Annotated in this window: 208 protein-coding genes, 1 tRNA gene and 7 pseudogenes (2 of these 216 running past the window's edge); 120 read left to right on the top strand and 96 right to left on the bottom strand. The window is 69.1% G+C overall.

Annotation, left to right across the window (positions count from 1 at the left end; genetic code table 11):
- Positions 1–1,131: the 5' portion of a sugar porter family MFS transporter gene (locus W7U_RS16475; protein ID WP_008260034.1), read on the bottom strand. The gene continues 222 nt to the left of window position 1, outside the view; the window shows 1,131 of its 1,353 coding nt (coding positions 1–1,131); it begins with the start codon at positions 1,129–1,131; its stop codon lies off the left edge, out of view.
- A 6-nt stretch (positions 1,132–1,137) separates the two neighbouring features.
- A complete protein-coding gene (locus tag W7U_RS16470) occupies positions 1,138–2,391 on the bottom strand; it encodes a D-alanyl-D-alanine carboxypeptidase family protein (protein WP_008260028.1) in 1,254 nt (417 codons plus the stop codon).
- A gap of 171 nt (positions 2,392–2,562) precedes the next feature.
- Here W7U_RS16470 and W7U_RS16465 point away from each other — a divergent pair, with 171 nt between their 5' ends.
- The gene (locus W7U_RS16465; protein WP_008260026.1) at positions 2,563–2,850 is read left to right on the top strand and encodes a hypothetical protein; all 288 of its coding nucleotides are present in this window, start codon (positions 2,563–2,565) and stop codon (positions 2,848–2,850) included.
- Between the two features lie 51 nt (positions 2,851–2,901).
- On the opposite strand, the gene W7U_RS16460 is transcribed toward W7U_RS16465, so the two are convergent.
- Positions 2,902–4,233, bottom strand: a complete 1,332-nt coding sequence (locus tag W7U_RS16460; protein WP_008260024.1) for an aspartate aminotransferase family protein — start codon at positions 4,231–4,233, stop codon at positions 2,902–2,904.
- Positions 4,234–4,389: 156 nt separating this feature from the next.
- On the opposite strand from W7U_RS16460, the gene W7U_RS16455 reads away from it, so the two are divergent.
- On the top strand, positions 4,390–5,322 hold the full coding sequence (locus tag W7U_RS16455; protein WP_008260015.1) for a sigma-70 family RNA polymerase sigma factor: 933 nt from the start codon (positions 4,390–4,392) through the stop codon (positions 5,320–5,322).
- Positions 5,323–5,358: 36 nt separating this feature from the next.
- Positions 5,359–5,853, top strand: coding sequence for a PPOX class F420-dependent oxidoreductase (locus W7U_RS16450; RefSeq protein ID WP_008260014.1), 495 nt, complete (start codon positions 5,359–5,361; stop codon positions 5,851–5,853).
- A gap of 20 nt (positions 5,854–5,873) precedes the next feature.
- Here the strand turns inward: W7U_RS16450 and W7U_RS16445 are convergent.
- From W7U_RS16445 to sdhC, 5 genes and pseudogenes are all read right to left on the bottom strand, one after another.
- A pseudogene (locus W7U_RS16445) lies at positions 5,874–6,503 on the bottom strand (carboxymuconolactone decarboxylase family protein); the annotation flags it as partial.
- 50 nt (positions 6,504–6,553) lie between these two features.
- Entirely contained in the window at positions 6,554–7,351 is a 798-nt protein-coding gene (locus W7U_RS16440; RefSeq protein WP_008260012.1) for a succinate dehydrogenase iron-sulfur subunit, read from the bottom strand.
- Entirely contained in the window at positions 7,351–9,105 is a 1,755-nt protein-coding gene (gene sdhA / locus W7U_RS16435) for a succinate dehydrogenase flavoprotein subunit (RefSeq protein ID WP_008260011.1), read from the bottom strand. The genes W7U_RS16440 and sdhA overlap by 1 nt, the downstream gene beginning before the upstream one ends.
- A 17-nt stretch (positions 9,106–9,122) precedes the next feature.
- Positions 9,123–9,593, bottom strand: a complete 471-nt coding sequence (locus W7U_RS16430; protein WP_008260010.1) for a succinate dehydrogenase hydrophobic membrane anchor subunit — start codon at positions 9,591–9,593, stop codon at positions 9,123–9,125.
- Positions 9,590–9,928, bottom strand: coding sequence for a succinate dehydrogenase, cytochrome b556 subunit (gene sdhC / locus W7U_RS16425; RefSeq protein ID WP_008260009.1), 339 nt, complete (start codon positions 9,926–9,928; stop codon positions 9,590–9,592). The genes W7U_RS16430 and sdhC overlap by 4 nt, the downstream gene beginning before the upstream one ends.
- A gap of 272 nt (positions 9,929–10,200) precedes the next feature.
- Between sdhC and W7U_RS16420 the strand changes: the two genes are divergently transcribed.
- Genes W7U_RS16420 through W7U_RS16410 form a run of 3 tightly spaced genes read left to right on the top strand, consistent with a single transcriptional unit; the run spans position 10,201 to position 12,970 of the window.
- Positions 10,201–10,602, top strand: a complete 402-nt coding sequence (locus W7U_RS16420) for a cytidine deaminase (RefSeq protein ID WP_008260008.1) — start codon at positions 10,201–10,203, stop codon at positions 10,600–10,602.
- Entirely contained in the window at positions 10,599–11,885 is a 1,287-nt protein-coding gene (locus W7U_RS16415; RefSeq protein WP_085976863.1) for a thymidine phosphorylase, read from the top strand. Before W7U_RS16420 ends, W7U_RS16415 begins: the two co-directional genes overlap by 4 nt.
- A complete protein-coding gene (locus tag W7U_RS16410; RefSeq protein WP_008260006.1) occupies positions 11,882–12,970 on the top strand; it encodes an adenosine deaminase in 1,089 nt (362 codons plus the stop codon). Before W7U_RS16415 ends, W7U_RS16410 begins: the two co-directional genes overlap by 4 nt.
- An 18-nt stretch (positions 12,971–12,988) precedes the next feature.
- Here W7U_RS16410 and W7U_RS26505 read toward each other — a convergent pair whose 3' ends face one another.
- Complete coding sequence (locus tag W7U_RS26505; protein WP_036429473.1) at positions 12,989–13,441, bottom strand: hypothetical protein; 453 nt, start codon at positions 13,439–13,441, stop codon at positions 12,989–12,991.
- 52 nt (positions 13,442–13,493) lie between these two features.
- On the bottom strand, positions 13,494–14,204 hold the full coding sequence (locus W7U_RS16400) for a GntR family transcriptional regulator (protein WP_008260000.1): 711 nt from the start codon (positions 14,202–14,204) through the stop codon (positions 13,494–13,496).
- A gap of 144 nt (positions 14,205–14,348) precedes the next feature.
- Between W7U_RS16400 and W7U_RS16395 the strand changes: the two genes are divergently transcribed.
- Both W7U_RS16395 and W7U_RS16390 read left to right on the top strand, forming a co-directional pair.
- Positions 14,349–15,368, top strand: a complete 1,020-nt coding sequence (locus W7U_RS16395; protein ID WP_008259998.1) for a cupin — start codon at positions 14,349–14,351, stop codon at positions 15,366–15,368.
- Positions 15,369–15,416: 48 nt separating this feature from the next.
- A complete protein-coding gene (locus tag W7U_RS16390; protein WP_008259993.1) occupies positions 15,417–16,424 on the top strand; it encodes a VWA domain-containing protein in 1,008 nt (335 codons plus the stop codon).
- 33 nt (positions 16,425–16,457) lie between these two features.
- Here the strand turns inward: W7U_RS16390 and W7U_RS16385 are convergent, their stop codons facing one another.
- The 3 genes from W7U_RS16385 to W7U_RS16375 all read right to left on the bottom strand — a co-directional run bounded on the left by W7U_RS16385 (position 16,458) and on the right by W7U_RS16375 (position 19,901).
- Positions 16,458–17,441 (bottom strand): VWA domain-containing protein, encoded by a 984-nt coding sequence (locus tag W7U_RS16385; RefSeq protein WP_008259990.1) that lies wholly within the window; start codon positions 17,439–17,441, stop codon positions 16,458–16,460.
- A 26-nt stretch (positions 17,442–17,467) separates the two neighbouring features.
- Entirely contained in the window at positions 17,468–18,757 is a 1,290-nt protein-coding gene (locus W7U_RS16380) for a hypothetical protein (RefSeq protein WP_008259989.1), read from the bottom strand.
- A gap of 322 nt (positions 18,758–19,079) precedes the next feature.
- The gene (locus tag W7U_RS16375; protein WP_008259986.1) at positions 19,080–19,901 is read right to left on the bottom strand and encodes an alkaline phosphatase family protein; all 822 of its coding nucleotides are present in this window, start codon (positions 19,899–19,901) and stop codon (positions 19,080–19,082) included.
- 161 nt (positions 19,902–20,062) lie between these two features.
- Here W7U_RS16375 and upp point away from each other — a divergent pair, with 161 nt between their 5' ends.
- Positions 20,063–20,767, top strand: a complete 705-nt coding sequence (gene upp / locus W7U_RS16370; RefSeq protein WP_008259984.1) for a uracil phosphoribosyltransferase — start codon at positions 20,063–20,065, stop codon at positions 20,765–20,767.
- Here the strand turns inward: upp and W7U_RS16365 are convergent.
- On the bottom strand, positions 20,688–22,271 hold the full coding sequence (locus tag W7U_RS16365; RefSeq protein WP_008259974.1) for a phospho-sugar mutase: 1,584 nt from the start codon (positions 22,269–22,271) through the stop codon (positions 20,688–20,690). The genes upp and W7U_RS16365 overlap by 80 nt on opposite strands.
- A 4-nt stretch (positions 22,272–22,275) precedes the next feature.
- Positions 22,276–23,103, bottom strand: coding sequence for a purine-nucleoside phosphorylase (locus tag W7U_RS16360; RefSeq protein ID WP_008259972.1), 828 nt, complete (start codon positions 23,101–23,103; stop codon positions 22,276–22,278).
- Positions 23,104–23,444: 341 nt separating this feature from the next.
- Between W7U_RS16360 and W7U_RS16355 the strand changes: the two genes are divergently transcribed.
- The 3 genes from W7U_RS16355 to W7U_RS16345 are packed head-to-tail and all read left to right on the top strand — an operon-like array spanning position 23,445 to position 26,484.
- Positions 23,445–24,059, top strand: coding sequence for a cutinase family protein (locus tag W7U_RS16355; protein ID WP_026071215.1), 615 nt, complete (start codon positions 23,445–23,447; stop codon positions 24,057–24,059).
- Between the two features lie 47 nt (positions 24,060–24,106).
- Positions 24,107–25,309 (top strand): M20 family metallopeptidase, encoded by a 1,203-nt coding sequence (locus tag W7U_RS16350; protein WP_008259968.1) that lies wholly within the window; start codon positions 24,107–24,109, stop codon positions 25,307–25,309.
- A complete protein-coding gene (locus tag W7U_RS16345; RefSeq protein ID WP_008259966.1) occupies positions 25,306–26,484 on the top strand; it encodes an amidohydrolase in 1,179 nt (392 codons plus the stop codon). The genes W7U_RS16350 and W7U_RS16345 overlap by 4 nt, the downstream gene beginning before the upstream one ends.
- On the opposite strand, the gene W7U_RS16340 is transcribed toward W7U_RS16345, so the two are convergent.
- Both W7U_RS16340 and W7U_RS16335 read right to left on the bottom strand, forming a co-directional pair.
- Entirely contained in the window at positions 26,481–27,314 is an 834-nt protein-coding gene (locus tag W7U_RS16340) for an alpha/beta hydrolase (RefSeq protein WP_008259964.1), read from the bottom strand. The two genes, W7U_RS16345 and W7U_RS16340, sit on opposite strands and share 4 nt — an antisense overlap.
- A gap of 164 nt (positions 27,315–27,478) precedes the next feature.
- Entirely contained in the window at positions 27,479–27,958 is a 480-nt protein-coding gene (locus tag W7U_RS16335; protein WP_008259963.1) for a gamma-glutamylcyclotransferase, read from the bottom strand.
- Between the two features lie 82 nt (positions 27,959–28,040).
- On the opposite strand from W7U_RS16335, the gene W7U_RS16330 reads away from it, so the two are divergent.
- The 8 genes and pseudogenes from W7U_RS16330 to W7U_RS16295 form a co-directional block, all read left to right on the top strand.
- A complete protein-coding gene (locus tag W7U_RS16330) occupies positions 28,041–29,456 on the top strand; it encodes an NAD(P)H-quinone dehydrogenase (protein WP_008259962.1) in 1,416 nt (471 codons plus the stop codon).
- Between the two features lie 59 nt (positions 29,457–29,515).
- Entirely contained in the window at positions 29,516–31,270 is a 1,755-nt protein-coding gene (locus W7U_RS16325) for a glycerol-3-phosphate dehydrogenase/oxidase (RefSeq protein WP_008259961.1), read from the top strand.
- Positions 31,267–32,148 (top strand): pseudouridine synthase, encoded by an 882-nt coding sequence (locus tag W7U_RS16320; RefSeq protein WP_036429471.1) that lies wholly within the window; start codon positions 31,267–31,269, stop codon positions 32,146–32,148. Before W7U_RS16325 ends, W7U_RS16320 begins: the two co-directional genes overlap by 4 nt.
- Before the next feature lie 58 nt (positions 32,149–32,206).
- Positions 32,207–32,494: a hypothetical protein gene (locus tag W7U_RS16315; protein WP_008259959.1), complete on the top strand. Its 288-nt coding sequence runs from the start codon at positions 32,207–32,209 to the stop codon at positions 32,492–32,494.
- Positions 32,495–32,544: 50 nt separating this feature from the next.
- The gene (locus W7U_RS16310; RefSeq protein WP_008259956.1) at positions 32,545–33,351 is read left to right on the top strand and encodes an MBL fold metallo-hydrolase; all 807 of its coding nucleotides are present in this window, start codon (positions 32,545–32,547) and stop codon (positions 33,349–33,351) included.
- Positions 33,352–33,577: 226 nt separating this feature from the next.
- Positions 33,578–34,717 (top strand): PPE family protein, encoded by a 1,140-nt coding sequence (locus W7U_RS16305; RefSeq protein ID WP_008259954.1) that lies wholly within the window; start codon positions 33,578–33,580, stop codon positions 34,715–34,717.
- A gap of 142 nt (positions 34,718–34,859) precedes the next feature.
- Entirely contained in the window at positions 34,860–36,008 is a 1,149-nt protein-coding gene (locus W7U_RS16300) for a PPE family protein (protein ID WP_008259952.1), read from the top strand.
- Positions 36,009–36,020: 12 nt separating this feature from the next.
- Positions 36,021–37,025: pseudogene (locus W7U_RS16295) on the top strand (magnesium transporter CorA family protein); the annotation flags it as partial.
- A 310-nt stretch (positions 37,026–37,335) separates the two neighbouring features.
- On the opposite strand, the gene W7U_RS16290 reads toward W7U_RS16295, so the two are convergent.
- Positions 37,336–37,695, bottom strand: a complete 360-nt coding sequence (locus tag W7U_RS16290) for a DUF732 domain-containing protein (RefSeq protein WP_008259948.1) — start codon at positions 37,693–37,695, stop codon at positions 37,336–37,338.
- Positions 37,696–37,886: 191 nt separating this feature from the next.
- Between W7U_RS16290 and W7U_RS16285 the strand changes: the two genes are divergently transcribed.
- Positions 37,887–38,804, top strand: coding sequence for a PHB depolymerase family esterase (locus tag W7U_RS16285; protein WP_008259947.1), 918 nt, complete (start codon positions 37,887–37,889; stop codon positions 38,802–38,804).
- A gap of 52 nt (positions 38,805–38,856) precedes the next feature.
- Here the strand turns inward: W7U_RS16285 and nei2 are convergent, their stop codons facing one another.
- Genes nei2 through W7U_RS16260 form a run of 5 tightly spaced genes read right to left on the bottom strand, consistent with a single transcriptional unit; the run spans position 38,857 to position 47,731 of the window.
- The gene (gene nei2 / locus W7U_RS16280) at positions 38,857–39,612 is read right to left on the bottom strand and encodes an endonuclease VIII Nei2 (RefSeq protein WP_008259946.1); all 756 of its coding nucleotides are present in this window, start codon (positions 39,610–39,612) and stop codon (positions 38,857–38,859) included.
- 1 nt (position 39,613) lies between these two features.
- Positions 39,614–44,227 carry an ATP-dependent helicase gene (locus W7U_RS16275; protein ID WP_008259945.1) on the bottom strand — a complete coding sequence of 1,538 codons (4,614 nt, stop codon included), beginning with the start codon at positions 44,225–44,227 and terminating at the stop codon, positions 39,614–39,616.
- A gap of 36 nt (positions 44,228–44,263) precedes the next feature.
- The gene (locus W7U_RS16270) at positions 44,264–44,923 is read right to left on the bottom strand and encodes a TetR/AcrR family transcriptional regulator (RefSeq protein WP_008259944.1); all 660 of its coding nucleotides are present in this window, start codon (positions 44,921–44,923) and stop codon (positions 44,264–44,266) included.
- Between the two features lie 55 nt (positions 44,924–44,978).
- Positions 44,979–46,472, bottom strand: a complete 1,494-nt coding sequence (locus W7U_RS16265) for an aldehyde dehydrogenase family protein (protein ID WP_008259942.1) — start codon at positions 46,470–46,472, stop codon at positions 44,979–44,981.
- Between the two features lie 23 nt (positions 46,473–46,495).
- On the bottom strand, positions 46,496–47,731 hold the full coding sequence (locus tag W7U_RS16260; RefSeq protein ID WP_008259941.1) for a VOC family protein: 1,236 nt from the start codon (positions 47,729–47,731) through the stop codon (positions 46,496–46,498).
- 30 nt (positions 47,732–47,761) lie between these two features.
- Between W7U_RS16260 and W7U_RS16255 the strand changes: the two genes are divergently transcribed.
- The 6 genes from W7U_RS16255 (at position 47,762) to W7U_RS16230 (ending at position 52,184) form a co-directional block, all read left to right on the top strand.
- Positions 47,762–48,214, top strand: coding sequence for an Lrp/AsnC family transcriptional regulator (locus tag W7U_RS16255; protein ID WP_008259938.1), 453 nt, complete (start codon positions 47,762–47,764; stop codon positions 48,212–48,214).
- A 63-nt stretch (positions 48,215–48,277) separates the two neighbouring features.
- The gene (lat, locus tag W7U_RS16250; protein WP_008259936.1) at positions 48,278–49,630 is read left to right on the top strand and encodes an L-lysine 6-transaminase; all 1,353 of its coding nucleotides are present in this window, start codon (positions 48,278–48,280) and stop codon (positions 49,628–49,630) included.
- A 150-nt stretch (positions 49,631–49,780) separates the two neighbouring features.
- Positions 49,781–50,164, top strand: coding sequence for a hypothetical protein (locus tag W7U_RS16245; protein WP_008259934.1), 384 nt, complete (start codon positions 49,781–49,783; stop codon positions 50,162–50,164).
- A 54-nt stretch (positions 50,165–50,218) separates the two neighbouring features.
- Positions 50,219–50,530 (top strand): protein UsfY, encoded by a 312-nt coding sequence (gene usfY / locus W7U_RS16240; protein WP_008259932.1) that lies wholly within the window; start codon positions 50,219–50,221, stop codon positions 50,528–50,530.
- 431 nt (positions 50,531–50,961) lie between these two features.
- Positions 50,962–51,399 (top strand): ATP-binding protein, encoded by a 438-nt coding sequence (locus W7U_RS16235; protein WP_008259930.1) that lies wholly within the window; start codon positions 50,962–50,964, stop codon positions 51,397–51,399.
- Positions 51,396–52,184, top strand: coding sequence for an RNA polymerase sigma factor SigF (locus W7U_RS16230; RefSeq protein WP_008259929.1), 789 nt, complete (start codon positions 51,396–51,398; stop codon positions 52,182–52,184). Before W7U_RS16235 ends, W7U_RS16230 begins: the two co-directional genes overlap by 4 nt.
- Here W7U_RS16230 and W7U_RS16225 read toward each other — a convergent pair.
- The 7 genes and pseudogenes from W7U_RS16225 to W7U_RS16195 all read right to left on the bottom strand — a co-directional run bounded on the left by W7U_RS16225 (position 52,155) and on the right by W7U_RS16195 (position 58,697).
- Positions 52,155–52,589, bottom strand: coding sequence for an STAS domain-containing protein (locus tag W7U_RS16225; protein WP_029384334.1), 435 nt, complete (start codon positions 52,587–52,589; stop codon positions 52,155–52,157). The genes W7U_RS16230 and W7U_RS16225 overlap by 30 nt on opposite strands.
- 193 nt (positions 52,590–52,782) lie before the next feature.
- Positions 52,783–54,584: pseudogene (locus tag W7U_RS16220) on the bottom strand (acetyl/propionyl/methylcrotonyl-CoA carboxylase subunit alpha).
- 128 nt (positions 54,585–54,712) lie between these two features.
- On the bottom strand, positions 54,713–55,132 hold the full coding sequence (locus tag W7U_RS16215; RefSeq protein WP_008259926.1) for a SufE family protein: 420 nt from the start codon (positions 55,130–55,132) through the stop codon (positions 54,713–54,715).
- 10 nt (positions 55,133–55,142) lie between these two features.
- Complete coding sequence (locus W7U_RS16210; RefSeq protein WP_008259924.1) at positions 55,143–56,042, bottom strand: sulfurtransferase; 900 nt, start codon at positions 56,040–56,042, stop codon at positions 55,143–55,145.
- 110 nt (positions 56,043–56,152) lie between these two features.
- The gene (locus tag W7U_RS16205) at positions 56,153–56,809 is read right to left on the bottom strand and encodes a nucleoside triphosphate pyrophosphatase (protein ID WP_008259923.1); all 657 of its coding nucleotides are present in this window, start codon (positions 56,807–56,809) and stop codon (positions 56,153–56,155) included.
- A complete protein-coding gene (locus W7U_RS16200) occupies positions 56,806–57,060 on the bottom strand; it encodes an acyl-CoA carboxylase subunit epsilon (RefSeq protein WP_008259922.1) in 255 nt (84 codons plus the stop codon). The genes W7U_RS16205 and W7U_RS16200 overlap by 4 nt, the downstream gene beginning before the upstream one ends.
- The gene (locus W7U_RS16195) at positions 57,057–58,697 is read right to left on the bottom strand and encodes an acyl-CoA carboxylase subunit beta (protein ID WP_008259921.1); all 1,641 of its coding nucleotides are present in this window, start codon (positions 58,695–58,697) and stop codon (positions 57,057–57,059) included. The genes W7U_RS16200 and W7U_RS16195 overlap by 4 nt, the downstream gene beginning before the upstream one ends.
- 39 nt (positions 58,698–58,736) lie before the next feature.
- On the opposite strand from W7U_RS16195, the gene W7U_RS16190 reads away from it, so the two are divergent.
- The 3 genes from W7U_RS16190 to W7U_RS16180 are packed head-to-tail and all read left to right on the top strand — an operon-like array spanning position 58,737 to position 61,692.
- On the top strand, positions 58,737–60,290 hold the full coding sequence (locus tag W7U_RS16190; protein ID WP_008259920.1) for an FAD-binding protein: 1,554 nt from the start codon (positions 58,737–58,739) through the stop codon (positions 60,288–60,290).
- A gap of 17 nt (positions 60,291–60,307) precedes the next feature.
- The gene (locus W7U_RS16185) at positions 60,308–61,141 is read left to right on the top strand and encodes a biotin--[acetyl-CoA-carboxylase] ligase (protein WP_008259913.1); all 834 of its coding nucleotides are present in this window, start codon (positions 60,308–60,310) and stop codon (positions 61,139–61,141) included.
- A 32-nt stretch (positions 61,142–61,173) separates the two neighbouring features.
- The gene (locus W7U_RS16180; RefSeq protein WP_008259908.1) at positions 61,174–61,692 is read left to right on the top strand and encodes a PH domain-containing protein; all 519 of its coding nucleotides are present in this window, start codon (positions 61,174–61,176) and stop codon (positions 61,690–61,692) included.
- Here W7U_RS16180 and W7U_RS16175 read toward each other — a convergent pair.
- A complete protein-coding gene (locus tag W7U_RS16175) occupies positions 61,647–62,306 on the bottom strand; it encodes a GtrA family protein (protein WP_008259906.1) in 660 nt (219 codons plus the stop codon). The genes W7U_RS16180 and W7U_RS16175 overlap by 46 nt on opposite strands.
- Before the next feature lie 207 nt (positions 62,307–62,513).
- Between W7U_RS16175 and W7U_RS16170 the strand changes: the two genes are divergently transcribed.
- The 6 genes from W7U_RS16170 (at position 62,514) to W7U_RS16145 (ending at position 68,887) form a co-directional block, all read left to right on the top strand.
- Positions 62,514–63,695: a 5-(carboxyamino)imidazole ribonucleotide synthase gene (locus W7U_RS16170; protein WP_036429468.1), complete on the top strand. Its 1,182-nt coding sequence runs from the start codon at positions 62,514–62,516 to the stop codon at positions 63,693–63,695.
- Entirely contained in the window at positions 63,688–64,206 is a 519-nt protein-coding gene (gene purE / locus W7U_RS16165; RefSeq protein ID WP_008259902.1) for a 5-(carboxyamino)imidazole ribonucleotide mutase, read from the top strand. Before W7U_RS16170 ends, purE begins: the two co-directional genes overlap by 8 nt.
- Before the next feature lie 83 nt (positions 64,207–64,289).
- On the top strand, positions 64,290–65,459 hold the full coding sequence (locus tag W7U_RS16160; RefSeq protein ID WP_008259901.1) for an acyl-CoA dehydrogenase: 1,170 nt from the start codon (positions 64,290–64,292) through the stop codon (positions 65,457–65,459).
- 247 nt (positions 65,460–65,706) lie between these two features.
- Positions 65,707–66,852 carry a SpoIIE family protein phosphatase gene (locus tag W7U_RS16155; RefSeq protein WP_008259898.1) on the top strand — a complete coding sequence of 382 codons (1,146 nt, stop codon included), beginning with the start codon at positions 65,707–65,709 and terminating at the stop codon, positions 66,850–66,852.
- On the top strand, positions 66,849–68,450 hold the full coding sequence (locus tag W7U_RS16150; RefSeq protein ID WP_008259883.1) for a sensor histidine kinase: 1,602 nt from the start codon (positions 66,849–66,851) through the stop codon (positions 68,448–68,450). Before W7U_RS16155 ends, W7U_RS16150 begins: the two co-directional genes overlap by 4 nt.
- The gene (locus W7U_RS16145; RefSeq protein WP_008259874.1) at positions 68,447–68,887 is read left to right on the top strand and encodes a response regulator; all 441 of its coding nucleotides are present in this window, start codon (positions 68,447–68,449) and stop codon (positions 68,885–68,887) included. The genes W7U_RS16150 and W7U_RS16145 overlap by 4 nt, the downstream gene beginning before the upstream one ends.
- Before the next feature lie 27 nt (positions 68,888–68,914).
- On the opposite strand, the gene pstA is transcribed toward W7U_RS16145, so the two are convergent.
- The 5 genes from pstA to W7U_RS16120 are packed head-to-tail and all read right to left on the bottom strand — an operon-like array spanning position 68,915 to position 73,970.
- The gene (gene pstA / locus W7U_RS16140; RefSeq protein WP_008259864.1) at positions 68,915–69,763 is read right to left on the bottom strand and encodes a phosphate ABC transporter permease PstA; all 849 of its coding nucleotides are present in this window, start codon (positions 69,761–69,763) and stop codon (positions 68,915–68,917) included.
- Between the two features lies 1 nt (position 69,764).
- The gene (gene pstC / locus W7U_RS16135; protein ID WP_050989424.1) at positions 69,765–70,790 is read right to left on the bottom strand and encodes a phosphate ABC transporter permease subunit PstC; all 1,026 of its coding nucleotides are present in this window, start codon (positions 70,788–70,790) and stop codon (positions 69,765–69,767) included.
- Between the two features lie 22 nt (positions 70,791–70,812).
- A complete protein-coding gene (gene pstS, locus W7U_RS16130) occupies positions 70,813–71,937 on the bottom strand; it encodes a phosphate ABC transporter substrate-binding protein PstS (protein WP_085976517.1) in 1,125 nt (374 codons plus the stop codon).
- Positions 71,938–71,993: 56 nt separating this feature from the next.
- Entirely contained in the window at positions 71,994–73,127 is a 1,134-nt protein-coding gene (gene pstS / locus W7U_RS16125; RefSeq protein ID WP_014712274.1) for a phosphate ABC transporter substrate-binding protein PstS, read from the bottom strand.
- 36 nt (positions 73,128–73,163) lie between these two features.
- Positions 73,164–73,970: an ATP-binding cassette domain-containing protein gene (locus tag W7U_RS16120; protein WP_008259860.1), complete on the bottom strand. Its 807-nt coding sequence runs from the start codon at positions 73,968–73,970 to the stop codon at positions 73,164–73,166.
- 184 nt (positions 73,971–74,154) lie between these two features.
- On the opposite strand from W7U_RS16120, the gene pstS (W7U_RS16115) reads away from it, so the two are divergent.
- Positions 74,155–75,261: a phosphate ABC transporter substrate-binding protein PstS gene (gene pstS, locus W7U_RS16115; protein WP_008259858.1), complete on the top strand. Its 1,107-nt coding sequence runs from the start codon at positions 74,155–74,157 to the stop codon at positions 75,259–75,261.
- A 15-nt stretch (positions 75,262–75,276) separates the two neighbouring features.
- Positions 75,277–77,262 carry a serine/threonine-protein kinase PknD gene (locus W7U_RS16110; protein ID WP_008259849.1) on the top strand — a complete coding sequence of 662 codons (1,986 nt, stop codon included), beginning with the start codon at positions 75,277–75,279 and terminating at the stop codon, positions 77,260–77,262.
- Between the two features lie 3 nt (positions 77,263–77,265).
- Here W7U_RS16110 and W7U_RS16105 read toward each other — a convergent pair whose 3' ends face one another.
- Together W7U_RS16105 and W7U_RS16100 are read right to left on the bottom strand one after the other, a co-directional pair.
- Positions 77,266–78,474, bottom strand: coding sequence for a CoA transferase (locus W7U_RS16105; protein WP_008259842.1), 1,209 nt, complete (start codon positions 78,472–78,474; stop codon positions 77,266–77,268).
- Positions 78,475–78,489: 15 nt separating this feature from the next.
- The gene (locus W7U_RS16100; RefSeq protein WP_008259833.1) at positions 78,490–79,404 is read right to left on the bottom strand and encodes a class I SAM-dependent methyltransferase; all 915 of its coding nucleotides are present in this window, start codon (positions 79,402–79,404) and stop codon (positions 78,490–78,492) included.
- Between the two features lie 158 nt (positions 79,405–79,562).
- Here W7U_RS16100 and W7U_RS16095 point away from each other — a divergent pair, with 158 nt between their 5' ends.
- Positions 79,563–80,213, top strand: a complete 651-nt coding sequence (locus W7U_RS16095; RefSeq protein WP_008259832.1) for a cation transporter — start codon at positions 79,563–79,565, stop codon at positions 80,211–80,213.
- Between the two features lie 6 nt (positions 80,214–80,219).
- Here W7U_RS16095 and ctpC read toward each other — a convergent pair whose 3' ends face one another.
- The 4 genes from ctpC to W7U_RS16075 all read right to left on the bottom strand — a co-directional run bounded on the left by ctpC (position 80,220) and on the right by W7U_RS16075 (position 85,029).
- Positions 80,220–82,436 carry a manganese-exporting P-type ATPase CtpC gene (ctpC, locus tag W7U_RS16090; protein ID WP_008259831.1) on the bottom strand — a complete coding sequence of 739 codons (2,217 nt, stop codon included), beginning with the start codon at positions 82,434–82,436 and terminating at the stop codon, positions 80,220–80,222.
- An 8-nt stretch (positions 82,437–82,444) separates the two neighbouring features.
- A complete protein-coding gene (locus W7U_RS16085) occupies positions 82,445–82,726 on the bottom strand; it encodes a DUF1490 family protein (protein ID WP_008259830.1) in 282 nt (93 codons plus the stop codon).
- Positions 82,727–82,833: 107 nt separating this feature from the next.
- On the bottom strand, positions 82,834–83,550 hold the full coding sequence (locus tag W7U_RS16080; protein ID WP_014385683.1) for a TIGR03089 family protein: 717 nt from the start codon (positions 83,548–83,550) through the stop codon (positions 82,834–82,836).
- 6 nt (positions 83,551–83,556) lie between these two features.
- Positions 83,557–85,029 carry an LCP family protein gene (locus W7U_RS16075; protein ID WP_036429462.1) on the bottom strand — a complete coding sequence of 491 codons (1,473 nt, stop codon included), beginning with the start codon at positions 85,027–85,029 and terminating at the stop codon, positions 83,557–83,559.
- Positions 85,030–85,154: 125 nt separating this feature from the next.
- Between W7U_RS16075 and rfbD the strand changes: the two genes are divergently transcribed.
- The 3 genes from rfbD to W7U_RS16060 are packed head-to-tail and all read left to right on the top strand — an operon-like array spanning position 85,155 to position 88,015.
- The gene (gene rfbD / locus W7U_RS16070; protein ID WP_036429461.1) at positions 85,155–86,054 is read left to right on the top strand and encodes a dTDP-4-dehydrorhamnose reductase; all 900 of its coding nucleotides are present in this window, start codon (positions 85,155–85,157) and stop codon (positions 86,052–86,054) included.
- A complete protein-coding gene (locus W7U_RS16065; RefSeq protein WP_008259824.1) occupies positions 86,047–86,937 on the top strand; it encodes a glycosyltransferase family 2 protein in 891 nt (296 codons plus the stop codon). Before rfbD ends, W7U_RS16065 begins: the two co-directional genes overlap by 8 nt.
- 1 nt (position 86,938) lies before the next feature.
- The gene (locus tag W7U_RS16060) at positions 86,939–88,015 is read left to right on the top strand and encodes an NDP-sugar synthase (protein ID WP_008259820.1); all 1,077 of its coding nucleotides are present in this window, start codon (positions 86,939–86,941) and stop codon (positions 88,013–88,015) included.
- A gap of 54 nt (positions 88,016–88,069) precedes the next feature.
- Here the strand turns inward: W7U_RS16060 and W7U_RS16055 are convergent, their stop codons facing one another.
- Genes W7U_RS16055 through cofD form a run of 4 tightly spaced genes read right to left on the bottom strand, consistent with a single transcriptional unit; the run spans position 88,070 to position 92,642 of the window.
- A complete protein-coding gene (locus W7U_RS16055) occupies positions 88,070–88,615 on the bottom strand; it encodes an NUDIX domain-containing protein (protein ID WP_036429596.1) in 546 nt (181 codons plus the stop codon).
- Positions 88,612–90,210: a class I SAM-dependent methyltransferase gene (locus W7U_RS16050; protein WP_008259807.1), complete on the bottom strand. Its 1,599-nt coding sequence runs from the start codon at positions 90,208–90,210 to the stop codon at positions 88,612–88,614. The genes W7U_RS16055 and W7U_RS16050 overlap by 4 nt, the downstream gene beginning before the upstream one ends.
- Positions 90,211–90,238: 28 nt before the next feature.
- Positions 90,239–91,609 carry a coenzyme F420-0:L-glutamate ligase gene (locus W7U_RS16045; protein ID WP_085976854.1) on the bottom strand — a complete coding sequence of 457 codons (1,371 nt, stop codon included), beginning with the start codon at positions 91,607–91,609 and terminating at the stop codon, positions 90,239–90,241.
- Between the two features lie 31 nt (positions 91,610–91,640).
- Entirely contained in the window at positions 91,641–92,642 is a 1,002-nt protein-coding gene (gene cofD / locus W7U_RS16040; protein ID WP_008259805.1) for a 2-phospho-L-lactate transferase, read from the bottom strand.
- Between the two features lie 389 nt (positions 92,643–93,031).
- Between cofD and W7U_RS16035 the strand changes: the two genes are divergently transcribed.
- On the top strand, positions 93,032–93,370 hold the full coding sequence (locus W7U_RS16035; protein ID WP_014380966.1) for a WhiB family transcriptional regulator: 339 nt from the start codon (positions 93,032–93,034) through the stop codon (positions 93,368–93,370).
- A gap of 16 nt (positions 93,371–93,386) precedes the next feature.
- Here W7U_RS16035 and W7U_RS16030 read toward each other — a convergent pair whose 3' ends face one another.
- Positions 93,387–93,809 carry a metallopeptidase family protein gene (locus tag W7U_RS16030; protein WP_008259803.1) on the bottom strand — a complete coding sequence of 141 codons (423 nt, stop codon included), beginning with the start codon at positions 93,807–93,809 and terminating at the stop codon, positions 93,387–93,389.
- A 201-nt stretch (positions 93,810–94,010) separates the two neighbouring features.
- On the opposite strand from W7U_RS16030, the gene W7U_RS16025 reads away from it, so the two are divergent.
- The 4 genes from W7U_RS16025 to manA all read left to right on the top strand — a co-directional run bounded on the left by W7U_RS16025 (position 94,011) and on the right by manA (position 98,281).
- Positions 94,011–94,457 carry a DUF3499 domain-containing protein gene (locus W7U_RS16025; protein WP_197538618.1) on the top strand — a complete coding sequence of 149 codons (447 nt, stop codon included), beginning with the start codon at positions 94,011–94,013 and terminating at the stop codon, positions 94,455–94,457.
- A gap of 82 nt (positions 94,458–94,539) precedes the next feature.
- Positions 94,540–95,937: a phosphomannomutase/phosphoglucomutase gene (locus tag W7U_RS16020; RefSeq protein WP_008259801.1), complete on the top strand. Its 1,398-nt coding sequence runs from the start codon at positions 94,540–94,542 to the stop codon at positions 95,935–95,937.
- Positions 95,934–97,046 (top strand): hypothetical protein, encoded by a 1,113-nt coding sequence (locus tag W7U_RS16015; RefSeq protein ID WP_008259800.1) that lies wholly within the window; start codon positions 95,934–95,936, stop codon positions 97,044–97,046. Before W7U_RS16020 ends, W7U_RS16015 begins: the two co-directional genes overlap by 4 nt.
- Positions 97,047–97,054: 8 nt before the next feature.
- Positions 97,055–98,281, top strand: a complete 1,227-nt coding sequence (gene manA / locus W7U_RS16010; RefSeq protein ID WP_008259799.1) for a mannose-6-phosphate isomerase, class I — start codon at positions 97,055–97,057, stop codon at positions 98,279–98,281.
- Positions 98,282–98,284: 3 nt separating this feature from the next.
- Here the strand turns inward: manA and W7U_RS16005 are convergent, their stop codons facing one another.
- Positions 98,285–99,751 (bottom strand): oxidoreductase, encoded by a 1,467-nt coding sequence (locus tag W7U_RS16005; protein WP_231504902.1) that lies wholly within the window; start codon positions 99,749–99,751, stop codon positions 98,285–98,287.
- Between the two features lie 99 nt (positions 99,752–99,850).
- On the opposite strand from W7U_RS16005, the gene W7U_RS16000 reads away from it, so the two are divergent.
- From W7U_RS16000 to mddA, 16 genes are all read left to right on the top strand, one after another.
- The gene (locus W7U_RS16000; protein ID WP_008259797.1) at positions 99,851–101,368 is read left to right on the top strand and encodes an amino acid permease; all 1,518 of its coding nucleotides are present in this window, start codon (positions 99,851–99,853) and stop codon (positions 101,366–101,368) included.
- Between the two features lie 102 nt (positions 101,369–101,470).
- Entirely contained in the window at positions 101,471–102,718 is a 1,248-nt protein-coding gene (locus W7U_RS15995; protein ID WP_008259796.1) for an alkane 1-monooxygenase, read from the top strand.
- Complete coding sequence (locus W7U_RS15990; protein WP_008259795.1) at positions 102,715–102,894, top strand: rubredoxin; 180 nt, start codon at positions 102,715–102,717, stop codon at positions 102,892–102,894. Before W7U_RS15995 ends, W7U_RS15990 begins: the two co-directional genes overlap by 4 nt.
- Positions 102,891–103,076: a rubredoxin gene (locus W7U_RS15985; protein ID WP_008259794.1), complete on the top strand. Its 186-nt coding sequence runs from the start codon at positions 102,891–102,893 to the stop codon at positions 103,074–103,076. The genes W7U_RS15990 and W7U_RS15985 overlap by 4 nt, the downstream gene beginning before the upstream one ends.
- A gap of 77 nt (positions 103,077–103,153) precedes the next feature.
- The gene (locus W7U_RS15980; RefSeq protein ID WP_014712267.1) at positions 103,154–103,750 is read left to right on the top strand and encodes a TetR family transcriptional regulator; all 597 of its coding nucleotides are present in this window, start codon (positions 103,154–103,156) and stop codon (positions 103,748–103,750) included.
- A 120-nt stretch (positions 103,751–103,870) separates the two neighbouring features.
- Positions 103,871–105,343 carry an adenosylhomocysteinase gene (ahcY, locus tag W7U_RS15975; protein ID WP_008259773.1) on the top strand — a complete coding sequence of 491 codons (1,473 nt, stop codon included), beginning with the start codon at positions 103,871–103,873 and terminating at the stop codon, positions 105,341–105,343.
- Between the two features lie 89 nt (positions 105,344–105,432).
- Entirely contained in the window at positions 105,433–106,065 is a 633-nt protein-coding gene (locus tag W7U_RS15970; protein ID WP_008259770.1) for a dTMP kinase, read from the top strand.
- Between the two features lie 80 nt (positions 106,066–106,145).
- Positions 106,146–106,832, top strand: coding sequence for a two-component system response regulator MtrA (gene mtrA / locus W7U_RS15965; RefSeq protein WP_007168097.1), 687 nt, complete (start codon positions 106,146–106,148; stop codon positions 106,830–106,832).
- A 13-nt stretch (positions 106,833–106,845) separates the two neighbouring features.
- Positions 106,846–108,546 (top strand): MtrAB system histidine kinase MtrB, encoded by a 1,701-nt coding sequence (mtrB, locus tag W7U_RS15960; protein ID WP_008259762.1) that lies wholly within the window; start codon positions 106,846–106,848, stop codon positions 108,544–108,546.
- On the top strand, positions 108,546–110,300 hold the full coding sequence (gene lpqB, locus W7U_RS15955) for an MtrAB system accessory lipoprotein LpqB (RefSeq protein WP_008259761.1): 1,755 nt from the start codon (positions 108,546–108,548) through the stop codon (positions 110,298–110,300). Before mtrB ends, lpqB begins: the two co-directional genes overlap by 1 nt.
- 55 nt (positions 110,301–110,355) lie before the next feature.
- Positions 110,356–110,988: a ComF family protein gene (locus W7U_RS15950; protein ID WP_008259760.1), complete on the top strand. Its 633-nt coding sequence runs from the start codon at positions 110,356–110,358 to the stop codon at positions 110,986–110,988.
- A gap of 303 nt (positions 110,989–111,291) precedes the next feature.
- Complete coding sequence (raiA, locus tag W7U_RS15945; RefSeq protein ID WP_008259758.1) at positions 111,292–111,960, top strand: ribosome-associated translation inhibitor RaiA; 669 nt, start codon at positions 111,292–111,294, stop codon at positions 111,958–111,960.
- Positions 111,961–112,154: 194 nt separating this feature from the next.
- Positions 112,155–114,983 carry a preprotein translocase subunit SecA gene (gene secA / locus W7U_RS15940; RefSeq protein ID WP_008259756.1) on the top strand — a complete coding sequence of 943 codons (2,829 nt, stop codon included), beginning with the start codon at positions 112,155–112,157 and terminating at the stop codon, positions 114,981–114,983.
- A gap of 157 nt (positions 114,984–115,140) precedes the next feature.
- A complete protein-coding gene (locus tag W7U_RS15935; RefSeq protein WP_008259754.1) occupies positions 115,141–115,887 on the top strand; it encodes a hypothetical protein in 747 nt (248 codons plus the stop codon).
- 24 nt (positions 115,888–115,911) lie between these two features.
- The gene (locus W7U_RS15930) at positions 115,912–117,477 is read left to right on the top strand and encodes an HD domain-containing phosphohydrolase (RefSeq protein ID WP_170320608.1); all 1,566 of its coding nucleotides are present in this window, start codon (positions 115,912–115,914) and stop codon (positions 117,475–117,477) included.
- A gap of 91 nt (positions 117,478–117,568) precedes the next feature.
- Positions 117,569–118,333 (top strand): methanethiol S-methyltransferase, encoded by a 765-nt coding sequence (mddA, locus tag W7U_RS15925; RefSeq protein WP_179960089.1) that lies wholly within the window; start codon positions 117,569–117,571, stop codon positions 118,331–118,333.
- A gap of 56 nt (positions 118,334–118,389) precedes the next feature.
- Here mddA and W7U_RS15920 read toward each other — a convergent pair whose 3' ends face one another.
- Complete coding sequence (locus tag W7U_RS15920) at positions 118,390–118,947, bottom strand: Rv3235 family protein (RefSeq protein WP_036429453.1); 558 nt, start codon at positions 118,945–118,947, stop codon at positions 118,390–118,392.
- A 184-nt stretch (positions 118,948–119,131) separates the two neighbouring features.
- On the opposite strand from W7U_RS15920, the gene W7U_RS26630 reads away from it, so the two are divergent.
- The 4 genes from W7U_RS26630 to W7U_RS15900 all read left to right on the top strand — a co-directional run bounded on the left by W7U_RS26630 (position 119,132) and on the right by W7U_RS15900 (position 123,821).
- Positions 119,132–120,553 (top strand): wax ester/triacylglycerol synthase family O-acyltransferase, encoded by a 1,422-nt coding sequence (locus W7U_RS26630; RefSeq protein ID WP_008259749.1) that lies wholly within the window; start codon positions 119,132–119,134, stop codon positions 120,551–120,553.
- Positions 120,554–120,647: 94 nt separating this feature from the next.
- Positions 120,648–121,163, top strand: a complete 516-nt coding sequence (locus W7U_RS15910; protein WP_008259748.1) for a hypothetical protein — start codon at positions 120,648–120,650, stop codon at positions 121,161–121,163.
- 133 nt (positions 121,164–121,296) lie between these two features.
- A complete protein-coding gene (locus tag W7U_RS15905; protein WP_036429592.1) occupies positions 121,297–122,451 on the top strand; it encodes a ferredoxin reductase in 1,155 nt (384 codons plus the stop codon).
- A gap of 86 nt (positions 122,452–122,537) precedes the next feature.
- Positions 122,538–123,821 carry a fatty acid desaturase gene (locus W7U_RS15900; RefSeq protein WP_008259745.1) on the top strand — a complete coding sequence of 428 codons (1,284 nt, stop codon included), beginning with the start codon at positions 122,538–122,540 and terminating at the stop codon, positions 123,819–123,821.
- Between the two features lie 89 nt (positions 123,822–123,910).
- Here the strand turns inward: W7U_RS15900 and W7U_RS15895 are convergent, their stop codons facing one another.
- The 5 genes from W7U_RS15895 to W7U_RS15875 form a co-directional block, all read right to left on the bottom strand.
- The gene (locus tag W7U_RS15895; protein WP_008259744.1) at positions 123,911–124,735 is read right to left on the bottom strand and encodes a hypothetical protein; all 825 of its coding nucleotides are present in this window, start codon (positions 124,733–124,735) and stop codon (positions 123,911–123,913) included.
- Complete coding sequence (locus W7U_RS15890) at positions 124,732–125,340, bottom strand: TetR/AcrR family transcriptional regulator (protein WP_014712262.1); 609 nt, start codon at positions 125,338–125,340, stop codon at positions 124,732–124,734. The genes W7U_RS15895 and W7U_RS15890 overlap by 4 nt, the downstream gene beginning before the upstream one ends.
- 61 nt (positions 125,341–125,401) lie before the next feature.
- Positions 125,402–125,902, bottom strand: a complete 501-nt coding sequence (locus tag W7U_RS15885) for a DUF302 domain-containing protein (RefSeq protein ID WP_008259742.1) — start codon at positions 125,900–125,902, stop codon at positions 125,402–125,404.
- Positions 125,889–126,848 carry a carbon-nitrogen hydrolase family protein gene (locus tag W7U_RS15880; protein WP_008259741.1) on the bottom strand — a complete coding sequence of 320 codons (960 nt, stop codon included), beginning with the start codon at positions 126,846–126,848 and terminating at the stop codon, positions 125,889–125,891. Before W7U_RS15880 ends, W7U_RS15885 begins: the two co-directional genes overlap by 14 nt.
- An 11-nt stretch (positions 126,849–126,859) precedes the next feature.
- Positions 126,860–128,035: an acetyl-CoA C-acyltransferase gene (locus W7U_RS15875; protein ID WP_008259739.1), complete on the bottom strand. Its 1,176-nt coding sequence runs from the start codon at positions 128,033–128,035 to the stop codon at positions 126,860–126,862.
- Between the two features lie 92 nt (positions 128,036–128,127).
- Between W7U_RS15875 and W7U_RS15870 the strand changes: the two genes are divergently transcribed.
- Positions 128,128–128,604: a helix-turn-helix domain-containing protein gene (locus W7U_RS15870; RefSeq protein ID WP_008259737.1), complete on the top strand. Its 477-nt coding sequence runs from the start codon at positions 128,128–128,130 to the stop codon at positions 128,602–128,604.
- On the opposite strand, the gene rsgA is transcribed toward W7U_RS15870, so the two are convergent.
- Positions 128,588–129,571 carry a ribosome small subunit-dependent GTPase A gene (gene rsgA / locus W7U_RS15865; protein WP_008259735.1) on the bottom strand — a complete coding sequence of 328 codons (984 nt, stop codon included), beginning with the start codon at positions 129,569–129,571 and terminating at the stop codon, positions 128,588–128,590. The genes W7U_RS15870 and rsgA overlap by 17 nt on opposite strands.
- Positions 129,568–130,887, bottom strand: coding sequence for a 3-phosphoshikimate 1-carboxyvinyltransferase (gene aroA, locus W7U_RS15860; protein ID WP_008259733.1), 1,320 nt, complete (start codon positions 130,885–130,887; stop codon positions 129,568–129,570). Before aroA ends, rsgA begins: the two co-directional genes overlap by 4 nt.
- Before the next feature lie 149 nt (positions 130,888–131,036).
- Between aroA and W7U_RS15855 the strand changes: the two genes are divergently transcribed.
- Positions 131,037–131,801, top strand: a complete 765-nt coding sequence (locus W7U_RS15855) for an SOS response-associated peptidase (protein ID WP_008259731.1) — start codon at positions 131,037–131,039, stop codon at positions 131,799–131,801.
- Positions 131,802–131,816: 15 nt separating this feature from the next.
- Here the strand turns inward: W7U_RS15855 and W7U_RS15850 are convergent, their stop codons facing one another.
- The 3 genes from W7U_RS15850 to W7U_RS15840 form a co-directional block, all read right to left on the bottom strand.
- Positions 131,817–133,208: a DUF222 domain-containing protein gene (locus W7U_RS15850; protein WP_008259729.1), complete on the bottom strand. Its 1,392-nt coding sequence runs from the start codon at positions 133,206–133,208 to the stop codon at positions 131,817–131,819.
- 159 nt (positions 133,209–133,367) lie between these two features.
- Positions 133,368–133,991 carry a TetR family transcriptional regulator gene (locus W7U_RS15845; protein ID WP_008259727.1) on the bottom strand — a complete coding sequence of 208 codons (624 nt, stop codon included), beginning with the start codon at positions 133,989–133,991 and terminating at the stop codon, positions 133,368–133,370.
- Positions 133,992–133,994: 3 nt separating this feature from the next.
- Positions 133,995–134,765, bottom strand: a complete 771-nt coding sequence (locus W7U_RS15840) for an SDR family oxidoreductase (protein ID WP_008259722.1) — start codon at positions 134,763–134,765, stop codon at positions 133,995–133,997.
- 42 nt (positions 134,766–134,807) lie between these two features.
- On the opposite strand from W7U_RS15840, the gene W7U_RS15835 reads away from it, so the two are divergent.
- The 5 genes from W7U_RS15835 to W7U_RS15815 are packed head-to-tail and all read left to right on the top strand — an operon-like array spanning position 134,808 to position 139,472.
- Positions 134,808–136,052, top strand: a complete 1,245-nt coding sequence (locus W7U_RS15835; protein WP_008259715.1) for an alkyl sulfatase dimerization domain-containing protein — start codon at positions 134,808–134,810, stop codon at positions 136,050–136,052.
- A complete protein-coding gene (locus tag W7U_RS15830; RefSeq protein ID WP_008259709.1) occupies positions 136,049–136,798 on the top strand; it encodes an SDR family oxidoreductase in 750 nt (249 codons plus the stop codon). The genes W7U_RS15835 and W7U_RS15830 overlap by 4 nt, the downstream gene beginning before the upstream one ends.
- Before the next feature lie 4 nt (positions 136,799–136,802).
- Positions 136,803–137,993, top strand: coding sequence for a sulfotransferase (locus W7U_RS15825; protein WP_008259707.1), 1,191 nt, complete (start codon positions 136,803–136,805; stop codon positions 137,991–137,993).
- Positions 137,990–138,439: a VOC family protein gene (locus tag W7U_RS15820; protein WP_008259706.1), complete on the top strand. Its 450-nt coding sequence runs from the start codon at positions 137,990–137,992 to the stop codon at positions 138,437–138,439. Before W7U_RS15825 ends, W7U_RS15820 begins: the two co-directional genes overlap by 4 nt.
- 22 nt (positions 138,440–138,461) lie before the next feature.
- On the top strand, positions 138,462–139,472 hold the full coding sequence (locus tag W7U_RS15815) for a zinc-binding dehydrogenase (protein WP_008259704.1): 1,011 nt from the start codon (positions 138,462–138,464) through the stop codon (positions 139,470–139,472).
- Here W7U_RS15815 and W7U_RS15810 read toward each other — a convergent pair.
- Together W7U_RS15810 and W7U_RS15805 are read right to left on the bottom strand one after the other, a co-directional pair.
- Positions 139,459–139,917: an aminoacyl-tRNA deacylase gene (locus W7U_RS15810; RefSeq protein ID WP_008259703.1), complete on the bottom strand. Its 459-nt coding sequence runs from the start codon at positions 139,915–139,917 to the stop codon at positions 139,459–139,461. The two genes, W7U_RS15815 and W7U_RS15810, sit on opposite strands and share 14 nt — an antisense overlap.
- A gap of 59 nt (positions 139,918–139,976) precedes the next feature.
- Positions 139,977–140,825, bottom strand: a complete 849-nt coding sequence (locus W7U_RS15805) for an NAD(P)-dependent oxidoreductase (protein ID WP_008259702.1) — start codon at positions 140,823–140,825, stop codon at positions 139,977–139,979.
- 313 nt (positions 140,826–141,138) lie between these two features.
- On the opposite strand from W7U_RS15805, the gene W7U_RS15800 reads away from it, so the two are divergent.
- The 4 genes from W7U_RS15800 (at position 141,139) to W7U_RS15785 (ending at position 144,218) form a co-directional block, all read left to right on the top strand.
- Entirely contained in the window at positions 141,139–141,801 is a 663-nt protein-coding gene (locus W7U_RS15800; RefSeq protein WP_008259701.1) for a sigma-70 family RNA polymerase sigma factor, read from the top strand.
- Positions 141,798–142,112, top strand: coding sequence for a mycothiol system anti-sigma-R factor (rsrA, locus tag W7U_RS15795; protein WP_008259700.1), 315 nt, complete (start codon positions 141,798–141,800; stop codon positions 142,110–142,112). The genes W7U_RS15800 and rsrA overlap by 4 nt, the downstream gene beginning before the upstream one ends.
- Before the next feature lie 339 nt (positions 142,113–142,451).
- Positions 142,452–142,667, top strand: a complete 216-nt coding sequence (locus W7U_RS15790; protein ID WP_008259699.1) for a biotin/lipoyl-binding carrier protein — start codon at positions 142,452–142,454, stop codon at positions 142,665–142,667.
- A 51-nt stretch (positions 142,668–142,718) separates the two neighbouring features.
- Entirely contained in the window at positions 142,719–144,218 is a 1,500-nt protein-coding gene (locus tag W7U_RS15785) for a sensor histidine kinase (RefSeq protein ID WP_008259697.1), read from the top strand.
- Positions 144,219–144,278: 60 nt separating this feature from the next.
- On the opposite strand, the gene whiB1 is transcribed toward W7U_RS15785, so the two are convergent.
- Together whiB1 and W7U_RS15775 are read right to left on the bottom strand one after the other, a co-directional pair.
- Positions 144,279–144,533, bottom strand: a complete 255-nt coding sequence (whiB1, locus tag W7U_RS15780) for a transcriptional regulator WhiB1 (RefSeq protein WP_003874607.1) — start codon at positions 144,531–144,533, stop codon at positions 144,279–144,281.
- Between the two features lie 281 nt (positions 144,534–144,814).
- Positions 144,815–145,780, bottom strand: a complete 966-nt coding sequence (locus W7U_RS15775) for a diacylglycerol kinase family protein (RefSeq protein ID WP_008259695.1) — start codon at positions 145,778–145,780, stop codon at positions 144,815–144,817.
- 199 nt (positions 145,781–145,979) lie between these two features.
- Between W7U_RS15775 and W7U_RS15770 the strand changes: the two genes are divergently transcribed.
- The gene (locus W7U_RS15770; protein ID WP_008259694.1) at positions 145,980–146,411 is read left to right on the top strand and encodes a hypothetical protein; all 432 of its coding nucleotides are present in this window, start codon (positions 145,980–145,982) and stop codon (positions 146,409–146,411) included.
- Here W7U_RS15770 and W7U_RS15765 read toward each other — a convergent pair.
- From W7U_RS15765 to W7U_RS15755, 3 genes are read right to left on the bottom strand one after another with little or no spacing between them, the layout of a single operon-like run.
- The gene (locus tag W7U_RS15765; RefSeq protein ID WP_008259693.1) at positions 146,363–146,845 is read right to left on the bottom strand and encodes a GNAT family N-acetyltransferase; all 483 of its coding nucleotides are present in this window, start codon (positions 146,843–146,845) and stop codon (positions 146,363–146,365) included. The genes W7U_RS15770 and W7U_RS15765 overlap by 49 nt on opposite strands.
- A complete protein-coding gene (locus tag W7U_RS15760) occupies positions 146,842–147,939 on the bottom strand; it encodes an isochorismate synthase (RefSeq protein ID WP_008259692.1) in 1,098 nt (365 codons plus the stop codon). Before W7U_RS15760 ends, W7U_RS15765 begins: the two co-directional genes overlap by 4 nt.
- Positions 147,936–148,526 carry an acid phosphatase gene (locus W7U_RS15755; protein WP_008259691.1) on the bottom strand — a complete coding sequence of 197 codons (591 nt, stop codon included), beginning with the start codon at positions 148,524–148,526 and terminating at the stop codon, positions 147,936–147,938. The genes W7U_RS15760 and W7U_RS15755 overlap by 4 nt, the downstream gene beginning before the upstream one ends.
- A 113-nt stretch (positions 148,527–148,639) precedes the next feature.
- On the opposite strand from W7U_RS15755, the gene W7U_RS15750 reads away from it, so the two are divergent.
- Positions 148,640–149,440, top strand: coding sequence for an AAA family ATPase (locus W7U_RS15750; RefSeq protein ID WP_008259690.1), 801 nt, complete (start codon positions 148,640–148,642; stop codon positions 149,438–149,440).
- A 265-nt stretch (positions 149,441–149,705) separates the two neighbouring features.
- On the opposite strand, the gene W7U_RS15745 is transcribed toward W7U_RS15750, so the two are convergent.
- On the bottom strand, positions 149,706–150,932 hold the full coding sequence (locus W7U_RS15745) for a hypothetical protein (RefSeq protein WP_008259689.1): 1,227 nt from the start codon (positions 150,930–150,932) through the stop codon (positions 149,706–149,708).
- A 16-nt stretch (positions 150,933–150,948) separates the two neighbouring features.
- Positions 150,949–152,478 carry a DEAD/DEAH box helicase gene (locus W7U_RS15740; protein ID WP_008259688.1) on the bottom strand — a complete coding sequence of 510 codons (1,530 nt, stop codon included), beginning with the start codon at positions 152,476–152,478 and terminating at the stop codon, positions 150,949–150,951.
- Between the two features lie 277 nt (positions 152,479–152,755).
- Between W7U_RS15740 and W7U_RS15735 the strand changes: the two genes are divergently transcribed.
- Positions 152,756–153,463 carry a ferritin-like fold-containing protein gene (locus W7U_RS15735; protein WP_036429440.1) on the top strand — a complete coding sequence of 236 codons (708 nt, stop codon included), beginning with the start codon at positions 152,756–152,758 and terminating at the stop codon, positions 153,461–153,463.
- 12 nt (positions 153,464–153,475) lie between these two features.
- On the opposite strand, the gene W7U_RS15730 is transcribed toward W7U_RS15735, so the two are convergent.
- A complete protein-coding gene (locus tag W7U_RS15730) occupies positions 153,476–154,183 on the bottom strand; it encodes an MmpS family transport accessory protein (protein ID WP_008259682.1) in 708 nt (235 codons plus the stop codon).
- 220 nt (positions 154,184–154,403) lie between these two features.
- On the opposite strand from W7U_RS15730, the gene W7U_RS15725 reads away from it, so the two are divergent.
- A complete protein-coding gene (locus W7U_RS15725; RefSeq protein ID WP_036389938.1) occupies positions 154,404–154,670 on the top strand; it encodes a DUF3107 domain-containing protein in 267 nt (88 codons plus the stop codon).
- Here W7U_RS15725 and W7U_RS15720 read toward each other — a convergent pair.
- Entirely contained in the window at positions 154,667–155,353 is a 687-nt protein-coding gene (locus W7U_RS15720; RefSeq protein WP_008259670.1) for a TetR/AcrR family transcriptional regulator, read from the bottom strand. The genes W7U_RS15725 and W7U_RS15720 overlap by 4 nt on opposite strands.
- Positions 155,354–155,443: 90 nt before the next feature.
- Here W7U_RS15720 and W7U_RS15715 point away from each other — a divergent pair, with 90 nt between their 5' ends.
- The 3 genes from W7U_RS15715 to W7U_RS15705 all read left to right on the top strand — a co-directional run bounded on the left by W7U_RS15715 (position 155,444) and on the right by W7U_RS15705 (position 158,748).
- On the top strand, positions 155,444–156,589 hold the full coding sequence (locus W7U_RS15715) for a DUF3152 domain-containing protein (RefSeq protein WP_008259669.1): 1,146 nt from the start codon (positions 155,444–155,446) through the stop codon (positions 156,587–156,589).
- An 81-nt stretch (positions 156,590–156,670) separates the two neighbouring features.
- A complete protein-coding gene (gene moeZ, locus W7U_RS15710) occupies positions 156,671–157,858 on the top strand; it encodes an adenylyltransferase/sulfurtransferase MoeZ (RefSeq protein WP_008259668.1) in 1,188 nt (395 codons plus the stop codon).
- 35 nt (positions 157,859–157,893) lie between these two features.
- The gene (locus tag W7U_RS15705; RefSeq protein WP_008259667.1) at positions 157,894–158,748 is read left to right on the top strand and encodes a TIGR02569 family protein; all 855 of its coding nucleotides are present in this window, start codon (positions 157,894–157,896) and stop codon (positions 158,746–158,748) included.
- A 6-nt stretch (positions 158,749–158,754) separates the two neighbouring features.
- Here W7U_RS15705 and W7U_RS15700 read toward each other — a convergent pair whose 3' ends face one another.
- Genes W7U_RS15700 through W7U_RS15690 form a run of 3 tightly spaced genes read right to left on the bottom strand, consistent with a single transcriptional unit; the run spans position 158,755 to position 160,100 of the window.
- Positions 158,755–159,066 carry an MGMT family protein gene (locus W7U_RS15700; RefSeq protein WP_008259666.1) on the bottom strand — a complete coding sequence of 104 codons (312 nt, stop codon included), beginning with the start codon at positions 159,064–159,066 and terminating at the stop codon, positions 158,755–158,757.
- A gap of 2 nt (positions 159,067–159,068) precedes the next feature.
- Positions 159,069–159,854 (bottom strand): alpha/beta hydrolase, encoded by a 786-nt coding sequence (locus W7U_RS15695; RefSeq protein ID WP_008259657.1) that lies wholly within the window; start codon positions 159,852–159,854, stop codon positions 159,069–159,071.
- Positions 159,855–159,899: 45 nt separating this feature from the next.
- The gene (locus tag W7U_RS15690) at positions 159,900–160,100 is read right to left on the bottom strand and encodes a hypothetical protein (RefSeq protein ID WP_008259656.1); all 201 of its coding nucleotides are present in this window, start codon (positions 160,098–160,100) and stop codon (positions 159,900–159,902) included.
- Positions 160,101–160,223: 123 nt separating this feature from the next.
- Here W7U_RS15690 and W7U_RS15685 point away from each other — a divergent pair, with 123 nt between their 5' ends.
- The 4 genes from W7U_RS15685 to nudC are packed head-to-tail and all read left to right on the top strand — an operon-like array spanning position 160,224 to position 168,744.
- Entirely contained in the window at positions 160,224–163,349 is a 3,126-nt protein-coding gene (locus tag W7U_RS15685; RefSeq protein ID WP_008259655.1) for an ATP-dependent DNA helicase, read from the top strand.
- The gene (locus W7U_RS15680) at positions 163,346–166,693 is read left to right on the top strand and encodes an ATP-dependent DNA helicase (protein WP_020823348.1); all 3,348 of its coding nucleotides are present in this window, start codon (positions 163,346–163,348) and stop codon (positions 166,691–166,693) included. The genes W7U_RS15685 and W7U_RS15680 overlap by 4 nt, the downstream gene beginning before the upstream one ends.
- A gap of 48 nt (positions 166,694–166,741) precedes the next feature.
- A complete protein-coding gene (locus W7U_RS15675; protein ID WP_008259653.1) occupies positions 166,742–167,812 on the top strand; it encodes a potassium channel family protein in 1,071 nt (356 codons plus the stop codon).
- A complete protein-coding gene (gene nudC, locus W7U_RS15670) occupies positions 167,812–168,744 on the top strand; it encodes an NAD(+) diphosphatase (protein ID WP_008259652.1) in 933 nt (310 codons plus the stop codon). Before W7U_RS15675 ends, nudC begins: the two co-directional genes overlap by 1 nt.
- A gap of 11 nt (positions 168,745–168,755) precedes the next feature.
- Here the strand turns inward: nudC and mrx1 are convergent, their stop codons facing one another.
- Entirely contained in the window at positions 168,756–169,010 is a 255-nt protein-coding gene (mrx1, locus tag W7U_RS15665; RefSeq protein ID WP_008259646.1) for a mycoredoxin Mrx1, read from the bottom strand.
- A 161-nt stretch (positions 169,011–169,171) separates the two neighbouring features.
- Between mrx1 and W7U_RS15660 the strand changes: the two genes are divergently transcribed.
- The gene (locus W7U_RS15660) at positions 169,172–171,283 is read left to right on the top strand and encodes an ATP-dependent DNA helicase UvrD2 (RefSeq protein WP_008259633.1); all 2,112 of its coding nucleotides are present in this window, start codon (positions 169,172–169,174) and stop codon (positions 171,281–171,283) included.
- Between the two features lie 403 nt (positions 171,284–171,686).
- A complete protein-coding gene (locus W7U_RS15650; protein WP_008259632.1) occupies positions 171,687–171,938 on the top strand; it encodes a WhiB family transcriptional regulator in 252 nt (83 codons plus the stop codon).
- Between the two features lie 9 nt (positions 171,939–171,947).
- On the opposite strand, the gene W7U_RS15645 is transcribed toward W7U_RS15650, so the two are convergent.
- From W7U_RS15645 to W7U_RS25060, 4 genes and pseudogenes are all read right to left on the bottom strand, one after another.
- Positions 171,948–173,291 (bottom strand): AarF/UbiB family protein, encoded by a 1,344-nt coding sequence (locus W7U_RS15645; protein WP_008259631.1) that lies wholly within the window; start codon positions 173,289–173,291, stop codon positions 171,948–171,950.
- 81 nt (positions 173,292–173,372) lie between these two features.
- The gene (locus W7U_RS15640; protein WP_008259630.1) at positions 173,373–174,242 is read right to left on the bottom strand and encodes a hypothetical protein; all 870 of its coding nucleotides are present in this window, start codon (positions 174,240–174,242) and stop codon (positions 173,373–173,375) included.
- A gap of 903 nt (positions 174,243–175,145) precedes the next feature.
- Positions 175,146–177,569, bottom strand: coding sequence for a hypothetical protein (locus W7U_RS26255; protein ID WP_136244655.1), 2,424 nt, complete (start codon positions 177,567–177,569; stop codon positions 175,146–175,148).
- Positions 177,570–177,766: 197 nt separating this feature from the next.
- Positions 177,767–177,973 (bottom strand): annotated as a pseudogene (locus W7U_RS25060) (cyclodehydratase); the annotation flags it as partial.
- On the opposite strand from W7U_RS25060, the pseudogene W7U_RS25055 reads away from it, so the two are divergent.
- Positions 177,971–178,213: pseudogene (locus W7U_RS25055) on the top strand (cyclodehydratase); the annotation flags it as partial. The pseudogenes W7U_RS25060 and W7U_RS25055 sit on opposite strands and share 3 nt — an antisense overlap.
- On the opposite strand, the pseudogene W7U_RS26250 reads toward W7U_RS25055, so the two are convergent.
- Both W7U_RS26250 and W7U_RS15630 read right to left on the bottom strand, forming a co-directional pair.
- Positions 178,204–178,353, bottom strand: a pseudogene (locus tag W7U_RS26250) (cyclodehydratase); the annotation flags it as partial. The pseudogenes W7U_RS25055 and W7U_RS26250 sit on opposite strands and share 10 nt — an antisense overlap.
- Before the next feature lie 36 nt (positions 178,354–178,389).
- Positions 178,390–179,766 carry a zinc-dependent metalloprotease gene (locus W7U_RS15630; RefSeq protein ID WP_008259627.1) on the bottom strand — a complete coding sequence of 459 codons (1,377 nt, stop codon included), beginning with the start codon at positions 179,764–179,766 and terminating at the stop codon, positions 178,390–178,392.
- 106 nt (positions 179,767–179,872) lie between these two features.
- Between W7U_RS15630 and W7U_RS15625 the strand changes: the two genes are divergently transcribed.
- Positions 179,873–180,895, top strand: coding sequence for a PDZ domain-containing protein (locus tag W7U_RS15625; RefSeq protein ID WP_008259626.1), 1,023 nt, complete (start codon positions 179,873–179,875; stop codon positions 180,893–180,895).
- Positions 180,896–180,968: 73 nt separating this feature from the next.
- On the top strand, positions 180,969–183,950 hold the full coding sequence (locus W7U_RS15620; RefSeq protein ID WP_008259625.1) for a UPF0182 family protein: 2,982 nt from the start codon (positions 180,969–180,971) through the stop codon (positions 183,948–183,950).
- Between the two features lie 3 nt (positions 183,951–183,953).
- Here the strand turns inward: W7U_RS15620 and W7U_RS15615 are convergent, their stop codons facing one another.
- Positions 183,954–184,934: a GlxA family transcriptional regulator gene (locus W7U_RS15615; RefSeq protein WP_020823342.1), complete on the bottom strand. Its 981-nt coding sequence runs from the start codon at positions 184,932–184,934 to the stop codon at positions 183,954–183,956.
- Positions 184,935–185,035: 101 nt separating this feature from the next.
- Between W7U_RS15615 and W7U_RS15610 the strand changes: the two genes are divergently transcribed.
- The 4 genes from W7U_RS15610 (at position 185,036) to W7U_RS15595 (ending at position 187,127) form a co-directional block, all read left to right on the top strand.
- Positions 185,036–185,686: an HD domain-containing protein gene (locus W7U_RS15610; RefSeq protein WP_008259620.1), complete on the top strand. Its 651-nt coding sequence runs from the start codon at positions 185,036–185,038 to the stop codon at positions 185,684–185,686.
- 19 nt (positions 185,687–185,705) lie between these two features.
- Positions 185,706–186,401 (top strand): nitroreductase family protein, encoded by a 696-nt coding sequence (locus W7U_RS15605; protein WP_008259616.1) that lies wholly within the window; start codon positions 185,706–185,708, stop codon positions 186,399–186,401.
- 17 nt (positions 186,402–186,418) lie between these two features.
- The gene (locus tag W7U_RS15600) at positions 186,419–186,955 is read left to right on the top strand and encodes a cupin domain-containing protein (RefSeq protein ID WP_008259615.1); all 537 of its coding nucleotides are present in this window, start codon (positions 186,419–186,421) and stop codon (positions 186,953–186,955) included.
- A 95-nt stretch (positions 186,956–187,050) separates the two neighbouring features.
- Positions 187,051–187,127 (top strand) — tRNA-Met (locus W7U_RS15595).
- A 392-nt stretch (positions 187,128–187,519) separates the two neighbouring features.
- Here W7U_RS15595 and W7U_RS15590 read toward each other — a convergent pair.
- A complete protein-coding gene (locus W7U_RS15590; protein WP_051070692.1) occupies positions 187,520–189,910 on the bottom strand; it encodes a DEAD/DEAH box helicase in 2,391 nt (796 codons plus the stop codon).
- Between the two features lie 207 nt (positions 189,911–190,117).
- On the opposite strand from W7U_RS15590, the gene W7U_RS15585 reads away from it, so the two are divergent.
- From W7U_RS15585 to W7U_RS15575, 3 genes are all read left to right on the top strand, one after another.
- Positions 190,118–190,687 carry a type IV toxin-antitoxin system AbiEi family antitoxin domain-containing protein gene (locus W7U_RS15585; protein WP_008259605.1) on the top strand — a complete coding sequence of 190 codons (570 nt, stop codon included), beginning with the start codon at positions 190,118–190,120 and terminating at the stop codon, positions 190,685–190,687.
- The gene (locus W7U_RS15580; RefSeq protein WP_008259603.1) at positions 190,677–191,627 is read left to right on the top strand and encodes a nucleotidyl transferase AbiEii/AbiGii toxin family protein; all 951 of its coding nucleotides are present in this window, start codon (positions 190,677–190,679) and stop codon (positions 191,625–191,627) included. The genes W7U_RS15585 and W7U_RS15580 overlap by 11 nt, the downstream gene beginning before the upstream one ends.
- A gap of 616 nt (positions 191,628–192,243) precedes the next feature.
- A complete protein-coding gene (locus W7U_RS15575) occupies positions 192,244–193,023 on the top strand; it encodes an RsiV family protein (protein WP_008259601.1) in 780 nt (259 codons plus the stop codon).
- Positions 193,024–193,034: 11 nt separating this feature from the next.
- Here the strand turns inward: W7U_RS15575 and W7U_RS15570 are convergent, their stop codons facing one another.
- Both W7U_RS15570 and W7U_RS15565 read right to left on the bottom strand, forming a co-directional pair.
- Positions 193,035–193,523 carry a glutathione peroxidase gene (locus tag W7U_RS15570; protein ID WP_008259599.1) on the bottom strand — a complete coding sequence of 163 codons (489 nt, stop codon included), beginning with the start codon at positions 193,521–193,523 and terminating at the stop codon, positions 193,035–193,037.
- A gap of 20 nt (positions 193,524–193,543) precedes the next feature.
- Positions 193,544–194,080 (bottom strand): hypothetical protein, encoded by a 537-nt coding sequence (locus tag W7U_RS15565; RefSeq protein WP_008259597.1) that lies wholly within the window; start codon positions 194,078–194,080, stop codon positions 193,544–193,546.
- A gap of 271 nt (positions 194,081–194,351) precedes the next feature.
- On the opposite strand from W7U_RS15565, the gene W7U_RS15560 reads away from it, so the two are divergent.
- Both W7U_RS15560 and W7U_RS15555 read left to right on the top strand, forming a co-directional pair.
- Complete coding sequence (locus tag W7U_RS15560) at positions 194,352–195,644, top strand: MCE family protein (protein ID WP_008259594.1); 1,293 nt, start codon at positions 194,352–194,354, stop codon at positions 195,642–195,644.
- A gap of 314 nt (positions 195,645–195,958) precedes the next feature.
- Positions 195,959–197,266, top strand: a complete 1,308-nt coding sequence (locus W7U_RS15555; RefSeq protein WP_008259593.1) for an MCE family protein — start codon at positions 195,959–195,961, stop codon at positions 197,264–197,266.
- Positions 197,267–197,316: 50 nt separating this feature from the next.
- Here the strand turns inward: W7U_RS15555 and W7U_RS15550 are convergent, their stop codons facing one another.
- Complete coding sequence (locus W7U_RS15550) at positions 197,317–198,234, bottom strand: DMT family transporter (protein ID WP_008259591.1); 918 nt, start codon at positions 198,232–198,234, stop codon at positions 197,317–197,319.
- 101 nt (positions 198,235–198,335) lie between these two features.
- Positions 198,336–199,211, bottom strand: a complete 876-nt coding sequence (locus tag W7U_RS15545) for an oxidoreductase (protein ID WP_008259588.1) — start codon at positions 199,209–199,211, stop codon at positions 198,336–198,338.
- Between the two features lie 186 nt (positions 199,212–199,397).
- Here W7U_RS15545 and W7U_RS15540 point away from each other — a divergent pair, with 186 nt between their 5' ends.
- The 5 genes from W7U_RS15540 (at position 199,398) to W7U_RS15520 (ending at position 207,070) form a co-directional block, all read left to right on the top strand.
- Positions 199,398–200,429 carry a diacylglycerol kinase family protein gene (locus W7U_RS15540; RefSeq protein WP_008259586.1) on the top strand — a complete coding sequence of 344 codons (1,032 nt, stop codon included), beginning with the start codon at positions 199,398–199,400 and terminating at the stop codon, positions 200,427–200,429.
- Positions 200,430–200,865: 436 nt separating this feature from the next.
- Positions 200,866–204,114: a thioester reductase domain-containing protein gene (locus W7U_RS15535; RefSeq protein WP_008259584.1), complete on the top strand. Its 3,249-nt coding sequence runs from the start codon at positions 200,866–200,868 to the stop codon at positions 204,112–204,114.
- A 21-nt stretch (positions 204,115–204,135) separates the two neighbouring features.
- A complete protein-coding gene (locus W7U_RS15530) occupies positions 204,136–205,044 on the top strand; it encodes a metal-dependent hydrolase (RefSeq protein WP_008259582.1) in 909 nt (302 codons plus the stop codon).
- Positions 205,045–205,061: 17 nt separating this feature from the next.
- Positions 205,062–205,985, top strand: a complete 924-nt coding sequence (locus W7U_RS15525) for an alpha/beta fold hydrolase (RefSeq protein ID WP_036429432.1) — start codon at positions 205,062–205,064, stop codon at positions 205,983–205,985.
- 2 nt (positions 205,986–205,987) lie between these two features.
- Positions 205,988–207,070 (top strand): PDR/VanB family oxidoreductase, encoded by a 1,083-nt coding sequence (locus tag W7U_RS15520; protein WP_036429430.1) that lies wholly within the window; start codon positions 205,988–205,990, stop codon positions 207,068–207,070.
- 14 nt (positions 207,071–207,084) lie between these two features.
- Here the strand turns inward: W7U_RS15520 and W7U_RS15515 are convergent, their stop codons facing one another.
- On the bottom strand, positions 207,085–208,143 hold the full coding sequence (locus tag W7U_RS15515; protein ID WP_008259576.1) for a hypothetical protein: 1,059 nt from the start codon (positions 208,141–208,143) through the stop codon (positions 207,085–207,087).
- Positions 208,144–208,238: 95 nt separating this feature from the next.
- On the opposite strand from W7U_RS15515, the pseudogene W7U_RS15510 reads away from it, so the two are divergent.
- From W7U_RS15510 to W7U_RS15500, 3 genes and pseudogenes are all read left to right on the top strand, one after another.
- Positions 208,239–209,521: pseudogene (locus W7U_RS15510) on the top strand (hypothetical protein).
- Positions 209,522–209,565: 44 nt separating this feature from the next.
- Entirely contained in the window at positions 209,566–209,856 is a 291-nt protein-coding gene (locus tag W7U_RS15505; RefSeq protein ID WP_008259572.1) for a YiaA/YiaB family inner membrane protein, read from the top strand.
- A 127-nt stretch (positions 209,857–209,983) separates the two neighbouring features.
- Positions 209,984–211,309 carry an acyltransferase gene (locus W7U_RS15500; protein ID WP_008259570.1) on the top strand — a complete coding sequence of 442 codons (1,326 nt, stop codon included), beginning with the start codon at positions 209,984–209,986 and terminating at the stop codon, positions 211,307–211,309.
- Here W7U_RS15500 and W7U_RS15495 read toward each other — a convergent pair.
- The 4 genes from W7U_RS15495 to W7U_RS15480 form a co-directional block, all read right to left on the bottom strand.
- Positions 211,273–211,938 carry a response regulator transcription factor gene (locus W7U_RS15495; protein WP_008259567.1) on the bottom strand — a complete coding sequence of 222 codons (666 nt, stop codon included), beginning with the start codon at positions 211,936–211,938 and terminating at the stop codon, positions 211,273–211,275. The two genes, W7U_RS15500 and W7U_RS15495, sit on opposite strands and share 37 nt — an antisense overlap.
- On the bottom strand, positions 211,931–213,088 hold the full coding sequence (locus tag W7U_RS15490; RefSeq protein ID WP_008259565.1) for a DUF5931 domain-containing protein: 1,158 nt from the start codon (positions 213,086–213,088) through the stop codon (positions 211,931–211,933). The genes W7U_RS15495 and W7U_RS15490 overlap by 8 nt, the downstream gene beginning before the upstream one ends.
- Before the next feature lie 57 nt (positions 213,089–213,145).
- Positions 213,146–213,835 carry a PAS and ANTAR domain-containing protein gene (locus W7U_RS15485; RefSeq protein ID WP_008259563.1) on the bottom strand — a complete coding sequence of 230 codons (690 nt, stop codon included), beginning with the start codon at positions 213,833–213,835 and terminating at the stop codon, positions 213,146–213,148.
- A gap of 80 nt (positions 213,836–213,915) precedes the next feature.
- A complete protein-coding gene (locus W7U_RS15480; RefSeq protein WP_008259561.1) occupies positions 213,916–214,365 on the bottom strand; it encodes an HSP20 family small heat-shock protein in 450 nt (149 codons plus the stop codon).
- A gap of 143 nt (positions 214,366–214,508) precedes the next feature.
- Here W7U_RS15480 and W7U_RS15475 point away from each other — a divergent pair, with 143 nt between their 5' ends.
- A complete protein-coding gene (locus W7U_RS15475) occupies positions 214,509–214,889 on the top strand; it encodes a helix-turn-helix transcriptional regulator (RefSeq protein ID WP_008259554.1) in 381 nt (126 codons plus the stop codon).
- A 64-nt stretch (positions 214,890–214,953) separates the two neighbouring features.
- A complete protein-coding gene (locus W7U_RS15470; RefSeq protein ID WP_008259552.1) occupies positions 214,954–215,490 on the top strand; it encodes a DUF1360 domain-containing protein in 537 nt (178 codons plus the stop codon).
- Positions 215,491–215,493: 3 nt separating this feature from the next.
- Here W7U_RS15470 and W7U_RS15465 read toward each other — a convergent pair whose 3' ends face one another.
- Positions 215,494–216,804 carry an NAD(P)/FAD-dependent oxidoreductase gene (locus W7U_RS15465; RefSeq protein ID WP_008259550.1) on the bottom strand — a complete coding sequence of 437 codons (1,311 nt, stop codon included), beginning with the start codon at positions 216,802–216,804 and terminating at the stop codon, positions 215,494–215,496.
- A 307-nt stretch (positions 216,805–217,111) separates the two neighbouring features.
- On the opposite strand from W7U_RS15465, the gene W7U_RS15460 reads away from it, so the two are divergent.
- The 5 genes from W7U_RS15460 (at position 217,112) to W7U_RS15440 (ending at position 224,071) form a co-directional block, all read left to right on the top strand.
- Positions 217,112–217,819, top strand: coding sequence for a GAF and ANTAR domain-containing protein (locus W7U_RS15460; protein WP_008259548.1), 708 nt, complete (start codon positions 217,112–217,114; stop codon positions 217,817–217,819).
- A gap of 64 nt (positions 217,820–217,883) precedes the next feature.
- Positions 217,884–219,065: a zinc-dependent alcohol dehydrogenase gene (locus tag W7U_RS15455; RefSeq protein ID WP_008259547.1), complete on the top strand. Its 1,182-nt coding sequence runs from the start codon at positions 217,884–217,886 to the stop codon at positions 219,063–219,065.
- Between the two features lie 93 nt (positions 219,066–219,158).
- On the top strand, positions 219,159–221,318 hold the full coding sequence (glgX, locus tag W7U_RS15450; protein WP_008259545.1) for a glycogen debranching protein GlgX: 2,160 nt from the start codon (positions 219,159–219,161) through the stop codon (positions 221,316–221,318).
- A gap of 86 nt (positions 221,319–221,404) precedes the next feature.
- Positions 221,405–223,198: a sensor domain-containing diguanylate cyclase gene (locus W7U_RS15445; RefSeq protein WP_020823330.1), complete on the top strand. Its 1,794-nt coding sequence runs from the start codon at positions 221,405–221,407 to the stop codon at positions 223,196–223,198.
- 105 nt (positions 223,199–223,303) lie between these two features.
- Positions 223,304–224,071 (top strand): SDR family oxidoreductase, encoded by a 768-nt coding sequence (locus tag W7U_RS15440; RefSeq protein WP_008259541.1) that lies wholly within the window; start codon positions 223,304–223,306, stop codon positions 224,069–224,071.
- On the opposite strand, the gene W7U_RS15435 is transcribed toward W7U_RS15440, so the two are convergent.
- Entirely contained in the window at positions 224,068–225,039 is a 972-nt protein-coding gene (locus tag W7U_RS15435; protein ID WP_008259540.1) for an aldo/keto reductase, read from the bottom strand. The two genes, W7U_RS15440 and W7U_RS15435, sit on opposite strands and share 4 nt — an antisense overlap.
- Positions 225,040–225,233: 194 nt before the next feature.
- Complete coding sequence (locus W7U_RS15430) at positions 225,234–226,250, bottom strand: sensor domain-containing protein (protein ID WP_008259538.1); 1,017 nt, start codon at positions 226,248–226,250, stop codon at positions 225,234–225,236.
- Between the two features lie 169 nt (positions 226,251–226,419).
- Here W7U_RS15430 and W7U_RS15425 point away from each other — a divergent pair, with 169 nt between their 5' ends.
- A complete protein-coding gene (locus W7U_RS15425; protein WP_008259537.1) occupies positions 226,420–226,980 on the top strand; it encodes a hemerythrin domain-containing protein in 561 nt (186 codons plus the stop codon).
- Between the two features lie 67 nt (positions 226,981–227,047).
- Positions 227,048–227,707 (top strand): UdgX family uracil-DNA binding protein, encoded by a 660-nt coding sequence (locus W7U_RS15420; protein ID WP_008259535.1) that lies wholly within the window; start codon positions 227,048–227,050, stop codon positions 227,705–227,707.
- A 22-nt stretch (positions 227,708–227,729) separates the two neighbouring features.
- On the opposite strand, the gene W7U_RS15415 is transcribed toward W7U_RS15420, so the two are convergent.
- Positions 227,730–229,523, bottom strand: coding sequence for a thiamine pyrophosphate-requiring protein (locus W7U_RS15415; RefSeq protein ID WP_008259533.1), 1,794 nt, complete (start codon positions 229,521–229,523; stop codon positions 227,730–227,732).
- Positions 229,524–229,745: 222 nt separating this feature from the next.
- Positions 229,746–230,686, bottom strand: the 3' portion of a protein-coding gene (locus W7U_RS15410) for a DNA topoisomerase IB (protein WP_036429590.1). It continues 115 nt past the right edge of the window; only the last 941 of its 1,056 coding nucleotides appear in the window; its start codon lies beyond the right edge, outside the window — the gene reads right to left on this strand; the stop codon is at positions 229,746–229,748.

The following is a 230,686-nucleotide window of genomic DNA, read 5'->3' as shown; positions in this document are numbered from 1 at the left end:
GATCGAGCGCAGCCGGGACGGGAAGCTTTCGCTGGCGTACACCCAGCCCAGGGAGCCGAAACCCATGGTGTAGCCGAAGATGAACAGCAACACGCCGGCGAACCCGGCGACCGCGCCGCCGATCCCACGGCCGAACACGGCCGTCAGCACGACGTCGGCGCCGATCATCATCGCGGTGCCGCACAACAGGATTGGCCGCCGGCCCACCCGGTCGACCAGCAGCAGCGCCGTGCCGACGGCGGCCAATCCGGCCACCTGGACCAGCGCCGGCAGACCCAGCAACGCGAAATTGCCGGTGAAGCCCATGGCCTCGAAGATTCGGGGGCTGTAGTAGATGATCGCGTTGATGCCGGTGATCTGGATCAGGAAGCCGAGAACGACGACGAAGACAGTCGCCCGAAGATAGGGCCTGCGAACCATTTCCGGCAGTATCTCGGAGAGCCGGCCGCCACCTTCGCTGACCGCCCGGCCGATATCGGCGAGCTCGTCGTCCACCCGCGCGTCGGGCTCCACCCGCAGCAGCGCCCGCCGGGCGTCGTCGACCCGGCCTTTGAGCACGTACCACCGGGCCGTATCGGGCATCCGAATCACCAACGGCGCCAACAGCAATGCGGGCACGCACGCCAACCCCAGCATCCACCGCCAGCTGTGCGTGCCGGCCAGCAGGTAGCCGGTCACGTATCCGACGATGAGCCCGCTGACGATCGCCAGCTGGTAAGCCGTCAGCAGCGAGCCGCGCACCGCCGTCGGCGCCGATTCGGCCACGTACACCGGGACGACCACCACCGTCACGCCAATGGTCAGCCCGACGAGCAGGCGCGCCCCCAGCAGCATCGGCAGCGACACCGAGAACGCGGCCAGCAGCGCGAAAGCCGCGTAGGCGAACAGGATCAGCACGACCGAGCGTTTGCGGCCGATCACGTTGGCCAGCACACCGGCGCCGAGCGCCCCGATGATCTGGCCGATCACCACCATCGTCGTCAGCAGTTCCTGTTGCCGGGTGGACAGCCCGAAATCCTCGGTGACGAACAACTGCGCACCGGCGATGATGGACAGGTCATAGCCATAGATGACGCCCACGCTGGCGGCGGTCAGCCCGACCAGCAGGCCGCGCCGCGATCCGGTGCCCACCCGCGCTCAGCGGTGTTGGGGTCGGCGGTTCATCGAGCGTGCGGCCATGATCAAGCTAAACACGATGATGGCGCCGATGACAGCGACGCCCACCCGGACCGGCAGGGCGTCCGCCGAGCCGATGATCGCGCCGGCCGCAGCGTTATTGGCGAGCCGGTCGGCGGCGGTGTCGCTCTTGGCGGGCGCCAGCGACGGGTCGGGAGCGACCAGCGAGCCGACCTGCGTGCCCTGCGGGGTGGCGAACCCGTAGTCCAGCAGGTGGGCGGCCTGTTCCCACGGCGCGATCGGTTGCCGCGTCCCGTGCAGCAGCACCGCCACCAACCGCCGCCCGTCGTGGTTGGCCGCGCCCACGAACGTCTGGCCCGCGTCGTCGGTGTAGCCGGTCTTGCCGCCCAGGGCCCCGGGATACTTGTAGAGCAGCTGGTTGTCGTTCTCCAGCTCGTAGCCGGGGTGGTCGCCGTGGCCGGGGAAGTCGAAGGTCCGGGTCGCGACGATGTTGGCGAACGTGGGGTTCTGCCACGCGTAGCGATAGAACAGCCCGATGTCGTAGGCCGAGGTGCTCATGCCGGGCGCGTCCAGCCCCGACGGCGTCGCCACCCGGGTGTCCTGGCCGCCGAGCTTGGCGGCCAGCACGTTGATCTTCTCCAGCGCTTGCTGCATGCCGCCGAGCTGCATGGCCAGCGCGTGGGCGGCGTCGTTGCCGGAGTGCATCAGCAGCCCGTGCAGCAGCTGGTTGACGGTGAACACGCCGCCTTCCTGGACGCCGACTTTGGTGCCCTCGGCGGCCGCGTCATCGGTGGTTCCGGCGACCGACTTGTTCAGGTTGAGCGTGTTGATGGCGGCCATCGCCACCAGCACCTTGATGATGCTGGCCGGGCGGTGCCGGCCGTGCGGGTCTTTGGCGGCGATGACCGCGCCGCTGTCCAGGTCGGCCACCAGCCAGGCCTCGGCGGACACGTCGCCCGGGAGCGGCGGCGTATTGGGTGCGGCGACAATGCCGCAACTGGCCAGGGCGTCACCCCCGACCGGCTTGGCGGGCACCGCCAGCGGGATCGGGGGATCGCCGGCCGTGGGGACCTCCGACGAGTCCACCGCCGGCGGGGTGTTCACCTTGTACGGGCAGCTCGCGGGCGCGGCGTTGGGTTCGGCGCCGGGTTCGGCCTTGGCGGGTGGCAGCGCGAGCGGCAAGGCAATCGTGGCGGGAGCCCAGGCCACGAAACCCGCTGCGACCAGGCACGACATCGAACGTAGGAAGCTCATCGTCTGTGCACCTTAAGCGATCGGGGGCCCGAATCCGAGGAGCCGCGCTGTGACGGATGAGACGGAAGTTACTCAGCCGGGGCGGCGGCCCCGGGATACGCTGGGCGCGCGGTCCGCGGGAAAGCGCCCGCCCGCACCGACTTCAGAGGATTCGCCATTCCCGACGACCGATTGTGGGCCAGGCTGCGGCGCCGGCGCGACGGCGCGGCCGGTGTCACCCCGCGCGCGCTGAAGGATCTGCTCAAACAGGTCGAGAAGGCGACCCAGGTGCGGCGTTCCGGGCTCGATCAGGTGCTGGCGGAACTCACGCTGCACCGTGACGCCGCCACCGAGCCGGAGCTGCGGTCGGCGCTGGCATGGTTGTGCAACGCCGTCTCGCGGTTCGGGCGCAACCCGAGCGCCCCGCACGCCCGCGAGGTGATGCTGGCCGCCGACGCGGTCAAGCGGGCTAGCGGCTAGTGGCGATCGCAAGCGCGGCGAAGCCGGGCGCAGCGGGTCGCCACCATCCGGCTAGAGCCGCGCCGACTCCTCGTGCAGCACCTCACGCAGGATGGCCTCGATGGTGTCGAACTCGGCCTGGCCGCTGATCAGCGGCGGCGCCAGTTGAATGACGGAATCGCCACGGTCGTCGGTGCGGCAATACAACCCGGCATCGAACAGTGCCGAGCCCACCCGCGCCAGCAGCGGCCGGCGCTCGTCGTCGCTGAACGTCTGCTTGGTCGCCTTGTCCTTGACCAGTTCCACGCCAAAGAAAAACCCCTCGCCGCGCACGTCGCCGACGATCGGCAGGTCGTAGAGCTTTTCCAGGGTGGCGCGCAAGGCCGGCGCGCTGGCCCGGACGTGATCGTTGAGCGCCTCGCGCTCGAAGATGTCGAGGTTGGCCAGCCCGACGGCCGCCGAAACCGGGTGGCCGCCAAAGGTATAGCCGTGCGGGAACATCGTCGCGCCGTCGTTGAACGGCTCGAACAGGCGCTCGCTGGCGATCATGGCGCCGATCGGTGAGTAGCCCGACGTCATTCCCTTGGCGCAGGTGATCATGTCGGGCACGTAGCCGAAGTCGTCACAGGCGAACATCGACCCGATGCGGCCGAACGCGCAGATCACCTCGTCGGAGACCAGCAGCACGTCGTATTCGTCGCAGATTTCCCGCACGCGCTCGAAATAGCCTGGGGGAGGCGGGATGCTGCCACCGGCGTTCTGCACCGGCTCCAGGAACACCGCCGCCACGGTGTCGGGGCCCTCGAACTCGATAGCCTCGGCGATGCGGTCCGCGGCCCACTGCCCGAAGGCTTTCGGGTCGGTGCGCAGCGGTTCCGGCGCCCGGTAGAAGTTGGTGTTGGGCACCCGGAAGCCCCCGGGCGTCACCGGTTCGAAGGGCGCCTTGTAGCGGGGCAGCCCGGTGATCGCCAGGGCGCCCTGGGTGGTGCCGTGGTAGGCGACCGACCGCGAAATCACCTTGTGCTTACTGGGTTTGCCGGTGAGCTTGAAGTACTGCTTGGCCAGTTTCCACGCGGTCTCGACGGCCTCGGTGCCGCCGGTGGTGAAGAAGACGCGGTTGAGGTCGCCCGGGGTGTAGCCGGCGAGGCGCTCGGCGAGCTCGATCGCCGTCGGGGTGGCGTATCCCCACAGGGGAAAGAACGCCAGCGTGCCCGCCTGCCGGGCGGCGGCCTCGGCGAGCTCGGCCCGCCCGTGACCGACCTGCACGGTGAACAGCCCGGACAGGCCGTCGAGGTAACTCTTGCCGTGGTTGTCGAAGATGGTGACGCCCTCGCCGCGGGTGATGATCGGCGGCGTGATTCCCGGGCCGTGCCGGGAGAAGTGCAGCCACAGGTTGTCGGTCATTGGTGGTGAGCGTAGCGCCCGCTTCGGGCTTGGTTGGATTGCCCGACTCCTCACTCGCGCCGTTTCGGCGCTCGCCGTCGCCGGGCTTGGTTGGTTTGCCCGACTCCTCGCTCGCGCCGTTTCGGCGCTCGCCGTCGCCGGGCTAGGCTCGGCGATATGACCTCAGCGCAACAGGTCAGCGAATTCGAGTCGTTGCGACCGCATCTCATGTCGGTCGCCTACCGGCTGACCGGCACGGTCGCCGACGCCGAGGACATCGTCCAAGACGCCTGGCTGCGCTGGCACCGCCAGGACCCCGACAAGGGAACGCAGATCACCGACCTGCGGGCGTGGTTGACCACGGTGGTGAGCCGGCTTGGTCTGGACAGGCTGCGCTCGGCGGCGCACCGGCGCGAGACCTACACCGGAAACTGGCTGCCCGAGCCCGTCGTCACCGGATTCGGCCCGCCCGCTTCCGAAGCCGACCCGCTGTCCGCGGTGGTGGCCGGCGAGGACGCCCGGTTCGCGGCGATGGTGGTGCTGGAGCGCCTCTCGCCCGACCAGCGGGTCGCGTTCGTCTTGCATGACGGGTTCGACGTGCCGTTCGCGGAGGTTGCCGAGGCGCTGGGTACCAGCGAGGCCGCCGCCCGGCAGCTGGCCTCGCGGGCCCGCAAGGCCGTCGCGGCCGAGCCGCCGCCCGAACCCGACCCATCGCACAACGAGGTGGTGGGAAAGTTGTTGGCCGCCATGGCCGCCGGCGATCTGGAGGCGGTGGTCTCCTTGCTGCACCCGGACGTCATCTTCACCGGCGATTCAAATGGCAAGGCGCCCACGGCCGTTCACGTCATCCACGGCCCGGACAAGGTGGTCCGGTTCATGCTCGGCCTTGCCAACCGCTACGGGCCCGCCTTCTACACGTCCTATCAAGCAGGACTGGTCAACGGCGAGCTGGGCATCTACACCGCCGGCTTCCCCGCTGCCGACGGCTACCGCGAGATGTGCCCGCGGATCATGGCGATGACGGTGCGTGACGGAAAGGTTTGCGCCTTATGGGATGTCGCCAATCCCGAGAAGTTCACCGGCTCTCCGCTGCGGCGCGAGCAGCCGTAAGTCAGTCGAGTCAGGCGCAGATTGGAGAGAGAGCACATGGGCGGCAGCGTCACCGAAACGATGGGCAAATTGATGTTCCGCGGTATGGACATGATGCGCCACCGCAGCGCCTTCGACGTCGGCGCTGTGTCCCCGCAAGGTAAGGACTTCACCGGTTTCGACAAAACGCGGCAAATCTTGTTGGTGACGTTCAAGCGTTCCGGCGAGGCGATGCCGAGCCCGATAAACCACGGTGTCGCAGACGGAAAGATCTACGTGCGAACGGATGCGTCCACCGGAAAGGTGAAGCGGATCAACAACAATCCGCGTGTCGTTGTGGTGCCCAGCAGTCTTCGGGGCAAGCCAAAAGGGCAAGCGGTCGCCGGAAAGGCCAGGATCTTGCCCGAGTCCGAACACGCCCACGCGTACAAGGTGATTGCGGCGAACTGGAGCCTGCCGATGAAGTTGTTCGAGCGCACTCTGGACAAGGGCAGCGCGGCGCTCAGTATTCCGACCACCTATATCGAGATCGAGCCCGCCCAGGAGGGCTGATCAGCCCACGCCCTGGTTCGCTAGCCAATTGGCGACGACCCGCTGCGCCCGGCTACGCCGCGCTTGCGATCGTCGCTAGCCCAGGGAATCCGGCACGCGTCACCCGAATTGAAGCCCTGCTCGGTGATGCCTAGCGCGGTGTTCACCCGCGCGCGCATGTTCTCCAACCCAATTTGATAGGTCAGCTCGAACACCCCGGCATCGCCGAAGCGGGCCCGCAGGTCGTCGACCTGCTCGTCGGTGACGGTGTGCGGATCGGTGGTCATCGCGTCGGCATAGGCGATGGCGGCGCGCTCGTCGTCGGTATAGGCCGGCGAGGTGGCGTAGTTGTCGATCTCCTTGAGCCGCTCCACGTCCAGGCCGTCCAGACGCTGCAGCATCGATCCGAAGTCGACGCACCACGAGCAGCCGATCTGGCGCGCGGTCCACAACACCGCCAGCTCACGCACGCTGGCCGGCAGGGTTTTCGACGCCCGCTCGACCATCGCCTCGTGCATGGCGCTCGCGGTCATCAGCTTGCGATGATGCGCGGCCACGGCGAACGGCTCGGGAACTTGGCCGTAGCGACGCTTGGCTATCCGATACATGGCCCGGATCAGCAATCCGGCGCGCTTGGGGGGCAGGGGCTCGATGCGGGTTTTCTGTGTCATACCCCTCAGACGAGACAGCCCGGCGATGTGTGACGAGCAGACGCGGCCGGTCAGCGCGAGAACATGATCGCGCGCTTGACCTCCTGGATCGCCTTGGTGATCTGGATGCCGCGCGGGCAGGCCTCGGTGCAGTTGAACGTGGTGCGGCACCGCCATACGCCGTCGACCTCGTTGAGGATGTCCAGGCGCTCGGCGGCCGCCTCGTCGCGGCTGTCGAAGATGAACCGGTGGGCGTTGACGATCGCGGCCGGGCCGTAGTAGCTGCCCTCGTGCCAGAAGATCGGGCAGCTGGTGGTGCACGCCGCGCACAGGATGCACTTGGTGGTGTCGTCGTAGCGGGCGCGGTCGGTCGGGCTCTGAATGCGTTCGCGCGTCGGCGGGTTGCCGGTGGTGATCAGGTACGGCTTGACGGCGCGGTAGGCGTCGAAGAACGGCTCCATGTCGACCACGAGGTCCTTCTCGACCGGCAGCCCGCGGATCGGCTCGACCGTGATGGTCAGCGATTTGCCCGCCTTCTTGGGGAGCAGGTCGCGCATCAGCACCTTGCAGGCCAGCCGGTTGACACCGTTGATCCGCATGGCATCCGACCCGCACACGCCGTGCGCGCAGGAGCGCCGGAAGGTCAGCGTCCCGTCCAGGTAGCTCTTGATGTAGATCAGCAGATTGAGCATCCGGTCGCTGGGCAGGCAGGGCACCCGAAAGCTTTGCCAGCCACCGGTTTCCGCGTAGGCATCGGGCTGGTCGGGGTTGAACCGGGCGATCTTGACGGTCACCATCACCGCCTCGTCGGGAACCGGCGGAAGGGGCGGTTCCAGACTTTCGGCCTGCGGCTCTGCAACGTCCGTCATCAGTACTTCCGTTCCTTGGGTTCGTAGCGCGTCTGCACCACGGGCTTGAAGTCCAGCGCGATGTCGCTCAAAAGGTCGGTGCCCTGCTTGTAGGCCATGGTGTGGCGCATGTAGTTGACGTCGTCGCGGTTGGGGTAGTCCTCGCGGGCGTGCCCGCCGCGGGACTCCTTGCGGTTCAGCGCGCCGACCACGGTGACCTCGGCCAGCTCGAGCAAGAAGCCCAGCTCGATGGCTTCCAGCAAGTCGCTGTTGAATCGCTTCCCCTTGTCGTGCACGGTGATTCGCGAATAGCGCTCCTTCAGGGCGTGGATGTCGGTCAGCGCCTGCTTGAGCGTCTCCTCGGTGCGGAACACCGCGGCGTTGTTGTCCATCGACTGCTGCAACGCGTTGCGGATGTCGGCGACGCGCTCGTTGCCGTGCTCGGAGAGGATGTCGCCCACCCAGCCGACGACCATCGCCGCCGGATCCGGCGGCATGTCCACGAAGTCGTGTCCCCGTGCGTAATTGGCGGCGGCGATGCCGGCCCGGCGGCCGAACACGTTGATGTCCAGCAGCGAGTTGGTGCCCAGCCGGTTGGCGCCATGCACCGACACGCACGCGCATTCGCCCGCCGCGTACAGGCCCGGGACCGTGGAGGTGTTGTCCCGCAACACCTGTCCGGTGACGGTGGTCGGGATGCCGCCCATCACGTAGTGACACGTCGGGTACACCGGGACCAGCTCCTTGACCGGGTCCACGCCCAGATAGGTGCGGGCGAACTCGGTGATGTCGGGCAGCTTGGCCTCGAGCACGTCCTCGCCGAGGTGGCGGACGTCGATGTAGACGTAGTCCTTGTGCGGGCCGGCGCCGCGGCCCTCCAGGACTTCCAAAACCATTGAGCGAGCGACGATGTCGCGCGGTGCCAGGTCGACGATCGTCGGTGCGTAGCGTTCCATGAACCGCTCACCCTCGCCGTTGAGCAGCCGGCCACCCTCGCCGCGCACGGCCTCGGAGATCAGGATGCCCAAACCGGCCAGGCCGGTCGGGTGAAATTGGTGAAACTCCATGTCCTCCAAGGGAAGTCCCTTGCGGAAGACGATGCCGATGCCGTCGCCGGTCAGCGTGTGTGCGTTGGAGGTGGTCTTGTACATGCGGCCCGAACCGCCGGTGGCGAGCACGATCGCCTTCCCGTGGAAGACGTGGATCTCGCCGGTGGCCAGCTCGTAGGCGACCACGCCGGTGGCCACCGGCCCGCTCGGCGTCTGCGTCAAAACCAGGTCCAGCGCGTAGAACTCGTTGAAGAACTGCACGTCGTGCTTTACGCAGTTCTGGTACAGCGTCTGCAGAATCATGTGGCCGGTGCGATCGGCGGCGTAACAGGACCGGCGCACAGGGGCCTTGCCGTGGTCGCGGGTGTGTCCGCCGAACCGGCGCTGGTCGATGCGGCCCTCGGGGGTGCGGTTGAACGGCATCCCCATCTTTTCCAGGTCGAGCACCGCGTCGATGGCTTCCTTGCACATGATCTCCACCGCGTCCTGGTCGGCGAGGTAGTCGCCGCCCTTGACGGTGTCGAAGGTGTGCCATTCCCAGTTGTCCTCTTCGACGTTGGCCAGCGCCGCGCACATGCCGCCCTGGGCGGCGCCGGTGTGGCTGCGGGTGGGGTAGAGCTTGGTCAGCACCGCGGTGCGCACCCGGGGACCAGCTTCCACCGCGGCGCGCATCCCTGCGCCGCCCGCGCCGACGATCACCACGTCGTACCGGTGTTGCTGGATCACGGGTCAGCCTCCCTCCGTCAGGCGTGAATGTTGGGGTCGAACGTCAGCAGCACGTAGGTGCCCAGCACCAACGTGAACCCCATCGACAGCAACAGCAGGCTGTTGAGCCAGAACCGGGTGCTGTCCTTGCGGCTGTAGTCGTCGATGATCGTGCGCAGGCCGTTGCCGCCGTGCAGCTGCGCCAGCCACAGCAGCGCCAGGTCCCAGAATTGCCAGAACGGCGACGCCCAGCGCTGCGCCACATAGTTGAAGTCGATGCGGTACACGCCGTTGTCCCACATCAGCATGATGAACAGGTGGCCGATCGCCAGCACGAACAGCGCGATGCCCGAGAACCGCATGAACAGCCAGGCGAACTTCTCGAAGTTGGGGATGCCGGACCGGCGCCGCGGCGAGCGGGGATTGTCCAGGCTGGCGGGCCGGTCGTAGCTGCGTTGTTTGACCGGCGCCGTCTGGCCGCGGGTCAGCTGGAGGTCGGGGCTGCTCATCGGAAGTGCTCCATCATGTGGATGACGGTCACGACGCCGGCCGGGACCATCAGCAGCAGGAACACGACGCCGACGATCCAGAACATCAGGCGCTGGTAGCGCGGGCCCTCGGACCAGAAGTCGATCAGGATCACCCGGATCCCGTTCAGGCCGTGGAAGAGCACCGCGGCGATCAGGCCGTATTCCATCAGGCCGACGATGGGCATCTGATAGTCGTGGATCACCGCGTTGTAGGTCTGCGGGCTGACCCGCAGCATCGCCGCGTCCAGGACGTGCACGAACAGGAAAAAGAAGATGGTCGCGCCGCTGATGCGATGCAGCACCCACGACCACATGCCGGGATCGCCCCGGTAGAGGGTCCGCGGCGGCCTGCGTTTGCGCGAGGTCGCCGGTGCGGGTGCCGCCGGATCCGCGGTTGTCGGTTGTGTAGTCACCCCAGTCCTCACCAGCCTTCTTGCGACCTTCTTGCGACGTTGCGCGACAGTCACGCCGGGCACTTGAGCTTAGCTCGCGCACGGTGTGGCTTGCGTCAATGTCCGTCAAGCGAAATGCCGTTTTGCGGCTAGGGTGACTGTCGGAAACGGCCACCGACGAGCGGGGTTGCGCGATGCCGGAGATCGACTGGAATACGTTGCGGGACAAGGCAATCCGGGCATCGGAAGGGGCCTATGCGCCGTACTCGCGGTTCGCAGTCGGTGCGGCCGCGCTGGTCGACGATCACCGCGTCGTCACCGGGTGCAATGTGGAGAACATCTCATATGGCCTTGGTCTCTGTGCCGAGTGCGCCGTGGTGTGCGCCCTGCATTCCACCGGCGGCGGCCGGCTGGTCGCGCTGGCGTGCGTGGACCAGCGCGGATCGGTGCTGATGCCGTGCGGACGATGCCGCCAGGTGCTGTTCGAACACGGCGGTCCCGAGTTGCTGATCGACCATCCGCGCGGGCCGCGCCGGCTCGGGGACCTGCTGCCGGATGCCTTCGGTCCCGACGACGTGGCCGCCGGGCGCCGCTGATGCCGCCCGCCTTCGATGCGCCCACGGTGATCAGGACCAAGCGCGACGGCGGCCGGTTGTCCGACGCCGCCATCGACTGGGTCGTCGACGCCTACACCGCCGGCCGGGTGGCCGAGGAGCAGATGGCGGCCCTGCTGATGGCGATCCTGTTGCGGGGCATGGATCGCGGCGAGACGGCCCGGTGGACGTCGGCGATGCTGGCCTCGGGCGAGCGGCTCGACTTCAGCGACCTCGGCGTGCCCACGGTCGACAAACACTCGACCGGCGGGGTGGGGGACAAGATCACCCTGCCCCTGGTGCCCGTCGTCGCCGCGTGCGGCGCCGCGGTGCCGCAGGCGTCGGGCCGCGGGCTCGGCCACACCGGCGGCACGCTGGACAAGCTGGAATCCATCGCCGGATTCACCGCCGCGCTGTCCGGCCGGCGGGTGCGCGACCAACTGCGCGACCTCGGCGCGGCCATCTTCGCCGCCGGTGACCTGGCCCCGGCCGACGCCAAGCTGTACGCGCTGCGCGACGTCACCGCCACCGTCGAGTCGCTGCCGCTGATCGCCAGCTCGGTGATGAGCAAGAAGCTGGCCGAGGGGGCCGGCGCGCTGGTGCTCGACGTGAAGGTCGGATCCGGGGCATTCACCGACTCGGAAACGCAGTCCCGCGACCTGGCGAGCACCATGGTCGCGCTGGGCGCCGCGCACGGGGTGCCCACCCGCGCGCTGCTGACGGACATGAACACCCCGCTGGGCGCGACCGTCGGCAACGCCCTCGAGGTCGCCGAGTCGCTCGAGGTGCTGGCCGGGGGCGGGCCGCCCGACGTCGTCGAGCTGACGCTGCGGCTGGCCTGCGAGATGCTCGAGCTGGCCGGGGTCGACGGCCGCGATCCCGCCGAGACGCTGCGGGACGGCACCGCGATGGACCGGTTTCGCCAGCTCGTCGCCGCCCAGGGCGGCGATTTGTCGGTGCCGCTGCCGATCGCTCGGCATGCCGAGACCGTGACCGCCGCCCGGGGCGGCACAATGGGCGATATCGACGCGATGGCAGTGGGGCTGGCGGCTTGGCGGCTCGGAGCGGGCAGATCCCGTCCGGGCGATCGCGTGCAGTTCGGCGCCGGCATCCGGCTGCACCGCCGCCCCGGCGAGCCGGTCACGGCCGGTGAGCCGCTGTTCACCCTCTACACCGACACCCCGGAGCGCTTCGGCGCGGCGCTCGCCGAGCTGGACGGCGCCTTCAGCGTCGGCGACGCCGCTCCGGCTTCGCGTCCGCTGATCATCGATCGGATCGCGCAATGACCGCGCCGCTGGGCCTCGAGCAGATCCGCAAGGCCCCCAAGGCCCTGCTGCACGACCACCTCGACGGCGGGCTGCGCCCGTCGACCGTGCTGGAGATCGCCGGGCAGACCGGGTACGACGAGCTGCCCGCCACCGACGTCGACGAGCTGGCGACGTGGTTTCGCACGCGTTCGCACAGCGGCTCGCTGGAGCGCTACCTGGAGCCGTTTTCCCACACCGTCGCGGTAATGCAGACGCCCGAGGCGCTGCACCGTGTCGCCTACGAGTGCGTGGAAGACCTGGCCGCCGACTCGGTGGTCTACGCCGAGGTGCGGTTCGCACCCGAGCTGCACATCGACCGCGGGATGTCCTTCGACGCGATCGTCGATGCCGTGCTGGCCGGATTCGCCGACGGCGAGAAGGCCTGTGCCGGCGCTGGCCGTCCGATCGTGGTGCGCCTGCTGGTCACCGCGATGCGGCACGCGGCGGTGTCCCGCGAGATCGCCGAGCTGGCAATCCGGTTCCGGGACAAGGGCGTTGTCGGCTTCGACATCGCCGGCGCCGAGGCCGGCAACCCGCCAACGCGCCACCTGGATGCCTTCGAGTACATGCGAGACCACAACGCGCGCTTCACCATTCACGCCGGCGAGGCGTTCGGCTTGCCGTCCATCCACGAGGCGATCGCGTTCTGCGGCGCCGACAGGCTGGGCCACGGGGTGCGGATCGTCGACGACATCGACGTGCTGCCCGACGGGCAGGTCCGGTTGGGTCAGCAGGCGGCGATCCTGCGGGACAAGCGAATTCCGCTGGAACTGTGTCCGAGCTCGAACGTGCAGACCGGCGCCGTCAAGAGCATCGCCGAGCATCCGTTCGACCTGCTGGCCCGCGCCCGATTCCGCGTGACCGTCAACACCGACAACCGGTTGATGAGCGATACCTTCATGAGCCGCGAGATGCTCCGCCTGGTGGAGGCGTTCGGCTACGGCTGGAGCGACCTCGAACGGTTCACCATCAACGCGATGAAGTCCGCGTTCATCCCGTTCGACGAGCGGCTGGCCATCATCGACGAGGTGATCAAGCCGCGGTACGCGGTGCTGATCGGCTGAGCCGCCGGTGCGGCGTTCTCAGATGTGCCCGGGCATCCCCATCGACGGGTCGGCCGCCGGCATTGGAGGTGGCTCCACCATCGGCGGCGGGGCCATCGGTGCCGCGGCCATGGGCGCCGGCGGTTCCGGTGGCGGCGCGATGGGCGGCGGTGGCGGCGGGGCGTACGGGCCACCCGCGCACACCGGGTCGCTGGGCATGCTGATGCAACTCAAATCCGCGGGGCCGGTGGGTGCCCCGCCCATGGCGTACGGGCCGCCCTGGCACTGCGCCAGCCCCGGCATCCCCGCGCATCGGGGATCCGACGGGTTGGTGGGAAGGCCGGGATCGGGATCGTCGAGCGGCGCGGCGGGTGTGCGCGCGAAGCCGGGTGCCGCGTTCGCCGGGATCGTCGTGGCCGCCCCCAGAATCGACAGGGCCACAACCGTTTTCGTCATCGTGCCGCGCAACCGCGAGGCCGTCACCCAGGTCATCGTTCCCCCCGATATATGCGGACCGGGAGCGCTGCGCCCCCGCGTTATTCGATCAGTCTGCTCCATCGCGGCCAGATCCGGTAGCCCATAACGGATCCGGGTCGACCGACAGGCCGATGGCGCGCACCGTGCCGGCCAGGTGGGTCTGCACCGCGGTCGCCGCTCGCGCGCGATCGCCGTCGCGCAGGGCTTCGGCGATACCCCGATGCTCCTCGAGAATCGTGGCCACCCGGTCGGGGTCGCGCAGCGTCGATTCGCCGATCATCCGCATCTGGCGGTCGCGCAGGGACGCGTAGAAGCCGGACAGGATGGCGTTGCCCGACTCCTGCAGCGTGATGGCGTGGAAGGCGCGGTCGGCCTCCACGAATTCTCGCCAGTCCGCCGCGGCGGCCGCGTCGCGTTGCCGGGCAAGCTCGCCGGATAGGCGCCCGAACACGGCGGCGCACGCGGCGCCGCCGCGCCCGATCACCTTGCCCGCCGCGAACTGCTCGAGCACCAGCCGCGCCTCCATCACCGCGCGCACCTCGTCGGGCGACACCGGAACCACCAGGGCCCCCCGTTGGGGATACAGGCGCAGCAGCCCCTCGGCCTCCAGCCGCAAAAACGCCTCGCGCACCGGCGTGCGCGACATCCCCAGCGCGCTGGCCACGTCGCCCTCGCTGATCAGCTCGCCGCCGGGGAACTCGCCGGTGAGCACCCGCGTCTTGACGTAGTCCAGCGCGCGGTCCTTGGCCGTCCCCGTCCGCCTGTCCTTCGCCGCCACACCCGGCCCTTCTGGTAGCTAAGTCGTATCTCAACCGACCAATTGACCGTACACCGACCGCGTCTAGCTGGGACGTTTGACGCTTAGATACAAGATAAATACTATTTAGATACCAGATACACCTGAGCGGCAAGGGAGACCGACATGCAGCAGCTAGCGACCCCGAACCTGGACCCGACGGTCCCCGCGCCGATGGTCAACGTCGCCGAGTACGCGTTCGAGGGCCGGTTCGAAGAGTGGGCCGAGCAGGCCGAATACTTCGAGTACTCCAGGGCCGCCAACCCGATCGGCTCGGGGCTGACCCCGCGGGTGCCGATCCGGCGGTTCGGTCCCGAGCTCTACCTTGACGCGCCGACCGGCGTGATCCCGCTGGACCTGTCGGCCGAGCTGGGTGGCCCGGCCGGCGCGGCGACCAGCCCCGCGCTGCTGGCCAACTTCGTGTCCATTCGCGCGAACGAGCACGTCGACACCCACCCCAACGCCACCTCGCAGCTGTATTACGTGCTCTACGGGCGGGGGTTCGCGGCGGTCAACGGCCGCCTGATCGAGTGGGAGAAGGGCGACTTCGTGACGCTGCCCGCCGGCGCGCACTCGGTGTTCTATGCCGGCGCGGACACGGCCATGTACTGGGTGCACGACGAGCCCCTGATGCGTTACCTCGGCGCCGACGCGACCCGGCCCCGCTTCCGCGCGACCAAGTTCCGCCGCGCCGACGCCGTCGCCAAGCTGACCGAGATCGCGTCGCGGCCCGGCGCCAACGAGAAGAGCCGCGTCAGTGTCCTGCTGGCCAACGCCGAGCAGGAGCAGACCCTGACCATCACGCACGTGTTGTGGGCCATGTTCGGCGTGCTTCCGCCCCATCAGGTCCAGCGCCCGCACCGGCACCAGTCGGTCGCGCTGGACCTCATCCTGGACGCGCCCGCGGCCGGCTGCTACACGCTGCTGGGCACGCGTCTCGACGCGCGCGGCGACATCGTCGATCCGATCCGGGTGGACTGGCAGGCCGGTGGCGCCTTCACCACCCCGCCGGGCATGTGGCACGCCCACTACAACGAGACCGACGAGCCGGCCCACCTGATCCCGGTCCAGGACGCCGGGCTGCAGACCCACCTGCGCAGCCTCGACATCAAGTTCACCCAGCGCCGCGATCTCGCCGCGGGCTGAGCCGGGGCCCGATGCGGGGCCCGGATTCGACGCCTAGTGTGGCTCGACATGAAGGTGCCGCTGCTGGGCCCGGTGTCGCTGACTGGATTCCAGAACCCCTGGTTCTTCCTCGCGCTGCTGGCCGTGCTGCTGGTGATCGGCCTTTATGTCGTGCAGCAATTCGCCCGCCGTCGCCGGGTGCTGCGGTTCGCCAACATGGAGGTGCTGGAGCGCGTGGCCCCGCCGCACCCGAGCCGGTGGCGGCACGTGCCGACCATCCTGTTGGCCACGTCGCTGGTGCTGCTGACCACGGCGATGGCCGGGCCGACGTCGGATGTGCGGATCCCGCTCAACCGGGCGGTCGTGATGCTCGTCATCGACGTCTCGGAATCGATGGCCTCCAACGATGTTCCGCCCAACCGCCTGGCCGCGGCGAAGGAGGCCGGCAAGCAGTTCGCCGATCAGCTGACGCCGGCCATCAACCTGGGGCTGGTGGAGTTCGCGGCCAACGCCACGCTGCTGGTGCCCCCGACGACGAACCGCGGCGCGGTGAAGTCGGGCATCGACAGTCTGCAGCCCGCCCCGAAAACCGCTACGGGAGAAGGCATTTTCACCGCGCTGCAGGCGATCGCGACGGTCGGCTCGGTGATGGGCGGCGGCGAAGGCCCGCCGCCGGCGCGGATCGTGCTGGAGTCCGACGGCGCCGAGAACGTGCCGCTGGACCCCAACGCTCCGCAGGGGGCGTTCACCGCCGCCCGGGCCGCCAAGGGCCAAGGCGTGCAGATCTCGACGATCTCGTTCGGCACCCCGTACGGGACCGTCGACTACGAGGGCGCCACCATTCCGGTCCCGGTGGACGATCAGACCCTGCAGAAGATCTGCGAGATCACCGACGGCGAGGCGTTCCACGCCGACAGCCTGGACTCGCTGAAGAACGTGTACACGACGCTGCAGCGCCAGATCGGCTACGAAACCGTCAAGGGCGACGCGAGCCTGGCGTGGATGCTGCTCGGTGCCGTCGTGATGGCCGGCGCCGTGCTGGCCGGCCTGCTGCTGAACCGCAGGCTGCCCGCCTGACCCGCCGGGCGGGGCTCGGTCGGTGGACGGGCGCTAGGTCGGCAGGCGTCGGTTGATCAACAGCGCCAACGCCGTCGCGATCAGCGCCGCGAGCACCCCCAGGCGTAGCCAGCCGGAACTGCCGGGTCCCGGCACGGTGCGGTAGCCGATCTCGTTCTCGATCGCGTTGTAGCTCTTGTTGAGCTCGCCGATGTTGGTGGCGGTGTAGGGCTGCCCGCCGGAGAGCCGGGCGATCGTCTTCATCTGGTCGGTCGACACCGGGACCGCGACGCGCTGCCCGTCCATCTCGATCTCGCCGCCCTTCGTTCCGAACGAGATCGTCGAGATGGGCACGCCCTCGTCCTTGGCCAGGCGCGCCGCGGTGTAGACACCGTCGTGCGGATCGCTGGGGTTCGACGGCTTGTTCTCGCGGCCGTCGGACAGCAGCACGATGCGGGCCGGCGGCGGATTGTCGCCCCCCGTGACCGCCGTGGCGCCGATCGCGTGCAGGGCGGTGAAGATGGCCTGGCCGGTGGCCGTGCTGTCGGCGAAGTCCAGCTTCTTGAGCGCGTCGATGGTCGCCTGGTGCTGCGGAGTGGGCGGGACCAGCAAGTAGGGCGTGCCGGCGAAGCCGACCAGCCCGAGGTTGATGCCGGGCGTCAGCTGGCTGGCGAACTGGCTCGCCGCTTGTTCGGCGGCCTTGAGCCGATTGGGTTCGACGTCGGTCGCCCGCATGGACTGCGACATGTCGATGACGAGCATGATGACCGCGCGGTTGCGCGGGATGCGCATGTCGTGGGTGGGGGTGGCCAGCGCGATCGTCAGCAACGCCAGGCTGAGCAGCGACGCGGCGATCGGCAGGTGCCGCCACGGCGACTGCGCCACGGGGGCGTCGGTGTAGCGGTGCAGCCGTCGGTTGCGACGGGCCTGCACCACGACGTAGACGGCCAGCAGGGCCAGGGGCACCAAACCGAACAGCAACATGGCCGGGCGCTGGAACCCGTACAGCGGCAGCGGGCCGATTCCGGGAAGCGACACGTCACCAACCTAGCCCGTGAAACGCCCTACTCGCGGCGGAGCCGGCCCTCGACGAATTGCTCCAGCTTTTCCCACTCGCGCACCGCCGCGGCGTACGGCGGCGACGGCTTGGTGACCGAGCCGGGTTCGAGCACGGCGGCCACCAATTTGCCCAGCGGCCGGTTGGTTTCGAGCGCCTTGTCCACCGCGGGATCCTCGGAGTAGTCGCCGATGTCGCGGAGCACCTCGACGGCCAGTTCCAGTTGCTCCCGGTCGACGGCCTCGGGCCCGTCGGCCAGGTCGTCGGCCAGGCCGGTGAGCACGTAGATGTTGTCGTCGGTGACCTCGACCGTGAGCGACCCGTCGGTGGCGGCGGTGCGGATGTCGTCGTAGGTGCTCAGATCGGACAGGTCGTGGTCGTGCTCGTCGGCCAGGTAGCGGGCCAGCGCGCGCTCGGACGGGAACACGCTGATCCGTCCGTTGCGGCCCAGGAAGATCGGGTCGTCGTCGAGGTAGCAGCGCAGGGTGAAGAAGGTGCCCGAGCTCGTCATGATCCGGATCGGATCGATGCCGACCTGCAGCCAGAAGTCCTTGTCGCCGCCGAGCACCGCGGTGTCGCCGGCCGCCCGGGCTTCGGTGTCGTCGTCCTCGTCGTCTTCGTCAACGTCGTCGTCAACGTCGTCGTCCATGTCGTCGGCCGCGGATTCCTCGACGGCGTCCTCGGTCTCGGCCTCTTCGCGCTCCTCGGCCAGTTCGTCTTCGGCCTTGGCCGACAACTTGGCGTCGACGTCGGGGGTGGTGGCGATGTCATCGATCGCGCCCAGCACGTCGTCCCAGCTGCGCCCGATGATCTCGGCGATCGCATGCCAGCGTTTGGCGCCGGCCTTGCCGGTGAAGTGCTCGACCCCGCCCGACACCGTGCCCAGGCTGGGGTTGCCGTTGAAGAACTTCGACACCGCCGCCAGCTCGCACACCGATCCGATGGACGACACGATGGCCAGCGTGCCCGCCAGCGCGGACACCGATTCCGCGGTGGGCTTCTCGGAGACCAGCTCCTCGACCGCGACCAGATCGAACTGCTTGTCCTCGGCGGGCTCGAAGTCATGCGCGTGCGCCGACGTCAGGGCCTTCCACGCCGGGTGGTCGGTCAGGTCGTTGTCGGTGTCGGACCGCACGAACGCCACCAGGTCGGCGATGGAGGAGAAGACGAACAGGTCCTCGTCCTTGCCCAGGAAGGCCTCCCACTCGTCGCCGGAGTCACGCCAGCGGGGCGCCCACACGGTGTAGCGGTCGCCGGCGGACAGGCTCAGGCGAATGGGCACGAGGTCAGCAGCCATGCGGCACAGAATAGCGACGACCGGCCAAGGCGCCGCCGGGCAGTGGTGATCGCGAGCGCGGCGGAGCCGGGTGAAGCGGGTCGCCACCATCGACCCAGTGGTGATCGCGAGCGCGGCGGAGCCGGGTGAAGCGGGTCGCCACCATCGACCCAGTGGTGATCGCGAGCGCGGCGGAGGCGGGTGAAGCGGGTCGCCACCATCAGCCCAGTGGTGATCGCGAGCGCGGCGGAGCCGGGTGAAGCGGGTCGCCACCATCAGCCCAGTGGCGATCGCGAGCGCGGCGGGGCCGGGTGAAGCGGGTCGCCACCATCAGCCCAGTGGTCTAGCCCCAGATGTCGGTGATGGGCGCGGCGCTTGCGGCATAGCCCGTCTTGGGCAGCCCGTACATCTGCTCCACGGTGGAAAGCACGTTGTAGTGGTTGATCTGCTCGCTGTAGTTGCCGGGGCGGACGTGGGCGCCGTAGAACACCGTGGGGATCTGGTTGTGGCTGCCGTTATCGTCCTCGTCGAACGTCAGGATCAGCAGGCTGTTGTTGGCCACCGCCCAATTGGCGTAACCGGACAGCTGGCGATTCAGCCAGGCGTCGGCCTGCGCGATGGACCCGTCGTGCATGTTGTTGTCGTTGTTGGGGATGACGAACGACACGGTCGGCAGGCTGGCGTAGTTGCCCATCGGGAACGCGGAGAACGGCATCGAGTTCGCCGCCGGCACGTTGGTGAAGTTGGCCCACGGCACGTGCTTGCGCGCGTACTTGCCCGCGGTGCACACCGGCGAGCCGACGGTTGGCAGGCCTTCGGCGAAGCCGACGAACGTGCGGCCCGCGGCCAGCAATTCGGAACCGAGATTGGGGGCGGCGCCGGCGTTGATCGGGCACAGGTCCTTGGTCACCCCGAAGGTGTTGCCCGCGAACAGCGCCAGGTAATTCGGTTCGCTGGGGTGGGTTTCGGCGTATGACTGCGTCATGTTGGCGCCATTGGCGGCCAGGGAGGTGATGAAGGGCGCCGACTTGTTGCCGATGATGGCGTTCTCGGAACGGTTTTCCTCCACCACGATCACGATGTGCGCCGGTTGCGGAATGGCCGCTGCCGCAAGGCCTATGCGCGGGGTCAGCGGACTTGCCGCCAGTGCCACCAATGCGACCACGCCGAGCGCCAGCAGGAGGCGATGCGCCCTGCCGAGTAGGCTTCTCGGACTTCGTTTTTCGCGCGACACCCCGGGAGTATACGAACGCGCCTGCGGTATGGCCGGGACGAACGCAAGCGTGTCAGAAGGGCTTTGCCCGATCGTTATATACCCTTCATGGGATGGACGTGCGCGTGATCGACCACCCGCTGGCCGCGGCCAGGCTGACGGTGCTGCGCGACGAACGCACCGACAATGCCGGGTTTCGGGCCGCGCTACGCGAGCTCACGCTGATGCTGGTGTACGAGGCCAGCCGGGAGGCGCCGCGAAAGTCGGTCAGGATCCGCACCCCGGTGGCCGCGACGGCCGGGACGCGACTGGTCAACCCGCCGCTGCTGGTTCCGGTGCTGCGGGCCGGGTTGGGCATGGTCGAGGCCGCCCAGGCCGCGATACCCGAGGCGGAGGTGGGTTTCGTCGGTGTCGCCCGCGACGAGGAAACCCACCTGCCGGTCCCGTATCTCGAGGCGCTGCCCGACAAACTCGCGCGCCGGCCGGTGATGGTCCTCGACCCCATGCTGGCCACCGGCGGGTCGATGGCCCACACCATCGGCCTGCTGCAGCGCCGCGGCGCCACCGACATCACCGCGCTGTGCGTGGTCGCCGCGCCGGAAGGCCTTGCGGCCGTGCAGAAAGCGGCGCCGGACGCGCGAGTGTTGACCGCCGCGGTCGACAAGGGACTCAACAAGTCGGCCTATATCGTGCCTGGCCTCGGCGACGCGGGGGACCGCCAGTTCGGGCCGAACCTGTTCACCAGCCCCGCATCGCAGCGACCAGCTCAGCGCGCAGGGCATCGGCGCGCCGCCGCGAAGAATCCAGATCGTCGCTAGGCGCGCAGCGAATCTCCAAGTAGCACTTCAGTTTCGGCTCGGTCCCGGAGGGCCGCACCACCACCCTGACCGACGTGTGGTCGTCACCGCCGGTGAAGATCAGCGCGTCGGTGACGTCGGTGAGCCCGGCGGGGAACCCGGCCAGCGTCGCCGGCGGGGTGGTCCGCAGCCGGTGCATCAGCGCGGCCGCCTCGGCGGGGTCGGCGACCCGGCGCGAGATCGCGGCGACGTCGTGCACCCCGTACCGCCGCGCCAGCTCGTCGAGCAGGTCGACGACCGAACGGCCTTGGCGCAGCAGCGTGGCCACCAGGTCGCACACCAGGACGGCGGCGCTGATGCCGTCCTTGTCGCGCACGGCGTCCGGGTCGACGCAGTGCCCGATCGCTTCCTCGTAGGCGTATACCAGGGTGCCGCCGGGGACCTCGGCATCGGCGCGCGCCAGCCATTTGAAGCCGGTGAGGGTTTCGACGTGGACGGCGCCGCGGTGCGCGGCGATGGCCGACAGCATCCGCGAGGACACCAGGGTGCTGGCCACCACCGGCGTTTCGGCGCGCTGCGGCTGGGAAAGAATGTAATCGCCCAGCAGCCAACCGGTTTCGTCGCCGGACAGCATCCGCCACCCCGCTTTGTCGGGGATGCCGACGGCGCACCGGTCGGCGTCGGGATCCAGCGCGATCGCCACGTCGGCGCGCACGTCGGAGGCCAGGGCCAACAGCGCGTCGGCGGCACCCGGCTCCTCGGGGTTGGGGAACGCGACGGTGGGGAAGTCCGGGTCCGGAGCGAATTGCGCTGCGACGGTGTGCACTTGGGCGAAGCCGGCGCGGCGCAGCGTCTCCACGGCCACCGCGCCGCCCACCCCGTGCAGGGCCGTCAGGGCGACCCGCGCCGAGCCGGCCCCGCGCCGCAGCCCGGACGCGCGCTCGACGTAGCGCTCGACCAGATCGGCCTGGCCCGGTTCGACGGGGGCCCTGCCGATCTGGTCGGCGGGCGGGGCGTCGGCCATCGCGGCCTCGATCTCGCGGTCGGTGGGGGAGACGAGCTGGATGCCGCCGTCGACGTACACCTTGTAGCCGTTGTCGGCCGGCGGGTTGTGCGACGCCGTGATCTGGATCCCGGCCAGCGCGCCGGTGTGGCGCACCGCGAACGCGACCACCGGGGTCGGCACCGGACCGGGCAGCAACAGCACCGAAAACCCTTGATCGGCAAGCACTTCGGCGGCCACCGTGGCGAATACCGCCGAACCGTGCCGGGCGTCGCGCCCCACGATCACCCGCCCTCCGGCCGGGGCGCGCCGCTTGAGCACCTGCGCCACCGCCCAGGTGGTGCGCGACACCACCGCGACGTTCATCGCGTCGGGCCCGCCGCGCACCGGGCCGCGCAGGCCCGCGGTGCCGAACCTCAGGGGACGGGCGAACCGCGCGGCTAATTCTCCCGCGTCGCACGCGGCGAGCTCGGCGGCTGTCCGCGGGTCGGGGTCGTGGGCGATCCACTCCTCGGGCGTCATGGTCCTAAAACCGGGGCAGCCGCTCGAGGATCAGGGCCAGGAGGGCGCCCATCCGGCTGGCGGACGCGGCCCCCGCGGAGAGCACCTCGGCGTGGCTGAGCGGCTCGCCGCCGATGCCGGCGGCCAGGTTGGTCACCAGCGACACCCCGAGCACCTCGGCGCCGGCGGCCCGCGCCGCGATGGTCTCGTGCACCGTCGACATGCCGACGAGGTCGGCGCCCAGCGTGCGCAGCATCCGGATTTCCGCGGGGGTCTCGTAGTGCGGGCCGGGCAGGCCGGCGTAGACGCCCTCGGTCAGCGTCGGGTCGGCCTGGCGGGCGAATTCGCGCAGCCGCGGGGAGTAGGCGTCGGTCAGGTCCACGAATTGCGGGCCGACCAGCGGGGAACGCGCGGTCAGGTTCAGCTGGTCGCTGATCAACACCGGTTCGCCGACGGCCATGTCCGGGCGCAGTCCGCCCGCCGCATTGGTGAGCACGACCGCGCGCACGCCGGCCGCGCAGGCCGCCCGCACCGGGTGCACGACGTGGCACAGGTCGTGGCCCTCGTAGGCGTGGATGCGGCCGACGAGCACCAGCACTCGGTGTTCGCCGATGCGCATCGACAACAGCTCGCCGGTGTGCCCGATCGCGGTGGGCGGCCGGAAGCCGGGCAGGTCGGCCTGGGGCAGCACGGCGGTCTTCCCGATCGCCTCGGTGCCGAGCGCGGCGACCGCCGGCGACCATCCCGAGCCGAGAACGATGGCGACGTCATGCTCGTCGATTCCGGTGCGCTCGGCGATGACCGCGGCGGCGCGGCGCGCGAGGTCGCCTGGGTCGGACGAGGTTTGGGTCACAGCCGGAGCCTAGCCCGGCGACGGCGAGCGCCGTTGAGGCGCGAGTGAGGAGTCGGGCAATCGAACCTAGCCCGGCGACGGCGAGCGCCGTTGAGGCGCGAGTGAGGAGTCGGGCAATCGAACCTAGCCCGGGGACGGCGAGCGCCGTTGAGGCGCGAGTGAGGAGCCGGGCGATCGAACCTGGCCCGGGGACGGCGAGCGCCGTTGAGGCGCGAGTGAGGAGCCGGGCGATCGAACCTGGCCCGGCGACGGTGTCGCCGGTATGTGTCAAGATCTGGCGTATGAGTCTTCGTAGGTGGCCGGTGGTTGGCCCGGTCATTGCAATCGCCGTTGGTGTTGTGCTGTCAGTGGTTTCGGTCACATTCGGCCCGGCGCCGTCGGCCAAGGCGGACTGTCCGAACGTCCAACTGATCTTCGCCCGCGGCACCGCCGAGCCGCCGGGCCTGGGTGTGGTGGGCGACGCGCTGTTCGCCGCCCTGCAGCCCGCGCTGGGGTCGCGCACCGTCGATTCCTATGCGGTGAACTATCCGGCCAGCTACAACTTCCTGACGACCGCCGACGCCGCCAACGACGCACGCGACCACATCGCGGAGATGGTCGACCAGTGCCCGTCCACGCGGCTGGTGCTCGGCGGCTTCTCGCAGGGCGCCGCCGCGATCTCGATGCTCGCCGGGGTGCCGCCCGTCGGCCAGCGCATCGGGAACTTCGGATCGGCGCCCCCGCTGGATCCCGCCCTGGCCAACAAGATCAGGGCCGTCGCGGTGTTCGGCAATCCCGGCAACCGCTTCGACACACCCCTGTCGTCGACGGGCGCGTTCGCCGGCCGCACCATCGACCTGTGCAGCGAAGGTGATCCCGTCTGCGTCGTCGGCGGTCGCGACAGGGATGCGCACCACGACTACTCCGCCCCGCCCTACCCGGGCCAGGCGGCGAGTTTCATCGCCGGGCTGGTGTAGCCCTCAGGGCCTCAGGGCCGTAGGCCGGTGAGTGACATACTGCGAGAGTGCCCACCGCCCCGTTAGACAGCCTGCTGGACAGCGTCGAAGCTGTCGTGCGGCGGCGCGGCGGCGACCTCGTCGAGTTGTCGCACGCCATTCACGCCGAGCCCGAGCTGGCGTTCGCCGAGCACCGCAGCTGCGCCAAGGCGCAGGCACTCGTCGCCGAGCGTGGCTTCGAGATCACCGCCGCCCCCGGTGGTCTGGACACCGCCTTCCGGGCCGACTACGGCAGCGGGCCGCTGACCGTCGGGGTGTGCGCCGAATACGACGCGCTGCCCGAGATCGGGCACGCCTGCGGCCACAACATCATCGCCGCCTCGGCGGTGGGCACCGCGCTGGCGCTTGCCGAGGTCGCCGACGAGCTGGGCCTGCGGGTGGCGCTGCTGGGGACTCCCGCCGAGGAGGCCGGCGGCGGCAAGGCGCTGTTGTTGCGGGCGGGGGTGTTCGATGACATCGCCGCCGCCGTCATGCTCCATCCCGGGCCGACGGATATCGCCGCGGCCCGCTCGCTGGCCCTGTCCGAGGCGACCATCACGTACCGCGGCACGGAATCCCACGCCGCCGTCGCGCCGCACCTCGGGATCAACGCCGCCGACGCCGTGACCGTCGCGCAGGTGGCCGTCGGGCTGCTGCGCCAGCAACTGGCGCCCGGGCAGCTGGTGCACGGGATCGTCACCGACGGCGGGCAGGCGGTCAACGTCATCCCCGGGCGCGCGACGCTTCAGTACGCGATGCGCGCGGTCGAAGCCGACTCGCTCCGGGAACTCGAGGGCAGGATGTACGCCTGCTTCGCCGCGGGCGCGCTGGCCACCGGCTGCGAATACGACATCGACAACCCGGCACCCGCCTACGACGAACTCACCCCCGACCAATGGCTGGCCGACGTCTTTCGCGAGGAGATGCGCCGGCTCGGCCGCGAGCCGGTGGCCCGCGAGTACGAGGCGGCGCTGCCCATGGGCAGCACCGACATGGGCAACGTGACCAAGGCGCTGCCGGGGATCCACCCGGTGATCGGGCTCGACTCCGGCGGGGCCATGGTGCACCAGCGCGGCTTCGCCGAGGCCGCCACCAACCCCAGCGCCGACCGCGCCGTGATCGAGGGCGCGATCATGCTGGCACGCACGGTGGTCCAGCTGGCCCAGACGCCCGCCGAACGCGACCGGGTGATGGCGGCGCACGAACGCAGATGCGGCGGGGAGCGCGCATGAGACTCGCCGACGCCGCCGAATCCTGGCTGGCCTCTCATCACGCAGACCTGGTCGAATGGCGCCGGCACATCCACCGCTACCCCGAGCTGGGCCGCCAGGAGTACGCCACCACCCAGTTCGTCGCCGAGCGGCTGGCCGAAGCGGGGCTCAACCCGAAGGTGTTGCCCGGCGGCACGGGACTGGTCTGCGACATCGGCCCCGAGCACGAGCCCCGGATCGCGCTGCGGGCCGACATGGATGCCTTGCCGATGGCCGAACGTACCGGCGCCCCCTACACGTCGACCATGCCCAACGTCGCGCACGCCTGCGGCCACGACGCGCACACCGCCATCCTGCTGGGCACGGCCCTGGTGCTGGCGTCGGTCCCCGAGCTGCCGATCGGGGTGCGGTTGCTCTTCCAGGCCGCCGAGGAACTCATGCCCGGCGGGGCGATCGACGCCATCGCGGCCGGCGCCATCAGCGGGGTGTCCCGGATCTTCGCGCTGCACTGCGATCCCCGGCTGGAGGTCGGCAAGATCGCGGTCCGGCACGGCCCCATCACCTCGGCCGCCGACCAGATCGAGATCACGCTGTACTCACCCGGCGGCCACACCTCTCGCCCCCACCTGACCGCCGACCTCGTGTACGGGCTGGGCACGCTGATCACCGGCCTGCCCGGGGTGTTGTCGCGGCGCATCGACCCGCGCAACGGCACCGTGCTGGTGTGGGGCGCGGTCAACGCCGGCGTGGCCGCCAACGCCATCCCGCAGACCGGCGTGCTGGCCGGCACCGTGCGCACCGCCAGCCGGCAGACCTGGGTAGGGCTCGAGGAGATCATCCGCGAGACCGTGTCCGGGCTGCTGGCGCCGCTGGCCATCGAGCACACGCTGCAATACCGCCGCGGCGTGCCGCCGGTGGTCAACGAGGACGTGTCGACGCGCATCCTCACCCACGCGATCGAGGCCGTCGGCCCCGACGCGCTGGCCGACACCCGCCAGTCCGGGGGCGGCGAGGACTTCTCCTGGTACCTGGAGGAAATCCCGGGCGCGATGGCGCGGCTGGGGGTGTGGCCGGGGGTGGGGCCGCAGCTGGACCTGCACCAGCCGACGTTCAATCTCGACGAGCGGGCCCTGGCGATCGGGGTGCGGGTGCTGGCCAACATCGTCGAGCAGTCGGCGGCGTTCGGGCGCTCTTAGCGGGTGCCGCCGCGGTTGGTGGCGCGCACGACGTGGCCGGCGATGTGGGCGTACGCGCGGCGCGTGACGTCGCCGGCCTGGCTCATGATGTTGTATCCGTGGTCGACGCCGGCCACCTCGTAGTACTCCGCCAACGCGCCTGCCGCGTCCAGCTTCTCCGCGTACCGGCGGGCTTCGCCACAAAGGCGGTCGTGCTCGGCCGTCACGACCAGCGCCGGCGCGATGCCGGCGATGTCGTCGGCGTTGTTCCCCCAGGCGGGCGAGGCCAGGCGGTCGCGCCGCTGCGCCCGCTCGGGTATGTAGGCGGTGTCGAAGACCTCGCCCATCCACGGCTTCATGATCGCCCGGCGGCCGAGCGTGGACGGCTTGTCGCGGGTGGGCGTGACCAGGTCAAGCGGGGCGTAGTGCAGCACCTGCAGTGCGATGGGCGGGCCGCCGTCCTCCCGCGCGAGCCGGGCCGCCGCGGCGGACAGGTTGCCGCCCGCGCTCTGGCCGCCGACGCACAGCCGCGCGCCGTCCCAGTCGTGCTGCGGGCCGGCGGCCCAGCGCACCACGTCGTAGATCTGGTGCACCGCGGCGGGAAAGCGGTGACGCGGCGCCAGCGCGTAGTCGGGGTTGATCACCACCACGCCCGCGTTGGCGGCCAGGTAGCGGCACCACGGGTCGTCCTGTTCGGGGTGCCCGACCACGAACCCGCCGCCGTGCACGTTGACATAGACGGGCGGGTCGGTGGTGCCGGCCGGCGGGTGATAGACGGTCGCGCGGGTGGGGCCGTGCCGGGTGGGGACGGTGATTTCGCTGGTGCGGCCCGAAACCTCGGGGAAGCGCACGGCGGCCTTGGGGGCCGGGTTGACCGCGGCGGCGAACGCCCGCGCCAGTGCGTCGGCGAGCGGCGGTGCGGACAGGATTGACAGTCGAATTCCTTCCGTGGAAGTACGCGTGCGTTTTCGGTCTGTCTGTCTACACTCCCGATCGCCCAGAGGCGAGTGATTTTTCAGGCGCTGGTGCCCGGGCCGATGTTGCGGGCCGGTCGAGTGCGCAGGCTGTGCACGTAATCGCTTGGCGCACCGGCGATTTCGGCGGCGTCCGCCATGACCCCGAGGTACCGGGCCGACGGAAGTCCGCCCTCCCACGCGTCCAGCACGTACAGCCACGCCAGGACCGGGTCGGTGGTGGTGTCCGACGAGATGCGCTCGACCCGGCAGCGGATCTTCTGGTGGACGCCGAACTCCGAGCCCTCCCAGCGGTCCAGGTTGACCTCGTCGGCCGGTGTCATGTCGTAGAGGACGACGAACACCTTGGAGTCCGGATCCTCGACCACCGTGGCCAGCGCGCCCTCCCAGCCGATGTCCTCGCCGCCGAACGTCAACCGCCACCCGTGCAGCCAGCCCGTTCCGGCCATCGGCGAATGGGGTGCGCGCTTCAGCATCTGTTCGGGGTCCATGTTCGACCCGTACGCGGCGTAGAGCGGCACGGGGAAAGCTTAGACGTCCGAGCTGGCCCGGTCTTCCCCCGAGCGTTGGGCGGCGTGCGCCCGGCTTCGTTAGGTTAGGGCTGTGGCGACGCGCATCGTGATCCTCGGTGGCGGCCCGGCCGGTTACGAAGCCGCGCTGGTGGCCGCCACTTCCCACCCCGACACGACTCACGTCACCGTCATCGAGTCCGAGGGAATCGGCGGGGCCGCCGTCCTGGACGACTGCGTGCCGTCCAAGACGTTCATCGCGTCGACGTGGCTGCGCACCGAGTTGCGCCGCGCGCCGCGGCTGGGTTTCGAGATCGACATCGACGACGCCAAGCTCTCGCTGCGGCAGATCCACTCCCGCGTCAAGCAACTCGCCACCGATCAGTCGGCCGACATCGCCGATCAGCTGCTCGGCGTGGGCGTGCGCGTGGTGGCCGGCCGCGGCGAGCTGATCGACCCCACGCCCGGGCTGGCCCGCCACAACATCAGGGCAACCGCCCGGGACGGCACCACCAGCGAGTACGAGGCCGACGTGGTGCTGATCGCCACCGGCGCCAGCCCGCGGGTGCTGCCGTCGGCCCAGCCCGACGGCGAGCGCATCCTGACCTGGCGCCAGCTCTACGACCTGGAGGCGCTGCCCGAGCACCTGATCGTGGTCGGGTCGGGGGTCACCGGGGCGGAGTTCGTGCACGCCTACACCGAATTGGGTGTGCCGGTGACGGTCGTCGCCAGCCGCGACCGGGTGCTGCCGTATGAGGACGCCGACGCCGCCCGGGTGCTGGAGGCCGCGTTCTCCGAGCGCGGCGTGAAGCTGGTGAAGAACGCCCGCGCCGCGTCGGTCACCCGCACCGGGGACGGCGTGCTGGTCACCCTGGCCGACGGGCGCACCGTGGAGGGCAGCCACGCGCTGATGACCATCGGTTCGGTGCCCAACACCGACGGCCTGGGCCTCGAACGGGTCGGCATCGAGCTGGGCCGCGGCGGCTACCTGACCGTGGACCGGGTGTCGCGGACCTCGGTGTCCGGCATCTACGCCGCCGGCGACTGTACCGGCCTGCTGCCGCTGGCCTCGGTCGCGGCCATGCAGGGCCGCATCGCGATGTATCACGCGCTGGGCGAGGGCGTCAGCCCGATCCGGCTGCGCACGGTGGCGGCGACGGTGTTCACCCGGCCCGAGATCGCCGCGGTCGGGGTGCCGCAGACGATGATCGACGACGGTTCGGTGTCCGCGCGCACGATCATGCTGCCGCTGCGCACCAACGCGCGCGCGAAGATGTCCGGGCTGCGGCAGGGCTTTGTGAAGGTGTTCTGTCGCAAGTCCACCGGTGTGGTGATCGGCGGCGTGGTGGTGGCGCCGATCGCGTCCGAGCTGATCCTGCCGATCGCCGTGGCCGTGCAGAACCGCATCACGGTCAACGAGCTGGCTCAGACGCTGGCCGTGTACCCGTCGCTGTCCGGCTCGATCACGGAGGCGGCGCGGCGGCTGATGGCGCACGACGATCTGGACTAGCGGTTAGCCTTGGTGCAGCACGCCCCTACTGACGAGTAACCCAGTGAGGAGTCCAGGTCGTGACTGATCCCATCCACGCGTCCACCCAGCGAAGCTCGCCGGTGTCCGTGCTGGGTCCGGAACAGCGGCAGGCGGCCTGGGACCGGCTGGGCGCCGAGCAGTTCGACGTGGTGGTGATCGGCGGCGGCGTGGTGGGTTCGGGCTGCGCGCTGGACGCCGCGACCCGCGGGCTCAAGGTGGCGCTGGTGGAAGCGCGCGATTTCGCCTCGGGCACCTCGAGCCGCTCGTCGAAGATGTTCCACGGCGGCCTGCGCTACCTCGAGCAACTGGAGTTCGGCCTGGTCCGCGAGGCGCTCTACGAGCGCGAGCTGTCGCTGACCACGCTGGCGCCGCACCTGGTCAAGCCGATGCCGTTCCTGTTCCCGCTGACCAATCGCGTGTGGGAACGGCCCTACGTCGCCGCCGGCATCTTTCTCTACGACCGGATGGGCGGCGCGAAATCCGTTCCGGCGCAAAAGCATTTGACCCGTGCGGGCGCGTTGCGGTTGAGCCCGGGCCTCAAGCGCAGCTCGTTGATCGGCGGAATCCGTTACTACGACACGGTCGTCGACGACGCCCGGCACACCATGACCGTCGCGCGCACCGCCGCGCATTACGGCGCGGTGGTGCGTACCTCCACCCAGGTCGTCGCCCTGCTGCGCGAGGGCGATCGGGTGACGGGGGTGCGGGTCCGCGACTCCGAGGACGGCGCGGTCACCGAAGTCCGCGGCCACGTGGTGGTCAACGCGACCGGGGTGTGGACCGACGAGATCCAGGCATTGTCCAAGCAGCGCGGGCGATTTCAGGTGCGGGCCTCCAAGGGCGTGCACATCGTGGTGCCGCGCGACCGCATCGTCAGCGACGTCGCGATCATCCTGCGCACCGAGAAGTCGGTGATGTTCGTCATCCCGTGGGGCAGCCACTGGATCATCGGCACCACCGACACCGACTGGAATCTCGACCTGGCCCATCCCGCGGCCACCAAGGCCGACATCGACTACATCCTCACCACGGTCAACACGGTGCTGGCCATCCCGCTGACCCACGCCGACATCGACGGGGTGTACGCCGGGCTGCGGCCGCTGCTGGCCGGGGAGAGCGAGGAAACCTCGAAGCTGTCCCGCGAGCACGCCGTGGCGGTGCCCGCGCCGGGATTGGTGGCCATCGCGGGCGGCAAGTACACCACCTACCGGGTGATGGCCGCGGACGCGATTGACGCTGCGGCCCAATTCATTCCGGCACGGGTGGCGCCGTCGATCACCGAGAAGGTCAGCCTGCTGGGCGCCGACGGCTACTTCGCGCTCATCAACCAGGCCGAGCACGTCGCCGAGCTGCAGGGACTGCATCCCTATCGGGTGCGCCACCTGCTGGACCGCTACGGCTCGCTGATCGGTGACGTGCTGGCGCTGGCGGACGACCGCCCCGACCTGCTCGACCCGATCAAGGAGGCGCCGGGCTACCTGCGGGTCGAGGCGCTCTATGCCGTGACCGCCGAGGGGGCCTTGCATCTGGAGGACGTCCTGGCCCGCCGGATGCGCGTCTCTATCGAATACTCGCACCGCGGTGTGGACTGCGCCCGCGAGGTCGCGGATGTGGTTGCGCCGGTGCTGAATTGGTCCGCGGCGGACATCGACCGCGAGGTCGCCAACTACACCGCCCGGGTGGAGGCCGAGGTGCTGTCCCAGGCCCAGCCCGACGACGTGTCGGCCGACGAATTGCGGGCCAGCGCGCCCGAGGCCCGCGCCGAGATCCTCGAGCCGGTCCCGCTCAAGTGAGGCCCGCCCCGCTTCCCGTGCGCGACGGGCTCGGCCCGGCGCGGGTGCGGCTGCGGGGCGGACCGGTGCTGGCCGAGCTGAGCGCCCGGTTCGGCGCGCCGGCCCGCGCCAAGGTGCTGGCGGGGGAGGTGGTGGGCGCCGACGGTGCGGTGATCGATGCCGCGACCGTGCTGCCCGCCGGGGCCAGCGTCTACCTCTACCGCGAGCTGCCCGACGAGGTGCCGGTGCCGTTCGAGATCCCGGTGCTCTACCGCGACGAGGACATCGTGGTCGTCGACAAGCCCCACTTCGTGGCCACCATGCCGCGGGGACGCCACGTCGCGCAGAGCGCGCTGGTGCGGCTGCGCCGGCAGCTGGAGCTGCCCGAGCTGAGCCCGGCGCACCGGCTGGACCGGCTGACCGCCGGGGTGCTGGTGTTCACCGCGCGCCGCGAAGTGCGCGGCGCGTTCCAGACGCTGTTCTCGCGGGGCCTGGTGGACAAGACGTATCTGGCCCGCGCCGCCGTCGACCCGGCGCTGCGGTTGCCCCGCGTGGTGGAAAGCCGCATCGTCAAGCGCCGGGGCCGGCTGCAGGCGGTCTGCGAGCCGGGAGCGGCCAACGCCGAGACGCTGGTGGAGCTGGTGAGCGCGGACGGCCTCTACCGGCTGACCCCCCGCACCGGGCGTACCCACCAGCTGCGCGTGCACATGGCCTCGCTGGGGATACCGATCGAGGGGGATCCGTTGTACCCCAACGTGATTGACGTTGCGCCCGACGACTTCAGCACACCGCTGCGGTTGTTGGCACGGCGCATCGAGTTCACCGACCCGCGCTCGGGCGTGCGGCGCGAGTTCGTCAGCCGCCGTGATCCCTACGCGGACAGGGTGCGCAAGCGGTAGCGTCACAAGCAGTCGGCAACGCCGCAGGGCCCCAGGGGCGAGGTGACGGGAGGCGACCATGAAGCGCGGCATCGTGTCGGGATCGGCGGCCCTCCTGATGGCCGCCGGGCTCATCGCCTGGTCACCACCAGTGAGCGCCGGCTGCCAGTACGGGGGAGGCGTGCTCAGCAAGTGCGACGGGCCCGTCCAGCCCGACGGCACCTGGCAACGCTGCGTGGCCGTCACCCGCCTGATTCCCAACGGCGCCAGTTCCTACCTCGTGCCCGACGGGCACTGCGACGTGATGGGTCCCGACCAGCGCCCGTCGGACCTCGCGTTCGCCGACCCCCCGTCGCACATCGACTGAGGCGGGCAACCCGCGGGCGTGGACCGCCCGGGATCGGGTAGCCCGCGCGTATGGACATCGCCGTCACGTTCGTCGGCAACGCCACCACGCTGATTTCCGTCGGCGGGCTCACGCTGCTGACCGACCCGAATTTCCTGCACCGCGGGCAACGCGCCTACCTCGGCCACGGGCTGGTGTCCAAGCGCCTGAAGGAGCCGGCGTGGAGCATCGACGAGCTTCCGCCGGTCGACGCGATCGTGCTCTCCCACCTGCACGGCGACCATTGGGACCGGGTGTCGCAGCGGGGTCTCGACCACGGCCTGCCCATCGTCACGACGCCGCACGCGGCCAAGCGCCTGCGCCACCGCGGCTTCGCGCAGGCGCGCGGCCTGCACACCTGGCAGCAGCACACGATCACCAAGGGCGACACCGCCCTGACGCTCACGTCGCTGCCCGGGCGCCACGCGCCGGGGTGGAGCCGGCGCCTGCTGCCGCCGGTGATGGGCACCATGGTCGAGATCGGCTCCGCCGACGGCGCACCCCGGCGCCGGCTCTACATCTCCGGGGACACCCTGCTGATTGAGGAGCTGAACGAGATCCCGGCCCGGTTCGACCCGATCGACGTCGGCATGCTGCACCTCGGCGGCACCCGGCTGCCGGCCGGCCGGCGGCTTCCGTTCGGGCTGACCGTAACCATGGACGGTCGCCAGGGGGCCGAACTCGTCGCGATGCTGGGCCTGCCGAAGGCCATCCCGGTGCACTTCGACGACTACGCGGTGTTCGCGTCGCCGCTGTCCGACTTCACCCGGCAAATGCAGCGTCGCGGGTTGGGCGACCGGATCGTCACGGTGAACCGCGGCGACTCGGTGACCGTCTGATAGAAGGCCCCCGCTCCCGACCAGCGGCGGGGGGCTAGTCCCCTGCTCGATTAAATGGGAAGAGGAGCGCGTTGCTGGGGGTATAGGGTGTCCTAGCGGCTTGCGGTCGAACTGGGAGGTACCGACGGCAGGTAGCAGGCATCGACGCACAGAGTTTGGGGCTTTTTCGCGGCCTGGTTAACGGAAATTTGCTGAGGCGTTCTCAGCGTGGGCATTGTGAGACGAGATGGATCTACTAGCACCCCCCGAGGTCACCTCGACACTCATCCACACCGGGCCCGGAGCGGGCTCGCTGATCGAGGCCGCCGGCGCCTGGCAGCGCCTGGCCGTCGAACTGGAGAATTCCGTCTCCACCTATACCTCCACGTTGACCTCGCTCATCGAATCCTGGGACGGCCCGTCCGCGACGGCCATGCTGCAGTCCGTCCAGCCTTACCTGCTGTGGTTGCGCGAGACCGCGCAGCAGTCCGCGCAGATGGCCACCTCGGCGGAGGCGGCGGCCTCGGCCTTCAGCGCCACTCGGGCCACGGTGGTCCACCCCTCGGTCGTCACCGCCAACCGGACGCGCCTGCGACAGTTGCTGGCGACCAACCGGTTCGGGACCAACACCGCGGCGATCGCCGAGGCCGAAAACGAATACCAGACCATGTGGGCGAACAACGCCGCGGCGATGACCCGCTATCAGGCGACGACGTCGCAGGCTACAGGGCAGCTGTCCCGGTTCACCTCCCCGGTTCCCGATACCAATCCGGACGGGACGGCCAACCAAGAGGCGGCGGTGATGAAAGCCGCGAGTGACTCGTTTGGTCCGCAGGTCCAGGACGCGCTCGGCGGCCTCGGCGACAGCGTCACCGGCTTCGACCCCAATGCCAGCTGGTTCGGCTGGGCGAGCACCTGGGGCAACCAGTTCATCTCGTCGGGTTTCCCCATCAACCTGCTCGGTGTGTGGGCGCAGTTGGCGACCGCGCAAGGGGTCGCGTCCGTGGGCGGTGACATCGGCTCGGGCCTGTCGGAGGGCCTGGGACTGACCTCGGCCACCCTGGCCAACGCGATCAAGGGCATCGGCGCGGGAGCGTCGGCGCCGACCGGCGCGCTGGGCGTCGGCGTCTCGCTGGGCAAATTGACCGCGCCCCCCGCCGTGGTGGGCCTGCTGCCGGGCACGCAGACCGGGGTCCAACTCGCGTCCGCGGCGTCCCCGCTGCCCGCCGCGGAATCCGGATTTCCCATGATGCCGATGATGGTGCCGCCGCCGACCGCCTCGGCGGGCACGGGCTGGCGAAAACGCAAACAGCAAAAGTACGAGGACGTTGCCGTGGGCCGGGAGGTCAAAGGCAAAGTGATGCCTCGAAACCCGTCGGCCGGATGACATTGACGGTGGCGCCGCACGACTGCGGGCGCCGATCGCATTCACCGGGTAGGCCGGGTCCGACAGGTCCCTCAGCGGCCACCAGCACCAGCGCACACGCGCGGCGTTCGCCCCACCCACTTCTTCCCCAAGGTAAAGGTTCATGGATTTTGGGATACTGCCGCCCGAGATAATCTCGGCGCTGATCCACTCCGGACCCGGCGCTTGGTCACTTATCGAAGCCGCCGGCTTCTGGCAGGAATTGAGCGCCGAGCTGGAGCAATCGGCGAGTAGTTACACCGCGGAGCTGTCGTGGCTGTCCACGACGTGGCACGGTCCGTCGTCGATGGCGATGGCCCAGGCGCTCGAACCCTATCTCGCCTGGCTGCGCCTCACCGCGCAGCAGTGCCAGCAGACCGCGGCGTCGGTGCAAGTCGTTGCCGCGGCGTTCGAATGGACCCACTGGACGGTGGTTCATCCCTCGCTGGTCGCCGCCAACCGGGCGCGCCTGGCGATGTTGTTGGCCACCAACTTCTTCGGGGTCAATTACCCGGCCATCGCCGAAACCGAGGCCGAGTACCACACCATGTGGATGAACAACTCCGCGGCCATGTATCGCTACGCCGCGACCTCGGCGGGCGCGGTCAAGCTGCCCCAGTTCTCGCCGCCGCCCCAGGTGACCAACCCGTCGGGGGCAACGGCGCAGGCCACCATGGTGCACGCGGCGACCACGGGAAATTCCGGGGCGCAGCTCCTGGCCGCCGACTCGATCGGCCAAGGGTCAAGCGCCGCAGACGCTTTCGACCCAAACGACGGCTGGTTCGGGTATTGGAGCACCTGGGGGAACCAGACCATCGCGGGTGGGATGCCCGTCAACATCCTGGGTGTGTGCGCGCAATTGGCCACCGCGCACGCGTTTGCGTCGCTGGGGGAGGACATCGGTCCGGGCTTGGCGGACGGCGCCGCGGCGTTGGCGTCGGCGGAGACGAGGCTCGTCAGCGCGATCGGCGCCGCGGGGTCGTCACTGGCGCCCCGGGCGGCGCTGGGCGTGGGAATTTCGCTGGGCCACCTGACCATGCCGCCCGCGACGGTGGGGATGTTGGGGACCTCGCAGGCGCCGGTGCAGCTCGCCTCGGCGGCTTCGCCGCTTCCCCCGGGCGGCGCGGAGCCGCCCATGCTCCCGATGGCCCCGGTGCGCCCCGGCTCGGGTGCGAGCGGCGCTCGCCGCCGCAAGGGCCGCGACTACGACGACATCGAGTACGGCGCGGAGCTTCCGGGCACGGTGATGCACCGTCCGCCGTCGGCGGGCTGAGAAGATCGCCTGGTGCAGACCGCTCCGCAGATCCAGGGCCGCGTCTGGCGCGGCGGCAAGGCGCAGGACGACTTCGAGTTCGGCAAGATATCGGACTACCTCGCCGAGCCCGACACCCTGGTGTGGGCCGACCTGTGCAATCCCGACCACGACACCCTGGGCGGCCTGGCCGGCGAACTCGGCCTGAACCGCTGGGCGGTGGAAGACGCCGTGGCGGCGGCCGAACGGGTCAAAGCCACCGGCTACGAGACCCACACCTTCTTCACCGTGTACGCCGCCGAGATCGCCGGCGCCGCAACGAACGTCGTCGACGCCCCCGGTCGCACGCTGTCGATGCGCCGCATCTCGGCGTTCGTGCTGCCGCAGGGGTTGATCACCGTGCGCCTGACGCCCGACCTCGACATGGCGCTGGTGACCCGGCGGTGGGAGGAGATCGGCGGCCAGGCGTACGGCGTCGGCGCCCTGGTGCACGGCCTGCTCGACGTCGTGGTCGACAGCCATTTCGCCGCCGTCGAGGCCCTCGACGACGGCATCGAGGCCATCGAGGATGAGTTGTTCGACGGCACGTCGCGCAAGGGCGACTTTGCGCGCCGCACCTTCGGGTTGCGCCGGGACCTGGTGAACCTGCGGCGGGTGGCGTTACCGATGCGCGAGGTGGTCAATTCGATTCAGCACCACCGCATTTCGGACGGCGCCGACCGCCAGCTCGATCCGCTGTACGCCGACCTCTACGACCACGTGCTGCGGGTGTCCGAATGGACGGAGTCGCTGCGCGACATGGTCACCACGATTTTCGAGACCAATCTGTCGCTGCAGGACGCCCGGCTGAACACCGTCATGAAGAAGTTGACGGGATGGGCGGCCATCATCGCCGTGCCGACGGCGATCACCGGGTTCTACGGGCAGAACGTTCCCTACCCGGGCTTCGGTACGGCGGCCGGATTCGCCGCCAGCACCAGCGTGATAGCCGTCCTGATGGTGGTGCTGTACGTGATGTTCAAACGTCGCGACTGGCTTAGACCGCGCTCACTGTGCGACGGGGGGTGCGGCCGAAAGACCGTGCTGGATGCCCTGGCTGATTTTGTCCCGCTGGGCGGAGCTGCCCGGTGGATCCAACTCCTTGCAGGCGCAGCTGAGATGACTGAAGGGATTAGGGTCGGTGCTGGCCGATGCTGCGGTCCAGCCGGAAGCGCCAACAACGATGGCAACACCCGCAACACCGACCAAAAGTTTCGGAATCATTTTGGCCTTGTGGTCGTCACATCAGTTTCGGATGTTCCAACTTTAGCCGCGAATTGGTCACCAGTCTGTCAACCGGCTGTAAATTTCAGGACCCGGATGCCGCCGCCGCGTACTTGGGGCAGTACGCCTTGATGCTGACGCCGACGAAGTAACCGGCGTGATAGCTGTCCAGCGAACTGCTGGACAGCACGTTGTTGGCAACCTGTTCCGGCGTTTGGCCCGAATCGAGTTCGTGGCACACGGTATGACCGGAGTTGACCACCGCCTCGGGCGACTCGAAATTGATCCCCTTGGCTTTCAGCGCGGCGAGGAACGCGTCATCGGCGGAGGTGGCATGCGTGGTCGCCGGTGCCGTCATGGCGCTGAGTAGGCCGGCGACCGGCACGGCGCCGATAGCCAGGAGCGACCGCGCCCGGCCGGGCTTGCGGATCTGGGTGCTCGTCATTTGTGATACTCCCGTGGAACAGAAGAGCCGTAGCTTGCTGAGGGCGGGGCCAGTTCGAATGCTCGCACGCCGCGGCGTTACCCGATGGAGGATCGCCGATAATGCGGTCCGTGCCACATCAATGTTTGCTCTGTCTTCGGCGGCGCGTAACCGTTCGTGGTCCGTCGCTGCGCCATCGGCGACCTGACAACATGCCGTACGCGCGATGGCTGTGGCTCGCTGTGGTGGCGATATGCGTGGTCGGCTGCGGCGTGCGGCACGTGTCGGCGGCGAGCGCTCGAGACGTTTCCGGTACGTTCCGATCCGGCGGCATGGACCGAACCTACATGTTGCACGTGCCGGCGGGCGACCCCATCGGCCTGGTGCTCAGTTTGCACGGGGGCGGCGGAACCGGGATCGCGCAGCGCGCGCTGACGGGGTTCAACTCCGTTGCTGACGCCCACGACCTGTTGGTCGTCTACCCCGACGGGTACGACAAGAGCTGGGCCGACGGGCGCGGCGCGTCACCCGCGGATCGCCGCCACATCGACGACGTGGCCTTCCTCGTCGGGCTGGTGGGCAAGCTGCGAAACGACTTCAACATCGCGCCCGGACACGTTTTCGTCACGGGGATGTCCAATGGCGGCTTCATGTCCAACCGGCTGGCCTGCGACCGGGCCGACGTCTTCGCCGCCGCGGCGCCGGTGGCCGGCACCCTGGGCGTGGGTGTGGCCTGCAACCCGTCGCGGCCGGTGTCGGTGTGGGAGGCGCACGGGACCGCCGACCCGCTGGTGCCGTTCAAGGGTGGCGCGGTCCGCGGCCGTGGCGGGCTCAGTCATTCCATCTCGGCGGATGCCATGGTGGCCAAGTGGCGCGCGGCGGACGGGTGCGCCGGCGAACCGTCGATGGAGCTGCTGCCCGACGTCCGCGACGGCACGGTCGTGCGCCGGTTTGTCTCCGCGGCGTGTGCGGCGTCCACCGAGGTGGTGTTCTACAAGATCGAAAAGGGCGGGCACACCTGGCCGGGCGGCAAGCAATATCTGCCCGCGGCCGTCATCGGGCCCACCACGCACGCCCTCGACGGGTCGGAGGCCATCGCCCAGTTTTTCCTCGCGCACGCACGGGACTAGCGGCGATCGCAAGCGCGGCGAAGCCGGGCGCAGCGGGTCGTCGCCATCAGGATTAGCGCTGACACGACGGGCACCAGTAGGCCACCCGCTCTTTCGTGTCGTCGACGTTGATGGGGGTGGCGCAGCGACGGCAGCGCTGCCCGGCGCGCCCGTATACCCAGAGCTGGCGCCCGCTGCGGGTGTCACCGGTGGTGCACCGATTCCATCGAAAGCGGTTGAGCCACAGCATTTCTCGTGCGCGGGAGACCAGCCGGAGCGGATCAGCGATGGCGCCCACCGGCGCGGTGGGCAGATGCCCGCTGACAAAACACAATTCGTTGCTATAGACGTTGCCGATCCCGGCCAGCACCCGCTGATCCAAGAGCGCCTCGGCGATCGGCCGCTGCGGGTCGGCCATCAGGTTGGCGGCGGCACGCGCGGCGTCCCAATCCTCGCCCAGCAGATCGGGTCCCAGGTGCGCGACGGCCTCGCCGTCGCGGTCGCGGTCCAGGATCTCCAGCACGCCCAGGTCGACGCCGACGGCCCGGACGGTGCCGGCCTCCAAGACGATGCGCGCCCGGTGGTCGACCCGCACCGGGCGCTCGCCGACCCGCCAGCTGCCCTCCATCTTCAGATGCGAGTGAATGCTGGCCCGTCCCACCCGGATGAACAGGTGCTTGCCGCGGCTGACGACCTCGTCGACCACCTCGCCGGTGAGGTCGACGGTGGCGAACCGCGGCACCCGAACGTCGCATCGGGTCAGCGTCGCGCCGACCAGGTGCTCGCGCAGCACGGCGGCGGTGTGCCAGACGGTGTCACCTTCGGGCATCTCAGCGCAGCCGCAGTCCGCGTGGCGTCGTGTGGAATCCGGCCTCGGTGAGCGCGCCCAGCGCGCCGGACGCCTCCGCGCGGGGGGCCAGGGCCGGCACCCCGTCGATGCGCTCCACCAGCATCCCCGCCACGCGGCGGGACGCGACCAGGTCGGCCAGTGCCGCCGCCGCGGCGTGGTGGGCCCCGGGATCGTCGGTGAAGGTCAGCAGCGACCGCCCACCGCGCTCCAGGAACCAGGCCAGCTCGCCGTCGACCAGCACGACGAGCGCGCCGGCCTTGCGGCCGGGGCGCGCGCCCTCGCCGCCGGAGGTGGGCCAGGGCAGCGCCGCGCCGTACGGGTTGGCCGGGTCCGCGGCGGCCAGCACCACCGCCCGGTACTGCGGCCGTTCCGGATCGACCCCCTCGCTGAAGTTGCGCAGCCGATCGACGGTCGACGCGACGGCGAACTGCGCCCCGCCCAGCGACTCGATGAAGTAGCCGCGCTGGCAGCGGCCCGCGTCCTCGAAGGCGCTCAGCACCTTGTACAGGGTGGCGAACCCGCCGGGGACGCCCTCGGTGGCCACCGCGCCCCGGGTCAGCACGCCGTGGCGGCCCAGCAACAGCTCGGCCTGGTAGTGGGCGCGCAGCGTGGAATCCGGCTCGGGGGCCGCCAGGATGGACCAGCGGCCGGCGACGGTGGGGTCGGCGGGCCGGGACTGCGCGTGCGCGACGCTGTACCGGCTCAGCCGGGGCGGGCGTTGCGAGCGGTGCGCGGGCGCCGAGCGCTTGCGGGCGCCGGCGCCGCCGAGGACGGCGCGCACCGGGGCGAACGTGTCGCCGGTGATCCAGCCGGCCCAGATCAGTTCCCACAGCGCGGTTTTGAGCGCGGCGTCGGGCACTCCGCTGTGCGCGAGTTGGCGGAAGAAGTAGGCGCCGCCCCCGGCGAGCGTGTCCAGGATGGCGCGGTGGGCGTCGCCGAGCTCGATGTCGGCGGGCCCGCCCAGTGTCAGCGGCGCGGATTCGCCGGCGTGCAGCGCGATCCAGCCGTCGCTACCCGAGATCGACCCGGCGCCCGACCAGGTGACCTCGCCGGTGGCCAGCAATTCGTCGAGCATCGCGGGCGAGTAGTCGCGGACCCGGGGGGCCAGCACAAGCGGCTCGATCGCCGATGCGGGCATCCGCACGCCGGCCAGCTGATCGATCACCGACATCAGCCCGTCCAGCCCGGAATGGCCAGGGGCGCGCGGGGATTCGGCCGCCCCCACGTGATGCCAGGCGGGCAGGAAGCGCCCGTAGGCGGCGGTGCTGACCGGCTCGACCTGGGCCCGCAGCGCCGCCAGCGATCGCCGCCGCAGGATGCGCAGCACGTCGGCATCGCACCACTGCTCGGCCCCGGCGACACCGCCGGACGGCCCCGGGGTCTCGGCGACGAAGTCGCCGCGCACCAGCCTCCCGTCGGCGGCCAGCCGGCCCAGGACATCGGAGGTCACCCGCAGCCCCAGGCCGAATCGGGCCGCGACTTCGGCCGTGGTGAACGGGGTGTGGGTGCGCGCGTAGCGGCCCAGCAATTCGCCCAGGGGATCGGCGACCTCCTCGGTGAAGGCGGTCGGCACGCCCAGCGGAACCGGGATGCCGATGCCGTCGCGCAGCCGCCCGATGTCCTCGATGGCCACCCACCAGCTGCGGCCGGCGAACGACACCGTCAATGCGCGCCGCGCCGCGCGCAGGCCCTCCAGCCAGCCCCCCACCTGTTTGCCGTCGGCGACGGCACTGCGGGCGGCCACCTCCTCCTCGGTCAGCGGGCCCAACAGCCGCAGCAGATCGGCGACGCCCTCGGCGTCGCGCGCGGCCCGTTCCGCCGAGAGGTGCTGCAGCTGGCGGGCGGTGGCGGCGATGACCTCGGGGTCGAGCAGGTCGCGCAGTTCCACCCGGCCCAGCAGCTCGGCCAGCAGCGTGCTGTCCAGCGAGAGCGCGGCGGCGCGGCGCTCGGCCAGCGGGCTGTCGCCCTCGTACATGAACGCGCCGACGTAGCCGAACAGCAGCGAGGCGGCGAACGGCGAGGGCCGCGCCGTTTCCACCTCGACAACCCGCACCCTGCGCTGGGCGATGCCGGTCATCAGCGCCACCAGGGCGGGGACGTCGTAGACGTCCTGCAGGCATTCGCGGATGGTCTCCAGCACGACGGGGAAGTCGGGGTATTTGCGGGCCACCTCGAGCAACTGGGCCGCGCGCTGGCGCTGCTGCCACAGGGGCGAGCGGCGGCCCGGGTGCCGGCGCGGCAACAACAGGGCGCGGGCCGCGCATTCGCGGAACCGCGATGCGAACAGCGCCGAGCCGCCCACCTCGTCGGTGACGATGGGGTCGATCTCGTCGGCGTCGAAGACGAAAAGGTCCGCGCCGGGCGGTGTTTCGATCCCCGTGTCCGACGCGAAATCGGACACGGTGTCGGGCAGGCGCACCACGACGCCGTCGTCGGAGGCGGTGGGCTTCTCGTCGATGCCGTAGCGTTCCCGCAGCCGCCGTCCCACCGCCAGCGCCAGCGGACCGTTCACCGGCAGCCCGTAGGGCGAGTGCAGGATCACCCGCCAGTCGCCGAGCTCGTCGCGGAACCGTTCGACCAGCAGGGTGGTGTCGGTGGGCACCACCCCGGCGGCGGTACGCTGCTCGTCGAGCAGGCGGGCCAGGTTGTCGGTGGCGTAGGCATCGAAACCCAGTCCGGCGCAGCGGGTTTCGAATTCCTCCCGGGTGAGCCCGGCCAGCTCACCGGTGAACGCGCCGAGCGCGGCGCCCAGTTCGGCCGGGCGGCCGACCCCGTCGCCGCGCCAGAACGGCAACCGGGCCGGCTGGCCGGGCGCCGGGATCACCAGCACCCGGTCGTGGGTGATCTCGGTGATGCGCCAGCTGGTGGCGCCCAGCGAGATGACGTCGCCGGGGCGGGACTCGTAGACCATTTCCTCTTCGAGTTCGCCGACCCGCGAAGGCTTTTCGGCCTCGGAGGCCAGATACACCGCGAACAGTCCCCGGTCGGGGATGGCGCCGCCGGAGGTCACCGCCAGGCGTTGCGCGCCGGGGCGCGCGGTCAGCGTGCCGGTATCGCGGTCGTAGACCAACCGCGGACGCAGCTCGGCGAAATCGGTGGAGGGGTACTTGCCGCTCAACAAGTCCAGGGTGGCCTCGTACACGCTGCGCGGCAGCGTCGCGAACGGGGCGGCCCGCCGCACCGTGTCGAACCATTTGTCGGCGTCCAGCGGCTCGAGCGCGGCGGCCGCCACGGTCTGCTGCGCCAGGATGTCGAGCGGATTGGCCGGCACCCGCATCGTCTCGATCTGGCCGGCCAGCATGCGCTGCACGCTGACCGCGCAGCCGATCAGGTCGGTGCGGTGCTTGGGGAACAGCACCCCCTGGGAGACCTCGCCGACCTGGTGCCCGGCCCGGCCGATGCGTTGCAACCCGCTGGCCACCGACGGCGGCGCCTCCACCTGGATCACCAGATCGACGGCGCCCATGTCGATGCCGAGCTCTAGGCTGGAGGTCGCCACCACCGCCTTGAGCAGTCCGCGTTTGAGGTCCTCTTCGACCAGGGCGCGTTGTTCCTTGCTGACCGAACCGTGGTGGGCGCGCGCCAGTATCGCCTCGGCCCCATAGGTCTGGCCGGAGCCCATGATGTGTGCCGGGGCGCCGCCCGCCACCTTCGGGTTGGCCTCCGTGGAAAGCTCGACGCCGCTGCGCTCGGCATGAATCTCGTTGAGGCGGGCGGTAAGTCGTTCGGCCAGCCGACGCGAATTGGCGAACACGATCGTCGAGTTGTGCGCCTCGATCAGGTCGACCAGGCGGTTCTCCACGTCGGGCCAGATCGTGTTGTTCGCCAGGTTGGCCATGTCGGGCACCGGCACGGCCACGGTGAGCTCGACGGTCTTGGCCGACGCCGGCGCCACGATCGTGGTCGGCTGCCCCCCGGACAGGAACCGGGCGAGCTCCTCGGGTGGCCGCACCGTCGCCGACAGCCCGATCCGCTGGGCGGGTTGGTCCTCCCGCAGCGCGTCGAGGCGCTCCAGCGACACCGCCAGGTGTGCGCCGCGCTTGCCCGCGGCGATGGCGTGGATCTCGTCGACGATCACCGTCTGCACCCCGGCCAGGGTTTCGCGCGCGGCGGAGGTGAGCATCAAAAACAGCGACTCCGGTGTGGTGATGAGCACGTCGGGAGGCCGATTGATGAGCTGGCGGCGGGTGGCGGGCGGGGTGTCGCCGGAGCGCACGCCGACGCTGATGTCCGGCGGCGGCAGGCCTCGGCGTTCGGCGATGCGCGTGAGCCCGGCCAGCGGGGTGCGCAGGTTGCGCTCGACGTCGACGGCCAGCGCCTTGAGCGGGGACACGTAGAGCACCCGGGTGCCCGGCGGGCGGTCGGCCGCGCCGGCGAGGCTGTCCAGCGCCCACAGGAACGCCGCCAGCGTCTTGCCGGACCCGGTGGGCGCGATCACCAAAGTGTGGTGACCGTCGGCGATGGCGTCCCAGGCCTCGGCCTGCGCCGTGGTCGGTGCGTCGAAGGTGCCGGTGAACCACTCGCGGGTGACGGCGCTGAACCGGCCCAGCGGGTCGGCGGGGCCGGGCGGCCCGGAATCAGCGCGAGTGCTCACCCATCCATGGTGCCAACGGGGACCGACATGCCGCGCTTAGAGCCGCGAGGTGGACATCGCCTCGCCGAGCTTCTCCGGGATCTCGGGCACCCGCGCGATCGCGTCGAGCAGCGCGTGCGCGCAGGCGTCGGCGAGCTTGTCGGCGTCGGTGGTGGGGTCGATGATCCGTTGCCGGCAGATCTCGAAGGTCAGCGCCAACCAGCCGTGCAGGATCACCCGCAGGTGCCGCTCGACGTCGGGTTCCATGCTCGTGTTCAGCTCGGTGAGCAGCTGGTTGATCCGGGACATGATGTGTTCCATCTGGCGGTTCTTGGCGTCGTCCTCGACGCCCAGCAGCACCGGGTCGGACCGGCCCAGCCCGACGTACGCCGCCCAGGCGGCCTCCGGGTTCTGCTCGTGGTAGGCCATGTAGGCCAGCACGCCGACCCGGATCTCCTCGTACATGGTCAGACCGGTGACGTCGTCCATGTTGGTGTTCTCGTACAGGCGGTCGGCCTCGTCCTTGACCACCGCTGCGAAGAACGCTCGCTTGTCGGGGAAATAGTGGTACATCAGGGCCCGCGACACCCCGGCGCGTTCCGCGATCTCATCGATGCGGACCTCGTCGTAGGGTCGCTTCCCAAAAACCTCTGCCCCTAAAGCGAGCAGCTCAGCGCGCCGATCCTCGGGGGATAGACGCCTTCGGGCTGTCGGCATGTGTCAGATAGTACTCACACGACATGAGACGACGGCCACAATGGATTCACAGGCTTCATCCGAACTCCACGCCCTGGGCCAGCGGCAACTCGCCGGAATAATTGACGGTATTGGTACTTTGGCGCATGTAGGCCTTCCACGAGTCCGTGCCGGATTCCCGCCCGCCGCCGGTTTCCTTCTCGCCGCCGAACGCGCCGCCGATCTCGGCGCCGGAGGTGCCGATGTTGACATTGGCGATTCCGCAGTCGGATTCGGCCAGGAACCGTTCGGCCTCGCGCAGGTCCGTGGTGAAGATGGACGACGAAAGTCCCTGTGGCACGGCGTTGTTGAGGGCGATCGCGTCGTCCAGCCGGTCGTAGGTCAGCACGTAGAGGATGGGCGCGAAGGTCTCGGTCGCCACGATGGCTGTCTGAGCGGGCATGCGCACCACGGCGGGCGCGACGTAGTAGGCGCTCGGGTGCTCGCGACCCGGCGGGTGCCTGCGGTCGCCGTCGATGACCTCGCCGCCGTCGGCGCGCGCGGATTCCAGCGCCCCCACCATGTCGCGGTAGGCGGTCTCGTGGATCAGCGGCCCGACGAGCGTGCCCGGTGCGGACGGGTCGCCGACGGGCAGTCGCCGGAAGGCGGACACGACGCGGTCCACCACCTCGCCGGCCACCGATTCGTGGACGATGAGCCGGCGCAGGCTGGTGCAGCGCTGGCCGGCGGTGCCGGCGGCGGCGAACACCACGGCGCGCACCGCGAGGTCCAGGTCGGCCGACGGGGTCACGATGGCGGCGTTGTTGCCGCCCAGCTCCAGCAGCACCCGGCCGAACCGCGCGGCGACGCGGGGGCCCACCTCGCGGCCCATCCGCACCGAACCGGTCGCGGACACCAGCGCGACCCGGGGGTCGTCGACCAGCAGCCCGCCGAGGTCGCGGTCGCCGAGCACCAGGGAGCTCACCGCGGGCGGGGCGCCGACGTCGGCCGCGGCGCGGGCGATCAACGCCTGGGTGGCCAGCGCCGTCAACGGCGTCAGCTCCGAGGGCTTCCACACCACGGGGTCCCCGCACACCAGGGCCAGCGCGGCGTTCCAGGCCCACACGGCGACCGGGAAGTTGAACGCGGTGATCACCCCCACCACGCCGAGCGGGTGCCAGGTCTCCAGCAGCCGGTGCCCGGGACGTTCCGACGCGATGGTGCGCCCGTACAGCTGGCGCGACAGGCCGACGGCGAACTGGCAGACGTCGATCATCTCCTGCACCTCGCCGGCCGCCTCGGAGGTGATCTTGCCGACCTCGACGGTCACCAGGGTGGCCAGCTCGCGCTTGTGTTCGGTCAGCAACTCGCCCAGCCGCGCCACCAGCGCGCCGCGCACCGGCGCGGGCGTGGTTCGCCACACCGAAAACGCTTGGGCCGCTTCGGCGATCGCCCGCTCGGCGCGGTCGGGTGTGGTGGGGGCGACGGTGAAGAGCACCTCGCCGGTGATCGGCGTGCTGGCCGGCAGCCCATGGGCGTCCGGCTCGCCGAGGCTCGCGGTGACGCCGATCGCGTCGAATGCCCCCAGCACCCGGGCGCGTAACTGTTCGGTGGTCATGCGCAGGCCTCCTCGTAGAGTGCGTAGGGGTCGGCGATGTCGCGGCCGATCGCCCCGGCCAGCCACTGCGCGTCGTAGCCGGATTCGTCTGGCGCGTCGGCGGTTTCGGCGTCGCTGTCCAGGTTCGACCGGAAGATGCCCGCCGCCGACGCGGGCAGGAAGTCCTCGTAGACGATCGGCGCCGACGGGTCACCGCCGCGGTAGTAGCCCAGCCCCTCGGCGGCCATCTGCTCGTCGGTGGGCGGAAAGTGCTCCGCCCACACCGCGGCCGGGTCGGCGGCGCTCATCGCGGCGTCGTAGCGCGCGCGGCCCTTCGGGGTCAGCGCGACACCGCGGGCCTCCACCTCGCCGAAGCGCACCCGCAGCGCCCCCTCGGTGATCCGGCCGTCGGCGCCGCGGAACCGGCGGGGTTCGGCCAGGGCGCGAAAAGAGGTCTGGCGCAACAGGACCGTCGGCCCGTCGGTGCGCGGCGGACCCTGGATGGCGTCGATCATCGCGATGCCCCGCCCGGTCATCCGCCGGTACAGATCGTCGATGTCGAGGACGCGCGGCGTCAGGTGGTTGAGGTGGGTGGAGCCGACGCCGGCGATGTCGGCGGCCACCGCGGACACTCGCGACAACTCGTGGTACCAGGACTTGTCGATGGGCTCGGCCGACATGGCGAACGCCGCCACCGCCGCCGCGACGAACTCGTGCGCGCGGTCGCGGGCGCAGCCGCCGTCGGCGGCGATGGTGCGCGCGCCGGCGAGCAACGCGGGATCGAACAGCCGGCGGCGCGCCAGGAAGGCCTCGACGCGGCGGCGCAGGTCAGGGTCGAAGAAGCGCGCGTCTCCGGTGGCCAGCATCGAGGTGAACACCCGAAACGGGTTGAGCGACAGCTCGTTTGCATCGACCGGACGGAAGGCCGTCGACACCACCGGGACGGGGGAGGCCGCGCAGCGCAGGTCGTAATAGCCGACCGGCAGCATGCCGAACGCGGCGAACAGGTCGGCGACCGCGGCCAATTCGGCCGGGCTGCCGACACGGATGGCGCCGTGCCGCTCGGCGGTGACGCGCCGCAGCGAGCCGAACCGTTCGGCGTCGGGATGGCGCGCCACGACATCGGCGTTGACCTGCTCGCTCACCGCGACCAGGGTGCCGTAGGCGGGCACCTCGGCGGCGTACATCGCCGAGAGGCCCGCCGCGAACAACGCGCGAAGCTGCCACGCCGGCAGCCATTTCGCGCGGGTCACGGCGCGCCGTTCCTGCGATAGTCTCCGGCCATGAGTGAGACGCTCGACGATGTCGACCGGATCCTGGTGCGCGAGCTGGTCGCCGACGGGCGCGCGACGCTGGCGGAGCTGGCGGCCAGCGCCCGGCTGTCGGTGTCGGCGGTCCAGTCGAGGGTGCGCCGCCTCGAGGCCCGCGGCGTGATCGCCGGATACTCGGCGCGCGTCGACCCGGAGGCCGTCGGGCACCTGCTGTCGGCGTTCGTGGCCATCACTCCTCTGGATCCCTCTCAACCCGATGATGCGCCCGCCCGACTCGAGCACATCGAGGAAATCGAATCGTGTCACTCGGTGGCCGGCGAAGAAAGCTACGTCCTGCTGGTGCGCGTCGCGTCCGCCCGGGCGCTCGAGGACCTGCTGCAGCGGATCCGGACGGCCGCGAACGTCAAGACCCGCAGCACCATCATCCTGAATACTTTTTACGCTGATAGGCAGCATATTCCATAAATTATCCTGGCATGGCGCCATGATAGTGTAAAAAGCGGGCGTCATGCCCGTAGCATGGGCGTCATGACGGCCGCCCTGGAACGTTTCGACCGCGCCGGTCGCCGCCCGGACGCCGACCGGGATCCCGGCCGCGTCCATGAGGTGCTGGCGCGCAGCATGCTGATCGACGGCTTCGACTTCGTCCTGGATCTGGACCGCTCGCGCGGCTCCTACCTCTATGACGCCCGCGACGGCCGGCGCTACCTCGACATGTTCTCGTTCTTCGCCTCCTCGGCTTTGGGCATGAACCACCCGGCGCTGGCCGGCGACGACGCATTCCGGGCGGAGCTCGTCGCCGCCGCGCTGAACAAGCCCAGCAATTCCGACGTGTACTCGGTGGCGATGGCCCGTTTCGTCGAGACGTTCGCCCGGGTGCTGGGCGACCCGGCGCTGCCGCACCTGTTCTTCGTCGACGGCGGGGCGCTCGCGGTGGAGAACGCGCTCAAGGTGGCGTTCGACTGGAAGAGCCGGTTCAACGAGGCGCGCGGCCTCGACCCCGCGCTGGGCACCCGGGTGCTGCACCTGCGCGGCGCCTTCCACGGCCGCAGCGGCTACACGCTGTCGCTGACCAACACCAACCCGGTCACCGTGGATCGCTTCCCCACGTTCGACTGGCCGCGCATCGACGCCCCCTATATCCGGCCGGGGGCCGACGTGGCCGCGCTCGAGGCCGCGTCGCTGGCCCAGGCCCGCGCGGCCTTCGAGGCCCACCCGCACGACATCGCCTGCTTTGTGGCCGAACCGATCCAGGGCGAAGGCGGGGACCGCCACTTCCGGCCGGAGTTCTTCGCCGCCATGCGCGAGCTGTGCGACCGGCACGATGCGCTGCTGATCTTCGACGAGGTTCAGACCGGTTGCGGCCTGACCGGAACCGCTTGGGCCTACCGGCAATTCGGCGTGCAACCCGACGTGGTCGCATTCGGCAAGAAGACCCAGGTGTGCGGCATCATGGCGGGCCGCCGCGTCGACGAGGTCGCCGACAACGTGTTCGCGGTGCCGTCCCGGCTGAACTCCACGTGGGGCGGCAACCTGGCCGACATGGTGCGCGCCCGCCGCATCCTGGAGGTGATCGAGGCCGACGAACTCTTCGATCGCGCCGCCGCCCAGGGCGCCTACCTGCTGGGCTGCCTCGAGCAACTCGCCGCCGAGTTCCCCGGCGTCGTCCTCGAGCCCCGCGGCCGCGGGCTGATGTGCGCGTTCAGCCTGCCGAGCGCCGCCGACCGCGACGAGCTGATCCGCCGGCTGTGGCGGCGCGCGGTGATCGTGCTGCCCTCGGGCCGCGACGGCGTCCGGTTCCGCCCGGCGCTGACCGTCACGCGCGCCGAGATCGACGCCGCGATGCGGGCCATTCGCGGCGCCCTGACCGACCGGCCCTGACGGCCTGACCAGAGCCCCGGGCCGTTTGCCCCGGTTTGTCCGGGGGTATTTCTTAGACCCGCCGCCGGGGGGCGTCGCCGCGAGGGTTGTAACCAAAACGACGCGGCTAGCGATGAACGTAGGCGGGCCGAATCCGGGGAGGTGAGGACGATGCAGAAAGCAGGCCAGCGACCAGGCGGTGACCGCCTGGGACAGGAAGACCGCGAGGTGCTCGCCGCCGTCCGGTTCGCCGCCGCGGCGACGGCCGGCGCCGTCGGCTTCCTGCTGATCGCCGCGGTGTGGGTGAGCACGTGTCCGGCCGGGGGCGTCGACACGGTGGCCTGCGGCCCGCCGCAGCGCACCCTGCTGGCGATCGGCGGTCCGATGATCGCGCTGGCCGGCGGGATCTGGGCGTTCGTGCGCACCTACCGCGTGTGGAAGGCCCGCGGAACCTGGTGGGGGTGGCAGGGCGCCGGGTGGTTCCTGCTGACCGTCATGGCGCTGATGGTCGCCATGGGCGTCGCCCCGATCGCCGGTCCGGTGCTGGCTCTTTAGGTTTGCCTCCCCGGGATCTAACGTTGATGGTGCGCTGAGGAGCAGGGAGCAGCCATGGGAGACACCTATCACGACCCCGTCGACCATCTCAGGACCACGCGGCCGCTCGCCGGCGAGTCGCTGATCGACGTCCTGCACTGGCCGGGGTACCTGTTGGTGGTCGCGGGGGTGATCGGCACCTGCGGGAGCCTGGCGGCCTTCGCGACCGGACACCACCATGAGGGCATGACCGCGGGCGTCACCGCCGTCGTCGCCGCGGTGCTGGGTCTGATCTGGCTGGGCTTGGAGCACCGGCGGATACGCAGGCTCGCGGATCGCTGGTACTCCGAACATCCCGAGGTGCTGCGGCAAAGGCCCGCCAGCTAGGGGGCCGTCCGCGCATGCGGCGCCCCGCTTTTCCCGGGTGACCTGCCACGACGTCGCCCGCGGTCAGATCCTGCCGGAAACCCGAATCCGAGATTACGGGCGCCGTCGAGTGGGTATCAGGTGTGCACCATGATGAGTGCCGAAACGGTTGCGTTTGCTTGGACAAAAATGGCGTCACCCCATCATGGGGGACAGAAACACGAGCACATCGACATAAATGCCCACTGCGACCACCAGCAAGACGATCAGCGTGACCCCGGCGATTACTGCGACGCGCCTAAGCCGGCGCGTCCGGTCTGTATCGGTCGCGTCAGGCCCGTCCATGGCGGGCCGGATACCCGGCGGCGATCATGACTGACCGGCTCGAACGCACGGTCCACGGCGGGCTGCGGAGCAGTAGTAGTGTCAGTCAAACCATGCCGGGAGACCATATGAACGATGCTGGATCGCACGCTAACAAGCGTCCGCGCGGCCATCGCGCCGTCGAACTTCACGTCGCAGCTCGGCTGGAGAACCTCGCGATGCTGCGCACCCTGGTCGGCGCGATCGGCACCTTCGAGGACCTGGATTTCGATGCGGTGGCGGACCTGCGACTCGCGGTCGATGAGGTGTGCACCAGGTTGATTCGCTCGGCCACTCCCGACGCGACGCTGAGCGTCGTGGTCGATCCGCAGGACGACCAATTGGTGGTGGAGGCTTCCGCGGCATGCGACACCCACGATGTGGTGTCGCCCGGCAGCTTCAGTTGGCATGTGCTGACGTCGTTGGCCGACGACGTGCAGACTTTTCACGATGGTCGCGAACCCAATGAAACCGGCAGTGTTTTCGGCATCACACTGACGGCGCGACGGGCGGCCTCCAGCAGGTGACACCGCGAGCTGCCGGCGGTTCGGTCTCGCGTCCGAACGAGTACGCCGATGTTCCGGACATGTTCCGTGAGTTGGCCTCCGTCGCGGCCGATTCCATGGAACTTCAGCGCCAACGGGACAAGATCGTCGAGCGCTGCCTTCCGCTGGCCGACCACATCGCGCGCCGCTTCGAGGGCCGCGGCGAGCCGCGCGACGACCTCGTCCAGGTGGCGCGCGTCGGGTTGGTCAACGCGGTGGTGCGTTTCGACGTCGACGCCGGCTCCGACTTCGTTTCGTTCGCGGTGCCCACGATCATGGGCGAGGTCCGCCGCCACTTCCGCGACAACAGCTGGTCGGTCAAGGTGCCACGGCGCCTCAAGGAACTGCACTTGCGGCTCGGCACCGCCACCGCCGATCTGTCCCAACGGCTGGGCCGTGCGCCCACCGCGACCGAACTCGCCGCCGAGCTCGAGATGGACCGCGAAGAGGTGGTCGAGGGCCTGGTCGCCGGCAGCTCCTACAACACCTTGTCGATCGACAGTGGGGGCGGGGGCGAGGAAGAGGAAGCTCGCGCGATCGCCGACACCCTCGGCGACGTGGACACCGGCCTGGACCGCATCGAAGACCAGGAATCGTTGCGCCCGTTGCTCGAGGCGCTGCCCGAGCGGGAACGAACGGTGTTGGTGCTGCGGTTCTTCGAGTCGATGACGCAGACGCAGATCGCCGAGCGGGTCGGCATCTCACAGATGCACGTCTCGCGCCTACTGGCGAAATCGCTAACGCGGCTGCGGGACCAATTGCAATAGCGGCCGGGGGTTTTCGCCCTCATCGACCCGCAGCGGCTCGAGCAGCGGCTCGGCCTTCGGCGTCGTCACCGGGAGCGTGCCGTCCGGATCGCAGACGCGCAGCAACCTCGACACCGCCGGGCTCGGCGCCATGGCCCACGACACCTGCGCGGCCGAGCACACCACGTTGATCCGGTGCAGGGTCGAAAAGCCCGCGGTGCCAATGAACTTCAGGCCGCGCAGGTCGAGGATCACCCGCCGGGAGCGGTTGACGCTCTGTTGGACGTACGCGGCGAGCTGATCCGCATTGGCCGCGTCGAGCTCACCGTCGACCGTGATCAGGGTGCCCGTCGGGCCCCACCGGGCGGTGAACTGCGCCGTGCGGCTTTGTTGCCACGATTGCGCCACAGACATTGCTGACTCCATCCGTGCGGAGGATTCCTGCTGTGGAATACGTCAGCCGACTGCAAAAAGTTCGCAGAAGCAGGGAGTTTCGCCTGTCCCCACGCCAACAACGTACCCCGGGCGGCGGCTGTGAACTCAACCTTGCCCGCCACCCTACTCGTGGTGGCCAGGGGCGACAACGCTCCCGGTGATCCCGGTGAAGTCCGTCGGGCCGCTACTTGATCTCGGCCAGCACCGTGCCCTGCGTGATGGCCGCGCCGGGCTCGACCGCGAGCCCGGTGATGACGCCGTCCTTGTGCGCGGTGACCGGGTTCTCCATCTTCATCGCCTCGAGGACCACCACCAGGTCGCCGGCGGCAACCTCCTGGCCCTCCTCGACGGCGACCTTGACCACGGTGCCCTGCATGGGCGCGGTGACCGCGTCGCCGGAGGCGGCCGCACCGGCGTGCGCCCCCCGCTTGCGGGCCTTGGGCTTCTTGCGGATGACACCCGCCTCGCCGCCGCCGGAGCCCCCGCCCGACAGCGCCAGGTCACCGGGCAGCGACACCTCGAGCCGGCGGCCGCCGACCTCCACGACGACCTTCTGGCGGGGCCGGGCGTCGGCTTCGTCGTCCAGGGGCTCGCCGGCGGTGAACGGTTCGATGGTGTTGTCCCACTCGGTCTCGATCCAGCGCGTGTGGACCGAGAAGCTCTCGCCGTCACCGATGAACGCCGGGTCACTCACGACGGCGCGGTGGAACGGGATGACCGTGGCGAGCCCCTCGACGTGGAATTCGTCCAGGGCGCGACGGGAGCGGGCGAGGGCCTCCTCGCGGGTGGCGCCGTACACGATCAGCTTGGACAGCATGGAGTCGAATTGTCCGCCGATGACCGAACCGGCCTCGACGCCCGAATCCAGCCGGACGCCGGGCCCGGTCGGGATGTCGTAGCGGGTGACCGGGCCGGGAGCCGGCAGGAAGCCTCGCCCGGCGTCCTCGCCGTTGATCCGGAACTCGATGGCGTGCCCGCGCGGGTGGGGTCCTCGGTGAGGTCCAGCTTCTCGCCGTTGGCGATCTTGAACTGCTGCAGCACCAGGTCGATGCCGGCGGTCTCCTCGGTGACCGGGTGCTCGACCTGCAGGCGCGTGTTGACCTCCAGGAAGGAGATCAGGCCGTCCTGGCCGACCAGGTATTCGACGGTCCCGGCGCCGTAGTAGTGGGCCTCCTTGCAGATCCGCTTGGCCGATTCGTGGATCTCCTTGCGCTGGGCGTCGGTCAGGAACGGCGCGGGCGCCTCCTCCACCAGCTTCTGGAACCGGCGCTGCAGCGAGCAGTCGCGGGTGCCGGCGACGATGACGTTGCCGTGCTGGTCGGCGATCACCTGCGCCTCCACGTGGCGCGGCTTGTCCAGGTAGCGCTCGACGAAGCACTCGCCGCGGCCGAACGCCGCGACGGCCTCACGCACGGCCGACTCGTAGAGGTGCGGGATCTCCTCGATGGTGCGGGCCACCTTCATGCCGCGGCCGCCGCCGCCGAAGGCGGCCTTGATCGCGATCGGCACGCCGTACTCCTTGGCGAATGCCACCACCTCGTCGGCGTCCTTGACCGGGTCGGGGGTGCCGGGCACCAACGGCGCCTGGGCGCGGGCGGCGATGTGGCGGGCGGTGACCTTGTCACCGAGGTCGCGGATGGACTGCGGGCTGGGGCCGATCCAGATCAGGCCCGCGTCGAGCACAGCCTGAGCGAAATCGGCGTTCTCCGAGAGGAACCCGTAGCCGGGGTGCACGGCGTTGGCGCCGGACTTGGCCGCCGCGTCGAGGAGCTTGCCGAAGTCCAGGTAGGACTCCGCGGACGTCTGTCCGCCCAACGCGAACGCCTCGTCGGCCAGCCGCACGTGCGGCGCGTCGGCGTCGGGTTCGGCGTACACCGCCACGCTGGACAGGCCCGCGTCGCGGGCCGCGCGGATCACCCGGACAGCGATCTCGCCGCGGTTGGCGACGAGGACTTTGGAGATCCTCGAGCTGGCGTGACTGGCCACAGCGCCTCCTGTATGGCATCGGTCGCAGACGTATTTCTGCGGGGCTTCTCTAAGAGAATTTCTTACAACGAGTTCTCGGGAAGTCTAAGCGCCGCGCCGTTGGGCCCGACGAGGCGGTCCACCTTTTTTCAGGTCGACTCGCGCAGCCTGCGCTTGATGCGGGCGAGCATCGCCGACAGGCCGCGCAACCGCAGCGGGCTGATCAGCGCGGCCAACCCGAGGTCGTCGTAGAAATCCTCGGGCACGGCCAGGATTTCGGCGGCGGGCTGCTCGTCCAGCCCGGTGGCCAGGATCGACGCGAAGCCCCGCGTGGTGGGCGATTCGGCGGGCGCGCTGAAGTGCAACCGCACCCGGTTCGGGTCGCTGGCGTCGACGTGCAGAAACAGCGGCGTCTGGCACTCGGGCACCGGCTCCATGGCCTGCTCTTCGAGCTCGGGCGGCAGGTCCGGCAGCTCGTCGGCGAATTCCAGCAGCAGCTTCAGCTTGTCCTGGCCCTCGACCTCGGCGAAGTCGGAGACCACCTCGGCCAGCGGCGCGGGCATGCTCATGGCGCACCCATCAGACGGAAACGGTCGGGGCCTGTCCCGGTTCTGGGCCCGCGACGATCGGGGTGCGCACGGTGTTGCCCCACTCGGTCCACGACCCGTCGTAGTTGCGCACGCCGGGCTTGCCCAGCAGGTGCGTCAGGACGAACCACGTGTGGCTGGACCGTTCGCCGATGCGGCAGTACACGACGGTCTTGTCGTCGGGCTCGAGGAAGCCGTAGAGCTCCTCGAGTTCCTCGCGGCTGCGGAAGCGGCCGCTTTCGTCGACCGCCTTGGCCCACGGGATCGACCGGGCGGTGGGGATGTGGCCGCCGCGCAGCACGCCCTCCTCGGGGTATTCGGGCATGTGTGTGCGTTTGCCGGTGTACTCGTCCGGCGAGCGCACGTCGATCAGCGGCTGGCTGCCGAGGATCCCCAGCACGTCGTCCTTGAAGGCGCGGATGGGCTCGTCGTTGCGCGTGACGACGGGGTAGCCGGTGGACGTCTTGGTGGGGACGTCCAGCGTGGTCTCCCGGCGTTCGGCCAGCCACAGGTCGCGGCCGCCGTTGAGCAGGCGCACGTCCGGGTGACCGAACAAGGTGAACACCCACAGCGCGTAGGCGGCCCACCAGTTGCTCTTGTCGCCGTAGATCACCACGGTGTCGTCGCGGGCGATGCCCTTGCGGTCCATCAACTCCGCGAACTGCGCACCGTCGATGTAGTCGCGGACCCGGGGGTCGTTGAGGTCGGTGTGCCAGTCGACTTTCACCGCACCGGGGATGTGGCCCACGTCGTAGAGCAGCACGTCCTCGTCGGACTCGACGATCACCAGGCCGGGGGTGCCCAGGTGGGCCGACAGCCAGTCGGCGGTGACCAGTCGCTCGGGGTGGGCGTAGTTCGACAGTGTCGGGCTTGGATCGGGGGGTAATGCCACGCTGCCGAGCCTACTCATCCCGGGATTTCGTCACCAACGTCGACTAGTTGCCGCGGGCCGCCGCGACACATCAACGAGGGCGACGACACGCCGTCGCGGATCGCCGTGGTTTATGTCTCGCCGGCGCCGGTGGTCGAGTCGCCGGCCCACAGCGCGGCCACCGACAGCCCGGCCCGCCCCAGCAGGCGCCGCAGCAGCGGCAGGCTCACGCCGATCACGTTCGACGGGTCGCCGTCGATGCCGTCGACGAACCAGCCGCCCAGGCCGTCGAGGGTGAAGCCGCCCGCCACGTGCCACGGTTCGCCGCCGGCCACGTAGGCGCGCAGATCGGCGTCCGTCGGTTCGGCGAAATGAACTGTGGTGCAAGCTGATTCGACCTCGCAATGGGTGATCGCGCCGTCGGACATCCGCAGCAGGCAGTGCCCGGTGTGCAGCCCGCCGGACCGCCCGCCCATGCGGCGCCACTGGCTCGCCGCGGCGTCGGCCGATCCGGGCTTGCCGCACAGCCGGCCGTCGAGGGAAAGCATCGAATCACAGCCAAGGACAACGCAATCGGCCGCGACGGCGCCGTCCAGCCCGCCGGCGACCTGTTCGGCCTTGGCCCGGGCCAGGGCGCACACCACGTCGGGCGGCTCGGCGCCGGGTCCCAGCGCCGCCGCGACCGCGTCCTCGTCGACGCCGGACACCACGACCAGCGGGTCGACGCCCGCCTGACGCAACACCTTGAGCCGGCCGGCCGAGGCCGACGCCAGCACCAGGCGGGTCAACGCCTCATGTGCGTCATTTGCTGCATGGTCAGCCGCTGGTAGTTCGACATCGCGAACCGCAGCCGGTCGACCGGGAGGCCCCAGCGGGTCTCCTCGGGCTGTTCGGGCTCGGGCGCACCGCCGACGCAGCCCAGCACCGCGACCAGCGCGGCCACCTCCTCGACGGTGGGTTCGCCCTTGAGGATCTGGATGTGCGGCTCGTGCGGCTGCTGAGCTTCAGCGGCCGCCGCTTCGGTCTGAGTCTGGGTCACAGCGGTATGTTCCCGTGCTTCTTGGGGGGCAGGTGGGCGATCTTGCGTTCCAGCAGGCGCAGCGCCGTGCCGATGTAGCCGCGGGTGTGCGACGGCGGGATCACCGCGTCGACGTATCCGCGCTCGGCGGCGACGTACGGATTGACCAGGGTGTCCTCGTACTCCTGCTGCAGCTGCAGGCGCAGCGCGTCGACGTCCTTGCCCTCCTTGGCCGCCTCGGAAAGCTGCTTGCGGTAGACGAATCCGACGGCCCCGGAGGCCCCCATCACGGCGATCTGCGCCGACGGCCAGGCGATGTTGACGTCGCAGCCCATGTCCTTGGAGCCCATGACGCAGTAGGCGCCGCCGTAGGCCTTGCGGGTGATGACGGTGATCTTGGGGACGGTGGCCTCGCCGTAGGCGTACAGCAGCTTGGCGCCGCGCCGGATGATGCCGTTGTACTCTTGGCCGGTGCCCGGCAAAAAGCCCGGCACGTCGACCAGCATGATGATCGGGATGTTGAAGCAGTCGCAGGTCCGCACGAAGCGGGCCGCCTTCTCCGAGGCGTTGATGTCCAGGCAGCCGGCGAACTGCGTCGGCTGGTTGGCCACGATCCCGACCGGGCGGCCGTCGATGCGGCCGAACCCGACGACGATGTTCTGCGCGTAACCCCCCTGGACTTCCAGGAATTCGTCGTCGTCGAGGATGCGGGTGATCACCTCGTGCATGTCGTAGGGCTGGTTGGGCGAGTCCGGGATCAGCGTGTCCAGCTCGAGGTCCTCCTCGGTGAGGTTGTCCTCGATGGCGCCGGGCGGGTGCGGCTCGGCGTAGCGGGGCGGGTCGGTCGCGTTGTTGGGCGGCAGGTAGCTCAGCAGGTCGCGGACCCAGTCGAAGGCGTCCTGCTCACCGGAGGCGACGTAGTGCAGCGTGCCCGACTTGGCCATGTGGGTGTGGGCGCCGCCCAGCTCCTCCATGGTGACGTCCTCGCCGGTGACGGTCTTGATGACGTCGGGCCCGGTGATGAACATCTGGCTGGTCTGGTCGACCATGACCACGAAGTCGGTCAGCGCGGGGGAGTAGACGTGCCCACCGGCGGCGGCCCCCATGATCAGCGAGATCTGCGGGATGACGCCGGAGGCCAGGATGTTGTTGCGGAAGATGCGGCTGTAGAGGCCGAGCGAGACGACGCCCTCCTGGATGCGCGCCCCCGCGCCGTCGTTGATGCCGATCAGTGGGCGCCCGGTCTTGATCGCCAGCTCCTGGACCTTGACGATCTTCTCGCCGTACACCTCGCCTAGGCTGCCGCCGAACACGGTGGCGTCCTGGCTGAAGATGCACACGTCGCGGCCGTCGATGGTGCCGTAGCCGGTGATCACGCCGTCGCCCAGCGGGCGGTTGTTCTCCAGGCCGAAGTTCTTGCTGCGGTGGCGGGCCAGCGCGTCGAGCTCGACGAACGAGTCCTCGTCGAGCAGGGCGAGGATGCGCTCGCGGGCGGTCAGCTTGCCCTTGGCGTGCACCTTCTCGACGGCCTCTTCACCCACCGGGTGCAGCGACTCCTCGCGGCGCTTGTGCAGTTCGGCCAGCTTGCCGGCGGTGGTGTGGATGTCGATGGTGTGTTCGGCGGCGGGTTCCGCGGTGTGGTCGGTAACGCTCGTCATGGGAGTCGAGCTTAGCGGCGCGGATAGGCTGCGCTGACTATGGGCACGGTGGACTGGAAGGCCGAATGCGACGTACTGGTCGCGGGATCGGGCGGCGGCGGCGTCACCGGCGCGTACACCGCGGCGCGCGAAGGCCTTGACGTGCTCCTGGTCGAGGCGACCGACAAGTTCGGTGGCACCACCGCGTACTCCGGCGGGGGCGGCGTGTGGTTCCCGTGCAATCCGGTGCTGCTGCGCGCCGGCACCGACGACACCATCGAGGACGCGCTCACCTACTACCGCGCCGTGGTCGGCGATCGCACCCCGCGCGAGCTGCAGGAAACCTACGTCCGCGGCGGCGCGCCGCTGATCGAGTACCTGGAGGCCGACCCGAACCTGAAGTTCGTGCCGCTGCCGTGGCCCGACTACTACGGCAAGGCGCCCAAGGCGCGCCTCGACGGCCAGCGTCACATCGCGGCCAAGCCTCTGGCGGTGGCCGCCGCCCCCGAATTCCGCGACGCGATCCGCGGGCCGCTGGACACCGACCGGCTCGGCGCCGAACCGCCGTCGGACTACTACGTCGGGGGCCGCGCGCTGATCGCCCGATTCCTCAAGGCCATCGGCGAGTACCCGAGCGCGTCGCTGCAGCGCGACACCGCACTGGTCGACCTCGTGGTAGACGAGGGCCGCGTGACGGGAGCGATCGTCGAGACCGGCGGGCAGCGCCGCGCCATCCGCGCCCGCCGGGGAGTGCTGCTGGCCGCCGGCGGCTTCGAGGGCAACGACGAGCTCCGGCGAAAGTACGGGGTGCCGGGCAGCGCGCGAGACACCATGGGGGGCCCGGGAAGTCGCGGTCTGGCGCTGCAGGCCGGCATCGCCGCGGGCGCGGACACCGACCTACTGGACCAGGCCTGGTGGTCGCCGGGCATGACCCACCCCGACGGCCGGTCCGCCTTCGCGCTGTGGTTCACCGGCGGCATCTTCGTCAACCAGGACGGCGACCGGTTCGTCAACGAGTCCCGGGCCTACGACCGGGCCGGCCGCGAGATCATCGCGCAACTGCAGGACGGCTCAATCACGTTGCCGTACTGGATGATCTACGACGACTCCGAGGGCGAGGTGCCGCCGGTCAAGGCGGCCAACGTCTCCATCGTCGAGACCGAGAAGTACGTCGCCGCCGGCCTGTGGCACTCCGCGGACACCCTCGAGGAGCTGGCCGCCAAGATCGGGGTGCCGGGCGAGCGGCTGGCGGCAACGGTGAAGCGGTTCAACGGTTTTGCCGCCTCCGGCGTCGACGAGGACTTCGGCCGCGGTGACGAGGCATTCGATCGTGCGTTCTCGGCGGGCGCCTCGCCGCTGGTGCCCATCGACTCGCCGCCCTATCACGCCGCGGCGTTCGGCATCTCGGACCTGGGCACCAAAGGCGGCCTGCGCACCGACGCCGCGGCGCGGGTGCTCGACACGTCCGGCCACCCGATTCCGGGCCTGTACGCGGCGGGCAACACGATGGCCGCGCCCAGCGGCACCGCGTATCCCGGTGGGGGCAACCCGATCGGAACCAGCATGCTGTTCAGCCACCTGGCCGTCCTGGACATGCGCGACCGTCGGTCCTGAGTTCTAGGCTGGGTCCGGTGACAGACCGAGATCAACTTCGAGCGCCGCTGGACGCCGCCGCGCTGCGCGCCGAGTTGATCGGCACCGGGCTGGGCTGGCGTCAGCTCGACGTCGTCGAGCAGACCGGATCCACCAACGCCGACCTGCTGGCGCGGGCGGCCCGGAGTTCAATGGGCGCCGACGTCGCCGGCGCCGTGCTGATCGCCGAGCACCAGACCGCCGGCCGCGGGCGGCACGGCCGCGGCTGGTCGGCCACCCCGCGCGCCCAGATCACCATGTCGGTCGGCGTCAGCGTCGTCGACGTCCCCAGCACCGGGTGGGGCTGGCTGCCGCTGGCCGCCGGGGTGGCGGTGGTCGACACCGTCGCCCCGCTGCTGGAAGGGTCCGGGGCCCGGGTGGGGCTCAAATGGCCCAACGACGTGCTGGCCGGGCCGGCCGATTCGCCGGGCAAGCTGGCCGGGATTCTCGCCGAGGTGGCAAAGCCGGTGGTGGTTATCGGCTTGGGGCTCAACGTGACTCAGTCCGCCGAGGAGATCGACGGCCCCGGCGCGACGTCGCTGCTCGATCTCGGCGTGGCCGAACCCGACCGCACGCGGTTGGTGTCGGACCTGCTGCGGGAGCTGGGGCGGCGGATCGTGGCCTGGCGCGCCGCGCGCGGCGCCGACTGGGCGCTGGCCGCCGACTACCGGGCGCGCAGCCTGACCCTCGGCAACCGGGTGCGCGCGCACTTGCCCGGCGGCAAGCAGATCGACGGCACCGCGACCGCCATCGACGATCAGGGCCGGTTGTGCCTGGACAGTGGCGGGCAGACCGCCGTCGTCGCGGCCGGCGATGTGGTGCATTTGCGCTAGTTCGTCGCGCCGCGAGGCTAAGGTCGGCGGGCATGGGCTATCCGGACAATGTGCTGGCCGCCGGCGAGCACGTCATCGTGCATCGGCACCCGCACTGGAAGCGGTTGATCTGGCCGGTGCTGGTTCTCATCGTGGTGACCGGGCTGGCGGCGTTCGGCTCGGGATACCTCAACTCGACGCACTGGGAGCAGCTCGCCAAGAACATCATCCACGGCGTCATCTGGGGGATCTGGCTGGTGATCGTCGGGTGGCTGACGTTGTGGCCCTTCGGAAGCTGGCTGACGACACATTTCGTGGTGACGAACCGGCGGGTGATGTTCCGGCACGGGGTGTTGACGCGCACCGGGATCGACATCCCGCTGGCCCGGATCAACAGCGTGGAATTCCGCGACCGGATCACCGAGCGAATGTTTCGCACCGGGACGCTGATCATCGAATCGGCGTCACAGGACCCCTTGGAGTTCTACGACATTCCGCGGCTGCGCGAGGTGCACGCGCTGCTGTATCACGAAGTCTTCGACACCCTCGGTTCCGAGGAATCGCCGAGCTGACCCAGGCGGCCGGCCCGATTGCGCCAGGCGCGCAGCAGGGTGACGTTTCCGCCCTCGATCTCGTCTTCGAAGATCTCGGCAATACCGCCGGCGGTGAGGGCGGATTCCAGCGCCTTGTCGGGGGTGCGGGCAAATTGGTCCGGAAATACCCAGCGGCGGAACGCCCAGAAGCGGAACGCCATCTGCAGCAGGTTTCCGATGATGTAGGCCGAGATGAAGTCGGCGAGGTTTTCCACCGCCAGCGACACCGTCGGCACGCGCAGTTGCAGCACGTAGCTGGAGAACCACAGCGGCGCCATGGACAGCAGCACCCCGACGCCGCTGAACGCGAAGAACAGCAGGGCCTCGTGGTGGCGCTCGCGGCCGCCGCGGTTGCGGAAGCTCCATTCCCGGTTCAGCACGTAGGACGCGATGACCGCCACGATCCCGGCGATCACCTTCGCGGTGACCGGTTTGGGTTCAAGAATTGTCAGCTTGAGCGTGTAGAAAATCGCCGAGTCGATGACGAACGTGGTGCCGCCGACAATGGCGAATTTGATCAGTTCGTGGTGGCGTAGCAAATAGGGCTGCAAAACCCTTGGCAGACGCGCGATCGTGGCTTCGGCGAAGGACACAACACGTCAGTGTACGGACGGACACAAATTCGACGCAAAATCGTACATAACAATTCAGTGTCAGCGCCGGTCACACGCCTTGGCGGCGGTGTGCGCGGCCGTGACACGATGATGGCCGTGCCGAGTACACGCCCCCCGGGCGCAGCCCCCCTCGAAACGCGCCCCCCGGCCGCCCGAGCCGTTCCCCGGGTCATCCCCGTCGTCGCGATGGTTGGAGGCGGTCAGCTCGCCCGGATGACCCACCAGGCGGCGATCGCCCTGGGGCAGACGCTGCGGGTGCTGGCCACCGACGCCGGCGAATCGGCCGCGCTGGTCGCCCCCGACGTGGTGATCGGTTCGCACACCGATCTCGAGGACCTGCGCCGGGTGGCCGAGGGTGCCGACGTGCTGACGTTCGATCACGAGCACGTGCCGACCGAACTGCTGGACAAGCTCGTCGCCGAGGGCGTCAACGTGGCGCCACCGCCACAGGCGCTGGTGCACGCGCAGGACAAGCTCGTGATGCGGCGGCGGTTGGAGGCCCTCGGCGTGCCGGTGCCCCGCTACGCCGAGATCCGCAGCGTCGACGAACTCGACGAGTTCGCGCGGGGGATCGCCGGGCCCGTGGTGGTGAAGGCGATCCGCGGCGGTTACGACGGGCGTGGGGTGCGGATGGCCCGCGACCCGGTGCACGCTCGCGAGATCGCGGCCGCCTTCCTGGCCGACGGCGTGCCGGTGATGGCCGAGGAGCAGGTGAACCTGCGCCGCGAGCTCTCCGCGCTGGTGGCCCGGTCGCCGTTCGGGCAAGGGGCGGCGTGGCCGGTCGTCGAGACCGTGCAGCGCGACGGGATCTGCGTGCAGGTGATCGCCCCCGCGCCGGACCTGCCCGGCGAGCAGGCCGCCGCCGCACAGCAGCTGGCGCTGCGGCTGGCGGCCGAGCTTGGCGTGGTCGGGGTGCTCGCGGTCGAGCTGTTCGAGACCGGTGACGGGTCGCTGCTCGTCAACGAGCTGGCGATGCGGCCGCACAACTCGGGGCACTGGACCATGGACGGGTCGCGCACCAGCCAGTTCGAGCAGCATCTGCGCGCGGTGCTCGACTACCCGCTCGGCGACACCGACGCGCTGGCGCCGGTGACCGTGATGGCCAACGTGCTGGGCGCCGCCGAAGCTTCCGGGCCCCCGCAGATGAGCGTCGACGAGCGGCTGCACCACCTGTTCGCGCGGATGCCCGACGCGCGGGTGCACCTGTACGGCAAGCAGGAGCGCCCCGGCCGCAAGGTCGGCCACATCAACTTCGTCGGCCTGGACCCGGCCCGCGAAAGCGTGGCGAAGCTGCGGGAACGCGCCGACCTGGCGGCACACTGGTTGTCACACGGGCAGTGGACGGACGGATGGGATCCTCATGGGTAGCGATCGGCAGGCTCGCGTCGGCGTCATCATGGGCAGCGACAGCGACTGGTCGGTGATGCAGGACGCCGCGGCGGCGCTGGCCGAGTTCGACGTGCCGGCCGAGGTCCGGGTCGTCTCGGCGCACCGCACCCCGCAGGTGATGTTCGACTACGCCCGCGACGCGGCCGGGCGCGGCATCGAGGTGATCATCGCCGGCGCCGGCGGGGCGGCGCACCTGCCCGGCATGGTCGCGTCCGCGACGCCGCTGCCGGTGATCGGCGTGCCGGTGCCGCTCGCGCGGCTCGACGGCCTGGACTCGTTGCTGTCGATCGTGCAGATGCCCGCCGGTGTCCCGGTGGCCACGGTCTCCATCGGCGGCGCCCGCAACGCCGGCCTGCTCGCCGTGCGCATCCTCGGATCGTCGGACCCGGCGCTGCGTGCCCGGATCGTCGACTTCCAGCAGCAGCTGGCCGAGACCGTGCGGGCCAAGGATGAGGCGCTGCAGCAGCGCCGGGGTAAAGTTACCGACTAGTAGCTTGGCGACGAGGCGCGCCGCGCCCGCGCAGGAGTCGGGCGGTTCGGCAGGGCGCCACAGGAGAGCGTAGGAGGCTCGAGATGGCTGGATGGGCCGGAAATCCCACCTTTGATCTGTTCCAGTTGCCCGAGGAACACACCGAATTGCGGGCGGCGATCCGCGCGCTGGCGGAAAAGGAAATCGCCCCGCACGCCGCCGACGTCGACGAGAACTCGCGCTTCCCGCAGGAGGCGCTGGAGGCCCTGAACGCGTCGGGCTTCAACGCCGTGCACGTGCCCGAGGAGTACGGCGGGCAGGGCGCCGACTCGGTGGCCGCGTGCATCGTCATCGAAGAGGTCGCCCGCGTCGACGCCTCGGCGTCGCTGATTCCCGCGGTCAACAAGCTCGGCACGATGGGGCTGATCCTGCGCGGCTCCGACGAGCTGAAAAAGCAGGTGCTGCCCTCGATCGCGGACGGCTCGGCGATGGCGTCCTACGCGCTGTCCGAGCGCGAGGCCGGCAGCGACGCCGGATCGATGCGGACCCGGGCCAAGGCCGACGGGGACGACTGGATCCTCAACGGCGCCAAATGCTGGATCACCAACGGCGGCAAGTCGAGCTGGTACACGGTGATGGCGGTGACCGATCCGGACAAGGGCGCCAATGGGATTTCGTCGTTCATGGTGCACTCCGACGACGAGGGATTCAGCGTCGGGCCCAAGGAAAAGAAGCTGGGTATCAAGGGTTCGCCGACCACCGAGCTGTACTTCGAGAACTGCCGCATCCCGGGCGACCGGATCATCGGCGAGCGGGGCACCGGTTTCAAGACGGCGCTCGCGACGCTGGACCACACCCGGCCCACCATCGGCGCGCAGGCGGTCGGCATCGCCCAGGGCGCGCTGGACGCGGCCATCGCCTACACCAAGGACCGCAAGCAGTTCGGCCGCCCGGTCAGCGACAACCAGGGCGTGCAGTTCATGCTCGCCGACATGGCGATGAAGGTGGAGTCCGCCCGGCTGATGGTGTACCACGCTGCCGCCCGCGCCGAGCGCGGCGAATCGCACCTGGGCTTCATCTCGGCGGCGTCGAAGTGCCTGGCGTCCGACGTCGCGATGGAGGTCACCACGGACGCGGTGCAGCTGTTCGGCGGCGCCGGCTACACCGTCGATTTCCCCGTCGAGCGGATGATGCGTGACGCCAAGATCACCCAGATCTACGAGGGCACCAATCAGATTCAGCGCGTGGTGATGTCGCGGGCGCTGCTGCGCTGATTCGTTCCGCGGGTCCATTGGGAAAACCCGGCCCGCACCGCATAGGATCTCCACGGCGCGTGAAGTCCAAGCCGACGGTCGGTAAACAGGCACCGGCTATCCCGTCCGACCACCGCCAACGAGCAAGGGTCTTATCGCGGCCAGGGGGTCTGCAAGTGCAGAACGTGACTTCCCACACCCGTCCACAGATGGCCGGGAATTGATTCCGGCACGTGCTCCGGTCACGCCGACGGCGAGTTGGCAATCCTTGTCGTTGCTCTTGGTCGAGGACGACCGCGCCGACGCGGTGCTCGTGGAAGACCTGATCGCCGACGCGGCCGCCGACATCCGGGTGGTGTGGGCCAAGTCGATGGCGGACGCCGAACGCGAGCTGGAATCCGCCCGCCCCGATTGCGTGCTGCTGGATCTGCACCTGCCCGACGCCAGCGGGATCGACGCGTTGGACCGCGTGGCCAAGCTGGACGCCACCGTCCCGATCGTCGTGCTGACCGGGCTCAACGACGAGTATTTCGGGGCGTCGGCCGTCGCCGCCGGCGCCCAGGACTACCTGGTCAAGGGCCGCGTCGAGCCGGAGATGCTGCGCCGCGCGCTGCTGTACGCGATCGAGCGCAAGCGCGCCGAGCTGATCGCCGCCGACCTGCACGCGACCCAGCTGCGGGCCCGGGAGAACGCGCTGCTGGAACGCGGACTGCTGCCCTCCCCGCTGCTGCTGGACGACCCGGGCGTCGACATCGTCGCCCGCTACCGCCCCAGCCGTGAAGGCGCTTTGCTCTGCGGCGACTTCTACGACGTCGTCCAGACGCCCGACCGGATCGTGCACGTCCTGATCGGCGACGTCGCCGGGCACGGCCCGCACGAGGCGGCCCTGGGCGCGGCGCTGCGGATCGCGTTTCGCACGCTCACCTTCGCCGGCGTGCACGGCGTCGACCTGATGCGCCAGCTCGAGCGGGTGCTGTATTCGGAACGCACCGGCACCGGCATCTTCGCGACCGTGCTCAGCCTCGAGATCTGCCCGGAGCGCCCGGAGGTCAGCGTCATCCGCGCCGGGCATCCGGGGATGTTGCTGCAGGGCGGCGGCGCGGTGCAGTGGGTGGAGCCGCCGGGCGGCCCGGCGCTGGGCCTGCGCGCCGACGGCTGGCCGCGCCACGAGCTGGAGCTGCCCGCCGGCCACGGCCTGCTGTTGCTGACCGACGGTCTCTACGAAGGCTATTCGGGGCAGGGGACCGAGCGGCTCGGCGAGGACGGCCTGCTCGAGCTGGCCCGCTCGCACGCCAACCGACCCGGCCCGGCATTCGTCGACGCCCTCATCGACGGCGCCCAGGAACTCGCCGAGCCGCGCGGCGGCCTCACCGACGACATCGCCGTGCTCCGCATCGAGAGGACCACCACGTGATCCCACCGGCTCCGCTTCGGCTCGCGCAGCTCACCGTGCGGGGGTGGCTGGCCCTCGTCCTGTGGATCATGGGTGCGACGGTGCTCCTCGGCGCGGTCGTCGGCGGGGTGCTGCTGGACCGCACCGACCAGGTGTCGCGCCAGGTGGGCGAGGACATCCAGCCGGCGCGCGTCGCCGCGACCCATTTGCAGGCGGCCCTGCGGGACCAGGAAACGGGCGTGCGCGGTTACCTGATCACCGCCGACCGGCAGTTCCTCGCGCCGTATTACGACGGGCAACGCGCCGAACGGGCGGCCGCCGACGAGATTCGGCGGCTGGTGGGCGGGCGCGCGGAGCTGATCGCCGACCTGGAGGCGGTCGAAACCGCCGCCGCGGACTGGCGCACCAGCTACGCCGAACCCGTCATCGCGGCCGTGACCCCCAAGGTTCCCAGCGTCGTCAGCACCTCGATGGCCGACCTCGGCAAGGCCAAATTCGACCGTCTGCGAGTGCTTTTCGACACGCAGAACACGCACCTGGCCGACGCGGCGGCCAGCGCCGTCGACGAGCTCAACGACATCAACGGCTGGCGCGACTGGGTGCTGGGCGCGATGGTGCTGATCGTTTTGGCCGCGGCCCTGCTGTTGGGGTTGCTGAGTCGCGCGGCGATCACCCGGCCGATCGCGAACCTGGCCGCGGCCTGCCGCCGGATCACCCAGGGCAATTTCGACGAAGTGATCTCGGCGCCCAAGCGGCCCAAGGACATTCGCAACATGGCCATCGACGTCGAGAACATGCGCAAGCGCATGGTCGAAGAGCTCGACGTGTCCCGTTCGGCCCAAACCCTGCTCGATGAGCAGACCGCCGAATTGCGCCGGTCCAACACCGAACTCGAGCAGTTCGCCTATGTCGCCTCGCACGATCTGCAGGAGCCGCTGCGCAAGGTGGCCTCCTTCTGTCAGCTGCTCGAGAAACGGTACGCCGACAAGCTCGATGAACGCGGCATCGAATACATCGGATTCGCGGTCGACGGCGCCAAACGCATGCAGGCGCTGATCAACGACCTGCTCACCTTCTCCCGGGTCGGCCGGCTGGGCACCACGGAGACCGAGGTGCAGCTCGACGCGACGCTTGACGCCGGCCTGGCCAACCTGGCCGTCGCGATCGAGGAGACCGAAGCCCAGATCGTGCGCCCGACGGAGCCGCTCCCGGAGATCGTGGGGGATCCGACGCTGCTGACGATGCTGTGGCAGAACCTGATCGGCAACGCGATCAAGTTCCGGCACAAGGATCGCCCGCCCCGCGTCGTCATCGAATGCGCACCCGGCGAGGGCACCCACGACGGCGAATGGTTGTTCAGCGTGTCGGACAACGGCATCGGCATCCCGGAGGAATTCTCCGACAAGGTCTTCGTCATCTTCCAGCGGCTGCACGGCCGGGAGGTGTACGCGGGAACCGGCGTGGGTCTCGCGTTGGTCAAGAAGATCGTCGAGCACCACGGCGGCACCGTGCGGATCGACACGTCCTACACGGAGGGGACGCGATTCGAATTCACGTTGCCCATGCCCGGGCCCGTCGAGGAAGAGGACTCAGTCGCTTTGGAAGGAGCGCATCAGTGACACCCGAAGGAAGAGCGATCGACATCCTGCTGGTCGAAGACGACCCGGGGGACGAGCTGATCACGCGAGAAGCGTTCGAGCACAACAAACTCAAGAACAGGCTGCACGTCGCGCACGACGGGGAGGAGGGACTCAACTACCTGTACCGGCGCGGCGAGTTCGCCGACGCGCCGCGGCCCGACCTGATCCTGCTGGATTTGAACCTGCCCAAATACGACGGCCGCCAGCTTTTGGAGAAGATCAAGTCCGACCCCGACCTGGCCCAGATCCCGGTCGTCGTGCTGACCACCTCCTCGGCCGAGGAGGACATCCTCAAGAGCTACAAGCTGCACGCCAACGCCTACGTCACCAAACCCGTTGACCTGGACCAGTTCATGAAGGCGGTCCGGCAGATCGACGAGTTCTTCGTTCAGGTGGTGCGGCTGCCGACGGCCTGAACGAGACTGTGGCGCAACCGAATCGGGCTACCCGGATTCCGAGTGCCGCCGCGCGAACCAGGTGATCAGCCGCCCGAGGATGATCAGCAGGAACACGAACACGATCAGCAGGAACGCGGCGTCGTAGGACAGGTCGCGGGCCGCCTTCGACGGCAGGTTGTAGAACGTCCAAATCGGGTAGGTCAGGTAGCCGACCGGTGAGTCGGTGAGCTTGCCGGTCGGGGCCGAGTTCGACCAGCCCGCCGTGTACAGCATCGGCGCCGTCTCGCCCACCGCCAGCGCGAGCGCCACCAGTAACCCGGTGACGATGCCGGGGATCGCCGACTTGAGCACGATCTTGCGCAGGGTCCAGCCGAGCGGCAACCCGAGCGCTTCGGCCCCCTCCCGGTAGGCCGTGGGCACCTGCGCCAGCGCGGACTCGGTGGCCTTGGCGATGTAGGGAATGCTCATCGCCGAGAGCGTCAGCACCCCGGCCGCCAGGGAGAAGCCCCAGTGGAATTTCACCACCAGGGCCAGGTAGCCGACGTAGCCGAGCACGATCGACGGGATGCCGGACAGGATCTCGTAGGCGCCGCGCAGGATGGAACGCGTTCTGCCGCCGGCGAATTCGGAGAGATAGATCCCGGTCAGCACGCTGACGGTGCCCCCGACCAGCATGACGCCGACGCCGATGACCACGGTGCCGATGATGGCGTTGCGCAGCCCGCCGCCGTTGCCGCGGGTGTTCTCGGTGAGCACGCTCCATTTGAAGACCGGCAGGGCGCGCCCGACGACCTCGACCAGCATCCACAGCGTCGGCACGACCACCACCGCCAGGCAGCACACGCAGCCGATCCAGAACAGCGCGTTGACGATTTTGCGTCGGGTACCGACCATCTCAGACACCCCGTCCCACCGGCAGCGCCGTGCCCGACACCCGGCGCACCATCGCGCGGGCCGCGACGTTCGTGAGCAACGTGATCACCATCAACACCAGGGACACCTCGGCGAGGGTCTTCACGGCGAAGTCGGTGAAGTCCGTCATCGCCGAATCCAGCTGCGACACAACGGTGGCCGCGATGGTGGTCATCGTCGCGTAGATGTTGGCGGGTATCGCGCCCAACACTGCACCCGACACCATGGCGACGGCCATCGTCTCTCCCAGCGCGCGACCGAGCCCGAGCACCACCGCGCCGACGATGCCGCTCGACACCCACGGCAGGGTGACCCGCCGCGCGCACTCCCAGTCGGTCATCCCCAGCGCGACCGCGCCCTCGCGGGGCAGCACCGGCACCTGACGGATCAGGTCGCGGGTGGTGCTGGCGATGATGGGAATGACCATCACCGCCAGCACCAGCCCGGACACCAACAGGCCCTCCCCGTTACCGGTGTTGCCGCGCAAGTAGCTGAGCACCGGCACGTCGGGCGCGTTGCGGGCGATCGCCGGGGCCACGTAGTGGGCGATGAACGGACCGAATGTCATTGCGCCCCAAAGGCCGACGATGACGCTGGGGATGCCGGCGAGCAATTCGAGCACCATCCCGATGGCCGACGCGAGACGCTTCGGCAACCGCTCCACGATCACCAGCGCCGCCCCGATCGACACCGGCACCGCGATGACCAGGGCGATCGCCGAGGTCGCGAGGGTGCCCACGATCAGCGGTAGCGCCCCGTAGTAGGCGCCGACGGGATGGCGGACGCCGCGGGTGACGACGGCGTCGCCGTAGGTGTTGCCGGGGTTCCACTCGGTGGCGGTGAAAAAGTGCAGCCCGTTGACCCTGATCGCGGGCAGCGCCTCGAGAAGCAGGGTCGCGAGCACGAACACGAGCGCGAGCAGCGGAACCACCGCGCCCGCCACACCCAGGGAACGGATGGCCAGGCCCGGGCGGCGCGCGCCGCGGATCCGCGCCCGCGCGCCGCCCATCGCGATGTCGGTCACCAAACCCCTACTGGCCGCTGATCTTGGCGATCTGGGCGTCCGACAGCTTCGCCACGTCGGCCGGCAGCGGCTGGAAGTGAACCTTGTCCAGGAACGAGGCGTTGTTGCCGTCGCTGATCGCCCAGTGCAGGAAGGCCTGCAGGGTCTGGGCGGTGGCGGCGTCCTTCTGTCCGCTGTTGACGATGGCGTACTCGTAGTTGACGATCGGGTAGCCGTCCGGCGCCGGGCCGTTGATCAGCGAGATCGCTTGGTTCGCCGGGGTTTTCGAGGCGAATCCGGCGGCCGCGGCCTGAATGCTCTTGGCGTCGGGCAGCAGGTACTTGTCGGAGGCGTTCGCCAGCTGCGCCTCGCCGAGCCCCTTGCCCTGGGCTTGGTCGAGGAAGCTGATGCCGATGTAGGCCACGCAGCCCGGGGTGTCCGCGCAGCCGGTCACCATGCCGCCGTTGCCGTTCTCCCCGAGCGCGCCGGGCACCGTCGGGAAGGCGACGGTGGTGCCGAAGCCGGGCGATTTGCCCCAGCCGTCGGGGTCCTGCTTGGACAGGTACTGGGTGAACAGGAAGGTGTCACCGGAGCCGTCGGAGCGGTGCAGCGGAACCACCGGTGTGGCAGGCAGATTCACGCCGGGGTTCAGCCCGGTGATCTGCGGGTCGTTCCAGGTTTTGACGGAGCCGTTGTACATGCCGGCCAGCACCTTGCCGTTGAGCTTGATGTGTTCGGTGACACCGGGCAGGTTGTAGTTGACCTGCTGCGCGGAAATGGCCAGCGCGATGTTCATCAGTCCCTTGTGCGCGGCCATGTCGCCCTCGGACAGGTAGGCGTCGGAGGCGCCGATCGCGACCGCCCCGGCTGCGGCCTGGGAGATCCCGGTCCCGGAGCCGGTGCCCTGGGTGGTGATAGTGACGTTGTTGTACTTGTCGTGATAGGCGGGGCCCCACAGGTTGAACAGCGGGTACAGCAGCGTGCTGCCCGTCTCCGACAACGTCACCGGCGACGACGCCGGCGTCGTCGCGACCGGGCCGCCGCCACCCTGACTCGGCGCACCGGTCTGCGAGTTCGAACCACACGCAGCGGCGGCGAAAACCAGGGGCGCGGTCGCGGCCATCGCCAGCAACCTACTCATACGAACTTTCACGGCCATCTCCCTTTCTCTTTCCTTTAGGTCCCTTGCGTCCCTTTGCTTTTCTGCGCTCATCCGCCGATCTTGGCGATCTGGGCGTCCGACAGCGTCACCACCTCGGCCGGCAGCGGCTGGAAGTGAACCTTGTCCAGAAACGACGGGCCGTTGCCCTCGGTGATCGCCCAGTGCAGGAACGCCTGCAGCGTCTGGGCGGTGGCGTCGTCGCGCTGGTCCGCGTTAACGATCGCGTACTCGTAGTTGACGATCGGGTACCCATCCGTGGCGGGGCCGTTGATCAGCGAGATCGCCTGGTTCGCCGGGGTTTTCGAGGCGACGCCGGCGGCCGCGGCTCCAATGCTCTTGGCGTTGGGCAGCAGGTATTTGCCGGAGGCGTTGCCCAGCTTTGCCTCGCCGAGGCCGTGCTGGTCGGCCTCGTCGAGCGAACCGATGCTGGTGTAGGCCACACAGCCCGGGTTCGCGGCGCAGCCGGTCACCATGGCGCCGTCGCCGTTCTCGCCCAGCGCTTCGGGCACGGCCGGGAAGGAGACGGTGGTGCCGAACCCGGGCGAGCGGCCCCAGCCGTCGGGGTCCTGCTTGGACAGGTACTGGGTGAACTGAAACGTGCTGCCGGACCCGTCGGAGCGGTGCAGCGGCACCACCGGGGTCGCGGGGAGCTGCAAGCCGGGGTTGATGCCGGCGATCTGCGGGTCATTCCAGGTCTTGATCGTGCCCCGGTACATGCCGGCCAGCACCTTGCCGTTGAGCTTGAGGTGCTGATGCACCCCGGGCAGGTTGTAGTTGACCTGCTGCGCCGAGATGGCCAGCGCGATGTTCATCAGCCCCTTGTGCGCGGCCATGTCGCCCGCGGACAGGTAGGCGTCGGAGGCGCCGATGACGACCGCCCCGGCGGCGGCCTGGGAGATCCCCGCGCCCGAGCCGCTGCCCTGGGTGGTGATGGTGACGTTCGGGTGCTTGGCGCGGTAGGCGGCGCCCCACTCGCTGAACAGTGGGTAGAGCAGCGTGCTGCCGGTCTCGGAGAGCTCGATCGTGGACGTCGCCGGGGCGGTGGCGACGCTGACGGCGGCCGGGCCGGTGCTCGACGCACCACGCCCGGCGGTCTCGGCGTGCGAACCGCACGCCGCGATCCCGAGGACCGGCGGCGCGATGGCCACCAGACCCAGCAGCGTACCCAGACGACTCCTCACGTCCCCGCTTCCTCTTCCCGGCGAGACCCTTTCCCGCTATTGGCTTTCTGAGACGCTTTCCGCGACCCCGGCCGTCTGCGAGGAACCCCGATCCGAGCCCTGTGCCGGCCGGAACGGCGCGAAGTAGCGGACGGTCTCCTCGTGCTGCGGCGACAGGAACAACTGCTTGGTCGGCCCCTCCTCGACCAGCCTGCCCTCGAAAAAGAAGGCGGTCCGGTCGCCGGTACGGGCGGCCTGCGCGAGATCGTGGGTGACCATGATCACGGTCAGCCGGTCGGCGAGGGAGCGGATCAGTCCCTCGATCTTCTCGGTGGTGGTCGGGTCCAGCGACGAGGTGGGCTCGTCGAGCAACAGCACGTCCGGGTTGACCGCGAGCGCGCGGGCCAGGCACAACAACTGCTGCTGGCCACCGGAGAGCCGGAACGGCGAATCGCCGAGGCGATCCTTCACCGCGTCCCACAGGCCGACCTCGGTGAGCCGGGCCTCGGCGACGCTTTTGAATTGCTTGCGCGGCGCCATTTTGTGCGCGCGCACGCCGGCCACCACGTTGTCCATGATCGACATCGGGAACGGGTTGGGACGCTGGAACAGCATGCCCACGCTGCGGCGAAACTCCATCAGGTCGCGGTCGGCGAAGATGGTGCGCCCGCCTAACAGGACGTCACCGCTGTGCCGGAATCCGGAGACCTTGTCGTTCATCCGGTTCAGGGTGCGCAGGAAGGTGGTCTTGCCCGAGCCGGTCGGCCCCAGCAGGGTGGTGACGGAACGGGCGGGGAAGTCGAGGCTGACCTGCTCGAGGACCGTTTTGGGGCCGAACCCCAGGGTGAGGTCGACGGCCCGCATGAGCTGGCCACCCTCGGCGACAGGAGCCGCAACTGCGGCCGGTAACTGTTGTTCGCGACGCATTGACAACCGATGCTACGTGTCTGCGCCCGGCACGCGGTCACCGGCCATTAACCTCTTATTCTTTGTCAAGGGTTTGTATATTCGCGATTGGTTAACTTTTGTTGACGATCGAAGGAGTTTCGTGAGGTTCGCTCGATCTGGCGTCGCCGTGAGCGTGGTGGCCGCCGTCGCCCTGGCGCTGGCGGGATGCGGCGACAACAACTCGTCGTCGGGATCGAGCGGCAAGCAGGCGTCGGTGGACTGCGGCGGTAAGAAGGTCCTCAAAGACAGCGGCTCGACCGCGCAGCAGAACGCCATCGAGCAGTTCGTCTACGCCTACGTTCGGGCCTGCCCGGGTTACACGCTTGATTACGACGCCAACGGCTCCGGCGCCGGCGTGACCGAATTCCTGAACAACCAAACGGATCTCGCCGGTTCCGATGTCCCGCTGGACCCGTCCACCGGTCAAAACGACAGGGCGGCGCAGCGGTGCGGTTCGCAGGCCTGGGATCTGCCCACGGTGTTCGGCCCGATCGCGGTCACCTATCACCTGACCGGGGTGAGCGGGCTGAAACTGGACGGGCCCACCGTGGCGAAGATCTTCAACGGCACCATCACCAAGTGGGACGATCCGGCGCTGAAGGCGATCAACTCGGGCCTGGCCCTGCCGTCGACGCCCATCACGGTCATCTTCCGCAGCGACAAATCCGGCACCACCGCCAACTTCCAGAAGTACCTCGACGGCGCGTCGGACGGCGCCTGGGGCAAGGGCGACAGCGAGGTGTTCAACGGCGGCGTCGGGCAGGGCGCCAGCGGGAACAACGGCACGTCCGCGCTGCTGCAGAACACCGAGGGGTCGATCACCTACAACGAGTGGTCGTTCGCGGTGGGCAAGCAGCTGAACATGGCGTCGATCATCACGTCGGCGGGCCCGGACGCGGTGCCGATCACCAAGGACAGCGTCGAAAAGACGATCGCCGGGGCGACCTTCAAGGGGCAGGGCAACGACCTGGTGCTGGACACCTCGTCGTTCTACAAGCCGACACAGTCCGGCGCGTACCCGATCGTGCTGGCGACCTATGAAATCGTCTGTTCGAAGTATCCGGACGCGGCGACGGGCAAGGCGGTGAAGGCGTTCATGCAGGCCGCGATCGGGCCGGGCCAGGAGGGGCTGGACCAGTACGGTTCCATCCCGCTGCCCAGCTCGTTCACGGCGAAGCTGTCGGGCGCGGTCAATGCGATTTCGTGACATGGAGACTCGACGGTGAGCGATAGCGGACCGGCCTCGCGGGCCGGGTCCTGGTTCGGGCCCTACCGGCTGGTGCGCCTGCTGCGCCAGGGCGGCATGGGCGAGGTGTACGAGGCCGAGGACACCCGCAAGCGCCGCATGGTGGCCCTGAAACTGATCTCACAACAGTTCTCCGGCAACTCGGAGTTCCGTGCCCGCCTGCAGCGCGAGGCCGATATCGCCGGACGGCTGACCGAACCGCATGTGGTGCCGATCCACGACTACGGCGAGATCGACGGGCGTTTCTATGTGGACATGCGCCTCGTCGACGGCGTCGACCTGGGCACGCTGTTGCGCCGCGACGGGCCGCTGGCCGCGCCGCGGGCGATCGCGATCATCAGCCAGGTCGCCGCCGCGCTGGACGCGGCGCACGCCGTCGGGGTGACGCACCGCGACGTCACACCGGGCAACATCCTGATCACCGGCAGCGACTTCGCGTACCTGGCGGATTTCGGAATCGCCCGGGCCGCAACCGATCCGGGGTTGACCCAGTTCGGGACCGCGATCGGCACGTATTACTACATGGCGCCGGAACGATTCACCGACGACACCGTCACCCACAGCGCCGACATCTATTCGCTCGCATGCGTTTTGAGTGAGTGCCTGACCGGCTCGCCGCCGTATCGGGCCGACACGATCGAACGGCTGGTCGCCGCGCACCTGACGAAGGCACCCCCGTCACCCAGCCAACTGCGCCCCGGGGCGTTTCCGCCCGCCCTGGATCAGGTGATCGCCAAGGGCATGGCCAAACGTCCCGAGGAGCGCTATCGCACCGCGGGCGAATTCGCCGCCGCCGCGCATGACGCGCTGACCACGTCCGAGCAGCGCAAGGCGACCACGATCCTGCGCGAAGGGGAGGACGCGGTCCAGCGTGCGGAGGCGTCGGCCCAACGCCCGGAGCGCGAGCCGCAGTCCTGGCCCGCGGCCGAGACCATGGCCGGTCCGGTGGCCCCGAGGACCGTCGGCACCGGCTGGTCCGAGCGCTCCGGCCATCACCCCTCGCTGATCCGTCCCGCCCCAACGACGTTCGGCCACACCTACGGGTCCGGGCCGGACTTCAGGAGTCCCGCCGTGCCGATCGACAGCAAGCGAAAGCAGTGGATCATCGTCGGCGCCATCGCGCTCGTCGCCCTCGTCGCGTTCATCGTGGCGGTCGCCGGTTACCTGTCCACGCGGTCCTCGGGGCCGCCGCAGGAGGCGTCCGGTCAAAGTGTGTTGCCCTTCAACGGGATTGACTTCCGCCTCTCCCCGGGCGGGGTGGCGCTGGACAGCGCCGGCGACGTCTACGTCACCAGCGAGGGCATGTACGGGCGCGTGGTGAAGCTGACGGCCGGTTCGAACGCCACGACGGTGCTGCCGTTCCACGGGCTCTACCAGCCGCAGGGTCTGGCCGTCGACGGCGCCGGCACGGTGTACGTCGCCGATTTCAACAACCGGGTGGTCAGCCTGGCCGCGGGCTCCAACGACCAGAAGGTGCTGCCGTTTTCCGGTCTGAGCTACCCCGAGGGCGTCGCGGTCGACAGCCAGGGCGCGGTGTACGTCGCCGACCGCGGCAACAGCAGGGTGGTGAAGCTGGCGGCGGGCTCCAAGACCCAGACCGAGTTGCCGTTCAACGGACTGAAGAATCCCGACGGTGTCGCCGTCGACGCCGCGGGCACCGTGTACGTCGCCGACACCGACAACAACAGGATCGTCAAGCTCGACGCCAATTCGAATACCCAGGCGGAGTTGCCATTTCAGAACGTCTCCGTGCCGTGGGGCATCGCGGTGGACAACAGCGGCACCGTCTACGTCACCGAACACGACAAGAGTGACGTGCTGAAGTTCCCGGCGGGCTCGAACACGCCGACCGTCCTGCCGTTCGACGGGCTCAACACGCCCTTGGCGGTGGCGGTCGACAAGGAACGAAGCGTCTATATCGCCGACCGCGGCAACGACCGGGTGGTCAAGCTGACGCCCTGAGGCTCACGACGCGGGTTGCGGTGCGCCCAGATACTCCTCGGTGTGCTGCCCGAGGGCCGGGGGAGGGTCGGTGGCCCAGCCGGCCGACGAGGCCTCGAAGCTGGAATAGCGTGCCGGGGTGCGGATCACCGTGACCGCGTCCTCACCCTCGCCGACCGGCAGGGCGAGCTCGTTCTCCGCGAACAGCGCGGTGCCGACCACCTGCTTCCAGGTGTAGGCGTGGCAGGCCATCAGGCCGCCGTCCTGCAGCAGCCGGACCCATTCGTCGGCGGTCTTGGCGGCCAGCGCCTTCTCGAGTTCCTCGGTGAGCTCCGGATAGTTGAGCGCCCGGGCGCGCTGGTCGATGAACCGCTCGTCCTCGCGCATGTCGGGGCGGCCGATGATCTCGCACAGCTTGTCCCAGTGCTTGGGCACGTACGCGCTGATCACCAGGTATCCGTCGGCCGCCTTGAAGGCGTCCGACGGCTGGGTGGCGAACCCGACGCCCTTGCGCCGCTTGGGCTTTGGCGCCGAATCGGACGGCTTGGGTTCCGCGTTGGGCTTGTTCAGGTGGATGGTCAGCTGGCTGGCCTGCAGGCTGACCGCGACGTCGTACATGGCGACCCGCACGACGTCGGCCACGCCGTGGCGCTCGCGGTTGAGCAGCGCGGCCAGGACCGCCTGCGCCAGCACGTGTCCGCTGGCGGCGTCGACGAGCTGGAACGGGATGATCTGGGGTTTGCCGCTGGGCGTGGGCATCCCGGTGGTCATGCCGGATTCGGCGGCGACCATCAGGTCCACGCCGGGCCGGTTGCCCTCCGGGCCGTTGCCGCCGTAGGCCGAGAGGCGCGCGTAGATGAGTTTGGGGTTGCGGGATTGCAGCTCGTCGGGCCCCAGTCCCATGCGTTCCATCACCCCGGGCCGAAACCCTTCCAGCACAACGTCTGCGGTGTCGACCAGCCGCATGATCTGCTGCTTGGCCTCGTCGTCGCGCAGGTCCGCCATCACCGACTTCTTGCCGCGGTTGTGGGGGAGGAACAGGGTGGCCAGCGGCGGGCGGCCGGGCAGCACCGCGGTGATGTGGCGGGCCGCCTCGCCGACGGGCGCCTCGACCTTGATGACCTCGGCCCCCAGGTCGGCCAGCACCTGGCCGGCCATCGGCCCGGCGATGTTCTGGGTGAAGTCGAGCACCCGGAATCCGTCAAGTGGCTTGGGTGGCTTGCTGTTTGGCACTGGTGCCTGCCTTCCTCAACGCGCCGCGTTGCGCACCGCGGTGCAGTAGTAGTTCTGGGCGAAGGGCGCCTCGGGGTCGGTCGATTGCAGCGGGAGCCCGGTGTTGGCCAGCAGCTGATTCAGCGGCGTGCGCACCGGCTGCCAGCCCTGCTGCTGCAGGTAGGTCGCCACGTCGTTGCGCGGCCCGGGGAATCCCAGGTCGCCCAGCGCGATGTCGAGGCCGCCCTGCCGCCACTTTTCGCTCGCCGCGTTCAGCGCGTCCCCGCTGACACCGGTGTTCGCGAACACCTCGGCCACCAACTGGCTGCCGTCGGCGGACAGCTCGGTGATGTTGTCCAGCAACCGATCCTGGGCCTCCGGCGGCAGGAAGCCGATCAGACCCTCGGCGGCCCAGGCGGCGGGTCGCCCGGCGTCGAAGCCGGCCTGGCGCAGCGCCGACGGCCAGTCGTGGCGCAGGTCGACCGGGACGTTGCGCACCTCGGCGGTCGGCTCGGCGCCGAGGTCGGCGATGGTGGCGGCCTTGAACTCGAGCACCTGCGGCTGGTCGATCTCGAACACCGTGGTGCCCGCGGGCCAGGGCAACCGGTAGGCGCGCGCATCCAGGCCGGAGGCGAGGATGACCACCTGACCGATGCCGGCCGCCCCCGCCTCGGCGAAGAACGCGTCGATGTAGCGGGTGCGGGCGGCCATCATGTCGGTCATGCGCTGCATGCCCCACGCGGCGCCGGGCTCGTCGACGTCGGCGGAATCGAGTTCACCGGCCGCCCACCGGGTCATGAAGTCGACGCCCACCGCGCGCACCAGCGGCTCGGCGAACCGGTCGTCGATCAGCCCGTCCCGGGTGGCCCGGGCCCGTCCCGCGGCCACCATGGTGGCGGTCGCGCCCACGCTGGTCGCCAGGTCCCAGGTGTCGTCGTCGGTGCGCGCCATCGCGGAAATCCCTTCGGGTCTACTGGTTAGCCACAATAACTACCAACGCCGGGCGGCGGCCGGCGGGCCGGGCCCCGCCGTGCCGGCGGCGCGACACAGATCGATCACGGCCGGGTGTTGCGACCCCGGCCCCGCCGCGCGCTCGCTAACCTGGCCCAATGACCACATCGGCCGCCCTGACGCAGGAATGCACCGCCGCGCACGACGCCGGCTGGCGGCGCGGCGCCGCGTGGGCGCGCCGGCTGGCGTGGATCAGCCTGGCCGTGGTGCTCGTCGAGGGCGCCGTCGGGCTGTGGCAGGGGCTCTCTGTCGGCTCCATCGCCCTGACCGGCTGGGCCCTCGGCGGGGCGTCGGAGTCGCTGGCCAGCGCGATGGTGGTGTGGCGGTTCAGCGGCGCGCGCACCTTTTCCCCGAGCGCCGAGCGGCGCGCACAACGCGGCGTCGCGGTGTCGTTCTGGCTCACCGCCCCGTACATCGCCGCCGAATCCATCCGCGAGCTGGTCGGCGAACACTGCGCCGAGACGTCGATGATCGGCATCGCCCTGACCGCCCTGGCCCTGCTGCTCATGCCGGTGCTGGGCCGGGCGAACCACCGCTTGGGCGCGCGGCTGGGCTCGGGCGCCACCGAGGCCGAGGGGATTCAGAACTACCTGTGCGGCGCCCAGGCGGCCGGGGTGCTGATCGGCCTCGCGGCGACGGCGCTGTGGTCGAGCGCCTGGTGGATCGACCCCGCCGTGGGGCTCGCGATCGCCGGTGTCGCCGTGTGGCAGGGCGTGCGCGCCTGGCGCGGCGAGCAGTGCGGCTGCTGAGCCGGGTCAGTTGCCGCTGCCGTTGCGCGGCGCATCCAACCGGTATCTGATCAGCCGGGAGCTGTTGGCCACCACCGCCACCGACGACGCGTTGTGCAGGATCGCGGCCAGCACCGGGGACAGCGCGCCGCCCGCCCCGATGATCAGCCCGGCGGCGTTGACGGCGATGGACATGCCGTAGTTCTCGCGGATGACGTCGACGGCGCGGGCCCCGAGGTCCCGCACGTCGAGCAGGCGATGCAGGTCGTCGTTGGCCAGGGCCACGTCGGCGGTCTCCACGGCGACGTCGGTTCCGGCCAGCCCCATCGCGATGCCGATGTCGGCGGCCGCGAGCGCGGGCGCGTCGTTGATGCCGTCGCCGACCATCCCGACGATGAAGCCCTCGTCCTGCAGCTCGCGCACCGCCGCGAGCTTGTCCTCCGGCATCACCTCGGCGTGCCACTCGTCGATCCCGAGTTCGCGCGCCACCACCTCGGCGATGTCCGGGTGATCCCCGGTGAGCATGACCACCCGGCGAATACCGTTGGCGCGCAGCTTCTTCAGCACGTCGGCGGCCTCCGGCCGCACCTCGTCGCGCAGGCTGATCAAACCCACCAGCGTGCCGTCGACGGCCAGCAGCAGCGGCGTCTCGGCCTGGCGGCGCAGCCTGTCCACCCATTCCGACGCCTTCTTGGACACCCTGACCTTTTCGGAGCGCAGCAGCCCGGGGCTGCCCAGCAGCAGGGTCCGGCCGTCGGCCCAGGTCCGCATGCCCAGCCCGACCAGCACCTCGCACTCCTCGTGCGGCGGGATGGTGATGTGGCGTTCCTCGGTGGAGCGGATCACCGCCTCGGCCAGCGGGTGCCGCGAGTGGATCTCCGAGCTGGCCGCGTAGGCCAGCACCTGTTCGGGCTGCCAGTCCTTGTGCAGCGCAATGATGTTGGTGACCACCGGGCGTCCGACGGTGAGCGTGCCGGTCTTGTCGAACACGATCGCGTCCACCTGGCCGGCCTGCTCGAGGTGCGAACCGCCCTTGATCAGGATGCCGCGGCGCGCGCCGTTGCCGATCGCCGCGCTGATCGCCGTCGGGGTGGCCAAACCCACCGCGCACGGGCAGGCGATCAGCAGCATCGTCATCGCCCGGCGGACGTCACCGGTGATCGCCAGCGTGATGGCCGAGACGATGAACGAGGTGGGAACGAAACGGCGGGAGAAGTTTTCGCCGACGGTCTGAATCGGCGCCCGGTCGTGTTGCGCCTCTTCGACCCGGGCGATGATGCGCCCGATGGTGGTCTGGTTGCCGACCGCGCTGGCCCTCACCACCAGGCGTCCGCGCACCACCACCGAACCTGCGTGCACGTGCGCGCCGGCCACGATGCTGACCGGCAGGTTCTCCCCGGTGATCGCGGACTGGTTGACGACGGCCTCGCCGTCGACCACCTCGCCGTCGACCGGGATCGCGACGTGGTCGTGCACCACGACCTCGTCGCCGATCTGCACGGTGTCGATCGGCACCTGGACCTCGCGCGGGGTGGGGCCGTCGTCGAGCCGCAGCCACGCCGTGTCCTGGTTGCCGCGCAGCAACTCCGAGATGGCCCGACGGGTCCGTCGCAGCGTCAGATCCTGCAGGTACTCACCGATGTTGAGCAGCCATAGCACCGTCAGCGCGACCACGTTCTCCCGCAGCACCAGGCTCGCCACGGTCGCCGCGGAGACCAGCGCGTCGGTCCCGGCCTTGCCGGAGCGCAGCGAGCGCAGCGCGCCGCGCAGGAAGGGGTAGCCGGTGAAGACGGTGACACCGGTGGCGAACAGCCGGCCGCTGGGGCCGAGCAGCGGCGGCCGCGCGAACACGTAGCGGCGCATCCCGAGCAGCGCCAGCGCCGCGCCGCCGATCACCATGCGCAGCACGTCGGCGTTGCGGATCTCGGTGGAGTGCGGCGCGCGCGCCGGGATCAGTTCGGCCGCGACGTGCGCCGCGTCGCCGATGGCCGCCAGCACCGAGGAGCGGTCGCAGCGCCGCGGCGAATACCAGACGATCACCGACCCGGTGCGCGGGTAGGCGTGCACCACGCGCACGCCCTCGCACTTGGCGACGGCCTCCTCGACCGCCACGGCGCGCCGCGAATCGGCGCGCACCCAGGCGACCGCGACCCGCATACGTCCGGCGGCGTCGGAAATCACCTGCAGCGCGGGGTCTTTCGCCCGCACCTCGTCGTCAACGTCGGGGACTAGGGCGAGGTCCATAGCGGCGATCAGTGCTCGTGGTCGTGGGGTTCTGCGATCGACGGCGTGGGCGCCTCCTCGCCGATGCGCTCGCGGGCCTCGGCCATGACGTCGGCGAGGCGCAGGCGCGCCGACTCGGCGGCCTCCTCGGCCCTGCGGGTGCCGCGCAGACCGAGCTCGGCGCCCTTCACCGCGGTCTCGTGCAGCGGCGCCTTGGCCACGGCCTTGCGCACCACCTCGTAGGCCGTCACGCCGACCAGCCCGGTGACGACCGTCCCCGCCGCCTTCGCCAAGAGCCCGTACACCGCCATTGCCGCAACCTTCCTCGTCGTCCGCGTGTTCAGCCCGTGCTCGCTCGACGTTAACATCGAAATATTGCGATATCAATATGAATCGTGCCGGGGCGGGTGGCGCCGCCTCAGAGCACCCGGGTGACCTTTTCGGTCTCGATGCGGCGCGACTGCGCGTCCGGATCGGCGTTGGCCACCTGCACCAGCGAGGCGCCGACGGCCATGATCGCCAGCAGGTTGTCCACCAGCTCGGCGGGTTCGGTCCACGGCTTGCCGGACAGCACGCGGTCGCTCGACGTCAAACCCCTTGCCGCCGCGGATGTTTGACAATCCGCCAGCACGTCGTCGACCGAGCGGCCACCCAGCGCGGGCCCCGGGCGCGGTTCGGGAACGATCTGGTCGCCGTGCACCCGCACCGCGGTGGCGTAGTCGGTCACACCGATCGGCAGGTCGGGTGCCGGGCGGCCGAACGCGTCCAGCGACAGCACCGCGACCTCGCCCCCGGCCACCGCGTCGTCGGCTTCGTCAAGGCGCTCGGTGGTGCAGAGCGCCAGGTCGGCCGGCCCCGCCAGCACCGCCTCGGCGCCGATCCACCACACCCCGAACAGCACCGCGGCCGTCTGCCAGTGCGCGGGCAGCAGGATCGCGACGCGACTGGCCGGCCCGGCCCCCAGTTCGTCGCGCAACAGGTTGCCGGTCTTGGCGGCCCAGTTGGCCAGCGTCACCCCGGACAACTCGATGCGCTCGCCGGTCGCGTCGTCGTAGTAGGTGATCCGCGGGCCGACCGGGTCGGCCCGCAACATCGGATCGAGGATGGCCCCGCTCAGCGTGCTCGGTTGCTGCACGGGTCGTTAGTTTATGCACTCCGGTTTGTCGGAGCCGGCGGTCAGGATCGGCGACGGCGGGGGGACGTTGGGGTTGGTGGCCACCGCGCCGGCGGTGGACACCCGCGCGGGCATGATCGTCTCGGTGCCCGACAGGCCCGAGCCCGGGCCGCTGTAGTCGTTGGCCAGCACCACCCGCACCGCGCCCGGCGCCAGCGAGGCGTCGGCGATCACCGGCAGCCCACCCAATTCCTTGGAGACCTCCTTGGCCCCCATGTCGTCGCTCTTGGCGGCGCGGACCTGGCTGGCCTTGACGTGCCCGCCGTCGTTGTTGCCCACCGTGCCCGTGGCAAAACCCTTGGCGCTCAACACGTCTGACACGGCCGCGGCCAGCCCGTTGATGTCGGTGTCGTTGACGACGCTGGCGGTGGTCTTCGCGGGCGTGTAGGCGATCTCCTCGGTCTTGCCCTCCTCCTGCTCGTGCAGGAGTCCGTTCACCCAGTCGGCCACCTGGTGCGGGTCCACCCGCACCACGCTCTGCATGCCGTCGTCGCTCCAGCCGGCGCCGTCGAGCACCGGGATGGTGGCGAACGCGACGTTGCCGCCGGCCAGCTTCTGCATCTGCTGCACGAAATCCATCACGTCCCACCCGGCCGAGATCACCACCGAACGCTGCACGGCGGCTTCCAGGCGCCGCACCGTGGTGGGGCTGGACAGCGTCTTGCCGGAGATGACCCGGTGGGCCAGCGAGGCCATCACCACCTGCTGGCGCACCACCCGGTCCAGGTCGCCGCGCGGCAGTTCGTGGCGCTGGCGCACGAAGCTGAGGGCTTCGGGGCCGCTGAGCCGTTGCGGGCCCGCCGGGAAGTCGGCACCCGAAAGGGGCTCGAACACCGGCTCTTTGAGGCAGACGTCGACGCCGCCGAGGGCCTCGGTGATCAGCGAGAAGCCGAGCAGGCCGATCTCGGCGTAGTGGTCGACGGTGACGCCGGTCAGGTCGGCGACGGTCTTGATCAGCGCCTCGCGGCCGGCCTCGGTGCCCTGGGCGGCCGCGTCCGCCGCGGCGTCGCCGGCGCGGACCAGGCTGGCGCGCTTGGCCTCCTGGGTCTGGCCGTAGACGCCGTTGATCTTCGTCTTGCCCAGGCCGGGGGCGGCGACGTAGGAGTCGCGCGGGATCGAGATCGCGGTTGCCGACTTCCCGTTGTTGGGGATCCGGATCAGGATGATCGTGTCGGTGTTGGTGGCTTCCTCGTCGCCGGCCCGCAGCGTGTCCAGTTCCTCTTGGGACAGCGGGTTGCCGTGCGCGTCGGTGCGGCTGTCGAGGCCGACCAACAGGATGTCGATCGCGCCGTCGTCGCCGCCCTTGCCCAGCGAGGGCGCCGACATGTGAAAGATGCCGTCTTCGAAGGACCGGACATTGCTCCACGCGATCCCGGTGCCGACGACGACCGCGAGCGTCAGCACGGTGGCAATCACACGAACCACACGTTGCACAGGCATCCCACTACATTACTTGCGACACACGAGCTTCACGGGTAGCCGATCGCGGCGTGGCCCGCGCTACCCCGCGATTTCTTGGGCCCCGCGCTTTTCTGGGCTTCGCCGGGCCATGCCAAACTCGAACCATGTCAGGCAGGATCGTGATCGCCGGCGCCGGTGGGCAGCTGGGCGGCTATTTGAGCTCGCTGGCGGCGGATCAGGGCCGGGAGGTCCTGGCGCATTCGTCGTCGCAGTGGGACATCACCGACCCCGCGGCCGCCGAACGGATCGTGCAGCGCGGTGACGTGGTGATCAACTGCGCGGCCTACACAGACGTCGATGGCGCCGAGACCGACGAGGCGGGCGCCTTCGCGGTCAACGAGGCCGGTCCCGGGCACATCGCGCGGGCCTGCGCGCGGGCCGGCGCCCAGTTGATCCACGTCTCCACCGACTACGTCTTCGGTGGCAATTTCGAAGGCGACTTCGGCGGCGCCGCACCGCGACCGTACGAGCCCAGCGACCAAACCGCGCCGCAGGGCGTGTACGCCCGCAGCAAGGCCGCGGGGGAGCGGGCCGTCCTGGCCGCGCTGCCCGAGGCGGTCGTGGTCCGCACCGCCTGGGTCTACACCGGCGGCGCCGGCAAGGATTTCGTCGCCGTCATGCGCCGGCTGGCCGCCGGGGACGGCCCGGTGGACGTGGTCGACGACCAGACCGGCTCGCCGACCTACGTCGGCGACCTGGCCGCCGCGCTGCTGCAGATCGTCGACGACCGCGTGCCCGGCCCGATCCTGCACGCCGCCAACGAGGGAGCGGTATCGCGGTTCGAGCAGGCCCGCGCCGTCTTCGAGGAATGCGGCGCCGACCCGGCGCGGGTGCGTCCGGTCGGCACCGACCGCTTTCCCCGGCCGGCGCCGCGACCGGCCTACTCCGCGCTGTCGGGTGGCCAGTCCGCGGCGGCCGGGCTGCGGCCGCTGCGGCCCTGGCGCCCCGCGCTTGTCGCGGCCCTGGCCGCGGCCGATCGACCGTTACCCTCTACGCGTGACTGACGTGCTGCCGGTCGTGACGGTGACCTACTCGCCGGGCCCGCATCTGGAGCGCTTCCTGGCCTCGCTGTCGCTGGCCACGGAGCGGGAGGTGTGCGTGCTGCTGGCCGACAACGGCTCCACCGACGGCACCCCGCAGGCGGCGGTCGATCGCTATCCCAACGTGCGGCTGTTTCACACCGGAGCCAACCTCGGCTACGGCACCGCGGTGAATCGCGCCGTCGCGCAGCTGGACCGCGACGACGAGTGGGTGATCGTGGCCAATCCGGACGTGCAGTGGGGACCGGGCAGCATCGACGCCCTGCTGGACGCCGCATCGCGCTGGCCGCGCGCCGGTGCGCTGGGCCCGCTGGTCCGCGATCCCGACGGCTCGGTGTATCCGTCGGCGCGGCACCTGCCCAGCCTGATCCGCGGCGGCATGCACGCGGTCGTCGGGCCGTTCTGGAAAACCAACCCGTGGTCGGCGGCGTACCGCCAGGAGCGGCTGGAGCCCAGCGAGCGCCCGGTGGGCTGGCTGTCGGGGTCGTGCCTGCTGGTGCGGCGGTCGGCGTTCGGCCAGATCGGCGGGTTCGACGAGCGCTACTTCATGTATATGGAGGACGTCGACCTCGGCGACCGGCTCGGCAAGGCGGGCTGGCTGTCCGTCTACGTGCCGTCGGCGGAAGTCCTGCACCACAAGGGCCACTCCACGGGCGGGGACCCGGCCAGCCACCTCGCCGCCCATCACAAGAGCACGTATATGTTTCTGGCCGACCGGCATGCCGGTTGGTTGCGCGCGCCGCTGCGCTGGGCGCTGCGCGCCTCGTTGGCGGTACGTTCCCGCCTGATGGTGCGCAGCGCGGTGCGCGCGTCGGGCCGGGCGAAACTGGTAGAAGGGCGACACTGAGGTGGGAACTCCGCAAGTCGACGTCGTGATCCTGGTCGGCGGCAAGGGCACCCGGCTGCGGCCGCTGACGCTGTCGGCGCCCAAGCCCATGCTGCCCACGGCCGGACTGCCGTTCCTCACCCATCTGCTGTCGCGGGTCGCCGCGGCGGGCATCGAGCACGTCATCTTGAGCACGTCGTATCGGGCCGGCGTCTTCGAGGCGGAGTTCGGTGACGGCTCAAAGCTGGGCCTGCAGATCGAATACGTCACCGAGGAGAGCCCGCTGGGCACCGGCGGCGGCATCGCCAATGTCGCCGGCCACCTGCGGCACGACACCGCCATGGTGTTCAACGGCGACGTGCTCTCCGGCGCCGATTTGGGCCAGATGCTCGACTTCCACCGCGCCCAGGAATCCGACGTCACCCTGCACCTGGTGCGGGTGGGCGACCCGCGGGCCTTCGGCTGCGTGAGCACCGAGGACGGCCGGGTCACCGCCTTCCTGGAGAAGACGCAGGATCCGCCGACCGACCAGATCAACGCCGGCTGCTACGTGTTCTCGCGCCGCGTGATCGACCGGATCCCGCGCGGCCGTGAGGTTTCGGTGGAGCGCGAGGTGTTCCCCGCGCTGCTTTCCGATCCCGGCGTCAAGGTCTGCGGCTACGTCGACGCCAGCTACTGGCGCGACATGGGCACCCCGGAAGACTTCGTCCGGGGATCGGCGGATCTGGTGCGCGGCATCGCGCCGTCTCCCGCCCTGCATGGCCACCGCGGCGAGCAGCTGGTGCACGACGGCGCGGCGGTGTCGCCGGGCGCGGTGCTGATCGGCGGGACCGTGGTGGGGCGCGGCGCCGAGATCGGGCCCGGCGTCCGGCTGGACGGCGCGGTGGTCTTCGACGGGGCCAAGGTCGAGGCGGGCAGCGTCATCGAGCGCTCGATCATCGGGTTCGGCGCGCGCATCGGCCCGCGGGCGCTGATCCGCGACGGGGTGATCGGCGACGGCGCCGACATCGGCGCGCGGTGCGAACTGCTGCGCGGCGCCCGGGTGTGGCCCGGTGTCTCGATTCCCGACGGCGGGATCCGCTACTCGTCCGACGTCTGAAGGCCGTTCCCGACGAGTGCCCGGCTAGCCGGGCACTCGGCTGCGAATGTGCGGCTAGCCGGGCGCTCGACCGAGCGCCCGCGACACCAGGTACGCCAGCGCGTGATCGGTGCCCTCCGGCAACTCGTCGGCGGGCCACCAGCGCAGGTCCTCCGACTCGTCGCTGATCGCGATCCGCGCGCCGGCCGGCGCGTGCGCCACGAACTGCAAATCCAGATGCCGGGTCGGCACGCCCAGCGAGCACACCACCGGGTGCACGTGCACGGCCGCCAATTCGGGCTCGATCCGCAGCCCGTCGACCCCGGACTCCTCGGTGGCCTCGCGCAACGCCGCGGCGACGATGTCGGCGTCGTCGTCGTCGCAATGGCCGCCCAGCTGCACCCACCGGCCCAGGCGGCAATGCAACGTCAGCAGCACCCGGTCGCCGGCGTCATCGAGCACCAGCGCCGAGGCGGTGACATGCCCCGGCACACACTCGCGGCGGCACGCGTCGTCGCGGGCCGCGACGAACGCCAAGACGGCGTGCCGCAACGAATCCTGGCCCGCGTCCGGGGGTTCCCAGCCGGACAGGGTCGCGATCACCGATTCCCGCAGGCTCACCGGGTGCCCCGCCGTTTCCTGCGATCGGCCAGCGATGCCCACGCCCCCCGGCATTCCGCCACCGTCTCGGCCGGCAGTCCCAGCCCGTCGATCAGCACGCGACGGTCGACGAGGTCGAGCGCCTTGTCGATCTCGCCCGCCTTCAACAGCAGGTCCACATCGACGGCGAGGTCGGGATCGGCGTGTGCCGGCGCGGGGATGGGCAGCTGCTCGGCCTCGCGGGGTTCGAGTTCCAGCACGCCCCCGCCGTAGCTGCGGCCCATGATCTCGGCGAAGGCGAACGTCACGCTGTTGTGGAACACCGCGGCCAGCGCCGCCGGGTCGACGGGGTCCTCACCGGACAGGCGCACCCGATGCACGGTGTCGGTACTCACCGCGCCCACACCGTTGACGGTCAGCCGCGGCGCCCGGTGAATCTGGCGCAGCAGGAACAGATCCGGCGCCCACAGCGACGGCGTCCGCCACCACGGCGTGCGGATCGAGCACTTGTAGCCGCGGTGCACGCCGGCGGCTTCCCCGGCGCGGATGTGGGCGATCAACGCGGGGTCCGCGGGATCGCGGGGCGAGTTGAGCAGCCAGCCGCGGTGCCCGGCCGCGACATCGCTTGCCCGGCAATCGGTGTCGTAGACCAGCCCGGACAGCTGGGCGCTGCGCGATACCAGCGGGACGCAGTGCGGCCGCAAACCCAGCTGCGCCGCCTGCGCGTCGGTCAGGGTGAAGAACGCGTTGCGCCCGGTCACGATGCCGACGTCGACCTCGGCAACGGACCCGAGCGGGAGCAACGCGCCGGAGCCCTTGAGCGCGCGCAGCAGCCGGATCGCGGCGGGGTCCAAAAAGTACTTGGTCCACTTCTCGTTTTCGTGCAGCAGCGCCGGCGCCCACTCGCCGTCGAGGTCCGCCCGCGCCAGCGCGTCGGCGTCCGGCAGGTGCACGGTGCGGATGCGGGCGGGGCCGGACCCGGCCGTGTCCCTTATGCCGCAGAACAGCACGACCTCCTGCAGGATGCCGTCGAACACCAGGCGCTGGAAGGTCAGCAGCGTGATGTCGCGGAATCGGCTCACCAGAAAGTCGCGTAACGGCGCGGCGTAGGTGACCTGCAGCAGCTCGGCCGGCAGCACCAGACCCACCCGCCCGCCGTCGCGCACCAGCAGTGTGGCGGCCACGACGAACGGCACCCACGCGTTGGTCAGCCTGGTCGGGCGCAGGCCCTCGCGGCGCATCAGCTCCAGGGCGGGGTCGCGGTGCTGCGACGCCCAGTTGCCGAACCGGATGTAGGGCGGATTGCCGGCGACCCCGTCCCAGCCGCCGGCGCCGGCCGCGGCGGCGCGGGCCATCCAGGTGAACAGGCTGTCGGTGTCGACGGGCGCGAACCGGCGGGCCTTGGCCGCCTCGCGCGCGATCAGCTCGACGCCGTGGGCCCGGTCGCTGAGCGCGGCCAGCTCGCGCAGGATCGCGCCGTCACCGCAGGAGGGTTCGACGATCTTGGGGCCGGCCTCGCGAACCCAGCGGGCCAAAAAGCGCGCCACCGGCGCCGGGGTGTAGTAGCCGCCGCGGACCTTGTCGGCCGAGGCCGCCGCCTTGCCCGCGAAGTTCATGGGCTTAGTATCTCGGAAAAGCGACGGCTCACTTGCGGATCAGCAGGTCCCCGGGATCCGCGGCGTCGCGCGGGCCGGCGGGCTCGGCGGCGTAGCCGATGGCGATGGCGCCCAACGGCTCCCAGTCGGCGGGCAGGTCGAGCTCGGCGCGCACCAGGTCGGCGGCGAAGATCGTCGACCCGATCCAGCAGCTGCCCAGCCCGCGCACCGCCAGCGCGACCAGCAGGGCCTGCACGGCCGCCCCGACCGCGACGGTGAACATGGTGTGCTCGGCGTCGGTGCGGGCGGCGTCCGGATAGGAGTGGGCGCCGTCGGGAACCAGGATCGGGATGACGACTTCGGGCGCGTCGTAGAGGATCTGGCCGCGCGCCACCCGGCGCTCGATGGCCTCGGCGGGCCTGCCGTCGCCGGCAAGGTCGCTGCGCCACTTGTCCTTCATGCGGTCCAGCAGCCGCGCCCGGGTGCCCGGGTGCTGCAGCCAGACGAACCGCACCGGGCGGGTGTGGTGGGGGGCCGGCGCGGTGAGGGCCTCGGCGACGGCCGCCTCCACCAGATCGGCCGGGACCGGCTCGGCGCTGAACCGGCGCACCGATCGGCGCAGCAGCTGCGCCTCGCGGCGGCCCAGGTCGATCGCCTCGGCCGTGCCGAGCCAGAACAGGTCTTCGGTGCCGGGCCGCAACAAGTCCCGCGCCGTCGAGCCGTCGTCGGTCACGGACAATCCGCGCACCACCGCCACCGGCATCGCGGTCAGTTTGCCCTTGACCAGGTCGGCGGCCGCGGCGATCTCGTCGGCGATCGCGACCTCGGTGACCAGCAACTCGTTGCCGTGCTGGTCGAGCGCCCCCGAATAGCCGTGCAGCACAGCCAGACCCGCGGCGCCCACCGCCGCGTCGGTCTGGCCGTTGCGCCAGGCGCGGCCCATGGTGTCGGTGATGACGACGGCGACCTCGACGCCGAGCCGCTCGCGCAGCGCGGCGCGCAGCGTGGCGGCGCTGCCGTCCGGGTCGACGGGCAGCAGGGCCAGCTCGTCGCGCCCGACGTTGGAGCCGTCCACGCCCGCGGCGGCCTGCACCAGCCCGATCCGGCTCTCGGTGATCAAGGTCTTGCCCTTGCGGGCCAGCACGCGAACGGCCTCGTCGTCGACCAGCTTGCGCCGCAGTCGATCGCGCTCCTCCGGGTCGCGGGGCGCCGGCACCAGCCGGCCCTCGCATTTGGACACCGCCTTGCTGGTGACCACCACGACGTCGCCGTCGCGCAGCCACGGCGCGGCCGCGGCGACGGCCGCGCCCAGATCGTCGCCCGGCCGGAATTCGGGCAGCCCGGCGACGGGCAGGATCTCGATCGCGGCGGCGGTGCCGTGCTCGCCGGGGGAGGGGGTCACGGCGCCGCTCCTCCGCATCGCTTCGCTCTGAATCGTCGCCGGCGGCGGGTCAAAACGCCACCCCCGCCAGCTCCAGCCCGGCGCGGACCATCTCGGCGGTCGCCTCGGGGTCGGTCATCACCAGCGGCACCGAGCGCACTGCGACGCCCTCGATGTCGGCGCCGTCGCCTTCACTCACCAGCCAGCCATCCAGGATGCCGGTGCCCCGACGCGCGCCGTAGTGGCGGCCGACGGCCTCGGCGGTGGACTCGACGCCGATCACCGACAGGCAGGCATCGGCCATGCCGCGCAACGGCTTTCCACCGATGATCGGCGAGTAGCCGACGACCGGGGCCTTCGCCGCCCGCAGCGCGCCGCGAACGCCGGGGACCGCCAGGATGGCGCCGACGCTCACCACCGGATTCGACGGGGCCAGCAGGATGACGTCGGCCTCGGCGATGGCCGCTGTGGCTTCGGTTGTGGCCGCTGCCTTTTCGGCGCCCACGAAGGCGAAGCTATGGGTGGGCACCTGGGCGCGGTAGCGCACCCACCATTCCTGGAAGTGGATGGCCCGCCGGCTGCCGTCGTCGGGATCGGTTATCACCACGTGCGTCTCGCAGCGGTCGTCGGTGAGGGGCAGCAGCCGCGCGCCCGGCTGCCAGCGGTCGCACAGCGCCGTGGTGATCTGTGACAGCGGATAGCCGGCGTTGAGCATCTGGGTGCGCACCAGGTGGGTGCCCAGGTCGCGGTCGCCGAGTCCGAACCAGTCCGGCTGCACCCCGTAGCGCGCCAATTCCTCTTTGGCGTGCCAGGTTTCGTTGCGGTGCCCCCACCCTCGCTCCGGGTCGACACCTCCACCTAAGGTGTACATGCAGGTGTCCAAATCGGGGCAGACTCGCAGTCCGTGGATCCAGGCGTCATCGCCAACGTTGACGATCGCCGTCAGCTCGTGACTGCCGGCTTTCGTGTCTGGACGCCCTTGCGTGTGAAACTGACCCAGCCCGAACAACTGTTGAATCCCCAGCAGGAAGCGGGCGCCGCCAACCCCACCGACCAGGACGGTGACCTTCACTTGAGCCTCACACAGCACGACAGTACTGCCCGGCGAGCGTGCGGTGGTGGGCCCGTCGGGCCTGCCTCAAAGTCCGGGCTCCCCACGACTTGTGGGGAAGTTGTGAGCTATGTGATCAACACGCCGACGGCCCAAAGCAACAGAAACGCCGAAATTCGATCACGAGATGGTATGGAAATGCGCCGAAGTGCTTGACCCGGCAGATCAACCCGTGTCTAATCACATCAGTGTCATTTCCCGGTTGGCCGGCCGACTCCGGTGTCGCAGACCGAGATTCGATCACTTGTTCGAATTGTCTGTACATCAGAACAGTGGGAAATCAATCACTCTTTCTCAATCAAGCTGAGGAGGCGGACGACCGTATGTCTTACGAAACTTTTCGGGGCGCAATGGCGAGCACGCCGCACACCCCGATCGACTCGGCGCCGGCCCGACCCGCCCGGCCGCATTTGACCGTGGTTCCTGATGCGCCAGGCGCATTCGAGCCCGAGCCGTTGCCGGCGCCCGTCGCCGACCAGTGGCAGGACCGGGCGCTGTGCGCCCAGACCGACCCCGAGGCCTTCTTCCCGGAAAAGGGTGGTTCCACCCGCGAGGCCAAGAAGATCTGCCTGGGCTGCGAGGTGCGTCACGAGTGCCTCGAGTACGCCCTCGAGCATGACGAGCGCTTCGGGATCTGGGGCGGTCTCTCCGAACGCGAGCGCCGCCGCCTCAAGCGCGGCATCATCTAACAGCCGCGCACCGTCGTTATTCGTCGTCGATCGTCGGATCGATGACCGATGGCTCAACGTCGAGATAGATGGCGACCTGGGCCACCAGGATTTCGTGCAGCAAGTCGCCGAGTTCGATGGTGTCCTTCGCCCGTCGCTCAATTGGCTTGCGGAACAAGACAATTCGCGCCCGCGTGGAGTTGCCGCGGATGTCGACACCGGCCGGGATCAACCGGGCCAGGGGAATCGGCCCGTCGGCGATCACCTCGGCCGGCCACTGCACGCTGTCGGGATCCTTGGCCGCGATCCGCGGAATCTCATCGACCGCCACGTCGAGGTCGGCCAGCCGGTCCTGCCAGCTCCGCTCGATGGGCTCGTAGGCCTCCAGCACCGCCATGTCGAACCGCTCGGCGCGGCTGCGCCACCCCGGCACGCTGGGGGGCAGCAACGCCCCGCGCATCTCGCGACCCCGGCGGAACCGTCGATGGCCGGCCGGCCGGCGCGGAGCCGATCCGTCCGAAAACCGATCTCTTCGCGGGAAGCTGCGCGAATCGCCGCGGGATTCACTCATTGGGCCGATGGTAACGGTTGGACATCGGCGGCCGTCCGGTTGCGCGTGTCCGGCGCTTCGGCGGCGTTTGCGCACGATAGCCTTTCGAGCGTGAACGTTCCCCGTCGCTGTTGCCGGCCCGGGTGCCCGCACTACGCCGTGGCGACCCTAACGTTCGTCTATTCGGACTCGACGGCAGTCGTCGGCCCGCTGGCGACCGCTCGGGAACCGCACTCCTGGGATCTGTGCGTCAACCACGCCGGCCGCATCACCGCCCCCCGCGGATGGGAGCTGGTGCGCCATGCCGGCCCCCTGCCCACCCACCCCGACGAGGACGACCTGGTCGCCCTGGCCGACGCCGTCCGCGAAGGAGGTTCGGGGGATCGCGGCGCGCCGTACGGCGGCGGCCCAACGCCCGTGAACGGCTTCGCCGACCCGCACCTCCATCACGGCGGCACCCAGGCCACCGCGCCCAGCAGCAGCGTGCTCGCCCCGCCGGAGCATCGGTCCGGAAGGCGCCGCGGGCACCTGCGCGTGTTGCCCGATCCCAGCGACTAGGCGAATCCGCCCGCACCGCGGCTCGTGTTCTCTTCGGCCCGATAGGCTGACGGCCAAGAGTTCACGTCGTCAGGAGTCCCGCATGTCTCGGCCCGCCGCGACTGTCCACCGTGTCGTCAAGGCGTACGACGTGCGTGGTCTAGTCGGCGAAGAGCTCGACCAGCCGCTGGTCACCGATCTGGGCGCAGCCTTCGCCAGACTGATGCGCGCCGAGGGCGCCCGCCAAGTCGTGATCGGCCACGACATGCGCGACAGTTCGCCCACCCTGGCGGCCGCCTTCGCCGCCGGCGTCACCGGCCAGGGCCTCGACGTCGTGCGTGTCGGTCTGGCGTCCACCGATCAGCTCTACTTCGCCTCCGGGTTGCTGGACTGCCCCGGCGCGATGTTCACCGCGAGCCATAACCCCGCCGCCTACAACGGAATCAAGCTCTGCCGGGCGGGGGCCAAACCGGTCGGCGCCGAGAGCGGATTGCGCGTCATCGCCGACGACGTCATCGCCGGCGTGCAGGGCTACGACGGCCCACCCGGCACCGTCTCCGACCGCGACGTGCTGGCCGACTACGGGCAGTACCTGCGGTCCCTGGTGGACACCTCGGGGCTGCGCCCGCTGCGCGTGGCCGTCGACGCCGGCAACGGCATGGCCGGCCTGACCACCCCCGCGGTGCTCGGCCCGATCGGCTCGATCACGTTGTTGCCGTTGTACTTCGAGCTCGACGGCTCCTTCCCCAATCACGAGGCCAACCCGCTCGAACCCGCCAATCTGGTCGATTTGCAAAATTTCGTCCGCGCCGTCGGTGCTGATATAGGGCTGGCCTTCGACGGGGACGCCGACCGCTGCTTCGTGGTCGACGAACGCGGCAACCCCGTGTCGCCGTCGACGGTGACCAGCCTGGTGGCCGCGCGCGAGCTGGGCCGCGAGATCGGCGCGACGATCATCCACAACGTGATCACCTCGCGCGCGGTGCCCGAACTGGTCAGCGAGCGCGGCGGCACACCGCTGCGCTCGCGGGTGGGCCACTCCTATATCAAGGCGCTGATGGCCGACACCGGCGCGATCTTCGGCGGCGAACATTCGGCCCACTACTACTTCCGCGACTTCTGGGGCGCCGACTCCGGGATGCTGGCCGCGCTGTACGTGCTGGCCGCGCTCGGCGAGCAGGACCGCCCGCTGTCCGAGCTGACCGCGGACTACCAGCGCTACGAATCCTCCGGCGAGATCAACTTCACCGTGGCCGACGCCGCGCAGTGCACCGAGGCGGTGCTGAGATCGTTCGGCACCCGCATCCACTCCCTCGATCACGTGGACGGCGTGACGGTCGACCTGGGCGACGGCAACTGGTTCAACCTGCGCAGCTCGAACACCGAGCCGCTGCTGCGGCTCAACGTGGAGGGCCGCACCGCCGAGGACGTCGGCGCCGTGGTCGCCCAGATCAGCGCCGAAATCGCCGCGCAGACCCCGCGCGCGGAGGCCGCCCCGTGAACGCCACCCAGGCAATCGATCTCGAAGACACCGACGGCCTGCTGACCGCCGACCGCGACGGCCTGCTGCGGGCGGCGTCGTCGGCCGGCGCGCAGGTGCGTGCGATCGTCACCGCGGTCGAGGAGGGCGCGCTGGACCCGTTGCGCGCCGAGGACCGGCCGCGCAGCGTGATCTGGGTGTCGGGCCGCGGCACCGCCGAGACCGCCGGGGCGATCCTGGCCGCGACGTTGAATTCGGTGGCGTCCCAGCCGTTCACGCTGGCCGGCGAGGCACCCCCGTGGGTGGGGCCGCTCGACGTGCTGATCGTCGCGGGCGACGACCCCGGCGACCCCGCGCTCGTCGCCGCCGCCGCGACCGGGGTGCGCCGTGGCGCGCGGGTCGTGGTGGCCGCGCCCTACGAGGGTCCGTTGCGCGACGCCACGGCCGGGCACGCGGCGGTGCTGGCGCCCCGGCTGGGGGTTCCCGACGAATTCGGGCTGTGCCGGTATCTGGCCGCCGGGCTCGCCGTGGTGCACGCCGTCGACCCACGGCCCAGCGTGGACCTGGCGTTGCTCGCCGACGAGCTCGACGCCGAGGCGCTGCGCAACAGCGCTGCCCGCGAGCTGTTCACCAATCCGGCCAAGCTGCTGGCCGCGCGCATCGCCGACCGCCAGATCGCGCTGGCCGGCGACGGCGCCGCGACGCTGGCCCTGGCCCGGCACGGCAGCTCGGTGCTGCTGCGGATCGCGAACCAGGTCACCCCGGCCACCGGGCTGGCGGACGCGGTGGTCGCCCTGCGCGCCGCGGCCTCGTCCGGTTTCGGGGGCGCCATCGCCGATCCGGACGCCGCCCTGTTCCACGACGAGGAGATCGACGGGCCGCTGCCGCCGCGGCTGCGGGTGCTGGCGATCATCCTGGCGGCCGAGCAGACCGTGGTGGCCGCCCGGACGGCCGGGCTCGACGACGTGTACCTGCTCGCCGCCGAGGATGTGCCCGACGGTCCCGGCGGCTCGGCCGGCTCCGGTGTTTCGCCTGCGCTGGGGGGTCCCGGTCGCGTCGAGCAGCAGCTGGCAGTATTAGCCGTCCGGCTGGAGATGGCCGCGGTTTACATGCGACTGGTGCGGGGATAAATAGAACAGTGGAACTGCTTCGCGGGGCCTTGAGAACGTACGCGTGGGGTTCGCGTACCGCGATCGCCGAGTTCACCGAACGTCCGGTGCCGGCGGCGCATCCGGAGGCCGAGCTCTGGTTCGGCGCCCACCCGGGCGACCCGGCCTGGCTGGAAACCGACAACGGTGAGATCACGTTGCTCGAGGCGCTCGACGCCGACCCCGAGGGCCAGCTCGGCCCCGGGTCGCGGGCCCGCTTCGGGGACGTGCTGCCGTTCCTCGTCAAGGTGCTGGCCGCCGACGAGCCGCTGTCGCTGCAGGCGCACCCGAGCGCCGCGCAGGCGGCCGAGGGCTACCTGCGCGAGGAGCGGGTCGGCATCCCGCTGACCTCGCCGGTGCGCAACTATCGGGACACCTCGCACAAGCCGGAGCTGCTGGTGGCGCTGCACCCGTTCGAGGCGCTCGCGGGCTTCCGCCAGGTGTCGCGCACCGTCGAGCTGCTGCGGGCCCTGGCGGTCTCCGACCTCGACCCCTTCATCGATCTGCTGAACGACCAGTCCGACGCCGACGGCCTGCGCGCGTTGTTCACCACGTGGATCACCGCCCCGCAGCCCGACATCGACGTGCTGGTGCCCGCCGTGCTGGACGGCGCGATCGCGTACCTCAGTTCGGGGGCAACCGAATTCGCGGCCGAGGCCAAGACGGTGCTCGAGCTCGGCGAACGCTATCCCGGCGACGCCGGTGTGCTGGCGGCGTTGCTGCTCAACCGCGTCAGCCTGGGACCGGGTGAGGCCATCTTCGTCTCCGCCGGCAACCTGCACACCTACCTGCGAGGTTTCGCGGTGGAGGTGATGGCCAACTCCGACAACGTGTTACGGGGTGGGCTGACCCCCAAGCACGTCGACGTGCCCGAGCTGCTGCGGGTCCTGGACTTCGCGCCCACCACCGAGGAGCAGTTGCGGCCGCACATCCGCCGCGAGGGCTTCGGGCTGATCTATGAGACGCCGACCGACGAGTTCGCCGTCGCGCTGCTGGACCTCGAAGACGAGTACGTCGGCCACGAGGTGGATGCGACGTGCAGCCACGACGGCCCGCAGATCCTGTTGTGCATCCAGGGTTCCACGACGGTGCACGGCAAGTCCGGCTCGCTGACGCTCAAGCGGGGGATGGCCGCGTGGGTGGCGGCCGACGACGCCCCGATCCGGCTGGTCGCGCACGAGCCGAGCAAGTTGTTCAGGGCGACGGTAGGGCTGTAGCGGCTAGGACTGATGGTGGCGACCCGCAGCGCCCGGCTGGTGCCGAGCGCGGCGACCCGCTTCGCCCGGCTCCGCCGCGCTTGCGGTCGCCGCGGCCGCGTTTGCGGTCGCCACGCGCCGCTGCCTGACCGCCTGACGACGCTCGCCTAACCACAGGCGCGCGTTGTGCGCGATGGCGCGGCCGATGATCCGCGGCGGCGGCACCATGTAGAGGCTGTCCAGCAGGGAGAACCGGCGCAAAAACCATTCCGCCAGAACGGGTTCGGTTTCGGCGGCGCCGAGGAATTGGTCGAACAGCGCGCCGGAGGGCCGCCACCACCAGGGAATCGGCCCCTTCGTGCCGGCGTGGTGGAAGGTGATGTCGCCGATGGCGTTCATCATCCACACCGGGAAGGTGCTCCTGGCGGTGGCGCGGTGCAGCGTCGCGGCGAGTTGATCGTCGGGGCCTTGCAGCGCGCGGCGCAGATGGCCGGCCTGCAGGGAGGTCATCGTCATGCCCTGGCCGAAGGTCGGATTGAAGCTGGCCACCGCGTCGCCGAAGGCGATGATGCCGCCGGGGAAGCGCTCCAGTTTGTCGTAGCGGCGCCACCGGCTGGCCGGGAACGCGTGGAAGGCCGGATCGCCTAGCGGCTCGGCCTGTGCCAGCGCCACGCTGAAGCGGCCCGGAAGCAGCTGCCCGGCCAGACCCAGCATTTCGGGAAACGTTCTCGGCGGTTTGACGTCGGCCACGCCGAACGTGGTCAGGACCCAGGTGCCGTCCTCGTAGCACAGCATGCCCAGCCCCAGGGACTGGTCGTGGGAGGCGCCGGCGACGACGACCTTCTCTGCGATCAGCCCGTCGGGAATGCGGAACTGCTGGGTGGCGTAGTTGATGCCGATGTCGACGGCCTGTTCGACGGGGCGCGCAAAACCCCACTGCGCCAACCACACCGGCAGCCGGGTACCCCGCCCCGCCGCGTCGACGACGAGGTCCGCGCCGACGAATTCCGGCTCCCCGCCGTCGGGATCGGCCGGATCCACCAGCGCACCGGTCACCCGTTGTCGCGCGGGGTCGAACCGCGGTTCGGCCACCGAGCGCCGCACGATGGTGACGTTGTCGAGGTCGTGAACCCGTTTGCGCAACTGCCATTCCAGGTGCGGCCGGCTCGGCACGTAGGCGGTGAATTCGTCGCGCAGGGTTTGCCCCGTGCCCAGGACGTGGCCCGCCGCGCCGAGGTGGATGCAGTCGGGCCGGTTCTTCAGCTTCGGCACGCCCGCGGCCACCATGTCGTCGAGCAGGCCGGGAAAGAGGTTCTCGAATTCGATCGCGCCGCGCGCCATCAACATGTGCAGGTGCCGGTCCTGGGGGACCGTCGCCCGGTTCGCCGGGAAGGCCGGCAACTCGTCGCGCTCGTAGACGGTGACCCGCGAATACGCGTCCGACAGCACCCGCGCGGCGCACAGCCCGGCGATGCTCCCCCCGATGACCAGCGCGTGGTCCCGCGCGTCTGCTTTGCTGTCCGGCATCTGGGGGGAGTACCCAGTACTGTGTCGGACCAATGGCTCCCAGCGTTGGGAAAGGGCGGTTGCATGGCCAATCGGTGGCGCACGAAGTCGGTGGAACAGTCGATCGCCGACACCGACGAGCCGGACACCAAGTTGCGCAAGGACCTGACCATGTGGGACCTGGTCGTCTTCGGCGTCGCGGTGGTGATCGGCGCCGGCATCTTCACGGTCACCGCGTCGACGACCGGCGACATCACCGGGCCGTCCATCTGGCTGTCGTTCGTGATCGCGGCGGGCACCTGCGCGCTCGCGGCGCTGTGTTACGCCGAGTTCGCCTCGACGCTGCCGGTGGCCGGTAGCGCCTATACCTTCTCGTATGCGACCTTCGGTGAGTTCTTGGCCTGGATCATCGGCTGGAACCTGCTGCTGGAATTGGCGATCGGCGCCGCCGTGGTGGCCAAGGGCTGGTCGAGCTACCTGGGCACCGTGTTCGGGTTCGCCGGTGGCACAGCCGAATTCGGATCGGCCCAGGTCGACTGGGGCGCGCTGGTGATCGTCGCGGGGGTGGCGACGCTGATCGCGTTGGGCACCAAGCTGTCGTCGAGGTTCTCCGCGGTGGTCACCGGCATCAAGGTGTCGGTCGTGCTGTTCGTCGTGGTGGTCGGGGTCTTCTACATCAAGCGCGCCAACTATTCGCCGTTCGTTCCCAAACCGGAGGCCAGCAGCGAGGCCAAGGGCATCGACCAATCGGTCTTGTCGTTGCTGACGGGGGCGCACAGCAGCCACTACGGCTGGTACGGCGTGTTGGCGGGGGCGTCCATCGTCTTCTTCGCGTTCATCGGATTCGACATCGTGGCCACCATGGCCGAGGAGACCAAGCATCCGCAGCGCGACGTCCCCCGCGGGATCCTGGCGTCGCTGGGCATCGTGACCCTGCTCTACGTCGCGGTCGCGGTCGTGCTGTCGGGCATGGTGTCCTACACGCAGCTCAAGACGGTCCCGGGCCGCGGGCAGGCCAACCTGGCGACCGCCTTCACCGCGAACGGCATTCACTGGGCCAGCAAGATCATCTCGATCGGCGCGCTCGCGGGGCTGACCACCGTGGTGATGGTGCTGATGCTCGGCCAGTGCCGGGTGCTGTTCGCGATGGCGCGCGACGGGCTGTTGCCGCGCTCGCTGGCCAAGACCGGTTCGCGGGGCACCCCGGTGCGGATCACCGTGCTGGTCGCCCTGGTGGTGGCCGTGACCGCTTCGGTGTTCCCCATCACCAAGCTCGAGGAGATGGTCAACGTGGGCACGCTGTTCGCGTTCGTCCTGGTCTCCGCCGGCGTGATCGTGCTGCGCCGGACCCGGCCGGACTTGGAGCGCGGTTTCAAGGCGCCGTGGGTGCCGCTGCTTCCGATCGCCTCGATCGCGGCCTGCGTGTGGCTGATGCTCAACCTCACCGCGCTCACCTGGGTCCGGTTCGGGGTCTGGCTGGTGGTCGGCACGGCGATCTACGTCGGCTACGGCTACCGGCATTCGGTGCAGGGCGAGCGGGAGGCGGTGGCGCCCGAGCCGAGCGACTCGCTCGAGGCGGACCCGAACAGCCCGGTGCCGTAGCGGCGGCGGGTTTACAAAATCATGGTGTTTGTCTAGACAGGAGACGCAAACGCCGGTATTGTCCAATCTCAACGTGGTGTGACTCACAAGGAGGTTGGGCAGATGACCACACTCGAACCGCAGGTAGAACAGGCAGCCGGCGCGCCCGCGTGGCGGGACAAGAAGCGCCGACTCTGGCTGATGGGGCTGATCGCGCCGACGGCGTTGTTCGTGATGCTGCCGCTCGTCTGGGCGCTGAACCGGCTCGGCTGGCACGCCGCCGCGCAGGCGCCGCTGTGGATCGGGCCGATCCTGCTCTACGTCCTGCTGCCGATCCTGGACCTGCGCTTTGGGCCCGACGGGCAGAACCCGCCCGACGAGGTGATGGAGCGCCTCGAGAACGACAGGTACTACCGCTACTGCACCTACGCGTTCCTGCCGTTCCAGTACCTCAGCGTGGTCTTCGGCGCCTACCTGTTCACCGCGTCGAACCTGAGCTGGCTCGGCTTCGACGGGCCGCTGGGATGGGCGGGCAAGCTCGGCGTGGCGCTGTCGGTCGGGGTGCTGGGCGGCGTCGGCATCAACACCGCCCACGAGATGGGCCACAAGAAGGATTCGCTGGAGCGCTGGCTGTCCAAGATCACGCTGGCGCAGACCTGCTACGGCCACTTCTACATCGAGCACAACCGCGGCCACCACGTGCGGGTCGCCACCCCGGAGGATCCCGCGTCGTCGCGCTTCGGGGAAACCTTCTGGGAGTTCTTGCCGCGCAGCGTCTTCGGGAGCCTGCGCTCGTCGCTGCGGCTGGAGGCCCAGCGGATTCGCCGGCTGGGCAAGAATCCCTGGAACCCCCTCACCTACCCGTCCAACGACGTGCTCAACGCCTGGGCCATGTCGGTGGTGCTGTGGGGGATCCTGATCGCGGTCTTCGGGCCGGCGCTGATCCCGTTCGTGATCGTCCAGGCGGTCTTCGGCTTCAGCCTGCTCGAGGCGGTCAACTACCTCGAGCACTACGGCCTTCTGCGGCAACAGAATTCGAGCGGCCGCTACGAGCGGTGCACCCCCGCGCACAGCTGGAACTCCGACCACGTGGTGACCAACCTGTTCCTGTATCACCTGCAGCGGCACAGCGATCACCACGCCAATCCGACGCGGCGCTACCAGACGCTGCGCAGCCTGGACGGCTCGCCCAACCTGCCCAGCGGGTACGCGTCGATGATCTCGCTCACGTACTTCCCGCCGCTGTGGCGCAAGGTCATGGACCACCGGGTGCTGGCGCACTACGACGGTGACATCACCCGGGTCAACATCCAGCCGCGGCTCCGCGAGAAGCTGCTGGCGCGCTACGGGGCCCAGGAGGCCCGCGCATGACCGCCTACCGCTGCCCAGGCTGCGACTACATCTACGACGAGGCGAAAGGCGCTCCGCGGGAAGGCTTTCCGCCGGGCACGCCCTTCAGCGACATTCCCGACGACTGGTGCTGCCCCGATTGCGCGGTGCGCGAGAAGGTCGATTTCGAAACCAGCCCGATAGGAGTGAACCGATGAGCGAGGACTACAAGCTTTTCGTCTGCGTCCAATGCGGATTCGAGTACGACGAGGCGAAGGGGTGGCCGGAGGACGGCATCGCGCCCGGAACCCGGTGGGCCGACATCCCGGAGGACTGGAGCTGCCCGGATTGCGGCGCGGCCAAAACCGACTTCGAGATGGTGGAGATCGCCCGTTCGTGATTCCTTCGGCCGCCACCGCCAGTAGCGAAAGAGCCGATTTCGGCTCGCGAGCCACTATTGTCGCGCCTGTGAAGCGGATGCCGTACGCCGAGGCGTCGCGCGCCCTGCTGCGTGACTCGGTGCTCGACGCGATGCGCGAGGAGCTGCTGGCCCGGGACTGGTCGGCCATCACCCTGTCCGACGTGGCCCGCGCCGCGGGCATCAGCCGGCAGACCATCTACAACGAGTTCGGCTCGCGGCAGGGGCTGGCGCAGGGGTACGGCCTGCGCCTGGCCGACCGCCTGGTCGACGCCGTCAACGCCGCGCTGGGTGCCCACGTCGGCGACATCTATGCGGCGTTCCTGCAGGGCTTCCGCGACCTGTTCACCGAGCTGTCGGCCGATCCGCTGGTGATCTCGCTGCTGACCGGCGTCGCCAAGCCGGACCTGCTGCAGATCATCACCACCGGCAGCGCGCCCATCATCACGCGGGCCTCCGAGCGGCTGACCACTGCGCTCACGCACAGCTGGGTGGCCACCAGCGACGAGGATGCCGGTGTGCTGGCGCGCGCCATCGTGCGGCTGGCGCTGAGCTATGTGTCGATGCCGCCCGAGGCCGACCACGACGTGGCCGCCGACCTGGCGCGGCTGATGACCCCGTTCGCCGAGCGGCACGGCGTCGTCAAGGTTCCCTGAACGTTCCCTGGCCCGTGCGGCGCGCGGGCGCACGACTACAGTGGCGCAAGAACATACCTAAGCTAATTACCGCTTGGATCCGAGCGAGCCCCGAGACGGCAGGAAAAAGGAAGAGAAGCCATGACGACGACCGAAAACGCACTCACCCCCGACGTTCGAAACGGCATCGACTTCAAGGTCGCCGATTTGTCGTTGGCGGATTACGGTCGCCGGGACATCGAGCTCTCCGAGCAGGAGATGCCCGGTCTGATGTCGCTGCGCCGCGAGTACCACGACGTGCAGCCGCTCAAGGGCGCGCGCATCTCGGGTTCGCTGCACATGACCGTGCAGACCGCGGTGCTGATCGAGACCCTCGTCGCGCTGGGCGCCGAGGTGCGGTGGGCGTCCTGCAACATCTTCTCCACCCAGGACCACGCCGCCGCGGCCGTCGTCGTCGGCCCGCACGGCACCCCCGAAGAACCCAAGGGTGTGCCGGTGTACGCGTGGAAGGGCGAGACGCTCGAGGAGTACTGGTGGGCGGCCGAGCAGGTGCTGACCTGGCCCGACGAGCCGGCCAACATGATCCTGGACGACGGCGGTGACGCCACCATGCTGGTGCTGCGCGGCGCGCAGTACGAGAAGGCCGGCGTGGTGCCGCCCGACGACGAGGACGACTCGACCGAGCACCGGGTGTTCCTCAACCTGCTGCGCAAGCGCTTCGAGACCGACAAGGACAAGTGGACCAAGATCGCCGCGTCGATCAAGGGCGTCTCGGAGGAGACCACCACCGGCGTGCTGCGGCTCTACCAGTTCGCCGCCGCCGGCGACCTGGCGTTCCCGGCGATCAACGTCAACGACTCGGTCACCAAATCCAAGTTCGACAACAAGTACGGCTGCCGGCACTCGCTGATCGACGGCATCAACCGCGGCACCGACGTGCTGATCGGCGGCAAGAAGGTGCTGATCTGCGGCTACGGCGACGTCGGTAAGGGTTCGGCCGAGTCGGTGGCCGGCCAGGGCGCCCGGGTGACGGTCACCGAGATCGACCCGATCAACGCCCTGCAGGCGCTGATGGAGGGCTTCGACGTCAAGCGGGTGGAGGACGTGATCGGCGAGGCCGACATCATCATCACGACCACCGGTAACAAGGACATCATCACCCTCGAGCACATGAAGGCGATGAAGGACAAGGCCATCCTGGGCAACATCGGCCACTTCGACAACGAGATCCAGATCGCCCGGCTGGAGAAGTCCGGCGCCACCAAGACGAACATCCGCCCGCAGGTCGACCTGTGGACCTTCCCGGACACCGGCAAGTCGATCATCGTGCTCTCCGAGGGCCGGCTGCTGAACCTGGGCAACGCCACCGGCCACCCGTCGTTCGTGATGAGCAACAGCTTCTCCAACCAGGTCATCGCGCAGATCGAGCTGTGGACCAAGAACGACGAGTACGACAACGAGGTCTACCGGCTGCCCAAGCACCTCGACGAGAAGGTGGCCCGCATCCACGTCGAGGCGCTCGGTGGCAAGCTGACCAAGCTGACCAAGGAGCAGGCCGAGTACATCGGCGTCGACGTCGACGGCCCCTACAAGGCCGACCACTACCGCTACTGAGCCGGCTTTGGCCGAACGCCCGGCCAAGCGGGCGTTCGGCACCGAGTGCCCGGCCAGCCGGGCACTCGGCGAGGGATTAGGCTCGCGCCGTGCTGATCGCGATCGAAGGCGTCGACGGCGCCGGCAAGCGGACGCTGTCCGAAGGGCTGCGCAAGGCATTTGAGGCGGCCGGGCGGTCGGTGGCCACGTTGGCCTTCCCGCGGTACGGGCAATCGGTGACCGCCGACATCGCGGCCGAGGCGCTGCACGGCGAGCACGGGGACCTGGCGTCCTCGGTCTACGCGATGGCGACCCTCTTCGCGCTCGACCGCGCCGCCGCGGTCGAGCATCTCGAGCGGCTGCGCCGCGACCACGACGTGGTGATCATGGACCGCTACGTCGCCTCCAACGCGGCCTACACCGCCGCCCGCCTGCATCAGGACGCGGGCGGGCCGGCGGTGGCGTGGGTGCACGGCCTCGAATACCAGCGCCTGGGTCTGCCCGCGCCCGACTGGCAGGTGCTGCTGGCGGTGCCGGCCGAACTGGCCGGGCAGCGTGCGCGCAGCCGCGCCGCATCCGATCCGGGCCGGGCGCGTGACAGCTACGAACGCGACGACGGGCTCCAGCAACGCACCGGCGACGTCTACGCCGGGCTGGCCGCGGCGGGCTGGGGCGGCCCGTGGCGGGTCGTCGACAAAGACGTCGATCCGGGTGGTTTGGCCGCCAGTTTGATGGCCAGATAGCACAAATTTGTCACGATTCGGCCGTATCGGAGAAGAAACGCCCGTGTGGCGCCCGAGTTTTGTCCCGATCTGGTGACACCATGGACTCCATGAGGCAAAGGATTTTGGTCGTCGATGACGACGCTTCGCTAGCCGAGATGCTCACCATCGTGCTTCGTGGGGAGGGTTTCGACACTGCGGTCATCGGTGACGGCACCCAGGCCCTGACTGCGGTGCGCGAACTGCGCCCCGATCTGGTGTTGTTGGACCTGATGCTGCCCGGCATGAACGGCATCGACGTGTGCCGGGTGTTGCGCGCCGATTCCGGCGTGCCGATCGTGATGCTGACCGCCAAGACCGACACCGTCGACGTGGTCCTTGGCCTTGAGTCGGGCGCCGACGACTACATCATGAAGCCGTTCAAGCCCAAGGAGCTGGTGGCCCGGGTGCGGGCGCGGCTGCGGCGCAACGACGACGAGCCCGCCGAGATGCTGTCCATCGCCGATGTCGAGATCGACGTGCCCGCGCACAAGGTCACGCGCAACGGCGAACAGATCTCGCTGACCCCGCTGGAGTTCGACCTGCTGGTGGCGTTGGCGCGCAAACCGCGGCAGGTGTTTACTCGTGATGTGCTGCTCGAACAGGTGTGGGGCTATCGTCACCCGGCGGATACCCGCCTGGTGAACGTGCACGTCCAGCGTCTGCGGGCCAAGGTCGAGAAAGACCCTGAGAACCCGACCGTGGTGTTGACCGTTCGAGGAGTTGGGTACAAGGCCGGACCTCCGTGAGCGGTAGGAACACGTGATCTGGGGCTCCCGGCGACGCACACGGAGCCGCTGGGGGCGCTCCGGCCCCATGACTCGCGGCATGGGCGCGGTGAGTCGGGCCGTCGCCATCGCCTGGCGCCGCTCGCTGCAGTTGCGGGTCGTCGCGCTGACGCTTGGGCTGTCGCTGGCGGTCATCCTGGCGCTCGGCTTCGTGTTGACGTCTCAGGTCACCAATCGCGTGCTCGACGTCAAGGTCAAGGCCGCCATCGAGCAGATCGAGCGGGCGCGCACCACGGTCGGTGGGATCGTGAACGGCGAGGAGGCGCGCTCGCTGGACAGCAGCCTGCAGCTGGCCCGCAACACGCTGACGTCCAAGACCGACCAGGCCTCCGGCGCGGGGATGGCCGGCGCCTTCGACGCGGTGCTGATGGTGCCGGGCGACGGACCGCGCGCCGCGACCACGGCCGGGCCCGTCGACCAGGTGCCCAATTCCCTGCGCGGCTTCGTCAAGGCCGGGCAGGCGTCCTACCAGTACGCGACCGTGCACACCGACGGCTTCTCCGGACCGGCGCTGATCGTCGGCACCCCCGCGTCCTCGCAGGTGGCCAACCTGGAGCTGTACCTGATCTTCCCGCTCAAGAACGAGCAGGCCACCATCCAGCTGGTGCGCGGCACCATGATCACCGGCGGCGCGGTGCTGCTGGTGCTGCTGGCAGGGATCGCGCTGTTGGTGTCGCGGCAGGTGGTGGTGCCGGTGCGGTCGGCGTCGCGCATCGCCGAACGGTTCGCCGAGGGGCACCTGTCCGAACGGATGCCGGTGCGCGGCGAGGACGACATGGCGCGGCTGGCGATGTCGTTCAACGACATGGCCGAAAGCCTGTCGCGACAGATCACCCAATTGGAGGAGTTCGGTAACCTGCAGCGCCGCTTCACTTCTGACGTGAGCCACGAGCTGCGCACCCCGCTGACCACGGTGCGCATGGCCGCCGACCTGATCTATGACCACAGCGCGGATCTCGACCCGACGCTGGCGCGCTCCACCGAGCTGATGGTCAGCGAGCTGGACCGGTTCGAGTCGCTGCTCAACGACCTGCTGGAGATCTCCCGGCACGACGCCGGTGTCGCCGAGCTGTCCGTCGAGGCGGTCGACCTGCGCACCACCGTGCGCAGCGCGCTGAGCAACGTGGGGCATCTGGCCGAGGACGCCGGCATCGAACTGCAGGTGGATTTGCCGACGCACGAGGTGATCGCCGAGGTCGATACCCGCCGGGTGGAGCGGATCCTGCGCAACCTGATCGCCAACGCCATCGACCACGCCGAGCACAAGCCGGTCAAGATCCGGATGGGCGCCGACGAGGACACGGTCGCGGTCACCGTCCGCGACTACGGGGTCGGGCTGCGGCCGGGCGAGGAGAAGCTGGTCTTCAGCCGGTTCTGGCGCGCGGACCCCTCGCGGGTGCGCCGGTCCGGCGGCACCGGGCTCGGCCTGGCGATCAGCATCGAGGACGCGCGGCTGCACCAGGGCCGGCTGGAGGCGTGGGGCGAACCGGGCGACGGCTCGTGCTTCCGGCTGACGCTGCCGCTGGTCCGGGGCCATAAGGTCACCACCAGCCCGCTGCCCATGAAACCGATCCCGCAGCCTTCCCAGCCGGGTGGGCCCGCCCCGCAGGCCGGCGGGTCCGAGCGCAAGGAACGTCCGCAGCGCCAGCGTGAGCACGCCGAGAGGACCCTGTGATGCGGCGCCTGCTGGGCCTGCTGATGCTGGCCGTCCTGCTGGCGGGTTGCGCCGGGGTGCCCAGCTCGTCGGCGCCGCAGGCGATCGGCACCGTCGAGCGGCCGGCGCCGTCGAACCTGCCCAAGCCGACCCCGGGCATGGACCCCGACGTGCTGCTGCGCGAATTCCTCAAGGCCACAGCCGATCCGGCGAACCGGCACCTGGCCGCCCGCCAGTTCCTCACCCAGTCGGCGTCCAACTCGTGGGACGACGCCGGCAGCGCGCTGCTGATCGATCACGTCGTATTCGTCGAAACCCGTGCGGCCGAACGTGTTTCGGCGACCATGCGGGCGGACATCCTGGGCTCGCTGTCCGACATGGGGGTGTTCGAAACCGCCGAGGGCGTGCTGCCCGATCCCGGGCCGATCGAATTGGTTAAGACCTCCGGCGGCTGGCGCATCGACCGCCTGCCCAACGGGGTCTTCCTGGACTGGCAACAGTTCCAGGCGACCTACAAACGAAATACCCTCTACTTCGCCGACCCGACCGGCAAGACCGTGGTCCCCGATCCGCGCTATGTCGCGGTGCCCGACCACGACCAGTTGGCGACCGAGCTGGTGTCCAAGCTGATCGCCGGGCCGCGGCCGGAGATGGCGCACACGGTCCGCAACCTGCTCGCCCCGCCGCTGCGGCTGCGCGGGCCGGTGACCCGGGCCGACGGCGGCAAGAGCGGGATCGGGCGCGGGTATGGCGGGGCGCGCGTCGATCTGGAGAAGCTGTCCACCACCGACCCGCACAGCAGGCAATTGGTTGCGGCGCAGATCATTTGGACGCTGGCCCGCGCCGATATCCGGGGACCGTACGTGATCAACGCCGACGGCGCGCCGCTGGACGACCGGTTCCGCGACGGGTGGACCACCTCCGATGTCGCGGCCACCGATCCCGGCGTGGCCGACGGCGCGGGCGCCGGGCTGCACGCCCTGGTGAACGGCTCACTGGTGTCGCTGGACGGGCAGCACACCGCGATGGTGCCGGGCGCGTTCGGTCGCATGGGGGATCAGACCGGCGCCGCGTTGTCGCGCAGCGGCCGGGAGGTGGCGTCCGTGGTGACGCTGCACCGCGGCGCCCCGGACATGGCGGCCTCCTTGTGGATCGGTGATCTCGGCGCCGAGGCGGTGCAGTCCGCCGACGGGCACAGCCTGTCGCGGCCCACCTGGTCGCTGGACGACGTGGTCTGGGTCGTGGTCGACGGGAACAACGTGCTCCGGGCGATCCAGGAGCCGGCGTCGGGGCAACCCGCGCGCATTCCGGTGGATTCGGTGGCGGTGGCCACCCGGTTCCCGGGGCCGATCACCGATTTGCAGCTGTCCCGCGACAGCACGCGGGCCGCGATGGTGATCGGCGGCCAGGTGATCCTCGCCAGCGTCGAGCAGACCCAGGCCGGCCAGTACGCGCTCACGTATCCACGCCGGCTGGGCTTCGGGTTGGGCAATTCGGTGGTGTCGCTGTCGTGGCGCACCGGCGACGACATCGTGGTGACCCGCACCGACGCCAACCATCCTGTCTCGTACGTGAACATCGACGGGGTGAACTCCGATGCGCCGGCGCGCGGCCTGCAGATGCCGGTGACGACCGTGGTGGCCAGCCCGTCCACGGCCTACGTCGCGGGACCCGAAGGGGTGCTGCAGTATTCGCCGTCCGCCGACGGTCAGCAGGGCTGGTCGGACGTGCCCGGGCTGACGATTCCCGGCGCGGCGCCGGTACTGCCGGGCTGACCGCGCGCCAGCGTCGGCGCCCTTCCCTGTCACCCCCGTCCGCCACACTGTCGCCATGCTCGACTTGGTCCTGCCGGCCGAGTGCGGCGGCTGCGGGGCGCCGTCGTCGCGCTGGTGCGACGCCTGCGCCACCGAGCTGGCCGTCCGGCCGGACGAGCCGCACGTGGTGAACCCGCGCATCGACGCGGGGGTCCCGGTGTTCGCGCTCGGGCGCTACGCCAACGCCCGCCGCCAGGCGATCCTCGCGCTCAAGGAACACGGCCGCGCCGATCTCGTCGCGCCGCTGGCGCGCGCACTGGCCCTCGGGGTGCACCGGCTGCTGGCGTGGGGGATGGTCGATACCCCGCTGACCCTCGTGCCCGCACCGACGCGGCGTTCGGCCGCACGCCGGCGCGGCGGCGACCCGGTCGCCCGGCTGGCCCGCGCCGCGGTGGCGCAGCATCCGGAGATCGCCGTCGCCCCGGCGTTGCGGATCAAGGCATTGACCCGCGACTCGGTGGGCCTGGGCACCGCCGCGCGGGAACGCAACATCACCGGGCGCGTCGTGCTGCGCGGCCGGTTGCCGCGCACCGACGTCATGGTCGTCGACGACATCGTCACCACCGGGGCGACGGCGCGGGAGTCGGTGCGCGTTCTGGAAGCCGCGGGGGTCCGGGTCGTCGCGGTGCTGGCGATCGCCGCCGCGTGAGCGGGTGCGGCAGCCAAGAGGTTGTGAAGAACTCGCAACAGCTCTGCGAAATTAGTGGCATGGGTAGGCGAACACGAGCTAACGTCGGAATCAACATTCATTGACTCACTGGTCGGGATATTCCCAGGTTGAGCCCCACTTGCGGGAAGGGGTGAGTAATCGACACCTTGCACCGGCGGGCAGCCTGCGGCGGTAGCCAGTCTCGAACCGCTCTCACCTCGTCGGCGCATCAAGCCAGCCGGGCACGCAACGCGCGTGCGACGTGTAAAGAGAAATGAGTTGTCACGTATGTCAAGGCTATCCGTGGATTCCGGTCAGATTCTGGACCAACCGCCCTCGGCCACCGATGGGCAAGCCCAACCGACAACCACCGCCGACGTTGTGTTCAAAGGCCGCAACGTTGAAATCCCCGATCATTACCGTCTGTACGTCTCCCAAAAGCTCGCCCGCCTCGAGCGGTTCGATCGCTCCATCTACCTTTTCGATGTCGAGCTCAAGCACGCTCCCAACCGGCGGCAGCGCAAGTCTTGTCAACGCGTGGAGATCACCGCCCGCGGCCGCGGCCCCGTGAGCCGGGCGGAGGCCTGCGCCAATAGTTTCTACGCCGCCTTCGAGTCCGCCGTGGACAAGCTGGAGAGCCGGCTGCGCCGCGTCAAGGACCGCCGCAAGGTCCACTACGGCGACAAGACGCCGGTCTCGCTGGCCGCCGCCACCGCGGTGCCGCCCCCCGAACCGGCGCGCGGCGCGCCCGAGGCGCCCGCCGAGCATGACGGGGTGGAGCCCGACCACGAACCCGGACGGATCGTGCGGACCAAGGAGCACCCGGCCACGCCGATGACGGTCGACGACGCGCTCTACGAGATGGAGCTCGTCGGGCACGACTTCTTCTTGTTCCACGACAAGCACACCGAGCGGCCGTGCGTGGTGTACCGGCGCCACGCCTACGACTACGGCCTGATCCGACTGGGCTGATCGCGTCACCCCGCCGAACGTCGACTTATTGCGAGATTTCAAGCAAATTGGCGCAAGAAGTCGACGTTCGGCGCCCAAAGAGCGACGTCACCTAGGATGGGTGTCGCCAAAGACTCCGATCCGGCCCGGTGACGATGCAGAGCGCGTAGCGCGATGAGGAGGAGCCGGGCGATCAAACCGTAGAGGACATAGCTGTGCTGTCGAAGTTGCTGCGCCTTGGCGAAGGTCGCATGCTCAAGCGTCTCAGGCGGGTGGCTGACTACGTCAACACCTTGTCCGACGAGATCGAGAAGCTCACCGACGCCGAGTTGCGGGCCAAGACCGACGAGTTCAAGAAGCGGCACGCCGACGGCGAGAGCCTCGACGACCTGCTGCCCGAGGCCTTCGCGGTGGCCCGCGAGGCGGCTTGGCGGGTGCTCGACCAGCGCCCCTTCGACGTGCAGGTGATGGGCGCGGCGGCGCTGCACTTCGGCAACGTGGCCGAGATGAAGACCGGTGAGGGCAAGACCCTGACCTCGGTGCTCCCGGCGTACCTCAACGGCATCGGCGGCAAGGGCGTCCACGTCGTCACCGTCAACGACTACCTGGCCAAACGTGACAGCGAGTGGATGGGCCGCGTGCACCGCTTCCTTGGCCTGGACGTCGGCGTGATCCTGGCCCAGATGACGCCCGACGAGCGGCGGGTGGCCTACAACGCCGACATCACCTACGGCACCAACAACGAATTCGGGTTCGACTACCTGCGCGACAACATGGCGCATTCGCTCGACGACCTGGTCCAGCGCGGACACAACTTCGCCATCGTCGACGAGGTCGACTCCATCCTGATCGACGAGGCCCGCACCCCGCTGATCATCTCCGGCCCCGCCGACGGCGCCTCCAACTGGTACCTCGAGTTCGCCCGGCTCGCGCCGCTGATGGAAAAGGACACCCACTACGAGGTGGACCTGCGCAAGCGCACCGTCGGCGTGCACGAGCTCGGCGTGGAGTTCGTCGAGGACCAGCTCGGCATCGACAACCTCTACGAGGCCGCGAACTCGCCGCTGGTCAGCTACCTCAACAACGCGCTGAAGGCCAAGGAGCTGTTCAACCGCGACAAGGACTACATCGTGCGCGACGGCGAGGTGCTCATCGTCGACGAGTTCACCGGCCGCGTGCTCTACGGCCGCCGCTACAACGAGGGCATGCACCAGGCCATCGAGGCCAAGGAGCACGTCGAGATCAAGGCCGAGAACCAGACGCTGGCCACCATCACCCTGCAGAACTATTTCCGGCTCTACGACAAGCTCGCCGGCATGACCGGTACCGCCCAGACCGAGGCGGCCGAGCTGCACGAGATCTACAAGCTCGGCGTGGTGCCCATCCCCACCAACAAGCCGATGATCCGCGCCGACCAGTCCGACCTGATCTACAAGACCGAGGAGGCCAAGTACATCGCGGTCGTCGACGACGTCGTCGAGCGCTTCGAAAAGGGCCAGCCGGTGCTGATCGGTACCACCAGCGTCGAGCGTTCCGAGTACCTGTCGCGGCAGTTCCAGAAGCGCCGCGTCCCGCACAACGTGCTGAACGCGAAGTTCCACGAGCAGGAGGCGACCATCATCGCGGTCGCCGGCCGTCGCGGCGGCGTCACCGTGGCCACCAACATGGCCGGTCGAGGCACCGACATCGTGCTCGGCGGCAACGTCGACTTCCTCACCGACCAGCGGCTGCGTGAGCGTGGCCTCGACCCGGTGGAGACGCCGGACGAGTACGAAGCGGCCTGGCACGAGGAATTGCCGAAGGTCAAGGAGGAGGCCTCCAAGGAGGCCGAAGAGGTGATCGAGGCCGGCGGCCTGTACGTGCTGGGCACCGAACGGCACGAGTCGCGGCGGATCGACAATCAGCTGCGCGGCCGTTCCGGCCGGCAGGGTGACCCGGGCGAGTCGCGCTTCTACCTGTCCCTGGGCGACGAGCTCATGCGCCGCTTCAACGGCGCCGCGCTCGAGGCGATGCTCAACCGGCTGAACCTCCCCGACGACGTGCCCATCGAGGCGAAGATGGTCACCCGGGCGATCAAGAGCGCCCAGACCCAGGTGGAGCAGCAGAACTTCGAGGTCCGCAAAAACGTCCTCAAGTACGACGAGGTGATGAACCAGCAGCGCAAGGTGATCTACGCCGAGCGCCGCCGCATCCTGGAAGGCGAGAACCTCAAGGAGCAGGCGCTGGACATGGTCCGCGACGTGGTCACCGCCTACGTCAACGGCGCGACGGCCGATGGCTACGCGGAGGATTGGGACCTGGAATCCCTGTGGACGGCGCTGAAGACGCTGTATCCGGTGGGCATCGACCATGCGCCGCTGACCCACCACGACGCCGACTCCGAGCGCGACGACCTCACCCGCGAGGAGCTGCTCGAGGCGTTGCTGAAAGACGCCGAAAACGCCTATGCCGCAAGGGAAGCCGAGCTCGAGGAGATCGCGGGCGAGGGCGCGATGCGTCAGCTGGAGCGCAACGTGCTGCTCAACGTCATCGACCGCAAGTGGCGCGAGCACCTCTATGAGATGGACTACCTCAAGGAGGGCATCGGGCTGCGCGCGATGGCCCAGCGCGACCCGCTGGTCGAATACCAGCGCGAGGGCTACGACATGTTCATGGCCATGCTCGAGGGCATGAAAGAGGAGTCGGTCGGCTTCCTGTTCAACGTGACCGTCGAGGCGGTGCCCACCCCGCAGGTCGCCCCGGTCGAGGCGCCCGAAGGGCTCGAGGAATTCGCCACCGCCGCGGCCGCCCAGCAGGGCGGTACCACGACCGCAGTGCGCGAAGAGGCCCCAAGTACGCTGCGCGCCAAGGGGATTGACAACCAGGCGCCGGCGCTCACCTATTCCGGCCCCTCGGAGGACGGCTCGGCGCAGGTGCAGCGCAACGGCGGTGACGCCAAGACACCGGCGGGGGTTCCCGCCGGGGCCAGCCGTCGCGAGCGGCGAGCGGCGGCGCGCCAACAGGGCCGCGGCGCCAAACCACCCAAATCGGTGAAGCGGCGCTAGCGGGGCGCACTCGCCTTTTCGGCTTTCCGCCCGCCGCCCGACTGTCCGGGCGCTCGCGGCCCAACGCCCGACTGGCCGGGCGCTCGCGAACCGGGCGCGCCGAATTTGAGGCATCCGCCCCATGCGCCGGGGCGGTGGCCGCGCGGACCATCCAGGGATGACCACAGCATGCACCCCCCTCGACGCCGCCACCGCCGTCCTGCACCACCCCGTCCTGCCCGCCGGAGATGACGAACGATTCGTCGGATTCGGCGTGCTGGGGCTCCCCTTCGCCAGCGGGCACTACCTGGCGCTGCGGCAGTTCCCGGCGACGTCGTTCTCGCCCGGCTATCGCTCGGTGTGGCACCGCGACCCCCACGGTGCCTGGACCTTCTACGCGACCACGCCGGGCCCGCAGAGCTGCGCCCGCTTCTTCAGCGCGGCGACCAGCCGCGACGCGGTCCAGTGCGACATCGACGTCGCGTGGGTCACCCCGTGGTCGTTGTTCGTCGCCATCCCGGGGCTGCTGGCCTGGCAGATCGACCTGCACGCCACGTGGTCGACGCGGCTGATGAGCGCGGTGGGCGCGCGACTGCCCGCCTGGGCGTGGACCAACCGGGCGGCCCTGGCCGTCCTCGGCCGCGTCGCCGGGCCGACGCTGCGGGCCGGGCGGATCCGGCTCGCCGGAACCGCGCCCAACGGCCAGCGATTCATGATCGCGCCCGTACAGGTGTGGGCGGTGGGACACTCGCGCGCGGTCTTGCGCGAGGTGGACCTCGGGCCGGTGGGGCCGCTGCGCCCGCAGGCGCGGCTGGCCGGCTTCCGACCGCCGCAACGCGGCGTGTTCGCGGTGGGCTCCGGGCATTTCGACAGCTTCGACGCCGCCCGGCACGAGGCCGTGCGGCGCACCGCCGCAATCGGGTGACCCCGCGGCCGCCGGCTGGGCACAATGAGGCTCATGCCAGAGTCCGAACTACCGACGCGGGCGGAGCTGCTCGCGGCGTTGTCGGTGGCGATCGATCTCGGCCTCGGCCAACCCGCCGAGCACATGCTGCGCGCGGCGCTCATCGCGACCCGGCTCGCCGACCGGCTCGGGCTGTGTGCCGACGAGCGCGACTGCGCCTACTACACCACGCTGATCATGTGGGTCGGCTGTCACGCGGACTCCCACGAATACGCGCGCTGGTTCGGCGACGACATCGCCGTCCGCCACGATTCCTATCTGGTCGACTGGTCCGGCATCCCGTACCTGCGCTTCCTGGCGAGCAACGTCGGCCGCGGCCAGCCCCTCGCGCATCGAATGGCCGTGCTGGCAACGCTTTTCGCCAACGCGCGCGGTCACATCTCCCGGCTGATCCACTCGCACTGCGCGTCGGCGGCGCTGCTGGCCGACCGGATCGGGTTGAGTCCCGACGTGCAGGCCGCGCTCGCGTTCGCCTTCGAGCGCTACGACGGCGGCGGGCTGCCCGCGGGAGCGCGGGGGGAGACCATCCCCATCCAGATGCGCATCGCGCAGCTCGCCGACATGGTCGAGGTTCATCACCGCACGTACGGCGTCGCCGGCGCCGTGGCCATGGTGAGCGGCCGGCGCGGCGGGCAGTTCGATCCCCGGGTCGCCGACGCGTTCCTGCGCGACGCCGACGCGATCCTGGCCGGACCGCCCGCAGGCGATGCGTGGGCGGCGGCGCTGGGCGAGGCGCCCGATCGCCATCAGCGGCTTGACGATGCGTCGCTGGACGCGTTGCTCGTCGCGCTGGGCGACTTCGTCGACCTGAAATGCCCGTTCACCCTTGGGCATTCGCGCGCGGTGGCCCGGCTCGCGGGCGACGCCGCGCTGGCCGCCGGAATGGACACGGACGCGGTGGAGCTGACCCGGCGCGCGGGCCACGTCCATGACCTCGGCCGCATCGGGGTGTCGAATCACATCTGGTCGCGGCAAGGCCCGTTGAGCGCATCGGAATTCGAGCGGGTACGGCTGCACCCGTATCTGACGGTGCGCATCCTCAACCAGGTCCCCGGCCTGGGCCGGCTGGCCGAGGTCGCCGGCAATCACCACGAATGCCTCGACGGCGCGGGATATCCGCGCGGGCTGGCCGGGCCCGCGCTGCACATGCCGGACCGCATCCTGGCCGCCGCCGTCTGTTACCAGTCCGCCCGCGAGCCGAGGCCGTACCGGGAGCCGATGTCGGCCGGCGCGGCGGCCCGCCGGCTGCGCGGGCGTGCGCAGGCCGGGGAACTCGACGCGGTCGCGGTCGAAGCGGTGTTGCACGCGGCCGGACAACCCGCGCAACGACCGAACCTGCGGCCGGACCGGCTGACCCCCAGGGAGGTCGAGGTGCTGTGCCTGGTCGCCCGCGGCGCGTCCAACAAGGAGATCGCGGCGTCGCTGGTGATCAGCGAGAAAACGGCCCGCAATCACGTCGAGCGGACGTACGCCAAGATCGGCGTTTCGAACCGCATCGGCGCCAGCATGTACGCGCTGCGGCACGGTCTGGTGAACCCGGTGCCCAGCTAACCCGACGGGCGTCTGGAAACGTGCCGTGCGCGGCCGAAAATGAGGCATCCGCCCCATGTTCAAACGCGCCGGCGAGGCGCACAATCAGCGAATGAAGCGATTCTTGATTGTCGGTTACGGCGCCGCCGCTTACCTGCTCTTTCTTGCCGCATTTCTGTACCTCGTGGCGTTCTTGGGAAACTTCTGGGTGCCGCGAACCGTCGATCACGGCCTGCCGGCGCCGATCGGTGAGGCGGTGCTGATCAACATCGGGCTGCTTGCCGTGTTCGCCGTCCAGCACAGCGTCATGGCGCGGCCGTCGTTCAAGGCGTGGTGGACGCGGATCGTGCCATCGCCGATCGAGCGCAGCACCTACGTGGTGCTGTCCAGCGCCGTGCTGGTGCTGCTCTACTGGCAATGGCGGACGATGCCGGCCGTCGTCTGGGACGTGCGGCCACCGGCCGGGCGCCTGGCGCTGTGGACGTTGTTCTGGCTCGGCTGGGCCATCGCGCTGGCCGCGACGTTCATGGTCAGCCACTTCGACCTGTTCGGCCTGCGCCAGGTGTATCTGGCGTGGCGCGGAAAACCCTACACGCACATAGGTTTTCACGCCCGGATGCTGTACCGGTTGGTGCGCCACCCGCTCATGCTCGGCTTCGTGATCGTCTTCTGGGCGGTGCCCACGATGACGGCCGGACACCTGCTGTTCTCGGTCGCCATGACGGGCTACATCCTGGTCGCCACCCACCTGGAGGAACACGACCTGGTGGAGGCGCTGGGTGAGCAGTATCGCGACTACCGTCGCCGGGTGCCGATGCTGCTGCCGCTGGGACACCGCCCGCGGCGCGACCCGGCCCAACCGGCGGAGCTGCATTAGCTTTCGGGCGAGCGGTTCACCGCGGACGGCCGCTCGCTGCGAGGTGACCGGTGCGGTCACCCGATGTGCAGGGCCACGACCATCCACCTCGCCCCGCTCGCCGCGCCCACCTGCTCCACCCGGCAGGCGATGGCGTGGACCCGGTTCCCGCGGCTGTAGGAGCCGAAGACCTCGGCGGCCGCGTCGGGGTCCCGGTGGCCCGCCGGCTGCAGTCGCATGCGCCGCAACACGGCGGCACCCGCGTGGCCGGGCGCCCGCCCGGCCACCGAACGCCCCACCGCGACAACCGAATCCACCAGGCTGGGCGACAGCAACGGATGCAGCTGGGCGGCCGGGCGGCGCCGGTCGATGACCTCCAGCACGCGCCGCAGCGCCGCGTCGGCGAAGGTCGCCGCCTGGCGCATCCGAGGGGACATGACCGGGCCCGGCGCTCTGCTGAGTTGCCCGGTGTAGGGCCGGGGCGTGGCGTGGCCGCCGCGGCGGCGTAGCGGAGTGCGCGAGGACGGCCGGCACGACGGGACGGTGCGCGGCACATCCCGGGTTTCCGGTTCGTAGTCGACCACCGGCGTGACGCTGAAAGCGCCGGATGGATTCGCAACGGGGCTAGTGTTCAACGCGCACTCTCCAACTTCTCGGCCGGACCGGAAGCCTGCTGGAGAGGGGCAGACAGTCGTCATCATGGCATAAGTCGCCATCGCGCGTCCCCATGCCGACGTGCGCCGCGGGCTGGACGATTACCGTTGGCCAGACATCGTTTGAGGCGACAGGGCGATGAATCGACGAGGAGGACTGCGCCGTATGGTGACCCGGTTGTCCCCGCCGGACGCGTCGTTCTATCGGCTGGAAAACACCGCCACCCCCATGTACGTCGGATCGCTGGCCATCCTGCGCCGTCCGCGGGCCGGGCTGAGTTATGAGACGCTGCTGGCCACCGTCGAGCAGCGGCTGCCCCAGATCCCGCGCTACCGGCAGAAGGTCCGCGAGGTGCCGGTCGGCACGGCCCGGCCGGTGTGGATCGACGACGCCGACTTCGACATCACTTATCACGTGCGGCGCTCGGCGCTGCCCTCGCCGGGCAGCGACGGTCAACTGCACGAACTGATCGCGCGGCTGGCCGCGCGGCCGCTGGACAAGTCGCGGCCGCTCTGGGAGATGTACCTGGTCGAGGGCCTGTCCAAGAACCGGCTCGCCCTCTACACCAAATCGCATCAAGCCCTGATCAACGGGATGGCGGCGCTGGAGATCAACCACGTCATCAGCGACCGGACGAGACGCCCGCCCCCGGCCCCCGAAGACATCTGGATCCCGGAACGCGACCCGGGCAACACCCGGCTGGTGCTGGGCGCGATCGGCGAGTGGCTGACCGGTCCGAGCGCGCAGCTGCAGGCCGTCGGGTCCGCGATCGGCGGCCTGGTGACCAACTACGGCGAGCTCGTCGGCGCGGGGCGCCGGGCGTTCGATTTCGTGCGCAACCTGGCCCGGGGCGACGCGCCCAGCAGCCCGCTCAACGCCACCGTTTCGCGCCATCGCCGGTTCACCGTCGCCACCGGCAGCCTCGAGGACTACCGCGCCGTGCGGGCGCGCTATGACTGCGACGTCAACGACGTGGTGCTCGCGGTGATCGCCGGCGCGCTGGGCAACTGGCTGATGTCGCGCGGGGTGGCGGTGTCGCCGACGGCGACGGTGCGGGCGATGGCGCCGCTGTCGGTGTACGACGACGGCGACCTCGACGCGAGCGGCCCCGGCCAGGCGATCAGCCAGGTCATGCCTTTCCTCGTCGACCTGCCGGTGGGGGAGCCCAACGCCGTGGTGCGGCTCTCGCAGATCGCGCACGCCACCGAGTCCAACCCGACCGCCGCCCAGCTGGTGGACGCCAGGACCATCGTCACGCTGTCGGGGTTCGCCCCGCCCACGCTGCACGCCATGGGAATCCGCGTCGCGACCAGTTTCCCAAGCTTCTCCAAGCGCACGTTCAACCTGCTGATCACCAACGCGCCGGGGGCCCAGTCGCAGATGTACGTCGCCGGCACCAAGTTGCTGGAGACCTACACGGTGCCGCCGCTGCTGCAGAACCAGGCGCTGGCGATCGGCGTGACGTCCTACAACGGCATGCTCTATTACGGAATCAATGCCGACCGCGAGGCCATGAGCGACGTCGACCTGCTGCCGGGACTGCTGAGCCAGGCGCTCGAGGAGCTGCTGGAGGCTTCCCGGTCCTAGCCGGCGGTGAAAACCCCTGCGTGCGGCTATCCTTCGTTGCTGTGAAACCAGCCGCGCCCACGATCTCCGACGCCTCCACGCCGATCTAGCCGACATGACCGTCGTCTACATCCCCGCCACGCTGGCCATGCTGCAGCAGCTCGTCGCCGACGGCTCGCTGCGCCCGGTCAGCGGCACGGCGTTCGCGCTGACGCCAAAGTTGCGCGAGGCCTACGCCGCGGGCGACGACGACGAGCTCGCCGACGTGGCGCTGCGCGAGGCGGCGCTGGCCTCTCTGCGCCTGCTGGCGGGCGAAGCGCCCTCGGATTCCCGGCCGCCGCGCCGCGCGGTGCTGGCCGCCGACGTCGACTTCGACGCATCCGGGGTCACCTACCGTCCCGACCTCGACGACGCCGTCGTCAGGCTGCCCGGCGCGGTCCCGATCGAGGACGTCATCGCCGCGTACGTCGACAACGCGGCTGCCGAGGAGGCGGTGGCCAGGGCCATCGAGGCCGTCGACGCCGCGGACCTGGGCGACGAGGACGCCGAGCTGATCGTCGGCGACGCGCAAGACCACGACTTGGCCTGGTACGCCAACCAGGAGCTGCCGTTTTTGCTGGAGTTGATGTGACGCTGTGAGGCATTCCCGCCCCTAGCGCTAGCTACGACACCGTAGGTTACGGTACCGTAGGTTTCGTGAAGCACACAGAATCGATCACAATGTGAGCGTAATTAAAGCGCCACGTCGTGAGCAGGAGCTTCCTCTGGGCAAACGGAACCCATCGATCGCGGGCAACGTCGTCGACACCAAGCGGCCCGTGGTCGCCGGTGCCGACCGGCATCCCGGCTGGCACGCCCTGCGCAAGCTCGCCGCGCGCATCACGACGCCGCTGCTGCCCGACGACTATCTGCACCTGGCCAATCCGCTCTGGTCGGCGCGCGAACTGCGAGGACGCGTCCTGCAGGTGCGTCGCGAGACGGAGGATTCCGCGACCCTGGTCATCAAGCCGGGTTGGGGCTTCGACTTCGACTACCAGCCGGGCCAGTACATCGGCATCGGACTGCTGATGGACGGGCGCTGGCGCTGGCGGTCGTATTCACTGACCTCGACCCCGGCGGCGACGCCCGCGCGCTCCGGTTCGGCGCGCACCGTGACCATCACCGTTAAGGCGATGCCGGAGGGTTTCCTCTCGTCGCACCTGGTGGCCGGCGTGGAACCGGGCACCGTCGTCCGGCTGGCCGCGCCGCAGGGCAACTTCGTCCTGCCCGACCCCGCACCCGCCTCGATCCTGTTCCTCACCGCCGGCTCCGGGATCACGCCCGTGATGTCGATGTTGCGAACCCTGGTGCGCCGCAACCAAATCGGTGACATCGCCCACCTGCATTCGGCCCCCACGGAATCGCACGTGATGTTTCGCGGCGAGCTGGCCGCGCTGCAGGCCGACCACCCGGGCTATCGGTTGCAGCTGCGCGAGACGCGCACCCAGGGCCGGCTCGACCTGTCCGCGCTGGACGCCGACGTGCCGGACTGGCGCGAGCGCCAGACCTGGGCCTGCGGGCCGGAGGGCCTGCTCACCGCCGCCGAGCGCGTGTGGTCGGCCGCGGGCATCGCCGAGCGGTTGCATCTCGAGCGGTTCGCGGTGTCCAAGGCCGCGCCCGCCGGTGCGGGTGGGACGGTCACCTTCGCGCAAAGCGGACGCACCGTCGCCGCCGACGCCGCGACGTCGTTGATGGATGCGGGGGAGAGCGTCGGCGTGCAGATGCCGTTCGGGTGCCGCATGGGTATCTGCCAGTCCTGCGTGGTCGGCCTGGTGGAGGGCCACGTCCGTGACCTGCGGACCGGCCAGGAGCACGACCCGGGGACCCGGGTGCAGACCTGCGTGTCGGCCGCGTCCGGCGATTGCGTGCTCGACATTTAAAGGCTACTCACAGGTAACCTACGGATTCGTAGGTTACGATAGCGTAGGTCTAGTACCGAACAAACGACCGCAGGGAGATGACGACGATGGCGATCAGTGACGTCGACGTATTCGCCCATCTGACGGACGCCGATATCGAAAACCTGGCCGTTGAGCTCGATGCCATCCGCCAGGACGTGGAAGACTCGCGCGGCGAGCGGGACGCTCGCTACATCCGCCGCACCATCGCGGCCCAGCGCGCGCTTGAGGTAACCGGCCGGCTGTTGCTGGCCGCCAGCTCGCGGCGCTCGGCCTGGTGGGCGGGGACGGTGACGCTGGGCGTGGCCAAGATCGTCGAGAACATGGAGATTGGCCACAACGTCATGCACGGGCAGTGGGACTGGATGAACGACCCCGAGATTCACTCCTCGACGTGGGAGTGGGACATGAGCGGGTCGTCCAAGCACTGGCGCTACACCCACAACTTCGTGCACCACAAGTACACCAACATCCTCGGGATGGACGACGACGTCGGCTACGGCCTGCTGCGCGTCACCCGCGACCAGCGCTGGAAGCGCTTCAACATCTTCAACCTGGTGTACAACACCCTGCTGGCGCTCCTCTTCGAGTGGGGCGTCGGCCTGCAGCACGTGGAGCTCGGCAAGATCGCCAAGCGACGCATGGACAACGACGAAGCCCGGGAGCGGGTCGACGAGTTCCTGGCCAAGGCCGGGCGGCAGGTGTTCAAGGACTACGTGGCGTTCCCCGCGCTGACCTCGTTGTCACCCGGAGCCACCTACATGTCCACGCTGAAGGCCAACGCGCTTGCCAACGTGATTCGCAACGTGTGGGCCAACGCGGTGATCTTCTGCGGCCATTTCCCCGACGGCGCAGAGAAATTCACCAAGACCGACATGATCGGCGAGACCAAGGGTCAGTGGTATCTGCGCCAGATGCTGGGCAGCGCCAACTTCGAGGCCGGCCCCGCCCTGCGGTTCATGAGCGGCAACCTGTGCCACCAGATCGAGCACCACCTGTATCCCGATCTGCCGAGCAACCGGCTGCACGAGATCTCGCTGCGGGTGCGTCAGGTCTGCGACAAGTACGACTTGCCTTACACCACAGGGTCTTTCCTTTTCCAGTACGCGAAGACGTGGCGCACGCTGGCCAAGCTGTCGCTGCCGAACAAGTACCTGCGCGACGACGCCGACAACGCCCCGGAGACCCGCAGCGAGCGGATGTTCGACGAACTCGAGCCGGGTTTTTTGGGTACCGATCCGGCCACCGGCCGCCGCCGCGGTTTGAAGTCCGCGATCGCCGCCGTGCGCGGTTGGCGGCGCGGGAAGCGCGCGGCCGTCGCGCGCAGTGTTGACGATGGCCTCGCCGCCTAGGGGCTCTCTAGAGCTTCTCGCCGAACGTGTTCTGGCGGCGAATATTTCGTTGGCTTATCGCCCTGAGTGCACGCTCGCCGCGGGCGTCGTCAGGGGTGCGTGACGAGGTACGTTTCGTTGCCCAGGTCGGCGGTGAGTTCGTCGACGTCGAAGGGCCGGTCGAGCCGCGCGGCCAACGCCTCCTTGTCGACGAGGAGGCTGATCTCCGCGGTCTGCCGCGCGAAAAGCCGCCCGATGTACGGGTAGATGCGGCGCATGATCGCCCGCTCCGCGGAGGTGCAGCGTGACGCGCAGTAGCCGACGTGGCCGATTTCGTCGGTGAGAATTTCGCTGTAGAGCAATTCGATTCGCCGGGCAACATCGGGTTCGTCGGCGAAGAGCCTTCCGCCGACGCGGCGCAGTTCGTCAAACATGATGCAGCCGGCCATCTCTGCGGCCCCGACGAACAGGAAGCCGAGCCGTTCGGGCAGAAATACGCCCGTCTTGACGAATTGGCGCATCACGAAAGGCGGGGGCACAACCTGGAAGGTGAGATCGAAGACGTCCAGCGCGTAGGCGAGCAGCCGCGTGTGGTAGTGCTCCTCGAGTTCGAGGTAGACGTTCTCGGGCGGCAGGCTTTCGTCGCTGTTACGCCCATAGGTTTCGCCGAGTCCCACGCCGAACCGCTCGGCCTGATTCAGCTTGGCGGTCGCCAGCAGGAACAGCATTTTGGGGTCCAGGCCGGGTTCCGGTCGCCGGCGGCGCAGGTTGCGCAGGAACGTCTGTCGGTCGGCGGGATGGGCCGACCGGACGGGGTTGGCCTCGAGTTCGCCGAAGAACCGCTCTCGGTTCGCCAGCCGCCTGTTGAGCAGGTCGGCCTCGCCGTCGCGGCGGGCCAGGAAGTCCCGGTAGCCCTCGATGCCCGTACGATTCATCGTTTCTCCATTCCCTTGACAATCGTTGTCACGTAACGGCTTAACAGCGCTTCGTCGTGCGCTCCGGTGGACAGCAGCGCGAAAAGCCCGGTGAGGAAGAACGTTCCGAGTTCCGCCGGGTCGGCGTCGGCGGGCACCTGTCCCTCGTCTTGGGCCCGGCCGATCACGCCCACCAGGAACTGGGCGAGGGGATGCTGCATCAATTCGTCTTCGACCGGACGGGTCGAGGAGAAATGCAACCCGAGCATGTCCCGGAAAACGGCGTCGCCCAGCCGGCGTTCGGCACGAAGAACGTGCTGTACAACTTGCGACAGCACCGAGGCCAGATCGCCCGTGGCATCGCCGAGTTCGCTGATGATCCGGGTCTCCTCGTTGCGCTCCACCTCGATAAGGACGTGCTCCTTGGTGGGGAAGTGGAAGTAGAACGTCCCCCTCACCACGCCCGCCGCGGCGGCGATGGCGCTGACGTCGGCGGCGGCAAACCCGCGTTGCGAGATCTCGGACAACGCCGCGTCGAACAGGCGCGCCCGCGTCTCGAGCCGCCGGGCCTCCCGGACGCTCGCGGCTGCGGAGTTGGCCGAGGATGCTGCGCGTGCCGACGCCATGCAGGCACGGTACGCCAATTGCTGACGCCCGTCAATGACGGGCGTCAGCGAATTTGGGTCGTCAGGAGCCGCCGGCCACCTTTTCGGCCAGGGCCGCCAGCTTGCCGTCGAGTTGCTCAGCGGCGCTGAGCAACTCGGGATTGGGCTCGACGACCATGAGCGACGACGGTTTGACGTAGGTCACGCTGCTGCCATCGTCGCCCTCGTCGGCGACCAACAGCTCGACCGGGGCGAACAATCCGGCCTTGACGTCGTGGCGCAGCATGGTGATGGCGATCAGCGGGTTGCCGAGGATGACGCGCAACGCCTTGCGGTCGATGCCGGCCTTGGTGATCCAGGCGCCGTGGTCGACCGTGCCGAATAACATGAATCCACTTGGGCCGGCGTGGTTTTGGATTCGACCCTCGTATTCCTGCCAGTCGCCGGTCGTCGTCGTAATGTCGTCGATCGGCACCGGGCTTTCTCCGATGTCGGCGAGCAGCGCGCCGACCAGCGCGTCATAGCTCTTGGCGCTGTCGTAGCGCACCCGAATGCCCTCGAACTTGGTTTCAGACGCAGACACTTTCGACCTCCTCTGGTCCGATGCTCTCGTGTACCTGGGTACGTGGGGTGCGATCGATGAGCAGGCTGAGCGTTTCGGGCCGGCTGTAGTGGCCGCCGGCATCCATCAGCGCCTTCCGCGTGTTGATCAACGACAAGTCGAGGTCAGCGATGACGTCGCCCTCGCCCGTGCGCAGCGGCTCACCCACGTATTCGCCCTGGGGCGTGATGATCGCGGTGAAGTGGCCGCCCGAGATAGGTCCGATCGGACAGTCGGTGTCGGCCATGATCTGCGCCTGCTGATCCGCTTCGAGCCACGCGGTCGCGTTGACGACGAAGGCGCCCGACTCGAGCGCGTGATTGCGCACGCTGATCTCCATCTGCCGCGCGAACAGGTCGCCGCCGAAAGATCCGGGGAACATGCTCGAGTGGATCTGCTCGTCGTCGGCGATCAAGGCGTAGCGGGCCAATGCATTGAAGTGTTCGTAGCACGCCAACTGTCCGACGCGCCCGACTGCGCTGTCGACCGCGCGCAGCCCACTACCGTCGCCCTGGCCCCAGACCATCCGTTCGTGGTAGGTCGGCATGATCTTGCGGCGGCGCTGCAGCAGGGTGCCGTCGGCGTCGAACAACAACTGCGTGTTGTACAGCGAAGCACCGTCGCGCTCGTTGACACCGATCGATACGACCATGCCTGCCGCACGGGCGGCCTCGGCGATCGCGTCGACCGCCGGCGACGGGATCGCCACGGCCTGGTCGAGGAGCCGCAGGTGCTCCGGTCGCATCTCGAAGGGGCGCTGGACGAACGAGAAGTACGGGTAGTAGGGAATCACCGTTTCCGGGAATGTCGCGAACTGCACGTCGCGGCGTGCCAGCTGCGCGATCTTGCCGACCACCTTTTCCACGGTGCCCTCGCGACTGTAAAGGACGGGGCTGAGCTGCACTGCGGCGGCGCGGATTACGTCCATCGCCCCGTCTCCTAGCCCAGTCGCTCGATGATGGTGGCGTTGGCCATGCCGCCGCCCTCGCACATCGTCTGCAGCCCATACCGGCCGCCGCGCTGCTCCAAAGCGTTCACCAGCGTCGTCATGATGCGAGCGCCGCTGGCGCCCAACGGATGACCAATCGCGATCGCCCCGCCGTTGACGTTGGTCTTGGCCAGATCGGCTCCGGTGTCGTGCGCCCAGGCCAGCACCACGGGCGCGAACGCCTCGTTCACCTCGAACAGGTCGATGTCGGCCAGCGTGAGCCCTGCTTTCGACAACACCTTCTCGGTGGCGGGAATTACGCCGGTCAGCATGTAGAGGGGGTCGGAGCCCACCACGGTGGTGGTGTGGATCCGGGCCAGCGGGCGCAGGCCCAGTTTCTGGGCGACCTCGCTGCTGGTGATCATGACCGCGGCGCTGCCGTCGGACAGCGGTGACGAATTGCCCGGGGTGATCTCCCAATTGATCTGCGGGAAGCGGGCTTTGGCGGCCTCGCTATAGAACGCCGGCTGCAGTCCGGATAGGGTCTGCACCGTCGTACCGGGGCGGATGATCTCGTCGGTCGCGAGCCCGGCAATCGGAATGAGCTCGTTGTCGAACAGCCCGTCCTTGGTGGCGCGGGCCGCCTTCTCGTGGCTGCCGGCGGAGAACTCGTCGAGTTCGGTGCGCGAAAAGCCCCACTTCGCGGCGATCAGCTCGGCGCTGATGCCCTGGGGCACCAGGCCGTCGGGATAGCGCGCGTCCATCCCCTCGCCGAACGGGTTGCTGCCCGGAGACACCTGGCTGCCCATCGGGACGCGCCCCATCGATTCCACGCCGGCGGCGATTACCAGGTCGTAGGCACCGGCGATCACACCCTGTGCCGCGAAGCTGATGGCCTGCTGGCTGCTGCCGCACTGGCGGTCGATGGTGACACCGGGCACCGTCTCCGGGAATCCCGCGCCCAGCAGGGCGTTGCGGGCGATGTTGACGGCCTGGTCCCCGACCTGGGTGACGGCGCCGGCGATGACATCGTCGACCTGTGCCGGATCGACACCGGTGCGCGTCACCAGTTCGCGCAGGCTGTGCGCGAGCAGGTCGGCGGGCAGCACACCGTGCAGCGCGCCACTGGCCTTGCCCTTGCCGATGGGCGTGCGCACTGCTCCGACGATGACGGCGTCGCGGGTCATGGCTCCTCCTCGAGTCCATCTGGGTATATCAAGCTATACTCAGATAAACACCTCGGTATGCTGAAAGCAACCCAGCCGGGGAGGTGATTTAGATGACACTGCTGCAGGGGCCGCTGGCCGACCGCGACGCCTGGTCGGCGGTGGGCGAGTGCGCTATCGAAAAGACGATGGCGGTCGTCGGTACCAAATCCGCGATGCTGATCATGCGCGAGGCGTACTACGGCACCACACGTTTCGACGACTTCGCCCGCCGGGTGGGCATCACCAAGGCCGCCACGTCGGCGCGGTTGGCCGAGCTCGTCGAGCTCGGACTTCTACGGCGCCAGCCCTATCGGGAGCCCGGCCAGCGCAGCCGCGACGAGTATGTGCTCACCCAGGCGGGCATCGATTTCATGCCGGTAGTGTGGGCGATGTTCGAGTGGGGGAGGCATCATCTGCCGGGGCGTCACCGGCTGCGGCTGACACACGTGGGCTGCGGTGCCGAGGTCAGCGTCGAAATCCGGTGCGCCGAGGAACATTTGGTGCCGCCGGATGAACTCGGCATGCGGCTGGCTAAGAAGCCTGGTTGAGTGCGGCCAGCAGCCGGCGGGCGGCCGCGACGCGGCGGGCGGCGGGCCCGGTCAACGCGTCCAGCGCGCACTCGGGGTCGGCCGGCGGGCCCATGTGCCCGCAGCCGCGCGGACAGTCCTCGATGGCGTCCGCCAAATCCGAGAACGCCATCATGACGTCGTCGGGCTGGATATGGGCCAGCCCGAAGGAGCGAATGCCCGGCGTGTCGATCACCCAGCCCGACGTCGCCAGTGGGAGCGCGACCGATTGCGTGGAGGTGTGCCGCCCCCGGCCGATGTCGGTCACGTCGCCGACGGCGCGGTCCGCGTCGGGCACCAACCGGTTCACCAACGTCGACTTGCCGACGCCGGAATGCCCGAGCAGCACGGTGATCTTGCCGGCGAGCAAATCCGCCACGGCGAGCAGGGGATCGTCGCGGCCCGCGACGACCACCGTCAGATCCAGGTCGACGAACTGCTCCGCGAACGGCTCCGGCGGGGCGAGGTCGGTCTTGGTCAGGCACAGGATCGGGGTGAGTCCGCCGGCATAGGCGGCGATCAGCGTCCGGTCCACCAGCCCGGTGCGGGGAGGCGGGTCGGCGAGCGCCACCACGATCAGCAGCTGGTCGGCGTTGGCGACGACCACCCGTTCGGTCGGATCGGTGTCATCGGCGGTGCGCCGCAACACAGTTCGGCGCTCACCGCGGCGCACGATGCGGGCCAGCGTGTCCGTCCGCCCGGACAGATCGCCGACCACATCGACCTCGTCGCCGACGACGATCGGCGTGCGGCCCAGTTCCCGGGCCCGCATGGCGGTGACCCGACGGTCGACGTCGCCGCCCAGCACGCACCCCCAGCGGCCGCGGTCGACACTGACCACCATGGCGGCCTGGGCGTCGGCGTGCTCAGGACGGGTCTTGGTCCGCGGCCGCGAACCCCGGCCGGAGCGGATCTTGACGTCGGACTCGTCGTAGTCGCCGGGCTTCACATGCCGCGGTCTTCCTGGGCGGTCAGCATGTCGGCCCACAGCCGCGGAAAGTCGGGCAGCGTCTTGGTGGTGGCGCCGATGTCGTCGACCTCGACGCCGGCTACCCGAAGCCCGACGATTGCGCCCGCCATCGCCATCCGGTGGTCGGCGTACGCGCGCCAGACGCCCGGCCGCAGCGGTGTTGCGGTGATCACCAGGCCGTCGGGCGTTTCGGTGCAATCGCCGCCCAGGCGGTTGATTTCGGTGCTCAGCGCGGCGAGCCGATCGGTCTCGTGGCCGCGCAGGTGGGCGATGCCGGACAGGCGCGACACCGAGCCCGGGGCGGCCAGCGCCGCCAGCGCGGCCACCGACGGTGTCAGCTCGCCGACCGCGCGCAGGTCGACATCAAAACCGCCGTAGTCCCCGGAGCCGCGCGCCTCCAGGTACGAATCATGTTGGGTGACAACGGCATTCAACTTGCCCAACACAGCCAGGATGTGCTCGGCGGGTTGCACGCTGTTCGCCGGCCATCCCGTGATGCGCACCGCGCCGCCGGTGACGACGGCCGCCGCCAGGAACGGGACGGCGTTCGTCAGGTCCGGCTCGACCACCCAGTGCCGGGCCGCGACCGGCCCGGGTCGCACCCGCCAGCGGTTGGGGACGGAGTCGTCGACGTCGACGCCGGCCTGGCGCAGCATCGTCACCGTCATCGCGATGTGCGGCGCCGACGGCAACGCCGAACCGGTGTGCCGCACCGTCAGCCCCTCGGCGAAAGAGGCCGCGCACAACAGCAACCCGGAGACGAACTGTGACGAGGCCGAGGCGTCGATCTCGACGGTGCCCCCGGGGACCGCGCCGGTGCCCAGGACCCGAAACGGCAGACCCGAGCCGTCGATCCGCACGCCCAACCCGCGCAGCGCGTCGAGTAGCGGCGCGATGGGCCGCGCCCTGGCCTGCTCGTCGCCGTCGAACTCGACGATCGATTCGGCGAGCGCCGCCAGCGGCGGTACGAACCGCAGCACCGTGCCCGCCAGGCCGCAATCGACCTGTGCCATCGGTTCCGGCACCACGCTGCCGCTGACCGTCAACTCCGTCCCGTCGCCGTCGAGGCGCAGGCCCAGCGTGCGCAGCGCGCCGATCATCAAGTCGGTGTCCCGGCTGCGCAGTGCCCCGCTGATGGTCGGGGTGCCTCCCCTGGGCGAGCCCGGGGACCCCGGGCCCTGCGCGGCCGCCAGCGCCGCCAGCACCAGGGCCCGGTTGGTCTGCGATTTCGAACCGGGAACGGTCACGGTCGCGTGCACCGGTTGCGGTGCCTGGGGGGCCGTCCACGTAGTCACCGGTCCATCATCGCCTGTCACCGGTTGCTGCCACCAATAGGAGTTCGCGACTTCTGCCACCGACAGGAGTTCGGTGGCTCTGCCACCCATAGGAGTTCCGTGGCTTCTGCCACCCATAGGAGTCCCGTGGCTTCTGCCACCATGGAGGTATGTGCGGACGGTTTGCGGTCACGACCGACCCGGCCCTGTTGGCCCAGAAGATCAAGGCGATCGACGAGACCACCGGCGCCGACGCCGATTCGAGCGCGCCCAACTACAACGTGGCTCCGACCTCGACCATCGCGACCGTCGTCAGCCGGCATTCCGAACCCGAGGACGAGCCGACGCGGCGGGTGCGGCTGATGCGCTGGGGCTTGGTGCCGCCGTGGGCCAAGGCGGGCACCGACGGCGCGCCCGAAACCAAGGGCCCGATGCTGATCAACGCCCGCGCCGACAAGGTCACCAGCTCGCCGGCCTTCCGGACCAGCGCCAAGTCCAAGCGTTGCCTGATCCCGATGGACGGCTACTACGAATGGCGGGTCAATTCCGACGCCGCGGCCGGCAAGAAGTCCCGCAAGACACCGTTTTTCATGTACCGGGAGGACGGTGAGCCGCTGCTCATGGCGGGCCTGTGGTCGGTGTGGAAGCCGGCCAAGGATGCGTCGCCCCTGCTGAGCTGCACGATCATCACCACCGACGCGCCCGGGGAGCTCGCGCAGATCCACGATCGGATGCCGTTGGTGATGCCCGAACGCGATTGGGACCGGTGGCTCGACCCCGACGCCCCGATCGACGAAAAACTGCTGGCCCGCACGCCCGACGTGCGCGCCATCCGCACGCGTGAGGTGTCGACGCTGGTCAACAACGTGCGCAACAACGGCCCGCAGCTACTCGAGCCGGCCGAGCCGGAGCCCGAGCAGGCACGGCTTCTCTAGCGGAACACGCGCGGGTTATGCCGCGCCGGGATTGTCGGCTTCGTCGTCGTGTTCGTGGTGGAGGAGTTTTTCGGGGTGGTGGTAGGTGTTGGTGCGGGGTTGGCCGCGCTCGAGGTGGGGTGGGGATTTCCATTCGGTCTCGCCGCGCGTGTTCTTGCGGGTGGTCCAGCCGCCGGGTTGGAGCATGCGGTGATGCGGGCCGCAGGCGAAGGTGAGGTCGTTGATGTCGGTGCTGTGGCAGGTGGCGTAGTCGGTGACGTGATGCACCTCGCAGTAGTAACCCGAGACGGTGCAGCCCGGTGCGGTGCAGCCGCGGTCCTTGGCGTACAACACGATTCGCTGTCCCGGGGAGGCCAGGCGTTTGGTGTGGTAGAGCGCCAGGGCCTTTCCTCTATCGAAGATGGCCAAGTAGTGATGCGCATGGCGGGCCAGGCGGATCACGTCGCTCATCGGCAGGATGGTGCCCCCGCCGGTCAGGGCTCGCCCGGCGGCGGCCTCCAGCTCTTGCAGGGTGGTGGTGACGATGATGGAGGCCGGTAACCCGTTGTGCTGCCCCAACTCCCCGGAGGCCAACAGCCCACGCAGCGCCGCCAGCAGGGCGTCGTGGCCGCGCTGAGCCTTCGAGCGCGTATCACCGTCGATGGCCTCTTGGCTGGGCGTCCCCTCCACGCACGGAATGTCGTCGAGGGGGTTGCACATGCCCGGGGCACCGAGTTTGGCCTCCACGGCTTCGAAGGTGGCGCGTAGTTCGGGGGTGATCAGGCCCCGCAACTCCGACATGCCGTCGGGTCGTTGGCGCCCCAGGGTCACCCCGCGGCTACGGGCCCGGTCCTCATCGGTGAAGAGACCGTCGGGATTGAGGCAATCTTCGAGGACCTGCGCCAGGCCGTCGAGTTCGTCGGGCCGGTGATACGCGGCGTGGCCGGCCAGGTCGGCTTCGACGCGCTCGCGGGTGACCGTGCCGATCCAGCCGGGCAGGCGGCGAAAGAATCTGCGGATCACCGCCACATGGGCAGCACCCAGCTCACCGCGGCGTTGAGCGGCGGCGGTGGCCGCCAACACCGGGGGCAAGGGTTCACCGGTTAGCCCGTGGCGTGGGCCCAGATCGGCGGCGTCTTTGACCCGCCGGGCGGCTTCGGCGCGGCTGATCAGTGTGCGGTCGGCGATGGCGTGGGGCAAGGTGCCGCCGAGTTCTTGGATGCTGGCTTGGCGTGCCAGGTGGTTGATCAACGCATGCTCGGGGACCGGCAGCCGGCGGCGCACGTTTTCGCAGCGCTCCAACAGCGCCAGGCATTCCCGAGGAGCCAGCGCATCAAAACTCAGTGCCCCCACGCCCTCGATGGCGGCATCGAGCGCGTCGAAGGCCGCGCTGATCGCGTCCCGATCGCTGATGCCGCCCGAACTCATACCCGTCAAACTATCGAGGGCCACCGACAGAAAACCCCGCATTGTGACCACTGAAACAACAGTGACACAAGGGATTTCAATATACGTTTCCGATATCCGAAAACCTGGTCAGGGTAGGGCAAGGAAGGCAGATGACGCGCTCGCCGCCAGCCGAGACCCTTAACCCCGCTGCGCCGCGAGCGCCACGGCGGTGGCCACCGCCTCCAGCAGGTGGGTGAGTTGCTCGGCGTCGCCGACGGTGCGGTCGCCGGCGGCCAGCCGGGTGAAGATGCCGGCGATGAAGGTCGTGACGGCGGTGGTCTGCGCGGTCAGCAGTTCGGGGTCGCGGGTGTCCGGCTGCAGGTGGGCGATGGCGTCGCGGGCCATCGCGTTGATCCGGGCGACGAACACCTGCGACGTCTCGGCCAGATCGGGATCGCGCGCGGCGCCCAGCAGCAACTCGTGGCGCGCCCGGTTCAGCATCAGCCCGGTCCCGTCGGCCTGCATCATGGTCAGCTGGGCCAGGTGCGCGAACGGCGAGACCGGGTCGACCGGCTCATCGATCACCGACTGCAAATTGGCGACGTCGATCTCGGCCACGCGCTTGCCGACGCCGCGCAGCAGGGCCGCGCGGGTGCGGTAGTAGTACGACGTGGTGCCCTCGGGGACGCCGGCGCAGCGGTCGACCTGCCCATGGGTGAGGCCACGCGATCCGTGCTCGGCCAGCACCCGGATCGCCGCGTCGCACAGGTCGCGGCGGCGTTCATCGCCGTCGCGCTTGCGGGATCTCGTACTGGCGGCCATGGGTCACCGAAGGACGGTGCCGCCGTCGATGTTGACGACCTGACCGTTGATCCACTCGCCCTCCCTGGACAGCAGGAAGGCGACCAGCGCGGCGATGTCGCCGGGCTCGCCGACGCGCGGTCCGCGAATGCGCTTGAGCGCGCCGGCCTCCAGGTCCGGCCACTGCGGCACCGAGCGGATGGTCTCGGTCGCGGTGAAGCCGGGCGCGACCGCGTTGCACCGGATGTTGTCCTTCCCCCACCGCGACGCGACGTGGCGAGTGAGCGCGCCGATGCCGGCCTTCGCGGTGGCATAGGCCGGGCGCGCGGGCTCTCCTTGGAACGCCGCCGCCGACGACATGTTGACGATGGCACCGCCGCCGCGATCCAGCATTCTCGGAATGGCGTATTTCATCGCGGCCACATACCCGCGCAGGTTCACCGCCATCACCCGGTCCCAGACGTCGAAATCGATGTCCACCACGTCGGTGTCGGCCCGGATGATGCTCATGTCGGCGCCCACGTTGAACAGCAGGTCCACGCCGCCGAAAGTCGTTGCGGCGGTGTCGATCAGCCCTGCGACCGACGCGGGATCCGCCAGGTCGAAAGCCACGTGCGTCGCCGTGCCGCCGGTCGCGGCGATGCGTTCGGCCGTCTGCCGCGCGCCGTCGTCGGCGACGTCGCCGACGATTACCCGGCAGCCTTCGCCGGCGAGACGGGCGGCCGTCGCCGCGCCGATGCCGGTGGCGCCGCCGACCACGACCGCCACCTTGTCGATCAGACCCTGCAATCCCATGTATATTGACTTTACCTCTAGAACTGTAGAGGATCGCCAGTCATGGCTGGGATTCATCGGGAGCGGCCCGGGGCCGGCGACCTGTCGGCGGCGACGGACACGCCCGCGCTGGCCCTCGGCGACGGCGTCTGGATGTCGCCGGGCGTCTCCAACGCCTACGCGGTGGCCACCGACGAGGGGAGGGTCATCGTCAACAGCGGGCTGGTCTTCGAGGGGCCGCTGCACCGCAAGGCTTTTGCCAAGGTGCCGGGCCCGACACGGGCCATCATCGTCACCCAGGGGCACGCCGACCATTGGGGCGGGGTGAACGCGCTGCGCGACGAGAGCACCAACGTCGTGATGCATCGCAACTACCGGTACTGGCGCGACGACAACACACTGCTCATGGGCTACCGGGTGCCCAAGACGTCGTTCGCCTTCCAGAAGTTCTCCGACGCCGTGCTCGAGCACTTCAAGACCCTTGACCCCGCGACCATCGACTTCTCGTTCCCCGAGCCGACGACGACGTTCGACCAGCGCCACAACATCACCGTCGGAGGGCGTACCTTCGAGCTGGCGTGGACGCCGGGCGGCGAGACCACCGACGCACTGGTGGTGTGGCTGCCGCAGGAGCGAATCCTGTTCACCGGCAACCTGTTCGGCCCGCTATTCGGGCATGTCCCGAATCTGATGACCATCCGCGGCGACCGCTATCGCGATCCCGTTCTCTACATCGAGTCGTTGAACACCGTGCTCGAATACGGACCGCAGCGACTGATCACCGGCCACTTCGACCCGATCGAGGGCGCCGACCGCATCGCGGAGGAAGTCACCGCGATGCATGACGCCATGCAGGCCGTGCACGACCGCACCGCCGAACTGATGAATTCCGGCGCCGACGTCCATACCGCGATGCGCGAGGTCACCGTGCCCGAGCACCTCGACATCGGCGAAGGGTACGGCAAGACCTCGTGGAATGTGCGCGCCATCTGGGAGATGTACACCGGGTGGTTCCGGCATCGCTCCACCACCGAACTGTACGGTGTGGCACCGGATTCCGTAGCGGCCGATGTGGTGAGCACCGCCGGGGCCGACGGCCTCGTCGACGCGGCCCGCGCGCACCTGGCGGCCGGGCGGCCGGTGCAGGCCATCCACCTCACCGACCTGATCCTGGCCGCCCAGCCGTTGCACGCGGCGGCACGTGCCGTCGCCGCCGAAGCCCACGAGGCGCTGTTGGCCGACGCCGACAACTTCTGGGAAAAAGCGTGGCTCACCAAATCCATCAACGAACTGAGGTCACCCGAATGAACACCGTCAACTTCGATTTCACCGGCGCCACCGTGCTGGTGACCGGCGGCACCAGCGGCATCGGCAACGCCATCGCCGCCGCATTCGCCGGGGCGGGCGCGGCCGTCACCGTCACCGGCACCCGCGGGTCCGCCGCGGACTATTCCGAGACGGATCTGAGCGCCTACACCTACCGCCAGTGCCAGATACAGGACCCGAAATCGGTTGACGCCCTGGCGGACTCGCTGGGTGAGCTCGACATCTTAATCAACAACGCCGGCGGCCCCTACCCGGCGGGTGACGAATACGACCCGGACGGCTACGTCGCGTCGGTGACGCAGAACATGTTCGGCCCGATGCGGCTGACCATGCGCTGCCATGACCTGCTCAAGTCCAGCCAGGCTCCCGGCGGGGCGAGCGTCGTCAGCGTCGTGTCGATGTCCGCGTTCCGCTCCGCCGTGTTCGTCCCCGGCTACGCCTCGTCGAAGATGGGCCTGATCGCCCTCACGATGAACCTGTCGCGGCGATGGGCCAACGACGGGATCCGGGTCAACGCCATCGCACCCGGGCTCATCGACACCCGAATGACCCACCCGGCCATTGGCATTCCCGAGGTGATGGACGTCGAGATCGGCTTCCACACGCCCCTGGGCAGGCCCGGCACACCCCAGGACTGCGCCGGCGCGACGCTGTTCCTGTGCACCGACGCCGCCTCGTACATCACCGGCACCACCATCGCCGTCGACGGCGGATACCTGACGGTCTAAAACGATGAGCGACAACAACTTCGACAACGTCTCGACCACCGACGACGTCTTCAAGCTGGCCGCACAGCGCACCGGCCTCACCGAGATCGATTCCGACTCGTGGCGAGACGGCCTGGCCATCATGCTCGACGAGCTCAACAGTTCGCCCGCGTTCACCCCGTTCGGCCGCGAACGCGTCCTCACCGACGCCACCGACGCGCTCGGGCGGCGCATGCAGGTCCACGCCTACATCCAGGAGCACCCCGAAGTCCTCGACGCGCCCGTCGAGCGACCGCTGATCGTGCTGGGCATGCCCCGCACCGGAACCACGGTCATCAGTTACCTGCTCGACCAGGATCCGGCCCGGCGCTCGCTGCTGCACTGGCAGTGCGTGCACCCGATCCCGCCGGCCACTACCGAGGCGCTGCGCACCGACCCGCGCTGCCTGGCCCTGCTGGAGGAACAGCGCAAAATCCTGGACATGGTCACGCAGGCCAAAGTGCCGCTGCCGCACTGGGAAGACGCCGATGGGCCCACCGAGGACATGTTCATCCACAATCAGGATTTCAAGGGGCTGTCCTGGGACTCGTTCCTGTCGACCTCGCGCTACGCCGAATGGCTGTTCCACGAGGCCGACATGACCAGCACGTACGAATATCAGAAGCGTTACCTGCAGGTGTTGCAGTCCACCGCACCTGGCAACTGGAGCCTCAAGATGCCGTCGCATTCGGTGCATATCGAGGCGCTGCTCAAGGTGTTCCCCGACGCCCGGCTGATCTGGGCGCACCGCGACCCCTACAGGGCGACGGGGTCGCTGTGCAACCTGTGGAAGCTGCCCAAGGGGATGGTGCTGCATCCCGATGCCATCGACCTGAATGCCATGGGGCGCAACGCCATGGCGCAGATGCGCTACCACGTGGAGCGGCCGCTGCGCGCCCGCGATCGCATCGGCGACGAGCGCTTCTTCCACATGTACTACCACGAGATGATGCGTGACCCGATGGACGTCATGCGGCGCATCTACGAATGGGCCGACGAGCCGCTGACCGCAGAATCCGAAGCGCGGATGCGCAATTGGCTCGCCGAGCACCCCCAGGACCGGTTCGCGCTCAATGCTTACACCCTCGACCAGTACGGCCTGACCGTCGAAGCGCTCGAACCGATCTTCGCCGAATATCTCGATATGTTCGACATCGAACTGGAAGGCACAGCATGAATCCGGCGGACTGCTATCACACCGGGCTGGTGGTTGACGATATGGCCGCCGCCGCGGAACGGCTCACTGGGGTGATGGGGTACCGGTGGACGAAACCGGTCGATGCCACGTTGAGCGTGGCTACCGCGGACGGCGACATCGAAGTGCCGTTCCGGTTTGTCTACTCGGTGGACGCACCGCACCTGGAGGTGATTCAGGCTGTGCCGGGCACGATCTGGACCCCGCCGCCCGGGGGCGGCGCCCACCACATCGGCTACTGGGTCGACGACATGGCCGGTGCCGCAGCGCAACTCGAACGCAGCGGGTACCGGCTCGAGGCGCGACCCAGCGGCGAGACGCTGTCGATGTTCGCCTACTACGTCGACCCGGCTGGAGTCCGCATCGAGATCGTGGACCGGGCACTGTTTCCCGACTGGCCGGGGTTTCTGCAATCCATGGCGGCTTGACCGTAAGACGGAGGAGTCACCGATGAAGATGTCAATGGTCACCGGCCCGGGCAAGGCCGAGGTGCTCGACGCCGAGCGTCCCACGGTGGGCCCCAACGACGTACTGGTCCGGATGCGCGCCTGCGGCATCTGCGGCTCGGACGCCTTCTACATCACCATCGGCGGGCTGCCCCCGCGCCAGGGGCACACGCCGCTCGGACACGAGCCCGCCGGGGAGATCGCGGAGGTCGGCGCGAAGGTGAGCGGCCTGGCCGTCGGCGACCACGTCGTCATCAACCCGATGGCCGCCCCGGGCGGCATCATCGGCAACGGCGGGCCCAGCGGCGCGCTCGCCGACTACCTGCTCATCGAAAACGCCGTGCGCGGTACGAGTCTCGAGGTCATCCCCGACCACGTCCCGTGGGAGGTCGCGGCGCTCAACGAGCCGATGGCCGTCGCGCGCCACGGCGCCAACCGGTGCCGACCCAAGCCGACGGACAAGGTCGCCGTGTTCGGCGCCGGACCGATCGGCCTGGGCGCCACGCTGGCGTTCAAATCCCTTGGCGTGAGCCACGTCGTCGTCGTGGACCTGCTCCCCGGCCGGCTGGACAAGGCGCTGCAGATCGGCGCCGACGCCGTCATCAACTCCGGCGACGAGGACGTCGTGGCGCGGCTGATCGAACTGCACGGCGCGGGCGAGAGCATGTACCCCGGAAAGGCCGGCACGAACATCTATCTCGACGCGGCCGGTGTGCCCGCCGTCGTCAACACCGCGCTCGCCGCGGCGCAAAAGGGCGCCACCGTCGGCATCGTCGGCGTGCACAAGGAGCCGGTGCCCGTCGACCTCATCAACCTGATGAGCAACGAGATCACCCTGCTGGGGAGCATGGGCTACCCCGACGAAATCTTCGAGGTGACCAAGGATCTCGTCGCGAACTGGGAGAAATACGCGCTGATCGTCAGCCACACCATCCCGTTCGGAAGCGTCGGTGAGGCGCTCGAGCTCGCCCAGACTCCGGGCGCCGCGGACAAGGTCGTCGTCACGTTCGGCTGATGTCGGCGGTGATCGCGCCGGTGAGGCGGATCAGGTCCCGGGGCGCGACCGCGACGTCATAATGCCGCTTGCCGGCGCTGCACAGGATCCGATCCCAGCGCAACGCGGAGGCGTCCAGGACCGTGCGGAGCCGCTTGCGCTGACCGAACGGCGAAATGCCGCCCACCACATAGCCGGTGGCCCGCTCGGCGGCGGCCGGCTCGGCCATGACGGCCTTGGGCACACCCAGCGCCGCGGCGACCGCCTTCAGCGACAACCGCCACGGCACCGGCACGATCGCGACGGCCAGCTCACCCGGCAGGGCGACGATCAGGGTCTTGAAGACCTGTTCGGGCGCGACGTCGGACGACTCGGACAGGTCGGTGACCGCGTCGAAGTGCAGAACCTGGTGCGGCACACCGGCTTTCATCAACGCGGCGATGCCCGGAGTGGCCGCGCCGCCCACCGGCTACCTCCGCTGGTCGTGACCCGCGGCGCCCGGCTGCGCCGCGCTTGCGATCACGACTAGGGCCCCGAGTACCCCGGCGGGTTGACGCCGTCGACCCAGAAGTCCACGCCCAGCTTCGAACCCGGCACGCAGTCGTACGTCGAGAGGTCCTTGACGCCGGATTCCACCAGCACGTCCTCGCACAGCAGCATGTTGCCGGTGTACTCCCTGGACGGCTTGTTGAGGACGACGTAGGCGGCGTCCGAGTACACCTCGGGCTTGCGGGCCCGGCCCATCGCCTCGTCGCCGCCGAGCAGGTTCTGCACCGCGGCCGTCGCCACCAGCGTGCGCGGCCACAGCGTATTCGACGCGATGCCCTCGTCCCGCATTTCTTCGGCGATGCCCAGCGCGCACAGCGTCATGCCGAACTTGGCCATCATGTACGCCGTCGGCTTCAACCACTCGCGGCCCAGCAGCACCGGCGGCGACAGGGTCAGGATGTGCGGGTTCTCGCGGCCCTTCAGATGCGGGATGCATGCCTGCGACACCGCGTACGTGCCCCGCACCTGGATGCCGTTCATCAGGTCGAACCGCTTCATGGGCACCTCGGTGACCGAACCCAGGTTGATCGCCGACGCGTTGTTCACGCAGATGTCGATGCCGCCGAACTGCTCGACGGTCTTGGCCACGGCCGCCTCGACCGAATCGGGGTCGCGGACGTCCCCGACGATCGGCAGGGCCTGCCCGCCCGCCTCTTCGAGCTCCTTGGCCGCGGTGAACACCGTTCCCGGCAGCTTCGGGTGCGGCTCGGCGGTCTTGGCGATCAGGGCGATGTTGGCACCGTCCTGCGCGGCGCGCTTGGCGATCGCCAGGCCGATGCCTCGGCTGGCGCCGGAGATGAACATGGTCTTGCCATTCAGGGACATGGCGTCACACTAACGCCACGCCCGAATCGGTCCGATCGGGGTCTACGCCGGGGAGCGGGCACCGATATCGCGGGCCGAATTCCGCCCGGAAATAGCCGGATCGCGCGCGCGGTTGATCCAATTGGTTTTCGATGCGGTGGGTCACACCCGGGCAAAAGCTGTCGGGGTGAGCCTTTAGATTGGGAGGAGCAGCGTGGTGTCAACGGCGACGAGCCTGTTAGGCGAGGAGCAGTTGGCTGGCGTCCTTGCGAGTCCGGTGGCACTTTCGGTGCTTTCCGGTAACACCGCAGCAGAAGGGACCGGGTTAATCGATATGGCCGATTCTCTAGATGGCCGCGATAGCGCGGCGGGGCCGTCCATCACCGAACCCGCGGCGCCCGAAGAGACGGACGCGGAATTGACGGCGCGGTTCGAGCGCGACGCGATTCCCCTGCTGGACCAGCTTTATGGCGGTGCGCTGCGCATGACGCGGAATCCCGCCGACGCCGAGGATTTGCTGCAAGAGACGATGGTGAAGGCCTACGCGGGGTTCCGCTCGTTTCGCGCCGGGACCAATCTCAAGGCGTGGCTGTACCGGATCCTGACCAACACCTACATCAACAGCTACCGCAAGAAGCAGCGCCAGCCCGCGGAGTACCCGACCGAGGAAATCACCGACTGGCAGCTGGCCGCCAATGCCGAGCATTCCTCCACCGGGCTGCGTTCGGCCGAGGTGGAGGCGCTGGAGTCGCTGCCGGACTCCGAGATCAAAGACGCGCTGCAGGCCTTGCCGGAGGAATTCCGGATGGCGGTCTATTACGCCGACGTCGAGGGATTTCCTTATAAGGAAATCGCGGAAATCATGGACACGCCCATCGGAACGGTAATGTCACGGCTGCACCGCGGTCGACGGCAACTGCGCGGCCTGTTGGCCGACGTTGCCAAGGAGCGGGGCTTCAACCGCGGTCAGCAGGCGCACGAGGAGGTGTCGTCATGAGCGAGTTCGCCGGCCAGGGCGGTGCTTCGGCGGATGCCTGCCCTAACGACGAGTCCCACGGCAGCGTCGGCTGCGCGGAGGTCATCCGCCAGGTATGGCTGCTGCTCGACGGTGAATGCGGCCCGGACACCCGCGAACAACTGCGCAGGCATCTCGAGGCGTGCCCCGGCTGCTTCAAGCACTACGGGCTCGAAGAGCGGATCAAGGCGTTGATCGCCACCAAGTGCAAAGGTGAGAGGGCCCCGGAGGGCCTGCGCGAGCGGCTACGGCTCGAGATTCGGCGCACCACCATCATCCGGGGTACGCAGTAGCGTCCTCAGGAATTGGGCCGCTTGCCGTGGTTGGCCTTGCTGTGCTTGCGGTCGCGCTTCTTACGGCCTCGTTTGGCCATGGGTCGAACCTCCGTTGATTGCTGTCAAACCAGGCGCCTGGCGCCGGTTGGCTTGTCGTCCAGTCTCTCATGAGACGCGTCGCGCAGTGTCTTCGCCCTGGTGCGGCCCGCGGGAGGGGCCGGGCGCCGTCGTCGCGGTGGGGCCTGTGGTTCGATGTAGGCGACCTGATAGAACGTTGATGGACCAACCAGCGATGGACCAACAACCAGCGATGACCAGCGGCCAGCCTGCGCAGAGGCCGAAACGAGTGGGGTGAAGATGGCCGAGGATGTGCGCGCCGAGATCGTGGCCAGCGTGCTCGAAGTCGTTGTCAACGAGGGTGATCAGATCGGCAAAGGCGACATCGTGGTGCTGCTGGAGTCGATGAAGATGGAGATCCCCGTCCTTGCGGAGGTCGGCGGCACCGTCAGCAAGGTGAGCGTGTCGGTGGGCGACGTCATTCAGGCGGGCGACATCATCGCGGTGATCAGCTAGCCGGTCGGGCCCCTTCGACCGGCCGCCGGGGAACGACCCGGGGAGTAAGCGATGTCAACTCTCGGTGATCTGCTCGCCGAACACACCATGCTGCCGGGCAACGCGGTCGACCATCTGCACGCGGTGGTAGGGGAGTGGCAGCTGCTGGCCGACCTGTCGTTCGCCGACTACCTGATGTGGGTACGTCGCGACGACGGCGTGCTGGTGTGCGTGGCGCAATGCCGCCCCAATACCGCGCCCACGGTGCTACAGACCGATGCGGTGGGCACCGCCATCTCCTCCGAGCGGCTGATCCTCGTCGCCGACACCTTCGCGTCGGGCACCGCCAAGAGGGATGACCTTGCGGGCCAAGAGAATTCGTGGTTGCCGGGCACGCACGTCGAGGCGTCCCCGGTGCGATACGGCGGCCAGGTGGTCGCCGTGCTCACGCATCATCAGACCGCGGTGGCCGCCGACCGCGCGTCCGGGCAGCTGGAGATCGCCTACCGGCAGTGCGCCGGCGACCTCGTCCACATGCTCGCCGAGGGCACCTTTCCCGACGCGGGGGACGTGGTGATGTCGCGCTCCACCCCCCGGGTCGGCGACGGCTTCATCCGCCTCGATGTCAAGGGCGTCGTCGACTACGCCAGCCCCAACGCGCTGTCGGCCTACCACCGCATGGGCCTGACCGCCGACCTGGAGGGACACAACCTCATCGAGGTCACGCGCCCGCTGATCTCGGATCCGTTCGAGGCGCAGGAAGTGGCCGAGCATGTGCGGGATCTGGTGGCCGGCGGGCGCAGCATGCGCATGGAAGTCGACGCCGGGGGAGCCACCGTGCTGCTGCGCACGCTGCCGCTGGTGGTCGACGGCGCCAGCGCCGGCGCGGCGGTGCTGATCCGCGACGTCACCGAGGTCAAGCGCCGCGACCGGGCCCTGATCTCCAAGGACGCCACCATTCGCGAAATCCACCACCGGGTGAAGAACAACCTGCAGACCGTCGCGGCGCTGCTGCGCCTGCAGGCCCGCCGCACGGCCAACGCGGAGGGGCGGGAGGCGCTCATCGAGTCGGTGCGCCGGGTGTCGTCGATCGCGTTGGTGCACGACGCGCTGTCGATGTCGGTGGACGAGCAGGTCAACCTCGACGAGGTCATCGACCGAATCCTGCCGATCATGAACGACGTGGCCTCGGTGGACCGGCCGATCCGCATCAACCGGGTCGGCGATCTGGGCGTGCTGGACTCGGACCGCGCGACGGCGCTGATCATGGTGATCACCGAGCTGGTGCAAAACGCGATCGAGCACGCCTTCGACCCGGCGGTCGAGGAAGGGTCGGTGACGATCCGGGCCGAGCGCTCCGCGCGCTGGCTGGATGTGGTCGTGCACGACGACGGCCGCGGGCTGCCCGACGGCTTCAGCCTCGAGACCTCCGACAGCCTCGGGCTGCAGATCGTGCGGACGCTGGTGTCGGCGGAACTGGACGGCACCCTGGGCATGAGCCAGGCCCCGGCCCGAGGCACCGACGTGGTGCTGCGCGTCCCGATCGGTCGGCGGACCCGAATGCTGCTGTAGGCACACGCAAGAGTGCGGCCCCGACAATCGTCGAGGCCGCACCGTTTTGCGTTATCTGGGTTAAACCCCGCTGCGGGCCTTCGTCCGGGCGTTGCGACGCTTCAGCGCACGCCGCTCGTCTTCGCTCATGCCGCCCCAGACGCCGGAGTCCTGGCCCGTGTTCAGGGCCCAGCCGAGGCACTCTGTGGTCACCGGGCACCGATTACAGACCAGTTTCGCGTCAGCGATCTGCGCGAGCGCCGGACCACTGTTCCCCACCGGGAAGAACAGCTCCGGGTCTTCGTCACGACAGACCGCCTTGTGGCGCCAATCCATACGTCTTTACTCCTTACTGAGTGCGCAGCAAGGCGCACGGCTATTTTCTTCGGCTGTTAAACGCGTGCAGAAGAAAAGGGGCCGCACCCCTACGTAAATTTCTGCATGCAACCTTTTGATCGTTTCACAGGCTCAACAGATGTCAATAGTGTGAGTTCGCTCGTGGGCTATCTCACTTTGATCATCTCGTAGTCAAGCCCTTACTCCGTTGTACTACACTGACGGGCCTCTCCCCGCCCGTGTTGGTGTCGCGTGCGCCACAGCCCACGCGTCGCCGCAGGTCAGCGTCGTTTTTGCTGAGGAGGGGCGGCCACCGCCAGCGCGTCGGGCACCGACTTGAACGTCATGGTTTCGCGCACGCCGAGGTAATCCCCGTCGAACTGGCAGGCGACGGGGCCCCCGGTCGAGGTAACTCGCACGCACGGCAGGTCGTCCTCGGTGACGAGGTGCTTGAAGTTGAACGTGGGCCGTTTTGCGAACATCTGCCGGACGATCCGCAGGGTCGGGATCGTCTTCAGGTTGGTCGGCGCGAACACCCCCAGTCCCGACTCGAAGCTGCAGCCTGGGTTGGTCCACACCGGCCGCTCGTTGGCGAACGTCCACGGGCTGGAGTTGGAAACGAACGCGAAGCTCACCCCTGTGATGGGTTCGCGGCCGGGAAGTTCGAGCGTCAGCATCGGCTCGCGGCGAGTGTAGGCCCACACGGCCGGCACCGATGCGCGGATGTAGCGCCACGCGGTGACCTTGCCCCCCTTGCTGCGTTCGGCCTCGACCGCGGCCACCACCTCGGCGTCGACACCCATGCCGGTGTTGAACACGGCCCACCGCTCGCCGCAGTCGATCAGGCCGATCCGGCGCCACGTGCCGCGCCGCTGGTAGTCGTCGAGCAACTGTATGAGCTGGTTGGTGGCCGCGACCGGATCCGCAGAGACGCCCAGCGATCGCGCCAGCACGTTCGCCGAACCGCCGGGCACCACGGCCACCGCGGGCACCGGGCCGCTCGGAAGCGTGCCGGGGCGGCCGAGCAGACCGTTGACCACCCCGCTCACCGTGCCGTCGCCGCCGTGCACGACCACCAGGTCGACGCCGTCGGCGACGGCCTTCTGCGCGAGCTCGGTGCCGTGCCCGCGGTGGTTGGTGTGTTCGACGCTGAGCTGTAGCCGGCTCTTGAGGGCGTGGGCCAGCAGATCGCGACCGGCCGGCGTGGTGGAAGTGGCTGTGGGGTTGACGATCAGCACGGCCCGCATGAAGCACGAGCTTAGGCGGTGCGACGATGCGCGCCGCAGCGCGGCGTGAGGAGGAGCGCCGCAATCGGGTTAGGCGGTGCGACGATGCGCGCCGCAGCGCGGCGTGAGGAGGAGCGCCGCAATCGGGTTAGGCGATGCGACGATGCGCGCCGCAGCGCGGCGTGAGGAGGAGCGTCGCCGCCCTGACTACGCTGGCGCTGTGACGCCGCCATCCGCCCCGACCGCCGTCCGCCGCGCCGGCGTCGTCGTCGCCGTGCAGGGGGTGGCCGCGCTGATCGTGGCCGTGGTCCTAGTGGTGCGCGGGATCGCCGGGGCCGACCAGCACGTGGCCAACGGTCTGGCCACCGCCGGCTGGTTCGTCCTCGTCGGCGCCGGGGTGATCGCCGCGGGCCGCGCGCTGATGCTGGGCAAGCGCTGGGGCCGCGGCCTGGCCGTGATCACCCAGCTGCTCCTGCTGCCGGTGGCGTGGTACCTCGCGGTCGGATCACACCAGCCCGGCTACGGGATCCCGGCCGGGCTTGTCGCGCTGGTCGTGTTGGGGTTGCTGTTCAGCCCGGCCGCGGTGCGCTGGGCCGCCGGCGGTCAGGGCGACTCCGCCAGCCACGCCAACTGCGACCCCGACAGCCGGTAGGTGGTCCACTCGTTCTGCGGTTCCCCGCCGATCCCGTCGTAGAGCGTGATGGCGTCGGTGTTCCAGTTCAGCACCGCCCAGGACAACCGGGTGTAGCCCCGCTGCACGCATTCGTTGGCCAGCGCCGCGAGCAGCGCCCGGGCCAGCCCGCGGCGGCGAAATCCCGGGCGCACGAACAGATCTTCCAGATAGATGCCGGCCACGCCGTCCCAGGTGGAGAAGTTGACGAACCAAAGCGCCATCGCCGCGACCTCGCCGTCCACCTCCGCCACGTGTCCGTACACCGTTGGGCGGTCACCGAAAAGCGCTGCGGATATTTGTGTTTCGGTGACAGTGCATTGATCGGCGGCGTGCTCGAATTCGGCCAACGCGTGGATCATTTCGGTGATGGCGGCGACGTCGTGGGGCGCGGCGCGACGGATGTCTGTGGTCATCGTTGGACTTCTAGGGCGTTGAGTATCGTGGCGAATTTCGTTGTGGTCTCGGCGACTTCGTCGTCGGGATCGGACTCGGCGACGATACCGCCGCCGGCGCGAGCCAGCGCGCTGCGCCGGTCCGCCGACAGCTGCGCGCAGCGCAGCGACACCACCCACCGGCCGTCGCCGGCGGCGTCGCACCAGCCGACCGCCCCCGCGTAGAACCCGCGGTCGCCCTCCAGCTCGGCGATCAGCTGGACCGCCGCCTCGGTCGGGACGCCTCCGACGGCCGGGGTGGGGTGCAGCGCCAAAGCCAAATCGATTGCGCTCGTTGAGGTATCGCGAAGCCGTCCGCTGATCGGCGTGCACAGGTGCCAGACCGTGGCGGTGCGGCTCAGTTGCGGCTCGGCGGCGATCGACAGGTCGTCGCACAACGGCTGCAGGGCCGCCCGGATCGTCTCGATCACCAGCTGATGCTCGTGCCGGTTCTTGGCTGAGGCGGCCAGCGCGGCGCCGTTGGCGGCGTCGGCATCCGGGTCGGCGGCCCGCGGGGCCGACCCCGCGAACGGCCGGCACTCGACGCGGTCGCCGCTGCGCGCCACCAGGAGTTCGGGGCTGGCGCCCACCAAGGCCACGCCCGCGTAGCCGTCGCCGGCGGCGCTCAGATCGACGAGGTAGCCGTAGGCCGCCGGGTCCGCGGCCACGAGCCGGCGCAGGACGGCCCGCGCATCCATGGGGGCATCGGCCACCAGCTCCAAGGCGCGCGCCAAGACCACTTTGTGCAGCGGGTTGTCGGCTGCGGCGAGCTGATCGCGGGCGCGGCGGATCCGGTCGCGGTAGTCACCCGGCGGCGGAAGCGCCGCGGCCACCCGCACCGGCGGCAGCGGGCCCGTCGGCCAGTCCGGGAGCCCGTGGGTGACGTCGACGGCGCGCGGCGTCAGCAACGCGGCCGGGCTGCTGACGTCAAAAGGCAACGCGCCCAACACAATCGGCGCCTGATTCGACCGCAGCGCCGCCTGCGCCGCGCCCACGTCGCAGTAGCGCCGCAACACGCCGTCGGCGATCAGGGTTCGGGTCGGCCCGCACAACGCGAACGGCGGTTCGTGATTCACTGGCCGGTCAACCCGAGCGCCCGCAGCTGTCGCACCCCGTGCTCGAACCCGCAGACCGCGATCGACGCGGTGATCATGCCGAAGCGACTGCCCTCGACGAGCGGCAGTTCGACCCAGCGGGTGATCACCGCGCGCGAGAAGTGGCCGTGGCTGACGAAGACCACGTCGCGCGACTCCATGTGCCGCAGCGCCGTCGTGACCGCCGCGTCGGCGCGCTCGCTGACCTGTGCGACGCTCTCGCCGCCCGGACATCCGTGCGTCCACACCAGCCAGTCGGGCACCGATTCCCGGATCTGTTCGGTGGTCAGGCCCTCATAAGAGCCGTAGTCCCACTCGGCGAGCTGTTCTGTCACGTCGTCGACGGACAATCCGGCCAGCTCGCCGGTGACCAGCGAGCGTCGCCGCGGGCTGCTGATCACCAGTGGGTCAACAAGTTTGAGCTCGCCCAGCACCCCGGCGGCCAGCTGGGCCTGTTCACGGCCGGCGTCGGTCAGCTCGACCTCGGTGCGGCCGGTGTGCTGGCCAGACTTCGACCACTCGGTCTCGCCGTGGCGCAGCAGCACCAAACGGTGATCATGCAAGCCCATAGAGAATGATTCTGCCGGACGACATGCGGTGGCTGCCGGGCCCGAGCGCATGGTGGACGAACATGCCAGGATGGCACTGTGAGCGCGCGGCGATGCGGAGGGGCGGGCGGCCAGTGAGTAGGACCCGGGTATTGGCGGTGGCCAACCAGAAGGGCGGCGTCGCCAAGACGACCACCGTTGCCTCGCTGGGGGCGGCGATGGTGGAGGAGAAGAAGCGGGTCCTGCTGGTCGACCTCGACCCGCAGGGCTGCCTGACCTTCTCGCTGGGCCAAGACCCGGACAAACTCCCGGTCTCCGTGCACGAGGTATTGCTCGGCGAGGTCGAGCCCAACGCCGCGCTGGTTGAGACGGCCGAGGGAATGACGCTGCTACCGGCCAACATTGACCTGGCGGGCGCCGAGGCCATGCTGCTGATGCGGGCAGGGCGCGAATACGCGCTCAAGCGCGCGCTGGCCAAACTCGCCGACCGGTTCGACGTGGTGATCATCGACTGTCCGCCGTCGCTGGGTGTGCTGACCCTCAACGGGCTGACGGCCGCCGACGAGGTCATCGTGCCGCTGCAGTGCGAGACGCTCGCGCATCGCGGTGTGGGCCAATTCCTGCGCACGGTCGCCGATGTCCAGCAGATCACCAATCCGGAGCTGCGCCTGCTCGGCGCGTTGCCGACGCTGTACGACTCGCGCACCACCCACACCCGCGACGTGCTGCTCGATGTCGCCGACCGCTACAGCCTGCCGGTGCTGGCCCCGCCGATTCCGCGCACGGTGCGTTTCGCCGAGGCCAGCGCCTCGGGTTCGTCGGTGATGGCGGGCCGCAAGAACAAGGGCGCGTCGGCCTATGGCGAGTTGGCGACAGCGCTGCTCAGGCATTGGAAGAGCGGCAAGCCGCTGCCGACGTTCGCCGTCGAGGTCTAGCGGCGATCGCCCGCCCGCCGCTCAGCCCAGAGCCGCAACCTTGAGTGTGAGCTGACGGCTTTGAGTGTGAACTGACGGCGCGCCCGATCGGCGTGTCGCCGCCGCAGATTCACAGCGAAAGCCAACGATTCACACTCGACGGGCTAAGGGAGGCTCGACGGGCAAAGGGAGGCTCGACGGGCAAAGGGAGGCCCGACGGGCTAAGGGCGGCCCGACGGAACATCGCGGGCTAAGACGCGCGGGCGGCCGTCGCCGCCCCGAACGCTCAGCCCAGCGCGACCACGGTGTCGCCGCGCTGCTCGAACACCCGCGACCCCGACACGGCCGGGACCACCGCCCTCCCGGGTGGCGGGGGATTGGCCGCACGGTCGACCGGAATGTAGCGTTCGCCGGTCCCGCTGACCGGGTCGTAGACGCCGATCGCGCCGGTGACGGGCACCAGCAGCCGGCCCGCCATCATCACCCCCGGCCCCAGCGGCGCCGTCTTGTCACCCGCGGCGATGGTGTAGCGCAGCGCCAGGGTGTTCACGTCGAAAACCATCAGCGAATCGCCGGTCCACCAGGTCATCAGGCTGCCGGCGTGCGAGACCGCCGCCGAGCGCGTCGGCGGCTTGGGCAGCAGGGTGCTCGCCACGGTGGCGCCGGTTTCGTCGATCACGTCCACCCGGGGCTGGGGCGCCGGCAGGTACACCGCGGTGGTGGTTTCCCGGACTGCCAGCACCCGGGCGCCCGAATCGGGCGCGATCCCCGGCTCGGCCACGACGTGTTGCTGGGGTTCGTCGTCGTCCTTGCCCGGCCGGAGCAGCACCAGGCGCAGGTCGGCCTGATTCGCGCAGCTCTCCAGCACCGAGACCGCGGACGAGCTGGCCGCGGCCGAGATCAGCCTGCAGCCGGAGTGCAGCCCCCGCGACGACGGCTTCACCCGGGCGTCGGTCTCGCCGTAGGCCACCATCCGGACCATGTCCGAGCGCCACAGCTCCAGGCGGGTGTCACCGACCGACAAGACGGTCATGCCGTCGGAGGAGAGCCGCACCCGCGGATCGGCGTAGCCACTGCGCGCGGGCCCGCGGCGACCGGTGGAGCCGTCCAGGGTGCTTACCTGCCCGCAGCCGCGGTCGTCGCGGTAGACCCCGACGGCGTAGCGGTACAGCCACGAGACTCCGCAGAGGTTGGTGTCGCGGGCGTAGCTCCAGCGGGACTGGCCCGTGCCGGCGTCGCGCCCGTCGATCCGGACGCCCGCACCGGTGACGACCACCCCGCCCACCACCACCGGCTCGGTGGTGGCCGGACTGGAGGCCGTCCACAGTTGCTTCAGGCCGGCGGGAACCTGCCGGGCCGGGCTCGGGTTGGGCGCCGGGACGGCGGCCGGGCGGCTGCTGGTCGCCCGCGCGTCGCTGGTCCACCAGATGAGGGCCGCCGCCACGGCGACGACGACCGCGATGGTCGCGGCGGCCAGGATGTCGCGCTTGGTCCGGCGCTCGGGTCTGACCATGCGTGGGCGCGGGGGATTAGTTGTTTTGCGCGGTGGGGGCCGCCGCGGCGGCTTCCGCCGGCTTGCGGCGCCGACGGCGGCGACGGCTGGAGCCGGCGTTTCCCGGCGGGGAGCCGGCCGGCGTTTCCGCGGCGGCGTCACCGTTGCTGCTCGCGGCGCCGTTGCCCGACGGGTGCGCGCTGACCGGCTGGCCGCCGCGGGTGCGCCGCCGCGTCCCGGACCGCCGCGCGGTCTTCTCCGATTTCTGTCCCGGCTTCTGGGTGGCGCGCTCACCGGTGCGGCGCGCGCCCTGCGCCTTGCGGGCCGCACCGACGGTGCCTCCGGCATCGGCGGGGATGCTCAGCTCGTCGTACAGGTGCGGCGAGCTGGAGTAGGTCTCGGCGGGTTCGGGGTTGTCCAGCCCCAATGCCTTGTCGATCAGCGCCCAGCGGGTGAGCTCGTCCCAGTCCACCAGGGTGACGGCGACGCCGGTCTTGCCTGCGCGGCCGGTGCGCCCGATGCGGTGCACGTACGCCTGCTCGTCCTCGGGGATCTGGTAGTTGATGACGTGGGTGACGTCATCGATATCGATGCCGCGCGCGGCCACGTCGGTGGCCACCAGCACGTCGATGTCGCCGGTCCGGAAAGCCTTGAGCGCCTTTTCGCGTGCCACCTGTCCGAGGTCGCCGTGGACGGCGCCCACCGCGAAACCGCGCTCGGCCAACTCGTCGGCGACCTTCTGGGCGGTGCGCTTGGTGCGGGTGAAGATCATCGTGGCGCCACGGCCCTCTGCCTGCAGGATCCGGCTGACCAGCTCCACCTTGTCCAGGGCGTGCGCCCGGTAGGCGTACTGGACGGTGGTGTCGTGGGTGGCCGCCGAGTGCGGCGCTTCGGCCCGGATGTGGGTGGGCTGGTTCATGAAGGTGCGGGCCAGCGTGATGATCGGGTCCGGCATGGTCGCCGAGAACAGCATCGACTGCCGGTCGACGGGGATCTGCCGCAGGATGCGCTCGATGTCGGGCAAAAAGCCGAGGTCGAGCATCTCGTCGGCCTCGTCGAGCACCAGCACCGAGAGCCCACCGAGCTGCAGGTGGCCCTGCTGGCTCAGGTCGAGCAGCCGGCCCGGGGTGCCCACCACGACGTCGGCGCCGGCGCGCAGCGCCTCGATCTGCGCCTCGTAGGGGCGGCCGCCGTAAATGGGGACCACCGATAGGCGCCGGCCTTCGTCGGCGGTCAAATGCTTGGCCGCCAGCGCCAGGTCATCGGTTACCTGCAGGCAGAGCTCGCGGGTGGGCACCACGATCAGCGCGCGGGGTGTTCCGTTGAGCGGCCGCTCGGCGGTGCCGGAGGTGATGCGCTGCAGCAGCGGCACCCCGAAGGCGAAGGTCTTGCCCATGCCGGTGCGGGCCTGCCCGATCAGGTCGTCGCCGGCGAGCGCGAGCGGCAGGGTCAGTTCTTGGATGGCGAAGGGGCTTTCGATCCCCTTTTCCGCGAGCGCGCGCACGATTTCGTCGCGGACGCCGAGTTGAGCAAAGGTCAGTTCAGTTGTGCTGGTCAGTGTGGTCATGCGTGGGTAGGTAGCCTCTCGAAGACGTATCGGATTGTGTCGGGTGTTTCTCTGTCGCGGTCACGCGCGCACGAGTTCCGACTCCGAATACGTCGCCGAGTCGCGGGCTCCGGCTCAGTCTGGGGGTCCCAGCCCGGGCGGGCCTGCTGTGCACGCACATTTCGCCGATAGCGGCGTGGAAGAACATTGGCACAAATAACACCGCCATCTACCTACATGATAGCTGGTCGAGCTCCGGCACCCGTTTCGCGCCAACTCCGCCGACTACAGTGTTGCCATGACCCGGCCCTCTTACCAGCCCACTTCCACCGACCAAGTGGAGGAGTCGGCTGCCCCGCGATTGTCGGCCGATCACCCCGGGGTCAACGAGTTGTTCGCGGTCTTGGCCTACGGCGAGATCGCCGCGTTCTACCGGCTCACCGACGAGGCGCGGATGGCCCCTGACCTGCGCGGACGGATCTCGATGGCGAGCATGGCCGCCGCGGAGATGCAGCACTACGAGCAGCTGCGCGACGCGCTGGAAAGCCGCGGCGTCGACGTCGTGTCGGCGATGTCGAAGTACGTGTCGGCGCTGGAGAACTACCACCGCCTGACGATGCCCAGCACGTGGCTGGAAGCCTTGGTGAAGACGTATGTCGGTGACGCTCTGGCCGCCGATTTGTATCTGGAGATCGCCGACGGGCTGCCCGACGAGGTTGCCGACGTGGTGCGGGGGGCGCTGGCCGAGACCGGGCACTCGCAGTTCGTCGTCGCCGAGGTGCGCGCCGCCGTCACGTCCAGCGGCAAGCAGCGCAGCCGGCTCGCGCTGTGGTCGCGCCGGCTGTTCGGCGAGGCGATCACCCAGGCCCAGTACCTGCTGGCCGACCACGACGAGCTCGTCGACCTGGTGCTGTCGGGCGCTGGCGGGCTGGGCCAGCTCAACGCGTTCTTCGATCGGTTGCAGCTGACGCACGACCGCCGCATGCACGAGTTGGGGCTGAGCTGACGGCCGTCAAACTCAGCGCGAGCAGGTCGCCATGTTCGACGGGCTGCCCGACGCCATGATCCGCTGACCGGCGGCGTTGAAGACCGAGCAGCTGAGCTGGCCGTAGAAGCTGGTCGCGACCACGGATTCGGTCTGCACGCCGGGATTGAGGACCACTACCTTCGACCACGGCAGCGACACGTTGAACTCGCTCTGCGGGACGCCCCGCGCGTCGGTGTAGACCACGTTCACCAGGTCCAGCAGCTGCTTGGTCCCGCTCACGCTGTAGACGACGGTGCGCGGGTTCAGCGCGGCCGTCGGCGGTGCGGGCGCGAGAGGCGGTGCGGCCGTGGGGGTTTGGGCCGCCGGGGTGCTGGGCGCGGCGCTCGGCGTGGTGACGGTCGTCACGGTCTCCGGCGGCAGCTGGGCCACGCGCGAGGGGCTCGGTGGCGCGGACGCCTTGGTGGTCGCGGGTGCCGAGGTCACCGGGTGGGGGGCCGGCGCTCCCAGCGTGGCCTTGGTTGACGCGCTGTCGCCGCTGTTGATGATGACGGCGGTGGCGACGGCGCCGACGGCCACCACCGCGCCGAGGATCGCCGTCGCGGGTCGCCAGCGCGAATCGGCCGGCCAGCCCGTCCAGTTGTAGTCGGCGTTCAGGTAGGGGTCGGTGTCGCAGTCGTCAGCGTCGTCGTCCGGGTAGCTCCGGATCCGGTCGTCGAGGTGCGGCAATGTGGTACCCATGGGGCCGAAGTTAGCCATGTGAAAGCGCGGATCGGGTATCGCGTGGGTGTGTGAGACAACCTGCAAGCGAATCGTTATCGGCACGCGACCGAAGTTTCGCTGACCGCGAAGTGTGGGGACGCGACGAGGTGGGGGTCTGCCGCGTCAACTAGCCTGCTGCTGACGGGGCTGGGACTTCGCCGCCCGCGCACGACTTCAAACGCCTACGGAAGGGGTGACCGTGGAGGTCAAGATCGGGATCACGGATAGTCCGCGCGAGTTGGTCCTCGCCAGCGACCAGACACCCGCCGAAGTCGAAGACCTGGTCAGCGCCGCGCTCGGCGAGGGGTCGGGGCTGCTGCGACTGAGCGACGAGCGGGGCCGTCGCTTCCTGATCCACACCAGCAAGATCGCCTACGTCGAGATCGGCGTCGCCGACGCGCGGCGGGTCGGCTTCGGGATCGGTGCCGAAATCGAAGCCGGCAAACATGCCGGCAAGGGACGCTAGGAGCGGGTCAGCGGCACGTGTGACAGTCCGCCCCAGGCGAACTGGACGGTGCCCTCGACGGCGTCCGCCTTCGAAATCGGGCGATCGGAGTCGAGCCAGTACCTGGCGCAGTCGACGCTGATGCCGACCAGCCCGACGGCGATCATCCGCGCGCGGTGCGGGTCCAGCCCGGAATCCTCGCTGATCAACGCGAACACCGCGTCGATGCAGGATTCGGTGGCCACACGCACCTGGGCGGCCACCTCGGGCTCGGTGACGTAGTCGTTTTCGAAGATCAGCCGGTAGCCCTGGCTGTCGTGCTCGATGAAATCGAAGAACGCCTGCACCGCGGCGTGCAACCGCCGGCGGTTGTCCTTGGTGGTGCTCAACGCCTGCTGGACGCCGGAGACCAGGTTTTCCACGTGCCGCGCCAGCACGGCGAGGTACAGCTCGAGCTTGCTCGTAAAGTGTTGGTACAGAACGGGTTTGCTGACCCCGGCGCGATCGGCGATCTCGTCCATGCCGGCCGCGTGGTAGCCGCGGTCGACGAAGACGTCGCTGGCGACGATGAGCAACTGGCCGCGGCGCTCATCGCGGGGCAGCCGGTTGCCCCGCCGGTTGGGGGCCGCGGCGCCGTCCGCCGGCCGGCCGCGGTCAGCCGATCTGACGGCACGCCGTGCCGGCATCTTGGCGAGTTCGCTCATCGAGTCCTCATCTGATTGTCGACGGCCGGCCGTCGGTCCACCGGGGCCAGCCGCTCGCAGCTCGTTGAAAAGACCTTACTACCCGCGGGGTTGGAGCTCCCGCCGTCGGCGTCGTCGTACCTGGCAGAAGCGGTGTCGGGCGGCGGATTCGGGCGCGCCAAGGTCGGCGTGGGTGGTCCGCTGTGTAATCCTGGGAAAATGACGTCGCAGCGACCCCCGCGCAGCAGCGGTCGCGTGCCGGTGCTGCGCGACGAGTGGCGCGAGCCGCTGCGGGCGCTGCGTGACCCCCTGGCCGCCCCGGAAGCGGGGCGGGCGCGGGCCGACCGTGAGCGGCAGCGGCAGTGGCGCAAACAAACGTGGCTCGGGCGGTTCGTCTCCACCTACGGCTGGCGCGCGTACGCGCTGCCGGTCCTGGCGGTGCTGACGGCCGTGGTCATGTACCAGACGGTGACCGGCGCCGGCGCGTCGAAGCCCACGAACAGCCAGCCCATCGAGAGTCCCCCCGCGATCGGCGCGGTGGGCACCACGATCATCGACGCGCCGCCGCGTGGGCTCGCCGCGTTCGACGCCAACCTGCCGGCCGGGACGTTGCCCGACGGAGGCCCCTTCACCGAAGCCGGTGACAAGACGTGGCACGCGGTGCCGGGCGCGACGCCCCAGTTCGGCCAGGGCACCGCCAAGGTGTTCCGGTACACCGTCGAGGTGGAGAACGGCATCGACCCGACGATGTTCGGCGACGACGAAGCGTTCGCGCAGATGGTCGACCAGACGCTGGCCAATCCGAAGGGCTGGACGCACAACCCGCAGTTCGCTTTCATCCGGATCGACGGCGCCAGTGGGGCAAAGCCCGACTTTCGGATCTCGCTGGTGTCGCCGGTGACGGTGCGGGAGGGGTGCGGCTACGAATTCCGGCTGGAGACGTCCTGCTACAACCCGGTTTTCGGCGCCAACCGCGAGGCGCGGGTCTTCATCAACGAGGCGCGCTGGGTGCGCGGCGCCGTGCCGTTCGAAGGGGACATCGGTTCGTACCGGCAATACGTGATCAACCACGAGGTCGGCCACGCCATCGGATACCTGCACCACGAGGCCTGCGAACAGCAGGGCGCCCTGGCGCCGGTGATGATGCAGCAGACGTTCTCCACGTCCAACAACGACGCCGCGCAGTTCGACCCCGACACCGTCAAGGCCGACGGGAAGACCTGCCGCTTCAACCCCTGGCCGTACCCGATCGCCTAGCGGCCGACTGCCTTCGTTGCCGTCCTCCCGGCGGGCTGCTGTGATGGATTCATAAGCAGAACCGCGAAGCTGACCGAGGAGATGTTGTCCGTGTCGTCGTTGCCACCGCTGGTGGCACCCGCAGACCACCTGACCGGCGACGAGGTGGCCCGCTACAGCCGTCACTTGATCATTCCCGGCCTGGGGGTCGACGGGCAGAAGCGACTCAAGAACGCCCGGGTGCTGGTGATCGGCGCCGGTGGCCTGGGGGCGCCGACCTTGCTGTACCTGGCCGCGGCCGGCGTGGGCACGATCGGCATCGTCGAATTCGACGTCGTCGAGGAATCGAACCTGCACCGCCAGATCATTCACGGCGTGGCCGACGTCGGGCGTCCCAAGGCCGTCTCGGCGCGGGAGTCGATGCTCGCGATCAACCCGCTGGTGGACGTGCGCCTGCACGAGGTGCGCCTGGACTCCACCAACGCCGTCAAGTTGTTCGGTTGCTACGACCTGATCGTGGACGGCACCGACAACTTCGCGACCCGGTACCTGATCAACGACGCGGCGGTGCTGGCGAAAAAGCCGTACGTGTGGGGGTCGATCTACCAATTCGAGGGCCAGATCTCGGTGTGCTGGGAGGACGCGCCGGACGGACGCGGCCTCAACTACCGCGACCTCTACCCGGAGCCGCCGCCGCCCGGCACCGTTCCGTCGTGCGCCGAAGGCGGCGTGCTGGGCATCGTCTGCGCGTCCATCGCCTCGGTGATGAGCACCGAAGTGATCAAACTCATCACCGGCATCGGCGATTCGTTGCTGGGCCGGTTGATGATCTACGACGCGCTGCAGATGACCTACCGCACGATCGCGATTCGCCGGGACCCGTCCGACGCGTCGAGGCCCAAGATCACCGAGCTCGTCGACTATGAGCAGCTGTGCGGCGCGGCCGCCGACACCCCGGTCGGCGACGCGACGGCCATCACCCCGCGGGAGCTGCGCGAGCTGCTGGATTCCGGCAAGGAGCTGGCCCTGATCGACGTCCGCGAGCCCGTGGAGTTCGACATCGTGCACATCGATGGCGCGCAGCTGGTCCCGCAGTCGTCGATCAACTCGGGTGAGGGTCTGGCAAAGCTGCCGCGGGACCGCATGCCGGTGCTGTATTGCAAAACGGGCGTGCGCTCGGCGCAGGCGCTGGCGGTGCTGAAGCAGGCGGGGTTCGCCGATGCGGTGCACCTGGAGGGCGGAATTGTGGCCTGGGCGCAGCAGATGCAACCCGACATGATCCTGTACTGAGCTTCGCCGCTGTTGGACTCGTTTAGAGTACCGGTGTGACAGTCGAGCCACCGCCGGACCATGTGCTGTCGGCGTTCGGTTTGGCCGGCGTCAAACCCGTCTATCTGGGCGCCAGCTGGGAGGGCGGCTGGCGGTGCGGCGAGGTCGTCCTGTCGCTGGTGGCCGACAACGCCCGCGCGGCGTGGTCCGCCCGGGTCCGCGAGACGTTGTTCGTCGACGGCGTCCGGCTGGCCCGCCCGGTCCGGTCCACCGACGGGCGCTACGTCGTTTCCGGGTGGCGGGCGGACACCTTCGTCGCGGGGACGCCGGAGCCTCGCCACGACGAGGTCGTCTCGGCGGCGGTCCGCCTGCACGAGGCGACGGGCAAACTGGAACGCCCCCGCTTTTTGACCCAGGGCCCCGCGGCGCCCTGGGGGGACGTCGACATTTTCATCGCCGCCGACCGCGCGGCGTGGGAGGAACGGCCCCTGGCCTCGGTGCCGCCCGGCGCGCGGGTGGCCCCGGCCACCGCGGACGCCGAGCGCTCGGTGGAGTTGCTCAACCAGCTCGCCACGTTGCGCAAGCCGACCAAGAGTCCCAACCAGCTGGTCCACGGGGACCTTTACGGCACAGTGCTTTTCGTGGGCACCGCGGCGCCGGGCATCACCGACATCACCCCGTACTGGCGGCCCGCGTCGTGGGCGGCGGGCGTGGCCGTCATCGACGCGTTGTCCTGGGGCGAGGCCGACGACGGACTCATCGAGCGCTGGAACGCCCTACCGGAATGGCCGCAGATGTTGTTGCGGGCGTTGATGTTTCGCCTGGCGGTCCATGCGCTGCACCCGCGGTCCACCGCCGAGGCGTTCCCCGGTCTGGCCCGCACCGCGGCGCTGGTCCGGTTGGTCCTGTAGTCGAAACTACAAAACCCCGCCCGGGAACTCGTAGCGGACCTCGCCCAGCGCGATCCTGCCGTCGCGGGCCAGCACGCCCTCGGCGCGCAGCAGCTCCAGCTGCCGGGTGGTCAGGTGGCGCGCCGGGCGCCCGGAGGCGGTGATGACGCGGTGCCACGGCAGGTCCGAGGAATCGGTCCGCATGATCCAGCCGACGATCCGCGGGCTGGAAAGCCCTGCGACCGAGGCGATGTCGCCGTAGGTGGCCACCCTGCCGGACGGGATGGCGGCGACCAGCGCCCGCACCCGCTCGACCTGATCGTCGGTCACCGGCGCCACGGTCAGCGGGCTTCCAGTAGCTCGCGGGCCAGCGCGGCGACGTCGTCGGGCTTGGCGTAGGGCACCATGTGGTTGCAGTCGAAATCCAGCAGCCGGAAACGCGATCCCAGCCGCTGCGCAAGGCCCGCGATGAGTTCGTCGGTGACATACGGCGGCGATGTTCGCTTGGCGCGCACCAGGATCGTCGGCGTTTGCGCCGGCGGCAGCACGGCGTCGCGGGCGAGCTCGCTCCAATACGCCATCATCGCCGGCAGGCTGATGCGCCAGCCGTAGCGGCCATTGGGTAGGGCGATCAGATGCTCGTCGAGCTCGGCATCGAGCAGCGCGGGCTCGACATCCGACCACGAGCCGTGCACCTTTTCCAGGCGTGCTTCCTCGGCGTCGGGATAGTCGGGCGAGGACAACATGGCCTCGGCGATTTCGCGCATCCACGCGCCGTCCAACCCGATCGCCGGATCGAGCAGCAGCAGCCCCGAAACCCGGTTCGGCCGCGCCGCGGCCAGGTGCATGGCAAGCCCTGCGCCGAACGAGTGGCCGACGACCACCACCGGCGTGCCGGCCTGCGCGTCGAGCAGCGCGGCCAGCGCCGAGACGTTGGCGTCGATGGTCCACGGCGCCGCCCACGAGGACCGGCCGTGGCCGAGCAGATCCGGTGCGGCCAGGCCGATCTCGGGCAGCAGGCCGGACAGGTGTTGCCAACGCTGCCCGTGCCCGGTCAGCCCGTGCAGCGCGAGGATCCGCGCCGGACCGGACGGACCGTAGCGGTGGACGTACAACTTCGCGGTCACCCGTCGATGGTGCCAGCCGCCGTCACCGGGCGTCGCGGGCGGTCCTCAGCGATCGTCGTCCCGATCGTCGTCCGCGGACACGACGTAGGCCTGCTCGATCACGTCGGCTTCGTTGGCCTCGCGGTCCCGGGCGCTCACGTAATCGGTGTCCAGGCCGGCGTCGTCGTCGGAATCGGCGGGCCGCAGTTGCTCCACCGCGTCGCCCTCGGGCGCCTCGTCGGTGGGAAAGCCGTGCTCGTCCGTCATGGTCGTCAACCCCTCCTTTTGCAGCCTTGAGACCATTCTTCGCGCTGCTGCGACTTCCAGGGTAAGAGCTCGCGTCGGCGCTGGCCGGGTCCACTTGTCACACCCTGGTGATTGCATGCAGCCATGGCACACACCTGGGAGGCCGACGCGAGCGCTGTGCTGGCGCCCGGTGCGCGCGGGATCGTTCGCGTGCTCGGCGGGCCCGGGACCGGAAAGAGCAGCCTGCTGATCGACGCCGCGGTCGCCCGGATCGACGCCGGGATCGACCCGGAATCGGTTCTGCTGCTGACCGGTTCGGGCCGGCTCGGGATGGCCGAGCGCAGCGCGTTGACGACGGCGTTGCTGCGCTCCCGACCGGGCCGGGTCGCCGTCAGCGAACCGCTGGTGCGGACCGTGCACGGGTATGCCTACGCGGTCTTGCGGCGCGCCGCCGAACGGGCCGGCGATGCGCCCCCGCGGCTGGTCACCAGCGCCGAGCAGGACGCCATCATCCGGGAGCTGCTGGCCGGAGACCTCGACGACGGCGCCCGCGCGACGTCCGCGTGGCCGGCGCAACTGCGGCCGGCGCTGAGCACCGCGGGGTTCGCCACCGAACTGCGAAACCTGTTGGCCCGCTGCGCCGAACGCGGTATCGACCCAGGGGAACTGGAGCGGCTTGGCCGTCGTTGCCGCCGGCCGGAATGGATCGCCGCGGGGCAATTCGCGCGCCAGTACGAGCAGGTGATGTTGCTGCGCGCGGCGGTCGGCACGGCCGCGCCGGAGGCGACGACACCCGCGCTGGGCGCCGCCGAATTGGTGGGCGCGGCGCTGGAGGCGTTCGCCGTCGACCCCGAGCTGCTGGCGGCCGAACGCGGCCGGATCCGGGTCCTGCTGGTCGACGACGCCCAACAGCTCGACCCTCAGGCGGCCCGCCTGGTGCGGGTGCTCGCGGCGGGCGCCGAGCTGGCGCTGATCGCCGGGGACCCCAATCAGGCGGTGTTCGGCTTCCGGGGCGGCGAACCGGCCGGGCTGCTCGACGGCGACGGCCCGGCGGTGACGTTGACGACGTCGCATCGCTGCGCGCCCGCCGTGGCCCGCGCCGTCAGCGGCATCGCCGCCCGGTTGCCCGGCGGCGGCGCCGGCCGCCGGATCGACGGCGCCGGGGCGGGGGAGGGATCGGTCACGGTGCGCCTCGCCGCCTCGGCGCACGCCGAGGCGGCGGCGATCGCCGACGCGCTGCGCCGGGCGCACCTGTTCGACGGCGTGCCCTGGTCGCAGATGGCGGTCATCGTCCGGTCGGTACCGCGGGCCGGCGCGCGGTTGCCGCGCGCGCTCGCCGCCGCCGGGGTGCCGGTGGCCGCGGCCGCCGCCACCGGGCCGCTGGCCGAGGAGCCGGCGGTGCGCGCGCTGCTGACCGTGCTGCTGGCCGCCGCCGACGGGCTGGACGGGCAGCAGGCGCTGGCGTTGCTGACCGGCCCCATCGGCCGCGTCGACCCGGTTTCGCTGCGGCAACTGCGCCGAACCCTGCAGCGCGCCAACCCCGATCGCCCGCCGGGCGACTTCGCCGAGCTGTTGGTCGAGACGCTGTCGGGCGCCGTGCCGCCGGGTCCACAGTTCCGTTCGTTGCGCAAGGTCCGCGCGGTGCTGGATGCGGCCGCGCGGTGCCACGAAGCCGGCGAGGACCCGCGCTACACCCTGTGGGCCGCCTGGCACCGGTCCGGGCTGCAGCGCCGCTGGCTGTCGGTCTGCGAGCGCGGCGGCCCCGCCGCGGCCCAGGCCACCCGGGATCTCGAGTCGGTCACCGCGTTGTTCGACATCACCGACGACTACGTGTCGCGCACTTCCGGCGCGTCGTTGCGCGGCCTGGTCGAGCACGTCGCCGCGCTGCACCTGCCGAACGCCAACCCCGAGCCGGCCGCCACGGCGGGGCAGGTCAGGGTGCTCAGCGCGCACGCCGCGCTGGGACACGAATGGGATTTCGTGGTCATCGCCGGATTGCAGGATGGTTTGTGGCCCAACACCGTTCCGCGGGGCGGTGTGCTGGGCACCCAGCGGCTGCTCGACGAGCTGGACGGGGTCACCGCGGACGCCTCGATGCGCGCACCCCTGGTGGCCGAGGAGCGCCGGTTGCTGGTGGCGGCGATGGGCCGTGCCCGCCGGCGGCTGTTGGTGACGGCGGTCGACAGCGACACCGGTGGGGCGGACCACGCGGCCGCGCTGCCGTCGCCGTTCTTCTTCGACATCGCGCAATGGGCCGACGAAGACGTGGAAACGACTGCGCTGCAACCTATTTCGGCGCCCCGGGTGCTGTCGGCGGCTGCGCTGGTGGGACGGCTGCGGGGCGTGGTCTGCGCTCCCGACGGGGCGGTGGACGAGCTCGCCCGGGACTGCGCGGCAACGCAATTGGCCCGCCTGGCCAAAGCCGGGGTGCCCGGCGCCGACCCGGCCGGCTGGCACGGCCTGACCCCGGTCAGCACCGGCGAGCCGCTGCGGGGTGGCGGCGACGTCGTGACGCTGACCCCGTCGACCCTGCAGACACTGACCGACTGCCCGCTGCGCTGGCTCGCCGAACGCCACGGCGGGACCAATCCGCGCGACCTGCGCTCCACCATCGGTTCGGTGGTGCACGCGCTGATCGCCGAACCGCATCGAAGCGAATCCGAACTGTTGGCTGAGCTGGAGCGCGCCTGGCAGCACCTACCCTTTGCGGCGCAATGGCATTCGGACAACGAGCTGGCCCGTCACCGCGCGATGCTCGAGGCGTTCGTCGAGTGGCGAAGCCAGAGCCGCGGCGCGCTCACCGAGGTCGGCGTCGAGGTCGAGATCGACGGAACCCTTGAAACCGGTGACGGGGAACAGGTTCGGCTGCGCGGCCGCGTCGACCGGCTGGAGCGCGACGCCGCCGGACGGCTGGTGATCGTCGACGTCAAGACCGGCAAGTCCCCGGTCAGCAAGGACGACGCCCAACAACACGCCCAACTGGCGATGTATCAGCTGGCGGTGTCCGAAGGCCTGGTGGCCGCCGGGGGCGACACCGTGGAACCCGGTGGGGCGCGGCTGGTTTACGTCGGCAAGGCCGGGGCGGCCGGGGCCGTCGAACGCGAACAGGACCCGCTGACCGCGGACGCCGGCGACGAATGGCGACAGGTCATCCGGCGTGCCGCCGCCGCGACGGCCGGCCCGCAGTTCGTGGCGCGGCGCAACGACGGTTGCACGCACTGCCCCATCCGGCCGTGCTGCCCGGCGCACACCGACGGAGCGGCCCGATGAACGCCCGCTACAACCCGAGCGAATTGGCTTGCGCGCTCGGCCTTTTCCCGCCGACCGAGGAGCAGTCTGCGGTCATCGCCGCGCCGCCGGGCCCGCTGGTCGTCATCGCGGGGGCCGGAGCCGGTAAGACCGAGACCATGGCCGCACGGGTGGTGTGGCTGATCGCCAACGGCTACGCCGAACCCGCCCAGGTGCTGGGACTGACGTTCACCCGCAAGGCCGCCGGCCAGCTGCTGCGCCGCGTCCGGTCCCGGCTGGCCCGGTTGGCCGGCGTCGGCCTGGGCCCGGTCGGCGATGCCGCCGCCGAGCCCGAGGGCGCCCCGGTGATCAGCACGTACCACGCGTTCGCGGGTTCGTTGCTGCGCGACTACGGGCTGCTGCTGCCCGTCGAGCCCGACACCCGGTTGCTCAGCGAAACCGAGCTGTGGCAGCTGGCTTTCGACGTGGTCAACGGGTACCGCGGCGAGCTGCACACCGACAAGACCCCGGCCGCCGTCACCTCGATGGTGTTGCGCCTGTGGGGACAGTTGGCCGAACACCTCGTCGACACCGGACAGCTGCGCGATACCCACGTCGAGGTAGAGCGGCTCGTCCATGGCCTGCCCGCGGGGCCCTATCAGCGGGAGCGCGGTCCCAGCCAATGGTTACTGCGCCTGCTGGGCACCCAGACCGAGCGCGCGGAGTTGGTGCCGCTGCTGGACGCGCTCGACGAGCGCATGCGCGCCGAGAAGGTGATGGATTTCGGCATGCAGATGGCCTCGGCTGCGCGGTTGGCCGCGGGCTTCCCCCAGGTCGGTGCGGACCTGCGCGCCCGTTACCGGGTGGTGCTGCTCGACGAGTATCAGGACACCGGCCACGCCCAGCGCATCGCGCTGTCGGCCCTGTTCGGCGGCGGGGTCGACGACGGGCTGGCGCTGACGGCCGTGGGCGACCCCATCCAGTCCATCTACGGCTGGCGCGGGGCCTCGGCGACCAACCTGCCCCGGTTCACCACCGACTTTCCCCGCTCCGACGGCACACCCGCGCCCGTCCTGGAATTACGGACCAGTTGGCGCAATCCGCCGCGGACCCTGCGGGTCGCCAACGCCGTGTCGGCCGAGGCGCGGCGGCGGTCGGTGGCCGTGCACGCGCTGCGCCCTCGCCCGGACGCCCCGCCCGGCACGGTCCGCTGCGCCCTGCTGCCCGACGTGGTGGCCGAGCGCGAGTGGATCGCCGATCACCTCGACGCCCACTACCGGCGGGCCCGGGCGGAGGGTGTCAGCCCCCCGACGGCCGCGGTGCTGGTGCGCCGCAACGCCGACGCCGCGCCCATCGCCGACGCGCTGCGGGCGCGCGGCATCCCCGTCGAGGTGGTCGGGCTGGCCGGGCTGCTGTCGGTGCCCGAGGTCGCCGAGGTGGTGGCCATGCTGCGGCTGGTCGCCGACCCGACGGCCGGCGCGGCGGCGATGCGGGTGCTCACCGGCGCGCGCTGGCGCCTCGGCGCCCGCGACATCGCCGCACTGTGGCAGCGTGCGCGCGCGCTCGGCGGGACCGCCGCGGACCCCGCGCCGCCCTCGCCCGAGGCGATTGCGCGCGCCGCCGACCCCTCGCACGTCGACGCCGATACCGTCTGCCTGGCCGACGCGATCGCCGACCCGGGTCCGGCCGGCGCGTATTCGGCGGCGGGGTATCAGCGCATCACCGCCTTGGGCGCCGAGCTGAGCGCCCTGCGCGCCCACCTCGGGCATCCCCTCGCCGACCTGGTGGCCGAGGTGCGCCGCGCGCTGGGCGTCGACTGCGAGGTCCGGGCCGCGGCGGGGGTGGCGGCGGGTTGGGCCGGCACCGAGCACCTGGACGCGTTCGCCGACGTCGTCGCCGGTTACGCCGAGCGCGCCGACGGCGCGGCCACGCGGCTGGACGCGTCCGCAACCGCCTCGGTGGCTGGGCTGCTGGGGTTTCTGGATGCCGCCGAGGCGGTCGAGAACGGTTTGGCGCCGGCACCTTTGGCCGTCGCGCGCGACCGCGTCCAGGTGCTCACCGTGCATTCGGCGAAGGGACTCGAATGGCAGGTGGTGGCGGTCGCGCACCTCTCGGGTGGGACGTTCCCGTCGACCGCGTCCAGGAGCACCTGGCTCACCGACGCCGCGGAGCTGCCCCCGCTGCTTCGCGGCGACCGCGCCGCCGCCGGGGCGCTGGGCATCCCGGTGCTCGACACCTCGGACGTCACCAACCGAAAACAACTGTCGGACAAGATCTCCGAGCATCGCCGCCAGCTCGATCAGCGGCGCGTGGACGAGGAGCGCCGATTGTTGTACGTCGCGATCACCCGGGCCGAGGACACCCTGCTGGTGTCCGGGCACCACTGGGGCGCCAGCGGGGTCAAGCCGCGCGGCCCGTCGGATTTCCTGGTGGAGATCAAGGACGTCATCGACCGTGCGGCCGTGGCGGGCGACCCCTGCGGCACCGTGGAGCACTGGGCGCCGTCGCCCGCCGACGGCGAGCGAAACGCGCTTCGCGACAACGTTATCGAAGCGGTGTGGCCGGCCGACCCGCTGGCCGTGCGGCGCGACGAGGTCGAGCGCGGTGCGGCGCTGGTGAGGCGGGCGCTCGCCGCCGGGCCCGGTCGGCCGTGCGCCGATGTCGACGGCTGGGCGGGTGACGTCGACGCATTGCTGGCCGAACGGGCGCGGTTGATCGAGCCACCGGTCCGGGCACTGCCCGGCCAGCTGTCGGTCAGCTCCCTGGTCGGCCTGGCGCGCGACCCGACGGGCGCCGCGCAGCGGTTGAGGCATCGGCTACCGTCGCGGCCGGATCCGCATGCGTTGCTGGGCAATGCGTTTCACTCCTGGGTGCAGAAGTTCTACGGCGCCGAATGCCTGTTCGATCTCGGCGATCTGCCGGGTGCGGCGGACTCCGACGTCGGCGGCAGCGCCGAATTGGCCGCGCTGCAGGCCGCATTCACCGAATCTCCGTGGGCCGCAAGGACTCCCGTCGCCGTCGAGGTGCCGTTCGAGATGCCGATCGGTGAGACCCTGGTCCGCGGGCGCATCGACGCGGTGTTCGCCGATCCCGACGGCGGCGCGACCGTCGTGGACTGGAAAACGGGCGAACCGCCGCACGGCGCGGAGGCGCTGCGCCAGGCCGCCGTCCAGCTCGCGGTGTACCGGATGGCCTGGGCGGCGCTGGCCGGGGTCGCGGAATCGTCGGTGCGCACCGCCTTCTACTACGTGCGCGCCGGCACCACCGTGGTCCCCGACGAACTGCCGAGCGCCGCCGAGCTGGCCGGGTTGCTGACCGATCCGGACGGTACGCGGTGTGACCCGCGCCGCCCGAGTATTGGGGAGGCGGTGCCCGTGGTTACATAAGACGCGTGCGTGTCTCGTGCGCGGAAATCAAACCGATGACGGGCCGCCGTGGGCAACGGTAGGTCCCGAAAGCTGAGCGGTCTGGACGAAACGCTGACCGCCCAGCGCGGTCACCAGCTGATCGGCGTGGTGCGCATCCCCGAAGAGCACGCCAGCCCCATTCGGGTCATCACCCGCCGCCTGGCCATCGCCCTGGTGGTGCTGTTCGGCGCGGCCGTCATCGTCTATCTGGACCGCGACGGGTTCCGCGATGTGCGCAACGAGCCGCTGACATTTCTGGACTGCCTGTATTTCTCGGCGGTTTCGCTGTCGACCACCGGCTACGGCGACATCACGCCGTACACCGAAACCGCGCGCCTAGTGCACACCCTGATCTTCACCGCGCTGCGGATCGCGTTCCTGGCCGTGCTGGTCGGCACCACGCTCGAAGTGCTTTCCGAGCGGTCTCGCCAAGGGTGGAAGATTCAGCGTTGGAGGAGCAGAGTGCGCAACCACACCATCGTGATCGGCTATGGCACCAAGGGGAAAACGGCGGTGGCCGCGATCCTCGGCGACGAAACCATCCAGGCGGAGGTGGTCGTCGTCGACACCGATCGCAGCACGCTCGAACACGCCGAGAGCGCGGGTCTGGTCACCGTCCACGGTGACGCCACCAAGGCCGATGTGTTGCGGCTGGCCGGGGCCCAGCACGCCGCGTCCATCATCGTCGCCACCAGCCGCGACGACACCGCGGTGCTGGCGACGCTGACCGCGCGCGAGATCGCGCCCAACGCCAAGATCGTCGCCTCGATCCGGGAGGCCGAAAACCAGCACCTGCTGCAGCAGTCGGGGGCGGACTCGGTCGTGGTCTCGTCGGCGACCGCCGGTCGCCTCCTCGGGCTTGCCACCACGACGCCCAGCGTCGTGGAGATGATCGAGGACCTCCTGACGCCCGACGCCGGGCTCGCCATCGCCGAGCGTGAGGTCGAGCAGAGCGAAGTGGGCGGTTCACCGCGGCATTTGCGCGACATCGTGCTCGGCGTGGTGCGCGACGGGCACCTGTGGCGCATCGACGCCCCGGAGGTGGACGCCGTCGAGGCCAACGACCGCCTGCTCTACATCCGAAGCGTGGGGCATTGATGGCGATCGCGGACTTTCAACTGCGCAGCGTCCCGTTGCTGTCGCGCGTCGGAGCCGACCGAGCCGATCAGCTGCGCACCGACGTCGAGGCGGCCACCGCGGGCTGGGCCGAGGCGGCGCTGCTGCGGGTGGACTCGCGCAATCAGGTGCTGGTTTCCGACGGCCGGGTGGTGCTGGGTGCCGCCGCCGAACTCGGCGACAAGCCGCCGTCGGAGGCGGTGTTTCTGGGGCGCCTCGAGGGTGGCCGCCACGTGTGGGCGATCCGCGGCGCGCTGCAGGCACCGGAGGACCCCGACGCGCGCACCGAGGTGGTGAACTTGCGCAGCCTCGGCCCGATCTTCGACGACACCAGCGGCCAACTGATGTCATCGGCCGTCGCACTGCTGAATTGGCATGAGAAGTCTCGATTCAGCTCGGTGGACGGTTCACCCACACGTCCGGCCCGGGCGGGTTGGTCACGCGTGAACCCGGTCACCGGGCACGAGGAGTTCCCTCGCATCGACCCGGCGGTGATTTGTCTGGTGCACGACGGCGGCGACCGCGCGGTGCTGGCGCGCCAGGCGGTGTGGCCGGAGCGGATGTTCTCGCTGTTGGCCGGATTCGTCGAGGCCGGTGAGTCTTTCGAGGGGTGTGTGGCTCGGGAGATCCGTGAGGAGATCGGGCTGACCGTGCGCGACGTGCGCTATTTGGGCAGTCAGCCGTGGCCGTTCCCGCGCTCGCTGATGGTCGGCTTCCACGCCGTCGGCGACCCGGCGCAGGACTTTTCGTTCAATGACGGCGAGATCGCCGAGGCGGCGTGGTTCACGCGCGACGAGGTGCGCGAGGCGCTGGCGGCCGGGGACTGGTCGAGTTCCTCGGAGTCGAAACTCCTGCTGCCCGGGTCGATTTCGATCGCGCGGGTGATCATCGAATCCTGGGCCGCGATCGACTGACTGGGCCTGGCTCAGCTACCGGTCTCGGCCAGCTTCGCCTTCACCTGGGCCGCGCTCGGGTTGGTCAGGGTCGACCCGTCGGCGAACTTCACCGTCGGGACCGTCCTGTTGCCGCCGTTGACCGAGCTGACGAAGTCAGCGGCCGCCGCGTCGTGCTCGATGTCGACCGCCTCATACGGGATTCCGTTGGATTTGAGCACCGTCATGAGCCGGTGGCAGTAGCCGCACCAGGATGTCGTGTAGACGGTGAGCGGGGCAGTGGTCATAGCCCGATAACGTAGCCCGGCGACGATGCATTCCGCGCCGGGGGTACCGCCCAGCCGCGCAGCGGCGAGGGGGACGGGATGCGGAGGTCGATCCGATTCGGGCGTGGCGATGCATCAGCTCGCTCGGCGACTTGTCAGTATGGGAAGCCACTATGGACGCCATGCCGACGGTCGCCGATCCACTGACAGCCGGGCTGGACGACGAGCAGCGCGAGGCCGTGCTGGCTCCGCGCGGCCCGGTCTGCGTGCTGGCCGGTGCCGGAACGGGCAAGACCCGCACCATCACTCACCGGATCGCCCAGCTGGTCGCCGGCGGTCATGTCGCCGCCGGCCAGGTGCTGGCGGTCACGTTCACCCAGCGGGCGGCGGGGGAGATGCGCTCCCGGTTGCGGGCGATCGACGCCGCGGCGGGTATGGGGCCGGCCGTCGGCGCGGTCTCGGCCCTAACCTTTCACGCCGCCGCCCACCGGCAGCTGCGGTACTTCTGGCCGCGGGTGGTCGGTGACACCGGGTGGCAGCTGCTGGACAGCAAGTTCGCGGTCGTGGCCCGGGCGGCCAGCCGCGCCCGGCTCAACGCCAGCACCGACGACGTGCGCGACCTGGCCGGCGAGATCGAGTGGGCCAAGGCGTCGCTGATCGGCCCCGAGGAATACCCCACCGCGGTGGCCGCCGCCGGGCGGGACATCCCCCTGGACGCCGCCCAGATCGCCGGCGTCTACGCCGCCTACGAGGCCCTCAAAGCGCGCGGCGAACACGTCACCCTGCTCGATTTCGACGACCTGCTGCTGCACACCGCGGCCGCGATCGAAAACGACCCTGCGGTGGCCGAGGAGTTCCGCGACCGCTACCGCTGCTTCGTGGTCGACGAGTACCAGGACGTCACGCCGTTGCAGCAGCGGGTGCTGACGGCCTGGTTGGGCGACCGCGACGACCTGACGGTGGTGGGTGACGCCAACCAGACCATCTACTCGTTCACCGGGGCCTCGCCGCGGTTCCTGCTCGACTTCTCCCGACGCTTCCCCGACGCCACCGTCGTGCGCCTCGAGCGCGATTACCGGTCCACCCCCCAGGTGGTCTCGCTGGCCAACCAGGTGATCGCCGCGGCGCGCGGGCGGGTCGCCGGCAGCAAGCTGCACCTGGTGGGCCAGCGCCCGCCGGGTCCCGCGCCGACGTTCCACGAGCATCCCGACGAGCCGGCCGAGGCCGCCGCGGTCGCGGCGTCGATCGCGCGGCTCATCGAATCCGGTACCCCGCCATCCGAGATCGCCGTGCTGTACCGGGTCAACGCGCAGTCGGAGATCTACGAGGAGGCGCTGACCGAGGCGGGCATCGCCTACCAGGTCCGCGGCGGCGAGGGATTCTTCAATCGCCAGGAGATCAAACAGGCCCTGCTGGCGCTGCATCGGGCCTCAGAACGAGCCACGGCGCGCGGTGCGGAGGGTCCCCTGCCCGACGTCGTCCGCGCGGTGCTGGAACCGCTGGGCCTGACGGCCCAGGAGCCGGTCGGTACCCGCGCCCGCGAGCGCTGGGAGGCCCTGAGCGCGCTGGCCGAACTGGTGGACGACGAAGTCGCCCAACGCCCGCAGCTGGACTTCCCGGGGCTGCTGGCCGAGCTTCGGATGCGCGCCGACGCCCGGCACCCGCCGGTGGTGCAGGGCGTCGCGCTGGCATCGCTGCACGCCGCCAAGGGGCTCGAGTGGGACGCGGTGTTCTTGGTCGGGTTGGCCGACGGCACGCTCCCCATCTCACACGCGCTCGCCCACGGCGCCGAGAGCGAGGCGGTCGAGGAGGAGCGCCGCCTGCTTTACGTCGGAATCACCAGGGCCCGAACGCATTTGGCGCTCAGCTGGGCGCTGGCCCGCAGCCCGGGCGGGCGTCAGGGGCGCAAGCCGTCGCGGTTCCTCAACGGCATCGCACCCCAGGCGCGGGCCGAGCCGGGGCCGAACAAGTCTCGGCGCAACCGGGCCACCGCGACCCGCTGCCGGATCTGCAACAACAACCTGACGACCCCGGCGGCCGTCATGCTGCGCCGCTGCGAGACCTGCGCGGCCGACATCGACGAGGACCTGCTGCTCCGGCTCAAGGCGTGGCGGCTGGACGTCGCCAAGGAACAGAAGGTGCCCGCCTACGTCGTCTTCACCGACAACACGCTGATCGCCATTGCCGAGCTGCGGCCCGACGACGACGAGGCGCTGATCGCGATTCCCGGCATCGGCGCGCGCAAGCTGGAACAGTACGGCCCCGACGTGCTGGAGCTGGTTCGCGGTCGCTGACCGGCAAACGCGCAGGTCAGAAAATCGGTTGTGACGACGACGGTGACCGTTTACCCTCGATACCGCGACTCGGCACTACGGACGAAGGAGGTGGCCGCGATGCTCAGCGACGCGTTCGGTGTAGGCGTGGCCCGCGCGGAGCTGTCCGCGGGTACCTCCCATGCCGCACACGCCGCCGTGTCGGCGGCCGCGCGTAAGCATCGCGCCGCCGCCGCGACCGACGCGTCCGTAGGAGTCGGGGGCCCACCGAAGGCAACGTAAGCAGCAGCCCCGGTTTTCACCCAGATGGCCACGGACCCGAAGTCAAGGATCCGTGGCCATAGTTATCGGTCGGCAACGAAGCGACCTGGTCCGGATCACCGCTCAAGGACAGCAACCCAGACCAGGAAGTAGGTGGTAGGACATGTCGGCACGGATAGCCCCCAGGCCGGACCTGCCGTGTCACGCCGGCGATCCCGATCTCTGGTTCGCCGAAGCGCCGGCCGATCTCGAACGCGCCAAGTCGCTGTGCGTCGACTGCCCGGTGCGCCGCCAGTGCCTGGCGGCCGCGCTGGAACGGGCCGAGCCCTGGGGCGTGTGGGGCGGCGAGATCTTCGACCGCGGTTCGGTGTTGAGCTTCAAACGACCCCGCGGCCGCCCCCGCAAGGCGGCCTAGCGCGCGAGACTAGACGACCGCGTTGTCGGGTTCGGCGAACCCGGGCACCAGCTCTTCGGACAGCGCCTTGATCGGCACGTGGGCGTCCAGCTGACACAGGATCGCGGCCACCGACATGATCACCCGCATCGGGATCACCAGCTTGGGCGGCAGATCCATCTGCCGGGCCGTGCGGATCTGCGACACGGACCGGTCGATCTCGATGGCCGACATCTTCTGCAGCCACTTGCGGGTGTAGTGGAAGACCTCGACCTCGACCGGTTCGACGTACTGGCGCAGCATGTCGTCGATGTCGCGCACCGACACCTGCTGGCCCTTCTGGATGAACCCGGCCTTCTCCATCGTCGGCAACAGCAGGTCGTAGTTCTTGTCGCGGGCCAGCCGGATGCTCATCCCGAGCTCGATCGGCAGGCCGCCGGGCAGCGGCGCGACGGCGCCGAAGTCGATGACGCCCATGCGGCCGTCGTCGAGCAGCATGAAATTGCCCGGGTGGGCGTCGCCGTGCAGCATCTCCAGCCGGCGCGGCGCGTCGAACGTGAGCTCGAGCAGGCGGGTGCCGACCAGATCGCGCTGCTCGGTGGTGCCGTGGCGGATGATCTCGGCCATCGGGATGCCCTGCATCCACTCCTGGATCACCACTTTCGGTGCGCTGGCCACGATGCGCGGCACCGCGAAGTGCGGATGGTCGTGATACGCCTTGGCGAACGCGCGCTGGTTCTCGGCCTCGAGCCGGTAGTCCAGTTCCATCTCGGTGCGCTCGATCAACTCGTCGACCACGCCCTGGATGTCGGCGCCCGGCGCGAGTTGCTTGAACACCCCGACCAGCCGCTGCATGGTCTTGAGGTCGGCCCGCAGCGCCTCGTCGGCCCCGGGATACTGGATCTTGACCGCCACCTCGCGGCCGTCGGACCACACGCCCTTGTGCACCTGGCCGATGCTCGCCGAGGCCACCGGGGTGTCGTCGAACGAACTGAACCGCTCCCGCCACTTGGTGCCCAGTTGGGCGTCGAGCACCCGGTGCACCTTGGCCGCCGGCAGCGGCGGGGCATCCTTTTGCAGCTTGGTCAACGCTTCGCGGTACGGCTCGCCGAACTCCTCGGGAATCGCGGCCTCGAGCACCGACAGGGCCTGGCCCACCTTCATCGCGCCGCCCTTGAGCTCACCCAAGACGGTGAACAACTGGTGGGCGGCCTTTTCCAGAAGCTCGGCCTGGACCTCGTCCCTGGACTTGCCGGTCAGCCGCTTACCGAATCCGAGCGCTGCCCGACCGGCGAATCCGACCGGAATGCTGGCCAGCTTGGCGTTACGCGCAGCCCGGCCCCGTTTGATGTCTGCCACGTAACCATCATCCATGATGGCCCACGCGATGTGGAGAGAAGCCGACAACGCTTGTTGTCAACCCGCGTCGCGGCAGGTCAGCGCGCGGGCCCGCCCTCAGCAGGCGCACAACGGGTGTTTGACCCACTGCCGCGCGACGATCGCGCCGGCGTGCAGATCGAATTCCAGCGTCGCGTTCAGCGTCTGGGGCGGTTCGGGCTCGGACGCCGCGTCCTGGCCGCGCACGGCCGCGATCACCCGGTTTACCTGAGACAGCGCCAGCGCCGCGGTCGCGAGCGCGGTGGCCCGGTCGGCGACGCCGACGGTTTCCCGCAGCTGCGCACAGATCGCCGGCCACGCCGCATCGCGGTCCCTGCGGTGCAGGTCCGCGCAGCCCAGGCAGCTCGTCACGCCGGGGATCACCAGCGGACCCACCAGCCCGATGCCGTCGCGCACCCGCACCAGCAGATGCGCGACGCCCTGGTCGTGCAGATCGCGCACCATGCGCGGGTCGGCGACGAGGTAGTCCGACAACACCACCAGGTCGACGTCGCCGGCCGACACCGCCGCGTGCGGTTGACTGCTGTGCGCGATCCGGGCGCCCGAGCAGCGCAACGACTCCACGAGCAACTCCGAGAGCGGCCCGCGGCCGTGCACGCGCACCGACGGCGCCCGGCCGCGCGGTCGCCCGCATTCGGTCGCCACCCCGGCCCGAACCAGCTGCGCCACCAGGCTTCTCAGTCCCTCGGTGTCGGTCAGGCCACGGTCGAGCGCCCGTCGCTGCAACTCCGGCAGCGGGGTCGGCGACGACATGGACCGCAACAGCGTGGCCAGCTCGGTGGCGGCCAAACCGCCCGGAGGACGTACCAGCACCGCGCGACGGGGATCCCAGCCGACCTGCACCGCGCCGTCGGGCCGCAGCAGCACCGGCATCGCCGGGTCCAGCGCATAGGTGGCTGCGTAGGTGGCATAGACGGCTGAGGGCACCGCTGCAGGGTGCCACGCCGACGGCGAGCGGTACGTCGGTTATCAACAGGACCGCTGGCGGCGTCGTTGACGGCGGCGCCGGCTCAGAAGCCCGCGTCGGTCGAAATCGCTCCGCACGATGGGAGTCAAGGCAGGCCTGTTTGTAGACGGTCGCGTCGTCGAAGCTGTAGCCCTGCGTCGACTTGTCCGCCTTCAGGCTGTCGTCGCACGCACTGATGAGGAGTTCGCCCTGCTTAATCAGGCCTTAGACCTGGTCGCTCCGGCGCCATAGTCGTGCTGGTAGGCGGGAGACCGCTTGGTGGTGCCCACAACCGTCGGCGCTCAGCACCGCCAGAACGACCGTGCAGCCCGATGCGGCCCAACGTCCGCGCTAGATCCTCCGGCTCGGCACCGCAGAAACAGTGCATGCCGTCAATTATTTGCGGAACCGCCGCCGTCGCCCGCTTGCTCGAGCCTGGCGATCACCTTGCCGATGCCACGAGTGTCGCCGTCAATGAGGCGGCTTGCTCGTCAAGCCCGGCCATCGAGGTCATCCTCGGGCCGGCGCAACCGTCCATCTGTCCGGACGGTGCTGCCGGCGACGGACACGTCTTGCTGCCGCGTGTTCCGATGACCATTCCATTCGTTGTGGTCACCGGTCCGACTGGCCTGCGTCGCTGTGCCGCGCGCCGACCACGAACGCCACCAGCGGCTCACTCTCCGCGTTTTCCCCGGTGCAGCGGCAGCGCCGTTCGAGGCCAGTTGGCGCGCCGTGAGGCCCGAGCGTTGAGACGAGGGGTATCGGAAACAGGTTCGATCTGTGCGCGGTGCTCCCAAGCAGGGGCGCAAAGCAGTGCGGAAGCCGGACGGGGCGGGTGAGCACTTCGCCAGTCTTCGATTGCGTAGCTGACGGATACCTCATGCTCAGTTAGTCGTTTGTTCAATCTCAGATTGATGGTTGGCTTGCTCCTCGGCCGCGGGAAGTCCGGGTCCGCGGCGTCTACGGTTCGGATAGCCAAGCCACATCTCGGAAAACTGGCTTCGGTACTTACGGGTGAATCTTAAAACCTCGTTAGGGTCTTCGAAGCTGGCTGATCGCAATAGATGTTGCGCTTCATCAAGAGGTGGCAGTCCCATCCAGTCCAGTGTCGTAGGCCGTGTGAAGCTGTGCTCGAAACTTCTGGGTCCGACAAATTGGTGCTTTTGCAATCCCCAGCGGTCAACAAGTGCTGATGAAAACTCGAACAGCAGACGACAAAATCCCAAATTCTCTATCTTTGTTACGCTCTGGCGCGTGGCCTCGACTGCCTGTTCTACTCGCTCAATATTCGGCGGGGTCTGCCGATAGTGTAAGTAACCATTGCGGACTTCACTGACGGAAGCATCTACCAGCGTCTTCGTGACGGATCTTAGCCCGGTAATAATCCGCTCCTGACTTGGCAACGATAAGTTTAAGAAGGGAAGCGTGGAACGAAGCAAATAACGCTTAAGATCAGTCTTGCCATCGAATTCCGGGATATCTTCAATTGGCCTCTCGAAATTCTCTGGTGTCTTGCGACAGGCTTCAAGATGGTCTGCGAGGATTCGAAAACCCTGCATAAGACTGTAGAGTTCAGGGCGTTTTCCTGAATAGTCCAAGCAGCCTTCTTGCCCTTGTTCGCTTTTGGGCAATGTCCCCTGAAGGAGCTGCAGGCCCCGCTCTTGGCCTTGCTCGTGGTCATAGGAAAAAGGCTTTTCGTCACTAGTATGGTCATTAAGCAACGCCCAAGATGTGAATGCTAATGAGTCGAGCAGTATGTGTTCGAGCTCGGTAAAATATGGTGCAGCAGCTTCCTGAAACCGTTCTAAGCTGCCCATTAGTGCTGAACTGCCAATCGATGCGGATTGCGTGAGTGCCGACATCTTCTCGTGCCTTCGCCAGAAGACAGCATGTGGGTCATTTTCCAGCTCGACATCGAATCCCAATTTCCACAGAATTGTACCGATGATCTCATCATCAGTCATGTCCTGATCGTGGTCGATGCGCACTTCATGACAAGCTGTTATCATATTTGACCTGCGGGCTAGCACTAGTCGAGTCAACGCTTCTGTCGGCGACTTAGTCTGGTAGAACTTCTCTAGCTTTTCGTCTAGGTCATCTATGTCGAAACCCCGCAGTTGCCACTCCAGCTCCTGCACGTCTGCGTCTGCGTCCCGTACATAAAGTTTGCTAAGTAATCTTCGTTCCCGCAACAAAGCCAGGCCGGGCTGATCGGATACGAATCGAACTCCCAGATGACCCAATTCAGCGCGTAACCGAAATGCGCCCGACCGAAATTGCCGATTTATGACCGGCAGCCGAACCTCGCCGCACGGAATTTCTATTGCATTGGATCTGACTAGACGGTCTAATGTTGTGGCCAACGTCTCTTCGTCAACGAGTAAAGTCACCTGAAGCAGCTGCGCTCGATTCATGTGTGCAACGGCAGACGTTGCATCTTTGACCGTAATGAACCCTGACACAGCTTCGCGTAGTACGCCCTTGGTCGTGTCGAAAAGATCCGCAACGAATAGTCGCAACTCGCTGTCCGAAAGCGCATCGCCCAAGAGAGGCAGTAAAACTGTCACCTCTTGATCGCCGTAGTAATGGCTGGCACCGCCGTGGAGCTCAGCTGCGAGTGCCCACCATTCTGCCCCTTTTCCAGGCAAAGCCTGTAAGATGTCTCGCAATTTTTGACGTTGGAGATTTATCGGAGCGTTGGAGCCAGTTTCCAGAGAGATAGGATGAATGGCTCGGCACCCGGGCTCGGAGCAGTGATAAGCGGGGACACGGCGGCTAGCTGGAGCCCGCCTTCTTTCAGAGCTTGTACGCAAACCGTATGGTCCAATTGTGTATTTGCCGTACTGATAAACACCCGTCGGAAGCCTGTCGAGAAGCTTCATTGTCTCGGCATTATCGAGAAACTCTTGCTCATCTTCGTAGAGTTCAGCGTAAGCATCGTAAAGGCTACGCGCGAAGATAAAAGGATATCGTATCTGATTCCGTTTGATTCCATCGTCGATTGCTGCCTCCAATCTGCCTAGGTCGGTAGCCTGGAGGTCAATAAACAGGTCATCAAACCCGATTGTCAAGGCGCACATCAGTCGAGCATCTTTGGCGTTTACCCCCTGCTTAACAAGGCGGGTCAAAATTTTAGTTCCATCTTCGGTCAACTTGATTGCATTATTCAAATCGTCCGATACCACGTAGCTGTCCGGAATGATGCAATCGCCCAACGATTCCATCAAATCACTAAAGTCGACAAAGAGCTTCCGCCAGTTTGGATCTTCATAGCTAGCCAGCAGCTCTTGCACCGTTCGTTTAGCCATTCGCCCTCTCCCGACTGGTATCGCGACCGGGCCATCATCGCAATATCGCCGCGGACATGCTGGCCGTTCGGCGAAGCTGCGTTCGGTTGGGGCTTGAGCACCACCCAGCACCCACGTTTTGGTGTCGGCAACTCGACGCGGCGTTAGAGCGTGCCACGGCGCTCTGGAACTCGAAGTACTTACACTGAGTGCTTAACTAGGCAGCTCGTCACGCCGGGGATCACCAGCGGGCCCACCGATCCGATGCCGTCGCGCACCCGCACCAATAGATGCGCGACGCCCTGGTCGTGCATGTCGCGCACCACCCGCGGGTCGGTGACCAGGTAGTCCGACAACACGACCAGGTCGACGTCGCCGGCCGACACCGCGGCGTGCGGTTGGCTGCTGTGCGCGATCCGGGCGCCGAACTGGCCACGCTGTTGCGGTCCATGTCGTCCCCGACCCCGCTGCCGGAGCTACAGCGGCGGGCGCTCGACCGTGGCCTGACCGACGCCGACGGCCTGAGAAGCCTGGTGGCGCAACTCGTCGGCGCCGGGGTGGCGACCGAATGCAAGCGACCGCGCGGCCGCGCCCCGTCGCTGCGCGTGCACAGCCGCCGGCCGCTCTCGGAGCTGCCGATGGAGTCATTGCGCTGCTCGGGCGCCGCCAAACCGCCCGGAGGACGTACCAGCACCGCGCGACGGGGATCCCAGCCGACCTGCACCGCGCCGTCGGGCCGCAGCAACACCGGCATCGCCGGGTCCAGCGCGTAGGTGGACAGCGCGGCCTGGCACTGCTGAGTCACCGCGCAACTGTGCCACGGCGGGGGCGACGGCCCCGTTCAGTTGTCCACAGGGCCGTCGGAGTCGGGGTCCTCGCGCTCGAGTTTGGCGATCGCCTCGTCGATGCCGCTGGTGTCACCACCGATGACACGGTCGATGAAACCGGCGGGCTCATCGAGGTCCTCGGCGTCGGGCAGCAGGTCGGGGTGCTGCCAGATGCCGTCGCGGGTGTCGACCCCGGCGGCCTGCGTCAGGCGCTCCCAGAACGCGGCGGCTTCACGCATCTTTCGCGGCCGCAGCTCCAGCCCGACCAGCGTCGCGAAGGTCTGCTCGGCCGGGCCGCCGCTGGCCCGGCGCCGGCGCAGCGTCTCGCCGAGCGCGCCGGCGCCGGGAATCCGGTCGCCCAGCGCGGCGGCCACGACCACCTGCACCCACCCTTCGATCAGGGCGAGCAACGTCTCCAGGCGCTCCAGCGCCTGCGTCTGCGCGGGCGTGGCCTTGGGCTCGAATACGCCTTGCCTAAACAGGTTTTCGATCGCCGCCGGATCCGACAGCGACGCCGGATTGAAGTCGCGGGCCAGCTCCTCGATTCCCGACATGTCGATCTGCATGCCCATCGCGTAGGCCTCGACCGCTCCCAGCAATTGGCTCGACAGCCACGGGACGTGGCTGAACAGCCGGTGGTGGGCGGCCTCGCGCGCGGCCAAAAAGGTCAGGATCTCGCTGCGCGGACGCTCGAGCCCGGTGGTGAACGACTCGACGGCGTCGGGCATGATCGCCGCAATTCCCTTGGGCCCCAACGGTAAACCGATATCGGTCGACGTCAGCACCTCCCGGGACAACCGCCCCAGCGCCTGCCCCAGCTGCGAGCCGAACGCCATGCCGCCCATCTGCGACATCATCTGTAGCAGCGGGCCGGCCATGCTCTTGGCTTCCTCGGGGAGCGACGCCGCCCACACCGTCGAGATCTGTTGGGCCATCGGGTCACACAGCCGCTTCCACGTCTCCAATGTGTTGTCCACCCAGTCGGCGGGAGTCCATCCCACCGCCTTGGCGGTGCCCGCGGGCAGCGCCGTCGCTCCGTCCAGCCAGGTTTCGGCCAGGTGCACCGCGTCGGCGATCGCCGAATTCGTCGTATCCGGCACCGGCGCAACGAAGCCGATCGAGTTCGAGGCGACGCGCCGCGCCAGTTCGTAATTGACCGGTCCCGAAGCCGTTCCGCCGGGTCCGACGGCTCCGGCGCTGCTGAACATCTGACCCAGCTGGGTGAAGATCTGGCCCAGGTCACCCATGCCGAAGTCCCCGCTCATGCCGAACGCGGCGAACGGGTCGGACGGGTTCGAACCCGAGTCGGGATCTTTTTTCCCGTGTTTGTCGGGGTCCTCCCCGGAGGAGAAGCCGAACGGCAGGTCAGCCATGACCCCAACGGTACTCACCGTGGGATCGGAAGGCGCGCGACGGCGGGTCAGCTTGTAGCTGAACCTCGTACCGGGGGCCTTGCAGCCGAATGACCGGCGACGCGCTCCGTCTAGTGTATTCGGCGTGAACAGGCGCATCCTGACCCTGATGGTCGCGCTGGTGCCGATCGTGGTGTTCGGTGTGTTGCTGGCGGTGGTGACGGTGCCGTTCGTGTCGCTGGGTCCCGGCCCCACCTTCGACACGCTCGGCGAGGTCGACGGCAAGCAGGTGGTGGCGATCCAGGGCACCCTGACGCATCCGACCACCGGTCACCTGAACATGACGACGGTGTCCCAGCGCGACGATCTGACGCTGGGCGAGGCGCTGACGCTCTGGCTTTCGGACACCGAACAGCTGGTGCCGCGCGACATCATCTATCCGCCCGGCAAGTCGCGGGAGGAAGTGGACAAGGCCAACAGCGCCGACTTCAAGCAATCCGAGGACAGCGCCGAATACGCGGCGTTGGGTTATCTGAAATATCCGTCGGCGGTGACGGTGGCGAAGGTCCCCGAACCCGGTCCCTCGGCGGGCAAGCTGAAGGCCGGCGACGCCATCGACGCGGTCAACGGCACCCCGGTCGCGACCGTCGACGCCTTCACCGGGCTGCTGAAGAACACCAAACCCGGTCAGACCGTGACGATCGACTACCGCCGCAAGAACGAACCCGCCGGTGTGGCGCAGATCACGCTGGGCTCCAACAAGGACCGCGACTACGGCTACGTGGGCGTCGCGGTGCTCGACGCGCCGTGGGCGCCGTTCGTCGTGGACTTCAATCTCGCCAACATCGGCGGCCCGTCCGCCGGACTGATGTTCAGCCTGGCCGTGGTCGACAAGCTGACCACCGGTGGCCTGGCCGGGTCGAATTTCATCGCGGGAACCGGGACCATCACCGCCGACGGCAAGGTCGGCCAGATCGGCGGCATCACCCACAAGATGGTCGCCGCGCACGCGGCCGGGGCGACGGTGTTCCTGGTGCCGGCGAAGAACTGCTACGAGGCCAGTTCGGACAATCCGTCCGGCCTGCGGCTGGTCAAGGTCGAGACGCTCAGCCAGGCGGTAGATGCGCTGCACGCGATCACGTCCGGTGGGCAGCCGCCGAGTTGCTAGGCAAGCGCGGGATCGCCGGTTGTGCAGTGCGTAGAGTTGTCACCGTCTAGCAATCGATCAGGGAGCGTAGCCAGTGGGGATGCGGCCCACCGCAAGAATGCCGAAGCTGACTCGGCGTAGCCGGATTCTGATCCTGATCGCACTGGGTGTGATCGCTCTGCTGCTGGCGGGCCCGCGGCTGATCGACGCCTACGTCGACTGGCTGTGGTTCGGCGAGCTTGGCTACCGGTCGGTGTTTTCCACCGTGCTCGTCACCCGATTCGTGGTCTTTCTGATCGCGGGCCTGCTGGTGGGCGGCATCGTGTTCGCCGGGCTCGCGGTGGCCTACCGCACCCGACCGGTGTTCGTGCCGAGCAACGACAACGATCCGGTGGCGCGCTACCGCGCCCTGGTCCTTTCCCGGCTGCGGCTGGTAAGCGCCGGCGTCCCGGTGGCGATCGGCCTGCTGGCCGGAATCATCGCCCAAAGCTATTGGGTGCGGATCCAGCTGTTCCTGCACGGCGGCGACTTCGGCATCAAAGACCCGCAGTTCGGCAAGGACCTCGGCTTCTACGCGTTCGAGTTGCCGTTCTACCGGCTGCTGCTGTCCTACCTATTCGTGGCGGTGTTCCTGGCGTTCGTGGCCAACCTGTTGGCCCACTACATCTTTGGCGGCATTCGGCTGTCCGGACGCACCGGCGCGCTGAGCCGGTCGGCGCGGATCCAGCTGGTCACCCTGGTCGGTCTGTTGGTGTTGCTCAAGGCGGTCGCCTACTGGCTGGACCGCTACGAGCTGTTGTCGCACACCCGCGGCGGCAAGCCCTTCACCGGCGCCGGATACACCGACATCAACGCCGTGCTGCCGGCGAAGCTGATCCTCATGGCGATCGCGCTCATCTGCGCGGGCGCGGTGTTCTCCGCGGTCGTCCTGCGGGACTTGAGGATTCCCGCGATCGGCCTGGTCCTGTTGCTGCTGTCGTCGTTGATCGTGGGCGCCGGCTGGCCGTTGATCGTCGAGCAGATCAGCGTCAAACCCAATGCCGCGCAAAAGGAAAGCGAATACATCAGCCGCAGCATCGCCGCGACGCGGCAAGCCTACGGCCTGACCGCCGACGTGGTCACCTACCGCAACTACACCGGCGACGCGCAGGCCACCGCCCAGCAGGTCGCCGACGACCGCGCCACCACCTCCAACATCCGGCTGCTCGACCCGACCATCGTCAGCCCGGCGTTCACCCAGTTCCAGCAGGGCAAGAACTTCTACTACTTCCCCGACCAGCTCTCCATCGACCGCTACCTGGACCGCAACGGGTCGTTGCGGGACTACGTCGTCGCGGCCCGCGAACTCAATCCCGACCGCCTCATCGACAACCAGCGCGACTGGATCAACCGGCACTCGGTCTACACGCACGGCAACGGGTTCATCGCGTCACCGGCCAACACGGTGCGCGGAATCGCCAACGACCCCAACCAAAACGGCGGCTACCCCGAATTCCTGGTCAATGTCGTCGGCGCCAATGGCAACGTGGTTTCCGACGGTCCCGCGCCGCTCGACCAGCCGCGCGTCTATTACGGGCCGGTTATCTCCAACACGGCGGCGGACTACGCGATCGTCGGGCGCAACGGCGCCGACCGCGAATACGACTACGAGACCAGCAACGAAACCAAGAACTACACCTACACCGGACTCGGCGGCGTCCCCCTCGGCGACTGGCTGTCGCGCAGCGTGTTCGCCGCCAAGTTCGCCGAGCGGAACTTCTTGTTCTCCAACGTGATCGGCTCGAACAGCAAGATCCTGTTCAACCGTGACCCGGCGCGGCGGGTGGAGGCGGTGGCGCCGTGGCTGACCACCGACAGCGCGGTCTATCCGGCGATCGTCAACAAGAGACTGGTGTGGATCATCGACGGCTACACCACGCTGGACAACTACCCGTATTCCGAACTCACGTCGCTGGAGTCGGCGACCGCGGACTCCAACGAGGTGGCGTTCAACAGGCTCGCACCCGACAAGCGGGTCTCCTACATCCGCAACTCCGTGAAGGCGACCGTCGACGCCTACGACGGCACCGTCAGCCTGTATCAGCAAGACGAGCAGGATCCGGTGCTCAAGGCGTGGATGCGGGTGTTCCCGGGAACCGTCAAGCCCAAGAGCGACATTACCCCCGAGCTGGCCGAGCACCTGCGCTATCCCGAGGACCTGTTCAAGGTGCAGCGGATGCTGCTGGCGAAGTATCACGTCAACGATCCGGTGACGTTCTTCTCCACGTCGGACTTCTGGGACGTGCCGCTGGACCCGAACCCGACAGCCAGCAGCTATCAGCCGCCGTATTACATCGTCGCGAAAAACATTGCGAAGAACGACAATTCGTCGTCGTATCAGTTGACAAGCGCGATGAACAGGTTCAAGCGCGACTATCTCGCCGCCTACATCAGCGCCAGCTCCGACCCGGCGACGTACGGGCGGATCACCGTGCTGACCATCCCGGGCCAGGTCAACGGGCCCAAGCTCGCCAACAACGCCATCACCACCGACCCGGCGGTGTCCCAGGACCTCGGGGTGATCGGGCGCGACAACCAGAACCGGATCCGGTGGGGCAACTTGCTCACGTTGCCCGTGGGGCAGGGCGGGCTGCTCTATGTCGAACCCGTGTACGCCTCCCCGGGGGCCAGCGACGCGGCGTCGTCCTATCCGCGGCTGATCCGGGTGGCGATGATGTACAACGACAAGATCGGGTACGGCCCGACGGTGCGCGACGCGCTCACCGGGCTGTTCGGCCCCGGCGCGGGCGCGGCGGCAACGGGCATTCAGCCCACCGAGGCGGGGACCCCGGCGGCGAATCCGCCGCCCAGCGCGCCGGCGCCGGCCGCGACGCCGGGATCGCCGCCGCCCGCGGCCGTTCCGCCGGCGCCGGACGGGTCGGTGGCGTTGTCACCGGCCAAAGCGGCTGTACTGCAAGAGATCCAGGCGGCGATCGGCGCGGCCAAGGACGCGCAGAAGAAGGGCGATTTCGCAGGCTACGGCGCGGCGCTGCAGCGGCTTGACGACGCGATCACCAAGTACAACAACACCAAATAGCCTTCAGGCGTAAGCCGTTCGGAACCTGTCCCGGTACGCCTTCGGGCTGATGCCCAGGTGGTTGACGAACGCGCGTCTCAGCGTCTCGATGCTTCCGAAACCGGCCATGCCCGCGGTCTCGGTGACGGAACGGCCGGCTTCGAGCGCGTTGCGGGCGAAATCCACTCGAACCAGTTCGACGTAGCGTGCCGGAGTCATCCCGAGCTCGGATTGGAACAGCCGGGTCAGCTGCCGTGTGCTCAACGATGCCAGGGCCGCAAGCCTTTTCACGCTGTAGTCGGCGCCGGGGTTGGCGGCGATCGCCTCGGTGACCGCGCGCAGCGGCGACTGCGGCGGGGGATCGGCCTCGACCAGCACCGAAAATTGTGATTGGCCGCCGGCCCGCTTCAGATAGACGACCAGCCACCGGGCCACGTCGCGGACCAGGTCGGTCCCGTAATCCATTTCGACCAGCGCCAGCGCCAGGTCGATACCCGAGGAGATCCCGGCCGAGGTGAACACGTCGCCGTCGCGGACGAAGATCGCGTCGGGCTCGACGGTGACGTCCCGGAAGGCGCGGGACAGACGCCGGGCGTCGTGCCAGTGCGTGGTGGCGCGTCGGCCGCTGAGCAGGCCGGCCTGCGCGAGGATGAACGACCCCGTGCAGATGGACGCCATCCGTCCGGTCCGCGCGGCCACGGACCTGACGGCCTCGACCAGCGCGGGGTCGATCGGTCGCCCGGGCAGGTGGTCGCTGCCGGCCACCAGGACGATATCGGCGGAGTCGATGGCGGCGAGGCGATCGGTGACCCCCAACCGGGTCCCGATCGAGCTCGTCACGTCGGCGCCGTCCACCGACGCGACCTTGAGCCGGTAGTCGGCGCCGAACCGGTTGGCCTCGACGAAGACCTCACCCGCCCCCGCGACGTCGAGCAGCGTCACCCCGTCGAAGACGACGATGACCACCACCCGCGAATGCTTTCCCTCTTGAGCCACGTCAGCCATTGTGTCGCTTTCTGAGGAGTTGACGGCTCAAACGAGCGGCGTCGGATCGAGCGGACCGTCGCACACTGGGCACGACCGTCACCGCAGAAGGAGACAAGACCATGACCACCAGTTCGATCGACGCCATCGCCGGCATCCACGTGCCCGACACCGCGCTGGCGCGCGAGGTCACCGACTTCATCCGCGACACCGAAGACGAGTTGCTGTTCAACCATTCCCGGCGGGTGTTTTTCTTCGGCGCCCTGCAGGGTTTGCGCCGCGGGATCCACCCCAACCTGGAACTGCTCTACGTCGCCGCGATGTTTCACGACGTCGGCCTGACCGAGCACTACCGCAACTCGACCGTCCGCTTCGAGGTCGACGGCGCCAACGCGGCGCGCGACTTCCTGATGGACGCCGGCGTCGACAAGGCCGACGCCGACACGGTGTGGCTCGGCATCGCCCTGCACACGACGCCCGGCGTGCCCGAGTTCCTGGCGCCCGAAGTCGCCCTGCTGCAGGCCGGCGTGGAAGTCGACGTGGTCGGCGTCGGGCACGAGCAGCTGGCTTCCGAGGCGCTCGCCGCGGTGACCGCCGCCCACCCGCGACCTGATTTCAAGAACCGCATTCTGGCGGCATTCAACGACGGCATGAAGCACCGCCCGCGGACCACCGACGGCACCATGAACGCCGACGTCCTGGCGCACTTCGATCCCGCCTTCGCGCGCGTCGACTTCGTCGACAAAATCCTGCACAACAGCTGGCCGGAATAGCCCGGAACGGAGTAGACAGATGGACATCCACGAAGCGCTGTACACCACCAGGATGATGCGGCGACTGCGGCCGGATCCGGTTCCGCTGGACACGCAGGCCCGCATCCTCGATGCGGCCATTCGCGCCCCCAACGGGGCCAACACCCAACGCTGGCACTTTGTCGCCGTTGACGATCCGGCACTCATCCACCAGTTCGCTGACCTGTTCCGGCGGGCCCGCGCGCTCGAATACGAGAAGTACGGGGCGGGGACGGGACCGATGGTGGCGTCCGCGCCTGGAGCCGACCCGGCCGCCCACGCCGAGACGATGCGCCGAATCAAGGGGTCGGGGGATTACCTGGCCGACCATTTCGACGAAATTCCCTTGTTGCTCTTCGTCTTCGCGATCGACGACCTCGGCGGAGCTAACATCTTCCCGGCGATCTGGAGCGTGCTGCTCGCCGCCCGCGCCGAGGGTGTCGGCGGCGTCATGACGATGGTGCTCCGCAATTTCGCGGATCAGGTCAACGAGTTGCTGGGCGTCCCCGTCGAGGAGGGCTGGACGATGTCGGCGATGCTGGCGCTCGGCTACCCAAGGGGCAAATGGGGTGTCGCGGCCAATCGGCATCCCGTGCACGAGGTTTCGTCCCGAAACGGCTGGTACATGCCGTTCGGTGTCGAAGTGCCGCAACCGCTTTGGCCGCCGCAGGACACAGCGACCGCGGTCGGGTTCTGAATAAGGAGGAAGATCAGATGAGCGACGCGAACGACATCGGGGTCACGGTGGTCCAGCCCGGGGAAGGCGATTACGTTGCCCTGCCCGGTTTTGGGGCCGTCTTCAAGCTGTCCGGCAAGACCAACGGCGGCGAGGTGTCCATTGTCGAGCACCCCTTTGCGGTCGGTCTGCTCACCGCGGCGCACCGGCACACCCGCGAGGACGAGCATTCGATCGTGCTGGCGGGCGAGATCGGCTTCCGCTCCGACGACAGCGAGGTCGTCCTGGGGCCCGGCGGTTACATCACCAAGCCCCGCGGGCAGATGCACGCGATGTGGAACGCCGGCAGCGAGCCGGGCCGCATCATCGAGGTCATCACGCCCGGTGGTTTCGAGAACTATTTCCGCGAACTCGGTGAACTGCTCCTCGAGCACGCCGACGACCCGGCCGGCAGGCCACTGCACGAGTTGCCCGAGTTCGGCGAACTCGCCGACAAATACGGGCTGACCTACGGGTCACCGGACTGGATGGACGACATCGCGCAGCGCTACGGACTGAACCCGCCATCCCACTGAACGGGCACTGCACGGGCACTGAACGAGGCCGCTCACCCCGCTGAGCGCCCGATTTGGTCGCCGTGACACCGGTTCGGTAACCTGGCATTCACCAACGCGGGGTGGAGCAGCTCGGTAGCTCGCTGGGCTCATAACCCAGAGGTCGCAGGTTCGAATCCTGTCCCCGCTACCAGCGGAAATGGCCCCCGGAGATATCTCTCGGGGCCATTTTCATGCCGTATGGACACGTATTTGGACACATTCGCTTTTGCTGATCCTCCCTGAGCGGTCGCGGATCTTCCTGGTAGTGGGCGACTTATCTGAGTATCGGTCAATGGACAAGGGTTGCTAGGTTGGCCCGGAAAATCCGCTGAAGCGCGACATCGGCGGAGACCTCGCATCGGCCGGGTACACCGCCCGTGCATGCGCCGGATCGGCGGCATCGCGTCGGACTCTGGAAGACCGTTGGAGGGTGGGATGTGACCGCTGAGAGCGTTGGCTACTCGGGCCGTCGGGCGCGCCTATCAAGAACACCTTGCCGCCCGCGCTGTGTATGAGTTGCTCAGCCGTACTGGTCGGCGACGCCTATCGGAGCAGTGTTCTGGGGTCGGGGAAGCCCAGTTTGGTGTAGCCGGGCGCACGCTTTCGCAGCGAAGAGGCGAGTACTGGGGTGAGTTCGTCGTAGTAGTCGTGCACGGTTGCGGCGGACTTGGCGGCGTGGGGCCGGGTGACGCGCCCCACGTATTGGACGAGTCGGTTCTTGAACGTGATTGGAGCGGCGAGAAACAGCGTGTCCAGGGCCGGACAGTCGAATCCCTCGCCGATGAACGAGCTGGTGCCGACGATCAGCAAGGGCCCGTCGTCGGCGGTGTGGTTGGCGAGTTGCTGAGAGATCTCGCGGCGCTGGCGCGCCTTCATCTGGCCGCTCAGCACGACGACATCCTTCCCGACGTTTCGGAGTCGTTCGGCGATGGCGTTGAGGTGATCGATCCAGGTGGTAAGTACGAGGATGTTGGCGCCGTCGGCGTGAGCGCAGAGGACGTCGGCGATGATCTGCTCAAGCCGGCCCTCGTCGGCAATGAGGGCTCGGTAGATCTCGGCCATTCCGCCTGGCGCACTGGGATCGGCTTGCCCGGTGTAGCGGAACTGGGTGGGATGGACGTGTAGGAGGGGGTGCGGTGCGAGCAGGTCGGTGCCTGCCGAGGGGAATTGGCCGGCGGTAGGGCCTTCGAGGGTGACGTGATGTGATCCGAGTTGGTGGTAGATGAGGTCTTCGAGCCCGTCGCGGCGTTCAGGTGTGGCAGTGAGCCCGAGCCAGTATTTTGCGGGTATTCGATTGAGGACATGGAAGAACGCGCTGGCGGCGATGTGGTGGCACTCGTCGACGACGACGAAACCGTAACCGGCGGTGAGAGCTTCGATGTTGTCGCGGCGCGCGAGGGTAGGTAGCAGCGCAATGTCGATAATGCCGGTGGTTTTGGATCGGCCGCCGCCGATCTGTCCGCACTTGAATCCGAGATGCTTCTGTAAGCGGTCACGCCATTGGTCGGCCAGTGCTTTGCGGTCGACCAGGATGATGGTCGAGGTGGCGCGGGAAGCGATGGCGGCGCAGGCAATCACCGTCTTGCCCAATCCAGGAGGCGCGATCAGCACGCTGGTGTCTTCGTCAATTAATCGCCGGACTGCGTCGGCCTGTTCGGACCTGAGCTCGGTTGAGCAGATGAATTCGTGACTGTCGCCGATGGCGCGCTTGTCGTCGATGTGCAACGTACTTCCCGCTGACTCGACCAAGTCGGTGAGCAGCCCGTACAGGCCACGAGGCAGCACAAGATCGCCCTCGACTGTCTCGTCGTAGCTGTACAGGAACCGCGGAGTATCCCAGGTGCTGCGTCGAGCGCGCTGGCGAGCATCAAACTCGGGATTGCGGATGGAGGCGGCGTGCTTGACAGCAGCGATCATCGCGGGTCCGAGATCGCTGGCAGTCAGAGTGATTCGGGATGTGAACGTCGCCCGGATGATCGCTGCCGGCCTGGGAACGATTTTCGACGAAGTGGGTAGCTGCAGCCGACGCACACGATGGCCGAACAGCGGATCGGGCAGAGTGCGAGCGAGCGCGGCCACGTCCTTGTGCGACAGCCTTGCGATGCTGGACAGGTAGGCCCATTGGTCGTCGAATGGTTCCAGCGTTGCAGGGTCGAGGAACAGCGTTGTGCCGTGCTGTCGGCGTTTGCCGTTGAGGGGGGCGGCGATGAGGTTGCCCATGCTGCGGCCGGTGTGGATATCTTGGGAGGGAAACAGCCGGTCGTAGCTGCTGAGATGCATGCTGCCGCGGAGTTGGAAAGCCTCGCCGAGCAGGCTGGTCGCGATGTTGCGGGCTGTTGCCGCCGACATAGCCTGTGCGAAGAAGATCCATACGTGCGCACCTCGGCCCGACTGCGACACCTCTAAAGCTGCCGGAACATTGTGGGCTCGTGCGGCTTTCATATAAGCCAGCGCATCGAGCATTGCGGCCTCCTTGTCGAAGTCGGCCGCGACCCACCAGCAGGTGTCATCGTCGCCAAGCGGATACAGGCCTATATGAACCTCCCCGCGCAGGTGTTGGTCGACGACGTCCGGAGTCAGTGGAAGATACGGTGCGTCGGCGCGGTTCATGCCCTTGCGCCAGTAGCCGCGGATGGCCGGCATCCAACCGGATCGGCCGTCGCGGCGGTTCTCCCAACGCAGCGCGTAAACGTCGGAGCGACAACGAAACAGATCGAGGAAGAAGCGAACCTTAGCTTCGGGCACCGACCTCATACTGACCGGCGACTCCGGCGCGCCAGACAGGGTGGCTTGATCCGGATCCGCCGCTCGCGCCTGCTCTTCGCTGAGTTTCAGTAGCCGACGCAAGCGCACATTGTCGGTGCGCAACGTCTCCAACTCACCGGGGAACCGCTCCTCCACAACCACAGTCTGCCGGTCCGTTAGCTCGGCCATGCGGGCCGATGGCGTCAAGCTATCGACTGCGCAAACGGTGAAGCGAGGGTCGGGCAGCCGCCTCGGTAAGACGGTCAGATTAGGGCGCGCGAAGGGGGGCTCTCGACCATGTCGAGTCCCGAGGTGCCGTCTAGCCGCGAAATAGATGAGGTACGTTGGACCCGACGCTAGGTGGCGATAGTATCACGATTTCGTTATACTTTTGCCATGCAGACAAAGCCGCTGGCGCGGGACGAGCTCTGGGAGGTTGCGACCACGCAGCTCGGGTTCGTGACTGCTCAGCAGGCTGCAGATCTGGGTGTGGGCAAGGGTGCGCTGCAGATGCTTGTGCAGCGGGGCACGCTGATGCGTGTTGCGCACGGGGTTTACCGGTTCCCGAAGTATCCGGTCGGGCAGTACGACCCCTACATGCTTGCCGTGCTGTGGACGCGAGCACCGGAGGCGTGTCTGAGCCATGAGACTGCGATGGACGCCTATGGCATCAGCGACGTCAACCCGAACCGTATCCACATCACCGTCGCCAAGCACCGGCGGCTGCGCCGTGCGGGTGGCGAGGACTACGTGCTCCACCGGGAGGACCTCGCGCCAGCGCAGATCGGCTGGTGGCAGGAGATTCCCACCGTCACGGCGGCGACAGCCGTTGCCCAGTGCATCGCCTGCGGCACACCCACCTACCTGCTGCGGCAGGCCCTCGACCGGGGGCATGTCCAGGGCTATTTGAAGACCGCCGAGCGTGACGAGTTGGCCAGGGCATTGGACGCTCGCGATGGGCGATGACCGTATTGGCTCACGGCTCGCCGACCTGCTGCACACGCTGAAGCCGAAGACGAAGCAGCCTGCGTCGGTGACCGTCCTGAACAACTGGATTGCCCAGGCCGAAGGCAAACTCGGCGCGGAGGCCAAGGGCGGCAGGCTTGGCTGGCTCGTCGCTTCGTCGGTCGCCATCGCATGTGTCCAACGCGCAATCGACGTCGACGGCAGGCAACTGTTCCTCCTCAAGGGCGGCGCCCTGCTGCAGCACCGCTTGCCCGCCACCGCCCGCACCACCAAGGATGTCGACGGGCTCGTCCGCGGTGACCTGGACGCGTTTCTTCTGGCCTTGGAGGACGCGCTGGCCGAGCCATGGGGCCCTCTGATGTTGCGCCGGGGCGAGGTCGAGGTCGTCAACGTTCCCACCAGGATCATCAAGCCACGTCGGTTCGACATCATTATCGAGTTCCGAGGTGTCACCTGGAGGCGCATCCAGTTCGAGGTCTCACCCGACGAGTCAGGCATCGGCGGGGACTTCGAGTCCATCGAGCCGCCGCCACTGAGCGGGTTTGGCCTGCCGGACCCCGACACCCTCGTTGGGATCGCCATGCGCTTCCAGATCGCGCAGAAGATTCACGCGGTTTCCGATCCTCATGAACCGCCGGACTCCATCAACGATCGTGCCCGCGACGTTGTGGACCTGCTCCTGTTGCGTGACCTCGCGGCCGCGACCGGAAGCCCGACGCTGGCCGAGATCCGTGCAGCTGGTGCGGCCGTCTTTCAGGCCCGAGCCGACGAAGCCTTGCAACTCGGTTTGCCGGCGAGGACGTGGCCGCCGACGGTGACCGGACACGACCACTGGGGTCACGATTACAAGCGGGCTGCCGCCTCAGCCAGCGTCGAGCTGTCGCTCGACGCGGCCGTCGCTGAGATCAACGCCTGGATCGCCGAGGTCGACAAGGCATGACGCCAGCCCTATGTCAGATCGCGCCGAAAGTTGCTGCGCGTGAACGGATTTGTGAACGAACCGGCGGAACCGGTGAGATGGCGTGGTATCTACCGTGACGACCCGGACGGGGAGATTAATCATGAGCTGCACGTGAGACCTGCGGATCTGTGTGAAACGTCCACCGGTTAGCGAGCACGCGTCTGAACACGCCATGCCCGAATATGGAGGCTTACCGGCAAGGTGCCCTCGAGGTGGCTGGTCGGCTGCACTTGCCACTTGGCGCGTTTGGCCACGGATTTGGACACGGAACACGGTGGAACTGACGCGAATAAGCGGGCCGGGGCGAGACAGGCTGGACGGCTGACAAGAGGCTGATGTGGACGTATGAGTCCGATCGCGGTGACGGAGACCGCAACCGGTCAGCTCATAACCCAGAGGTCGCAGGTTCGAATCCTGTCCCCGCTACCAGCGGAAATGGCCCCCGGAGACTTCTCCCGGGGCCATTTTCATGCCGCCGCGACCACGAGCTCATCAGCCGTCTCAGGAAGTCCGGCAATCATGGGTGGCGGCGTGATGGCATATCTTTACCTCCATCCGTCGCATCGGTACCGCGAGTTGTCGGAGGAGATCCCACATGCGCAGCATCCAGGTGGCAGCGTCCGCCACGGCCCTCGTTCTCTTCGGCTCGGTCGGCGTCGCCGCCGCCGCGCCGCCGAAGGACTACTGCGCCGAGCTCAAGGGCGCCAACACCGGCCAGGCATGCCAGATCCAGATGGCCGACCCCGGCTACAACGTCAACATCAGCTTCCCGGTCAACTACCCCGACCAGAAGTCCGTGGCCGACTTTATCACCAAGGAGCGCGACGATTTCCTCAACGCCGCCAAATCGTCCGCACCCCGCGACCAGCCCTACCAGCTGACCATTTCGTCGACGAATTACGGGTCGGCGATACCACCGCGCGGCACCGAGGCCGTGGTGTTCAAGGTCGTCGAGAACACCGGCGCCCCCAAGACGACGTTCAAGTCGTTCAACTGGGACCAGACCTATCGCAAGGCGATCGTGTGGACCGCCGCCTCGGACGACAAGAACAACACGCCCTTGTGGCGCGTCGACGACCCGCTGCAGACCGTCGCGCCGATCGTGCAGAGCGAGCTGCAGAAGCAGGCCGCGCCGCCCGCGAACCCGGCGCAGACCCCGCCGGCGAACCAGCCGCAGACCACACCGCCCGCGAACCAGACGCCGACGGCGCCGCCGGTGGCCATCGCGCCGGCCGCCGCCTACGACCCGGCGAACTACCAGAATTTCGCCGTCACCAACGATGGCGTGATCTTCTTTTTCGACCAAGGTCGCATGGTGCCCGACGCCACTCAGGTGTTGGTGCCGCGCTCCGCGATCGACCCGATGCTCGCCTAGCGAGCGCCGACCTACCGCGGCAGCACGGCCTCGATGGCGCTGATGACCTCGGGGGCGTCGGGCTCGGTGCGGGGCCGGAAGCGCTGCACCACCGCACCGTCGGGTGCGAGGAGGAACTTCTCGAAGTTCCACTGGATGTCTCCCGCCTGGCCGTCGGCGTCGGCGGCTTTGGTCAACTCGGCGTAGAGCGGGTGGCGGCCGTCGCCGTTGACGTCGGTCTTCGCCAGCAACGGGAACGTCACCCCGTAGGTCGTCGAGCAGAACTCCTGGATCTCGTCGGCCGTGCCGGGTTCCTGTCCCATGAACTGGTTACACGGGACGCCGACGACGGTCAGGCCGCGGTCGCGGTAGTCCTTGGCCAGCTTCTCGAGCGCCGTGTACTGCGGAGTGAGCCCGCATTTGGAGGCCACGTTGACGACGAGCGTTGCGCCGTCGGACAATTCGGCCAGCGTGGTGGGCCGGCCGTCGAGGGTGTTCAGGGCGATGTCTTTGAGGGTCACGCCGACGACGCTAACGCAGATCAGAGCCAACCGGTACGGGCGGCGGCAACCGGCTCGGCGGGTTCGGGGGCCAGCTCCCCGTCCCGCACACCGTCGAGCAACCGCTTCACCGCGGCGACGATCTCCGGCGCCGCGGCGGCGAGCCCCTTCTTGTCGGCCTCGCTGACCGCGTCGGCGTCGACGCCGGCCCGGGTCAGCACGGCGGACGGGTCGGCCAGCTGCTCGGCCAGCCACGACACCGGGTCCGCTGAGAGCTCCGGGACGAAGTGCCGGCGTCCGGGTTCCCAGCCGTCGAAACGCGGGTGGTGATGGGCCCGGTCCAGCGTCCCCGGTGGGCTCTCCGTCGATCCGAAAAGGTCCACCCGCCACACCGGGCGGGTGAAGGCGATCGGGACGCCGGCATAGATCGAGCCCTGGGGCTCGGCCCGGTCGACGAGGCGCAGTTCCAGTCTGACGCCCCGCTCCGGGGTTTCCTGACCTTCGAGCGGGGACGGGTCGACGAAATACATGTCGCCGACGACCACACCCAGGGATTCGAATCCGAACGCTGCGAGCATTGCGCACCTCTCCTTACCGCTACCCGAGCGTAGACCCGCACGCGGACGGGTGCGCCGCCACCGAAGAGGGGACGCGCCAGCGCGTCTCGTAAAGTTGAGCGCTGGAACAGGCGCCAACACGAATTTTGTTAATGGCGGTTCGCATAAGTGCGGGCGTCGCGGTAGATTTTAATGATCTTTCTATCAAGGGCTCCTGGTATCGGCTCTGACCCGGGGGAGAACGTAAGGGGCGGCGACGGTGGTGTCGAGACAGCAGAGTCCCGGTTCACCTGTGCAGATCAACTCGCAGCGGACCCCGCCCTATAAGTGGATCGCGGTCGCCACCCTGCTCGTGCTCGCGATGATTTTGGCCTTGGTGTATGGGCAGTTCCGGGGCGACTTCACCCCCAAGACCAACCTGACGATGCTGGCGTCGCGGGCCGGTCTGGTGATGGATCCGGGGTCGAAGGTGACCTATAACGGGGTGGAGATCGGCCGTGTCGGCAAGATCGCGGAGACGGTGCGTGATGGCAAGCCGGCGGCGAAGTTCACGCTGGAGGTCTATCCGCGGTATTTGAAGCTGATCCCGTCGAATGTGAATGCCGATATCAAGGCGACGACGGTGTTCGGTGGCAAGTATGTGTCGTTGACGACGCCGGCGCATCCGTCGCCGCAGAAGATCACCGCGCATACCGTGCTGGATGCGCGTTCGGTGACCACCGAGATCAACACGTTGTTTCAGACGATCACCTCGATCGCGCAGAAGGTCGATCCGGTCAAGCTGAATCTGACGTTGAGCGCGGCGGCGCAGTCGTTGGCCGGGTTGGGGGACAAGCTGGGGCAGTCGGTGGTCAACGCCAATACGCTCCTCGACGACGTGAATCCGCGGATGCCGCAGGCGCGCAAGGACATTCAGCGGTTGGCGGCGCTGGGGGACACCTATGCGGACGCGTCACCGGATCTGTTCGACTTCTTGAACAACGCGGTGGTGACCTCGCGCACGATCAACGCGCAGCAAAAGGATTTGGATCAGGCGCTGTTGTCGGCGGCGGGGTTCGGCAACACCGGGGCCGAGCTGTTCACCAAGGGCGGCCCGTATCTGGCGCGTGGCGCGGGCGACCTGGTGCCGACGGCCCAACTGCTCGACACCTACAGCCCCGAACTTTATTGCACCTTGCACAACTACCACGACATCGTGCCCATCACCGGCGCCTCCGAAGGTGGCTTCAACGGCTACTCGCTGAACATGAACACCGAGGTCACCTCGGGCCTAGGTCTGTTGCTCAATCCGGTCGCCACCGTCCCGGTCATCGCGTCGCTCCTGGGCGGCATCGCCGGGGTGGTCGGCGGGGCGCCCAACCCCTACATCTGGCCCGAGAACCTGCCACGCGTGAACGCCCGCGGCGGCCCCGGCGGCGCCCCGGGTTGCTGGCAGCGGGTCACCCGCGACCTGTGGCCCGCGCCCGAACTCGTGATGGACACTGGCAACAGCCTTGCGCCCTACAACCACCTGGACACCGGATCGCCGTACGCGATCGAGTACGTCTGGGGCCGCCAGGTCGGCGACAACACCATCAACCCGTAGCACGCGAAAGAGTTGCCGGGAACCATCATTCGCGTGGCGCCACGGTCGGCGGCCCCGCCGCGCGGCGCGATAGTTCGGCGTTGCTTTGTTCGTGCCACCGCGTCGCGGTACATTGCACTGGTCTTCGTTATTGCATCTGTGTACAGAGCCCCTGGTAACGGGCAGTGAGTCGGGGGAGTGATTTGCCGCAGCGCCGCCAGGCCGCGGCACCGACGTGAGGGGCCAGCTGTGGCGACGGTGGGTTATGAATAACCAACCGCATGCCTGGCTGCCGCCCAGCGCGGAATCGACCTTCGGATTCGTGGTGTAGCGCCATGGAAGGTTCACCCGTTCAGATCAACGACTCCCGGGTCCCGCCCTACAAGGTCTACACCTTTGTCGTTGTGGTGGTGCTCGCGGTGATCTTCACCTTGGTGTACATCCAGTTCCGAGGCGGCTTCACGCCGAAGACCGAGTTGACGATGCTGGCGTCGCGGGCTGGGTTGGTGATGGATCCGGGGTCGAAGGTGACCTACAACGGGGTGGAGATCGGCCGTGTCGGCAAGATTGCGGAGACGGTGCGTGACGGCAAGCCGGCGGCGAAGTTCACGCTAGAGGTCTATCCGCGGTATTTGGCGTTGATCCCGTCGAATGTGAATGCCGATATCAAGGCGACGACGGTGTTCGGTGGCAAGTATGTGTCGTTGACGACGCCGGCGCATCCGTCGCCGCAGAAGATCTCGGCGCACACGGTGCTGGATGCGCGTTCGGTGACGACCGAGATCAATACGTTGTTTCAGACGATCACCTCGATCGCGCAGAAGGTGGATCCGGTCAAGCTGAATTTGACGTTGAGCGCGGCGGCGCAGTCGTTGGCCGGGTTGGGGGACAGGTTCGGGCAGTCGGTGGTGAATGCGAACGCGGTTTTGGATGAGGTGAATCCGCGGATGCCGCAGGCGCGCAAGGACATTCAGCGGTTGGCGGCGCTGGGCGACACCTATGCGGACGCCTCGCCGGATCTGTTCGACTTCTTGAACAACGCGGTGGTCACCTCGCGCACGATCAACGCGCAGCAAAAGGATTTGGATCAGGCGTTGTTGTCGGCGGCGGGGTTCGGCAACACCGGCGCGGACCTGTTCACCAAGGGCGGCCCGTACCTGGCGCGCGGGGCCGCCGACCTGGTGCCGACGGCGCAGTTGCTCGACACCTACAGCCCCGAGATCTATTGCCTGATGCGCAGCGAAGTCGATGCGCTGGGCCCCACGGGCGCGGCCGAAGGCGGCTTCAACGGCTACTCGCTGAACATGGACACCGAAGTGCTCTCCGGGCTCGGACTGATCGCGAACCCGGTGTCCGCGGTGCCCGTCATCGCGTCGCTGGTGGGCGGTGTCGCCGGGGTGGTCGGCGGGGCGCCCAACCCCTACATCTGGCCCGAGAACCTGCCACGCGTGAACGCCCGCGGCGGCCCCGGCGGCGCCCCGGGTTGCTGGCAGAAGATCAGCCGCGACCTATGGCCCGCACCCGAGTTGGTCATGGACACCGGCAACAGCATCGCGCCCTACAACCACCTGGACACCGGATCGCCGTACGCGATCGAATACGTCTGGGGCCGCCAGGTCGGCGACAACACCATCAACCCCTAGCAGCCGAAAAGCTTGCTAGAGGCGGCGATTCGCGTCCCGCTCCGGCCCGCTCACGCCTGGGTAGCGGCGGTCGGCCGCTCATTGGATTTCACGTCGCGCCCCGCACCGGCCGACACCGTGGCCGCCTCACCGCGCGCCAGGCCCACCGTCGCCACGATCACCACGACAGCCGTCACCGCCAGGACAAACCACTCCCAGCCGCCGGCCGCCAGCGTCTCGCCGAGCACGACGATCCCGAGGATCCCACCCACCACGGGCTTCGCCACGATGATCGTCGGCAGGGACGCGGTGAGCGCGCCGGCCCGATACGCCGATTGGTGATAGATCATCCCGGCCACCCCGCAGCCCACCAGGGCATAGAGCTCGAAGGATTGCCACACCTGGCCCGGGTGGCGCTCGAGGATGTCGACGACGCCCTTCATCAGGACCGCGAACACCGCCAGCAGCGATCCGGCCACCGCCGCCAGCAGCAGCGCCGCGACGGGACGATCCACCCAGATGCGGGCGCCCAACAAGCCCAGCAGCAACAGCGGGCCGATCACCGCGGCCACCACGAGCCACGTCTGCAGCGGCGCCCGCTGCTGACCGCCGGTCGGGTCTCCGATCGCGATCAGCACCGCCAGCGCGACCGCCAGCAGCAGCGCCCAGGTCCACTCCCGGCGCGTGATCGGGTGCTGGCTCATCCGCGCGTAAATCGGCAGCGCGAACAGCAGCGCCGTCACCTGCAGCGACATCACCAGCAACACCGAGCCCTTGTCGAGGGCGGCAGCCAGCAGCACGTAACTGCCGATGTCGCCCAAACCGCCCAGCCACCAGCGGGTGTCGCGCAGCAACATGCCGAACAACGTCAGGTGGCCCACCCGCCCGTCGGTGACCTCCTGCGCGGACCGCTGACGCACGACGTTGCCGATCGCGGATGCCAGCGCGGCACACAGGGCGAGAATGGCCGCCAGATGCACGTCGGACATGGCATAACCTCCTCACCCAGCTGGCTTGTGCTCGAACTACTAATTTAATCGCGGCGCCGACCCGCGCCCCGCGGTTGCCCAGCCGCACAGACGCGGCCCGCTCAGAGCGGGAATGCGGTTCCGGTGAGCCGCTCGGACAGTTCCCAGAGCGCGGCGGCGGTGCCCGCGCTCTTGGCCGGCCAGTTGCGCCACGTCGGTTGGGTGCGACCGTACAGCCCGAACCGCGGGCCGACGAAGGTGTTGCCCGGCAAATCCTGCGACACCGCGTACAACGTCTGGCGGGCGCCGAACTCCGCGTCGGTCGACACGATGCGGTCGACCGCCAGGACCGCCGCGTCGCCCAGTTTGCGGCCGGAGTTGCCTTGCAGGTTCGTGTGCGACCATCCGGGGTGGGCGGCCAGGGCGCGCAGCGACGCGCCGACGCCGTCCAAACGCCGCTGCAGCTCGCTGGTGAACAGCAGATTGGCCAGCTTCGACTGGCTGTAGGACAGCCAGGCCGAATAGGGCCGCGACTGAAAGTTCAAGTCTTTGAGGCTGATATAGCCGAAGTGGTGCATCAGCGAGGACACCGTCACCACGCGGTCGGTCAGCTTGGGCAACAGCAGGTTGGTCAAGGCGAAGTGGCCGAGGTGATTTGTGCCGATCTGACCCTCGAAGCCGTCGACGGTCACCGCGTGTTTGGTGGCCATGATGCCGGCGTTGTTGACCAGGACGTCGACGGTGTCGATGCCCTCGGCGAAGCGCCGCACCGACGACAGGTCCTGCAGATCGAGCTGGCGCACCTCGGCCCGACCGGGGCCGGCCATGCGGGCGGCGGCGGCGTGCCCCTTGTCGGTGTTGCGGACGGCCAGGATGACGTGGCCACCGACCCGCACCAACTCGCGGGCGGTGACCTCACCCAGCCCGGCGTTGGCGCCGGTGATGATGACGGTCCTTCCGGCGAACGAGGGCAGCTCCGCTGCGGTCCAATCGGCCATGGCAGACACCCTAACGACGCACCTGCCGGGCGCGCCGCTGGGCCGAGCGGCCGCGCGGTGGCGGTGAGGACGCATTGCTCGTCCGGCGGCGCTCGCAGGTATCGTGCCTGGGATGACCAGCGACATCCCACCGGCGCGGGTAGCACGACAGCGGTGTTTTGTCAGGTACGCGTGGGGGACCGCCGGATGTTTCTAGGCGTCATCGTCAATCCGAAAGCGCGGCGGAATCGTGCCGCGCCCCGCGGGCGCATCGACGAACTGCGTCGCCTCGTCGGTCCCTGGGGCGAGGTGCACGAGACCGCATCCATCGACGATCTCCGCGACACCATCGCGCAGATCGGTCCCCGCGTCACCCACCTGGTGGGCGACGGTGGCGACGGCGCGCTGCACTGGTTGATCAACGAAACCGAGCGATGCATCGGCGACCCGGAAAGCTGGCCGGCGTTCGTCCCGTCCAACGGGGGCAGCGTGAACGCGGTGGCCCGCAAGGCCCGGGTCCGCGGCCGGCCGGAGACGATCATCCGCGCATTGGTCGCCGCCGCCGAGGCCGATCAGCCTCCGCCCGAGATGCGGCTCGACACGCTGGTGCTCGACGGCGAAACCGCCGACGGCGTGGCGTTTCATCGCCTCTGCTTCGGGCTGGCCGCCGGCGGGGTCGGGAACCGCTTCTACGACCGGTATTACGACGCCCCCGATCACGGTCGGCTCGCCGTCGCGCGGGTGATCGCCCGCAGCTTCGGCGACTACATCACGTCCAAGATCGCCCCGAGCCGGGTCAAGACGCCGAACTACGCCTCGATCCTGTTCACCCCCACGAGCGCCCGCGTGGTCATCGACGGCGAGGAGGTCCCGTCGCGCACGCACAGCCTGCTGCACGCCGGCGCGATCGATCTGCGCATCGGCGGCCCGCTGCGGTTGTTCCCCAAGGCTGCCGAGCCGGGCGCGCTGCACTTTCAGGCCGGATACCTGCGGCCGTCGCGGATCGTGGCGCAGCTTCCCACGGCGCTGACCAACGGCATGCTCCGCGGCAACGGGCTGCGCGACGTCAACGGCCACGAGATGATCATCGAGGCCGAGGACGAGCCGCTGTCACCCATCATCGACGGGGAGCGCTTCCTGGGCATCGTGAAGCTCGTGGCCCGGGCGGGACCGCGGATCCGCATCGCGCAGGTCGCCCCGTCCACCATCGCCCGCGCGCACAGCGCGCCCGCGCCGTGACGCCTGTCACTTTTTAGTTCGCAATCCACTTCCGGCGCCTGGGCACAAAAAGCCCGGAAAATCGGATTTTGGAAATCTTTTCTGGCTCAGCGATTTGACCATAAGGTGACGCGGGTGAGAGGGTTATTATTGCGCGCGCCGCGGGACATATGAATTGCGTGAATTAGTACATCCGTACGTCAGTATCTGAGGAGCAATGTCGAGCATAATCCCTGGTCATCCACCACTGAGATACTGAAGTCCGTATCGACACAGATCAGGATTTATGCAATTAAATGCGCCGCTTAAGTCGAAGCTGTGAATGTGTTGTGCATAGCCCATTAATGCTGCTGGATGTTTTGCTCTTCACCGGCCGTCAGGGTTACATTGGTTTTATATTCATGACGGAAGTCGTTCCCGGGCTCAGCCCAAACCTGGAAGGGGGGTCGCTCCAAAGATGGAGACGCTGATCGATTACCTGCACAAGTGGGAAGCGCTGAAGCCGGACCAAACTCTCTTCCGCTTCGTCGACGCCGACGGGCGCGAACTCGAGCACTACACCTATCAGAGCTTCGCCGACCGCACCCGCGAGCTGGCCGCCTACCTGTCCAAAGAGGCCGGCCTCAAAGCGGGCGAGCGCGCGTTGCTCGTCTACCCCCCCGGCCTGGAGATGATCGCGGCGCTGTATGCCTGCGCCCGAATCGGGGTGATCGCCGTCCCCGTCAGCCCACCGCTGCCCATGTCGTTCGAGTCCGGACTGGCCAAGCTCAGTTTCATCGCGCGGGATTGCGGCGCCAAGGCCGTGCTGTCGACGAAGCAGTTCGAGTACGACTTCCGGCTGCTGCTCGGCCAGCGCCACGGTGGACAGGCGTGGTCCGACGCCGCCCTGCCGGAGCTGCCCTGGTTCGCCACCGACGGCGCCCAGGAATTCGGCGGCGCCCCCGTGGCGGACACGCCGGGGGACGTGCTCTTCCTGCAATACACCTCGGGCTCGACGAACGACCCCAAGGGCGTCATCGTCAGCCACGCCAACGTGATTGCCAACGGGTCCGCCTTCACCGGCGACGTGGTCCTGGCCTCGTGGCTTCCGCAGCATCACGACATGGGCCTGATCTCGGCCTACATGTTCATCCTGCTGCTGGGCGGGTCCACCCATGCGATGTCGCCGCTGGACTTCCTCGCGCGGCCCTCGTCCTGGCTTCGGCTGATCAGCGATGTGCGCGCCACGCACACGCCGGGACCGAACTTCGCGCTCGAATACTGCCTGCGTGAGGACAAGCTGCCCGCGTCCGAGCTGGCCGGTGTCGACCTGGGCAGCCTCGAGTGCATCGTCGTAGGGGCAGAACCGTTGCGGGCCAACACCTTCGACCAATTCCGGAAGCGGTTCGCCGACTACGGCCTGCGGCCCGAGGCGCTGACCGGCGCCTACGGCATGGCCGAGTCCACCCTGATCGTCTCGATCCGGGGGCGCCAGACCATCACGGTGAACAAGCGCGGGCTGGAAAAGAATGTCGCACGGGTCGAAAAGGCGTTGCCGGAGAACAGCAACCAGGTCCCGTTGGTCAGTTGCGGCAAGCCCATCGACGAAACCCTGGTTCGCATCGTCGATCCCGAATCGCGGACGGCCCTGAGCGAGGGCCGGGTCGGCGAAGTCTGGCTGGACGGGCCCTCCAAGGGCGGCGGCTACTGGAACCGCCCGGAGCTCACCGCGGAGATGTTCGGGGCCCGCATCGCCGGCGATGACCACCACACATATCTGCGGACCGGCGATCTCGGCTTCCTCTACGAGGGTGAGCTGTTCGTCTGCGGCCGCAGCAAGGACCTGATCATCGTGCGCGGCGTCAACTGCTACCCCTCCGACGTCGAAGCCGTCGTCGAACGCTCCGCCGGCCAGGTCCGCAGCGGGTGCGTCGCCGCGCTGTCGGTCGAGCGCGACGAGCAGGAGGCGTTGGTCGTGGTTGCCGAGGTGCGAGACGAGCACAACCTGCCCGACGCGAAGGCCCTGGCCCGCGCGATCCGGCGGCACTGCCACATCGATCCGCACACCATCGTGTTCGCGCCGCCACGCAGCATCCCCAAGACCACCTCGGGCAAGATCCGGCGCGCGCGGACCCGCCAGCTGTGGCTGGACGGCACGCTGCCCGCGTTCACGAGTTGGGTCAACCCGGCGGCCACTCGGACCCGCGACGCCGTGGAGGTCGGTGCGGGCCCGCTGGAGCGCTTCCGCAATCTCATCGAGAGCTACGACCTCACCGGCGACGAGGACTGCTCGTTCGCCGACCTCGGCATCGATTCGCTGGCGCTGGCCGAACTCCGCACCGACCTGCAGGCCGTGCTCGAGGAGCACGGCGCGGGCGAGCTCGCCGACGAGGTCAACACGCGCCTGCTGCAGCGGCTGACGGTGGCCGAATTCTTCGGGCTGATGCGCCAATTCGGCGAGGGATCCGGCCAGCCACTGGACGCCCTGCGCCGGGCGCTGGATCAGATCTCCGCCGACTACGAGGCCTACGAGACCGCGCAGATGCGTGCCGACGCCGCCCTGCCGCTGCCCGAGCTCGCGCCCGCGCGAGCGGGTGCTCCCACCGACATCCTGCTGACCGGCGCGACCGGGTTTTTGGGGCCGTTCCTGGTGGGCAGCCTGCTCAGCCGGACGTCGTACAACGTGCACGCGCTGGTGCGGGCCACCGACGCCGCGCACGGTTTGGACCGTATCGTCGCGTCGCTGCGCCGCGCCCAGCTCTGGACCCCGGCGCTCGAGGCCGAGGTCCGGGCGCGGGTGCGGGTGATCTGTGGCGATCTCGCCGAGCCCGCGCTGGGCATCGGGGAGGCGGCCTTCCAGCAACTCGCCGAGGACGTCGACGCCGTCGTGCACAACGGCGCGCTGGTCAACTACGTGCGAACCTACGACGCCCTGCGGCCCGCGAACGTGGAGGGCACCCGCGAGCTGTTGCGGCTGGCGATGACCGCCCACCGCAAGACTTTCCACCTGGTCTCGAGCACGTTCATCTACGGCTGGAGCACCGAACCGGTGGTCGGGGAGTGGGACGCGAACGAGAAGATGGCCGGGCTGGACTTCGGCTACTCGCAAACCAAGTGGGTCGGCGAGCAGCTGGCGCTGGCCGCGCAGCGGAAGGGCCTCGACGTCCGCATCTACCGGCCGTCGCTGATCTCTCCGACCCGGGCGGGCTTCGGCAGCCAGGACGACATCCTGGTGCGCCTCACGGCGTTCATGATCGAGCACGGTCTGGCCGTCAACGCGCTCAACCAGATCAGCCTGCTGCCGGCGGACCTCATCGCGGATCACATCGTCGCGCTGATGGACCTCCCAGACGAGTCGGGCAGTGTCTTCAACATGACGGCCGACGACTACTACAACCTGACCGACATCACCCGGATCTTGACCGAGCGCTACGGGTACCGCTTTGAGTACCACGACATCGAATCGTTCGCCGAGCAGCTGGACCGTCGGTGCACGCCGAACGATCAGATGTATCCGCTGGTCGACTTCCTCACCCGGTCGGCGGGCAAGATCGCGGCGATGCGCGACAAGCGCTACGACAACACCCAGTACCGTCACCGGCGGGGGCTGGCCACCGTCCGCCTGCGCGAGCCGGCGCTCGCCGAGACGGTCGATCACCTCGTCCGGTTCTTGCGCAGCGAGCGTCTGATCACTGAAGTAGAGGACGAGGCCCAACGCAGCGCCTAGCACGGAAAGGGGATGGCAACGATGTTCACCGTCGATGACATGGCAGCGGGCCCGCATGACGCCTCGCTCGATCACGAGCGCATCGTCCTGCAGGCGCGTGACGTCGACTTCGACTGGTCGACGCTGCCGTTCTACTACGTGCCGAACGAGCCCTTCACCACCCACTTCTGCAACGTGCTGCATCTGCTGTTGCCGGCGGGTGAGGAGTTCATCGTCGACGCGTTCAAGGACACCCTGCCGCTGATCAAAGACGATCAATTGCGGCGGGATGTGCAGGGATTCGTCAGCCAGGAGGCCATGCACTCCCAGGCGCACGCGGGGGTGCTCGGGCACTTCGCGGCCAACGACATCGACGTCACGCCCTTCACCGACCAGATGCGCTGGCTGTTCACCCAACTCATCGGTGACCGGCCGCACTGGAGCCGGCGTCGCCGGCAGAGCTGGTTGCTCGAACGGGTCTCGATGGTGGCGGCGCTCGAGCACTACACCGCGATCCTGGGCGAATGGATTCTGGACACCCCGCAGCACGATGCCCTGGGCACCGATCCGGTGATGCTGGACTTGCTGCGCTGGCACGGCGCGGAGGAGGTCGAGCACAAGGCCGTCGCGTTCGACACCATGAAGCACCTGCGCGCCGGGTATTGGCGGCAGGTGCGCACCCAGCTGCTCGTGACGCCCGCGTTGCTGTGGCTGTTCATCCGCGGCGTGCGGTTCATGTATTCGGTCGACCCGTACCTGCCACCGGGGACCAAACCGCGCTGGCGCGACTACTTCCGTGCGGCACGAAGGGGCTTGGTGCCCGGGCCATTCCAGTTCCTGCGGGTCATCGGCGCCTACTACACGCCGAGTTTCCATCCGTCCCAGCTGGGCGGGGTGGGTCGCGCGGTCGACTATTTGGCCCGCTCACCCGCCGCCCGCGCGTCGCACTGAACACGGGAGCGTTCGGGATGACTCAGTCCAGCACAGTGATCGCCTCCGACGGGGTTTCGCTGGCCGTCCACGCCTACACGGAGATCGACCCGCGGCGGCCCACCGTTCTGGCGATCCACGGCTACCCGGACAATCACCGCGTGTGGGACGGTGTCGCAGGTGAACTCGCCGGCCGGTTCAACGTCGTGGCGTATGACGTGCGCGGGTCTGGCGACTCCTCCAAACCGGCACGGCGAACGGATTATGTGCTGCCGCAGCTGGTTTCCGATGTCGGCGCGGTGATCGACAGCCTCGGGGTTGGCCAGGTTCACCTGTTGGCTCACGACTGGGGTTCGATCCAGGGCTGGGCGGCGGTCACCGACGATACGGTGATGGCCAAGGTCGCCTCGTTCACGTCGATCTCCGGGCCGCACCTGAACTATGCCGGCAGGTTCCTACGGTCCCCGCGCACACCGCGCGCCGTCTTCGACGTCGTCAAGCAGGGCCTCGCGTCGTCGTACATCTGGTTCTTCCTGTGCCCGGTTGTGCCGGAGCTGGCGATCCGTTCGCGCGCCACGGGGAAAGTCTTTGCCGCGGTGGAACGTATGGGCCGCAGCCGCGGCAGCGACCGGCAGCGGGCGGCGGCGACCCGGTCGATCGACGACTACCTCAACGGCCTCAACCTGTACCGGGCGAACATGCCGGCGCCGTTCTTCGTGCCCGTGAAGCAGTTGCCGCAGACACGGGTGCCGGTGCAGGTGCTCGTCGCCCGGCGGGATTATTTCGTATCGCCCGCCCTGCAGCGGTTTACCGGCTCCATTCCGGACGGCGGCAGGATCGTCCCGATCGAGGGTGGCCATTGGGTGGTCACCTCGCATCCCGACGTCATCGCCGGATTCACCGGCGAGTGGGTCAACCGGACGTCGGAGCCCGCGAGCCGTCACGGCATGGGGCAGGCGTGAGGATGACTGTGACACGGGCTATTTGGGACAGCATTCCGGCCGACCTCTACGGCCGGCGCAAACGCGACCGGATGTACACCGCGTTGTACGGCGTCGGCACGTTGTTCGGCGGCATGGCGTCGGCGTCGCGGTGGACGCCCTCACGGGTCCAGCCCGTGCGGCGGACCACGACCGCGGTGATCACCAAACGTGAGGAGCCGGCGCCCGATGTGGTCGCGTTGACGCTGGCCGACCCGGACGGCGGATTGCTGCCATCCTGGACGCCCGGCGCGCACATCGACGTCCGGCTCCCTTCGGGACGCCGCCGGCAGTACTCGCTGTGTGGTGCGCCCGGGCGGCGCACCGACTATCGCATCGCCGTGCGCCGCATTCCCGACGGCGGCGGTGGTTCGATCGAAATGCACGACACCTTGCACGTGGGGGACTCGATCGAGTTCGAAGGCCCCCGCAACGCGTTTTATCTCGTCACCGACGAGCACGAGGTGTTGTTCGTGATCGGCGGCATCGGGGTCACGCCCATCCTGCCCATGATCCAGACCGCGCAGCAGCACGGAATCAATTGGCGCGCCGTGTATGCCGGGCGCAGCCGCGATTACATGCCGCTGCTCGACGAAGTGGTGGCGGTCGCGCCGGACCGCGTCACAGTCTGGGCCGACGACGAGCGCGGCCGGATCCCCACCGCGGCGGACCTGCTGGCCGACGCCGGCCCAACCACCGCCGTCTACGTGTGTGGCCCGACCGCGCTGCTCGAATCGGTGCGCATCGCGCGCGACGAACTCGTGAACGCGCCGTTGCACTACGAACGTTTCGGACCGCCGCCGGTGATCGACGGCGTCCCGTTCGAACTGGAACTCGCGCGTTCGCAGCGGGTCCTCACCGTGCCGTCCAACCGGTCAGCACTCGACGTGATGCTCGACCGCGACTCGACGACGGCCTATTCCTGCCAGCAGGGCTTCTGCGGTACCTGCAAGGTGAAAGTCCTTGCCGGACAGGTCGATCGACGGGGGAGCGCCGCCGAGGGTGACGACGAGATGCTGGTCTGCGTGTCCCGGGCCAAAAACGGGCGCGTGGTCATCGACGCCTGAGCGTTTCGAATCGCCTACATGGGGCCGGGAAGCTCTCCCAGGCTGGAAAGTTCGGCATGCACGGGTCCGATGGCGGCCTGGTATTGCTCGTCGGTGATGGTCTTGGCGTAGTAGCGGCTCATGCGGAGCTGGTATTGCTGGTCCCGGAGTTGGCGGATCCGATCGAGCCTGGCGGCGTCCGCCGCGTCGAATTTGAGCTGCTCGACGCTGATGTGGCCGGCCATGACCTGTTCGATGGGCGAGAGCCGGTAGCCGCAATGGGCGAGCAGCTCCAAGTAGACCTTGTGGGATGGCTGTTCTCCTGCCCGCCACGTGCCGCGCTGGGTTCCCCATTCGAAGGCGGCCAGCACCATCGCGAGCGTCACGACGATCGGGCGCGCGTCGGCGTTGGCCACTGCCGCCAAGTCCTCATCGCGGGAGGCGTCGACGCCGAGAAGCTCTGCGGCTATTGACATGCTGGCCGGGCAGTGCAATTCGGTCAGGTAGTGGAAGTTGCGGGCGATGAAGATGTCGATCCATGGCGGCGGCGCCGCAAGGAGATTGGCCCGAACCCAGTCGCGGCGCGCCCCGGCGACGCTCCGCGCGAGTCGGTCCAGCTCACGCATCAGCACCCAGTCGCGTTTGGCGTCGGCGGCGGCCTCGGATTCCAGCTTGGTGGGCCGGCATCCGGTGAACGTGGAACTTCCCTCAACCTCGTCGAGGCTTAAGGGTCGCGCTTCGTCAAAAGTCAGGTAGGACACATAGACGCCCAATTCCGGCGACCCCACGCGTTTTGTCAAATCGCTCATGGTCGTCTTTCCGGGCAACAACCTGCAGATGTGATCCCGCTGCCTGAGGTCATCCCGGCTATAGATGAGGCCGATTTCCCGGTGGCGCGATCGGTCGTCGTTGTCCAGATACACGCACCACCCGGCCGGCCCGGCGATTCCCGGTACGTAGTGGGAAGAAATCTCGACCAGCAGGTCATCGATGGTGGCCGAGGCGGGATAGACCCAGAACTCGCGATGGGAGTCGACGTCGTCGCCCATAGCGACCGAGTCGCGGTCGACGGTCACCTTCACCGTGTCAGACATGTGCAGCCCTACCTACCTTGACCCTGGGGCTACAAAGTATCGGAATGCGTTGGCGTTCGGTATTCGATTGCGCGCCGCTGGGTCATGCTGGAGCGATGCCGAAGAAATCGCTGCGCCCGCCGGCGCCGCCGGAATCCGGTCCAAACGGTCCGCTGCTGGGGACGTGGCAAGCGGCCGGGCTGAGCATGGCCGTGATCGCGTCCGCGGCGGCGGATGGGCTGGGCGCGCTGCTCGGGGCTGTGACCGTGATTCCGGTGATCTATGCCTTGACGCGGCTGGGCGCCTACGCCCCGCACGCGCGCAGTACCGCCGAGTTGATCGGCGCCACGCTGGGCCCCGGGCGGGTTTCGCGGCGGGCGCCATTCAGCTGCTTGCCTACCTCGCGTTGGCGGCTAAGTTCGCGGTCGCGCTCGGAACGGTTGTGCTGGTGGACTTTTCCTCCGGTGACGACCCCGCCAAGGTTGTTCTGTGGCTGCCGGCTTGCGCACTGGTGGCCGCGCTCGCCGTCGGCGCCGTCGTCTGCTGGGTGACGACTCGGGTGGTCGCCTCGGTGGTGGCGCTGCTCGTGGTCGCGGGTTTGCTCGTCTACGTCTACCTTGCGCTGGCGGTCACCGCCCGCGTCGCCGCGGGCAGTGACGCGGTCGTCATCGGAACGGCCGCAACGCCGAGCCAGCTGTCCGGCCAGCTCGTCGGCTTCGGTCTGGGGATGGTGGGCGTCGAACTCGTCACGGCCCGCGCCGCGCGCATCGCCAGGCCGGGCCGATCGATGTCGCTGGCGGTCGCGGTGGTGATCGGCGCGGCGGTGATCTTGTGGGTGGGCGACCACCAGGGCGTCGCGGGGCCGTGGCGGTGGAACGCCAAGTTTCTGACCGAGGCTGTTCCGGAGTTCTACGCCGACGCAGGCTGGACGTGGATGGCCGTCGCGGGCGTCGCGTTGACGGCGGCGGCCGCGTCGGCTTCGGGGTGGGCGGCGGTGCGCGTCGCCGCCGGGCTGGCGGCCGCTCGTGAGGCAACGCCGAATACCGGCCTGCGAGTGGCGGTGGTAGGGCTTGTCGCGGCGATGGCGGCCATCCTTTCGGCGCACGGGATGCGCGTGATCGCCACGGTCGTTTTCGGCGCGGCGGCCCTGTTGCTCGTCTTGTTGTATGTGTTTGCCACAGAGGCTAATTCACGCATCCCCGGTGACAGCCTCGTGGCGTGGTGGGTGCGGCTGATCGTGCCCGCCCTCGCCGCGGTGTTGGTGGTCAAGCCGGTCGTGGATGCCCACTTCGCCGTGGTGGAGGTGGCGACGGTGATCGCCACGATGCTCGGGGCGTGCGCCGCGAGTGTCGCGGCGTCGCTGTCGAGGGCACCCCGAGTCGTCGCCAAATCTGAGTAGTCTTACGGATCCCGCCAAGGGTCCGTCGTCGCAGGCTTATTGGCATGACCGTTCCCAACAGCATGTCAAAAACCACCGCCGCCTTCTTCGTTCAGGCCGCCGTCGCCTTCGCGATCAGCTTTCTCACCGCGCTGGCCGGGATTTACTTTCTTCCCCTTGACGCGTGGCAACGCCTGTTCCTCGGCATCACCTTCCTCTTCTTGGTGTCGAGCGCGTTCACGCTGGCCAAGGTCGTTCGCGACCAGCAGGAAGCCGCGACCGTGCGGGTCCGGCTCGACGAAGCCCGCATCGAGAGGCTGCTGGCCGACTACGACCCACTCAACACCGCGAGCTGAGTAGTACTACTCAGCCCCAACGCGTAGAACCGCTCAGGCTCACAGCCGCGCGGTCGGCAATGCTTCTCACATCGCACGACTTCGGCTCCGCCGCAACGCTTTCATCCCGATTCACAGAAGGACACCCATGTCAACTCTCGCCAGATTTCCCGACGTCGCCGAGGTGGCCGCGCGCACGCCGGCCGACCGTGATCGCGTCCTGGACGTCATCCGCATCACCTCCCTGATCGGTGTGGTGCTCGGCCATACCGTGATGGCCATCAGCGTCATCGAAAACCATGTCCTGATCTGGGACAACCTGCTCACCAACTCGATGCTGTTCCAGGCGGCGACCTGGCTGCTTCAGATCATGCCGCTGTTCTTCTTCGCCGGCGCCGCGGCCTGCCTGTCCTCCTGGTCCCCGGGCACCAACTGGGGAGACTGGCTGATGAAACATTGCACCAGGCTGTTCCGCCCGGTGTTCTACTACCTGGCATTCTGGGCGGTCGCGCTGACCGTGCTGTATCGGGCACTGCCCCAACACATTTACGAGCCGATTGCCGGCGTCAGCACGCAGCTGCTGTGGTTCCTGGGCGCCTACGTCCTGGTGCTGGCCGCCATGCCGATGCTGTATCGCATCACCACGGCGCGGCGCCTCGCCGCGGGGGTGGCCGCGGTCTACGGCGCGATCGCGCTGATCGACGTCATCCGGCTGCATTCGCCGGCGATGATGCCGCTGGGCTACCTCAACTTGTGCGTCTGGCTCATTCCGGCCATGTTCGGCGTCGCCTACCGCCGCCGGCTGCTCAGCGGCCGCGCCGCGCTAACCGTGGCCGGCGTCTTCTTCGCCGTTGACGTCGCACTGGTGCGCTGGGGGCCCTACCAGATCAGCATGGTCGGCACCGGGGATCACCACCTTTCCAACACCAGCCCACCGTCGTTGCTGTTGGCCGGGCACGCAATCATCTTGAGCGCCTTGGCCATCGCGGCCGCACCGACGATCGCGCGCTGGGCGCAGCGACCGCGGGTGTGGTGGTGGACCGCGATCGGCAACTCCGGAGCAATGACCCTCTACCTGTGGCACATGCCGGTGCTGCTGGGCGTGCACCTGCTCTTCGATTACCTTGGCTCCCCGCGGTTTCCGGGCCAGCCGGATTTCCTCGCCGTCAGCGTCGCGCAGGTGCTCATCGTGGTCCTCGCCGTGGCCGTGCTGTTCGTCGCGTTGCGGCCGCTCGAAAACAACCCGCTGGCCGGCTGGGACGGCGCCGGGACCGTCACCTCGCGCGGGCGGGGCGCGGTCGTCGGCGCGCTGCTGTGCGTGGCCGGTGTCGCGATCCTGGCCGCGATCAGGTGGGGCCTCAAGGACGACGGGCTGGTGTGCATGGCCGTGGTCGTGGCCGCACTAGTCGCCGCGCGGGCGGTCGCCTGCCCCTCGGGTCACGGTTCGGAGTCCAGGCCATGCTCGATCGCGTAGCGCGCCAATTCCACCCGGTTCGCGACCTGAAGCTTACGGAATGTCGCCTGCACATGGTTTTCGACCGTGCGGTGGCTCAACGACAGCTTCACGGCGATCTGCTTGGCGGACAGCCCTTTTGCGACGTACCGCAACACCTCTGTCTCGCGTTCGGTCAGGCTGGGACGGGCGGGACCGTCGTCCTTGCTCTGCGCGATGCGCCGGTATTCACCCAGCACCAGTCCGGCCAGCCCCGGGGTGAACACGGCCCGGCCGGCGGCCGTCGCCGTCACCGCCTGTGCCAGTTCGGATTTCGAGGCGCTCTTGACCAGGTAGCCCGTCGCACCGGCTTTGACGGCTTCCAAGACGTCCTCGCGTTCGTCGGAGGCCGACAGCACCAGCACCCGCGTCGACGGCGACGCGGCGAGCACCGCCGCGGTGGCCTGTGCGCCGTTCCCGTCGGGCAGCTGCATATCCATCACCACCACGTCGGGTTTGACCACGGCCGCCCGCCGCCCCGCGGCGGCCACCCCGTCGGCCGTGGCCACCACGGTGAATCCGCCCTCGGCCAGGTCGCGCGCGACCGCATCGCGCCAGATCGGATGGTCGTCGACCACCATCACCGTCGCCGGCGCCGCATCCTCAACCACGACGTCCCTCCCGGCGTGGCACGCACAACTCCCACTCGGTGCCCTCGCCGGGGCCGCTGCGCAGTTGCGCGGTGCCGCCGAGCGACGCGAGCCGCCCCACGATAGATTGGGAGACGCCCAGGCGTCCCTGACGCGCCGCCTCCTCGAGTCGACCGGCCGCAATGCCCACGCCGTCGTCGCGGACACTGACCACGACGGAATCGCCGAGGTCCTCCACGAGTACGTACGCGCGTGCCTCCGGCCCCGCATGGGCACCGACGTTGTCCAGGGCATTGCCCACCGCGGCGTCGAGCTCCGTCCCTATCCGGCGTCCCAACAACACCGGAGTCGCCGGCAGGCTGATCGACACCCGGTCGGACGCCCGGCATCGCAGCAGCGTGCGCAGATCCATCGTGGCGCCGTCGGCATCGCGATCGATATCGGCGCACGCCACCCATCGACGCAGCGCTCGTTCTTGCTCGCTCGCCAGGTCGGCGAGTTCCGCTGTGGCACCGCCGATTTCATGGCCCTTCTTGGCGACCAGCGCCAGCACCTGGATGGCGCCGTCGTGCACCTCGCGGGACAGTCGCTCGCGTTCCTGCACCGCGGCGCTCAACCGGGCGGCCCGTTGCAGTTCGGCGTGCGCGCGGCGCGCGGTCTGCGCGGCCATGCCGATCGCCATGCCGATGGCCAGCTCGATGATGACGGTGGCGTTGTGCCCAAGGTTGAGGGCGAGGTAGTCCTTGACGGCGAAATTGGTGGCCATCACCGCCAGGCCCGTCAGCATCCCGCCACCGGGGCCGAACTGGATCGCGGCGGAAATCGTCGGATTGCTCGCCCACAACGTCGTCGGCCAGGTCTGGTTCTCGGCCGCCCAGTGCGGCGTCGCCACGACGGTGTTCGACCACATGAGCAACACCGCGATCGCGATCTCGGCCAGCACCCAGGACGGTCGTCGCCCGAACCCACGCAGGTAGGCGACGGCGCACGCCGCGCTCCAGCCGATCAGCACCGCGAACAGCACCCAACCGAGCGCGGGCCGGCGCAGATCGGGATTGATCGCGATTTGAAACCCGGCGGCGTACACGCAACTCAGCAGCCGAAAAACCTGCGCCGCGCGCCACAGCGGCGTCGTGGGATCGGGGCCGTGATTCGCCATCGTGGTCAGCATAAATGCGGACGGTCCCCAGCGGGTCGCCCACGCCGAAAAGACGTGGGCCGCAGCGCCTTATCCGCGGTCGTCGGCGGGACGGACGCGCTGGTGCGCCGTCAGGAGCAAATGGTCGAATTCCGACTGGGTGTTGAGCGGCAAGCCCGCGCCGCGGAAGTCCTCGGCGATCTGCTCGGCGAGCGGGCGCAGCTTGACATTCGCCTCCTGCGAGAGCCATCGGAGCAACTCGAAGGCCGCGCTGTCGCTGAGGCCATAGATCAGCATCAGCATGCCCTTAGTGCGTTCGATGCCTGCCCGATTCTCGTTGATCTCAGCGAGTTTCGCGCTGACCGCGTCCTCGTGCACCTGCCCGTTCGATGCGGAGACGTCGATATAGAACCCGTGCGTCCCGATCACGTCGCCGTCGTCGTCGTAGAGCCGATCGCCGACCACGACGACGTGGCGTACGTTTCCGCCGGTGTCGATGATCCGGTGCCGGGTGCTGAACGCCTGGCGCGTGTGCACGATCTGATCGATGGTGGCCGCGACCTGCCCGCGGTCATCGGGATGTTTGTGCGAGAGCACCAAATCGGTGGTGGGCACGACGGTGCCCGGCTCGTAGCCGTGCATCCGCTGCACCTGTTCCGACCATTCCCACCGCTGATCGGTGAAGTGGAACCGAAACCAGCCCGCGGGTTGCGCGTTGCCGCCGGACAACGCCTGCTCGACGCTGGCCGTTGCGCCGTTGAGTTCCCATGTTGATTCCACCGTGACTCCTCGCTCACTGCGGTGGCGGGCGGCGGCCGCGAGCGCGTGCGCCGTCGGCCGCCGCCCGGTCCGCCGCCCGGTCAGGCGTTGATGACCTCGCGCTGAGCGGCGCCGTCTGCGACGGCCCGCTGCGCGTCGCCGCGGCCGACGGCGATCTTGCGGGGCTTGGCCTTCTCGGCCACCGGGATGTGCAGACTCAGGACGCCTTCGGAATAGGAGGCCTTGATCTTGTCGGTGTCGAGGTTTTCGCCGAGCACCAGCTGGCGGCTGAACACGCCGCGCGGGCGCTCGGTGGCGAGCATCTCGCGGTTGGGGTCGAGGGCCGGGCGTTCGGCGCGCACGGTCACGACATTGCGCTCGATGTCGATGTCCAGCGAGTCGGCATCGATGCCGGGCAGGTCGAACTCGACGACGAACTCCTCGCCCTGGCGCCAGGCGTCCATCGGCATGACTGCAGGCCGGGCGGCCGTGCCGAGGACCTGGTGGGCAAAGCGGTCGAGCTCACGGAAGGGATCTGAACGCATCAGCATGGTTGTCACCTCTCACTCCGATCTACGCGGTAGTCTGACAAATTTCCTATGTCTGACGACATAGATTCGGTATAGCATTGTCGACATATTCATGCAAGTGTGCTAAACAGATTTTTTGAGTGAATCAGCTGAGGGGATGTGCGATGGTCGAACATCGCGGCGAGGCCGGGGCGCCGGCGTCCGGCCACGGCGTGTACGGAATCTCGGTGGCCGCCGAACTGTCCGGGATTCCGGTGCAATCGTTGCGGCTCTACGAACGCTATGGGCTGCTCACACCCGCGAGAAGCCAAGGGGGAACGCGCCGCTACAGCGCCGACGACCTCGCGCGGCTCCGGCGCATCAGCGGTCTGGTCGAGGCCGGCGTCAACCTGGCCGGCATCGCGCGCATCCTCGATCTCGAAGACGACAACGAGACGTTGGCGGCCGCCAACACCGACCTGCGGTCCACCAACCGCACGTTGCGAGAAGCGGCGAAGGCGGCCAAGCCCGCCGAGTCCCGGGACGGGCAGGGCACGCGCCGGTGAGCTGATCGCCGATTGCGGCGAGCGGCGCCGGGTACTCGACCCCCTATGCCTTCAAGGAGAAGCGATGGGTGAGTTGACGGAAACCGGCGCCCAGGTGGTCGACGGTGCACGCCAGGAGGCGGACGCCTACCGCGGCGACAATCCCCGGCCGCTGAGGGGCTACGTGGCGGTGTTGGTGGTCTACGGCCTCGTCGTGACCGCGGCGGTGGTCGCCGCCGTGGTCAGCGGGCGCACGTTGCCGTCGCGCTGGCGGATTCAGGACCTGATCATCCTCACGCTGGGCACCCACAAGCTCTCGCGAACGTTGACCAAAGACGCGGTGACCAGTCCGCTGCGCGCCCCGTTCACGCATTACGCGGGCACCGGCGGCCCGGCCGAGGTCCAGGAAGAGGTCCGCGAGCACAGCGAGCTTCGGCACAGCCTGGGCGAGTTGATGACCTGCCCGTTCTGCCTGGACATGTGGGTCGCCACCGGATTCGCCATCGGCCTGGTGTTCGTACCGCGGTTCACCCGGCTGATCGCGGGCGTCTTCAGCGCGTTGGCCGGGGCGGACTTCCTTCAGCTCGCCTACGCGATGGCCCAGCAGTCCGCCGAAGGCTGAGGGTCAGCTGGTCTTGGGCATCGGGATGCCCTCGCTGGCCGTGAATTGCGCGTCGTCCTCGGAGGACAACCCGATGGAGACGACGGAGCGGTTGAACAGCACGTCGGTCAGGTAGGCCAGCGAGACCGCCCATCGGTTGACGCCGCGCGGAATCGCGTACAGGTGGTAGGACCTCGTCACGAGTTTGGCCGGCAGCCCGGACAAGTGGATGTTCAGCGGGTTGGCCACCGCGTAGCGGGGCCCCAGGTCGACCACCAGACCCAGGTTGCGGTGCTTGTATTGCTTGGGGCTGCCGTAACCGAGGCTGGCGGCGACGTTGCGGGCCAGCACCTTGCCCTGCCGGGTGGCGTGCTGGGCGGTCGGCGGCGTGATCTTGCCGGGCTGGGTGAGGTCGGGAACCGCGGCCGCATCGCCGGCGGCGAACACCTCCGGGTGACCGGGCACCTGCAGATCGGGCTGCACCGTGATCCGGCCCTTCTCGGTCGGCAGCCCCAGGTCTTGGATCAGCGGGGCGCCGGTCACCCCCGTCACCCAGGCGATCGTGTGCGTGTCGATGCGCGAATCATCGCTCAGCACAACGTGATCGGCGTGCGCTTGCTTGAGCGTGACGCCGAGCCGGACGTCGATACCGCGCTTGCGCAACACCTTCATCGCGGCCTCGCCGAGCTTCTTGCCCACCTCGGGCATCACCTGCTCGGCCAGGTCCAGGAGCAGGAACCGCACTTCGGCGGGGTTGAAGCCCATCTGTTTGGCCGCCGCGTCGGCCAGCGCCCGCAGCTGCGCCACCAACTCGGTGCCCGAGTAGGAGGCGCCGACCACCACCACGGTGCGCCGGGCCGCCGCCACCTGGGGGTCGTCTTCGATGTTGGCCAGCTCGAGCTGCTCGACGAAGTGGTCGCGCAGGTAGAGCGCCTCGGCGGTGGTCTTCAACCCGCGCGCATGCCTCGCGAGGCCCGGGACGTCGAACAACCGCGTCACCGACCCCGGCGTGAGCACCAGCCGGTCCCAGGACATGGAATGGCTGCGTTCCTCGGGATCGCAATACGTCAGCGTCTGTTGCGCGAAGTCCACCCCGTCGACGCGGCCGCGCACCGCGTGCACGCCCCGCAACGAATTGGCCAGTGGGACAGCGACAAAGCGGGCGTCGACCACCCCGCCCGCGACGTCGGGCAGCAACGGTGTGTACAGCATGTAGTCGACCGGGGAAATGATCGTGATGTCCACGGGCGCGTGCCGCCGGCGCAGAATTCGGGCCAAACGGCGCGCGCAGGTGAATCCGGTGAAGCCGCTTCCCACGATCACGATGGAGGTCACCGACCCGAGTGTAGGCGGACTTCGGTGGTGAGGAGTGTCCCGCGCCGCCCCGAGACCGACGACGTCTTGAAAACGACTGTTCGACTAGGGATTTCACGGAGACAGGCCGGGCAAAAACGGCCCAGGGCGTCCTCCGCTCGGATGCCGCCGCCTACGCGCTCGTCGAGGCGTTTCGTTATTGTGCCTTGCGCTTCGTTGTATGGCTCATAGACTTCTGGTGAGCGTTGGTATCCGCGGCTTTGCGACGCCACCGCGACGCCTATCAGGAAGGGCTCTGCGGGCCACGAACGGTTCCGGGGGTGATGTGATGCGAGACGGCAGCGCCACGATTGCCAATCAGTTGGTGGAACTGGTGGCCAATCTGGATCGTGAACATAGCGGCACCGCGGCCGGGCTGTACGAACTGCTCGACAACGGGGTCCAGCACGTCACCGGCTCCCAGTACGCGGGGATCACCCTGGCCGAGAAGGGCGCGTCGGTCAGCAGTGTGGTCGCCACGCATCGCTACCCGATGGTCCTGGACACCATCCAGGACACCTCCGGCGAGGGGCCTTGCCTGTCCGCGGCCTGGGAGCACCACATCATGCACATCGCCGACCTGAGCGCCGAACGGCGCTGGTTGCGCTACCGCCGCATGGCGCTCGAGCAGACCCCGATCCGGTCCATCCTGTCGTTCGAGTTGTTCATCGACGGCGGCAGCATGGCGGCGCTGAACTTCTATGCCGACCACCCGCACGCGTTCACCGAGGAGTCGATGGAGATCGGCACGGTTTTCGCCACGCACATCGCCCTGGCGTGGTCGATGTTGCGCCGCAACGATCAATTCCGTAGCGCCCTGGCCTCGCGCGACATCATCGGGCAGGCGAAGGGGGTCATCATGGAGCGCTTCGGTATCGACGCCGTTGAAGCGTTCCAGCTGCTCACCCGGGTCTCGCAACAATCCAACATCAAGCTGATCGAGATCGCGCGGGCGCTGATCGAGAGCGAGCATCCGCTCAAGCGCCGCGGGCACTGACCACGACGGGTGCGGCGCCGGCGCCGTCGTTTCGTCGGGTGGCAGACGGGTATGCGCCCTTGCCATGAAGGCTGTCACGTGGCACGGCAAGCGCGATGTCCGGGTGGAGTCGGTGCCCGACCCGAAGATCGAACAGCCCACCGATGCCATCGTCGAAGTGACATCGACCAACATCTGCGGGTCGGACCTGCACCTCTACGAGATCCTCGGCGCCTTCATGAAGCCGGGGGACATCCTCGGCCACGAACCGATGGGCATCGTGCGGGAGGTCGGCACTCAGACGGGTGACCTTCGGGTGGGGGACCGGGTCGTCATCCCCTTCCAAATCTCTTGCGGCAGTTGCTACATGTGCGGCCAGCAGCTCTACACCCAGTGCGAGACCACCCAGGTGCGCGACCAGGGCATGGGGGCGGCGCTGTTCGGCTATTCGGAGCTCTACGGCGAAGTCCCCGGCGGGCAAGCGGAGCTGCTGCGCGTCCCCCAGGCCCAGTTCACCCACATCAAAGTCCCTGTGGGGCCGCCGGATTCGCGGTTCGTCTATCTGTCCGACGTGCTGCCCACCGCGTGGCAGGCGGTGGCCTACGCCGACATCCCCGACGGAGGCTCGGTGACCGTGCTCGGGCTGGGCCCCATCGGGGACATGGCGGCCCGCATCGCCGATCACCTGGGTTACCGCGTCATCGCCGTCGACCTGGTCCCGGAGCGGCTGGGCCGCGCGGCGCAACGCGGCATTCACACCATCGATGTGGGCCGGCTCGACTCCTCGCTCGGTGACGCGATCCGTGACCTGACCGACGGGCGGGGGTCCGACTCCGTCATCGAAGCGGTGGGCATGGAGGCGCACGGCTCGCCGACCGCCAAATTGGCGCAGCAGGCCACCGGGCTGTTGCCGGACGCGCTGGCCAAGCGGCTCATGCAAACCGCCGGCGTGGACCGGCTGTCCGCCCTGTACTCGGCCATCGACATCGTGCGGCGCGGCGGAACGATCTCGCTGATCGGCGTGTACGGCGGCATGGCGGACCCGCTGCCGATGCTCACCCTGTTCGACAAGCAGGTCACCCTGCGGATGGGGCAGGCCAACGTCAAACGCTGGGTCGACGACATCATGCCGCTGCTGACCGACGACGACCCGCTCGGCGTCGACACCTTCGCCACCCACGTGCTTCCGCTCGACGAGGCCCCGCACGCGTACGAGATCTTCCAGAAAAAGCAGGACGGAGCGGTGAAGGTCATCCTCAATCCGTGATCGGCTATGCCACAAGGCTTTCCGTGTGGTGACGCCGCCCCGGCGGGTGGCCCGGGAGTTTGACCGGCGCTTTCGCCGGGTATTGGATGCGCCATGACTCCACCAGAGGCCGCAGACGCCGGCGCCCCCACACCCACCGGCGAAGTGTGGCCGGGCAGGGCCTATCCGCTGGGCGCGACGTACGACGGCGCGGGCACCAATTTCGCGCTGTTCAGCGAGGTGGCCGAGCGGGTGGAGCTGTGCCTGTTCGACGCCGAGGGCGCCGAGAGCCGCATCACCCTGCCCGAGGTCGACGGCTTCATCTGGCACGCCTACATCCCCAACATCGAACCCGGCCAGCGCTACGGCTACCGCGTGCACGGTCCGTACGACCCGCAGGCGGGGCACCGATGCAACCCGAACAAGCTGCTGGTGGACCCGTACTCCAAGGCCATCGACGGCTCGTTCGAGTGGAATCAATCGCTCTTCAGCTATAACTTCGGCGACCCCGACAGCCGCAACGACGACGACTCGGCGGCCAGCATGCCCAAGTCGGTCGTGATCAGCCCCTACTTCGACTGGGGAAACGACCGCCCACCGGACCGCCACTACGCCGACACCGTCATCTACGAGGCACACGTCAAGGGCCTGACCCAGACCCACCCGGACATCCCCGAACAGCTGCGCGGCACCTACGCCGCGGTGGCCCACCCGGTGATCATCGAGCACCTCAAGGATCTCGGGATCACGGCCATCGAATTGATGCCGGTGCACCACTTCGCCAACGACTCCACGCTGGTCGACAAGGGCCTGTCCAACTACTGGGGCTACAACACGATCGGATTCTTCGCGCCCGACTTCAAGTACTCCAGCGCCACCACGCCGGGCGGCCAGGTGCAGGAGTTCAAGGCCATGGTGCGCTCGCTGCACGAGGCCGGCATCGAGGTCATCCTCGACGTGGTCTACAACCACACGGCCGAGGGAAACCACCTGGGCCCGACGTTGTCGATGCGCGGCATCGACAACGCCGCCTACTACCGGCTGGTCGACGACGACAAGCAGTACTACATGGACTACACCGGCACGGGTAACAGCCTCAACGTCGGGCATCCGCACGCGCTGCAGCTCATCATGGATTCCCTGCGCTACTGGGTGACCGAGATGCACGTCGACGGCTTCCGCTTCGACCTGGCCTCGACGCTGGCCCGCGAGTTCTACGACGTCGACCGGCTGTCGACGTTTTTCGAACTCGTGCAACAGGATCCGACCGTCAGCCAGGTCAAGCTGATCGCCGAACCGTGGGACGTCGGGCCGGGCGGCTATCAGGTGGGCAACTTCCCGCCGCAGTGGACGGAATGGAACGGCAAGTACCGCGACACCGTCCGCGACTTCTGGCGCGGCGAGCCCGCCACCCTTGACGAATTCGCCTACCGGCTGTCCGGTTCCGCAGACCTCTACGAGCACACCGCGCGGCGCCCGGTGGCGTCGATCAACTTCGTCATCGCCCACGACGGGTTCACGCTGCGGGACCTGGTGTCCTACAACGAGAAGCACAACGAGGCCAACGGCGAGGACAACAACGACGGCGAAAGCCACAACCGGTCCTGGAACTGCGGCGCCGAAGGCCCCACCGACGACGAGGCCGTCAACGCGCTGCGCGCCCGGCAGCAGCGCAACTTCCTGACCACCCTGCTGTTGTCGCAGGGCGTTCCGATGATCTGTCACGGCGACGAACTCGGACGCACCCAGAACGGCAACAACAACGGCTACTGCCAGGACAACGAGCTCACCTGGATCGACTGGGCCAACGCCGACGCGGGCCTGCTGGAGTTCACCCGCACGGTGTCGGCGCTGCGTGCCGAGCATCCGGTGTTCCGGCGGCGCCGGTTCTTTTCCGGAAAGCCGGTGGGCCGCCGCGGCCAGGGCGGGCTGCCCGACATCGCCTGGTTCACCCCCGACGGCACCGAGATGAGCGACGAGGACTGGGGCGCGGGCTTCGCCAAGTCCGTCGCGGTGTTCCTCAACGGGCACGGCATCCCCGGCCGCGATGAGCGGGGCCAACGGGTGCTGGACGATTCGTTCCTGCTGTGCTTCAACGCCCACCACGAACCGATCGAATTCACGCTTCCGCCAAAGGAATTCGGTGGCGCCTGGCAGGTCGTGGTGTACACCGGGCCCGACGAGACCACCCCCGCCGACGAGGTACCCGGCGGAGGCACCCTCAACGTGGAGGCCCACACCGCCGTGGTGCTGCAGGGACTCCCGTCGAGCTAGTCCCCGACGACCACCCCGTTCCCCGGATCGGGTGAATCGCTCTCGCCGACAAGCCACATCGGCTAATTTTTTCGGCGGCGGCATTGATGCTGCGCGCCGAGCGCCGGGAACGAGAGGGACAGCCGATGGACAGGCCCGGTCCCGACGCGCGACTGGAATCGGCGATGAACACCTCCGGGCGGGCCGCCGCGCTGTTGGTGCTCGTGGTCGCAGCGCTGACGTGGGTGGGCTGGACGGCAGGCATCGAGCGCTTGACGCGGATCTATCCGACCTGGCCGCAGATGATGCCGTGGACCGCGCTGTGGCTGGCCACGCTGGGCGCGGCGATCCTGCTGCAATGGGGGAATCCCTCGCGCGAGCGCCGATGGGCCGGACGGTGTTTGGCCGCGGCCGCGGCCGCCTTCGCCGTCCTCGTGCTCGCCGAGTACGCGAGCCTCGGCTCGTTCACCGTGGACAGGATCTGGTTCGGTGAGGCCGTCGGCATGCGCGAGTGGTCGTGGCCGGGGCGCCCGAGCGTTCAGACCGCGTTGTCGGCCCTGCCGTTGGCGACCGCCGTCGCGCTGATCCGGGTGGATCGGTGCACCCGCGCGGTCTGGCCGCTGTGCCTGGCGGCGAGCGCTGCCATCCCGTTCGTCACGGCCGGGGCCTACCTGTTCGACGCGCTGGCGCTGGTGGGGGTCTCGCCGTCAAAGGGCCAGGCGTTCCTGACGGCGGCGGCCCTGTTGCTGCTCGTCGCGGCCACGTCGCTGGCGCGCGTTGACCGGTTTCCGCTCGCGTGGCTGCTCGCGCGGCCCGACCGTTCCTCGCTCGTCCGGTTGCTCGCGATCCTGGCCGGCTTTCCGCTCGTCGTGGCCGTGGTGAGGCCGATCTTTTTGGAGCTCGGCCCGGACGCCAACGCGCAGTGGACCTTCTCGATCCTGTTGGGAACCGCGGTCGTCGGCGCGGTGACCTTCTACTTCAGCCAGCGCGAGCAGCACCTGCTGATCGCCAAGGAGCTGGCCAGCAAGCAACGCGCCGAGGCCGAGACGCGATATCGCATCCTCGCGGACAACGCCGTCGACATCATCGTGCACTTTCGCGGCGGCGGGGTCGCGTGGATCTCCCCGTCCGTGGAACCCGCGCTGGGCGGCCCGCTGTCGAGGTGGACCGGTACGGATTTCGCCCGCCGCATCCACCCCGAGGACCGCGACAAACTCCAAACCGCCCTGCGCCGCATCGCGGGGGGCGAACAGGTGCTCCAACGCTTCCGGGTGTGTTCCCTCGACGGCGAATACCACTGGGTCGACGGTCATGGGAAGCCCTACACCGATGCCCAGGGCAGCACCGATGGGCTGATCGCGGCGCTGCGGGTGGTCGACGATCAGGTCGAGGCCGAACAACAATTGGAACGGTTGGCACGGTTCGACACCCTCACCGGCCTGGTGAACCGGGCCGAGGCCCTGGCCCGCCTGGACGCCGCGCTGCGGCAACCGCGGCCCCCCGAAACGCATGTGGGCGTGCTGTTCTGCGACGTCGACCACTTCAAGGCGATCAACGACCGGTGGGGACACGGCACGGGCGACGTCGTGCTGGCGACCGTCGCGGCGCGGATCCGGGCGAGCGTCCGCCGCGAGGACACCGTGGGGCGCACGGGCGGGGACGAAATGCTGATCCTGCTGCCCGGCGTCCGCAGCGCCGACGAGCTCGCCCAGATCGCCGAGAAGATCCGCCGACGCGTCGCCGAACCCATCCACGTTTCCGGCAACACGATCGGCGCGACCTTGAGCATCGGTGCCACGCTCGCCCTTCCCGCCGAGTCCGTCGACGCGGTCACCGCGCGCGCGGATGAGGCCATGTACCGGGCCAAGTCGGGCGACCGGAACGCCGTGGTGGCGACCTAAGTGGCGACTTAAGTAGCGAGTGATCGCCAACGGACGTTTCGCATCCGGTAGGTTTCACCGCGACAGCGTCTCGCGTTACAAGAGAGGGCGAATATGTCAAGGACAGTGGTGGTCGGCGCCTCGAGTGGGCTGGGGCGTTGCATCGGGGTCGGTCTCGCGCAGCGCGGCGATCAGGTCGCGTTGCTTGCCCGGCGTCTGCAGCGCATCGAGGCCGCGGCCAAGGAGGCCGGCCCGAACGCGACCGCCATCGAATGCGATGTCACCGACGAGGCGTCCTGCCGGGCGGCGATCGGTCGGGCCGTCGACGCCCTCGGCGGGATCGACAACCTCGTCTACACACCCGCCGTCGGGCCGCTCGTGCGCATGGTGGACACCGACGCCGACACGTGGCGGCGCATCTTCGACACCAACGTGATCGGCGCATCGTTGGTGACGGCCGCGGCGATGCCGCACTTGACCGCGTCGGCCGGCAAGGCGGTGTACCTGTCCTCCGATGCGGGCACCTTCGGACCGCCGTGGCCGGGCCTGGGCGCGTACGGCGTCAGCAAGGCCGCCCTGGAACGGCTCGTGGAGGCGTGGCGGGCCGAACACTCCGACGTCGGCTTCACCAACCTGATCGTCGGGGAGTGCGCGGGCGGCGAGGGCGACGCGGCAACCGGAATGAACGCCGACTGGGATATGGACCTCGCCATGAAGGCGGTTCCGCTGTGGTCGTCGCGCGGCTGCATGCCCGGCAAATTGATGCCGGTCGACGACCTGATCGACGTCGTGCACACCATCCTGCGCACCAACGCCTCGACGTCGATGCCGCTCGTGGTCGCGCGCGGCGCGCCGGCCAGCCCGGCCGCGTTCGCCGAGGCCAACCAGTCCTAGCGCCGGCCGAGTTTCTCGCTCGCGAGGTCGGTGAGGAAGCGCGCCGCCGACGTCGGCCGGAACGCCAGCGCCGCCTCGGTGAGCGCGTCACGGGATTCGGTCGGCAGCTCGATGTCGGCGGCCGCGACGTTGAACTCGAGCTGCTCGACGCTGGACGCGCCGGGGATGGCCACCACGCCCGGGTAGCTGATCAACCAGGCGAGCGCCACCTGTGCCGGCTTGGCGCCGAGTTGCGTTGCGACGTCGCGCAACAACTGCAGCAGCGGCTCGACGCGGCGCAGGTTCTCGGTGCCGAACAACGAGTTCATCGCGCGAACGCCGCCGGGGCGGTTGTCGACGCCGTACTTGCCGCCCAGCAGTCCCTGCTCCAGCGGGCTATAGGCGATCACGATGCGGTTCTCCCGTTCGGCGAACGGCACCAGGTTCTTGAGCGCCTTCGGATAGGCGAGCGAGAAATGCACCTGGTTGCTGATGACCGGCCGGCCCAGCGCCGCGTCGGCCTTCTGCCACCGCTGCAGCGAATAGTTCGAGACGCCCGCCGCGCCGATCGTCCCGCGGTCCAGCAGGTCCCGCATCCCCGGCATGATCACCGAGTCGGGCACCACCGGGTTGGGCTGGTGGATCTGGTACAGCGGGATGCGGTCCAGTCCCAGCCGCCGGGCGCTGGCTCGCGCGCGTTGCCTGACGACGGCGGGGAAGGGAACGACCGGCATGATCTTGCTGGCCACCGCCACCTCGGCGCGTTCGTCGCCGAGTGCGGTGCCCAGGATCCGCTCGCTTTTGCCCAACCCGTAGACCTCGGCGGTGTCGAACAGCGTCACCCCCAGGGCTCGCGCGCGCCGCACGATGTCGCCCGCGGCGCCGGCGGCGTAGCTGTCGCCATAACCCCATTCGCGGGAGCCGAACTGCCAGGTGCCCAAGCCGATCCGGCTGACCCGCCCGACCCCGTCGACGTCGACATATTTCATCCGGTCAGCCTAGTGGCGATCGCAAGCGCGGCGGAGCCGGGCGCGGCGGGTCGCCACGCGTGGGCCGGTGGCGATCGCAAGCGCGGCGGAGCCGGGCGCGGCGGGTCGCCACGCGTGGGCCGGTGGCGATCGCAAGCGCGGCGGAGCCGGGCGCGGCGGGTCGCCACGCCTGAACCGGTGGCCTTGCGTGCCGCTCAGCCGGGGATCTTGCCAAGGATGTAGTTGGCGATGGTGACCGCGGCCAGCCGGGGCCGTTCGCCGTCCGTGGTGCCGCTGGCCGACACGTTCAGGTCGAGGACGACGTTGGCCTTGGCCGCGACCGCCCGCGCCGAGCGCACCTGTATTCCCTTGGGCGTCAGGTCCAATGTGGTGATGCCGTTGCCGGCGTCAGCGGGAGCGCTCACCGCCATCTTGATCGGCTGCCCACCCGAAGCTGTCACGGTGACCGTCGAGCCGCCGCACTGGCGCCATCCGGACAGCAGCGTGTCCAGCTGGGACTGCGCCCCGGCCGGATCGCGGAACGCCGCCACGCCCTGGATGACTTGGATCGACTTGAACATGCTGCGCGTGTCGGTGAATTCGCCGGCGTGATACCCGGTGAAGGAGCCCGGGGTGTAGGCGTCCGGGCTGCCCGCGGCGATGCTTCCCCAGCATTCCGGGCGGTCGATGCTGCCGTCCTGCGCCGAGCGGCCGGGGCTGTTCCACGTCGGACCGACCTCGAGGTTCGCGTCGGAGGTGATGTTCCGCAGCGCGTCCAATCCGGGCAGCAGCGTGGTGATCGTGTCCGGTGGGACGGTCGGGGGCGGCGGCCCGGCCGAAGTGGTCGAGTCGTGTGCCGTCCGGTGCGACGACGTCGAGCCCCCCAGCGTCGCCCATCCGGCCAGCGCGACGACCGCCAACAGGATGAACACGTACGACAGCGTCACCCCGACCAGGGCGCGGTCGCGGCCGAGTTCGCCGGTGCGCCGGATCCGCGCCAATCCGAGGTGCCCCAGAACCGCTCCGGCGGGCGCGAACACGAACGCGAACACCAGTGACAGCGTCGCGAGGGTGTTGACGGCCGGGCGGTACGGCGGGGGCGCGGGCGGCGGCGGGATCACGGGCGGTTCCGCCGGGGGCTCGATCGGCTCCACCGGCTCGATCGGGGGGACCCGGCCGAGCGGGTCGTAACTCAGCGGGTTCTGCCAATACGGGTCCTGGGGGTTGGTCACGCCGTGCCTCCTTCGCGGCCGAACCTGCCCGAAATGTAGTCCACGACCAGGGACACATACCCCACCCGGGCCCGGCCACACCCGTTTGATGGCCGATTCCGCCGGGTAGCCGCTTCGGTGAGCGCGCAACAGCCCTGCGCGTCGAACCAAGGGAGATGGGAGGGACACCATGGCACGCACCGCCATCACGTCGCCCACCGACGTGGTCGACTTTCTCGTCAGTCAGCACGAGCAGATCAAGGCGATGTTCGCCGACACCCTGGCGGCGTCCGGAGAAGCACGGGAGAAGGCTTTTGTCGAGCTTCGGCGGCTGCTCGCCGTGCACGAGACCGCGGAGGAGGAAATCGTTCACCCGCGGGCCAAGCGCAAGATCGCCAATGGCACCACCGTGGTCGACAAGCGGCTGCACGAAGAGCACGAGGCCAAGACCGTGCTGCAGCGGCTGGAAAAGCTTGACGTCGACAGCGAGGAATTCACCCGCGAGTTGACCAAGCTGCGCGACGCGGTGATCGACCACGCCGAGCACGAGGAGCACGACGAATTCGCCAAGCTGGGCGAGGAATTGAGCGCCGACGAGCTGGAACGGATGGGCCGAGCCGCGCAGCTCGCCGAAGCGATCGCCCCCACCCGGCCCCACGCCGGTGTGGAATCACAGGTGGCCAACCTGGCCGCGGGCCCGTTCGCCGCGATGCTCGACCGCGCCCGCGACGCCATCGTGGGCAAGGGCTGACGAGCCACCCGAGGCTGGGTACCCCCGCTCGGTGGGGGAGCGGGGGTACCCACGCCGTCACATTCTGATGACAGCCACCGCGAAGGCCCCCGGCGCCGACCGCTATCTGCCCGAGGAGCGGGACATCGACGCGCTGCGCAGCGCGGCCGAAACATGCCACGGCTGTGCGCTTTTCGAAGACGCCACCCAAACCGTGTTCGGCAACGGGCATCCCGGGGCGCCGATCATGCTGGTGGGCGAGCAGCCCGGCGACCAGGAGGACCGCGCCGGTGAGCCATTCGTCGGGCCGGCGGGCCGACTGCTCGCACGGGCGCTCGAAGACGCCGGCATCGACCCGGTGCTGACCTATCAGACCAACGCCGTCAAGCATTTCAAGTTCACCCGCAAGGGCGGCAAACGGCGGATCCACCAAAAGCCCGGCCGCACCGAGGTCGTCGCCTGCCGGCCCTGGCTGATCGCCGAGATCGAGGCCGTGCAGCCCGAGGTCATCGTGTGCCTGGGGGCAACGGCCGCACAATCGTTGCTGGGCACCACGTTTCGGGTTTCCGAGCAGCGGGGCCGGGAGCTGAAGCTCCCGGCGTCCGTCGACATCGCAAGGACGCCCGAGCCCATCGTGGTGGCGACCGTGCACCCGTCGTCGGTGTTGCGCGACCGCAGCGACCGCCGCGACGAGGTCTACCAGTCGTTCGTCGACGACCTGCGCATCGCCCGCTCCGGGCTGGCGTAGCCGCTCGGCTGACCCGGCCGGGTCAGCTCTTCTTGTGCGGCATGAACTCCTGCATCTTGGTTTTCAGGCCAACCTTGACGAAGCCCACGCGGTCCTCGTCACCGGACAACACCGCGGTGGTGGCCGACTTGAACTGCTCCCAGGTGGCGTGCGGCGGGATGGGCGGCATGTCGGGATCGGTGAAGACGTCCAGCACGGTGGGGCGGTCGGCCGACAAGGCATTGCGCCACGCGTCGGACAATTCGTCCGGATCCTTGATCGCCATGGCGTTCAGGCCCAGGCTGGCCGCGAACGCGGCGAAGTCGACGTCGGGAAGGTTTTGGGACTCCGCGAATTTCGGGGCGCCGGCCATCGCACGCATCTCCCAGGTCACCTGGTTGAGGTCGTTGTTGTGCAGGATCGCGATGATCAGGCGGGGGTCTTTCCATTCGCTCCAGTAGCGCTTGATCGTGATCAGCTCGGCCATGCCGTTCATCTGCATGGCGCCGTCGCCGGCGAACACGATGACCGGCCGGTCCGGGTGGCCGAATTTCGCGCCGATGCCGTAGGGAACCCCGGGGCCCATCGTCGCCAGCGTCCCCGACAGCGAGCCGCGCATGTTGCCGCGGAAGCGCAGGTTGCGCGCGTACCAGTTGGCTGACGAGCCGGAATCGGCTGTGACAATGGCGTTGTCGGGCAGCTGCGGGGAGAGCTCGGAGAACAGCCGCATGGGGTTGATCGGGTCGGCGCTGACCATGGCTTCCTTGTCCATGGTCTCCCACCAGCGCGCCACGTTCTTCTCGACGCCTTCGCGCCACGACCGGTCCTCCTTGCGGCGCAGGTGCGGAATCAGGGCGCGCAGTGCGGACTTCGCGTCGGCGACCAGGTTGACCTCGTACGGGTAGCGCATCCCGATCATTCGCCCGTCGACGTCGATCTGCACCGCCCGGCACTGGTCGAACTGCGGCAGGAACTGCGTGTAGGGGAAACTGGATCCGACGGTGAGCAGCGTGTCGCAGCCCATCATCAGCTCGTAGCTCGGCCGCGTTCCCAACAGCCCGATAGATCCTGTGACCCAAGGCAATTCGTCCGACAGGACGTCCTTGCCCAGCAGCGCCTTGGCCGCGCCGGCGCCGAGCAGGTCGGCGACCTCGGCCAGCTCTTCGTGGGCCCCGCGCGCCCCGGTGCCCACCAGCATGGCGACCTTCTTGCCGGCGTTGAGGACGTCGGCGGCGCGCGCGATGGCGGCGTCGTCGGGGGCGATGTCCGGGTACTCGATGCCCAGGCTGGAGGGCACCATCTTGAACGCGTGCTCGGGCGGCGAGTACGGCAGCTCCTGGACGTCGCTGGGGATGATCAACGCCGTCGGCGCCCGCTGGGTCATCGCGATGCGGATCGCGCGGTCCAGCACGTTGGGCAATTGCTCGGGGACGGTGACCATTTGGACGTAGTCGCTGGCGACGTCCTTGAACAGGTTCAGCAGGTCGACCTCCTGCTGGTAGTTGCCGCCCATGGCGCTGCGGTTGGTTTGACCGACGATCGCCACCACCGGGACATGGTCGAGTTTGGCGTCGTAGAGGCCGTTGAGCAGGTGGACCGCGCCGGGGCCCGACGTCGCCGCGCACACGCCCACCCGGCCGGTGAACTTCGCGTAGCCGACCGCCTCGAAGGCGCTCATCTCCTCGTGGCGCGACTGGATGAACTGGGGCTTGTTGTCCGCCCGGCCCCACGCGGCGAGCAGGCCGTTGATGCCGTCGCCCGGGTAGCCGAACACGTGCTCGACGCCCCACGCCCGCAACCGTTCCAGCAGGTAGTCGGAGACCTCTTGTTTGGACATGTTGTTCCCTCCTGGGCAGACGGTTCTTCAGTGCTGGCGGGTGGGCGTGTGTGGCTGTTGGTTGAACCACCTGCAGGCAGGCGTGACTACGGCAGGCGGCCGCGCATGGGCGGCTTTGGCACTTCCCACAGGTGCCGGGTTACCCGCAAAGAGGGTTGTTATTCCCCTTCACGAACCGTTCGGCGGACTCACAGCGAGTTAACAGCCGGGGTGGGGAATCGTTTATGCCGTCTTGCGCAGGCCGGACGATCCGTTTGCGCTGTCGGCCTTGGCCACGCGCCGGATCAGCATTCGGGTGGCCTTGTCCAGAATCTCCTGCGCCACGTCGGGCGATTTGGCGCGCTCGGCGCGGCGCGTCGCCGCGGCGATGGTCAGACCCTGCTCATAGCCGGTGACGACGCGGGGATCCACGTACGATCCGCGCGCCACCGCCGGCGTGTTGCCCAGCTCCTCGGCGACCTCTTTCATCACGGCGGCCTCGACGCGCTTGGCCACCCGGCCCGATACCGCCGGGTCGGCGTCGGCGAAGGCCGCGGCCGCCAGCACCGTGCCGTGCCACGTTCGCAGGTCCTTGACGGTGTAGTCGTCGCCGGCCAGCTCCTTGAATCGGGCGTTGAGGTCGTCGGCGCGCACATCGATCCACCCGGAAGAGTTGCGGCACACCAGCAATCGTTCGGTGCGGTCGGGCCTGCGCATCAGCGCACGCACCGCGCGGACCACGTCGGGGTCCTCGATTTCCACGGTGCGACGAACCCCGCTCTTGGCCGGAAAGTCGAATTCGACCGCGTCGCGCCGGACCACCACGTGCTCACATAGCAGGGTGGACAACCCGTAGGACTCGTGTTCCTCGGCGTATTGCTCGCCGCCGGCGCGGAAGTAGCCGCGGTCGAGCAGGCGCAGCGCGAGCGCCAGCACCCGCTTGCGGGTCAAGCCCTGGCGCGCAAGGTCTTTGGCGATCTCGGCGCGGCAGTCGGGAAGCCGCGTCGAAAGTTCCAGCACCCGGTCGAACTTCTCCTCGGCGCGTTCGGCCTGCCAGGCGCAGTGGTAGAGGTACTGCCGGCGCCCGGCGGCGTCGACGCCGACGGCCTGGATGTGGCCGTTCGGATGCGGCGAGATCCACACCTTCTTCCACGCCGGCGGGATGACCAGATCCTTGATGCGCT

Source organism: Mycobacterium sp. H4Y, assembly GCF_000364405.1.
GTDB lineage: Bacteria > Actinomycetota > Actinomycetes > Mycobacteriales > Mycobacteriaceae > Mycobacterium > Mycobacterium intracellulare.
The sequence above is the reverse complement of the archived record's forward strand: the minus strand, read 5'-3'. Positions and strand labels throughout refer to the sequence as shown.

Coding starts and splice junctions, on each gene's coding strand:
- W7U_RS16470 (WP_008260028.1), bottom strand. CDS start 2,391: ATGAGCTTCCTACGTTCGATGTCGTGCCTGGTCGCAGCGGGTTTCGTG.
- W7U_RS16460 (WP_008260024.1), bottom strand. CDS start 4,233: ATGACCGACAACCTGTGGCTGCACTTCTCCCGGCACGGCCCGGGAATC.
- W7U_RS16455 (WP_008260015.1), top strand. CDS start 4,390: ATGACCTCAGCGCAACAGGTCAGCGAATTCGAGTCGTTGCGACCGCAT.
- W7U_RS16450 (WP_008260014.1), top strand. CDS start 5,359: ATGGGCGGCAGCGTCACCGAAACGATGGGCAAATTGATGTTCCGCGGT.
- W7U_RS16440 (WP_008260012.1), bottom strand. CDS start 7,351: ATGACGGACGTTGCAGAGCCGCAGGCCGAAAGTCTGGAACCGCCCCTT.
- W7U_RS16430 (WP_008260010.1), bottom strand. CDS start 9,593: ATGAGCAGCCCCGACCTCCAGCTGACCCGCGGCCAGACGGCGCCGGTC.
- sdhC (WP_008260009.1), bottom strand. CDS start 9,928: ATGTGGTCGTGGGTGCTGCATCGCATCAGCGGCGCGACCATCTTCTTT.
- W7U_RS16420 (WP_008260008.1), top strand. CDS start 10,201: ATGCCGGAGATCGACTGGAATACGTTGCGGGACAAGGCAATCCGGGCA.
- W7U_RS16410 (WP_008260006.1), top strand. CDS start 11,882: ATGACCGCGCCGCTGGGCCTCGAGCAGATCCGCAAGGCCCCCAAGGCC.
- W7U_RS26505 (WP_036429473.1), bottom strand. CDS start 13,441: ATGACCTGGGTGACGGCCTCGCGGTTGCGCGGCACGATGACGAAAACG.
- W7U_RS16395 (WP_008259998.1), top strand. CDS start 14,349: ATGCAGCAGCTAGCGACCCCGAACCTGGACCCGACGGTCCCCGCGCCG.
- W7U_RS16390 (WP_008259993.1), top strand. CDS start 15,417: ATGAAGGTGCCGCTGCTGGGCCCGGTGTCGCTGACTGGATTCCAGAAC.
- W7U_RS16380 (WP_008259989.1), bottom strand. CDS start 18,757: ATGGCTGCTGACCTCGTGCCCATTCGCCTGAGCCTGTCCGCCGGCGAC.
- upp (WP_008259984.1), top strand. CDS start 20,063: ATGGACGTGCGCGTGATCGACCACCCGCTGGCCGCGGCCAGGCTGACG.
- W7U_RS16365 (WP_008259974.1), bottom strand. CDS start 22,271: ATGACGCCCGAGGAGTGGATCGCCCACGACCCCGACCCGCGGACAGCC.
- W7U_RS16345 (WP_008259966.1), top strand. CDS start 25,306: ATGAGACTCGCCGACGCCGCCGAATCCTGGCTGGCCTCTCATCACGCA.
- W7U_RS16315 (WP_008259959.1), top strand. CDS start 32,207: ATGAAGCGCGGCATCGTGTCGGGATCGGCGGCCCTCCTGATGGCCGCC.
- W7U_RS16310 (WP_008259956.1), top strand. CDS start 32,545: ATGGACATCGCCGTCACGTTCGTCGGCAACGCCACCACGCTGATTTCC.
- W7U_RS16305 (WP_008259954.1), top strand. CDS start 33,578: ATGGATCTACTAGCACCCCCCGAGGTCACCTCGACACTCATCCACACC.
- W7U_RS16300 (WP_008259952.1), top strand. CDS start 34,860: ATGGATTTTGGGATACTGCCGCCCGAGATAATCTCGGCGCTGATCCAC.
- W7U_RS16290 (WP_008259948.1), bottom strand. CDS start 37,695: ATGACGAGCACCCAGATCCGCAAGCCCGGCCGGGCGCGGTCGCTCCTG.
- W7U_RS16285 (WP_008259947.1), top strand. CDS start 37,887: ATGCCGTACGCGCGATGGCTGTGGCTCGCTGTGGTGGCGATATGCGTG.
- nei2 (WP_008259946.1), bottom strand. CDS start 39,612: ATGCCCGAAGGTGACACCGTCTGGCACACCGCCGCCGTGCTGCGCGAG.
- W7U_RS16270 (WP_008259944.1), bottom strand. CDS start 44,923: ATGCCGACAGCCCGAAGGCGTCTATCCCCCGAGGATCGGCGCGCTGAG.
- W7U_RS16255 (WP_008259938.1), top strand. CDS start 47,762: ATGAGTGAGACGCTCGACGATGTCGACCGGATCCTGGTGCGCGAGCTG.
- lat (WP_008259936.1), top strand. CDS start 48,278: ATGACGGCCGCCCTGGAACGTTTCGACCGCGCCGGTCGCCGCCCGGAC.
- W7U_RS16245 (WP_008259934.1), top strand. CDS start 49,781: ATGCAGAAAGCAGGCCAGCGACCAGGCGGTGACCGCCTGGGACAGGAA.
- usfY (WP_008259932.1), top strand. CDS start 50,219: ATGGGAGACACCTATCACGACCCCGTCGACCATCTCAGGACCACGCGG.
- W7U_RS16235 (WP_008259930.1), top strand. CDS start 50,962: ATGAACGATGCTGGATCGCACGCTAACAAGCGTCCGCGCGGCCATCGC.
- W7U_RS16225 (WP_029384334.1), bottom strand. CDS start 52,589: ATGGAGTCAGCAATGTCTGTGGCGCAATCGTGGCAACAAAGCCGCACG.
- W7U_RS16215 (WP_008259926.1), bottom strand. CDS start 55,132: ATGAGCATGCCCGCGCCGCTGGCCGAGGTGGTCTCCGACTTCGCCGAG.
- W7U_RS16195 (WP_008259921.1), bottom strand. CDS start 58,697: ATGACGAGCGTTACCGACCACACCGCGGAACCCGCCGCCGAACACACC.
- W7U_RS16190 (WP_008259920.1), top strand. CDS start 58,737: ATGGGCACGGTGGACTGGAAGGCCGAATGCGACGTACTGGTCGCGGGA.
- W7U_RS16180 (WP_008259908.1), top strand. CDS start 61,174: ATGGGCTATCCGGACAATGTGCTGGCCGCCGGCGAGCACGTCATCGTG.
- W7U_RS16170 (WP_036429468.1), top strand. CDS start 62,514: ATGGTTGGAGGCGGTCAGCTCGCCCGGATGACCCACCAGGCGGCGATC.
- purE (WP_008259902.1), top strand. CDS start 63,688: ATGGGTAGCGATCGGCAGGCTCGCGTCGGCGTCATCATGGGCAGCGAC.
- W7U_RS16160 (WP_008259901.1), top strand. CDS start 64,290: ATGGCTGGATGGGCCGGAAATCCCACCTTTGATCTGTTCCAGTTGCCC.
- pstA (WP_008259864.1), bottom strand. CDS start 69,763: ATGGTCGGTACCCGACGCAAAATCGTCAACGCGCTGTTCTGGATCGGC.
- pstC (WP_050989424.1), bottom strand. CDS start 70,790: ATGGGCGGCGCGCGGGCGCGGATCCGCGGCGCGCGCCGCCCGGGCCTG.
- W7U_RS16120 (WP_008259860.1), bottom strand. CDS start 73,970: ATGCGGGCCGTCGACCTCACCCTGGGGTTCGGCCCCAAAACGGTCCTC.
- W7U_RS16100 (WP_008259833.1), bottom strand. CDS start 79,404: ATGGCGCGCACCGACGACGACACCTGGGACCTGGCGACCAGCGTGGGC.
- W7U_RS16095 (WP_008259832.1), top strand. CDS start 79,563: ATGACCACATCGGCCGCCCTGACGCAGGAATGCACCGCCGCGCACGAC.
- ctpC (WP_008259831.1), bottom strand. CDS start 82,436: ATGGACCTCGCCCTAGTCCCCGACGTTGACGACGAGGTGCGGGCGAAA.
- W7U_RS16085 (WP_008259830.1), bottom strand. CDS start 82,726: ATGGCGGTGTACGGGCTCTTGGCGAAGGCGGCGGGGACGGTCGTCACC.
- W7U_RS16075 (WP_036429462.1), bottom strand. CDS start 85,029: ATGCCTGTGCAACGTGTGGTTCGTGTGATTGCCACCGTGCTGACGCTC.
- rfbD (WP_036429461.1), top strand. CDS start 85,155: ATGTCAGGCAGGATCGTGATCGCCGGCGCCGGTGGGCAGCTGGGCGGC.
- W7U_RS16050 (WP_008259807.1), bottom strand. CDS start 90,210: ATGAACTTCGCGGGCAAGGCGGCGGCCTCGGCCGACAAGGTCCGCGGC.
- W7U_RS16045 (WP_085976854.1), bottom strand. CDS start 91,609: ATGCGGAGGAGCGGCGCCGTGACCCCCTCCCCCGGCGAGCACGGCACC.
- W7U_RS16035 (WP_014380966.1), top strand. CDS start 93,032: ATGGCGAGCACGCCGCACACCCCGATCGACTCGGCGCCGGCCCGACCC.
- W7U_RS16030 (WP_008259803.1), bottom strand. CDS start 93,809: ATGCGCGGGGCGTTGCTGCCCCCCAGCGTGCCGGGGTGGCGCAGCCGC.
- W7U_RS16020 (WP_008259801.1), top strand. CDS start 94,540: ATGTCTCGGCCCGCCGCGACTGTCCACCGTGTCGTCAAGGCGTACGAC.
- W7U_RS16000 (WP_008259797.1), top strand. CDS start 99,851: ATGGCCAATCGGTGGCGCACGAAGTCGGTGGAACAGTCGATCGCCGAC.
- W7U_RS15995 (WP_008259796.1), top strand. CDS start 101,471: ATGACCACACTCGAACCGCAGGTAGAACAGGCAGCCGGCGCGCCCGCG.
- W7U_RS15990 (WP_008259795.1), top strand. CDS start 102,715: ATGACCGCCTACCGCTGCCCAGGCTGCGACTACATCTACGACGAGGCG.
- W7U_RS15985 (WP_008259794.1), top strand. CDS start 102,891: ATGAGCGAGGACTACAAGCTTTTCGTCTGCGTCCAATGCGGATTCGAG.
- W7U_RS15980 (WP_014712267.1), top strand. CDS start 103,154: ATGCCGTACGCCGAGGCGTCGCGCGCCCTGCTGCGTGACTCGGTGCTC.
- ahcY (WP_008259773.1), top strand. CDS start 103,871: ATGACGACGACCGAAAACGCACTCACCCCCGACGTTCGAAACGGCATC.
- mtrA (WP_007168097.1), top strand. CDS start 106,146: ATGGACTCCATGAGGCAAAGGATTTTGGTCGTCGATGACGACGCTTCG.
- lpqB (WP_008259761.1), top strand. CDS start 108,546: ATGCGGCGCCTGCTGGGCCTGCTGATGCTGGCCGTCCTGCTGGCGGGT.
- W7U_RS15950 (WP_008259760.1), top strand. CDS start 110,356: ATGCTCGACTTGGTCCTGCCGGCCGAGTGCGGCGGCTGCGGGGCGCCG.
- W7U_RS15935 (WP_008259754.1), top strand. CDS start 115,141: ATGACCACAGCATGCACCCCCCTCGACGCCGCCACCGCCGTCCTGCAC.
- W7U_RS15930 (WP_170320608.1), top strand. CDS start 115,912: ATGAGGCTCATGCCAGAGTCCGAACTACCGACGCGGGCGGAGCTGCTC.
- mddA (WP_179960089.1), top strand. CDS start 117,569: ATGAAGCGATTCTTGATTGTCGGTTACGGCGCCGCCGCTTACCTGCTC.
- W7U_RS26630 (WP_008259749.1), top strand. CDS start 119,132: ATGGTGACCCGGTTGTCCCCGCCGGACGCGTCGTTCTATCGGCTGGAA.
- W7U_RS15910 (WP_008259748.1), top strand. CDS start 120,648: ATGACCGTCGTCTACATCCCCGCCACGCTGGCCATGCTGCAGCAGCTC.
- W7U_RS15900 (WP_008259745.1), top strand. CDS start 122,538: ATGGCGATCAGTGACGTCGACGTATTCGCCCATCTGACGGACGCCGAT.
- W7U_RS15895 (WP_008259744.1), bottom strand. CDS start 124,735: ATGAATCGTACGGGCATCGAGGGCTACCGGGACTTCCTGGCCCGCCGC.
- W7U_RS15890 (WP_014712262.1), bottom strand. CDS start 125,340: ATGGCGTCGGCACGCGCAGCATCCTCGGCCAACTCCGCAGCCGCGAGC.
- W7U_RS15880 (WP_008259741.1), bottom strand. CDS start 126,848: ATGGACGTAATCCGCGCCGCCGCAGTGCAGCTCAGCCCCGTCCTTTAC.
- W7U_RS15875 (WP_008259739.1), bottom strand. CDS start 128,035: ATGACCCGCGACGCCGTCATCGTCGGAGCAGTGCGCACGCCCATCGGC.
- W7U_RS15870 (WP_008259737.1), top strand. CDS start 128,128: ATGACACTGCTGCAGGGGCCGCTGGCCGACCGCGACGCCTGGTCGGCG.
- W7U_RS15855 (WP_008259731.1), top strand. CDS start 131,037: ATGTGCGGACGGTTTGCGGTCACGACCGACCCGGCCCTGTTGGCCCAG.
- W7U_RS15850 (WP_008259729.1), bottom strand. CDS start 133,208: ATGAGTTCGGGCGGCATCAGCGATCGGGACGCGATCAGCGCGGCCTTC.
- W7U_RS15845 (WP_008259727.1), bottom strand. CDS start 133,991: ATGGCCGCCAGTACGAGATCCCGCAAGCGCGACGGCGATGAACGCCGC.
- W7U_RS15840 (WP_008259722.1), bottom strand. CDS start 134,765: ATGGGATTGCAGGGTCTGATCGACAAGGTGGCGGTCGTGGTCGGCGGC.
- W7U_RS15835 (WP_008259715.1), top strand. CDS start 134,808: ATGGCTGGGATTCATCGGGAGCGGCCCGGGGCCGGCGACCTGTCGGCG.
- W7U_RS15830 (WP_008259709.1), top strand. CDS start 136,049: ATGAACACCGTCAACTTCGATTTCACCGGCGCCACCGTGCTGGTGACC.
- W7U_RS15825 (WP_008259707.1), top strand. CDS start 136,803: ATGAGCGACAACAACTTCGACAACGTCTCGACCACCGACGACGTCTTC.
- W7U_RS15820 (WP_008259706.1), top strand. CDS start 137,990: ATGAATCCGGCGGACTGCTATCACACCGGGCTGGTGGTTGACGATATG.
- W7U_RS15815 (WP_008259704.1), top strand. CDS start 138,462: ATGAAGATGTCAATGGTCACCGGCCCGGGCAAGGCCGAGGTGCTCGAC.
- W7U_RS15805 (WP_008259702.1), bottom strand. CDS start 140,825: ATGTCCCTGAATGGCAAGACCATGTTCATCTCCGGCGCCAGCCGAGGC.
- W7U_RS15800 (WP_008259701.1), top strand. CDS start 141,139: ATGGCCGATTCTCTAGATGGCCGCGATAGCGCGGCGGGGCCGTCCATC.
- rsrA (WP_008259700.1), top strand. CDS start 141,798: ATGAGCGAGTTCGCCGGCCAGGGCGGTGCTTCGGCGGATGCCTGCCCT.
- W7U_RS15790 (WP_008259699.1), top strand. CDS start 142,452: ATGGCCGAGGATGTGCGCGCCGAGATCGTGGCCAGCGTGCTCGAAGTC.
- W7U_RS15785 (WP_008259697.1), top strand. CDS start 142,719: ATGTCAACTCTCGGTGATCTGCTCGCCGAACACACCATGCTGCCGGGC.
- whiB1 (WP_003874607.1), bottom strand. CDS start 144,533: ATGGATTGGCGCCACAAGGCGGTCTGTCGTGACGAAGACCCGGAGCTG.
- W7U_RS15775 (WP_008259695.1), bottom strand. CDS start 145,780: ATGCGGGCCGTGCTGATCGTCAACCCCACAGCCACTTCCACCACGCCG.
- W7U_RS15765 (WP_008259693.1), bottom strand. CDS start 146,845: ATGACCACAGACATCCGTCGCGCCGCGCCCCACGACGTCGCCGCCATC.
- W7U_RS15755 (WP_008259691.1), bottom strand. CDS start 148,526: ATGGGCTTGCATGATCACCGTTTGGTGCTGCTGCGCCACGGCGAGACC.
- W7U_RS15745 (WP_008259689.1), bottom strand. CDS start 150,932: ATGGTCAGACCCGAGCGCCGGACCAAGCGCGACATCCTGGCCGCCGCG.
- W7U_RS15740 (WP_008259688.1), bottom strand. CDS start 152,478: ATGACCACACTGACCAGCACAACTGAACTGACCTTTGCTCAACTCGGC.
- W7U_RS15735 (WP_036429440.1), top strand. CDS start 152,756: ATGACCCGGCCCTCTTACCAGCCCACTTCCACCGACCAAGTGGAGGAG.
- W7U_RS15730 (WP_008259682.1), bottom strand. CDS start 154,183: ATGGGTACCACATTGCCGCACCTCGACGACCGGATCCGGAGCTACCCG.
- W7U_RS15720 (WP_008259670.1), bottom strand. CDS start 155,353: ATGAGCGAACTCGCCAAGATGCCGGCACGGCGTGCCGTCAGATCGGCT.
- moeZ (WP_008259668.1), top strand. CDS start 156,671: ATGTTGTCCGTGTCGTCGTTGCCACCGCTGGTGGCACCCGCAGACCAC.
- W7U_RS15690 (WP_008259656.1), bottom strand. CDS start 160,100: ATGACGGACGAGCACGGCTTTCCCACCGACGAGGCGCCCGAGGGCGAC.
- W7U_RS15685 (WP_008259655.1), top strand. CDS start 160,224: ATGGCACACACCTGGGAGGCCGACGCGAGCGCTGTGCTGGCGCCCGGT.
- W7U_RS15680 (WP_020823348.1), top strand. CDS start 163,346: ATGAACGCCCGCTACAACCCGAGCGAATTGGCTTGCGCGCTCGGCCTT.
- nudC (WP_008259652.1), top strand. CDS start 167,812: ATGGCGATCGCGGACTTTCAACTGCGCAGCGTCCCGTTGCTGTCGCGC.
- mrx1 (WP_008259646.1), bottom strand. CDS start 169,010: ATGACCACTGCCCCGCTCACCGTCTACACGACATCCTGGTGCGGCTAC.
- W7U_RS15660 (WP_008259633.1), top strand. CDS start 169,172: ATGCCGACGGTCGCCGATCCACTGACAGCCGGGCTGGACGACGAGCAG.
- W7U_RS15650 (WP_008259632.1), top strand. CDS start 171,687: ATGTCGGCACGGATAGCCCCCAGGCCGGACCTGCCGTGTCACGCCGGC.
- W7U_RS15645 (WP_008259631.1), bottom strand. CDS start 173,291: ATGGATGATGGTTACGTGGCAGACATCAAACGGGGCCGGGCTGCGCGT.
- W7U_RS26255 (WP_136244655.1), bottom strand. CDS start 177,569: ATGGCTAAACGAACGGTGCAAGAGCTGCTGGCTAGCTATGAAGATCCA.
- W7U_RS15615 (WP_020823342.1), bottom strand. CDS start 184,934: ATGGCTGACGTGGCTCAAGAGGGAAAGCATTCGCGGGTGGTGGTCATC.
- W7U_RS15610 (WP_008259620.1), top strand. CDS start 185,036: ATGACCACCAGTTCGATCGACGCCATCGCCGGCATCCACGTGCCCGAC.
- W7U_RS15605 (WP_008259616.1), top strand. CDS start 185,706: ATGGACATCCACGAAGCGCTGTACACCACCAGGATGATGCGGCGACTG.
- W7U_RS15600 (WP_008259615.1), top strand. CDS start 186,419: ATGAGCGACGCGAACGACATCGGGGTCACGGTGGTCCAGCCCGGGGAA.
- W7U_RS15590 (WP_051070692.1), bottom strand. CDS start 189,910: ATGGCCGAGCTAACGGACCGGCAGACTGTGGTTGTGGAGGAGCGGTTC.
- W7U_RS15585 (WP_008259605.1), top strand. CDS start 190,118: ATGCAGACAAAGCCGCTGGCGCGGGACGAGCTCTGGGAGGTTGCGACC.
- W7U_RS15580 (WP_008259603.1), top strand. CDS start 190,677: ATGGGCGATGACCGTATTGGCTCACGGCTCGCCGACCTGCTGCACACG.
- W7U_RS15575 (WP_008259601.1), top strand. CDS start 192,244: ATGCGCAGCATCCAGGTGGCAGCGTCCGCCACGGCCCTCGTTCTCTTC.
- W7U_RS15565 (WP_008259597.1), bottom strand. CDS start 194,080: ATGCTCGCAGCGTTCGGATTCGAATCCCTGGGTGTGGTCGTCGGCGAC.
- W7U_RS15555 (WP_008259593.1), top strand. CDS start 195,959: ATGGAAGGTTCACCCGTTCAGATCAACGACTCCCGGGTCCCGCCCTAC.
- W7U_RS15550 (WP_008259591.1), bottom strand. CDS start 198,234: ATGTCCGACGTGCATCTGGCGGCCATTCTCGCCCTGTGTGCCGCGCTG.
- W7U_RS15545 (WP_008259588.1), bottom strand. CDS start 199,211: ATGGCCGATTGGACCGCAGCGGAGCTGCCCTCGTTCGCCGGAAGGACC.
- W7U_RS15540 (WP_008259586.1), top strand. CDS start 199,398: ATGTTTCTAGGCGTCATCGTCAATCCGAAAGCGCGGCGGAATCGTGCC.
- W7U_RS15535 (WP_008259584.1), top strand. CDS start 200,866: ATGGAGACGCTGATCGATTACCTGCACAAGTGGGAAGCGCTGAAGCCG.
- W7U_RS15530 (WP_008259582.1), top strand. CDS start 204,136: ATGTTCACCGTCGATGACATGGCAGCGGGCCCGCATGACGCCTCGCTC.
- W7U_RS15525 (WP_036429432.1), top strand. CDS start 205,062: ATGACTCAGTCCAGCACAGTGATCGCCTCCGACGGGGTTTCGCTGGCC.
- W7U_RS15520 (WP_036429430.1), top strand. CDS start 205,988: ATGACTGTGACACGGGCTATTTGGGACAGCATTCCGGCCGACCTCTAC.
- W7U_RS15515 (WP_008259576.1), bottom strand. CDS start 208,143: ATGTCTGACACGGTGAAGGTGACCGTCGACCGCGACTCGGTCGCTATG.
- W7U_RS15505 (WP_008259572.1), top strand. CDS start 209,566: ATGACCGTTCCCAACAGCATGTCAAAAACCACCGCCGCCTTCTTCGTT.
- W7U_RS15500 (WP_008259570.1), top strand. CDS start 209,984: ATGTCAACTCTCGCCAGATTTCCCGACGTCGCCGAGGTGGCCGCGCGC.
- W7U_RS15490 (WP_008259565.1), bottom strand. CDS start 213,088: ATGCTGACCACGATGGCGAATCACGGCCCCGATCCCACGACGCCGCTG.
- W7U_RS15480 (WP_008259561.1), bottom strand. CDS start 214,365: ATGCTGATGCGTTCAGATCCCTTCCGTGAGCTCGACCGCTTTGCCCAC.
- W7U_RS15475 (WP_008259554.1), top strand. CDS start 214,509: ATGGTCGAACATCGCGGCGAGGCCGGGGCGCCGGCGTCCGGCCACGGC.
- W7U_RS15470 (WP_008259552.1), top strand. CDS start 214,954: ATGGGTGAGTTGACGGAAACCGGCGCCCAGGTGGTCGACGGTGCACGC.
- W7U_RS15460 (WP_008259548.1), top strand. CDS start 217,112: ATGCGAGACGGCAGCGCCACGATTGCCAATCAGTTGGTGGAACTGGTG.
- W7U_RS15455 (WP_008259547.1), top strand. CDS start 217,884: ATGAAGGCTGTCACGTGGCACGGCAAGCGCGATGTCCGGGTGGAGTCG.
- glgX (WP_008259545.1), top strand. CDS start 219,159: ATGACTCCACCAGAGGCCGCAGACGCCGGCGCCCCCACACCCACCGGC.
- W7U_RS15445 (WP_020823330.1), top strand. CDS start 221,405: ATGCTGCGCGCCGAGCGCCGGGAACGAGAGGGACAGCCGATGGACAGG.
- W7U_RS15435 (WP_008259540.1), bottom strand. CDS start 225,039: ATGAAATATGTCGACGTCGACGGGGTCGGGCGGGTCAGCCGGATCGGC.
- W7U_RS15425 (WP_008259537.1), top strand. CDS start 226,420: ATGGCACGCACCGCCATCACGTCGCCCACCGACGTGGTCGACTTTCTC.
- W7U_RS15420 (WP_008259535.1), top strand. CDS start 227,048: ATGACAGCCACCGCGAAGGCCCCCGGCGCCGACCGCTATCTGCCCGAG.
- W7U_RS15415 (WP_008259533.1), bottom strand. CDS start 229,523: ATGTCCAAACAAGAGGTCTCCGACTACCTGCTGGAACGGTTGCGGGCG.